Source organism: Oerskovia sp. Root22 (genome assembly GCF_001429135.1).
Lineage (GTDB): Bacteria > Actinomycetota > Actinomycetes > Actinomycetales > Cellulomonadaceae > Oerskovia > Oerskovia enterophila.
In genome coordinates, this window is record NZ_LMIL01000007.1 from 1 (window position 1) to 230,686 (window position 230,686).

Consider the following 230,686-nt stretch of genomic DNA (forward strand, 5'->3'; position numbering starts at 1 on the left):
GCCAAAGGCCCACCCCGTGTGGGGTGGGCCTTTGGTGAATGGTTGTCCGGCGGCGACCTACTCTCCCACCCCGTCTCCAGGGCAGTACCATCGGCGCAGAGAGGCTTAGCTTCCGGGTTCGGAATGGGACCGGGCGTTTCCCTCTCGCTATGACCGCCGTAACTCTATGGAGATGTTCGGGACCCCCGGTTRCGTGGGGGTGTGCCCGTATCTCGGGAACCGCACAGTGGACGCGTAGCAAAAAGTTTGAGTGTTATCAAGTTGTCGGCTTATTAGTACCGGTCAGCTTCGGCAGTCTTTAGTCCTGCCTTCCACATCCGGCCTATCTACCCAGTGGTCTAGCTGGGAGCCTCTCCCCCTTGCGGGGATGGAAACCTCATCTTGAAGCAGGCTTCCCGCTTAGATGCTTTCAGCGGTTATCCCTTCCGAACGTAGCTAACCAGCCGTGCTCCTGGCGGAACAACTGGCACACCAGAGGTTCGTCCGTCCCGGTCCTCTCGTACTAGGGACAGCCCTTCTCAAGTTTCCTGCGCGCGCAGCGGATAGGGACCGAACTGTCTCACGACGTTCTAAACCCAGCTCGCGTACCGCTTTAATGGGCGAACAGCCCAACCCTTGGGACCTACTCCAGCCCCAGGATGCGACGAGCCGACATCGAGGTGCCAAACCATGCCGTCGATATGGACTCTTGGGCAAGATCAGCCTGTTATCCCCGGGGTACCTTTTATCCGTTGAGCGACGGCGCTTCCACAAGCCACCGCCGGATCACTAGTTCCGACTTTCGTCCCTGCTCGACCTGTCAGTCTCACAGTCAAGCTCCCTTGTGCACTTGCACTCGACACCTGATTGCCAACCAGGCTGAGGGAACCTTTGAGCGCCTCCGTTACATTTTAGGAGGCAACCGCCCCAGTTAAACTACCCACCAGGCACTGTCCCTGATCCGGATTACGGACCGAGGTTAGATATCCAGAGCGACCAGAGTGGTATTTCAACGTTGACTCCACACACACTGGCGTGCATGCTTCACAGTCTCCCACCTATCCTACACAAGCCGCACCGAACACCAATACCAAGCTATAGTAAAGGTCCCGGGGTCTTTCCGTCCTGCTGCGCGTAACGAGCATCTTTACTCGTAGTGCAATTTCGCCGAGTTCGCGGTTGAGACAGCGGAGAAGTCGTTACGCCATTCGTGCAGGTCGGAACTTACCCGACAAGGAATTTCGCTACCTTAGGATGGTTATAGTTACCACCGCCGTTTACTGGGGCTTAAATTCTGAGCTTCGCTCCGAAGAGCTGACCCGTCCTCTTAACCTTCCAGCACCGGGCAGGCGTCAGTCCGTATACATCGTCTTGCGACTTCGCACGGACCTGTGTTTTTAGTAAACAGTCGCTTCTCCCTGGTCTCTGCGGCCGTCAACGCTCGGGAAGCAAGTTCCGTCACGCATCGGGCCCCCCTTCTCCCGAAGTTACGGGGGCATTTTGCCGAGTTCCTTAACCACGATTCTCTCGATCGCCTTAGTATTCTCTACCTGACCACCTGAGTCGGTTTAGGGTACGGGCGGCTAGAACCTCGCGCCGAGGCTTTTCTTGACAGCATAGGATCACCCAATTCGCGCATACGCGCTATCTATCAGTTCTCAGGCTATGTGAACAGCGGATTTGCCTACTGTTCGCCCTACAACCTTGGACACGGTCAACCATCGCCGTGCTGGGCTACCTTCCTGCGTCACCCCTGTTAATACGCTTACCTAGTACCGGTTCGGGTCGCGCGCCGCTCTCGCGATGTCTCCCGAAGGAGACGGTGCGAGTTAAGGGCGCTTAGCATCACCGGGTTCGGTATGGGCGGTTCTTCGCCGGTAGGAGAATATCAACTCCTTGTCCATCGACTACGCCTGTCGGCCTCGCCTTAGGTCCCGACTTACCCAGGGCGGATTAGCCTGGCCCTGGAACCCTTGGTCATTCGGCGGACGGGTTTCTCACCCGTCTTTCGCTACTCATGCCTGCATTCTCACTCGTGTAGGCTCCACCGCTGGGTTACCCCGCGACTTCACTGCCCACACGACGCTCCCCTACCCATCCACACGCCTGGACCACGAAGGCCTAGCGTTTGTGTGAATGCCACAGCTTCGGCGGTGTACTTGAGCCCCGCTACATTGTCGGCGCGGAATCACTTGACCAGTGAGCTATTACGCACTCTTTCAAGGGTGGCTGCTTCTAAGCCAACCTCCTGGTTGTCTGTGCAACTCCACATCCTTTCCCACTTAGCACACGCTTAGGGGCCTTAGCTGGTGGTCTGGGCTGTTTCCCTCTCGACTATGGAGCTTATCCCCCACAGTCTCACTCCCGCGCTCTCACTTACCGGCATTCGGAGTTTGGCTGACGTCAGTAACCTTGTAGGGCCCATCGGCCATCCAGTAGCTCTACCTCCGGCAAGAAACACGCGAGGCTGCACCTAAATGCATTTCGGGGAGAACCAGCTATCACGAAGTTTGATTGGCCTTTCACCCCTAACCACAGGTCATCCCCCAGGTTTTCAACCCTGGTGGGTTCGGTCCTCCACGTAGTCTTACCCACGCTTCAACCTGCCCATGGCTAGATCACTTCGCTTCGGGTCTAGACCCAGCGACTCATTCGCCCTATTCAGACTCGCTTTCGCTACGGCTTCCCCACACGGGTTAACCTTGCCACTGAGCACTAACTCGCAGGCTCATTCTTCAAAAGGCACGCTGTCACCCCTGCTAGGGAGGCTCCAACGGATTGTAGGCACACGGTTTCAGGTACTATTTCACTCCCCTCCCGGGGTACTTTTCACCTTTCCCTCACGGTACTGGTCCGCTATCGGTCACTAGGTAGTATTTAGGCTTAGCAAGTGGTCTTGCCGGATTCACACGGGATTTCTCGGGCCCCGTGCTACTTGGGATCCCCTTCGGGAGGCCACGTCATTTCGTCTACGGGGGTCGCACCCTCTGTGCCGGGCCTTTCAATGCCCTTCGACTATAACGCGACTTTCTGACTCCCTGACCGGGTACCAGCCCGGTCTGAAAGGTCCCACAACCCCGCCCATGCAACGCCTGGTAGCTATCACACATGAACGGTTTGGCCTGTTCCGCTTTCGCTCGCCACTACTCACGGAATATCTCTTCCTGTCGGTACTGAGATGTTTCACTTCCCGACGTTCCCTCCACACACCCTATATATTCAGGTGCGGGTCRCTGGACATGACTCCAGCGGGGTTTCCCCATTCGGAGATCCTCGGATCACGGTTCGTTTGCCAACTCCCCGAGGCTTATCGCAGGCTACAACGTCCTTCATCGGCTCCTAGTGCCAAGGCATCCACCCTGTGCCCTTAAAAACTTGACAACAAAAAATTGCAGAGAACAAAGATAAATCTTTGATCTTACAAAGATGCTCGCGTCCACTGTGCAGTTCTCAAGCTACGGACGATCCCACCCGCTCCCACGGCCTACCAACACAAGGTTGGCGGTTCACCCAGGAGACGCGATGGCCCGTTCAGAGCGACCCCACCCATGCGGGCGGTTCCCTSAGGACCCAACAGTGTGCTTGGCAAACCCCATCCCCCGTACCCGYGATGTTCCACCACCCACGCAAAGTGGACAGGTACTGACACGAACCGTCTTGGACGAAGCTCTTCGTTAATGTTCCACCCTTGAGCAACCATCCACCCACACGTTCGGTGAGCGCCATGGCCTCTGCACAACCAACCCGAGGGCCGGCTGTGAGTGATGCTCCTTAGAAAGGAGGTGATCCAGCCGCACCTTCCGGTACGGCTACCTTGTTACGACTTAGTCCCAATCGCCAGTCCCACCTTCGACAGCTCCCTCCACAAGGGTTGGGCCACCGGCTTCGGGTGTTACCGACTTTCGTGACTTGACGGGCGGTGTGTACAAGGCCCGGGAACGTATTCACCGCAGCGTTGCTGATCTGCGATTACTAGCGACTCCGACTTCATGGGGTCGAGTTGCAGACCCCAATCCGAACTGAGACCGGCTTTTTGGGATTCGCTCCACCTCGCGGTATCGCAGCCCTTTGTACCGGCCATTGTAGCATGCGTGAAGCCCAAGACATAAGGGGCATGATGATTTGACGTCATCCCCACCTTCCTCCGAGTTGACCCCGGCAGTCTCTTATGAGTCCCCACCATAACGTGCTGGCAACATAAGACGAGGGTTGCGCTCGTTGCGGGACTTAACCCAACATCTCACGACACGAGCTGACGACAACCATGCACCACCTGTACACCGACCTTGCGGGGCAACCATCTCTGGAAGTTTCCGGTGTATGTCAAGCCTTGGTAAGGTTCTTCGCGTTGCATCGAATTAATCCGCATGCTCCGCCGCTTGTGCGGGCCCCCGTCAATTCCTTTGAGTTTTAGCCTTGCGGCCGTACTCCCCAGGCGGGGCACTTAATGCGTTTGCTGCGGCACGGAACTCGTGGAATGAGCCCCACACCTAGTGCCCAACGTTTACGGCATGGACTACCAGGGTATCTAATCCTGTTCGCTCCCCATGCTTTCGCTCCTCAGCGTCAGTTGCGGCCCAGTGACCTGCCTTCGCCATCGGTGTTCCTCCTGATATCTGCGCATTCCACCGCTACACCAGGAATTCCAGTCACCCCTACCGCACTCTAGTCTGCCCGTACCCGATGCAAGCTCAAGGTTGAGCCTTGAGTTTTCACACCAGACGCGACAAACCGCCTACGAGCTCTTTACGCCCAATAATTCCGGACAACGCTTGCGCCCTACGTATTACCGCGGCTGCTGGCACGTAGTTAGCCGGCGCTTCTTCTGCAGGTACCGTCACTTGCGCTTCTTCCCTGCTGAAAGAGGTTTACAACCCGAAGGCCTTCATCCCTCACGCGGCGTCGCTGCATCAGGCTTGCGCCCATTGTGCAATATTCCCCACTGCTGCCTCCCGTAGGAGTCTGGGCCGTGTCTCAGTCCCAGTGTGGCCGGTCGCCCTCTCAGGCCGGCTACCCGTCGTCGCCTTGGTAGGCCATTACCCCACCAACAAGCTGATAGGCCGCGAGTCCATCCCAGACCGATAAATCTTTCCAGACACTCCCCATGCAGGGGCATCTCATATCCAGTATTAGACCTCGTTTCCAAGGCTTATCCCAGAGTCTGGGGCAGGTTACTCACGTGTTACTCACCCGTTCGCCACTGATCCGACCAGCAAGCTGGTCATCACCGTTCGACTTGCATGTGTTAAGCACGCCGCCAGCGTTCGTCCTGAGCCAGGATCAAACTCTCCGTAAATGTTTGCTATCAACCCCCGAAGAGGCTAACAACCATACGAAGCGGACCCGAAGGTCCATAATCATGGCTACAAACCGAAAACATGACGTTTTCAATTCATACCAAATAAGAAGTCTCAACACGAACACACAACACACACCGAAGGTGCACACCATGCGCCCATGCAGGACAATTGGCATTAACTATCAAGCACACTGTTGAGTTCTCAAGCAACCGACACGCACCGACTCCAACCCGTTTCCAGGCCTTCACTCGGGGCAACTTCTTCGAAAACATGACGTTTTCAATTCATACCAAATAAGAAGTCTCAACACGAACACACAACACACACCGAAGGTGCACACCATGCGCCCATGCAGGACAATTGGCATTAACTATCAAGCACACTGTTGAGTTCTCAAGCAACCGACACGCACCGACTCCAACCCGTTTCCAGGCCTTCACTCGGGGCAACTTCTCTACCTTACCAGACCGCTGAGCTGGTGTCTACCGCTGAAGCGGAGACGCTCTCTGCCGATCTGCCTCACGAGACGCCAGATCCAGGACCTGAACTTCTCGGAGGAGCCAACCTGCGGGACCAGCCACTTCGCGGCGGCTCCGAAGAGCTTCGCAGTGGTGTCTGTTTCTCCCTGTCGGGCTGACATCCAGAACATTACGTGGAGGTTGCCGGGAAGGTCAAACCGTGCCGTCGTGACGCCGGTCACCGCAGTCCCGCCGGCGAGCTGGACGCGCCCGCGGAAGCCCGCGGGACCCGGTCGACAGCTCACCGGGCCCCGCGCGTCCAGGGACTACTCGGCAGCCGCGACCGCCAGCGTCCGCTTGCCGCGACGCAGGACGGCGAACCGCCCGTGGAGCAGGTCGTCCGCGCCGAGGACCGCGTCCTCCTCGGTCACCTTGACGTTGTTGACGTACGCCCCACCCTCGGCGATCGCCCGACGTGCTGCTCCCTTCGAGGTCACCAGGCCCGACCCCACCAGAAGGTCGACGACCGTGTCGCCGGCAGCCGCCTTCGTGCGCGGCAGCTCGGCCACGGCCGCCGCGAGCGTGCCCGCGTCGAGCGCGCCCAGGTCACCCCGGCCGAACAGCGCCTGGCTCGCGGCGATGACGGCCTCGGTCGCGGCTGCGCCGTGGACGAGCGTGGTGACGTCGGCCGCGAGCGCCTTCTGCGCCTCGCGCGCCGCAGGGCGCTCGGCGACCGCACGCTCTAGCTCGGCGATCTCCTCCGCGCTGCGGAAGGTGAAGATCTTGAGCCAGCCCACCACGTCGGCGTCGTCCGCGTTGACCCAGTACTGGTAGAACGCGTACGGGCTCATCATGTCGGGGTCGAGCCACACGGCCCCGCCCTCGGTCTTGCCGAACTTGGTCCCGTCGGCCTTGGTGATGAGCGGGGTCGTCAGGACGTGCACCGACGCGCCCTCGGCCTTGCGGATCAGCTCGACGCCCGAGAGCAGGTTGCCCCACTGGTCGTTGCCGCCCGTCTGGAGCGTGACGCCCTCCCGCCGGAAGAGCTCGAGGTAGTCGTTGCCCTGCAGGATCTGGTAGCTGAACTCGGTGAAGCTGATGCCCTCGTCCGACTTCAGTCTGCGCGCCACGGTGTCCTTGGCGAGCATGGTGCCCAGACGGTAGTGCTTGCCGATCTCCCGCAGGAAGTCGATCGCCGTGAGCTGGCCGGTCCAGTCGAGGTTGTTCGCGATGCGGGCCGGGTTGTCGCCCTCGAAGTCGAGGAAGCGCGAGACCTGCGACTTGAGTCGCTCGGTCCACTCGGCGACCGTGTCCTTGGTGTTGAGGATCCGCTCCCCCGACTGACGCGGGTCACCGATCATCCCCGTGGCGCCGCCGACGAGCGCGATCGCCCGGTGCCCCGCGAGCTGCAGGTGGCGCAGCAGGATGAGCTGGACCAGGTGGCCGTGGTGCAGGCTCGGCGCGGTCGGGTCGAAGCCGCAGTAATACGTGACGGGTCCCTCGGCCAGCGCAGCACGCAGCGCGGCCTCGTCGGTGGACTGCGCCACCAGGCCTCGCCATTGCAACTCGTCGAGAACGTCGTTCACTGCATCTCCTTCGTCGTGCCCGCGCGCGGTGCGGCGCAGGGCGTGGGTGGGGCGCGCCGTCGTCCCGCGCGCCCGAGGTCCTAGTCTGCCGTGTCCTGCCCCCGAGCACCGACTTCCCCTGAGGCGTGGACGCCCGCGCGTCGCGGCCCCCGACGACGTCCGGGGCCGGAACCAGCCGACCCGCGCGCCTCAGCGCGTCCGGCGGTACGCGGGGCGGTAGGCCGAGACCGTCGGGTCCCCGGTGAGCCACAGCCGCCACGGGTAGACGCTCGCGTCTCCCCCGTCGCCGCTCACGCCCACGCGTGGTCCGGTCGCGATCGCGGGCCGCAGCGTGCGCGTGTGGCGGTGCACGACGACGTCGCCCGCCTCGTCCGTCACGTCCAGCCCGTAGTGGTCGAGGTCGAGACCGAGCGCCACCGCGAGCCGGGCGGGCCCGCGCGCGATCTGACGGTCAGAGTCGCACACCCCGACCGCGAGACGACGTGCCCGGGCCAGCTCGGCGCCGTCGGTCACCTCGCCCGCCCGCAGCAGGACCGCAGACGCCTGCCCGAGCGGCCCGCACACCACGTTGACGCAGTGGTGCAGCCCCAGGTGGCGGTAGACGTAGAGGTGACCGGGCTCGCCGTACATGGCACGGTTGCGCTCCGAGCGGCCACGGAACGCGTGCGAGCCCGGGTCCCGCTCGCCGTCGTAGGCCTCGACCTCGGTGAGACGGACCGTGACGACCCCCTCGGGCGTGCGGTGCGTGATCGACGACCCCAGCAGGTCGCGCGCGACCTCGAGGCTCGACCGCGCGAACCAGCCCCGGGCCGGCACGTCCAGGGCGGGCTCGCCGGGGTCGGGCACGAGACGGAGGTCTGCGGTGGCGGATCGGAGGGATTCGGGCACGGGAGGCCTCCCTGGCTCGGCGCGGGTCTCCCCCGCAATCTACGCCCCGCATGTTTCGTCGGTGCGTCCCACGAGACGCCCGAGCGCCACGGCAGCGGAGTCAGGCGTCCGCGACGCCGTCCGCCGGGACGGCCGGTCGCGGGGCCGGCTCGCCGAACCCGTCGAGCACGACGTCGGCCCGCTCGGCCGTCCCCTCGGCGGCGTACACCGCACGCTCGGTGACCATCCAGTCGATCCACGCGTCGTACGCGTCCTCGCCGTCGCGGGCGAGACCCCGCCCGAGCCGGACCTCGTCGTCGGCCTCGACCCAGACGAGCAGGGTCGTCAGGTCGGCGATCCCGCGGGCCCCCGCACCGCAGCCCTCGACGACGAGGAACGGGGCCACGGGGACGTCGTGCCACTCCGCGAAGTCGCCGAGCGTCCAGTCGTAGCGCTGGTAGCGCCCCGCCCTGCCCTCGGACAACGGGTCGAGCACCTGCTCGACGAGCCGCCCGACGCCCGCGGTCATCCCGGTCCAGCCCTCGTACAAGTCGTCCATGTGGACCACCTGCGCGGACAGCGCCTCGCCCAGCTGTGCCGCGAGCGTCGTCTTGCCCGAGCCCGCGGGCCCGTCGACGACGACCAGCCGGCACCCCGGCCCGGCGGGGACGCCCGGACCGGCCGGACGTCCCGCGCCGAGGCGGGCTGCGCCGTCGTGCACGCGGGAGACGAGGTCCGCGAGGACCTCCGCGCTCACGCTCACGGCGATCTCAGCCCTGGACCCAGAAGCGGTACTCCGCCGAGCGGACCTTCGCCTCCTCGAGCTGCTCCGCGACGCGCGCAGGGGCCGTGCCGCCCACCGCGTCGCGCGACGCGAGGGAACCCTCGACCGTCAGCACGTCGCGCACCCCCGGCGTGAGGTGCTCCGAGATCTCGGCGAGGTCCGCGTCCGTGAGGTCCCACAGCTCGATGCCGCGCTCCTCGCACACGCGCACGCACGCTCCCGCGACCTCGTGCGCCACGCGGAACGGCACGCCCTCGCGGACGAGCCACTCGGCGATGTCCGTGGCGAGCGAGAAGCCCTGCGGCGCGAGCGAGGCCATGCGCTCGGTGTCGAACGTCAGGGTGCGGACCATGCCCGCGTACGCGGGCAGCAGGACCTTGAGCGTGTCGACCTGGTCGAACACCGGCTCCTTGTCCTCCTGCAGGTCGCGGTTGTACGCGAGCGGCAGGCCCTTGAGCGTCGCCAGGAGGCCCGTCAGGTCGCCGATCAGGCGCCCCGCCTTGCCGCGCGCGAGCTCCGCGATGTCCGGGTTCTTCTTCTGCGGCATGATGCTCGAGCCCGTCGAGTAGGCGTCGTCCAGGCGGACGAAGCCGAACTCCTTGGTGTTCCAGATGATGATCTCCTCGGCGAAGCGCGAGAGGTCCACGCCCAGCATCGCCGAGACGAACGCGAACTCCGCGACCACGTCGCGCGAGGCCGTGCCGTCGATCGAGTTCTCGACCGGACCGTCGAAGCCCAGGTCCGCCGCGACGGCCGCCGGGTCCAGACCGAGCGACGAGCCCGCGAGCGCGCCCGAGCCGTACGGCGAACGCCCCGCACGCACGTCCCAGTCGATGAAGCGGTCGACGTCGCGCAGCAGCGGCCACGCGTGCGCGAGCAGGTGGTGCGCGAGCAGCACGGGCTGCGCGTGCTGCAGGTGCGTGCGCCCCGGCATGGGTGCGCCCGGGTGCGCCTCGGCCTGCTCGATCAGGGCGTCGACGACGTCGAGCACCAGGATGCCGATCGCGCGGGCCTCCTCGCGCAGGTACGAGCGCACGAGCGTCGCGATCTGGTCGTTGCGCGAGCGTCCCGCACGCAGCTTGCCGCCCAGCTCGGCCCCTGCGCGCTCGATGAGCCCGCGCTCGAGCGCCGTGTGCACGTCCTCGTCGGCCAGGACTGGCAGGAAGGCCCCCGACTCGACGTCTGCTGAGAGCACGTCGAGCGCCTCGAGCATCGCCGTGAGCTCGTCCTCGTCGAGCAGGCCGGCAGCGGCCAGGACCTTGGCGTGCGCCCGGGATCCGGCGATGTCGTGCTGCGCGAGCCGCCAGTCGAAGTGCGTCGACTGCGACAGCGCCGCCAGGGCCTCGGCGGGGCCACCGGCGAAGCGGCCACCCCACAGGCTGACCGGGGCGGCAGGTGCGGCGGCCGCCGGCTGCTCGTCCCCGGGCGCAGGGGTGTTGTCGTTCAGGTCGTCGCTCATGGTTCAGGCTCCCGGTACCGAGGTCGATGCCGCTCCCGGACGTCTCGTCGCGGGCGGCCGAGGCCCCGGCCGTCGGCCGAGGACCTCGAGGGTTCTCCCCGCCGGCGACCGGGCGAGCGGGTCGCCCTCGTCGTCGGCGGGGTCGTTCTTGTCTGTCTGTCGTGCGTGTGCGGCCGTGGGGACGCGGGGTGCGGCAGGCGGCCCCGCGCGCGTCACGGCCTCTGGTGTCCTGTCACAGTCTGTCAGCCCGCAGGCCGTCGTCCGTCAGGAGGCGGACGGCCCGACCGGGTTGCTCAGCGCCAGGAAGCGCGCGGCCATCTCCTCGCCGCCGTCGACGTCGCGCGAGATCACCAGGACCGTGTCGTCGCCCGCGATCGTGCCGAGCACCCCGACGAACACCGAGTGGTCGATCGCCGAGGCCAGGTACTGCGCCGCCCCCGGCGGGGTCCGCAGCACCACGAGGTTGCCCGAGGACTCGGCCGAGACCAGGAGCTCGCCGCACAGACGCGCGAGCCGGGCGGCGACGTACTCGGCGTCGTTCGCGACCTGGACCGAGCGGTCCCCGCCCTCGCCCGGCACCGCGTAGACGAGCGAGCCGGACGCGCTGCGGACCTTCTCCGCGCGCAGCTCGATCAGGTCGCGCGAGAGCGTCGCCTGCGTGACGCTCACGCCGTCCTCCGCGAGCGCCTTGGCGAGCTCTGCCTGCGAGTGGATCTCGTGCCGCGCGACGAGCTGGGCGATGCGCGCGTGGCGTGCCGCCTTGGTGGTCGGCACGCTGCCCGGCCCCAGGCCCCCGGTCGTCACGATCGCTCCAGCAACCAGGTCAGCAGCGCCTTCTGGGCGTGCAGACGGTTCTCGGCCTCGTCCCAGACGGCCGACTGCGGGCCGTCGATGACCTCGGCCGTGATCTCCTTGCCCCGGTACGCGGGCAGGCAGTGGAGCACGAGCGCGTCGTCCGCCGCCACGGCCATGACCGCGGCGTTGACCTGGTAGGGCACGAACGGCAGCTCGCGCTCGGCGGCGCTCGCCTCGTCACCCATCGAGACCCAGGTGTCGGTCGCGACGACATCGGCCCCTCGCGCGGCCTCGAGCGCGTCCGAGGTGACCAGGACCGAGCCGCCCGTCTCGCGGGCGATGCGCTCGGCGTCGGCGACGATCGCCGGGTCCGGCAGGTACTGCGCCGGTGCGCCGATGCGCACGTGCATGCCCGCGGTCGCCCCGCCCAGGAGGTAGGAGTGGGCCATGTTGTTGGCCCCGTCGCCCAGGTACGCGAGCGACGTGCCCGCCAGGGCGCCGACGCCGCCGCGCAGCTGGGCGACCGTCAGCAGGTCCGCGAGGATCTGGCACGGGTGGAACTCGTCGGTCAGCGCGTTGACGACCGGGACGCTCGCGACCCGGGCCATCTCCTCGATGCGCTCCTGGCCGAACGTCCGCCACACGATCGCGGACGTCTGGCGGTCCAGGACCCGGGCGGTGTCCGCGATGGGCTCGCCGCGACCGAGCTGGCTCGTCGCGCCGTCGATCGTCAGCGGGTACCCACCGAGCTCGGCGACCCCCGCCGAGAACGACACGCGCGTCCGCGTCGAGGGCTTGTCGAAGATGAGCGCCACGGCCTGGGGGCCGCGCAGGGGCGTGCGGATGAAGCGGTCCTCACGGAAGCCGAGGCCGAGCTCGAGGACCTCGCGCTGCTCGGCGGGGCTGAGGTCGTCGTCGCGCAGGAAGTGTCGGACGGGGGCGGTCGAGGCAGTCACTGTCAGCCCTTCGGAGGCGTGGCGGAGGCGGTGGGAGCGGGGGCGGGGCTGGGGGCGGGTACGGCGACACGTCGAGCGAGGTCGGCGGGCAGGCCCGCGAAGAACGCGACGACCTCGCTCGCCTGGTCGCGGGTCAGGATCAGGGGCGGGGCGAGGCGGATCGCGTCGGGCTGCACGGCGTTGACGATGAACCCGGCCTCGAGGGCCAGGCGCGCGACCTCGGCCGAGACGGGCGCCGCGAGCTGGACGGCGATCAGCAGGCCGTGGCCACGCGTGCCGGCGACCACGGGGTTGCCGCACGCAGCGATGCCCTCGCGCAGGTGCTCCCCGACCGTGCGCACGTTGGCCAGCAGCCCGTCGCGCTCGATCACGGCGAGCGTCGCGAGCGACGCCGCCGCGGCGACAGGGTTGCCGCCGAACGTCGTGCCGTGCTGGCCCCGTCCCAGGAGGGTCGCGGCCCGCTCGCCGAACGCCACGACGGCTCCCACGGGGAACCCGCCGCCGAGCCCCTTGGCGAGCGTGACGACGTCGGGCACGACGCCCCCGCCGATCTCCTGCTGCTGGAACGCGAACCACGTCCCCGTGCGCCCCACGCCCGTCTGGACCTCGTCGAGGACCAGCAGCGCGCCCGACGACGCGGTCAGCTCGCGCGCGGCCACCAGGTAGCCCGGCGGTAGCGGGCGCACGCCCGCCTCGCCCTGGACCGGCTCGACGAACAGCGCGGCGACCTCACCGCGCGCGGCGACGGCCTCGTCCGAGAACGCCTCCTCGAGCGCGACCAGGTCGCCGAACGGCACGAACTCGACGCCACCGGGCAGGGGCTCGAACGGCTCGCGGTACGCGGCCTTGGAGGTCAGCGCGAGCGCGCCCATGCTGCGGCCGTGGAAGCCGCCCTCGAGCGCGAGGATCCTGGTCCGCGTGCCCGGGCCGGCGGCCCGGTTGCGGCGCGCCATCTTGAAGGCGGCCTCGTTGGCCTCGGTGCCCGAGTTGGTGAAGAAGACGCGCGATCCCTCGGGTGCCTGCGCGAGGTTCAGCAGCCGCTCGGCGAGCGCGATCTGGGTGGGCGTGCCGAAGAAGTTCGACACGTGCCCGAGCGTGCCCAGCTGGGCGCTGACGGCGGCGGTGAGCGTGGGGTGCGCGTGGCCCAGGGCGTTGACCGCGATGCCCGCGAGCAGGTCGAGGTAGCGCTTGCCGTCGGCGTCCCACACGTACGCACCCTCGCCGCGGACCAGGACCTTCTGCGGGGCCCCGAACGTGTCCATGACCGCGTGCGTGTAGCGCTCGGTCCACTGCGCGACGCTGCCCGGTCCCGTCAGGGTCGTGTCCGCGGTGCCCTCGGGGCCGGGTCCACCCTGGACCTCCGTGGCCGCGGCGCCGGTCACGCTGCCCGCGGTGGTCGGCGAGATCTCGCCGGTCGTGCCGTTCATGCCTGCTCCTGCGAGGTGACGTGGTCGGTAGGGGCTGTCGTGGTGCTCGACGTGAGCGGGTCCGGGACGACCATGGTCCCGTTGCCGCGCGTCGTGAAGACCTCCAGGAGGACCGAGTGGGCCACACGACCGTCGATCACGGTCGCGCGCGGGACGCCGCCGGACACCGCACGCAGGCAGGCCTCCATCTTGGGGACCATGCCGGCCTCGAGCGAGGGCAGCAGCGCCGCGAGCTCGGACCGCGTGATCTGGCTGACGAGCGAGGTCTTGTCCGGCCACGAGGTGTACAGGCCCTCGACGTCGGTCAGGACGATGAGCTTCTTGGCGCCGAGCGCGACCGCGAGCGCCGCGGCCGCCGTGTCGGCGTTGACGTTGAGCACCTGGGTGGGGTCGTCGAGGTCCGGTGCGATGGTCGAGACGACCGGGATGCGTCCGGCGTCGAGCAGGTCCTGGACCGCGGACGGGTGGACCTCCACGACGTCGCCGACCAGGCCGACGTCGACGGGCTCGCCGTCGACCATCGCGTGCCGGCGCTGAGCCTGGAGCAGGCCGCCGTCCTCTCCGGAGAGCCCGACCGCGTAGGGCCCGTGGGCGTTGATGAGCCCGACGAGCTCGCGCGAGACCTGTCCCGTGAGGACCATGCGGACGACGTCCATGGCCTCGGGGGTCGTGACGCGCAGCCCGCCGCGGAACTCGCTCTCGATACCGAGCCGCGCGAGCATCGCGGAGATCTGGGGACCGCCGCCGTGGACGACCACGGGGTGCAGGCCGACCTGGCGCAGGAACACCATGTCGCGCGCGAACGCGGCCTTGAGCTCGTCGTCGATCATGGCGTTGCCGCCGTACTTGACGACCACGAGCGCCCCGCGGAACTCCTGGAGCCAGGGCATGGCCTCCAGCAGGACCTCGGCCTTCTGGCCGGGGGTCAGGTCGGTGCGGGTGTCGAACACGAAGTCCTCGGAGGTGGAGGCGCTCATGACGAGTACGCGCTGTTCTCGTGGACGTAGTCGTGCGTGAGGTCGTTGGTCCAGACCGTGACCTGCGCGTCGCCCGCGTGCAGGTCGATCTCGACGTGCACCTCGCGTGCCGAGGCCAGGTCGACGAGCTCGCGCGGCTCGCCCACTCCCCCGGCCCGGCAGACCTGGACCCCGTTGATCGACACGTCGAGCTCGAGCGCGTCGAAGGGTGCGACGTCCTCGGGGACGGTCCCCACGGCCGAGAGCACCCGGCCCCAGTTGGGGTCGTTGCCGAACACCGCGGCCTTGAAGAGGTTCGAGCGCGTGACGGCGCGCGCGACCGCGAGCGCCGCGGTCTCGTCGCTGGCGTTCTTCACGACGACCGCGATGTCGTGGCTCGCGCCCTCGGCGTCCGCGACCAGGGCGCGGGCGAGGTCCGCGCACGCCTCGGTCACGGCGGCCGTGAGCTCCTCGAGGGTCACCGGCACCTGGGACGCGCCGGAGGCCAGGAGGATCACCGTGTCGTTCGTCGACATGCAGCCGTCCGAGTCGACCCGGTCGAACGTGGTGGCCGTCGCGGCGCGCAGCGCGGCGTCGGCGGTGGCGGCGTCGACCACGGCGTCGGTCGTCAGCACGCAGAGCATGGTCGCGAGGCCGGGCGCGAGCATGCCCGCCCCCTTGGCCATGCCGCCGACGGACCAGCTCGAGGCGCCGTCGACGCTGTGGCCGTCGCGCACCTCGCGCGTGACGAGCACGGTCTTGGGGACCGTGTCGGTCGTCATGATCGCGAGGGCCGCGTCGGGGCCGCCCTCGGCGTCGGCAGCCCCCGCTGCCGCGTCGCAGCCCGCGAGGAGCTTGTCCATGGGCAGACGCTCGCCGATGAGTCCCGTCGAGCAGACCAGGACGTCGCCCGCGGAGACCTCGAGGAGGTCGGCCACGTACTCGGCCGTGTGGTGCGTGTCGGCGAAGCCCTCGGGTCCGGTGCACGCGTTCGCGCCGCCCGAGTTGAGGACCACGGCGCGCGCGATCCCGTCGGCGACGGCCTGTCGCGACCACGCGACGGGGGCAGCGAACACGCGGTTGGACGTGAAGACGGCCGCGGCAACGTCGAGCGGCCCCTCGTTGACGACGAGGGCCACGTCCTTGCTGCCGGTGGACTTGAGCCCGGCGACGACTCCTGCGGCCCGGAAGCCGAGCGGTCCGGTGACGGTCACGGTGCAACCCCTTCGGTGGTGAGCCCCAGGGTCTGCGGCAGACCCAGGGCGATGTTCATGGACTGGACGGCGCCGCCTGCGGTGCCCTTGACGAGGTTGTCGATCGCGGTGACGGTCACGACGCGGCCTGCGGCGCGGTCGATCGCGACCTGGACGAGGGCTGTGTTCGCGCCCAGCGTCATGGCCGTCGTGGGCCACTGGCCCTCGGGCAGCAGCTGGACGAACGGCTCGCCCGCGTACGCCTGCTCGTAGGCCTGGCGCAGGGCGTCGACGCTCAGGTCCTCGTGGCCCGGCGCGAGGCGCGCGGTCGCGGTCGCGAGGATGCCGCGGGACATGGGGACCAGGGTGGGCGTGAACGAGATGGTCACCTCTGCCGCGCCCGCCGAGCGCAGGTTCTGCGCGATCTCGGGGATGTGCCGGTGCGAGCCGCCCACGGCGTAGGGCTGGGCCGAGCCGAGCGCCTCGGACGCGAGCAGGTGCGTCTTGAGGGACCTGCCCGCGCCCGAGTACCCGTTGGCGAGGACCGCGACGACGTCGACCGGGTCCAGGAGCCCCGCGGCCACGCCGGGCTGCAGGCCCAGGGTCACGGCCGTGACGTTGCAGCCCGGGACGGCGATGCGGCGCGCGCCCGCGAGGACCTCGCGCTGCTTGGTGTACTCGACCCCGGCGCCCGTCTGCTCGGCGATCAGGAGCTCGGGCAGGCCGTAGGGCCAGGTGCCCGCGTGCTCGGACCCGTAGAACGCGGTCCAGTCCGCGGCCGAGGAGAGCCGGTGGTCGGCACCGAGGTCGAGGACCAGGACGTCGTCGGGCAGCTGCGCGGCGATCTCACCCGAGGCGCCGTGCGGCAGCGCGAGCACGACGACGTCGTGGCCCACCAGGTGCTCGACGCTCGTCGGCAGCAGCACGCGGTCCGCGAGCGATCGCAGGTGCGGCTGGTGCAGCCCGAGGACCGACCCCGCGTTGGAGTGCGCCGTGAGCGCTCCGACCTGGACCTCGGGGTGCCCGGACAGCAGCCGGAGCATCTCCCCTCCCGCGTACCCGGAAGCCCCGGCAACCGCCACTGTGATCGTCATATGCAGAACTATACATAGTTATGCAGTCGAATCAGGAACTATCTGCCCCAGACGCCCAGCTCGTTGCCGCTCGGGTCGAGGAAGTGGAAGCGCCGCCCACCGGGGAAGTCGTAGGGCCCCTCGAGGATCTCTCCGCCCGCGTCCTGGACCAGCAGGAGCGACTCGTCGAGGTCTGCGGAGAAGAGCAGGACGAGCGGGCCACCCCGTGTGACCTGGTCCGCGAGCGCCAGGCCGCCCGCCTCCGCCTCCCCCTCCTCGGCTGAGGTGCGGAAGCCCGCGTACCCCGGACCGTAGGGGACGAACTCCCACCCGAAGGCCTCGGCGTAGAACGACTGCGCCTCGGCCATGTCCGTGACGGACAGCTCGAGGTAGTCGATCGAGTGATGGATGCCGTGCGCATGGGTAGCCATGCGGGCAGCGTGCCACGCGGCACCGACACGAGGCCGGCAGGCGCCTCGCCGCCGGTCAGACCTGCTGGTCGGACTGCCCGTGGAAGCGCGCGGGGCGACGGCACTCGTCGACGACGGACGCGAGACGGCGCACTCGCACGACCGGTCCGACGGTGAACTGCAGCGGGACCACCTTCCGCCCACGTCGCAGCGCGAGCATCGAGAAGATCGCGCTCTCAGCCCCCCAGTTCCACAGGCTGCTGTACGGCACGACCACCAGCTCGTCCCCCGGGACCAGCCGCACCGTCCGCCACCACCCTCGCAGGGACACCTCGCCCGCGCCGACGAAGACTCCCGTCCGCAGCCCGAGGACCGTGAACACCGCGGCCCCGAGCGCCACGCAACCGGAGAAGAGGTCCGGCCCGGTCTCGATCAGGCCGCCCGCGCCGATGAGGAAGAAGGGCACGCCGACTACGAGCGCGAAGAGTCGGCTCATGGACGTGGCCCCCCGCAACGGGGCGAGACCCCGGTCGCGCCCGCGGCCGTCGTCGGCCCTCACTCCATCCACCAGGTCGTGTGCGCCAGGGCGACCAGCACCGGCACCCCGAGGAGCGCGACGACGGACCGCTGAGGACGTGCGAGGGCCGGTGTCATCACGGCGTCAGCGTACTGGTCGGCTCCGCAGGTCGTGGACGCCCCGGACGGGTCGGCCGGCCGTACCCCGTACCGCTAGGGTCTCGGCATGTCGCGGAGTCGCAGGGGTGGGTCAGGCATGCGGACGATGGAGTTCGAGGAGGAACCGGCCGAGGCGGACGAGACGCCGGTCGAGCCCGAGGAGTCCGGAGCGTCCGGAACGTTCGAGGACACCGGACCGGCCCAGGCCGGCGACCGCCGCCTGCGACGACGATGGATCGCCGCCGGTACCGCCCTCGCCGTGATCTCCGCCGGGCTCACGCTCGGCGGAGAGATCGAGGACCGGCGCGCCGCCGACCGCCTGGTCGCTGCTCCCGGTGGCCTTTCCCCGTGGGGCGCGGAACCGCCTCACGAGCTGTGGTCGCTGGACGCGCCCGGAGGTCGTCTCGTCTCCGGTGGCGCCGCAGGGCTCGTGCTCCTCGACCGCGGGACGGTCTCCCGGGTGGACCTGGTCACGGGCGACCTCGGGTGGTCGCGCGAGGTCGGCACCGACCTCGAGTGCGGGACGGACGTCGGCTGGCAGGCGGCCGTCGACCAGGACGACCCGATCGTGTGCCTGTCGGGCACCGACGACCGGGAGGTGACGGTGCTCGACGGCGACGGGAACGTCCTCGGCGAGCTGTCGCTCGACGACTTCCTCAGCACGGGAGCCGACGTCGCGCCCGGCCCCGCGGGGTCGGTCGTCCTGGCCGAACGGGTGGGTGAGCCGTCGGACGCTGCCCCTGAGACGACCGTCAGCGTCCAGACGACGGACAGCTCCGAGGACGTCGTCGTCCCCGCAGGCAGAGGCGTGCAGGTCTCGGTCGTCGACGCCTCCACGGGCGACGTCCGGTGGGAGCGCGAGGTCGACTTCGTCCTGCCCGGCGACGCGGTCGGCGACTGCATCGTCTTCTCCAACGACGAGGAGGGCGGCGAGTCCCACACCGTCGACGTCGAGAGCCTGACGGTCCGCTACACCGGAGGGGTCGTCCAGGTCTCCGGCTGCGGGGTGCGCTCGCTGTTCTCCGCCGACGGCGTCCAGCTCCAGGCTCCGGGCGACGCGAGCATCGGCGTGTTCCCGGTCACGTCGGGCGGGTTCGTCTCGATCGCCGGGTACGTCGAGACCACGAACGCGCTGAAAGACGACGGCACGGTCCGGTGGAAGAGCCCGGGGCGCTACCTCTACCCCGGCTCGACCGACGGCTCCGCGCTCGAGGTGTCGCTGCTCGCCTCCGACGGCCGGCTGGTCGCGGTCGACCCTCGCGACGGCCGTCAGCTCTGGACGGCGGACATCCCCGCCGAGCAGGTGCTGGTGCAGGCCGGCGAACAGGTCGTCGTCACGAGCTACCTGTACCGGAGGGCGCTCGACCCCATCACCGGGCAGACGCTCTGGGAGACGGAGGCCGGCTACGGCGACCGCTTCCCGGCCGGCTCCTTCACGGACGGCAGATGGCTCGTCGAGGTCGCGATGCGCGGCGACCAGTCCACGGACGGGACCCGCCTCACGGCTCACGACCTCAGGACGGGCCAGGAGGCCTGGGTCGTCGACGGCGTGTCGGACCTCGGGCGGTTCGCCGCGATCGACGGAGCACTCCTCCAGGTCGGCGAGGGGACCGTGTCGCGCTGGGGCTGAGCGGGCGGGCGGCGGGCGCCCGCCCTCGCGCCGCCGCCCGCCGTGCCGTGAGTGCCGGTCAGGAGCGGTTCGCCGCCGCGACCAGGGCCCGCACGCTCGCCCCCAGCACCGACGCGTCCCTCCCCACGGCCCACGCGACCGAGCCGTCCGCGGTGCGGTGCTCCAGGTAGGTCACGGCCCACGCGTCGCTGCCAGCGGTGACGGACTGCTGCGTGAGCCCCAGCACCTCGACCGGGAGTCCCAGTCCGGCCAGGATGCTCGCGAGCGCGTCGACGGGTCCTGCACCGACCGCCGACCGCTCGACCCGCTCACCCTCCACGGACAGCACGACGTCGAGGCGCTCGCCGCCGTCGTCGCTCTCGCCCGGCCGCGCAACCGACCAGGCGAGCGGCAGGATCTGGCGACCTCCGTCGTCGGGCAGGACGTACGCCTCCTCGAAGAGGCGCCACAGGCGCTCGGCCGTCACCTCTCCCCCGCTGTCGTCCGCGTGCTCCTGCACGCGGCCCGCGAAGTCGATCTGGAGCCGTCGCGGCAGCTCGAGCCCGTACGCGGACTCGAGCAGGTAGGCGATGCCGCCCTTGCCGGACTGGCTGTTGACGCGCACCACGGCGTCGTACGAGCGCCCGACGTCGGCAGGGTCGACGGGCAGGTACGGCACCCTCCAGGGGGCGTCCGCAGGATCGAGGCCCGCCGCACGCGCCTGCGCGTGATGGCGCGCGAACCCCTTGCGGATCGCGTCCTGGTGCGTCCCGGAGTAGGCCGTGTGGACCAGGTCGCCCGCGTACGGGTGGCGCTCGTGCACACCGATCCGGTTGCAGTCCACGACCGTGCGACGGATCTCGTCGATGTCGGAGAAGTCGATCTCGGGGTCCACGCCCTGCGCGTGCAGGTTGAGGCCCAACGTCACCAGGTCGACGTTGCCCGTGCGCTCGCCGTTGCCGAACAGGCAGCCCTCGACGCGCTGCGCGCCCGCCAGGACCGCGAGCTCGGCGCACGCCACGCCCGTGCCGCGGTCGTTGTGCGGGTGGACGGACAGGATCACGGCCTCGCGCCGGTCGAGGTTCCGGTGCATGTACTCGATCTGGTCGGCGTAGACGTTGGGCGTCGCGACCTCGACCGTCGCCGGGAGGTTGAGGATCACGGGCCGCTCGGGGGTCGCGTCCCACAGGGTAGTCATGCGCGCGCAGACCTCGAGCACGTAGTCGGGCTCGGTGAGGTTGAAGACCTCGGGCGAGAACTCGAAGCGGACGCGCGGATCGTCCCCCGCGTGCCGCAGGACCTCGGTGCCCGCTGCGGCGATCAGGTCTGAGAGCTCGGCCCGGCCCCTGCCCAGGACGACGTCGCGCCAGGTCGGGGCGGTCGCGGTGTACAGGTGCACCACGACGGGGTTGCGCAGACCACGGACCGACTCGAACGTCCGGGCGATCAGGTCCGCCCGGGCGGCCGTGAAGACCACGATCGTGACGTGCTCGGGCGCCAGGTCCGTCTCTGCGAGCAGGCGGACGAAGTCGAAGTCGGTCTGCGACGCCGACGGGTAGCCGACCTCGATCTCCGTGTAGCCCATCGCGACGAGCAGCTCGAAGAACCGCCGCTTGCGGGCGGGGTCCATGGGCTCGGTCAGGGCCTGGTTGCCGTCGCGCAGGTCGACGGGCACCCACAGCGGCGCCGCGGTGAGGCGACGGGTGGGCCACCGGCGGTCCGTGAGCGGGACGTCGACGCGCGAGAACACGTCCTGGTAGCGGTGCGAGGGCATGCGCGAGGCGCGCTGGCGGTTCCACGCGGGCCGGCCAGGTGCGGGTGGGCCGTCGGGGGTGCGCAACGTGGGGAACGGGCTGGTGGTCATGGTCATGTCTCCGGGTGCGGGCCGCGCGGTGCACGGCAGGCGGCGTCCGACCGGCGCACGGCAGACCCCCACGGCGGGGAGCCGGTCGGCTCAGGCCCCGCCGCGGCGACCAAGAAGGAGTGCGCTCCACGACATGGGAGGTACGCTAGCCGCGATCAAGTCCTCAGACAACCTGAGAGGTTGGCTCCCATGCCCACGCTCCGCCGGCTCCCCCTCGCCGACCAGGCGGCCGAGCTCATGCTCGACCGCGTCCGCACCGGCACCTGGCCGCTCGACCACCGGCTGCCCGGCGAGCAGGCGCTCGCGGCCGAGCTCGGCGTCGGACGGTCGACCGTGCGCGAGGCCATCCGTCAGCTCGCGGGCAGAGGGGTGCTCGAGAGCCGCCAGGGCTCGGGCGTCTACGTCGTCCGGGCCGAGCCGGGCGAGGACTGGCAGGAGGTCCTGCGGCGCGGCGAGATCGTCGACGTCCTCGAGGTCCGCGGAGCCCTGGAGACCGAGGCCGCCCGGCTCGCCGCGACCCGCCGCACCCCGGCCGACCTCCGCGCCATGGCCGCGGCGCTCGCGGGTCGCGGCAAGGTACCGGCGACCGCGAGCGCGCAGGAGTACGTCGACGCCGACCTGGTCTTCCACCGAGCGGTCGTCGACGCCGCGCACAACGCGGTCCTGACCGACCTGTTCTCCACGTTCGTCCCTCGCCTGCGTCGGGCGATGGTCGACATGATCGAGCTCGACGGCGCGGGCGAGCGCCACCGGCACGACCAGGACGCCCACGAGGCGATCCTCGACGCCGTCCGCGACCGCGACGCCGACCTTGCCGCCGCGACGAGCCGCCGACACCTCGACTCCGTCCACGAGAAGGTCACCCGTGAGCACTGACACCGCCTCCCCCAGCGTCCCGGCCGGGTCCCCGTCCTCCGTGCGCACCAGCACCGGAGGTCCCGTCCCGCCCGCCGACGCACCACCACCCCCCTCGGCGGGCGTCGTCGTGCTGGACCTGCGCGACGTCGCGTTCGTCCGCAACGGCCGCACGATCCTCGAGCACGTGGACCTCACGGTCCGCGCGGGCGAGCACTGGGCCCTGGTCGGCCCCAACGGTGCGGGCAAGAGCACGATCCTCAGCCTGTGCGGGGCGCGCAACCACCCCACGCGCGGCGAGGTCGACGTGCTGGGGAACACGCTCGGGCGCGTCGACGTCCAGGCCCTGCACAGCAGGATCGGGCACGTGAACCCGCGTCACCCGCTGCGCACGGCGCTCACGATCCAGGAGGTCGTCCTGACCGGGATCACCGGGACGACCGAGTGGCGCCAGCGCTGGGAGCCGACCCGAGCCGAGGTCGACAGGGCGCGCGCCCTCGTCGCGGACATGGGGCTCGGCGGCAAGGAGCACGAGCCCTGGACCACGCTGTCCCAGGGAGAGCGCGGGCGCACGATCATCGCCCGGGCGCTCGTCGCCGACCCCGCGCTGCTGCTGCTCGACGAGCCGAGCACCGGGCTCGACGTCGCGGCACGCGAACAGCTGCTCGCGACGATCGACGCGGTGCGGGTCACGCACCCCGAGGTCGCCTCGGTCCTCGTGACCCATCACCTCGAGGAGCTGCCCACGTCGACGAGCCACGCGCTGCTGCTCGCGCCGGGGCGGGTCTCCGCGGCCGGTCGCGCGGACGAGGTCCTGACGACCGAGGCCGTCTCGCGCTGCTTCGCCCACCCCGTCCACGTCGAGCGCCGCCACGGACGCTGGCGGGCCTCGGCGGGTCCGGGCACCGCCTGACCCGACGCCCCGCCTAGGCTGACCCCATGCGCGCGATCCAGGCACTCCAGGCAGGCGGCCCCGACGTCCTCGAGCTCGTCGAGCTCCCGACCCCAGCACCCGGACCCGGCGAGCTCCTCGTCGACGTCGCGGCGGCGGGCGTCAACTTCATCGACACCTACCGTCGGGCGGGGGTGTACCCGATGGAGTACCCGCACGTGGTCGGCACCGAGGGCGCGGGCGTCGTCGCAGCGGTCGGCCCCGGCGTCACGGACTTCGAGCCCGGCGACCACGTCGCGTGGACCAACGCGTTCGGCTCGTACGCCGAGCAGGTGGTCGTCCCGGCGGACATCGCGATTCCCGTACCGGAGTCGGTCGACCTGCGCGTCGCGGCGGCCGTCGGCCTGCAGGGGCTCACGGCCCACTACCTCGTGACCTCGACGTACCCGGTCCAGCCCGGGGACGACGTCCTGCTGCACGCGGGAGCCGGGGGCGTCGGCCTGCTCGCGACCCAGCTCGCGGTGCGCCGCGGCGCACGCGTCATCACGACCGTCTCGACCGAGGCCAAGGCCGAGCTGTCGCGCGCGGCCGGGGCGTCCGACGTCGTGAACTACGCCGAGCTCGACGACCTCACGACCGAGCTGCCCGCGATCGTGCGCGACCTCACGGGCGGTCGGGGCGTCGCGGTCGCCTACGACTCGGTCGGCAAGGACACGTTCGAGGCCTCCCTCGCGTCGCTGCGCCGCCGCGGGATGCTCGTGCTGTTCGGCGGGTCCTCGGGCCAGGTGCCTCCGTTCGACCTCCAGCGCCTCAACAAGGGTGGTTCGCTGTTCGCGACCCGCCCCAAGCTCGACGACTACACCGCGACGCGCGCCGAGCTCCTCGAGCGCGCCGACGAGGTCTTCGCGCTCGTGGCCTCGGGCGACCTCGACGTGCGGGTGGGCGCGACGTTCCCGCTCGCCCGCGCCGCCGACGCGCACCGCGCCCTGGAGGGCCGGGAGACGACCGGCAAGGTGCTGCTCGTCCCGGGGATCGACCCTGCCGCGGGCTCGGCCACCGAGGAAGGCTCTGTCACCGGGGCGGGCGCCGCCTCGTGAGCTGGGACTGGGTCCCGCCGCGACCCGGCGAGGACGAACCGACCCGGCGCACCGACCGCCGCCTGCGGCTGGCGCTGACCGTCCTCATGGTCGTCTTCACGGGCGTGCTGGCGGTGTACTACCTGACCGTCGGGCTCGACCAGATGCGCACGCAGTGCGTCACCGAGCGCCCCGCAGGCGTGTCGTCGAACCAGGTCAGCACGTCGTGGCGCTGGTGGCCGCCCGGCTACGACTGCGTGTACCCGGAGGCTGGGGCGACGAGCGCCTGAGGCACCGATCAGTTCTCCGAGAAGTGAGCAGTTGCCCCTGTTCGCGGCGGATCAGGGGCATCTGCTCACTTCTCGGCGCCCCCGACCGGCGCCTCGGGCCAGGTCGGCCGGGTCAGCCCCTGCTCGAAGAACAGGTACTCGTGCATCGAGGACAGCTCGAACGCGCGCAGCATACGTTCGCGCTCGGCGGGCGAGGCCCAGCGCGCGGCCTCGTCGGCGAACGAGCACGCGGTGCGTGTCGCCTCCTGGAAGGCCGGGTCGCCGTAGAGCGAGATCCAGCGCGCGTAAGGATGCCCGTCGAGGTCCCCCGCCCGGCGCACCAGGACGTCGCCGATGTACGAGTACAGCCAGTAGCACGGCAGCAGCGCCGCGACGGTCTCCGCGTACGACCCGTTCGACGCCGCGTGCAGGTGGTTGGTGTAGGCGGCGGTCACGGGAGAGGGGTCGACGCTCTCGACCGCCCCCCGGTCCATCCCGACGTGCTCGCCCAACCAGTCACGGTGCAGCGCCTGCTCGACCTCGAGCGACTCGACTGCCGCCCCCGCGAAGAACTGCCGGGCCTCGGGCGTCGGCGCGAGCTGGCTCGCCCGCGACAGCACGCGCGAGTACTCGGCGAGGTACGCGGCGTCCTGCGCGAGGTAGAACCCGAAGTCCTCGGCGGCGAGGCTCCCGTCCGCGAGCGCCCGCACGAACCCCATGCTCTCGACGGCCTCGCGCCACCCCTCGATCCGCTCCCAGGCCTCCTCGGAGAACACCTGCCTGCCCAGCGTGGGCAGGTGCGCCAGGTGGTCGACGGGTCCGCGGCCCGTGCCCACCGCCAACGCTCCCCCGGCCCGCAGCGCGCCGGTCAACCAGGTCTTCGCGTCGCGCGTCGCGCTCTCCCAGCCGTCCCGTCGGGGACGCAGGGCGGCGACCGCCGCCGACAGCGAGCACCCGGTCCCGTGGGTGTGCACGGTGTCGATGCGGGCCGCCGCGAAGGTCGTGACGTCGTCGGGCCCGCGCGCGCCCACCAGGGCGTCGGGCGACTCCTCCCCGGTGAGGTGACCACCCTTCAGGAGCACGACGGCGCCGCTCGCCGCGTGCAGGCGCCTCGCCTGGGCGAGGGCGTCGGGCCAGGTGGTCGCGGCCTGCTCGCCGACGAGGACGGCGAGCTCGGGGAGGTTGGGGGTCACGAGGTCGGCGAGCGCGACCAGCTCGCGCACAGCCTGCTCGGCCTCCTCGTCGAGGAGGCGGTGGCCGCTCGTGGCAACCATGACGGGGTCGAGCACGACGAACGGCGGCTGCACACGACGAAGCCACGCGGCGATCGCGCGTGCGTTCGGCTCGTCGGCGACCATGCCGATCTTGACCGCGTCGATCGTGACGTCGTCCGAGACCGCGTCGAGCTGCTCGGTGAGGAAGTCCGCACCCGGGACGTGGACCGTGCGGACGCCGTGCGTGTTCTGCGCGACCAGGGCGGTCGTGACCGCCATGCCGTACGCGCCGTGCGCCGCGAACGCCTTGAGGTCGGCCTGGATCCCGGCACCTCCCGTCGGGTCGGTGCCCGCGATGGACAGGACGCGGGGGCGGGAGGCCTCGGCCCCCGGCGACACGCCGTGCTCGGTCGCACCCCGGGTCCCCGGCGCAGGTGCGGGGGTGGGGGTGGGCAGGACAGGTGCGGTGGCAGCAAGCGACATTGCCGACATCCCTTCGCTAGTGCTAGCTAGATCAGGTTCGACGGGTGTGTTCTCAGCCCGGCTCGTGGGAGCGGGCACCCCGTGTCATGGCAGGGAACTCTAGCGGGCGAGGGGCGTCCTGCCGGCGGCGGTCCGCCTGGTGGCGGCACCTGAGGCGTCGCCCGCCTCTATGCTCACCGCATGGTTCGCTCCGCTCCCTCTCGCCGTCGTCGCTCGCGCCCCTCGGCCTCGCGATGACCGACGACCTGGTCGCCCGGCTCCTCGACCCGGACCCCGAGGTCCACGAGGACGCGGTCGACGACGCCGCCGAGCGAGCCATGGACGACGACCAGGGCGCCGTCGACGCCCTGCGCGACGTCGTGCTGCACGTCGAGCGATACCCGATCGGCACGTTCGAGCGGACTCTCAACCGCCTCTACGCCTTCGCGAACCCATCGCTCGAACCGGCGATGATGCGCGCCCTCGAGTCCGGGGTCTCGGCCACCTGGTACCTCACGGCCGCGTGCGCTCGGGCGGGATTCCGGGGAGCCGTCCCCTACGCCCTCGCCCTGCTCGGCTCCCCCGTCACCTCCGAGCGGAGTGTCGGCTGCGAGGTGCTCGGTGACCTGGACGCGCACGAGGCAGTGCCGCACCTCGTCGCCCGGCTCCGCGACCCCGAGCACGTCGTGCGGGAGGCCGCGGCCGGAGCGCTGGCCGGTCTCGGGGGCGCGGACGCCGTCGACGCGCTGCGCCGCGAGCTCGTCGAGCACCGGTTCCCGCTCCTGGGGTACGTCGCGAACGCCCTGGGCTCGATCGACCCCGTCCAGTCGGTCTGGCTCCTCGACCAGGCGTGCGCACCCGACGTCGACACCCGGTACTGGGCGGTCCGTGCCCTCGGGAGGACCGGGAGCGAGCGTGTCCACGAGCGGCTGCTCCACATCGCAGCAGACCCTGCGGAGGAGACCGTGGCCATCGCGAACGGCAGCACGGTCGCGAGCGCGGCACGCAAGTCCCTGAAGACCTGGCAGCGCGTGCGCCGTGTCCGCACCGGTACACCGAGCGCGAGCGCCGACCCCCTGTGATGCTGGGGACACTCAGACGCCCCGGGAGGCAGCATGCGCGTCACCACGGCCGACGTCCAGCGGATGACGTCCGCGCTGTTCATCAGCGAGGGGCCGTCCTCCCGGTCGCGTCAGGCCACGTTCTGGACCCTGCTGATCCTCGCCGCGATCATCGCGTCGGCGGGCGTCGCAGCCGACAGCACGGCCACCGTGATCGGCGCCATGATCGTCGCGCCCCTCATGACGCCCATCGTCGGGACCGCGCTCGCGATCGTCCTCAACGACCACCGGAACCTGACCTCGTCGGCGCTCCTGGTCATCGCGGGCGCCGCGGGGGTGGTCGCGACCGGGTACGTCGTCGGGCTGTTCGTCCCGATCGAGATCGTCGCGGCGACCAACAGCCAGGTCGCGGGCCGCGTGACGCCCCAGCTCATCGACCTGCTCGCGGCGCTCGCGACCGGGGCCGTCGGTGCGTTCGCCCTGGTGCGCGCCGACGTGTCGGACGCCCTGCCGGGCGTCGCCATCGCGATCTCTCTCGTCCCGCCGCTCGCGGTCGTCGGCCTCACGCTCGAGTCCGGGGCCCCGAACCAGGCCTTGGGGGCGCTGCTGCTGTTCGCGACCAACGTCGCGGCGATCATCGCGACCGGCACGATCGTCTTCCTGCTCTTCCAGGTCCGCACGGCCGCGGGCGAGACCGAGCGGTTCGTCGGCCCCCTGCGGGGTGCGAGCCTCGTCACGGTCGCCGCTGCCCTGCTCCTCGTCGCGGTTCCCCTCAGCACCATCAGCCAGCACGTCCTGCGGCAGAACGCGGACAAGATCGCCGCGGCCCCTGTGGCCCAGGCGTGGGCCGAGCAGGAGAGCTGGACGATCACCGGGATCTCGTTCAGCGGGTCGGTCCTGAGGATCGAAGCGATCGGCCCGGCCCCCGAGGCCGATGCCGCCACCCTGCGCGCAGCGCTCGACGAGGCGGGGCTCGCCGACGTCGACGTCGACGTCACGCTTGTGATCGGTGGGACGAGGCGACTGCCGGCGACGGGCTGACGGCCCGACTGCCACGCCCGGTTGAGCCCGCGCGGTTGAGCCCGCGCGATGCTCGGCGGATCCTGGAGGTGGGCCAGGACGGCCCCACGACGAGGAGGCCGGTCATGAGCTCGACGCACGGGAACGACGTCTCACCTGGGCCCCGCTCGGAGGTCGCTCCGGACCGCGGCCGTCGACGGCTTGTCCTCGCCGTGGCACTGGTCGGCGCGGCCCTCGTCCTCTCCGCGTGCGCGCCTGGGCCCAACCCCGACGTCGGGACGCCCACCGCGGACGGCAGCCCGGCGGGGTTCTGGCTGGGCCTGTGGCAGGGCATCATCGTGCCCGTGACCTTCGTGATCTCGCTGTTCACCGACACGGTGAACATCTACGAGGTCCACAACAACGGGAACTGGTACGACTTCGGGTTCGTGCTCGGCCTGGGGCTGTTCGTGGGTGGTCCGTTCGGGGCGTCCCGCGGACGCCGCCACTCCTGACCAACGCGCGACGAGCGACAGTCGCTCAGTCCTGCCGGATCGCCTCGCCGGCGATCTCGATCTCGACCTTCTTGCCCACCAGCAGCCCGCCGGTCTCCAGCACGACGTTCCACACGAGCCCGTAGGCCTCGCGGTCGAACGTGCCCGAGGCGCTGAACCCGAAGATGTCGCGGCCGTACGGGTCTCGCCGCGCCCCGCCGAACTGCATGGTCAGATCGATCGGCAGGGTCACGCCCCGGATCGTGAGCAGCCCGCTCACGACGAAGTGCCCCGCACCGGCCCCCTGGATCCTGGCCGCAGGGACCTCGGAGCGCTCGGGCGAACGGTTGCGCAGGCGCGCCCAGCTGAGCATGGCGTCGTCCTGCGGGCCCTGCCAGCGCACCGACGTGCTGCGGAACTCGACGGTCGGGAATCGCTCGACGTCCAGGAAGTCGGCGCTGCGCAGGTGCCCGTCGCGCTCGTCGTGGTGGGTCGTGAGGCTCGTCGCGTCCATGGTCGCGGAGACCGTGGACGCGAGGGGGTCGGCCCCGACGACGATCGTGGCGCTCGCACGCGTGAGCTCACCGCGCACCGGCGAGACCATCATGTGCTTGCCGAGGAACCCGACCCGCTTGTGGGCCTCGTCCAGCAGGAACGTCCCCGCATCCGGGATCGTCATGCCGTTCCAGAACCGGGTCGGGTGGTCGATCGTCATCCGGGCAGGGCCTCTCGCTCGTTCTCGCAGGTGCAGAACGGCGGTGTCCGCACCGACCGGGTCGGTGTGCCCCTCGAGCATTCCCCATGAGTAGTAGAAAGTTCAACTACTCGCAGGGTGAACCTGGCCACCTCCCGACCACGGAGGACGACGAGAAGGGCCGCTGCTCCCGGAGGAGCAACGGCCCTTCTGATCGCTCGCGGGAAGCGAGCGGCCCGGGTTCAGCGCGCCGGGAGCGTCCCCGGCATCGGGTCGTCGTCACCGAACCGCGTCACGCGCAACCGACGCGCGTCCGGTCCCGGCACGCTGTCCGTCGAGCCGGAGGCGGCGGCGGACGCGGCTCGCAGCGACTCGGGAGAGTCGTGCGTGACCCGGACGAACGCCCCCGACCACGCGTCGAGCTCTCCGCGCGCGACCGCGACGATCATCTCGACCGTCCGCTCGACCGGGGTCCACTCGGTGCGTCCCACGTGCATGTCCATGGACGCGGTCAGGTCGGTCTGCACGACCCCGGGCGAGACCTCGAACGTCCGCAGCCCCCGGGCATGACCCGACAGGTGCAGGTTCGACCCCATGCGCAGCAGCGCGGTCTTGCTCGCGTTGTAGGCGCTCGCACCGTCCATGTCGTGCGAGCCCGCACCGGAGTTGAGGTCGACCACCCGGCCCCCGCCGCGGGCGAGCATCCGGGGGACGACCGCGCGTGCGAGCAGGAAGGGCCCGCGCACGTTGGTCTCCATGACGGACCACCACTCGTCGGGGTCCGCCTCCCACAGCGGGACCTCGGCATCGATGCGCCCGGCGTTGTTGACCAGGAGGTCGATCCCGCCCAGCTCGGCCTCGGCGCGCGCGACCGCCGCGTCCACCGACGCGGGCGAACCGACGTCCGCGACCAGCCCCACGGAACGGCGACCCAGCGCGCGAACCTCCGCGACGACGTCGTCCACGCGGGACGCGTCCCGACCCAGGACCGCGACGTCCAGGCCCGCCTCGGCGAGCCCCCGCACGACCGCGCGGCCGATCCCGCGCGTACCGCCCGTGACGAGGGCGGTACGCGCGGGGGCGACGCTCACGACGTCAGCCACGCAGCTCGGCCCCGACCTTCTCGTGCGCCGCGGCGACGGCCGCGGCGCGCACCGCCGCGGAGTCCTCCGCGGTCAGGGTGCGGTCGGTGCCGCGCAGGCGCAGCGAGAACGCGAGGGACTTCTTGCCCTCGCCGACCTGGGGGCCGGTGTAGACGTCGAAGAGCGCGAGCTCCTCGAGCAGGTCGCCCGCCCCCTCCTCGATCGCGGCGCGCACGGCCGAGGCCGGCACGGAGGCGTCGACGACGAGCGCCAGGTCCTCCTTCGCGAGCGGGAACGACGAGACGGGAGCCGCCTGCACGGGCTGCTCCGGGGCGGCGGCGATCAGGGCGTCCAGGTCGACCTCGAACGCGACGGTCCGCGCGGGCAGGCCGAGCGTCTCGAGCACCTTGGGGTGCAGCTCGCCCGCGTGCCCGACGACGGTCCCGTCCGACAGCTCGAGCCTCGCCGTCCGGCCGGGGTGCCACGGCGCGTGGTCGTGGTCGGCGACGACCACCACGTCCACGCCCACACGGTCGGCCACGAGCTCGGCGGCCGCGAGCGCGTCGGTCCAGTCGGCGGCGCGACCTGCGCCCCACCAGCCCGAGGCGTCGCGCTGCCCCGTGAGGACTCCCGCGACGCGGCGCGGCTGCGGCGGGACCGCGGCCTGCAACGTGGTCAGGTCCTGCTCGCTCGGGCGGACGCCGCCCGGCAGCTGCGGCGCCGCGGGCGCACCGGCGACCGGGCGCGTCACGAGGCCGATCTCGAAGATCGCGAGGTCTGCGTTACCGCGTCCCACGTTGCGCTTGAGCGTGCCGAGCAGCGTCGTGAGCAGGTTCGTCCGCATCTCGGGGTGGTCGTCCGCGAGCGGGTTGACCAGCCGCAGCGCGCGACGACGCTCGTCGTCCACGGGAAGGCGCAGGTCGTCGTGCGCCTGCGGGTTCACGAACGGGTAGCTGAGCGTCTCGACGAACCCGGCCTCCGCGAGGGCGCGCGCGACCGAGCGGCGGAGCTGCTGCGCGGTCGTGAGCCCACGGCCAGCCGGGGCCGGCGGGAGGATCGACGGGATCTTGTCGTAGCCGACGAGGCGGGCGATCTCCTCGACCAGCTCGGCCGCACCGGTCAGGTCCGGGCGCCACGTGGGCGGGGTGACCTCGAGGGTCGTGCCGCCGTCGAGGTCGCGGACCGTGCAGCCGATCTCGACGAGGACGCCGCGGACCTGTTCCGAGGTGTACTCCACACCCACGAGCCGCTCGGCCTCGCCGATCGGGAAGACGACGGGCGTGACGGGGGCGACCGTGTTGAGGTCGCTCACGGCGGAGTCCGCGGTGCCTCCACCGAGCTCGACGAGGAGGTCGACGACGCGCTGGGCCGCGACGGGCGGCAGCGCCGGGTCGGCGCCGCGCTCGAAGCGCTTGGCCGCCTCGGAGGGCAGCTTGTGGCGACGGGCCGAGCGCGCGACGGTGATCGGGTCGAAGTGCGCGGCCTCGACCAGGACGTCGGTCGTGGTCTCGCCGACCTCGCTCGAGGCCCCACCCATGACGCCCGCGATCCCGAGCACCCGCGACGCACGAGCGCCCTCGGGCGAGTCGGTGATGAGCAGGTCCTCGACGTCGAGCCGACGGTCGACGCCGTCGAGCGTCGTGAGCCGCTCCCCCGCGTGCGCCCGGCGCACGACGATCGGGCCTGCGACCTTCGAGAGGTCGTAGGCGTGCAGCGGCTGGCCGAGGTCGAGCATGACGTAGTTCGTGATGTCGACCGCGAGCGAGATGGGACGCATGCCGGCCTGCGTCAGGCGGCGCTGCATCCAGGCCGGGGTCGGCGCCTGCGGGTCGATGCCCCGCACGATGCGCGTGACGAACCGGTCGCAGCCGGTCACGCCGTGGATCGGGGCGTCGTCCTCGACCTCGACAGGGAAGCCGTCGGGCGTCACGCCCGGCAGGTCGCCCGACGGGAGGCCGCGGTCCGTGAAGGCCGCGCCCGTGGAGTGCGAGAACTCACGTGCCACGCCGCGGTAGGAGAAGCAGTAACCGCGGTCCGGCGTCACGTTGATCTCGAGGACCTCGTCGCCGAGGCCCAGGAGCTCGAGCGCGTCCGTGCCGGGCGTCGTGTCGTAGCCCGTCTCCGGGGAGTACCCGTAGCGGTCGAGCACGATGATGCCGTCGTGGTCCTGCCCCAGCCCCAGCTCCTTGGCCGAGCAGATCATGCCGTCCGAGACGTGGCCGTAGGTCTTGCGGCTCGCGATGGGGAACGGTCCGGGCAGCACGGCACCGGGCAGCGCGACGACGACCCGGTCACCCGGGCCGAAGTTGTGCGCGCCGCAGATGATGCCGCGCGGCGTCCCGCCCTCGGCGACCGGGACGCCGTCGACGTTGTGCGCCCCGACGTCGACCTGGCACCAGTTGATGACCTTGCCGTTCTTCTGCTCCTCGGGCTGGACCGAGACGACCTGGCCCACGACGAGCGGACCCGTGACGGACGACCCGTGGATCGCCTCCTCCTCCAGGCCCACCTTCACGAGCGCGGCGGCCAGCGTCTCGGCCGTCAGGTCGGCCGGCAGCTCGACGTGCTCGCCGAGCCAGTCGATGACGATGTTCGGCATCAGATCCCCATTCCGAACTGGGTCGAGAAGCGGACGTCGCCCTCCACCATGTCGTGCATGTCAGCAATTCCGTGGCGCAGCATGAGCGTGCGCTCGATGCCCATGCCGAACGCGAAGCCCGAGTAGACCTCGGGGTCGATCCCTGCGGAGCGCAGGACGTTCGGGTTGACCATGCCGCAGCCGCCCCACTCGATCCAGCCGGCCCCGCCCTTCTTCTGGGGGAACCACAGGTCCATCTCGGCGCTGGGCTCGGTGAAGGGGAAGAACGAGGGGCGCAGGCGCGTGCGGGCCTCGGGACCGAACATCGCCTTCGCGAAGTGGTCCAGGGTGCCGAGCAGGTGCGCCATGGTCAGGCCCTTGTCGACCGCGAGGCCCTCGACCTGGTGGAACACGGGCGTGTGCGTCGCGTCGAGCTCGTCGGTGCGGAACACCTTGCCGGGGCACGCGATGTACACGGGCAGCTCGCGCTCGAGGAGCGTGCGGGCCTGGACCGGCGACGTGTGCGTGCGCAGCACCAGGTTCGACGGCTCGCCCGGCTCGCCGTCGGGTCCCGCCGGGGTCTGGAGGAAGAACGTGTCCTGCATCTGGCGGGCCGGGTGGTCCGGACCGAAGTTCAGGGCGTCGAAGTTGAACCACTCGGCCTCGATCTCCGGCCCTTCCGCGATCTCCCAGCCCATGGCCGTGAAGAAGTCGGCCGCGCGCTCCTGGAGCGTCTCGAGCGGGTGCCGTGCCCCCGCGGGAGAGCGGTCGACGGGGAGCGTCACGTCGACCGACTCCTCGACGAGGACCCGCTCGTCGCGCTCGGCCTCGAGGACCAGCGTGCGCGCGGCGAGCGCCTGGTTGAGGCGCCCACGGATCGGTCCGAGGAGCTTGCCCGCGGCCGCCTTGTCAGCGGGGGCGAGCTGGCCGATCTGGCGGTTGGCGAGGGCGAGGGCGCTGCGGTCGCCGGTGTGCTGCAGGCGCACCGACTTCAGCTCGTCGAGGTCGCGGGCGGCCTCGACGGCCGCGAGGGCCTCGGAGAGGACGACCTCGAGCGCGGGGCCGTCGAGGGGCGACGGCGCAGCGGGCTGTACCGGATCAGGGGTGGACATGCGTGCCTTCCTGGCGGGATCGGGACCGGACGCGCAGAGGTCACCTCGCGCGTCCAACTGAAGATTCTAGAGCGCCCGCCGGGGCACGACCGGTCGATCCGCGGCCGCCGTGCGGCGGCCGGTGGTCGACGTGCGCAGCGTCAGCCGCGCGGCCCTCGAGCGGGCCACGTAAATCGGCGATCATCGCGCTGCATGCCCCCATCGTCCCACACGCGGTCCGGGGGGCGAGGGTGGGCAGGGCAGAGCAGAGCAGAGCAGAGCAGAGCAGAGCAGAGCAGAGCAGAGCAGAGCAGAGCAGAGCACAGCACGCGCCGAGGGCACGGCAGGCGCGGTGAGAGACTGGCGACGTGAGAGGGCGTCGCGACGAGGACCACGACCGGTACGGCCCGGGCGCCGACGGTCCGGACGACCCCTGGCCCGCCTACCCCGCCGGGACGCCCGGCCCGTCCGACCCGCTCTCGGCGACCCGGGACGCGGACCTCACGGGACCCGCGGCTCCCCCGCCCGGGACGCGCCCCGCGGACGCCGCACCCCACCGCCCGCCGGACGCTCCGCCGTCGGGCGTCGCGGCGCTCGTGCGCGACCCCGACCCGGCCGCGCGGACGGCCTTTCGCCCGACGACGGACGGCGACGAGCCGCCCGCCGGGTTCTGGCGGACGGCCCGGTGGATGCTAGTGCTGGGCGGCGTAGTAGGCGCGGCCTACCTCGGGACGTGCTCGGCGCGCGGGCTGACGCTCGACGACGCGGCGGTGTTCCTGCCCGTGGGGATCGGGGGCATGGCCCTGGGGGTCTCGACGGTCGCGACGGTCGTCGCCTGGGTCGTCCGGTACGCCACGACCCGCCGACGCACGGACGCCGTCCCCGTGCCCGGCGCCCTGCGGGGCTGGACACGCGCGTACGGCCTGCTGCTCGGCTTCATGGTCGCGGCGTTCGTCTGGGGCGGCGCCCAGGGCTGACCGAGCTCGTCAGCGACCCGTCAACGACGCACGCCGAGCGGCGAGGTCCGCACGACCTCGTACGACGGGCCTCCGCTGCGCCCTGCCCCGGGGATCGACTCGACCAGGCACAGCGCGTCGGCCGTGAACCGTGGCCCCTCGTAGACCGCCAGGGCATGCGCGAGCTCCGCGAGCCCGGGGCCTGTGGGGCGCGGGTCGGTCTTGCGCCGCCCGCTCGTGCGCGGCCCGGAGGCGCGCGCCACGGTCAGGTGGGCGCGCTGGCGCGGCCGTCGGTCGAGCCGCAGCCCGACGTCGGAGGCCGCCTCCGCGGTCGCGGCGCTCAGGCGGCGCAGCGCCTCCGCGTCGCCACCTACCCCGGCGAACAGGATGCGGTCCTCGAAGGTGCCGGCCCCGCGCAGGTGCAGCGTGAGGGGCTCGGTCGTGTCCGCAACCTCGTCGAGGGCGCGCCCCAGGTCCTCGGCCGCCCCGTCGGCGACCTCGCCGAAGAATGCGACCGTCAGGTGCATGAGGTCGCGCGGCGTCCAGCGCAGCGACGGCCGACCGTCGTCGAGGGCCACCGCGCCGAGAGCCGACAGTGCCAGGCCCAGGTGGTCGAGCGCCTCGTCCGAGGGGTAGAGGGCGGCGAAGAGCCTCGCCGACCGTCCCCTCACGGGGCCTCGTCCGTGACGCGCGGACGGTGCGCCCGGCTCGAGGCGTAGAGGCACACCGTGGCCGCCGTCGCCAGGTTGAGCGACTCGGCCAGACCACGGAGGGGGACGCTCACGACCGCGTCGGACAGCTCACGGTCCTGAGGGCGCAGCCCCCAGGCCTCGTTGCCGAAGACCCACGCCGTGGGTCGGGCCAGGTCCGGGGTGCCGCTGGGCGCGCTGCCCGCCACGTCGAGGAGGTCGTCGAGATCATGGTCGCCCGCGCCGTCCGCCGCGAGGACCGAGAGCCCGGCGGCGCGCAGCGCGTCGACGGTCTCCTCGAGACCCGCACCGGTCACGACCGGGAGGTGGAAGAGGGATCCCGCTGTCGAGCGCACGACCTTGGGGTTGTGCACGTCGACGCTCTCGCCCGCGAGCACCACCAGGTCCGCCCCGGCCGCGTCGGCTGCGCGGATGACCGTGCCGGCGTTGCCCGGGTCACGGACGGTCGCGAGGACCGCGACGAGCCGGGGGCCGCGCGCGAGCACCTCGTCGAGCATGAGCTCCTCGACCCGGACGACGGCCAGGATGCCCTGAGCGTCCTGGCTCATGGCCTCGAACGCCTCAGGTGTCGTGAGGTGCACGTACAGGCGCTGGTCCAGGGCGTCGTCGACGATCTCCGCGTAGCGCTCGGCGGCGGAGGAGGTCACGTACACGTCGCGCACCAGGTGGGCACCGTGCCGGACGGCCTCGCGCACTCCCTGCGGCCCCTCGACGAGGAACTGCTGGTGGCGCGAACGCGCCGAACGCCCGGACAGTGCCCGCACCGCCTTGACCCGGTCGCTCCGAGGGTTCGAGACCTCGGGAACACGATGGGAGAACGGTACGGGGCGACCTGAGGACAGATCGTTCACTGTGCGGGCGTCCGGTGAGAAGAGTCGCTGCTCGATGATCAGGCAGCAGCCTTCGGAGCGTTCACGTCAGCAGGCAGCGCGTCCTTGGCGGCCTGGACGAGCGCGTTGAAGACGGTCACGTCGTTGACCGCGAGGTCCGCGAGCACGCGACGGTCGACCTCGATGCCAGCGGCCTTGAGGCCCTGGATGAGGCGGTTGTACGTCAGGCCCTGGGCGCGGGACGCAGCGTTGATGCGCTGGATCCACAGACGACGGAAGTCGCCCTTGCGCGCCTTGCGGTCACGGTAGGAGTAGACGAGGGAGTGGGTGACCTGCTCCTTCGCCTTCCGGTAGAGACGCGAACGCTGGCCGCGGTAACCCGCAGCGCGCTCGAGAGTTGTACGGCGCTTCTTCTGGGCGTTGACCGCCCGCTTCACGCGTGCCACGTGATGCTCCTTGCAGTTCGGGGCTCAGGTAGGGATTCAGCGATGATCAGCGCCGGGGCGCGACCACCAGGCAGATCACTTACCGAGCAGCTTCTTGATCTTCTTGACGTCTGCGGGGGCGACGACCTGGTCAGCAGACAGGCGACGCGTGCGCGTGCTCGACTTGTGCTCGAGCAGGTGGCGCTTGTTGGCCTGCTCGCGCATGACCTTGCCGCTGCCGGTGATGCGGAACCGCTTCTTGGCGCCGGAGTGCGTCTTGTTCTTCGGCATGGCTGCCGTTTCTCCTTTGTCTGGTCGAGATCCCGGGAGGGACCCGACGTGTTCGGGCCGGGGCCGGTGGGCCTGGCTCGGTGTCAGTTGGTCAGCTGGGCTTGCCACCCGGCTTGGGCTTCGCAGCCGTACCGGGCTTGGGCGCTGCCGGCCGGGGAGCCGGAGGCTTGGGCATCGCGGCCGGCTTGGGCACCGCGACGGGCTTGGGGGCCACCGCAGGCTTGGGCGCAGCGGCCGGCGCGGCCGGAGCAGCAGCCTTGGGGGCTGCGGGAGCCTTGGGGGCCGAGGTGCGAGGCGCAGCCTTGGGGGCAGACGTGCGGGGCGCTGCCGCCTTGGGGGCTGCTGCGGGAGCGGCCTCGGCGACGGGCGCCGGTGCCGGCTCGGGAGCTGCGGCGGCCTTGACCGCGGCAGCTGCCTCGGCCGACGCGACCATCTCTGCGGCCTCGGCGACCTGCACCTCGAAAGGCACGTCGTTGCCGTCCGCGGGCTCCTCGGAGACCTCGACGGGAGCGGCCTTGGCGGCCGACTTCGTCTGGCGGGGCTCGGCCTCCTGGGCGCGGCGACGCTGCTCGTTCTTGGCTTCGGCCTTCTTCTTGACCGGGCCGAGCACCATGATCATGTTGCGCCCGTCCTGCTTGGGCGAGCTCTCGACGAAGCCGAGCTCCGCGACGTCCTCCGCGAGGCGCTGCAGGAGACGGATGCCCATCTCCGGGCGCGACTGCTCACGGCCGCGGAACATGATCATGACCTTGACCTTGTCGCCCGCTGCGAGGAAGCGCTCGACGTGGCCCTTCTTGGTGCCGTAGTCGTGCGGGTCGATCTTCAGACGGAAACGGATCTCCTTGAGGACCGTGTTCGCCTGGTTGCGGCGAGCCTCACGGGCCTTCATGTCCGACTCGTACTTGAACTTGCCGAAGTCCATGAGCTTGCACACCGGCGGGCGTGCGTCGGGGGCGACCTCCACCAGGTCGAGGTCAGCGTCCTGGGCAAGGCTCAGGGCGACCTCAATGCGGACGACGCCGACCTGCTCCCCACCTGGGCCGACAAGTCGGACCTCGGGGACACGGATCCGATCGTTGATGCGAGGCTCGCTGATGTGATGCTCCTAGGAAGTCGTCGGTAGACCACCAGGAACGGGAAAGGCCCCCGTCCCAGAGCGCAGGGAGGAGGCCATCGATCGGGTCGTCGCGGGTGCGACGAACACACCGTCGCGTCACCGTGAAGAACGGCGACGCTCCGGACCGAGACCCGGCCTCTGTCGTGACGATCGTCAGCAGTTGAAGCTCAGGTGGGATGGAATCCACTTTGCGCACCCGTAGTCCACCTCTCGAAGCACCTGCTGGAGCCTCGACAAGAACCTACGGGTCGGTCAGCGACCAACAATAGCACGCACGGGCGGGGGTCCAGTGACGACCAGGAGCGACCAGCCCGCACGGGCCGTCCCGCCTCCCGCGTCCGGACGCCGCCTCCCCACGCACGCGCAAAGGCGCGGCGCGAAGGAGCCGCCCGAGCACCGCCCAGGATCCCACGCCGGACCTCGCGACCACCACGAGCGTTCATCGGCTCGACACGCGCTGGACACCCTCCATTGTTGGAACTCTTCCAGAAAGTGTGGTTAGAGTAGGACCGTGCCGACCGACAAGACGCTCCGCCCCGCGGACCACGAGACCGAGCTCCGCGACAGCGGGCTCCGTGTCACGGCTGCGCGCCTGGCGGTCCTCGACGTCGTGACCCGGCAGCAGCACGCCGACGCGGACGACGTCCTGCGGGCCACCCGCGAGGCCCTCGGGTCGGTGTCCGTCCAGGCGGTCTACGACGTGCTGAACGCGCTCACCGAGCACGGCCTGCTCCGCCGGATCGAGCCCGCCGGCCACCCCGCACGCTACGAGCGTCGGCTGGGCGACAACCACCACCACGTCGTGTGCCGCTCGTGCGGTGCGGTCGCCGACATCGACTGCGCCGTGGGTCACGCCCCGTGCCTGATCCCGAGCGGGAACAACGGCTTCACGATCGACACGGCCGAGGTCACGTACTGGGGCCTGTGCCCCGACTGCGCGGACTGACGCCCGGCACCGCACCACGGCCGCCCGCCGAGCCATCCCCAGCCCCTGACCGCTCCCCGGAGCACCTGTCCCTACCGCCCCCTACCCACGAGCAGGCACCGGGCCCACAGAGCCCTCACCTGAAGGAGAAGACGATGACGAACAACCCCTTCACCACCACGCAGACGGGCACGCCCGTCCCGAGCGATGCCCACTCCCTGACCTCCGGGGCGGACGGCGCGACCGCGCTGCACGACCGCTACCTGGTCGAGAAGCTCGCGCAGTTCAACCGCGAGCGCATCCCGGAGCGCATCGTCCACGCCAAGGGTGGCGGCGCGTTCGGCGAGTTCGTCGTGACGGAGGACGTCTCGGCCTACACGCGGGCGGCCGTGTTCCAGCCGGGCGCGCGCACCGAGACCCTCCAGCGGTTCTCGAGCGTCGCGGGCGAGCAGGGCTCCCCCGACACCTGGCGCGACGTGCGCGGGTTCTCGGTGAAGTTCTACACGACCGAGGGCAACTACGACATCGTCGGCAACAACACCCCCGTCTTCTTCATCCGCGACGGCATCAAGTTCCCCGACTTCATCCACTCGCAGAAGCGCCTGCCGGGCTCGGGCCTGCGTGACGCCGACATGCAGTGGGACTTCTGGACCCTGTCCCCCGAGTCGGCCCACCAGGTCACCTACCTCATGGGCGACCGCGGCCTGCCGCGCTCGTGGCGCGAGATGCCGGGCTTCGGCTCGCACACCTACCAGTGGATCAACGCCGCGGGCGAGCGCTTCTGGGTCAAGTACCACTTCACGTCGAACCAGGGCAACGTCGAGATGGAGGGCTCGGAGGCCGAGCTCATCGCAGGCGCCGACGCGGACTACTACCGCCGCGACCTGTACGAGGCGATCGAGGCCGGCAGCTTCCCCTCCTGGGACGTGCACGTCCAGGTCATGCCGTACGAGGACGCCAAGACCTACCGCTTCAACCCGTTCGACCTGACGAAGGTCTGGCCGCACGCCGACTACCCGCTCATCAAGGTCGGCACGCACACGCTCAACCGCAACCCGCAGAACTTCTTCGCGGAGATCGAGCAGGCGGCGTTCTCGCCGGCGAACACGGTCCCGGGCATCGACATCAGCCCCGACAAGATGCTGATGGCCCGCGTCTTCTCCTACCCGGACGCGCAGCGCTACCGCGTGGGCACCAACTACAACCAGATCCCGGTCAACGCGCCGCACGCCGCACCGGTCCACAACTACTCGCAGGACGGGGCCCAGCGTCACGGGTTCAACGCGCCCTCGACGCCGGTCTACGCCCCCAACAGCCTGGGCGGCCCCGTGGCCGACGAGGCTCGCGCCGGTGTCGGGTCGTGGGAGTCGGACGGCGAGCTGACGCGGGCCGCGGCGACGCTGCACGCCGAGGACGACGACTTCGGTCAGGCCGGCACGCTCTACCGCGAGGTGTTCGACGACGCGGCCAAGGCCCGCTTCCTCGAGACCATCACGGGGGCCGTCGGCGGCGTCCAGAGCCTGGCGATCCGTGAGCGTGCGATCCAGTACTGGACCAACGTCGACGCGAACCTCGGTGCTGCCCTGCGCAGCGCGCTCGAGGCCGCCCCGCTCGCGGCCGACGAGCCGGGCGTCACGTCGGAGCCCGCGCACTCCTGACCCTGCGCTCCCGACCGGCGCGACGCCGTCGGGCAGGACGCCTGTGCACCACCCCGGAGGCCGGGTCCGCTCAGCGGGCCCGGCCTCCGGGCGTTCGGCCCGCCGCCCGTCCGGGACGGCGCGCACTCCGGTCATCTCGCGCTTGGCACACTATTTGCCTCGATGAGACCGCACCAGGCCCGACGGCGCCGCTCGCCCCGACCGTCCGCCTCCCCCTGGGCCGGGCCCCAGCCGATGACGAGCCGCCCGGGGTCCCCGCACGGGCCGCGCTCTGGAAGGATGGAGCCATGACAACCGAGAACGACCCCACCACCCAGGACGCCACCCGGGACATCGCGGACGTCGCGGCCGTCGAGGTCATCACCTCGGCCGCGGTCCACCTCATGAGCGCCGCCGCCGTCAAGTGCGGCCTGGCCGAGGACGCCGCCGAGAAGGGCCACCTGGACCTCGACGAGGCGCGCAAGCTCATCAACGCGCTCGCCGCCCTCGTGACCGCGTCCGCCCCGGACATCGGCAACCAGCACGCGCGCTCGCTGCGCGACGGGCTCCGCACGCTCCAGCTCGCGTTCCGCGAGGCCTCGGTCTACCCCGACGCCCTGGGCGAGGGCCCGGGCGAGAAGTACACGGGCGCGGTCAGTTGAGCACCCCGTCGGGCGGGCAGCCGACGCCTCCCCCGCCGTCCAGCGCGCACGGGGGCTACGGCGTCGTGCCCCCGCCCGGCGGCCCGGCGGGTCCTCCCCCGCCCGCTCCTCCCGGCGTCCCGCCGGCGCCGGCGCACACCCCGACGTCAGCACGGCCCCTGGCCGCCGACGACGCATCTCCGCAGATGTCCGCCTACCAGGCCGCGGCGACGCTGCCCGGGGCGAGCCCCGCGGGTCCTCCCGGCAGCGGCTCGGCGGGCAGCGCCCGGCGCACCCGCCCGGGACGCGGCAAGACCGTCGCGATCGTCATCCTGAGCGTCGCGCTGCTCGCCTCCCTCGGGCTCGGCGCGTACCTCCTGGTCACGACCCTGAGCTGGCAGGACCGCAGCGCGCAGTGGGAGTCCGAGGCGCGCGGCCTGGGCGAGGACGTCGCCCAGCTCACGGCCGACCTCGACGGCGCCAACACCGAGCTCGAGTCGGCGCGCACCCAGCTCGCGACCACGCAGGAGCGCATCACCGAGCTCGCGAACGAGAAGGCGCAGCTCGGCGACGAGAACGTGGCCTCGCAGCAGTACCTCGACTACCAGGCCCGCATCTCCGAGGCCGCGGGCACGGTCGCCGCGGCCCTCGGGCAGTGCACCACGGCCCAGGACGAGCTCATCGGCTACCTCAACAACCGCGACGCCTACAACCCCGACGACCTCGCGCGCTTCGCGACCCAGGTCGACGGGCTGTGCAAGGCAGCGACCGACGCCAACACCGAGCTCCAGAAGGAGCTCAACAAGTGAGGCGGAGCGCCGACGGGCAGCACCGTCGACCGCGACCGGCCGCGCTGCTCGCTGCCGTCCCGCTGCTCGCGGCGCTGGTCGGGGGCTGCGGCGTCCTGCCCGAGCTCCCCGAGCCCATGCCCAGCTCGGTCGTGCCCAGCTTCGCCCAGCAGGCGGAGCCCGTGGGCTCGGAGAACCTCTCCCCGGACGGGTTCGACGCGGTCAAGCGCATGGCCGTGCGCATCCGCAACGTCGGGTGCTCGTCGCTCTCGACGGGCTCGGGCTTCGCGCTCGACGACCGCACTCTCATCACGAACAAGCACGTCGTGGAGGGCTCCAAGTCGCTCCAGGTGCTGACGTACGACGGTCGTGACATCAAGGTCGAGACGGCCAGCGCGGCCGGCCTCGCGGACCTCGCGATCGTGCGCACGAGCGACGACCTGCCCTCGGCCCCGACGCTCGCGGCGGCGGACCCGGTCCAGGGCGAGGCCGTGACCGTCGTGGGCTACCCCGAGGGCGGGCAGCTCACGGTCACGCAGGGCACCGTCGTGGGGACCACCACGGACCCGCTGCACTCGAACCTCGGCGAGGTCCTCGTGACCGACGCGCAGGTCGAGCCCGGCAGCTCGGGCTCCGCGGCGCTCAACGCGGACGGCGAGGTGATCGGCGTCGTGTACGCGAAGTCGAGCAACGCCTCGTTGCTCGTCCCGGTCTCGACGCTGCGGTCGATGCTCGACGACACCTCGGCCTTCGCGCCCCTGCCCGCCTGCTCGTAGGCTGCGAAGCATGAGCAACGACGCCAGCACGGCAGGACGGCCCGACCCCACGTTCGTCACGCGCGCAGCGAACGACGCCTTCTCGGTGCGCAAGGTCTTCGGCGAGGCCTACGAGCGCGACGGGACGCTCGTGGTGCCGGTGGCCAAGGTGTGGGGCGGTACCGGCACGGGCTACGGCTACGGAGTGGGTTCGCCGGGAGACGGCGCGCAGGCACCGGGCGACGGGAGCCCGGCCGCCACCCCCGACGCAGGCGGCGAGGGAGCCGGCGGCGGCGGGGGCTACGGCATGAGCGTGCGCCCGCTGGGCGTGTACGTCGTGGGCCCGGAGGGTGCGCGATGGCATCCCGCGCTCGACCTCAACAGGGTCATCCTGGGTGGGCAGGCCGTGGCCGTGGTGCTCGCCCTCGTGGGCGGCTGGGTCCTGGGACGTCGCCACCGCTGAGGCGGTCCCGCCGGGCGAGCCGGCGGACGCACCGGACCGCGCGGGCTCGTCCGCGCCGTCGGGCGTCCTCGCAGGATGCCCGACGGCGCAGCGCAGGTGGGTCAGTCGGCGCGGCCGATGCGCAGCTCGAGCGAGTCGACGCGCTCGGAGACCACGTCGCTGCCCGCGAGGGCCGCGTTGACCTGGGCGAGGACAGCATCGAGGCCCCGCCGGTCCAGGCCCGAGTCGATCGCGAGGACGACCGCGACCTCGGCGCTGCGTCCGGTCTCGGCACGGACGGCCGCGACGTGCTCGACTCCCGAGACCGCACCCGCGATCGCGTCGGCGACGTCCGCCACGACCTGACCGTCGGCCACGGCAGGGGCCCACTCCTTGCCCTGCGCGAGCGCCCACACCGCGGGACGAGGGATCAGGACCGTGACCGGGCCCGAGGGGTCGAGGACCAGCAGCGACCAGTCCTCGCTCACGGCCGACAGCGCGGCCCGCGGCGCGTCCACGGGGACAGGGCGGGCGTCCGGCCGCCAGGCGGCCATGCTCGCGACGCTCGAGAACACCGGGAGGGCACGCCGTCCGTCGGGGGCCTCGAGCGCGACGACCCCGGCCGCGGCCTCCTTGTCGACCTTCTGCCCGTGCTCGCCCTCGCCCGCCGTGACGAGCTCGGCGAGGATCGGGATCAGCAGGCGCGAGCGGCCGAGCTGCGCGACGACCTGGGTCAGGCCGGCCCCGCCCTCGACGAACGCCGCGAGGACAGCGGTCAGCGCCGGGTCGGCCGAGCCGTCGTCCCCGGAGAACCCGGAGGACGGCGGCAGCGCCTTGCCCTTCGACAGCGGTGCCGCGCCGTGGTCGGACGCTTGGTCGAACGCTTGGCCGGACGCGTGGGCGTGACCGGCGTGCGGGTCCGAGGTCACGGACGGCCTGCCACGTCGAGGGCCTGCGGCAGCGTGAAGGCGCCTGCGTAGAGCGCCTTGCCGACGATCGCGCCCTCGATGCCCTCGCCGACCAGCGCACGCAGCGCCTCGAGGTCGGCCAGGCTCGAGATGCCGCCCGAGGCGATCACGGGCGCGTCGGTGCGCGAGGCGACCTCGCGCAGCAGGTCGACGTTGGGGCCGCGCAGCGTGCCGTCCTTGGTCACGTCGGTCACGACGTAGCGCGAGCAGCCGGCCGCGTCGAGACGCTCGAGGACCTCCCAGAGGTCGCCGCCCTCCTGGGTCCAGCCGCGCGCCGCGAGGGTCGTGCCGCGCACGTCGAGCCCGACGGCGATCGCGTCGCCGTGCTCGGCGATGACCTTGGCCGTCCACTCGGGGTTCTCGAGAGCGGCGGTGCCCAGGTTGACGCGCGAGCAGCCCGTCGCCAGGGCGCGAGCGAGCGACTCGTCGTCGCGGATGCCCCCCGAGAGCTCGACCTTGACGTCGAGGCGCGCGACGACGTCGGCCAGCAGCTCGGCGTTCGAGCCACGGCCGAAGGCCGCGTCGAGGTCGACGAGGTGCACCCACTCGGCGCCCCCGGCCTGCCAGTCGAGAGCGGCCGACAGCGGGTCACCGTACGAGGTCTCCGAGCCGGCCTCCCCCTGGACGAGGCGCACCGCCTGCCCGGCGGCGACGTCGACGGCGGGCAGCAGGACGAGACGATCGGTCATGAGGGGGTCCTTCCGAGGGAATGCACGAGAACGATGGACGGGATGAATGGAGCGGGCAGGGTCGCAGGACACCGCCCGGGACGGGTCAGAGCGAGCGGACCCAGTTCTCCAGGAGCGCCGCACCGGCGTCCCCTGACTTCTCCGGGTGGAACTGGGTCGCGCTCAGCGGGCCGTTCTCGACGGCCGCGACGAACGGGCCGCCGTGCTCGGACCAGGTGACGAGCGGGGCGCGGAACGCGGGCCCCACGGGCTCGTCGACGCCGAGCGGGAAGCGACGGGCCGCGTACGAGTGCACGAAGTAGAAGCGCTCGTCCGCGATGCCGTCGAAGAGCACCGAGCCCTCGGGCACCTGGACCGTGTCCCAGCCCATGTGCGGGACGACGGGCGCGTCGAGGCGGTCGACGATGCCGGGCCACTCGCCGAGCCCCTCGGTGAGGGTCCCGTGCTCGTCACCCTCGTCGAACATGACCTGCATGCCGACGCAGATCCCGAGCACGGCGCGGCCACCGGCCAGGCGACGCTCGACGATCTGGTCGCCGCGCACAGCCTTGAGCCCGGCCATGACGGCGGCGAACGCGCCCACGCCCGGGACGACGAGCCCCTCGGCCTCCGAGGCGCGCGCACGGTCGGCCGTGAGCTCGACCTGTGCCCCGACCCGCTCGAGCGCGCGCACGGCCGAGCGGACGTTGCCGAAGCCGTAGTCGAGGACGACGACCGCGGGTCCGGCGCTCACTTCTTGCGCGCCTTGCGGGCGGTCGACGTGAGCAGGCGCATGGCCTTCCAGCGCGAGATCCCCGCGCTCGGGACGACGCCCGAGAGCTCCGCGACGGTCGTCTGGCCCGTGACGAGGTCCTCGAGCTCCTCGGGCGCACCGCCGAGGACGAGCCCCGGGGCGAGCACGTCGCCCTCGACGCCGTCCTGCCAGCGCGTCGCGCTGAGCTGCTCGCCGCGGCGCGTGAGCAGGATGAGCGGGACGCCCTTGACGAGGGTCGAGACCGCGGCCGCGGCCTGCTGCGGGGCGTCGCCCGTCAGGTCGTGCAGGACGGCCAGGGCACCGATCTCGGTGGGCACGGCGTCGATCTCGAGCTGCGCGAGCGAGCAGGCGGCGGCCAGCGGCTCAGCGCCCGCGATCTGGGTCACGAGGACCGCGAGCTCGGGGTCGGAGGTCGGGGAGAGCAGGCTCGAGATGTCGTCCGGGATCACCAGGTCCAGCTCGGGCTCTTCGGGGTTCTGCGGGGTGCTCATGTCGTCCGTCTCGGTCGTCCGCGGCGCGTGGTCGCCGTGGGGCTGGTCGACGGGTCCGTGGCTGAGCTCGTGGCCGCGCTCGGACCCGTCGGGCTGTGCAGGGGTCGTGGGCTCGGGGCTCACAACGCGCCCTTGGTCGACGGGATGCCGTCGACCCGGGCGTCGGGCGCCACGGCGAACCGCAGCGCTCGGGCGAGGGCCTTGAACTGCGCCTCCACGATGTGGTGGGGGTCGCGGCCCGAGAGCACGCGCACGTGGATGCAGATCGCGGCGTGGTGCGCGATCGACTCGAGCACGTGGCGCGTGAGCGACCCCGTGAAGTGCCCGCCGATCAGGTGGTACTCCTGGCCTGCGGGCTCGCCCTCGTGCACGAGGTACGGACGGCCCGAGACGTCGACGACCGCGAGCGCGAGCGCCTCGTCGAGCGGCACCATGGCGTCGCCGAAGCGGGAGATGCCCGCCTTGTCGCCGAGCGCGATCTTGAGCGCCTCGCCGATCGTGATCGCGACGTCCTCGACCGTGTGGTGCGCGTCGATGTGCGTGTCGCCCGTGGCCCGGACCGTGAGGTCGATGAGCGAGTGCTTGCCGAGGGCCGTCAGCATGTGGTCGTAGAACGGGACGGTCGTCGAGATGTCCGTCTTGCCGGTCCCGTCGAGGTCCAGCTCGACGAGGACGCTCGACTCCGACGTCGCGCGCTCGATGCGCGCGGTGCGCTTCACAGTCCTGCCACCTCCACCAGGGCGTCCTTGAACGCCGTCATCTCCTGCGGTGTGCCGATCGACACCCGCAGCCAACCTTCGGGACCAGTCTCCCGGATGAGGACGCCTCGATCCAACAGGCCCTGCCAGACCGCGTGGCGGTCCGGGAAGGTGCCGAACAGGACGAAGTTCGCGTCCGAGTCGGCGACCTGCAGCACGGCGCCGCCCAGGGCCGCGGGACGCTGGGCCCGCAGCCAGTTCACCGTCGCGTCCCGCTCGGCGCGCAGGGCGTCGACCTGGGCCAGCAGCGAGGACGAGTGCTTGAGGGCCGCGCGCGCGACCGCCTGGGTCGCGGCCGACAGGTGGTACGGCAGGCGCACGACGCGCAGCGCGTCGACCAGCGTGGTCGACGCGGCGAGGTAGCCCACGCGGGCGCCTGCCAGCGCGAACGCCTTGGACATGGTGCGCGAGACCGCGAGGTTCGGGTAGCGCTCGAGCAGCTCGAGCGCGGAGGGCACCCCGGCCCGGCGGAACTCTCCGTACGCCTCGTCGACCACGACGACGGCCGACGTGCCGGGCTCGGCGCCGTGCGGGGTGACCGCGAGCGCCGCCTCGCACACGGCCTCGACGACCTCGCGCGTCAGGGCCGTGCCCGTCGGGTTGTTGGGGCTGGCCAGGAGGATCACCGAGGGGGCGTGCGCGACGATCGCGGCGCGTGCGGCCTCGGGGTCGAGCGTGAAGTCCTCCGCGCGCCGCCCGGTGACCCAGGCGGTCGAGGTGTCGCGGGCGTACTCGGGGTACATCGAGTACGTCGGCGCGAACGAGAGCGCGGTGCGCCCGGGGCCGCCGAAGGCCTGGAGCAGGTGCAGCATGACCTCGTTGGAGCCGTTCGCGGCCCAGACCTGCTCGGGGGCCACGCGCACGCCCGACTCCCCCGCGAGGTAGTCGGCGAGGTCCTGGCGCAGCCCCAGGAAGTCGCGGTCGGGGTAGCGGTTGAGCGTCGCGGCGGCTGTCGCGACGTCGGCCGCGATGGTCGCCACGACCTCGGCCGAGGGCGCGTAGGGGTTCTCGTTGACGTTGAGCAGGACGGGCACGTCGAGCTGCGGGGCACCGTACGGCTCGATCCCCGCGTGCTCGGACCGGACCGGGAGGTGCACCTGCGCCGCGGCGTGCGTGCGGGGCTGCGAGGTGGAGGCACCTGCCTGGGGTGCGTCGTCCGGGGACTCGAGAAGAGGAGTGGTCACCAGGACAGTCTACGAAGCCGTCCGTGAGGGACGGGTGGACGTCCGGCAGGCGGTCGGTGCGCCCGCCTCTCGCAGAGGTCCGGTCCCCGCCGGACGAGCCCGCGACCCGTCAGGCGGTGACGACGTCGGTGCCGCTCACCGTGACGGCGAGACGCGGCAGGGGCGTGGGCGCCGGACCGGCGATCACGTCGCCCGTGCTCAGGTCGAAGCGGGAGCCGTGGCACGGGCAGTCGAGCTCGCCGTCGCCCGGCGCGACCGTGCAGCCCTGGTGCGTGCAGATCGCGCTGAAGGCCTCGAACGTCCCCTCCTCGGGCTGCGTCACGAGGTAGGGGGCACCGTCGACCTGGACCGACACCGCGCCACCCACCGGCACGTCGCCCGTGGCGGTGACCGCGGTGCCCGACGGCGGCGCACCGGCCGAGCTGCCGCCTCCCGTCCCGGTACCCGCGCCGCCCGTCCCGGCGGTGCTCGCTCCTCCCCCGCCGCCCGAGCACGCAGCGAGGACGAGGGCCCCCGCCCCGGCGCCCGCCGAGACGAGCACCGCGCGTCGGGTGAACCGGTCGCGGGGAGCGGGGCCCGGGTCGGTCGGCGCGCACGCTCCGTCCGTCGCGGCCTGCGCGGCGACCGCTCGCGAGGCGCCGCGCCGGTCCGGGGTCTGCTGCGAGGTCGAGGTCATGGTCACCCTCCGCCGTGCGTCCGGGGTCGAGAAGTCTTTCAATTGAAGCATCGGGCCCGGCGCCGCGCGCGAGCGCGCGACGTCCCGCCCGGGCTTCCCGCCCACCCGCACCCGAGCACTCGGAGCACCCCATGGCCGCGTCCGATCCCCCACCCCCCGCAGCGTCCACGCCGGGGGGAGCTCCGTCGTCGGGCACACCACCCGTGCCACCGCCGCTGCCGCGCGGCGCCTGGCTGCTGCGCGGCGTGACGGCCGCGGGGCTGCTGCTCTCGGCCGACGTGCACCTCTTCCTCTACGTCCAGGGGTACCAGGACATCGAGGTCGTCGGCCCGCTGTTCCTGCTCAACGCGGTCGCGGGGTTCGTGCTCGGTCTGCTCGTGCTGGTCTGGCGCCACTGGCTGCCGCTGCTCGGGGCGATCGGCTTCTCGGTCGCGACGCTCGGCGCGTTCTACCTCTCGACGACGGTCGGGTTCTTCACCGTGGAAGAGACGGTCGGCGGGGTCCAGCAGGTCACGGCTGCGGTGAGCGAGTGGGTCGCGCTGGTCGGCGCGCTGCTGGCTCTCGTCGTCGAGCGACGACGGGCCTCGGGCAGGTCCAGAAAGGCCGCCTGAACTGCACCGATATTGCTTGTGATGATCTTCACAAGGGAGCTTCGTCCGGTGTGCCGGACCTTGCGCGAGCGGCCCCGAACACGCTCGGATACGGTCGAAGGACCGGACACCACCGGACGCGAAGCGCGTCCCGTCGCGCCTCGTCGCGCCTCGTCGACGAACGGCTCGACCCCGCCCCGGTGTCCGCTCCTGGAGGAGAGACATGAGCACCATGAAGGCAGCCGTCGTCCACACGTTCGCCGAGCCGCTCACGATCGACGAGATCGAGATCCCCACCCCCGGACCCCTCGAAGCGCTCGTCAAGGTCGACTACACCGGCGTCTGTCACACCGACCTGCACGCAGCCCACGGCGACTGGCCCGTCAAGCCGTCCCCGCCGTTCGTGCCGGGCCACGAGGGCGTCGGCACCGTCGTCGCGGTCGGCGACCAGGTCACGCGCGTCAAGGTCGGGGACAAGGTCGGCAACGCCTGGCTGTGGAGCGCGTGCGGCGAGTGCGAGTACTGCGAGACCGGGTGGGAGACCCTCTGCCCGCACCAGAAGAACGGCGGCTACTCGGTCGACGGCTCGTTCGGCCAGTACATGCTCGTCGACTCACGCTATGCCCCGATCATCCCCGAGGGCGTCGAGGACGCGGCCGTGGGGCCGATCCTGTGCGCGGGCGTCACGGTCTACAAGGGCCTCAAGCAGACCGACACCCAGCCCGGCGAGTGGGTCCTGATCTCGGGCATCGGCGGACTCGGGCACATCGCCGTCCAGTACGCCGTGGCCATGGGGCGCCGCGTCGCCGCGGTCGACGTGGACGACGAGAAGCTCGCCCTGGCGCGCAAGCACGGCGCCGAGGTCACGGTCAACGCGGCCACGTCGGCCGACCCCGCGGCCGAGATCCAGGAGAAGACCGGGGGCGGCGTGCACGGAGCCCTCGTGACCGCGGTCAACGCCCACGCGTTCCCGCAGGCCGTCGGCGCGCTGCGCCGCGGCGGCACGGTCTCCCTGGTCGGGCTGCCGCCCGAGAAGTTCCCGCTCGACATCTTCACGACGGTCCTCTTCGGCCTCACGGTCCGCGGCTCGATCGTCGGGACGCGCAAGGACATGGCCGAGGCGCTCGACTTCTTCGCGCGCGGCAAGGTCAGCCCGACCTACACCGTGCGCCCGCTGAGCGACGTCAACGACATCTTCAGCGAGATGGAGAAGGGCAAGATCGACGGCCGCGTCGTCATGGACATGCACTCCTGACGAGGCTCGTGCGGGGCTGCCCGCCCACCCTGCCCGGCCCCGCGGCCCGGTGCCGTTCGACGGATCTCCGTGGAACGGCACCGAGTCGCGCTCGTGGCGCACCGCCGCACCTGGGCACCCGGCCTGTGCACCGAGCACGCGGTGTCCCACCCTGCGCCTACGATCGCTGGGTGACCTCGTTCCCCCGTGACCAGCACGACCCGTACGCCGACCTCCCTCCCGACTTCGCGTCGGAGCCGCCTGCCGACCTGTACGACGAGCCCCCGGTCCCCGACGACACGGGGGCCGCGCCACGACGCGCGTCCGTCGGCGCGAGCGCTGCTCGCCCGTCGCAGACCGCGGCGGAGCCCGCTGCCGCCCCGACGCCGGGTGCCACAGCCGACGCCGTCTCCGCGGCCGACGCCGCGCGGCTCGCCAAGGTGGCCATGCTGCGCGGTCTCCTCGAGGGCAAGGACCTGCGCGAGGAAGCGGAGACCGCGCTGCGCTCGCTCGTCGGTCGCGACGACGCGAAGCTGCGCGACGACCAGTGGCTCGCGATCGAGGCCCTGGTCGCGTTCCGCCGTCGGGCCCTCGTGGTCCAGCGCACCGGGTGGGGCAAGTCGGCCGTCTACTTCGTCGCGACCTCGCTGCTGCGCTCGCGCGGCGCGGGGCCCACGGTCATCGTCTCGCCGCTCCTGGCCCTGATGCGCGACCAGATCTCGGCCGCGGCCCGCGCCGGGATCCGCGCCGTGACGATCAACTCGTCGAACATGACCGAGTGGGACGACGTGCACGCCGCGATCGCCGCGGGCGAGGTCGACGTCCTGCTCTGCTCGCCCGAGCGGCTCAACAACCCCGGCTTCCGCGACGAGGTGCTCCCCCGGCTCGCTGCCGACGCGGGCCTCGTGGTCATCGACGAGGCGCACTGCATCTCGGACTGGGGCCACGACTTCCGTCCCGACTACCGCCGCATCCGCACCCTCCTCGCGGACCTGCCGCCGGGCATCCCGGTGCTCGCCACGACCGCGACCGCCAACGAGCGCGTGACCGCCGACGTCGCCGAGCAGCTCGGGGTCACGGGCGCGTCGGTCGGCAGCGCAGCGGCCAGCACGTCGTCCGCGGCCGGTGACGCCGCCGCCGGGGCGCCCGGCGGCCCGCGCGAGGACGTGCTCGTGCTGCGCGGCGGTCTCGACCGCGAGTCGCTGCACCTGGCCGTGCTCAACCTGCCGGACCAGCCCAGCCGTATCGCGTGGCTCGCCGAGACGCTCCAGGACGTCGACGGCTCGGGGATCGTCTACTGCCTCACGGTCTCGGCCGCCGAGCAGGTCGCGAGCCAGCTGCGAGCGACCGGGCTGGCCGTGGCCGCGTACACGGGCCAGACCGACACGACCGAGCGCGAACAGCTCGAGGCCGACCTCAAGGAGAACCGGGTCAAGGCGCTCATCGCGACCTCGGCGCTCGGCATGGGCTTCGACAAGCCGGACCTCGCGTTCGTCGTGCACCTGGGCGCCCCGTCGTCGCCCATCGCGTACTACCAGCAGGTCGGTCGCGCCGGGCGTGGCGTCGACAGCGCGGTCGTGGTGCTGCTTCCCGGCGAGGAGGACCGGCGCATCTGGGAGTACTTCGGCTCGCTCGCGTTCCCCGCCGAGCGTCAGGTCCGCGAGACCCTCGCAGCCCTCGAGGCGGGCGGCGGGACGCAGTCTGTCGCGGCCCTCGAGACCCAGGTCGACCTCAAGCGCTCGCGCCTCGAGACCATGCTCAAGGTCCTCGACGTCGACGGCGCGGTCCGTCGCGTCAAGGGCGGCTGGGTCTCGACCGGTCAGCCCTGGGTCTACGACGCCGACCGCTACGCGCGCGTCGAGCAGACCCGGCTCGCCGAGCAGCGCTCCATGATCGACTACGAGGCCACGAGCGGCTGCCGCATGGCGTTCCTGCGCGCGACCCTCGACGACCCCGAGCTCGAGCCGGGCTGGACGTGCGGCCGGTGCGACCGCTGCGGCGGCGTGGACCTGCCCGCGGCTCCCGACGCCGAGGCCGTCTCCGCGGCGCGCGCCGACATGGACCGCCCGGGCGTCGAGGTCGTGGCCCGTCGCCAGTGGCCCACGGGCCTCGACCGGATGGGACTCGACCTCAAGGGACGCCTGTCCCCCGAGGAGCTCGCGTCCCCGGGCCGAGCCGTCGCGCGCCTCGACGGGCTCGGCTGGTCGGGTCCGCTGCGTGAGCTCTTCGCCCCCGGCGTGCCCGACGGCGAGACCCCCGTCGCGCTGCGTCGCGCGGCAGCGCGCGTGCTCGACGAGTGGGACGCGCTGTACGCGCCCGCTCCCACGGACGGTGAGACCGCCGGGACCGGCGGGGCTGTCGACGACGCCGCGGCGGCTGACGGGAGCGACGCTCCCGCGCGCCGCCTCCTGCTCGACGGCGTCGTGTCCGTGCGGTCGGCCACGCGCCCGCACCTGGTCCAGCACCTGGCGGGCGGGCTCGCGCGCTACCTCGACCGTCCGCTCGTCGGCTCGGTCGGTCCTGTGCCGGGCCGCGAGCAGCCCGGCCGACACGACGTGAACTCGGCCATGCGCCTGGCCGGGGTCGTCGAGCGTCTGCGGCTCGAGCTCTCGGCCCCCGCGATGGCGGGGCTCGCAGGACGCCGGATCCTCCTGGTCGACGACTACACCGACTCGGGCTGGACCCTCACGGTCGCCGCCCGCCTCCTGCGCCAGGCAGGAGCCGCGGCGGTCTACCCGTTCGTGCTCGGGGTGCGCTGACGCCCTGCGCGCGACGAGAGCGGGGCGCGGTCCGGAGACATGTTCCCCGGTCCGCGCCCCGCTCTCGTCGTCGAGGTGCTGCGTCTACTGGAAGCGTGCCTTGATGGCCTCACCGTGCGCGGGCAGGTCCTCGTCGTTGGCCACGGCCACGATGCGGTCGGCCAGCTCCTGGAGCGCGTCGGCCGAATACTCCACGACCTGGACCGCGCGCAGGAAGCTGTGCACCCCGAGGCCGCTCGAGTAGTGCGCGCACCCGCCGGTCGGCAGGACGTGGTTCGAGCCCGCCATGTAGTCGCCCAGAGGCACCGGCGAGTAGGGACCGACGAAGATCGCGCCAGCGCTCTGCACGCGCTCGGCCACGGCCGCGGCGTCGGCCGTCTGGATCTCGAGGTGCTCGGCACCGTACGAGTCCACGACGTCGAGACCCTGCTCCAGGTCGTCGACCACGATGATCGCCGACTGCGGCCCGGACAGCGCCTGGGCCACGCGCGCCGCGTGCTTGGTCTCGGGGACGAGGTCCACGAGCCGGGCGTCCACGGCGGCCGCGAGCTCGACCGAGGGCGTCACGAGGACCGCCGCGGCGTCGGGGGTGTGCTCGCCCTGGCTGATGAGGTCGAGCGCGACGTGCGTCGGGTCCGCGCCGCCGTCCGCGAGGACCGCGATCTCGGTGGGGCCGGCCTCGGAGTCGATCCCGACGACACCGCGCACGAGCCGCTTGGCGGCCGCGACGTAGATGTTCCCCGGGCCCGTGATGACGTCGACCGGCTCGCACAGGTAGTCGCCGTCCTGCGGCTCGCTGCCCGCGGCACCGTAGGCGAACATGCCGATCGCCTGCGCCCCGCCGACCGCGTAGACCTCCTGGACCCCCAGCAGCGCGCACGCCGCGAGGATCGTGGGGTGCGGCAGGCCGTCGTTGTCGCGCTGGGGCGGGGAGGCGACCGCGAGCTCGCGCACGCCGGCCTCCTGCGCCGCGACGACGCTCATGATGACCGACGACGGGTAGACCGCGATCCCGCCGGGCACGTAGAGGCCCACGCGACGCACCGGGATCCAGCGCTGACGGACCTGCGCCCCCGGGGCCAGGTCGACCGCGAACGGCTGAGGGCGCTGGGCGGCGTGCACCGTGCGGACTCGGCGGATCGCCTCCTCGAGGCCGTCGCGCACGAGCGGGTCGAGCGTCTCGAGCGCCTGGGCCATGCGCTCTGCCGGGACCCGCAGGTGGACCGGACGCACGCCGTCGAACCGCTCGGAGAGGTCACGCAGCGCCGAGGCGCCGTGCAGGCGGACCTCGTGCAGGATCGGGGCGACCTTCTCCGCGGCGTCCTCGACGCCGATCTCCGGACGAGGCAGGATCTCCGTGAGCTCACGGGGAGACAGGGAACGACCACGCAGGTCGATGCGATTGATCACCGACCCATCGTAGGCCGGGCCGCGAGCCCACCTCCAGGCCATTCAGCAGATGGTCAGTTCTCCGACGGGTCCCGGACGCGAGAGAATGGGTGCATGACCACGACACCCACGGTGGAGATCACCGACGACGTCATCCGCCTCGGCCAGTTCCTCAAGCTCGCGAGCCTCGTCGAGTCCGGCGCCCACGCCCGCGACCTCATCTCCGAGGGAGAGGTCAAGGTCAACGGAGAGGTCGACACCCGCCGTGGCCGCCAGCTCCGCAAGGGAGACGTCGTGACGGTCGACGTCCCGACCGGCGAGATCGGCGCGATCGTCGGCTGACGGACCCGCGCGTCCCGTCCGGCGGACCGGGCCAGGGCGCGCGTGGGGCCCCGGCCGCGCCCTGGCCGGGGTGATCCCGGTCGGCGGACGAGCCGGCCCCTCGCCGGGCACCCGCTCAGGACGTGCCCCGCACCTCAGGCGTCTCAGAACGCCATGTAGCTCGAGCTCATGACCTTGTCGGCGACGATCCGCAGGACCACACGACGAGGGTTGACCCGCGGCTCCTTGTAGCGCTTGGTGTACCGGCGCACGGCCTCGGCGACCTCGTCCGGGTCGCGCGAGACCGAGACGGTGCCCTCGAGCGTGATCCATCGGCCACCCTCGACCTGGCAGACCGCCGCGCGCGGGTGCGCGCCGTCGGGCGTGAGCCGCTCGGCGTTGAGCGCCTTGACCGACGTGTCGTTCGTGGTGATGCGCACGACCCCCGCCTCGGGATCCCACGTGAAGCCCACGGGGACGACGTGCGGGCTGCCGTCCTCGCGGAGGGTGGTCAGGGTCGCCAGGTGGCGCTCGGTCACGAACACGCGCTGCTCAGGGGTCAGGTGGATCACGACGGCGAGTCTACGTCGGCTCGGCGGAGGGCCCCGCCGGGCGGGACGACTCGTCGGACCCACCGGACACTCAGCGTGGCCCGCGGTCGGACGACCGGCCGGGGCCCCTGCGGGGCGGCAGGCGTGACGGCCCGGCCCCGCGGCCGAGCCGTCCCCTGTCAGCGACCGGTCACACCGTGAGGCAGCTCGGGCCGAGCAGGGCCTTGAGGTCTCCGTACAGCGCGGGGCTCTTCTCGACCCGCAGGGTGTCCTCGAGGCGCATGACCTTGGTGCGTCCGGGGCTCGTGAGCTTGAGGTGGACCTCGGTCACGCCGGGGTGCGTCGAGAGGATCTCGCGCAGCCGCTCGACCACGGGCTGGGTGCAGCGGGACTCGGGCAGGCTCACGAGCACCGGGGTCTCGGCGACCGTCGAGATGTCCGGGAGCGAGACCTCCATGGCCTGGAGCTGCATGGTCTCGTCCCGGCGACGCACGCGGCCGCGGAGCACCACGACCTGGTCCTCGGCGAGGATCGTCGAGTACGCGAGATAGGTCTCTCCGAAGAACATGACCTCGACCCCGCCCTCGAGGTCCTCGATCGTGACCGCGGCCCACGGGTTGCCGTTCTTGCTCATCTTGCGCTGGAGCGAGGTGATCAGCCCGGCGATCACGACGGTCGACCCGTCGGGGCGCGCCTCGTCGGCCATGAGCGCTGCGATCGAGGTGTCGGCCGCGCGCGTCAGGACGTGCTCGAGCCCCGACAACGGGTGGTCCGAGACGTACAGGCCCAGCATCTCGCGCTCGAACGCGAGGCGCTGCTTCTTGTCCCAGTCCGGGATGTCTGGAACGTCGACGCTGAACGACATGGCGGGGTCGTCGGCGCCCAGGTCCGCGAAGAGGTCGAACTGCCCCTTGGCCTCCTCGCGCTTGACGCTGATGACCGAGTCCACGGCCTGCTCGTGCACCACGAGCAGCGCACGTCGTGCGTGGTCGAGCGAGTCGAACGCCCCCGCCTTGATGAGCGACTCGATGGTCCGCTTGTTGCAGACCACCGCGGGCACCTTGTCGAGGAAGTCGGTGAAGGAGCCGAACCTCCCCTTGTCCTCGCGCGTCGCGACGACCGCGTCGACGACGTTGGCGCCCACGTTGCGCACCGCCGTCAGGCCGAAGCGGATGTCCTTGCCGACGGCCGTGAAGTTGGCCGACGACGAGTTGACGTCCGGCGGGAGGACCGTGATCCCCATGCGACGGCACTCGTTGAGGTACAAGGCCGACTTGTCCTTGTCGTCGCGCACGCTCGTGAGCAGCGCGGCCATGTACTCGGTCGGGTAGTTGGCCTTGAGGTACGCGGTCCAGTAGGAGACGACGCCGTACGCCGCGGAGTGCGCCTTGTTGAACGCGTAGTCCGAGAACGGCAGCAGGATGTCCCACAGCGTCTTGACTGCGGCCATCGAGTAGCCGCGCTCCTTCATGCCGTTCGAGAAGCCCTCGAACTGCTTGTCCAGCTCGGACTTCTTCTTCTTGCCCATGGCGCGGCGCAGGATGTCGGCCTGGCCGAGCGAGTACCCGGCGACCTTCTGCGCGATGGCCATGACCTGCTCCTGGTACACGATCAGGCCGTACGTGGTCCCCAGGATGTCCTCGAGGGCTTCCTCGAGCTCGGGGTGGATGGGAGTGACCTCCTGCATCCCGTTCTTGCGCAGCGCGTAGTTGGTGTGGGAGTTCGCTCCCATGGGGCCGGGGCGGTAGAGCGCGCCCACGGCCGAGATGTCCTCGAAGTTGTCGGGACGCATGAGCTTGAGCAGCGTCCGCATGCCGCCGCCGTCGAGCTGGAACACGCCCAGGGTGTCGCCTCGCCCCAGGAGCTCGTACGTCTTGGGGTCGTCGAGCGTGAGCGCCTCGAGCTCGACCGGGTCCTTGCCGTTCATCACGATGTTCTCGAGCGCGTCGTCGAGGATCGTGAGGTTGCGCAGCCCCAGGAAGTCCATCTTGATCAGGCCGAGGCCCTCGCACGTGGGGTAGTCGAACTGCGTGATGACCGCGCCGTCCTGGAGGCGGCGCATGATCGGGATGATGTCGATGAGCGGCTCGCTCGACATGATGACGCCGGCCGCGTGCACGCCCCACTGGCGCTTCAGCCCCTCGATGCCCTTGGCGAGCTCGACGACGCGCTGCGCGTCGGGGTCCGCGGAGTGGATCTGGCGGAACTCGTCGGCCTCGTTGTAGCGCTTGTCGTCCGGGTTGAAGATCCCCGTGAGCGAGATGTCCTTGCCCATGATCGCGGGCGGCATCGCCTTGGTGAGCTTCTCCCCCATGGCGAAGGGGAACCCGAGGAGGCGCGAGGAGTCCTTGAGCGCCTGCTTGGCCTTGATGGTGCCGTACGTGACGATCTGCGCGACGCGGTCCTCGCCGTACTTCTCGGTGACGTAGCGGATGACCTCGCCGCGCCGGCGCTCGTCGAAGTCGACGTCGAAGTCGGGCATGGACACGCGGTCCGGGTTGAGGAAGCGCTCGAAGATCAGGCCGTGCTGCAGCGGGTCGAGGTCCGTGATGCGCATCGCGTAGGCCGCCATGGACCCCGCTCCCGAGCCACGGCCGGGCCCCACGCGGATGCCGTTGTCCTTGGCCCAGTTGATGAAGTCGGCGACGACGAGGAAGTACCCCGGGAAGCCCATCTGGACGATGACCTGGGTCTCGTACTCGGCCTGCTTGCGCACGGCGTCCGAGATGCCGTCCGGGTAGCGGTAGTGCAGGCCCTTCTCGACCTCCTTGATGAACCAGGAGGTCTCGTCCTCGCCCGGGGGGCAGGGGTAGTTGGGCATGTAGTTGGCCGAGGTGTCGAAGCTGACCTCGCACTGCTCGGCGATGAGCAGGGTGTTGTCACAGGCCTCGGGCAGCTCTTTCCAGATGTGCCGCATCTCGGCTGCGGACTTCACGTAGTAGCCGTCGCCGTCGAACTTGAAGCGGTCGGGGTCGGCGAGCGTGGAGCCGGAGTTGATGCACAGCAGCGCCTCCTGGGAGTGGCTGTCCTCCTTCTTCACGTAGTGCAGGTCGTTGGTCGCGACCAGCGGGGCCCCGATGGTCTCCGAGAGCCGCAGCAGGTCCTTGATGACCCGGCGTTCGATGTCGAGCCCGTGGTCCATGAGCTCGATGTAGAAGTTCTCCTTGCCGAACACGTCCTGGAGCTCGCCGGCAGCCTGCACGGCCGCGTCCCACTGGCCGAGCCGCAGCTTGGTCTGGATCTCGCCCGACGGGCAGCCCGAGGACGCGATCATGCCCTTGCCGTAACGCTCGAGCAGGTCACGGTCCATGCGGGGCCACTTGCCCATCTGGCCGTCGAGCGACGCGAGCGAGCTGGCCCGGAAGAGGTTGTGCAGCCCTTCGTTGTTGCGGGCCCACATCGTCAGGTGCGTGTACGCGCCGCGGGCCGAGACGTCGTCGGACTCCTGGCCCTTCTCGCCGAACCGGACGCGCGTCTGGTCGAACCGGCTGGTGCCGGGCGTGACGTACGCCTCGACGCCGATGATGGGCTTGATGCCCGCCTGGGTCGCCTTGGACCAGAAGTCGAACGCCCCGAAGATGTACCCGTGGTCCGTGGTCGCGATGGCCTTCTGCCCCAGTCGCGCGGTCTCCTCGAAGAGGTCTCCGAGTCGCGCGGCGCCGTCCAGCATCGAGTACTCGGTGTGGACGTGGAGGTGGACGAAGTCGTCGGACTTCTGGGTGCTTCCAGGGGTGGCGGCAGACGGCATGCGACGAGTCTAGATCGAGCCACCCACGCCTCTCGGCGTGTCGCGTGCCGGTGACCGCGTGTGCCTTCTCTCAGGACGGCCCGACGGCGCCACGGGCCTCGCGCGGTCGGCGCTCCAAGGAGCGGACCGGCCGGCGAGGGGCGGGCACGTCGAGTGGCTGGCGCCCGGTCCTGGCCAGGCGCCGGCCTCAGCCGTGCGAGCGGAGCGTCTTTGCGGCGTCCCGGTGGTCGATCCCCGCGTCGAGGTACACGGGCCCGTACACCTCGTAGCCGAGGCGCTCGTAGAACCCCGTGGCCTGCGTCTGGGCACTGAGCTCGATCCGCACGGCCCCGTCCGAGGCGTGCTCGGCGAGCGCGACCTCCTCGAGCGCACGCATCACGGCGGCTCCCGCGCCGGTCCCCCGGGCGCGGCGCGCGACGGCCACGCGCCCGATGTGCACCTCGCCAGGGTGGGCGGGGTCCGTGAGCAGGCGTCCCGTCCCGACGACGGCCCCCTCCCCGGGGGCCCGGCCCGCGCGGACGAGGACGTGCGTGGTCGTGGGGGCGAAGTCGGCGTCGTCGATCTCCTCGGCGAGCGGTACCTCCTGCTCGCCCACGAAGACCTCGAGGCGCAGCGCGTGCGCCTCCTCGAGCTGCGCGGGCGTCGTGACCCGCTCGGTCGTCAGCACGGCGAGCTCCCCTCGATGTCCTGGTGGCCCCGGGCGGACCGGGCCGTCGCGATGATCAGGAGTACGCCCCGCGGACGACCTCGAGCGCGTGCGCCAGGTCCTGCGGGTACTCGCTCGTGACCTGCGTCCACTGCCCCGTCGACGGGTGCTCGAACCCGAGCTGGACCGCGTGCAGCCACTGCCGCGAGAGCCCGACCTTCTTGGCCAGCACCGGGTCCGCCCCGTACGTCACGTCACCCACGCAGGGGTGGCGCAGCGCCGAGAAGTGCACGCGGATCTGGTGGGTCCGGCCGGTCTCGAGGTGCACCTCGACGAGCGAGGCCGCCGGGAGCATCTCGAGGACCTCGTAGTGGGTCACCGAGGGCTTGCCCTCGGCCACGACCGCGAACTTGTAGTCGGCAGAGGGGTGGCGCCCGATGGGCGCGTCGATGGTGCCCGTGGTGGGCTCGGGGTGTCCCTGGACCAGCGCGTGGTAGACCTTCTCGACCGTGCGCTCCTTGAAGGCACGCTTGAGGACCGAGTACGCGAGCTCGCTCTTGGCGACGACCATGAGCCCCGAGGTGCCGACGTCGAGCCGGTGCACGATCCCCTGCCGCTCGGCCGCCCCCGACGTGGAGATCCGGTAGCCCGCGGCGATCAGAGCGCCGACGACCGTCGGTCCCGTCCAGCCCGGCGACGGGTGGGCCGCGACGCCCACGGGCTTGTCGATGACCACGACGTCGTCGTCGTCGTACACGATCTTCATGCCCGGGACGGGCTCGGCGACGATCTGCACGGCCGACGTGTCGGGCTCGTCGGGGATCTCGACCTCGAGCCAGGCCCCGGCGACCAGGCGGTCGGACTTGCCGACCTCCCGTCCGTCGACACGGACGCCGCCGTCGGCCGCGATCTCGGCCGCGCGCGTGCGCGAGAGGCCCAGCAGGCGAGCCAGGGCAGCGTCGACGCGCTCACCCGCCAGCCCGTCGGGCACCGGGAGGGCACGGACCTGCGCCATCAGGACACCGTCCTCGTGCTGGGAGCGTCCGGGCCGTCGGCCGCGTCGCTCTTCTCGGACACGGACTCGGTCTGGTCCGCCGCAGCGGGCGCCGCCTCGCCCTCGCCCGAGTGGCGCTGCCCGTCGATGCCGATGCCCTGGATCGAGAGGATCGCGATCATCACCGCGGCCCCCACGACCGCGATGTCGGCGACGTTCCCGATGAACAGGTCGCCGTACCCGATGAAGTCGACCACGTGCCCCTGCGCGACGCCGGGCGCACGGAAGATCCGGTCGATGAGGTTGCCCAGCGCGCCACCCAGCAGCAGCCCGAGCGCGACCGCCCAGCCCCGCGAGCCGATCTTGCGCATGCTCCGCAGGATGAACACGACCACGACCGTGACGACGATCGTCAGGATCCAGGTGTACCCCGAGCCGATCCCGAGCGCCGCCCCTTCGTTGCGGATGAACGTGAGGTGGAGCCACCTCCCGAGGAGCTCGATGGTCGGCTCACCCTCGAGCTTCGCGACGGCCCAGATCTTGGTGGCCTGGTCGACCAGGATCACGAGGGCGGCGAGCACCGCGACCCACAGGACGAGACGCTTCGAGGAGACGGTCGCGCGTTCCGGGACCGCCGCGGAGGGGGCTGCTGAGGTGCCGTCGGCGCCGCCCTCGGACGGGTCGGCGGGCACGGGCTGCTGGGGAGAGGGAGTCGATGGCATCGGCGGCAAGTCTGCCATGTCCGACCGGCTCCCCACGATCCGGTGACGACGACGGCCGCCGTCCCCTCGGGACGACGGCCGTCGTGTGCTGCAGGTGGGACCGTCAGCGGCGCTCCTCGCGCTGCTTGGCCTCGACCGAGAGGTTCGCCCGGGGGTAGGCCTGCAGGCGCGCCTTGCCGATCGGGAGCCCGGTCGCCTCGCACGTCGCGTAGGTACCGGCTGCGAGCCGGTCCAGAGCGTGCTTGGTCTGCTCGAGCAGGTCGCGCGTGTTGTTCACGAGCGTGAGCTCCTGCTCGCGCTCGAGCGCGCTGGACCCGGAATCGGCCTGGTCGTCGCCGGCACCGTCCCCCGAGTTCCGCAGGAGCTCCGAGAGCTCCTGGTCCGCCTCGGCGAGCTCGCGCTCGAGACGGTCGCGCTCCTCGAGCAGGGTCGCTGCCTGCTCCTCCGCCTCCTTGAGCGTCCACGGCTCCTCGCCGTCACGCACGGGGAAGGACTTGACGTCGCGAGCTAGGTGCGGGAACTGCTGACGTACTGCCGCGCGCGTCGCGGTACTGAGCTTGGTCATGTCGCCCCTCCGGTTCGAGTTGCGGTGAGAGTAGACGCCGCCTGCCGGTACGCACAACGCACCACGCCGGAGGACCCGGGTGGTGCGTCGTGACGGACCGACCAGCGGCGTGACCTCGAGGTCCGCACGCCTGGTGTGATCGTCTGCCAGGTGGCAGTCGGACTAGATGCCCGCGCTCAGGTCGCTCGAGCGACCTGCGCCGGAGCCGCTGCGCGGCGGGAGTGCACTGCCTCGGTTGTCGAGATCCCCCATGAGGTTCTGGAGGTAGCTCTTGAGACGCGTGCGGTAGTCGCGCTCGAAGAGCCGCAGCTCGTCGATCTTGCGCTCGAGGAGCGAACGCTCCTGCTCGAGCTGGGAGAGCGTGCGGTGCGAGGTCTCCTCCGCCTCCTGCACGATCCGGGTGCCCTCTTCCTTGGCTTCCGCGATGAGGCGGTCGCCCTCCTGCTGGCCCGAGCGCACGTAGTCGTCGTGCAGCTTCTGAGCGAGCTGGAGCATGCCGGTCGCGGACTCGGGCTCGCCGTTCAGCTTGCCGGTGACCGCGGCCGAGATCGGCGCGACCGGAGCGGGCTCGGGCGCCACCGGGGCATCCACCACGACCGGCTTGGCCGGACCCGAGGCGTCCGCGCGGCTGAGCTCTGCGACGCGTCGCTCTGCTGCAGCCAGCTTGGTCTTGAGGTCGTCGTTCTCCTCCTGCACGGAGTTGAGCGTCCTCACCACCTCGTCCAGGAAGTCATCGACCTCTTCGACGTCGTATCCTTCGCGGAACTTCGTCGCGGAGAACTTCTTGTTCAGGATGTCCTCTGCTGTCAGCAGTGCCATCGTCTCACCTCAATGCGTTTGCGCCGTCAGTCCGAGCGATCTCGAGATCGCCACAGTCCAAAGTAGCGGAGATTGTCAGAGGAGGCGGCCTCGCCCGGTGCCCGTGCAACGGGTACCGGTGTCAAGATCGCCGTGTTGTCAGTTTTCTACGTGTTTGGAGGAGCCCTCAGAAACTGAGATACCTCAAGAACTGTGCCAAGAACGACACCGCGAGGAACAGCACGATGAATGCGAGGTCCAACCGCACCTGCCCGAGGGTCAGCGGCGGGATGACCTTGCGCAGAGCGCGCAGCGGCGGGTCCGTCAGCGTGTAGATGGCCTCGGCCAGGACGAGCATCACGCCGCGCGGACGCCAGTCCCGGGCGAAGACCTGCACCCAGTCGAAGACCACGCGGCCGATGAGCACGATGAGATAGAGACCGAGGACGAATGCCAGCAGATCGAAGACGAATGTCACGGGGTCAACTGTGCCAGATCCTGCGGTCAGCTCTGGTTGTAGAAGCCGGCCCGGGTCACAGGAGGCTCCGGGGTCTGCTCCTCGCCGGTGATCTCGACGTGCTCGGGCGAGAGCAGGAAGACCTTGTTGGTCACCCGCTCGATGGCACCGTGCAGACCGAAGATGAGCCCGGCGGAGAAGTCGACCAGGCGCTTGGCGTCGGCGTCGTCCATGTCGGAGAGGTTCATGATGACCGGCGTGCCACCGCGGAAGGCTTCCCCGATGACGCGGGCGTCGTTGTAGGAGCGCGGGTGCACGGTCGTGATCCGGCGCAGCTCTGCGGCTGACATGCTCGTCTGGGGTACCTCTCGTGGGGCGACCGTGCGGTGCAGTGGGGTCACCTGAGCCTGGTAGTCGTGCGGCACGTCGGCCCCCAAGTCGTCGTACTCGTCGATGAACTCTTCCTGCTCGTCCTCGCCTCGATCATCAGCGAGGCCCAGGTAAAGCATGGTCTTGCGAAGCGCTCCGGCCATCGCCCTCTCTCCGTCCTCATGTCGACTGCTGGTTCCGTGCTTTGCACGCTAGCCCAGCCCCGGAGACGGGCAGGATGCGACACGCCCGGGAAAGGTCAACAGGCTCGAGGGTGAGAAACCGCACGTCCACGCCGCGCGCAGGGTCATCCGAGGGCCACGACCCCGGCGAACCGGCCCGTCGTGGCGCCGTCGCGGGTCGCGAGTCGGTGCGAGTAGAACCGGTGGTCCTCGAGCGTGCAGATCCCGGTCGAGAAGACCTCCGTGACCCCGGCCGCGCGCAGGTCGGCGACGACCCCGGCAGGCAGGTCGAGCGCGGGCGTGCCCCAGCTGGTCGTGGACGCGGTGGCCGGACGACGGGACGCGACCTCGTCGCGCAGGTCTGCGGGCACCTCGTAGCAGCGCCCGCACGCGGAGGGTCCGACGACGGCGCGCAGCGTCTCGGGCCGCGCGCCCTGGGCGACGAGCGCCTCGAGCACGGTCCCGACGACCCCTCCGGCCAGCCCTTGACGGCCCGCGTGCGCGACCCCGACCACTCCGGCCCCGGCGTCCGCGAGGAGCACCGGGACGCAGTCGGCCACGAGCACCCCGAGCCCCAGACCGGGCGCGGCCGTGACGAGCGCGTCGTGCTCACCGCAGGTCTCGGCCCCCGCGCCCCGCTCGCTCCGCGCAGCCCGGTCCTCGCCCGAGAGGACGCGCACCCCGGTCCCGTGCACCTGGGTCCCGAAGACGAGCGGTGCCCCGAGCCACCGGCCGACCGCCTCGCGGTGGACCAGGACCCGCTCGGCGTCGTCCTGGACCCCCAGCCCGAGGTTGAGGCCGTCCCACGGCGCGGGCGAGGTCCCCCCGGCACGGGTCGTGAACGCAGCACGCACCCCCGGACCGAGGTCGACCTCGAGAACCGGGGGTGCGGGCAGTGCAGGATCGAGCACGGTGCTACTTGAGGAAGTCGGGGACGTCGAGCTCCTCGACCTTGCGACGGACGGGCTCCTCGTCGTAGAGACGAGGCACCTCGACCTGCGCCGACCGCTCGGCCGCGGGCTGCTCCGCGTTCTGGTTGTCCTCGGTGGGGACGACGCTGAACGTCGGGATCGCCGCCGGGTAGCCTGCCGAGACCTGGGCCGCTCCACCTCCGAAGGTGACCGGCACGTCGTCGGGCTCCGAAGCGATGGGGACGACCGGGCGGGGCAGCGTGTGGCTGCCCGTGGTGGTCGGCACCGCGACGGGGCGCTGCGCCTGGACGGGCTGCGCAGGCTGCGCCGCGGGCGCTCCGGCGAGTTGCCCAGGAGCACGCGAGTCCTTGCGGACCTGGGGCGTGCCGCCGTCGAACCCTGCGGCGATGACGGTCACGCGGACCTCGTCGCCGAGGGCGTCGTCGATCACGGCACCGAAGATGATGTTCGCCTCGGTGTGCGCAGCCTCGTGGACCAGTCGCGCGGCCTCGTTGATCTCGAAGAGACCGAGGTCCGAGCCGCCCTGGATCGACAGCAGGACGCCGTGGGCGCCGTCGATGCTGGCCTCGAGCAGCGGCGAGGAGATCGCGAGCTCCGCAGCCTGGACCGCGCGGTCCTCGCCCCGTGCCGAGCCGATCCCCATGAGGGCGCTGCCCGCTCCCTGCATGACCGACTTGACGTCGGCGAAGTCGAGGTTGATCAGACCCGGGGTCGTGATGAGGTCGGTGATGCCCTGGACGCCCGAGAGAAGGACCTGGTCCGCCGAGTGGAACGCGTCGAGCGCCGAGACGCTGCGGTCCGACATCGACAGGAGCCGGTCGTTCGGGATGACGATGAGGGTGTCGACCTCGTTGCGCAGGGCCTCGATCCCCTGGTCCGCCTGGACCGAGCGGCGCCGGCCCTCGAACGTGAAGGGCCGCGTGACGACACCCACGGTAAGAGCTCCCAGCGACCGCGCGATACGCGCGACGACCGGCGCGCCACCCGTGCCCGTCCCACCGCCCTCGCCCGCCGTGACGAAGACCATGTCGGCGCCGCGCAGGACGTCCTCGATCTCCTCCGCGTGGTCCTCGGCGGCCTTCTTGCCGACCTCGGGATCTGCGCCGGCGCCGAGCCCACGCGTGAGCTCGCGCCCGACGTCGAGCTTGACGTCCGCGTCGGACATCAGCAGCGCCTGCGCGTCGGTGTTGATGGCGATGAACTCGACGCCCTTGAGACCGACCTCGATCATCCGGTTGACGGCGTTCACGCCACCACCGCCGATGCCGACCACCTTGATCACTGCTAGGTAGTTCTGCGGAGTTGCCACGTCAATGCCTCTCGATCCTGTAGCCCTCAACCTTCACCCTCAACTAGAGGGTTATAGTTATGTCAGGTTGTGCTGTGTCGACGGTAGGTGCCCGTCCTGGTCCTATCAACGACCCGCCCGCGCGTGTCGGCGAAAACCTGCTGGGTGGGCCATGTCTCACCCCTGTCGTGCTGCCGCATCCTCGTCGACTCACGTCGGTCGAGCCCGTGGTCCGGCGACCGGGCCCCGGCGCCGGTCACCACGCTCATCGGGTGATCGGCATCGTGGGCGCGGACACGTCGTAGAGCGTCGCGCCCTGGTTCTCCGGCAGCGACCTCAAGGTCTGCAGCACCTTCACCTTGAGGGCTGCGTCCTCCCCGTTGCCCCACTCCACGACCGCCCCGTCACGCAGCGTCATCTCGACCGCGTCCTGCGTCTCCGCCGTGACCTCTGCGACCTCGGCCCGCAGCTCGGGCGGGAGCGCGTTGAGCACGATGCGCGCGGCGCGCAACGACCTGGCCCCCTTCTCGTCGAGGCTCACCCCGATCTCCGGGATCCCCTCGGGCACCGCCTCGACCGTCAGCACCTGGACGCCGTCGCGGTCGAGCAGCACGTAGTCCCCCTGGTGCGGCACCGCGGCCACGGGCTCCCTCGACTCGAGGGTCACGCTCAGCCCGTCGGGCCACTCGCGCAGGATCGTGGCGTCCCGCACACCGTTCAGGGACAGGATCTGCTCGCGCAGCCCGATCGTGTCGACACGGGGCAGGGGCACGCCCGAGACGCCCGACACGATCTGCTGCACCTGCGCGACGTCGATCACGGTCCCCTCCCCCGTGATCTCGACCTTCGCGGGGTCCGTGCCGAGGACCGGGGAGAACAGGGCCACCCAGACGACGGCCGCGACCGCGACCACCGAAGCGACCCAGATCAGGATCGTGCGCCGCACGCGGTGGCGACGCATGGCCGCCTTCTCCGCGAGCCGGTCAGCCATGCCCGTCGAGACGACCCGGTCGGTCGGTCGCGCCGTCGACCTCGCGGCCGACGGACCTCCCGACGGCCTCACCGGGACCTGCCCCGTCGCAGGACGGGCGCCGGAGGTCCGGGGCGCAGGGCGCGACGACCTGACCGGGACGAGCTCCTGCCCCCGGAGCTCGAGGGGCTGCGTGAGGGTCTCGTCCTGCCCGGCGCGGGACGGACGGGTTCCCCGTCGGGGGTCATGGCGGGCACCGCGGTCACGCGCCGCCTCGTCCGTGGCGGACTCCTCGACGGGAGCCTCGACCCGCTCCGCACCGGGGCGCGCCTGCGGGTCCCGCGCCCCCCGAGCCGCCGGTCGGGGAGCCGCAGGACGCGGCCGGGACGGCGGTCTCATCAGCCCTCGGCCTCCCGGGCCGCCCCGTCGCCGTCCCCGGCGGGCGCACCCGCCAGGAGAGCGTCGAGGATCACGGCCCCGAGCTCGGTCACGTCGCCCGCCCCGACCGTGAGGACCAGGTCGCCGGGCCGCGCGGCCGCCGCGACGGCACGCGCGGCCTCGACGCGGTCCTCGATGCCGCGCGCGGCGCCGGCGGGCATCCGGTCCACGATCGTCCACGAGCCCGTCTCCGGGTCGAGGTCCTCGCGCGCCGCATAGACACCCGTCACCACGACGTGGTCCGCGAGCGCGAGCGCGTCGGCGAACTCCTGCGCGAACAGCCGCGTCCGGGAGAACAGGTGCGGCTGGAACAGGACCAGGACACGTCCGCCGGCAGCCACCGGTCGAGCAGCAGTGAGGAGCGCGGCGACCTCGGTCGGGTGGTGGGCGTAGTCGTCCACGACCCGCACCCCGCGGGCCTCGCCCTGCGCCTCGAACCGTCGGCCGGTACCCAGGAACTCGCCGACCCCCGCGACAGCCTGCTCCGCGGGAACGCCCAGGAGGAGGGCCGTCGCGACGGCAGCCGCGGCGTTCAGGGCGTTGTGCGCGCCCGGGACCTGCAGGCGCAGCTCGAACGGCCCGGTGGTCGCGCCGGCCGGGCCCACGCCCGACGCACCCCCCGCGACGGTGAGCCGGGCGGCCACCCCCGCGGCGCCGTCGGGCCGGACGTCCGTGAGCAGCACGTCGCTGCCCGGCGTCGTCCCGTACGTGACGACCCTGCCACCCGCCGCCCGGTGCGCCTGCGCGAGCGCGAGCGCCCCCGGGTCGTCGGCGCACGCGACCAGGTGGCCGCCGGGCACGATGCGGGCCGCGAAGTCCACGAAGGCCTGCTCGAACGCCTCGCGGGACCCGTAGTGGTCCAGGTGGTCGGGCTCGACGTTCAGCACGACCGCGATGGTCGGCGCGTAGTTGAGGAACGAGCCGTCGGACTCGTCGGCCTCGGCGACCAGCACGTCGCTCGCGCCCAGCCGACCGCCCGGGATCGCACCGTCGCTCGTGATGACCGAGCCGCCGATCGCGAACGACGGGTCGAGCCCCGCGGACCGCAGGGTCGTCGCGATCATGGCCGACGTCGTGGTCTTGCCGTGCGCGCCCGCGACCGCGACCGAGCGCCCCTGCGCCATGAGCGCGGCGAGCGCCTCCGAACGGTGCAGCACGCGCAGTCCCGCGGCACGCGCCGCGACCAGCTCCGGGTTGTCGGGACGGACCGCGCTCGACAGGACGAGCGTGTCCGCGCCCTCGACGTTCGCGGCCGCGTGCCCGACGTGCACCGGGACCCCGTCCGCACGCAGGGCCTCCACCACCGCGCTGCCCTTGGCGTCCGACCCCTGCACGCGCACCCCGCGGGCCGTGAGCAGACGGGCCACGACCGACATGCCCGCGCCACCGATACCGATCAGGTGGACCGTCCCGAGCTCCGCGAGCACCGGAGGCACCGACGGGGCCGACGGCTCCGACGACCCGTCGCCCGTCATCGGGACACCCCCGCAGCCTTCTCGACGAGGTCGGCGACGCGTGCCGTCGCGTCCTGCATGCCCGCGCGCGACGCGAGCGCCGCCATGGTCCGCAGACGCTCGGCGTCGCTCACGAGGCCGGGGAGGTTCGTGGTCACCCAGGCCGAGGTGAACGCCTCGTCGTCGACCAGGATCCCGCCGCCCGCGCGCACGAGCGGCGCGGCGTTCAGGCGCTGCTCGCCGTTGCCGATCGGCAGCGGCACGTACACCGCGGGGATGCCCAGGGCGGCGAGCTCGCTGACCGTCCCCGCGCCCGAGCGGCACACGACCAGGTCGGCGACCGCGTACGCCAGGTGCATCGCCGACAGGTACTCGCGCACGTCGTAGCCGGGCAGGCCGCCCACGACCTCGCGCACCGCGTCGGCCTTGCCCTTGCCCGTCAGGTGCAGGACCTGCGCACCCGTCGCGAGGACGGCGCGCGCTGCGCCGGCGAACGCCTCGTTGACGCTCTGCGCGCCCAGCGAACCACCGGTGACGACCACGGTCGGGCGCGCCGGGTCGAGCCCGAGCGAGGCCGCGGCGTTGGTCCGGACCGTCGCCGCGTCGACCGAGCGGTCACGGATCAGGTCCGCGATCTCCCAGCGCAGCGGCAGGCCCGTGACGATGCCGCCCTTGAGCGGCGTGCCGTCGAACGTGACGGCCACGTACTCGGCCCACCGCGCGCCGGCACGGTTGGCCAGGCCCGGTCGGGCGTTCTGCTCGTGGATCACGATCGGCACGCCCCGGCGGTGCGCCGCGAGGTAGGCGGGCGTCGAGACGTATCCCCCGAAGCCCACGACGACCTCTGCCCGGGTCTCGTCGATCACGGCCCCGGCGGCCTCCACGGCCGACTTGAGCTTGCCCGGCAGCGCGACCCACTCACCGCTCGGGCGCCGGGGCAGCGGCACCTTGGGCACGAAGCGCAAGGGGTACCCGCGTGCCGGGACCAGGTCGGCCTCGAGGCCGCTCTCCGTCCCGAGCACCGTGACGACCGCCCCGGGGTTGCGCTCGCGCAGCTCGTCCGCGACCGCGAGCAGCGGGTTCACGTGACCCGCCGTCCCGCCGCCTGCGAGCACCACCGAACCGAGAGAAGAACTCACCACGTACCTCGTCACCTGTCCTTGCTGTTGCTGTCGTCCCCGGAGGACCCGGGAGCCGAGAAGTTCTGGGTCCACCGCGTGCCCACGGGCTCGCGGCGGGGCCTGATCATCGGGCCTGGGCGCGCCGACGCCCCGGCAGGGCGCGACGCCCTGCCTGCCCGACGACGGCGAGCGACTTGCGCACGACGCTCCCCCGGGCGGCGAACGCCTCCTTGGCGCCTGGCTCGTTGCGCGCGAACGAGATCACGACGCCGAGGGCCGCCATGGTCGTGATCAGCGCCGACCCGCCCGAGGAGACGAGCGGGAGCGGCACCCCGATGACCGGGATCACCCCGATGACCACGCCGATGTTGATGAACGCCTGACCCACGATCCAGCACGCGATGCCCGCGGTCGTGATCTTGACGAACGGGTCGGGGTGGCGGCGGATCACCCGGCTCATGGCCAGCCCGAGCACCGCGAACAGCGCGAGGACCAGGAGCGTTCCGAGCAGTCCGAGCTCCTCGCCGATGACCGAGAAGATGAAGTCGTTGTGGGCCTCGGGCAGGTAGCTCCACTTCTCGCGGCTCGCGCCGAGCCCGACCCCGCCGAACCCGCCCGTGCCCAGCGCCCACAGGCCGTGGACCGTCTGGTAGCAGACGCTCGAGCCCGCGTTCGCGTCCGAGGTGTCGCACACGTTCGTGTACGTCGCCAGGAACCTGTTCATGCGGTTCGCGTTCTGCTGCATCGCGACGAACCCGACCACGACCACGACCGCCGCCGTGGCACCCGCCAGGGCGAGGAGCCTCCAGTCGACTCCCGCGACGAAGAACGCCCCCGCGACGAGGATGAGGATCACGAGCATGGTGCCCAGGTCGTGCCCCGCGAGCACGAGCCCCATGACCAGGAGCGCCCCGGGGACCGCGGGCACGATCGCGTGCTTCCACGAGCCCAGCAGGTGCTGCTTGCGCCCGAGCACGACGCCGAGCCAGATCGCGAGGGCGAGCTTGGCGGGCTCGGAGGGCTGCACGAAGAACGACCCGAAGTTGATCCAGTTCAGGTTGCCGTTGACCTCGTGGCCGAGCGGGCTGAAGATCATGAGCTGGAGGCACAGGGAGAAGATGATCAGCGGCCACGCGCCGTGCCGATACACGCGCGTGGGGAGCCTGCTCGCGACGAGCAGCACGGGCAGACCGATGAGCGCGTACTGCGCCTGGGTCAGGAACGCGCCGTAGGGCGACTTTCCCGCCGCGATCTCCGTGATCGCCGAGCTCGAGAGCACCATGACGAGGCCGATGATCGCGAGCAGGGTGGTCGCACCGACGAGCAGGTAGTAGCTCGTCACGGCGCTGTCCCACTGGCCGAGCCACGCGCGCTCGCTCGACGCAGTCCTGGCCGGACGCGGCCGAGGACGCGGCGTGCGGGTCCGCCGGGTGGTCCCGCCCTTCGTGGGGAGGCCGGTCGCCGCGGTCGTGGTCGACCGCGCACCGGTCGCGGGACGCGACCCGGAGGGCGTCGAGCCGGTCGTCGTCCGAGCAGCCGGGGTCTTCGCGCGGGGCGTGCCCGCGGTGCTCGCCCGGGAGGAGCCCGCCGCCGAGCGCTGCGCAGGCCCGCGCCCGCTCGTCGTCTGGGCCACCGGACTACCCTCCCAGCGTGGTCTCGGCGCCCACCAACGACCGTGCGGCCTGCGCGAACGCCTCGCCGCGTGCGGCGTACGACGTGAACTGGTCCATCGACGCGCTGGCGGGGGCGAGCAGGACGGTGTCCCCGGGGACCGCCAGGTCCCGGGCTCGTTCGACGGCGCGCTGCATCACCGTCCCAGTGTCACCGGGATCGATGCGGACCACGGGGACGTCGGGTGCGTGTCGGGCCAGTGCACCCTCGATCGGCGCCGGGTCGGCACCGATCAGGACCACGGCACGCAGCCGGGACAGGCGCGCACGCACGAGCTCGTCGTAGGTCGCCCCCTTCGCGAGGCCGCCCGCGATCCAGACCACGGACCCCGGCTCGTAGGCGCCGAGCGAGGCCGAGGCCGCGTGCGGGTTGGTCGCCTTCGAGTCGTCGACGTACGTCACGCCGTCGACCGTCGCGACGCGCTGGATGCGGTGCGCCCCTGGACGGAACGCGCGCAGGCCCTCGCGGACCGCCTGCGCGCTCACGCCGTGGGCGCGCGCGAGGGCCGCCGCAGCGAGGGCGTCGGCGACCACGTGGGCGGGGACGACGCCCCCGGGCCCGGCGAGGTGGGCCAGGTCCGCGAACGTCGCGAGCTCCTGGGCGCTGCGGTGGCGCGCGGGGTCGTCGGGCGCGGCATGGAACGCGCGGTCCACGAGGACGTCCTCGATGACCCCGAGCTGGGCACGAGCGGGTGCGCCGACCGTGAACCCGATCGCACGCGCCCCCTCCAGGACGTCGGCCTCGCGCACGAGGTGCTCGGTGCGCGGGTCGGCGACGTTGTAGACGCACGCCACCTGGGCGCGCTCGTAGACCCGCCCCTTGTCCGCGGCGTACGCGTCGAGCGAGCCGTGCCAGTCGAGGTGGTCTGCGGCGATGTTGAGGACGGCCCCGGCCTGGACCGACATGGAGTGCGTGAAGTGCAGCTGGAAGCTCGAGAGCTCGACCGCCAGGACGTCGAGCCCGGGGTCGAGCGCTGCGACGACCACGGGCGTGCCGACGTTGCCCACGGCCGCGGTCCGCAGACCGGCCGCGGACAGGATCGAGGCCAGCATCTCGACCGTGGTCGTCTTGCCGTTCGTCCCGGTGACCGCGAGCCAGGGGGCGAACGAGCCGTCCGCGCGCGGCGCGCGCAGCGCCCAGGCCAGCTCGACCTCGCTCCACACGGGCACGCCGGCGGCGCGCGCGGCGACCAGCAGGGCCGACGACGGCGCCCACCCCGGGGAGGCCACGACCAGGTCGACCTGGCTCAGGTCCACACCTGACTCGTCCTGCGCGTCGGCGTCCGGGGCCGAACGGTCCACCGTGACGACCGAGGCCACCTTCGCCGTGTCGCGCAGCGCCTGGGCGGCCGCACGCCCGGAGACCCCGAGGCCCGCGACCAGGACCCGGGCCTGCGCCCACGGGACGGTCAGGTCGAGCGGTGCAGGAGAGGGGACGGAGTCCTCCGGCACTAGCTGACCACCCATTCGGCGTAGAAGATCCCGAGGCCCAGCCCCGCGAACAGCCCGGCGATCAGCCAGAACCTGATGACGATCGTGACCTCTCCCCACCCCGAGAGCTCGAAGTGGTGGTGCAGCGGGGCCATCTTGAAGACGCGTTTGCCCGTCATCTTGAAGTAGCCGATCTGGATCACGTCGGAGAGCACGATGAGGACGAACAGCCCGCCGATGATGACCGCGAGGATCTCGGTGCGAGACAGGATCGTCAGACCGGCCAGGGCGCCACCGAGGGCGAGGGACCCCGTGTCGCCCATGAAGATCCTCGCGGGGCTCGCGTTCCACCACAGGAACCCGACGCACGCGCCCATGATCGCGGCCGCGACGATCGCGAGGTCCTGCGGGTCGCGGACCTCGTAGCAGCGCGGACCGGCCGCCTCGATGACCTGGCAGCTCTGGTTGAGCTGCCAGATGCTCACGAGGATGTACGAGCCGAACACGATGATCGAGACACCCGTGGCCAGGCCGTCGAGCCCGTCCGTCAGGTTGACCGCGTTCGACCACGCCGTGATGAGGAAGTTGGCCCAGAGCACGAAGAGGATCAGGCCGATCGTCGCTCCCGCGAAGGCCAGGTCCAGGTTGGTGTCCCGCAGGAACGAGATGTGCGTCGAGGCCGGCGTGCGGAAGTTCTCGTTGGGGAACTGCAGCGCAAGGACCGCGAACGTGATGCCCACGATGCCCTGGCCGATGATCTTGGCGCGCGGCGAGAGCCCCAGGCTCCGCTGCTTGCGGATCTTGGTGAAGTCGTCGAAGAACCCGACGAGCCCCAGACCGGTCATGAGGAAGAGCACCAGGATCGCCGAGATGCTCGGGGTCCGTGGCGTCTCCGACACGATCGAGGACACGACGTAGGACATCGCCCAGCCGATCAGGGTCGCCCCGATGATGACGACCCCGCCCATGGTGGGCGTCCCGCGCTTGGTGAAGTGTGCCGTCGGGCCGTCCTGGCGGACGAACTGGCCGTAGTTGCGACGGATCAGGAACTTGATGAACAGCGGGGTGCCCAGGAGCGCCACGAGCAGCGAGACGCACGCGGAGACGAGGATCGCGATCATGCGCGCACCTCGCCCGCGAGCTCGTCGCCCAGGCGCCACAGGCCCGAGCCGTTCGAGGACTTCACCAGGACCACGTCGCCGGGCAGGAGCTCGTCGCGCAGCAGCGCGGAGGCCGCCTCGACGTCAGGTACGAACCGAGTCTCATCGCCCCAGGACCCCTCTTGGGTGGCGCCGTCGTGGATGCCGCCGGCACCGTCACCGACCACGACGAGCAGCTTGATGTTCAATCGGACCACGAGACGGCCGATCTCGTCGTGAGCGGCGCGCGAGTCGGGTCCGAGTTCCAGCATCTCGCCCAGGACCGCGACCGACCGCCGCTCGCGCCCGGCCATGACCGCGAGCGCCTTGAGGGCAGCGCGCATCGAGTCGGGGTTCGCGTTGTAGGAGTCGTCGATCACCGTGATGCCGTCGGGACGCTGCGTGACGGCCATGCGGTGCGGGCTGATCGCGTTCGCCCCGGCCAGGCCGGCCGCGACCGCCGCCGCGTCGAGCCCCACCTGGATCGCCGCGGCGGCCGCCGCGAGCGCGTTGGAGATGTGGTGCTCGCCCACGAGGCGGAGCTGGACCGGGTGGGTGACCGGCTCGGCGCCGCGCACGCGCAGGTCGAACGACGCGCAGCCCGAACGGTCCATGCCGATGTTCTCGGCACGCACGTCCGCGGTGGGGATCGTCCCGAACGTCACGACCGGGCCGGGCGCGGCCTCGGCCATCGCGACGACCCGCAGGTCGTCGGCGTTGAGGACCGCGGTACCGCCCGGGACGAGCCCTGCGACGATCTCGGCCTTGGCCGTGGCCACGGCCTCGATCCCCCCGAACTCGCCCAGGTGGGCGCTGCCCACCGCGAGGACGACCGAGACGTCCGGCGGCGCGATCTGCGTCAGGTAGGTCAGGTGACCGATGCCGCTGGCCCCCATCTCGAGGACGAGGAAGCGGGTCGAGGCGTCGGCCTCGAGCACGGTGAGCGGCAGGCCGATCTCGTTGTTGAACGAGCCGCGCGGCACCACGGTCTGCCCGTGAGGCGTCAGGAGCTGCCCCAGGAGGTCCTTCGTGGTGGTCTTGCCGACCGAGCCCGTGATGCCGACGACCTTGAGGTCCCCGGCCGCGCGCAGCCGGCGCAGGACCTCGCGCGCGAGCGCCCCGAGCGCGGTCTGCACGTCCTCCACCACGACCGCGGGCGCGTCGACGTCACGGGCCGCCAGGACGAGCGACGCGCCGTTGCCGACCGCGACGGGGACGTAGTCGTGCCCGTCGACGTGCTCACCGGGCAGCGCCACGAAGAGCGCGCCGGGTCCCGCGAGCCGGGAGTCGATGACGACCGAGCCGGTCACCCTCACGTCCGGGTCGGCGGCGAGCCGTCCTCCGGTCGCTGCGGCGACCTCCGCCGCAGTCAGCTCGATCATGCTCCGTGCTCCTTCGTCGTCTCGTCGCGCTCGGCCAGTGCGGCCCGCGCCTCCACCCTGTCGTCCAGGGCATGGTCCACCCCGGCGATCTCCTGCCAGACCTCGTGGCCCCTGCCGGCGATCAGCACCGTGTCCTGCGGACCGGCCTCCCGGATCGTGTCACGGATCGCGGCGGCCCGGGGCGCGACCTCGGTCACGGTCCGCGCGGGCGTCCCGGCCGTGCCCGCGGTGCCCGTCGCGCCGTGGGCCGCGTCCAGGGCGGCGAGCGCCCCGGCGAGCACCTCGGCCCGGATCGCGGCCGGGTCCTCGCCGTGCGGGTCGTCGTCGGTGACCACGACGACGTCGGCGCCCTCGACCGCGACCGCGCCCATGCGCGGGCGCTTGCCCTTGTCCCGGTCGCCCGTGGCACCGAACACCACGTGCAGGCGGCCCGTCGTGGTGGGACGCAGCGCGGCCAGGGCTAGCGAGAGCGCGTCGGTGTTGTGCGCGAAGTCGACCACGACGCGCGGGGCCGTGCCTACGACCTCCATGCGGCCCGGGACGGCCGCGCTGACGCCGCCCGCGACCTCGAGCGCGGCGCGCACGTCGCGGAGGTCGGCTCCTGCCTCGAGGACCATGGCGAGCGCGAGGGCCGCGTTGGCGACGTTGAAGCCCCCGGGCAGCGCCGTCGTCGTGCGGAGCTCCCGGCCGTCGCGGTGCCGCAGCGTGAACGCGCTGCCGGCCGCACCCTCGGCGACCACGTCGACGACCGTCCAGTCCGTGTCCACGCCACCGTCCGTGACCGAGAGCGTCGCGACGGGGATCGTCGCGGCCTCGGTCATGCGCCGGCCCCAGGCGTCGTCCACGACGACCACACCACGACGCGCGTGCTCGGGGGTGAACAGCGCCGCCTTGGCGTCGAAGTACTCCTGGAGGTCGCCGTGGAAGTCGAGGTGGTCCTGGCTCAGGTTCGTGAAGCCCGCCACGTCGAACACGAAGCCGTCGACCCGGTGCATCGCCAGGGCGTGCGAGGAGACCTCCATCGCGAGCGTGCTCACGCCGTCCTCGCGCATGGTGGCCAGGAGCGCCTGCAGGTCGGCGGCCTCGGGTGTGGTGAGCCGGCTCGGGAGCACGCGGTCGCCCGAGCGCATCTCGACCGTGCCGATCAGCCCGCCCTTCCAGCCCAGCGCACGCAGGACGTGGTCGATCAGGTACGTCGTCGTGGTCTTGCCGTTGGTGCCCGTCACGGCGAACGTCGTCAGGTGCTCGGCCGGAGCCCCGTAGACCCAGGCGGCGACCCGCCCCAGGAGGTTGCGGGGGTCGTCGGTCACGAGGACCGGGACCCGGTGCTCGCCCGCCTCGTCGAGGAGGAGGGCGCCGTGCGGGTCCGTCAGGACGGCCCGGGCACCGCGGTCGATCGCACCGCTCGCGAAGCTCGCGCCGTGCGTGCTCGCACCGGGCAGCGCCACGAAGAGGTCACCGTCGGCAGCCACGCGGTTGTCCGAGGCGACCGACCAGATCTCGACGCCCGCGAGCGCGCCGGGATCGGCGTCGGTGGCCGTCCGTCCGGTGCCGACCGTGAGCTCGAAGGTGGTCGCGAGATCCTGAGCGGAGTGGTGTGCGGACGTGGTGGGGCGAAGACGGTCGATCGGGGATGTCACGAGTAGAACTTACCGTGCATCACGGTCCCGACCGGTCGGCTGGTAGGCCCGGACCCGGTACTTCACGGGACCTTCACGCGTGGCCGCGGCAGGGTACGCCGAACTCCCGCTGCACCGCACGATGGCCGGGACCCGCCGTGGGTGCCGCCCGCGGGCCCGCACGGACCCGAGGCCTCGTGCGGGGCGCGCGCGCAGGCCCGACGGCGAGACGTGCCTGGGGGTCGAACGGTCACCAGGTCGTCGGGTACGGCTCCTCGACGACCGAGCTCGGGGGCACGTTCCGGTTCTGGAGCGTGAAGCTCATCAGGTCCTTGAACACCGGCGCCGCGACCATGCCGCCGAAGATGTTGGTCCGAGGGTTCTTGAGGAAGACCGCGACCGTGTACTGCGGGTCGTCCGCCGGGGCGACGCCGATGAACGACGCCATGATGTCGGTCAGGCCACCCCCCGCCCCGACCTCCTCGGCCGTGCCCGTCTTGCCCGCGACCCGGTAGCCGTCGATCGCGGCCTCGGTACCCGAGCCCTCCTCGACGACGGCCTCCATCATGTGCAGGACCTGGTCCGCGGTCGTCTCCGAGACGACCTGCGTGGTCTCCCGCTCGGGGGCCGGGACGAACACGCCGTCGGGGCCCGTCGTTCCCTTGAGCAGCGTGGGAGCGACCCGCACACCGCCGTTCGCGATCGTGGAGAACACGCTCGTGGCCTGCACCGCGTTGACGGCGAGCCCCTGGCCGAACAGGACCGCGTACTCCGTGCGGCCGTCCCAGTTCTTCGCCGAGTCGAGGATGCCGGCGGACTCGCCCGGGAGGCCGAGGCCCGTCTTGGACCCGAAGCCGAACTTGCGCAGGTAGTCCTCTCGCTGCTGCTTGGGGATGTCCTGCCCGACCATGACCGTCCCCGTGTTCGAGGACTGCGCGAGGATGCCGGCCAGCGTCATGCGCTCCATGGCGTGCGAGTGCGAGTCCTGGAATGTCTCCCCGTTGGCGGTCGTGTAGCGGTCGTTGACCTCGTACTGGCTCGCCTGGGTCGCGAGGCCCTCCTCGATCGCGGCGGCCATCGTGATGACCTTGCCCGTCGACCCGGGCGCGAACACGTCCTTGACCGCACGGCTGCCGTCCGCGACGCGCGCGTCGGACCGGTCGTTCGGGTCGATCGCCCCCGAGTCGGCGAGAGCGAGGACCTCCTGGGTCTTCACGTCCTGCACTACCGCGATCGCGTAGTCGGCACCGGTCTCTGCCACGGCCTTGTCGACCGCGTCCTGGGCCTTCCAGCCGATGTCCCGCACCAGGGTCAGCGCGACCGAGGACCCCGGGACGGCCTCGACGGTCTCCTGTGTGCTGCCGGGGATCCGGACCCCGCCCGCTCCGCCCGCGCGCTGGAAGCTCTCGCTGCCCGGCGTGCCGGTGAGGAGGTCGTCGTAGGCGGCCTCGATCCCCCCACGACCGATCACGTTCTCGGTCGTCTCGTCCTCGCCCACGTACCCGACGATGTTGCCCGCGGTGGTTCCCGCGGGATACGTCCGGGTCGTGGTGAGCCGTGTGCTGATGTAGGCCGAGACCCCCAGCTCGGCGATCTGCCGCTGGACCTCGGGCACCACGCCCTTCGCCAGGACCACGTTCCGGTTCACTCGTCCGTTGGTGCCGCTGAGCTCGGCCGCCAGCTCGGGGGCCGAACGGTCCAGGATCGGCGCGAGGAGCTTGGCCAGGCCGACGGCCCCCGTCTCCTCGACCGCCATGCCGTCGATCGTGTGCCGCTTCGACGGGACGAAGTTCGGGATCGTCTCCTGGTCCGCGGAGACCGTGTACCGGTCGATCGACGTGGCGAGGACCACGCCGTCGGAGTCCGTGATGTCCCCACGGTGCGCGAGCGTCACGTGGGACTGGGTACGCGTCGCCTCCGCGCTGGCCGCGAGCGTGGGACCGATGACGACCTGCACGTACACGAGACGCCCGGCGAAGAACAGCAGGACCAGGAGCGCGACGGCCATGACCCAGCGCTGCCGCTTCTCGGGGCGAGCGGGGCTGGGCACCGCCGCAGTCCCCGGTCGCCCCAGGCCCCGCCCGCCGCCGGTCCCGCCACCGGCGCGCGGCGTGAGGGCGGTCGTCCGGGTGGAAGGCTTGGCACTCCCGGATGTCGTCTTGGCGACCTTGCCGGGCGCGCGGGTCTTGCCCGTCGTGGGCGCCTTGCTGGTCGCGGGCGCCCTGCTGGTCGTACCCGCCGTGCCCGTCGGGCTGCTCGCGGGCGTCCTGCCACCCCGGCCGCCCGGGCTCGACGTCGCCCCCGAGGCGTGACCCGTCCGGGGAGCGGTCGTTCTGCGAGCTGGCGTCGTACCCGTCGAGGTCCGAGGCGCGCCTGCGCGCGGTGCGGCAGAGGAGCTGCGCCCCGCTCCAGGGCGGGCCGAGCCGGCGGGTTGGGCACCCGCCGTCCGGGACGACGCGGAGGGACGCGGCGAGCTCTCGCCGGTCCTGCGCCCCGTCCCACCGGTCACGGCGTGCTTCCCGCCTCCGGAGCACCGATGACCGCGCCGTCGGAGAGCCGCAGCATCGTGGGTGCGTCCGACTCGACCATCCCGAGCCCGACCGCGCGCTCGGGCAGCGACGTCTCGGCAGCCCGGAGCTGGGCGTCGAGGGCCTGCGTGTCCTGCTCGAGCACACCCGCCTCCGTCCGGAGCTTCGACATCTGGTACGAGCCGTTCGCCATCGTGGTGTTCAACAGCAAAGCACCCAGGAGCGCTGCAGCGAGGATCGACATGCACAGAACGAGGAAGGGAATGCGTGAACGCACCTGGAGCGGCGCACGGACCGCCTCGAGCCGGGGCCGCGAGGAGCGTCCCGCGGCACCGCCCGGGAGCGCCGTGAGCGACGCCCGACGGGCAGGAGCGGGGGCCGGCGTCGACAGAGGACGGGCCGCAGCCTGTCGTGAGCTCATGAGTGCTTCTCCCCTCGGTTGCGGTGACGCAGGTGGTCGGGTGTGGGACGCAGCCGCTCCGCGGCCCGCAGGCGCACCGACGCGGAGCGCGGGTTGTGCTCGAGCTCGTCGGCCGGGGCCTCCTCGGCACCGCGGACGAGCAGCTTCAGGTACGGCTTGTGGGTCTCTGGCTCGACGGGCAGGCCCGCCGGTGCGCTCGACGTCGCGCCCCGCGCCAGCTCGCGCTTGACGATGCGGTCCTCGAGCGACTGGTACGACTCGACGACGATGCGTCCACCGACGGCGAGGGCCTCGACGGCCGCCGGGACCGCGCGCTCGAGCACCTCGAGCTCACCGTTGACCTCGATCCGCAGCGCCTGGAACGTGCGCTTGGCCGGGTTGCCGCCCGTCTTGCGGGTCGCGGCCGGGATGTTGGCGCGCACGAGGTCCACGAGGGCCGCGCTCCGGGTCCACGGCTCGACCTCGCGCCGGCGGATCACCGCGCGGGCGATGCGCTGCGCGAACCGCTCCTCGCCGTACTCCCGCAGGATCCGGACCAGGTCGCGCTCGTCGTAGGTGTTGAGGACGTCCGCCGCCGTGAGCCCCGTGGTCGCGTCCATGCGCATGTCGAGCGGCGCGTCGTGGGCGTAGGAGAAGCCGCGCTCCGACTCGTCGATCTGCAGGGACGAGACCCCCAGGTCCATCAGCACTCCCTGGACCGCGGGCAGGCCGAGGTCTGCGATCACGTCGCCGATCTCGTCGTAGACGGCGTGCACGGCCTGGAACCGGTCACCGAACCGCGCGAGCCGCCCGGAGGCGAGCGCGATGGCCTGCGTGTCACGGTCGATACCGATCACCCGTGCCGTCGGGATCTGCTCCAGGACGGCCTCCGTGTGCCCGCCCATGCCGAGCGTGCAGTCGACCAGGACCGATCCCGGCGCCACGAGGGCGGGGGCGAGGAGGTCGACGCAACGTTGGAGGAGCACCGGGACGTGCCGGTCCTCTGCTCCCGCTCCTGACGTGCTGCGAGGTGTGGACATGACGCCTCCTTCCTGGTCGGTGCTCGTCGTGCTGCTCGTGGGGTGATGCATGGTCTTCGGTGTCTGCCTGTCGTGCGTCGTGCCGGTGAGACCGTTCCGCGCCGCCGGGCCAGGTCTCCCACCGCGTCCGTTCTGGCACCGGGGAAGTGCGCCAGACCGGGCGGGAGGAGGCCTCGTCCTGCGGGAGCGTCAGGTCCTCGTCGTCCAGCTCTTGATGTCGTCGTGCGGTACACAGCTCGTGCTGGTCGTGCTGTCCGTCAGAAGCGGAGGGCGGGAAGCACCTCCTCCGCCGTGGTGGCGTACCCGGCCTCCTGCTCGGCGAGGTAGGTCGACCACGCCGTGGCGTCCCAGATCTCCACGCGGGTGCCGGCGCCGATCACGGCGACGTCCCGGTCGAGTCCTGCGTACGCCCGCAGAGGGGCCGGGATGGAGATCCGTCCCTGCTTGTCCGGGATCTCGTCGCTCGCCCCCGAGAGGAAGACCCGGAGATAGTCCCGTGCCTGCTTGCTCGTGACGGGAGCCTGACGGATCTGGTCGTACATGCGTCGGAACTCGTCCATGGGCAGGAGGAAGAGGCAGTGCTCCTGCCCTCTGGTCATCACCAGCCCGGGCGCGAGCTGGCTGCGGAACTTCGCGGGGAGGATGAGGCGCCCCTTGTCGTCCAGCCGGGGTGTGTAGGTGCCGAGAAGCAGGCTCGGGGAACCGCTGAACAGCTCGCTCATCCGCCGTGCCCTCCCCTCCTGCTCCCACTTCCTCCACAGTACTCCACATGCCTCCACGAAGCCCGGGATATCGCCGCCACTTCACCCCTCTTCGCACAATCTCCGCAGGTCAGACGGTGGAGGACACAGTGGGGCGCCTGGCCCCGGCACCACCGGCACCCGCGTCGTTTCCTCACGTTCGCCCGGCTCGTCCGCACCGCTCGAGGCGTCCTCGAGCATTTCGCGATCCGGACGGGGAGGAGAGTGGGGACAATGGTCAACTAGGCTTGCGAGTCCGCACACCGAGCGTGGCCAACGGAGGTTTCTCGTGCTCACCGACTACACCTCTCCCCCGTCCCGTGACGGCCTCGATCCTCTCGGCGAGCTCGTCGAGGCGACCGGTCGGATCCGCTCCCGGATCGAGTCGGTGATCTCCGGACGACCGGAGCTCGTCCACCTCACGGTCGCGGTGCTCCTCGCGGAGGGCCACCTCCTGCTCGAGGACGTGCCCGGAGTCGGCAAGACGACGCTCGCCAAGGCGCTCGCACGCACCATCGACTGCCACGTCGGACGCATCCAGTTCACGCCCGACCTGCTCCCGAGCGACCTCACGGGCGTCAACATCTACCGGACGCAGACGCACGACTTCGAGTTCCGCCCCGGACCCGTCTTCTCCAACATCGTGATCGGCGACGAGATCAACCGTGCGTCGCCCAAGACGCAGTCGGCCCTCCTGGAGTGCATGGAGGAGGGGCAGACGACGGTCGACGGCACGACCCACCCCCTCCCCCGCCCTTTCCTCGTGGTCGCGACGCAGAACCCGGTCGAGATGGAGGGGACCTATCCCCTGCCCGAGGCGCAGCGCGACCGCTTCATGGCGCGCCTCACGGTCGGCTACCCGGACGTCGAGGCCGAGCTCGAGATGCTCGACCGCCAGGAGTCGGACACCCCGCTCGAGCACATCGACCCCGTCGTGGACGGACCGACGATCCTGCGCTTCGCGCAGGTCGCCCGCTCGGTCTACGCGTCGCCCGCCGTCAAGAGGTACGTGCTCGCCCTGGTCACCCAGACGCGCGAGCACCCCGGGCTCAAGCTCGGCGCCTCGCCCCGCACGTCGCTCCAGCTGCTCCGCGCAGCCAAGGCGGTCGCAGCCATGGCAGGCCGTGACCACGTCCTGCCGGACGACGTCCAGCTGCTCGCCCCGCCCGTGCTCGCGCACCGGCTGATCCTGTCCACCGAGTCCCGCCTGGCCGGCCACACCGCCGCCCACGTCGTGACCTCGATCGTCGAGCGGACACCCATCCCCGCCTACACGTCGACGGACAGCCGCTGACATGCCGGGCGCCCGCACGCCACCCCGGCGCCCGCGAGGCCTCGCCCGGGTCCGGCCCACCGTCCGGGGCAACGCCGTCCTCGGCGCAAGCGTCGTGCTGATCGCCGTCGGATCGGCCCTGGGGTTGCGCGACGTCGTGGGGCTCGGGGCCGCCGGGGCCCTCGCGGTCCTCTCGTCCTGGGTGTGGATGGCCGTGCGTCGCATCGACCGCGGCCGCGGTGCCCTCCAGGTCGGCCGCAAGGTCGAGCCCGACCCGGCGGTGCGCGGGAACCAGGTCACCACCCGGCTCGTCGTCGCCCCCGTCCAGCCGACCGCGACCGCGCTCGGGCGGCTCGCCCGCCTGCAGATCAGCGAGCAGGCCGCCGGGGAGCTCTGCGAGCAGGACGCGCTGCGCGCACAGGTCGTGACGCATCCGGACCGGATCGCGGTGCGCTACCGCCTGCGCCCCCAGCACCGCGGACGCTGGGCGCTCGGGCCCGTGCTGACGAGCCGTGTCGACGTGTTCGGCCTCGTGCGGGCGGCCCAGCCCCTGGGCGCTCCGAGCACCGTCACCGTGTGGCCCCGCACGACCGAGCTCTCGGTGCGCGGGGCGCGCGCCTTCGGAGAGTTCGCGCGATCGGCCCACGGCGCGCGGACGTCGTCGAGCGACGACAGCGTGCTGCGTGACTACGTCGCAGGTGACGACCCCCGCCGTGTGCACTGGGCGACCGCCGCCCGGCGTGGACAGCTCATGGTGCGCACCGACGAGAGCGCCGGGATGCCGCCCGTGACCGTGCTCCTCGACCGCTCGACCCTTCCCCCGCCGGGGACTGCGCGCTCCACGTCGGCGGCCGAGGACGGGGAGTGGGCCGTCGAGGCCGCCGCGTCCGTCGGGATCTCGTTGCTGGCCGCCGGCCACCCCGTCCGCCTCGTCGCCTCGACGGGCGCTCCCGCGGTCGAGGCGATCCCGTACTCGCCCGGGCGCCGCTCCGAGGGCACGGCCCAGCTCCTCGACCAGACGGTCGACCTCCAGGGGCACACGAGCCGGCGCGACGCCGAGGCCGCGCTCACCGCGACCGCCGACGCGCTGCGCAGCACCAGACGACCCGCGGAGCTGACGGTCGCGATCCTTGCGCCCCTCGGGCCGCTCGCCCGGCAGGCGGTCGCCGCGATGGCGGGCGACGGCAACCACTGGGCGTTCGTCGTCGGACCCGCTGCCTCGCCCGAGCTCGACGAGTCCCTGGGCGCGCTGCGCGCGACGGGCTGGCACGCCGTGCACGTCGACCCGCAGCGCACATCGATCGACCAGGCCTGGGACAGGCTCATGGAGGAGCACCGGTGACCACCCCGACCGTCAGCACCCGGCGCGCCGACCTGTCGCGGACCGCGGCCACCACCGTCCTGGTCCTCGTCGCGACCGTCGCGTCCTTCCACGCCCTGACCGTGCTGATCGGGCCCGGGCCGTGGACCCGCACCGGCACCTCCTTCCTGCTGGTCCTCGGACTGGTCACCTGGGTCACCCGCGCTCTCCTCGAGACGCGACCCTCCACGTCGGTGTCACGCACGCGCTCGCTCGTCCCCACTCTCGCGGGCCTGCTCGTCGGCGCCTGGGGGTTGCTGGCTCTCTTCGGAGGGGTCACGTCCCGAGGGATCGACCTGGCGATCAGCAGCGCGAGCCTCGACAGGGTGCTCGCTCGCTTCGCGGCCGGTCGACAGCTCATCGCCACCGAGACCTCACCGATCGAACCGTCGTTCCCCCTCGTCCTCATCGCGGTGGGCGGTGCCGCGCTCGTCTTCCTCCTGACCGACCTGATCGCGGGTGGTCTCCGGCTGCCCGCCGCCGCCGGCCTGCCCCTCCTGGCCCTGTGGATCCCTCCGCTGGTCATCGAGGGCTCGGTCCCGCCCGCCGTCTTCGTCGTCACGGTCACGGCGCTGCTCCTGCTCGTCGCCGTCGACAACCCGCACCGGGCCGTCCGCCGGACCACGACCTCGGCCACGACCGTCCGGTCCGCAGACCGGGCCACCCGTGCTCTGCGCGCGAGCACCACGCTCGCCGCAACCCTCGCGATCGCCCTCGTCGCCCTCGTCGCGGGATCCGCCGCCGGTGCGCTCCCTCAGATCGTCCGGTCGCCGTGGACCGCCTTCTTCACGAGCGCGGGCCCCACCGTCCGTCTGGCCAGCGACCTCGACATGGAGAGCAACCTCAAGGCCCGCTCGGAAGAGGTCGCCCTCACCTACGAGTTCCCCGAGGACCGGGCCAACGACACCAGCAGCACGGACGTCGGTCCCCTGCGGATGTTCACCCTGACCGGGTTCGACGGGCGCAACTGGCGACGCGGCGACGCCCGGCAGGGCCCCCAGGTCGAGGAGTCGAACATCCTGTGGCCCGACGGCGGGGGGATCAGCGGCGGCGGCGAGCCTCGCCAGGTCGACGTCACGCTCCGGACCCTGCGAGACGAACGGCTCGTCCTGCCGACCGAGCCTCGAACGATCACCGCCCCGGGCGAGTGGTTCTACGACGACGCCCGCGACGAGGTGACGGGCAACGAGGCGACCGAGCCGGGGATGGAGTACTCCTTCGTCGTCCACCCGCGCGACCTGACCGCCCAGGCGCTGCGCACCAGCGAAGGTGGTGACCTCGACGACCCGAACCTGCTCGAGGTCCCGGCCTCGTCCCACCAGGAGGACATCCGCTCCCTCGCCACCGAGATCACCGCGGACACGAGCAACCGTTACGACGCGGCCGTCGCGCTGCAGTCCTACTTCCGTGACGGGAGCCGGTTCACCTACTCGACAGAAGTCCCTGACGGTCAGACCGACGACACGGTGTGGAACTTCCTGCAGGACCGTCAGGGCTACTGCGTGCAGTTCGCGACCTCGATGACGATGATGGCCCGATCCATCGGGATCCCCGCGCGCATGGCCGTCGGCTTCCTGCCCGGCGAACGGACGAGCGACAACCTCTTCGAGGTCACGGGCAAGGACTCGCACGCATGGCCCGAGCTCTACTTCCCCGGTCAGGGCTGGGTCCGCTTCGAGCCCACCCCAGCCGTCCAGGCGGGCCCGGTCCCCTCCTGGGCCGACCCTCTCCTCGCCTCGAACAACGCGCCGGCGCCGGCTGACCCCGGCGATGTCCCGACGAACGCCGCGACCCCGAACGCGCCCATCACCACGGCGCCCACGACCGGACCGGCTCCCGACGTCAACGGTGGGACCGGTGCTGCCCAGGAGGGTGGGCAGCGGACCTGGATCATCGGTGGGAGCGCGCTGGTCGTGCTGCTGGTGCTGTCGGCGCTCGCGTGGCTGATCGCGCGCCGTCGTACTGCACCCGACCCCACGCCGGACGTCGAGAGCACCTGGGCGGAACTGACCGAACAGCTCGCAGACCTGGACATCCGCTGGCCTGCCTCGGCGACGCTGCGCAACGTACCAGCGCTCGTGGTCGCTCAGGTGGTCGCCCGCACGGGAAGGCAGCTCCCCGTCGCGACGACGGACGCCCTGGTGACGCTCACGTCAGCCGTCGAGGCCCAGCGATACGCCCGGACCTGGCAGCCTCCCGCTCCGGAGATACTCACCTCGCTGCTCGAGCAGGTGGTCTCCGGTGTCCGCGAGGGACTCAGCGACCGCCCTGCTCACGTCGACGGTCCCAGCGCTCTTCCAGTCGGGTGAGGAAGCCCTGACTGGGAGGTGAGGTCTTGGTCGTTCCGCGGGGCGGGGTGACCTTCCCGTCTCCGTCGACGACGCCCACCGGGCCGCTCGCGCGCTTGCGCGGTGCCGAGAAGGCGAAGGCCACGCCCGCGAACATCACGACGAACCCGGCGACACCGAGCCAGGGGTTGGCTGTCGCCGCACCCACGACCAGGAGAAGGAGTCCACCGACCACGCCGATCCCGGCCGCGACGTAGCGCAGACCGGACTTGCGGGGCGTGGACTGAAGCGTTGTCGCCAACCGCGGATCATCCGAGGTCAGCGCTCTTTCCATCTGTTCCAGTACGCGCTGCTCGTACTCAGACAGAGGCATGGGCACCCCCGGGTGTCGGCAGTTGAAGTGTGTCCCTCTCAGGATAGATCGACATCTGCCCTGGTGGTAGTCGAGCGTCGACGGGTGGACGCCGGACCGATGGAATTCACCCCGAAACGGTCACGGATCCGGTCGAGCGTCTCCTCGGCAGCACGCCGCGACCCCGCTTCCTCCTGGACCGCCTCGTCGAGCGTGGGCTGGAGCACCGACGTGCTCCGGGGCTCGAGGTTCTCCGCCCGCACCCCGACGAGCCGCACCGGGAGCCCCCGCCGGTCGACCGACTCCACGAGCTCGCGGGCCACCTGGTGAATCTCCTGCGCGACGTCCGTCGGGGCGCGCAGCGTCCTCGAGCGCGTGAGGGTCCGGAAGTCGGACGTGCGGACCTTGACGCTGACGGTCCGCGCCACGAAGCCCTGGTGCCGTAGCCGCGCGGCGCAGCGGTCGGCGAGCCCCAGCAACGCCGAGCCGATCACCGCGGAGTCGTACAGGTCGTGCTCGAAGGTCGTCTCCGCGCCGATGCTCCGTTCTGCACGCCCGGGCTCGACGGGACGCGGGTCCCTACCCCACGCGAGGTCGTGGAGGTGCGCGCCCGCAGCCTTGCCCACCGCCGCCTGCACGGCCGAGACCTCGGTGTCCGCGAGCTGCGCGACGGTCGTGATGCCCCAGTCGGCGAGCAGCTTCTCGGTCCGTTCCCCCACGCCCCACAGTGCGCCGACCGGAAGGGTCCGCAGGAACGGCACGGTCGCGGCGGCGGGGACGAGCATCATGCCGTCGGGCTTGGCGTGCGTCGAGGCGAGCTTCGCGACGAACTTGGTCGTGGCGATCCCCACCGAGCACGTGATGCCCACCTCTGCGTGCACGCGCTCCCGCAGATCCCTCGCGATCGCGGTGGGCGCCCCGAGCCGACGCCGGGCCCCGCTGACATCGAGGAATGCCTCGTCGATGCTGATCTGCTCGACGAGCGCCGTGACCTCGTGGACGATCTCCATCACCGCACGCGAGGCCTCCTGGTACGCCAGATGGTCGGGGGGGAGCACGACGGCCTGTGGGCACAGCCTGCGGGCGAGAGCCATGGGCATGGCCGAGTGGACGCCGAAGGCACGCGCCTCGTATGTCGCTGCGAGGACCACGCTGCGCTCCGACCCGCCGACGACGACGGGGCGCCCGACCAGCTCGGGACGGCGGCGAAGCTCGACCGAGGCGAAGAAGGCGTCCATGTCGACGTGCAGGACGGAGCACCCTGTCTCATCCGTCCCCCAGTCCCGGTGCGCCTGGGCAGAACGCGGGCCGCGGCTCACAGGACGCCCGCCCGGTCGAGAGCACGCCGGCTCGTCACGAGGCCACGACCCGGAGCGTGGGATGTCGGACGAACCCGGCGTCCGGGTCGATGATCATCGCGACCTCGTCGCGGAAGTCCTCGGCGCAGACCATGATCTCCTCGGCACGCCGAGGGTCGACCGCGTCGAACCTCCCGGCGTCCACCGCGGCCCGGATCCGGGCCCCGCCCGCGAAGTAGACCGACCATGGCGCGAGTCCGGGCTCGACGACAGCCAGGAGGTCCCAGACCGAGCGGGCTCGAGAGCGCGAGGACGGCTTGCCGCGCAGCGCGACGACCGCCGCGGCAGCGCGCAGCGCACCGAGGTGGGCGTGGACGAACCGCTCTGCGGGGTCCGCTGCGAGGTTCGCTGCGATGATCTCCGCATCAGCGCGCGCGAGGAGCCGAGCGACGTCAGGAGCGACCGCACCCGGCGAGACCCTGTGCTGCGTAGTCATCTCAACACCTCCGAAGTCAACTATCGAACACCTGTTCGACGAAAGTCAATCCGTCCGGGTGGGCGTCGCCTGTCGTCCGGCGCCGACCCGACTGCGCGATGCCCCTACGGTGGACCCATGCCTCGCAAGTCCTCCCGGCGGACGTCCCGTCGCTCCTCAGCATCCACCTCGGCACCCACAGAGCCGTCCACGGCCCCTCGGCGGACTCGAGGAGGCACCCGACCGCGCGGCGCCGAGAGCGTCCACGAGCTCCCTGCAGGCGAGATCCCGACCTCGACCGGGACCGCCGAGCTGGTGCCCGACCCGGACGGCAGCACGGGAGTGACGCTCATGGTCAACGGCGTACCCAGCTCCCACCTGGACCTCGCCGACCCCGGCCTCCTGACGTTCGAGTACATGCAGCAGATGGCCGCGGTCCTGGGTGCCCTGCCGGCCGGGCCGCTGCGCGTCGTGCACCTGGGCGCCGCAGGGTGCACGCTCGCGCGCTACGTCGAGCACGAACGACCGGACTCGCGCCAGATCGCGGTGGACCTCGACGCCGACCTCGTCGCCCGCGTTCGCGAGTGGTTCGCCCTTCCCCGCGCACCCCGGCTCCGCCTGCGCGCCGGAGACGCCCGGGCAGAGCTCGCGACGCTGCCGGACGCGAGCGTCGACGTCGTCGTGCGCGACGTCTTCGCGGGCGACACCACCCCGGCGCACGTCACGACCGTCGGCTTCGTCCGCGAGGCGCTGCGCGTCCTGCGCCCTGGCGGGGTCTACCTCGCCAACTGCGCGGACCGTCCGCCGCTCGCGCTGGTGCGCAGGGAGCTCGCGACGGCGGTCGCGGCGCTCGGCCGGTCCTCGGTGGGCGCCCGTGCGACGGATCAGGTCGGCCTGATCGCCGAACCCGGTCAGCTCAAGGGGCGCCGCTACGGGAACCTCGTCCTCGTCGTCGTGCGACCCGTCGACGACACGGCCTCCGCCGGCGAGGGCCGGGTGGCCCGCGACGACCCCGCCGACGCGCTCGACGAGGCCGCACCGTTCGGGCTCGACGACCCGGGCCTGGCGCGCGCGCTGCGCAGCCTGCCGGTCCCCGCCACGCTGCTCACCGGGGACGAGGTGCGACGCTTCACGGGCACGGCGGTGCCGCTCGAGGACGCCGTCCCGCCGCCCGCGCCCGACGGCGCCACCCACCCGGGTGCGCCCGCCGCGGTCCCGCGCGACGCCGTCGGGCCTGGGACCACATGACAGCGGAGGCCGCACCCCTGCAGGGCGCGGCCTCCGGCTCCGGTTCGCGAGAACCGGGAGAAGATCAGGGAGATCAGAGCGGGCGGACGTTCTCCGCCTGCGGGCCCTTGGGCCCTTGGGTGATCTCGAACTCGACTCGCTGAGCCTCCTCGAGCGACCGGTAGCCCTGGGCCTCGATCGCCGAGTAGTGGACGAAGACGTCGGCTCCGCCGTCGTCCTGGGCGATGAACCCATAGCCCTTCTCAGCGTTGAACCACTTCACAGAACCCTGCGCCATGCTGTTCCTCGTACCTTCTGTCCAACCGGGGACATCCGCGAACGGACCCTTCGCCCGTTCATCGAGCCGTCGCAGCCGGACCCGCGACCGCTCCGCGTGGTTCCGGTCGTGGCGACCGCCGGCTGGACAGGCACGACCCCGGGCGGACCGGGATCCTGCTGCGTCGACACCGGTTCACGCGAAGGCATGTCTCGAGCACGTCACTGCAACGAGACCTAGTTTTGCACGGTCAAGGTGAGGTTCGCCACGTCAAACGCCGGGAAATACCGTGATTCGTCCCCACAACCTCCGCAGAACCTCCGCGAGGGCCCGGTCACTCGCCACCCTGCTGGGCGAGGAATCGCTCGAACTCGGCCCCGAGCTCGTCCGCCGTCGGGATGGGAGCGGAGTCCGCGAGCAGGCTCGTGCGGCCCACCGACCGGGCGAACGCGTCGTACTGCTCCTCGAGCGCGCGCACCACGGCCGTGACCTCCTCGGACTCGGCCATCTGCCGCTCGACCTCCTGGACGGCCTCCTGGGAGGCGTCCGCGAGCGCCGCGACGCGCAGGTCGAGACCCGTCGACCGCTGGACGTTCTCGAGGGCGACGACCGCCGCCGGCGGGAACGGCGACTGCGCGAGGTAGTGCGGGACGTGCACCGTGAAGCCCAGGGCGTCGTGCCCCGACTCCCCGAGACGCAGCTCGAGCAGCGCGGCCAACGAGCCCGGGACCTTGACCGTGCCGAACCACGACGTGTGGTCCTCGATCAGCTCGCGCCGGGTCGCGTGCGCGGTCACCGAGAGCGGACGCGTGTGCGGGATGCCCATGGGGATTCCGTGGAAGCCCACGACGAGCGAGACGTCGAACCTGTCCACGAGCTCGCGCAGCGCGGCCACCACGCGCTCCCACTGCAGGTCCGGCTCGATACCGTGCAGGAGCAGGAAGCCCGTCCCCTCGGCGTCGCGCACGTGGTCGATCGCGAGGAACGGCTCGTCGTACGAGGCCCACCGGTCCGCGTCGAAGACCATCGTCACGCGCTTCGAGCGGTAGTCGAGGAGCTGGTCCACGTCGAACGTGACCAGGCGCGTGACCTCGAACTCCTCGAGCAGGTGATCGACCGCGAGGTCGCCGGCCGTGCCGGCGTCCACGAACCCGCGCACCGAGTGCAGCAGGACCGGGCCGACCGCGCGGAGCGAGGCCCCCTCCTGTGCATGCGTCGCCGCGGGCAGGACGCGCGCCACCGCGGCCTCGTCCACCTCGTAGATCCCTCGTGGGTCCAACACCAGCTGCTCCTCCGTCGTCGTGCGATCCGTACCGCCCGCCCCGGGCGAGGAGCCGTATGGACCGTCCCGGTCCACGCAGCCCGCTCGCCGGCGGTTCGATCAGGACAACACCACGCACCGTCGGAACCTTCCCGGGCCGGGACCTCGGTCCCGACGGCGGGCGAGCCGTGCCGGCACGGGGCACAGGCACACCGAGGCCGTACCGGCCGGGGCCGTGCCCCGGGTCGGTCAGCGCCCGGGGAGACGCACCACGGTGACGAAGAAGTCGTCGATCTGACGGACCACGTCGATGAAGCGGTCGAAGTCGACCGGCTTGGTCACGTAGGCGTTCGCGTGCAGCGAGTAGGAACGCACGACGTCCTCCTCGGCCTCGGACGTCGTGAGCACGACGACGGGGATCTGGCGGAGGGCCGGGTCCGACTTGAGCTCGCCCAGGACCTCACGACCGTCCATGCGCGGAAGGTTCAGGTCCAGGAGGATCAGGTCCGGGGTCGGCGCGTCCGCGTACTCCCCCTCCTTGCGCAGGAAGGCCATCGCGCTGACGCCGTCGCTGACGACCGAGAGCCGGTTCGTGAGCTTGTGGTCCTCGAACGCCTCGCGCGTCATCAGGACGTCGCCCGGGTCGTCCTCGACCAGCAGGACGTCGATCACCTTGTGCCCGTTGCTCATGCCGTGTGCCCCGCAGTCCGTCGTCCCCAGGTCGCCCCGGTCCTCCGGGGCCACGCCGCGAGCCTAGTCGACGAGCTGCCGCACACGTCGCAGCACGTGGCGGCACGTCGCAGGGCTCCGTCGGCTACGGCGCGTCGTGCGAAGGTCTGGGGGCCGCGGCGGAGGGGTCGTAGGCGTGCGCGATCGTGAACCGGACCGTCGTCCCGCCGCCCTCGGTGGGCTCGAGCCAGATGCGTCCGCCGTGGTACTCCACGATGCGCTTGCACAGCGCGAGGCCGATCCCCGTCCCCTCGTAGACGTCCTTGGGGTGCAGCCGCTGGAAGATGACGAAGACCCGTTCGGCGTACTGCGCGTCGATCCCGATCCCGTTGTCGACCACGCTGAGCTCCCACGCGCGCTCGCTCGCCCGGACCCCGACGTGGACGACGGGGGAACGTTCCGGGTCACGGAACTTGATCGCGTTGCCCACGAGGTTGACGAAGAGCTGTTCGAGCAGGGCCTTCTCGCCCCGGACCGTGGGGAGCGGGTCGTGCGTCACGACCGCGTCCGTCGTGGCGATCTTGTCCTCGAGGTCGGACAGGGCCACCGCGAGCGACTTCTCGAGGTCGACCTGGACCCGTTCGGTCCCGGTCCGTCCGACGCGCGAGAACCCGAGCAGGTCCTGGATCAGCCGCTGCATCCGCTTGGCCCCGTCGACCGCGAACTCGATGTACTGGTCCGCACGGTCGTCGAGCTGTCCGCCGTACCGCTTCTGCAGCAGCTGGGTGAACGACGCGACCTTGCGCAGCGGCTCCTGGAGGTCGTGCGAGGCGACGTAGGCGAACTGCTCCAGGTCGCGGTTCGAGCGTTCGAGCTCCTGGGCCTGGGCCGCGAGCAGCTCGTGGGAGTGCTCGACCTCCTCGTGCGACGCGCGGATCTCGGCGACCTGGCTCACGAGCTCCTGGCGCATGTGCTCGATGTCGATCGCGAGCGCCCCGATCTCGCCCGGTGCGCGGACCGCGACCGGCTGCCGCAGCCGACCGCCGCTGACGACCCGCACCTGGTGCGCGAGCGAGGTCACCGGCTCGGTGATCCATCGCTTGAGCACGCCCCACAGGACCGCGCCCACCAGCAGCGCGGCCAGGACGAGGACCAGGACCGACCCGAAGAGCACCTGCGTCCAGCTCTCGAGCTCCTCGACCTTCTCCGCCCGGACGGACCGCAGGACCGTGATGTAGTCCCCCGTCGCGACCCGGGCGTCGTCGAACAGACGAGCGCCCTCGAGCTTGTCGTCCGTCGTCACGGCCTCCGGGCCGCCGTCCTGCACCTTCTGGACGGACGGCACGGCGTACCCGAGAGCCCACTCGTGGATCGCCGTCGACGCCCTGTCGAGGGCGGCCGCCACCGGAGGTGAGACCGCGAGCACCTCCGACGTCGCCTCGTCGTGGAGGGACACCGACCCGTCCGAGCCGACCGATCGCTCGAACGGCTCGAGGTTGACCTCGACCCCCGTCGCGAGGAAGGCCCGCACGGACGACTCGGCGTCCACGAGCGAGATGTACGCCGTGTCCGCCTGGGTGATGGCCGTGAAGTAGGGGTTGGTCACCTCGTCCTGGATGCGCACGACGTTGAGGAGAGCGACGACCGAGGTCACAAGGACCGCGAGCAGGATCGCCGCGGCGACCACCAGGAGGACACCGAGGCGGCGCCGCAAGGACGCGCCCTGCGGCGCCGTCCCCGCGAGGATCTCGGGCTCCTCCTCGGTGTCCGTGCTCCTTGCCGTCGACTGCCCTGCCGTCACTGCGACCACTCGTCGGAGTCCGCGAGGGTCGCGGTCCGCTCGCCGCGGGCCGCCTGGTCGGGCCCGCCCCAGCCGACCACGAGGACCGCCGCGTCGTCGGCCAGAGGACCGCCGTGCAGGTCGCGGACACGGCGGAAGACCCGCTCGACGAGCCCCTCGCCCCCGTGCGTGATCTCCGTGTCGACCGCAGCGAGGAGCCCCGCGACCCCCAGCCGCTCCCTGCGTCCCGGAGCACCGGTGACGAACCCCGTCCCGGGGACCGCCGGATCCTCCGCCAGCGTCGCCTCGATGAGTCCGTCGGTGTAGAGCATGAGTGCCCAGGGCGCCTCGAGCTCCACGTGCTCGGCGCGCCAGCCCCCGCCCACGGGGATGCCGAGCGCCCGCCCGCGCGACGTCGTCGGGAGCTCCGAGCAGGAGTCCTGCAGGAGCAGCGGTGGCATGTGCCCCGCGAGATAGAGATCGACCCCGGACCGGTCGGCGGAGATGACGACCTGGCACAGCGTGACGAACACCTCGGGGCGGGCGCGCTCGGGCACCAGTACCCGCTCGACGAGCGGCAGGATCTGGTCGGGGGCGACGTCCGACAGGACGAGCGTGCGCCACGCCGTGCGCAGCGTCGCACCGAGGGCCGCCTCGTCGGGTCCGTGCCCCGCGACGTCTCCGATCAAGCACAGGACGCTCCCGTCGCTGCGCTCGACCGCGTCGTAGAAGTCCCCGCCGAGCAGCCCGTTGCCTCCGGGGATGTAGCCGACCATCACGGCGATCCGCTCGTCCGACACGAGCGCCTTGGGCAGGAGGGCACGCTCGAGGCGCGCGGTCTCCGCAGCCCGGACCTCGCTGCGGTACAGCGCACGCTGCTGCTCCTTGGAGCGGCGACGCTGCACCGCATACCGGACCGAGCGGCCGAGGAGGTCGCCGTCGACCTCTCCTTTGACCAGGTAGTCGTCGGCGCCGGCCGCCACGGCCTGGACCCCGAGGTCGATCCCGGTGTGCCCGGTCAGGACCACGAGGGCCGGCGGGCTGGGTCGCGACTGCAGCCGTTCGACCGCGGACAGACCCACGGCGTCGGGCAGACCGAGGTCCAGGAGGATGCAGTGCACGTCGTGCTGCCCGAGCTTCTCCAGGGCCTCGTCGAGTGCGGTCGCCCGGTGCAGCTCGACGTTGACGCTCGCGTCCTCGAGCAGCTCCTCAACGAGGATCGCGTCCCCGTCGTCGTCCTCGACGAGCAGGACGCGCAGCAGGTCCTCGGGCGAGAGGACGGCGGGGGCCCCGTCCTGAGCACGGGGCGGCACAGGGTCAGTCACCACGACGTGCACTCCCCACTCTCGCCATGGTTCCCGATCGTAGAGGACAGCGCTGCCTCGCGGTGGGATGCGGGCGCGCCTCCTGCGCCGCTCCGGGGCGGGCACGCCCGGACGAGCGGACCGGTGGCCCCGGACCTGCCCCCGTCCTCCCCCTGTCCGACCTGCCGCCTGTCCCCGGTCCGCGCCTCGGTCGGATGGCCCCCGGGACCGCCCGGATCGGCAATAATGGACGGCTGCATCGCGGGGGTGCGCGAGCGGGCCACGTGGGACCAGAGGACAGGACGGATCAGGGTGCGCGAGACGAGCGACCGGACGAGCGGGACACGGGCTCCGGACGGACAGGTCACGGCCACGCCGGACCACCAGCCCTCCGGACGACAGGAGGAGATCGGCAAGGAACAGCTCGTCGTCGACACGCTCTACGCTCGCCTCGACGAGCTGCGCGCCGCGACCCGGGCCCGACTGGCGGGCGTCCGCCGCGGCGGCCCCTCCGGCTCCCCCCAGAACCGTAGCGAGCGCGACGCGTTCGCAACCCTCTACGAGGACCGGCTCGCGCAGCTCGAGTCCGTCGAGGAGCGCCTGACCTTCGGGCGCCTCGACCTCGACGACGACACCACGCGCTACGTCGGCAGGATCGGCCTGTCCGACGAGGACCACGCCTCGATCCTCACCGACTGGCGGGCTCCCGCCGCCCAGGCGTTCTACCGGGCGACCGCGGCACACCCCGACGGGGTGCGGCGCCGTCGGCACCTCGTGACCAGGGGACGCAGCGTGACCGGGCTCGAGGACGAGGTCCTCGACCTGTCCTCGGACGCCGCCTCGCAGTCCTCGCTCTCGGGCGAGGGAGCCCTGCTCGCCGCCATGGCGGCCGGCCGGACGAGCCGCATGGGCGACATCGTCGCGACGATCCAGGCCGAGCAGGACGCGATCATCCGCTCGGAGCTCGCGGGCGCCCTGGTGGTCCAGGGCGGGCCGGGCACCGGCAAGACGGCCGTCGCGCTGCACCGCGCGGCCTACCTCCTGTACGCCCACCGCCGCCTGCTCGAGCGCTCGGGCGTCCTGCTGGTCGGCCCCAGCCTGTCCTTCCTGCACTACATCGACCAGGTCCTGCCCTCGCTCGGCGAGACCGGCGTCGTGAGCACCACGATCGCCGAGCTGCTCCCGGGACTCGTCGCCGACGGCGAGGAGTCCCCCGAGGTGGCCCGCATCAAGGGCCGCGCGTCCTGGGCCAGGATCGTCCAGCGGGCCGTCCGCGCGCGCCAGCGCGTGCCTGCCGCGGACCAGCACCTGCGCATCGACGGGCACGACCTGGTGGTCCGCCGCTCCGACGTGCGCGACGCGATCGCCAAGGCCCACCGCACCCACAAGCCGCACAACCTCGCCCGCGTCCCGTTCGTGCGCGAGATGCTGGGCCGGCTCGCCGACCAGTACCTCGCCGAGCTCGGCGGGCCGGTCGCTCCTGAGGAGCGGGCCGAGGTGATCGACGACCTGCGTCGGCAGCGCGAGATCCGGATCGCGCTCAACCTCGCCTGGATGCCGCTCACGCCCGAGCGCCTGATCGAGGACCTGTTCATCAAGCCGCACCGCCTCGCCGAGGCGGCACCCGACATGTCACGCGCGGACCGAGCGGCCCTCGCACGCCCCCAGGGCTCACCCTGGACGCCCGCGGACGTGCCGCTCCTCGACGAGGCCGCCGAGCTCCTGGGCGAGGACGACCAGGCTGCCCGCGCCCAGGCCAAGGCCGAGGCAGCGGACCGCGCGGCGAACCTCGAGTACGCGCGCCAGGTGCTCGAGTCCTCGGGAGCAGGGGGCGGGATCGTGGGGGCGGAGATCCTCGCGGACCGCTTCGGCGGCGGCGGCTCGCGCCTGACCACGGCCGAGCGCGCTGCCCAGGACCGCACGTGGACGTACGCGCACGTCGTGGTCGACGAGGCCCAGGAGCTCTCCGCGATGGCGTGGCGCGCCCTGGTGCGCCGCTGCCCCACACGGTCCATGACGATCGTCGGCGACGTCGCCCAGACGTCCTCGCTCGCGGGTGCGCGGTCGTGGTCGAGCATGCTCGACCCTTTGCTGCGAGACGCGTGGCGGCAGGCGACCCTGACCGTCAACTACCGCACGCCCACCCAGATCGCCGACACCGCGCAGCGGTTCGCGGCCGCGTCGGGCCTCCCGACGTCGTCGCTCACCTCGGCGCGCGACGTCCCGGGAGCCCTCGTGCTGGCCCCCGTCTCCGTTGCCGGGGCCGTGGGACCGGAGGTCGTCGCACGGGTCCGCGCGGCGCTGGCGGAGTTCGTCGGGCCCGACGGCGCAGGCCGGGTCGCCGTGGTCGTCCCGGCCGGGCGCGTGGGCGAGGTGCGCGAGCAGCTGGTCGAGGCGCACGGCTCGACGCCGCTGCTCGCCGGTCCGGCCGCGGCCCTCCCCGGCGCGCTCGCCGCGGCGCTGACGGTCCTGAGCCCCACGCAGAGCAAGGGCCTCGAGTTCGACGCCGTCGTCCTGGTCGAACCGGCCGAGATCCTCGCCGGTACCTCGGGCGCCTCGGACCTGTACGTGGCCATGACGCGACCCACCCAGCGACTCGTCGTCGTGCACGCCCAGCCCCTGCCCGGAGGGTTCGCCGACTGAGGGGGCGCGCGGCGCCGGCCGGGCGGGGTGCCCGGCCGGCGTCGCCGGACCTGTCGTGGGGTGCGCCCGGACGGCGTCCGGCCAGCCGTGCCGGGCGTCCGAAGGACAAGACTCGTTTGGTGCTCATGGCAACTCGGAGCACCATAGGGAGGTGCTACGCGCCCTCTTCCTCGAAAACCTGCACCCACTCGCCACCTCGATCTTCGAGTCCGCCGGCATCGACGTGACCGTGCGATCCGGGGCCATGGACGAGGCCGAGCTGATCGAGGCGCTCCAGGGCGTCAACATCCTCGGCATCCGGTCCAAGACCAACGTGACCGCCCGCGTCATCGAGTCCGCACCGGACCTCGTCGCGATCGGCGCGTTCTGCATCGGCACCAACCAGATCGACCTCAAGGCCGCCGCCTCGCACGGTGTCGCGACGTTCAACGCCCCGTTCTCGAACACCCGGTCGGTCGTGGAGATCGCCCTGGCCGAGATCATCGCGCTGACCCGACGCCTGACCGAGCGCGACCGCGCGCTCCACGACGGCATCTGGGACAAGTCGGCCGAGGGCGCGCACGAGGTCCGTGGCCGCACCCTGGGCATCATCGGCTACGGCAACATCGGGACCCAGCTCTCGGTCGTGGCCGAGGCGCTCGGCATGTCGGTCATCTTCTACGACACGGCCGAGAAGCTCGCGCTGGGCAACGCCCGTCGCATGGACACCCTCGACGAGCTCCTGGAGACCGCCGACGTCGTGACCCTGCACGTGGACGGGCGCGGCGGCAACGCCGGCCTGTTCGGCGAGAAGCAGCTCTCGCGCATGCGCCCGGGCTCGATCCTGCTCAACCTCTCGCGCGGCTTCGTCGTCGACACGGGGGCTCTGCGGGAGGCCATCCTGTCCGGGCACCTGTCCGGCGCGGCGATCGACGTCTTCCCCGAGGAGCCCAAGAAGCGCGGCGACCACTTCGAGTCGGACCTCCGTGGTCTGCCGAACGTGATCCTGACCCCGCACATCGGCGGGTCCACGGAGGAGGCGCAGGAGTCGATCGGCCAGTTCGTCGCCGGCAAGCTCCGTGACTACCTCGCCACGGGCTCGACCACGCTCAGCGTCAACATGCCCGGTCTGGCCCTCGAGCAGAGCACGGGCGTGAGCCGGATCGCGCACCTGCACCGCAACACCCCGGGCGTGCTGGCAGCCGTCAACGCCGTGCTCGCGGAGCACGGCACCAACATCGAGGGTCAGATGCTCGCGACCCGCGGTGAGCTCGGCTACGTGGTGACCGACGTCGGCTCGGAGCTCGAGCCGGCCGCGATCGAGGCGCTGCGCGCGATGGACGCGACCGTCAAGCTGCGGGTGCTGTCCTGACCCGCTAGCTCGAGCCGCTACGACGAAGGGACCGCACCCGTGGGTGCGGTCCCTTCGTCGTCACGGGCGGGCCGGGCAGTGCCCGGCAGCCGCTCAGCCGGACTTGCGGCGGAACGTGCGCTGCACAGGTCCGACGGTCTCCGAACCGTGCACGGTGCCCGTGTTCGAGCCCCCGTCCGCGGTGCGGTGGCTCGCGGCGTTCTTGCGGTCCAGCGCCTCGCGGAACTTCGCCTTCGCGTCCTCGCTGGGCGTGGTCGCTGGTGTCTCGTCCTTCGACGTCGTCATCGGCGGGCCTCCTTGCTCTCGGTGGAACGGGTACGCCTGGGGGCGCTCCCCTGCCCCCAGCCTGGCGTACGCCGATCGGTAACGCCAGCGAATACGACCGGGTACGGTCGAGACATGTCGCACAAAACACCGACGGGCACCGCCGACATGACGTACCGGCGCGCCGGGAGCTCCGGCCTGACCCTGCCTACCCTCTCCCTGGGTCTGTGGCAGAACTTCGGGGACTCCACGCCGTTCGCCGCTCAGCGCGAGCTCGTGCTGCACGCCTACGAGCGGGGTGTCGTCCACTTCGACCTCGCGAACAACTACGGCCCTCCTCCCGGGTCGGCCGAGGCCGGGTTCGGCCGCCTGCTCGCGACGGACCTGCGGGGACACCGTGACGAGCTCCTCCTCTCGACCAAGGCCGGCTACCGCATGGGCCCTGGCCCGTACGGCGAAGGCGGCTCGCGCAAGTACCTGCTGTCCTCGCTCGACGCCTCGCTGCGTCGACTGGGACTCGACCACGTGGACGTCTTCTACTCCCACCGGTTCGACCCCGCGACACCGCTGCGCGAGACGGTCGGCGCCCTCGCCACCGCCGTGGCCTCGGGACGCGCCCGGTACGCCGCGATCTCGTCCTACTCGGCCCGTCGCACCGCGCAGGCCCTCGAGATCGCCGCGGACCTGGGCCTGCCCCTGGTCCTGCACCAGCCGTCCTACTCGATCCTCAACCGCTGGATCGAGGAGCCAGGGCCCGACGGACGGACGCTGCTCGACGTCGCCGGCGACGCGGGAACCGGCCTCATCGTCTTCTCGCCCCTGGCCCAGGGCATGCTGACCGACCGCTACCTCGACGGCGTGCCGGAGGGGTCTCGCGCCGCGCGCGGAGTGTCGCTGCGCACCGAGCTCCTCTCGCCGGAGAACCTCGCCCGGGTCCGCACGCTGCGGGAGATCGCGTCGGGCCGCGGCGAGTCGCTGCCACGGATGGCGCTCGCCTGGACGCTCCGGGACCCGCGGGTGACCTCGGTCCTCGTGGGGGCGCGCACGACGGCCCAGCTCGACGAGAACCTGCGAGCGCTCGACGCCGTCCCGTTCTCCCCCGCGGAGCTCGCGGCGATCGACGCGGTGTCGCTCGAAACGGCCCCGGACGGCACGTCGCGCCCGCTCGACACCGGCATCAACATCTGGGCCGACCGGTCGAGCAGGCTCTGAGCACACTCCGTCCCGTCCCGGTCCGCGCCGACGGAGCACGGGACGCATCGTCCGCGCCGACCAAGCGCGGCACGCGTGGCGCGCGAGCACGGCGCCACGCCCGGCTCAGGCCAGGTGCGAGGCCTCCCCCGCGGGCGCGGGGTCCTGCTCGACGTCGATCCCCTCGGAGCCGTCGCGTCCGCGCACCGCATCCTCCCGAGCCTCGCGCTCGGCGCGCAGCGAGTTGATCGCGGTCTCGAAGTCCTCGAGCGAGTCGAAGGCCTGGTAGACGCTCGCGAAGCGCAGGTAGGCGACCTCGTCGAGCTCGCGCAGCGGGCCGAGGATGGCCAGGCCGATCTCGTAGGCGTCGAGCTCGGCGCTGCCGCCGGCCCGCAGCGACTCCTCGACGCGCTGGGCCAGCACCGCGAGGTCGTCCTCGTTGACCGGTCGCCCCTGGCAGGCCTTGCGCACGCCCGTCACGATCTTCTCCCGGCTGAACGGCTCGGTCACCCCCGAACGCTTGACCACGGACAGGCTCGCGGTCTCGATCGTGGTGAAGCGCCGGTTGCACGCGGGGCACTGGCGGCGACGGCGGATCGATGCCCCGTCGTCGGAGGTCCGTGAGTCGACGACCCGAGAGTCCGCGTGCCGGCAGAACGGACAGTGCATGGGAAAGGTCTCCTGTGCTGGTCGGCCTGGCTCCGGAGCGGCCGCTCCGGAGGTGCGCCCCGAACGTACGTCGCCCGCTCGGCGACATGCAAGGCGCCCCGCCCCGGGCATCGGTCACAAACGGAGAACGGAGGTGGCCGGCAACCGGCCACCTCCGTCGGGACGCCCCCGTCCCCATCTCACGTCCGCGACTCGCCTCGCAGACGTCGACGCAACTGCGGAGACGCGGCAGTGCGCGCCTCCTCCCCACCGACCGACCCCCCAGCCGGGTTGGTGAGGCAGTACTAACTTAGGGGAACCTAAGGGCAGTGCGCAACCCCTGTCTCACACGCAAACCTGCCGAGACGCGGCACCAGAGCCCCGGCGAGCGCTGGCCTGAACCGCCGGAGCAGCCCGTCACCCCTCGCCCACCGGGAGCAGCAGCTGCTGCCCGACCTCGAGACTGGCCGACGAGAGCCCGTTGAGGGCCATCAGCTCGTCGACGACGTCACGCACGTCCCGGTCGCCCCCGGCCAGCGCTGCGGCGTGCTGCCAGAGCGTCTCGCCGGCCTGGACCGCGTGCACCGTGACCTCGCGCGGCTCCCCCGGGCCCGAGGCGAAGGCCTTGCCGCCCCACAGCACGACGAGCGCCATGAGCCCGAGGACGAGCGCCGTCAGGACGACCCGACCGCGGAGCGTGAGACGGAGGGGACCCTCCGACGCCGGCATCGGCACGGACGCCTGACGCCTCGCCGTACGCCACTCGTCCATCGACACCACTGCGCTCATGTCCACTCCTTCGCCAGGGGTGCCCGAACCGCCTTCCCCGGTCGGTTCGAACACCTGTACGTCGAACATCTGTACGATTTCTATCACCGACTGCACGCGTTGTCGAGACATGCTCGAACATGTGTTTGATTCGTGTCGCGTGGTGACCTACCCTGGACCTGTACCGGTCGTCCGATATGTCGGGCCCCTTCGGGGCGCGCGCAGGCGGCCGGGAGCTCTACCAGGAGGAGGCGGCGCCGCTCTCGGCGCACCCTCCGCAGGACAAGGACCGGAACGGCCGAGCAGGGCGGAGACGACGATGGCGGGACGGGTGGCCGACACCACGGGCAGGCTCGCGAAGGTGCACGAGCTCCCCGACCCTGCGACGGGCGGGGACGGGCTCACTGCGCGTCAGCGCCTGGTCCTCGAGACGATCCGGTCGTCGGTCGAGCAGCGCGGCTACCCGCCGAGCATGCGCGAGATCGGCGAGGCCGTCGGCCTGACCAGCCCGTCGAGCGTCAAGCACCAGCTGACGACGCTCGAGCGCAAGGGCTACCTGCGCCGCGACCCGAATCGTCCTCGGGCCATCGAGGTCGTCCAGACCGACGACTCGCGCGGGATCAGGGCTCTGCCAGGCAGCGGCTTCCCGCGCGTGGAGGGCGTGGATCCCGCCGAGGAGTCCCCCGAGCGCCCCACCCCGTCGTACGTCCCCGTCGTGGGGCGCATCGCGGCCGGTGGCCCCATCCTCGCGGAGCAGGTCGTCGAGGACGTGTTCCCGCTGCCCCGCCAGCTCGTGGGCGACGGTGAGCTCTTCCTGCTGCGCGTGTCGGGAGACTCCATGATCGACGCAGCGATCTGCGACGGCGACTGGGTCGTCGTCCGTCGCCAGCCCGTCGCGGAGAACGGTGAGATCGTGGCCGCGATGATCGACGGCGAGGCGACCGTCAAGACCTTCAAGCGCATCGACGGGCACGTGTGGCTCATGCCGCACAACGAGGCGTACCGCCCGCTGTCCGGCGACGACGCGCAGGTCCTCGGCCGCGTCGTCTCGGTCCTGCGCAGCCTCTGACCTGCTCGCCTCTCGACGCCCCTGTTCCTGCACGACGAAGGGGACGGCCGCACCGGCCGTCCCCTTCGTCGTGCCCCGGGCACCGCCTGTCGGCGGTCCTCGGCCCCCTCGCGGGAGTCAGCTCTGGCGCGTCACAGCCCGAAGCTCTTCGCGACCGCGCGCACCGAGTCCGCGGACGAGCGCAGCCCGGCGAGCTCGATGTCGGACAGCGGGACCTCGATCCGCTCCCCGCACCCTCGCCGCTCCAGCAGCGACGGCACGGACAGGCACACGTCGCTGATCCCGTGGAAGTCGTCGAGGAGCGAGGAGACGGGCAGGACGCGGTGCTCGTCGTCGAGGATCGCCTCGATGATGCGGGTGGCGGCGAGCGCGACCGCATAGTTGGTCGCGCCCTTGCCCTCGATGATGCGGTAGGCCGACTGCACGACCTCGTGCGCGATGTCCTCACGCACCTCGGCGGTGAGCGGCCCACGGCCCGTGAGCCCCTGCCAGTCGAGCAGCGGCACGCCGCTGATGGTCGCCGAGCTCCAGAGCGGGATCTCGCTGTCGCCGTGCTCGCCCGCGATGTAGGCGTGGACGTTCTGCACCGCGACACCGCAGTGCTGCGCGACCAGGAAGCGCAGGCGGGAGGAGTCCAGGACAGTCCCGCTGCCGAAGAGCTGGTTGGACGGCAGCCCCGAGTACTTGAGCGCCGCGTACGTCACGACGTCGACCGGGTTGGTCACCATGATGTAGATCGCGTTGGGCGCGACCTCGACGAGCCCCGGCAGGATGTTGCGGACCAGGGAGATGGTCGCCCCCGCGAGGTCCAGGCGCGTCTGCCCGGGCTTCTGCTTGGCGCCCGCGGTGAAGACGACGACGTCGGCGTCGGCGCACACCGCGACGTCGTCGGAGCCCTCGACCTTGGCCATGGGCATGAACTGGATGCCGTGCTGGAGGTCGAGGACCTCGGCCTCCACCTTGGTCTTGTTGATGTCGAGGAGGCTCACGGTGTGAGCGGCCCCTCGCATGAGCGCCGCGTAGGCGAGGGTCGATCCGACGGAACCTGCGCCGACGATCGCGAGCTTGGTGGTACGGGCGGGCACTGTGCCTCCTGGACGTTGTGCGACGGACCTCGAGCCTCCGCCGGACGGAGACCGCGTCCACCGCGTGGACTGCCGGGTCTCAGCCTAGGGCGGAGAGGCGCTCGAGCGCAGAGAGGACGACACGTCGGTCGGTCGTGGTCCAGAAGTCCGGCATCGACTTGGTCAGGTAGGAACCGTAGCGAGCCGTCGCGAGGCGCGGGTCGAGGACGGCGACGACACCGCGGTCCGCGGTCGACCGGATGAGCCGCCCTGCACCCTGGGCGAGCAGCAGCGCCGCATGGTTGGCCGAGACCTGCATGAAGCCGTTGCCCCCCGCGGCCTCCACTGCGCGGGCGCGGGCCGACTTCACCGGGTCGTCGGGCCGGGGGAACGGGATCCGGTCGATGAGCACGAGCTGACAGCTGGGGCCCGGCACGTCCACGCCCTGCCACAACGAGAGCGTGCCGAACAGGCACGTCTGCGGGTCTGCGGCGAACTCCTTGACGAGCGTGGGCAGCTGGTCGTCGCCCTGGCACAGGACCGGGACGTCGAGCCGTTCGCGCATTGCCTCGGCGACCGCGAGCGCCGCGCGCCGCGACGAGAACAGGCCCAGCGTCCGCCCGCCCGCCGCGGTGATGAGGTCGGCGATCTCGTCGAGCTGCCCGTCGGTGGCCGCCTCGCGGCCGGGCTGGGGCAGGTGCTTGGCGATGTAGAGGATGCCCTGCTGGGGGTAGTCGAACGGGCTGCCGACGTCCAGGCCGCTCCAGGTGGCACCGTCGTCGTCGAGCCCGAGCGAGCGGGCAACGGGGTCGAACGTCCCCCCGAGCGCGAGCGTCGCCGACGTGAAGACGCCCGTGCGCTCGGTCAGGAGGTTGGTTCGGATGAGCCCGGCCACCGCGAGCGGCGCGGCGTGCAGCTTGCTCACGCCGTCCCCGCTCCAGCGGCCGTCCTCGCCGGCGCGCGAGCACCACAGGACGTCGTGCCCCGTGGGGTCCTGCGCCATGCGCTCGGCGATCTCGAAGACCTGGAGCATGGTGGCCTGGGCCATCTTCATCCCGGTGTCCGGCTGCGCCTGGGGCCCGCCCGAGGTGTCCGGCTTGAGCGCGCTGAGCACCGTGCGCGCCGCGTCGCGGACCGCCGCGACGGCCGAGCGCGCGTCGTCGGGCAGGCCGTCCGGGAAGCGCTCCGCGGGCAGCGCGGCGACCACGGTCCCGAACGCGCCGATCGCGAGGTCCAGGTCGGTCGTCTGCACTCCCCCGTGGCGACGTGCGAGCCGCGCGGCGTGCTCGATGATGGGCACCGAGAGGTCCGCGGTCGCAGCGGCCGTGACGCGGTCGCTCAGCTCGTGGGCCTCGTCGACGACGACCACCCCGTGCTCGGGCAGGACGCCGGGCGAGCCCGACGCGGCGATACCGAGCATCGCGTGGTTGGTCACCACGACGTCTGCCTCGCGCGCGCTCGTGCGGGCCTGGTCGGGGAAGCAGTCGTCGATGAGCGGGCACTTGGCCCCCAGGCACTCGAGGGCCGTGACCGAGACCTGCCGCCAGGCCTTGTCCGAGACACCGGGCACCAGGTCGTCGCGGTCCCCCGTCGTGGTCTCCTGGGCCCATTCGCGCAACCGCACGACCTGCTCGCCCAGCGCAGCGGCCCCCGAGGCCGCACCCGGGGCCGGGTGCTCCGCGACGCCCGCGCGCTCACCCCCCGTGGGCAGGTCGAACAGCGTGGGCTCGTCGGCCGGGTAGCCCCCCTCGATCTTGTGCTGGCACAGGTAGTTGTGCCAGCCCTTGAGGAGAGCGATGCGGGGCTCGCGCGGGAGCCTGTCCGCGACGGCCTGGGCGACGAGCGGGAGGTCGCGCGTGATGATCTGGCGCTGGAGCGCGAGGGTCGCGGTCGAGACGATGACCCGCTCGTCCTCGCACACCGCATGGCGCACCGCGGGCACGAGGTAGCCGAGCGACTTCCCGGTGCCGGTGCCCGCCTGGACCAGCAGGTGGTCCGGGCCGCCCGAGCCGTCGATCGCGGTCGCGACGCTCACGGCCATCTGGTGCTGGCCCGCGCGGCGTCCGCCGCCGAGGGCACCGACCGCGAGGTCGAGCAGCTCCTCGACGTCAGGGGTCGCAGAGCCCGTGGTCAGGGTGGTGGTGGTCTCCTCGGGCACCCCGGAAGTCTACGGTGACCCTCCGACACGACGGGCCCGCGGCCGGCGAGGGCCGGGCCGCACGAGGCTCCCGCGAGGCGCCCGGAAGAGCGCCAGACCGCGGCCCCCTGGCACGCGCTGGGGCCCGGCTCCTCTGAGCCCGGGCCCCTGCGCGCTCAGGCGCGGACGGCGACGGCGTGGAGCTCGAGCGCGAGCCCCTCGTCGACCCGGGCGAGCAGGCGCGTGCCCGTCTCGACGTGCTCCTCGAGGTCGATCTCGCCCGTGAGGTGCACGCGGTTGACCAGGTCGCCGCGGTGGTAGGGCACCACGAGGTCGACCGAGACGTCGGGCCGCGGCAGCTCGTCGGAGATGAGCTGGAGCAGGTCGTCGATCCCCTGCCCGGTGTGCGCCGAGACCACGATCGTGCGCCGTTCGCGGCCACGGATGCGCGCCACGACGTCGGGGTCGGCGATGTCGACCTTGTTGAGCACGACGACCTCGAGCACCTGGTCGATGCCCGGGATGTCCGCGAGGACGTGCCGGACCGCGGCGATCTGTCCCTCGGGGTCGGGGTGCGACGCGTCGACCACGTGCAGCAGCAGGTCGGCCTGGCCGACCTCCTCGAGCGTCGAGCGGAACGCCTCGACGAGCTGGTGCGGCAGCGCGCGGACGAACCCGACCGTGTCCGCGAGCGTGTAGACGCGCCCGTCCTCGGTCTGCGCGCGCCGCACCGTGGGGTCGAGCGTCGCGAACAGCGCGTTCTCGACGAGCACGCCGGCGCCGGTCAGCGCGTTGAGCAGGCTCGACTTGCCGGCGTTGGTGTACCCGGCGATCGCGACCGACGGGATGGCGTGGCGCTTGCGCGAGGACCGCTTGGTCTCGCGCGCGGGGGCCATCGCCGCGATCTCGCGCCGCAGCTTGGTCATGCGGTCGCGGATACGACGGCGGTCGAGCTCGATCTTGGTCTCACCGGGTCCGCGCGAGCCCATGCCGGCTCCCGCGCCACCGACCTGGCCACCGGCCTGGCGGGACATCGACTCGCCCCAGCCGCGCAGGCGCGGGAGCAGGTACTCGAGCTGGGCGAGCTCGACCTGCGCCTTGCCCTCCCGGGACTTGGCGTGCTGGGCGAAGATGTCGAGGATCAGCGCGGTCCGGTCGACGACCTTGACCTTGACGATGTCCTCGAGCGCACGCCGCTGCGAGGGGGCGAGCTCGCCGTCGATCACGACCGTGTCCGCTCCCGTGGCTGCGACGACCGCGGCCAGCTCGGCGGCCTTGCCCGAGCCCAGGTACGTCCCGGGGTCCGGCTTCTGGCGACGCTGGAGCACGCCGTCGAGCACCTGGGAGCCCGCCGTCTCGGCGAGCGCCGCGAGCTCGCGCAGCGAGACCTCGGCCTCGGCCGCCGCGGCGTCGCCGCTGCCCGTGTAGAGGCCCACAAGCACGACCTTCTCGAGGCGCAGCTGGCGGTACTCGACCTCGGTGACGTCCTCGAGCTCGGTCGAGAGGTTCGCGACCCGTCGCAGCGCGGTGCGCTCGGCGAGCTCGAGCTGCTCGCCGTCGTAGACGGAGTGCTGGGTGCCCCCCTCGGCGCGCGCGGTCCCCGCCCGAGCGAGCACCCGTGCCACGACGTCTCCGGCGATGTCGCGCTCGGGGCGCTCCACGGTCTCCGGTGAGGTCTCGGGGGTGGGGTTCGCAGGGGTCTGGGTCATGGGCCGCCTTTCAGCTGAGGGTCCGGGCCCCGGGTCCGTGTGACCTGGGCCGGTCGACGTCGTCCGGAAGACGTTCCGGTCGGCATGTCGTACAACAAGCGTGGCACGCCGGATCGTCCCGACGCGAACCTATTCGCCGCGAGCGCAGCCTCTCACGCCCTGCGCGGCGCGTGAACCGTCCACCCGGGACGGTCCCGGGCGGGTCTCCCGATAGGATCGACCCTCGTGACGACCACCCCTGACGCGACGCCCGAGCCCTCCCCGGACCACTACTTCACGGCGCAGCCCGCGTCCGCCGAGGAACGTCGGGAGCTCACGGTCCGGCTCGCGGGACGCGAGGTCACGGTCGAGGTCGCGTCGGGCATCTTCTCCCCGGGCCGCCTGGACCTGGGGACCCAGGTCCTCCTGCGGTCCGTCCCGGACCTCCCGCCCGCTGCGTCCGGGCCCGACGGCGCCGCGCACCTCCTCGACCTGGGCTGCGGCTGGGGCCCGGTCGCCCTGAGCATGGCGATCGAGTCGCCCGGCGCGACCGTGTGGGCGGTCGACGTCAACGAGCGGGCTCTCGACCTGGTGCGGCGCAACGCCGCCCGCCTGGGCCTGGAGAACGTGCGCGCGGTCCGCCCCGAGGACGTCCCCGAGGACGTCCGGTTCGCCGCGATCTGGTCCAACCCGCCCATCCGGGTCGGCAAGGAGGTGCTGCACGACATGCTGCTGCACTGGCTGCCGCGCCTCGAGCCCGGCACCGAGGCCTATCTCGTGGTGCAGCGCAACCTGGGCGCCGACTCCCTCATGGCGTGGCTGGACGAGCACCTCGACGACGACCTGTCGGTGAGCAAGCTCGCGAGCGCCAAGGGGTTCCGCGTCCTCGAGGTCACGCGCGCGGGCTGAGCTCGCAGTTCCGGCGCCGCCGTCCGCCCTGCCGACGGGTCCCGCGCCCGACGCGCGCCGAGCACGAGGGTGCGCTCCGCCGTCGGGCCCCTGGGTGCGGTCAGCGCCCGAACGCCGCCAGGTCGATCTCTCCCCCGAACACGATCTCCGCGGGACCGGCCAGCTCGACGCGACCGCCCTCGAGGGCCGTCACGCGCACCGTGCCGCCCGGCACGTCGACCAGCCACACGTCGGGAGACTGCGGGCCCCCCCATGCCCGGACCGCGAGCGCCGCGGCGCACGCGCCCGTGCCGCAGGACTCGGTCTCTCCCACGCCGCGCTCGTGCACGCGCATGCGCAGGCGCCCGACGACGGTCCCGTCGACCGAGACCTCCTCGCCGAGGGGCACGACGAGCTCGACGTTCGTACCGTGCGGGGGCAGCGGCGAGACCACGGGGACCTCGGACAGGTCGGCGGCCTCGAGCTCGGCCTCGTGCGGCAGCGCGAGCACCGTGTGCGGGTTGCCCAGGTCGACGCTCAGCGCGGGCCGGGCGACCTCCCAGCCCTTGACCGCGACCTCGGCGTCGAAGCCCTCGTCGAGGGCCGTGCGCCCGCCCGGCAGGAACCAGGGGCCCATGTCGACCGCGTACCACCCGCCGGCCTCCTTGCGCACGTACTTGACCCCGGCGCGCGTGCCCACGGCGAGCACCCGCGGAGCCGTGGAGGTCGCCGGGCCGTCGGAGGACCCCGCGTCGTCGGTCGCGGTGTGGGTGGGCGTGAGGTCCACGAGCCCCAGGCGCTCGGCGAAGGCCGCGAAGACGCGCACCCCGTTGCCGCACATCTCGGCGATCGAGCCGTCCGCGTTGCGGTAGTCCATGAACCAGATCGCCTCGGGGTCCTCGGCGAGGACCGCCGCGGACTCCGGCACGTAGGCCGTGGGGACCAGCCGGATCACCCCGTCACCGCCGATGCCCGCGCGGCGGTCCGTGAGCGCCCGGACCTGCTCGGCGTCGAGGTCTCGGCTCCCCTCGAGGTCCGCGAGCAGGACGAAGTCGTTGCGGGTCCCGTGGCCCTTGGCGAAGCGGGTCGTCGGACGGGGCGGCGGCAGGCTCATGAGCCCAGACTACGGCGCGTCGGACGCTCGTCCGTGCGCGTGTCCAGGGTGCCGTCGTCGCCCGCGCGGACGATCTCCAGGGCGTCGGCCAGGAGCGTGGGCGACTGCGCGTCGAGCCAGTGCACGCGCGGGTCACGACCGAACCAGCCCATCTGCTTGCGGGCCAGCCGGCGCGTGTTCGCGGTGATCTGCTCGCGGGCCCCGTCGGCCGTGATCTCCCCGCGCAGGTGGGCCAGGACCTCGGCGTAGCCGACCGCGCGCTCGGCGGTGCGGCCCAGGTGCGGCGCGAGCGCACGGACCTCGTCGAGCAGTCCCTGCTCCCACATGCGCTCGACCCGACCGGCCACGCGGGCGTCGAGCGTCTCGCGGTCGCAGTCGAGACCGATCTGGACCGCGGGGCGCACGTACTCCTGGCGCGGGAGGTTCGCGGTGAACGGTTCGCCCGTGATCTCGATGACCTCGAGTGCCCGCACGATGCGACGGGTGTTGGCGGGGCCGATCGACGTCGCGGCGCCGGGGTCGAGCCGCGCGAGCTCGGCGTGCAGCGCCCGTGCTCCCTCGCGCTCGGCGCGCGCCTCGAGGCGCGCGCGGACGTCCGGGTCGGTGCCCGGGAAGTTCATCTCGTCGAGCAGTGCCCGCACGTACAGGCCCGAGCCGCCGACGACGACCGCGCGAGCGCCCCGGGCGTCGATCGCGTCGAGGTCCGCGCGGGCCGAGGCCTGGTAGTCGGCGACCGAGGCGTCCTCGCGGGGGTCCAGCACGTCGAGCTGGTGGTGGACGATCCCGCGACGCTCGGCGCCCGGGACCTTCGCGGTCCCCACGTCCATGCCGCGGTAGAGCTGGTAGGCGTCGGCGTTGACGACCTCGGCAGGGGTGAGGGCCTGGGCGAGGTCGAGGGCGAGGTCCGACTTCCCGGTCGCGGTGGGGCCGACGACGGCGACGATGAGCATCCGAGAACCGTACCCGGCGGGCGAGCCCCGGTGCCCCGCCCCGGCTCGGGGCAGGGCTCCGCGCAGGCGGGCTGCCCCTTGTGTCGCCCCTGTCCCTGTGTGGGTGGACCTGCGTAGGCTCCTCGGGTGGCCACCGGCAGACCGGTACGTCACGCTCCGCCCCGCGCTGCCCTGCGCGCCCCACGAGACGACGAGGAATCGAGACATGAGCTTCTTCTCCAAGCCGGACGAGACCCTTCCGCCCGCGAACGCACCGCTCTCGCGGGACCGCATCGAGGCGATCCTCACGAGCAAGGGCTGGAACTACGGCATCGACGACGACGGCGACCTGGGCGGCAGCTGGGACGGCAACGTCTTCTACTTCTTCGTGATGGGGACCAAGGACGAGATCCTGCAGGTCCGCGGCCGGTGGAGCCGCACCCTCTCGGCCGCCGACCAGGCGCAGGTGGCGCTGCTCGCCAACGAGGTCAACCAGAGCAAGATCTGGCCCAAGGTCTACTCGCGCGTCGAGGGGGACCAGCTCGGCGTCTACGCCGAGGTCTCGACGGACCTCGAGTTCGGTGTCGCGGACGACCAGCTCGGGCAGCTCGTCGAGTGCGGTCTGTTCTCCGGCCTCCAGTTCTTCGAGCAGCTCGACGAGCGCTTCCCTGCCCCGGACGCCGGGCCCGCGGACGCGAACGTCTACGTCGAGGACCGCCCGCTTTGACGAGCACGTTCCAGGTCGACCTGCACGGGGTCGTCGACCTCCTGGCACGTCACCTGTACTCGAGCCCCCGCGTCTACCTCCGCGAGCTCCTGCAGAACGGCGTGGACGCCATCACCGCGCGGCGCGGGCTCGCGGGCGAGGACGCGCCCGCGACGATCCGGCTCCGGCCGCTGCCCGACGGCGGGCTCGAGGTCGCCGACTCCGGGGTGGGGCTGACGCTCGCCGAGGCCGGTGAGCTGCTGGCCACGATCGGTCGCAGCTCCAAGCGCGACGTCGAGCTCGGCACGGGCCGCGAGGAGTTCCTGGGCCAGTTCGGGATCGGACTCCTGTCCGCGTTCATGGTCGCCGACGAGATCGAGCTCACGTCGCGCTCGGCGCGCTCCCTGCCCGACGGCGAGGCTCCGGCCCCGGTGCGCTGGCGCGGGTTCGCGGACGGCAGCTACGAGCTGACCGAGGTCGCGGCGGACGACCCCACGGTCCCTGCCGAGCCCGGGAGCATCGTCCGCCTGCGCCCGCGCCGCGACATGGAGCACTGGCTCGCCCCGGCGACCGTCACGGCCCTCGCCCAGGACTTCGGGTCGCTGCTGCCCGTGGACCTCCAGGTCGAGGTGCGCCTCGACCTGGACGACGGCACGCCGGGCCTGCGGGGCCCGTCAGCCGTCGACGGGGACACGCGCACGGTCTGGCGGCGCCTGACCGGCCACGAGCTGCCCTGGCAGGAGCGGCACGCCACCCCTGCCGAGCGCGACGCGGCCCTCACGCGCTACGCCGAGCAGACGCTCGGGTTCACCCCCCTCGCCCGGATCGACCTCGACATCCCCGTCGCGGGCCTGAGCGGGGTCGCGTACGTCCTGCCCGCCGCGGTGTCACCGACGACCCCCTCGAGCCATCGCGTGTATCTCAAGCGCATGCTCCTGGGCACCAAGGTCGACGACCTGCTGCCGCCCTGGGCGTTCTTCGTGCGCTGCGTGCTCGACGCCTCGGCGCTGCGCCCCACCGCGTCGCGCGAGGGGCTCTACGAGGACGAGGTCCTGCTCGCGACGCGAGAGGCCCTCGGAGCCCAGGTCCGGGCGTGGGCGCTGGCCACGCTCGCCGAGGACTCCCCCGCGGGCCGCGCGTTCCTGCGGGTGCACCACCTCGCGGTCCGCGCCCTCGCGCTCCAGGACGACGACATGCTGGACCTCGCGGCCCGGGTGCTCCCGTTCGAGACGACCGAGGGCACGGGCACGCTCACGGACCTGCAGGCGGCGCTCCCCGAGGGCGCGCGCCTGCTGTGGACCCCCAGCGTCGAGGAGTTCCGGCGGGTCGCGCCGGTCGCCGCGGCCCAGGGGCTCGGGCTCGTCAACGGCGGGTACGTCTACGACGCAGACCTGCTCGAGCGCATCTCGACCCGCTTCCCCCGGTGGCGGCTGTCACCCGTGACCTCGAGCGACGTGTCCCAGGCGCTGCTGGAGGTCGACCCGCTGCGCGAGCTCGAGATCGCCGGCACGGTGCAGGCGATCGACGCCGCGCTCGCGCCCCAGGACTGCGAGGTGATCGTCCGGGCCTACGAGCCCTCGGTGCTGCCCGCGATGCTCCTGCACGACCGCGACGGCGACCACGAGCGCGAGGCCCGGGCGACGGTCGAGGCCGCCGACGACCTCTGGGGCCAGGTGCTCGCCGAGCTCTCGGGCCCTGCGCGCTCGCGCCAGCTCGTGCTCAACGACACCAACGACACGGTCCGTTCCCTCCTCGCGACCACGGACCCGCAGGTCCGTGAGGCGGGTGCCCAGTCGCTCTACGTCACGGCCCTGCTCCTGTCCGGACGACCCCTGCGGTCCTCCGAGGCGACCCTCATGAACGGTTCGCTCGCGGTCCTGCTCGACCGCGCGCTGCGCCCCGGCACCACCCCCCTGGAGGAGAACCGATGACCCGCTCGGTCCACGAGGCCAACGCAGCCCTGTCCCGCATCCGCGACCTGCCCTACGGGATCGCCCGGAGCACCGCGGCGGCCGGCGAGCTCGACGAGATCACGGCGAACGGCCCGGTCGAGGCTCGCGCCTACGCGCTGTTCGTCCTCGTCGAGTCCTACGTGTGGGGCAACGAGGTCACCAAGGCCTACCTGCCGTTCACCCAGCTCCTGCGGTGGTGGGACGAGCACCCCGAGCACTTCGACGAGCAGGATGCGCACTCGCTCTTCTGGTCGTTCAAGTGGATGGTCGGCAACCTCATGGACTTCCCGGCCGTCCCGGCCGCGCAGATCGACCGCACGCTCGACGACATGGAGCGCCGGTACGCGGTCGCGGGCAACGGCATGAACGCCGTGACCATGTCCCGCTTCCAGTGGGAGCGTTCGCGCGGGACGCAGGCCGTCGCGGCCGCGTACGAGGCGTGGGTCGCCACGCCGCGCGACGACTTCTCCCAGTGCGAGGCCTGCGAGCCCGGAGACCGTGCCGCCTATCTGTTCGACGTCGGTCGCACCGACGAGGGGGTCCGCCTCCTCGAGACCGTGCTGGCCGGGTCGCCCGAGTGCGCCACCGAGCCGGGCGACATGCTCTCCCACCTCCAGCTCGCCTACCTCGAGCAGGGACGAGCGGACAAGGCCGCGACCACCCACCGCCGAGGTCTGCGGCACCTCGACAACGGCGTGGCGATGACCGGCCCCCAGGGACGGCACATCGAGTTCCTGGCGCGGACGGGCAACGCCGAGCGGGCGATCGGTCGCCTCGTGGAGCAGCAGGACAACCTGCTGTCCGCCGACTCCCCGCGGGACCGGTGGTCGTTCCTGCTCAGCGTCGGGACCGCGACCGCGCTGCTGGTGCGCGAGCACGGGGACCGGAGCCTCGCGCTGCGCGAGGTCCCGGCATCGACGGTCGCGGGGCTCGACGCCTGGATCCGTTCGCAGGCGCTCGAGCTCGCGGCGGCCTTCGACGCGCGCAACGGCACGGACACCGCGACGCGGCGGACCGAGGCGGTGTGGGCGAGCACCCCGACCGTCCTGCCCGTGAGCCTGAGCGTGCTGACTGCTCCTTCGGGCGCGGCATCACCGGCCCCCGGGACGGGCCGTGCGGTGCCCGACGACGCCGCGCCCGTGGGCGTCGGGGAGCCCGGGCCGGGCGGCGCACCGACCGCGAGCACTGCCTCGGCCGCTACGGCGCGCACGGGCGGAGGCGCCACGGGCCCCGAGCTCGTCGCCCGCGCGAGCGAGGCAGCAGCGACGGACCCGGCGTCCGCGGCGCTGCTGTACCAGCAGGCAGCGGCGACGTTCGAGGCCCAGGGGCTGCTGGCCGACGCCGGCTTCGCCCTGGCGGAGGCCGCGCAGATCGCCGCTCTCGAGCAGGACCTCGACGGGGCGCTGACCGCGTTCCCGCGCGCCGTGGCCCTGCTGCGCGCGGGCGGGGTCGGGCCGGAGTTCAGGGGCCAGGTCGCGCGGGCCTTCGCCCGGTCGTCGGCCCGCGCGGGAGACCCGCTCGCGGGTCTGGTCGCGGTCGAGAAGGAGCTCGGGGACCTGGGCGGCCCCTTCGGCGCCGCGGCCGGAGGTGCGGGTGCGGCCGGCCACGAGCCCGGTGGCCTCGACGGAACGGGCGACGAGCCGTCGTCTCGCGCGGACGCCAGGTCCCGCGAGCGCCGTGAGCTCTCGGACACACGGGCCCGGCTGCTCGCCTCGACGGGCGAGCACGAGCAGGCGTCGGCAGCAGCCGAGGCCGTCGCCGAGGAGTACGCCCGGGCCGGTGACCTCCCGGGGGCCGCGCACGCGTTCTGGCTCGCCGGGACCACGCGCGCGGAGGCGGGCGACCCGGAGGGCGCCGTCGACGTGCTCGAGTCGGCGGTCGACGGGTTCCGGCTCGCGCGCGACCAGCGGTCGCGGGCGAGCGTGGGCAACGAGCTCGTCGCGATCCTGCACCGACTGGGCCGCGAGGACGCCGCCGCGCAGGTCGCGGCGACGCTGAGCGAGCGCTAGCAAGCGCTCCCGGCCGGTCGGCGACTCACCGACCGGCCGGGGCGCCGACGAACCTCACGACCTCGTACGTGCGGTGCTCGTACTCCCCCACCGACCGCTCGACGACCTCCTCGAACGCGTCGCCCAGGGCGCCGAGCACCTCGCGCTCGACCTCTCGGGCCACGCCGTGCGAGTCCGCCGCCGGGCCGCCCGCGCGAGCGGCGGCGTCGGGCGAGGTGCTCGTCACCACCACGAGGCCCGCACCGGGCTCCTGCGCAAGCGCACGCACCAGGCGGCCGGCCTCGCCCGCAGGTCGGCCGGCCTCGAGCTCGACGACCTCGACCGGTCCGTCCCACCCGGCGGCCGCGAGCGCCAGCAGCCCGACCGACCCGGCGAGCCCGGCGGCGGGCAGCCCCTGCGTACCCGGGGCGGGCGCCCACCCCCACCAGCGCGGCTCGACGCCGACCGCCTCGAGCGCCGGACGCAGGACGCCGTGACGGCCCGCCGTCCCGCGGGCCGCGACGACCACCACGACCACCCGGTCCACGTGCGCTGCGAGGTCCTGGAGCGCACCGAGCACGTGGGCACGCGTGTCCGCGAGCACCACGGCGCTCCCGGCGACACCGGGGACGAGGAGGGGGGTTCCAGGCAGGGCGACGGCACGGACGATCACGCGCGCCACGCTACCCCGCGGGCAGGACGATCCGCGCCGGGCGCAGGTAGGGTGGGCCCATGAGGTTCTTCGGCGGCAGACGGGGACACCATTCCGGGCGAGGGGACCGTCCCGAGCCGGGCGACCGGTCGGGACAGGGCGGCGCGGACGGACAGGGCGGCGACAGCGGCCCGGACGAGGGCGCCCCCGCAGGACCTGACGGCACGGCCGCACCGTCGCTCGACGACGCGGCGCTCCACGCCTCGGTCGAGAGCCTCCTGCTCCGTGAGCTCGGCGGGACCATGATCGCCGACATCGACCACGACCAGATCCCCACCCCCCTGCGACGCGGGCGCGTGCTCGAGTGGATCGCCGACTCCGGGTACAGCTACTTCATCGACGCCGAGGACGACGTCGGCGGGCTGTGGCACGGGCGGCTCTTCTACTTCCTGCTCTTCGGCACGCACCAGGAGATCCTGCAGGTGCGCGGCCAGTGGAACAGGGACATCACGATCGAGCGCCTCGAGGAGATCCTCGAGTTCTGCAACGAGTGGAACGCCGACCGCATCTGGCCCAAGGCCTACACGCGCGTGCGCGACAACGGCATGGTCCACGTCTTCACCGAGGTCACGGTGGACCTGGAGCACGGCGTCAACGACGACCAGCTCGACCAGCTGCTCCAGTGCGGCCTGTCGACCGGGTCCATGTTCTTCGACGCGCTCGACGAGTTCTACCCGGACCCTGCGAGGTCGGCACCATGAGCCCCACCCCCCGCACCAGCTGGCTCGCTCGCCTGTTCGGCAACCACCGGCCCAAGCCCGTGGACGACGTGCCGATCGACGTCGAGCTCCCCACCCCCCTGTCGACACGACGCATCGGCGACTACCTCTCGCGGCGCGGCTACCACTTCCGCATCGACGACGACGGCGACGTCACCGGGACCTGGGACGGCAACCGGTTCTGGTTCCTGCTGCTCGGCGAGCACCAGGAGATCCTCCAGGTCCGCGGTCGCTGGTCCACGACCCTGCCTGTCACCTCACGCCTCGCCGTGCTCCAGGCAGTCAACGACTGGAACCGCGAACGCATCTGGCCCAAGGTCTACGTCCGCGAGGAGAGCCAGGGGCTGGCGCTGTACGCCGAGGTCTCGGTCGACCTCGAACGAGGAGCGACCGACGACCAGCTCGGTCAGGTCGTCTCGTGCGGGCTCGGGACCGCGGTCCAGCTGTTCAACACGATCGGCGGTCAGCTCCCGCCGGTCTGAGACGGCGCCTGTGCGGGGCACGGGCGGCCCGAGGCATTGCCTCGGTGTGCGGGCCCGTCCGACGACGACCCCGCACGCCTGCTCAGGGACGACGCAGGCTCGGCAGTCCCAGGCTGACCGGGCCACCGGCGGCAGGCGCCCCGTGCGAGTGCCCGTGGTCGTCGTCGCCGCCCCCCAGCCGCGTCTTCTCGCGCGCGACCCAGGCGTCGCCCGAGCGCGTGCGGCGCACCGAGTACGTGCCGGTACCACCGATGCCCGTGGCCCCGGCGACGGCCGAGTCGGCGACCAGGTGGTACGGAGCCGACCGGGTGACCTCGACGGTCACCATGTCCCCGGGTCGGGGCAGGCGCGGGTCCAGGTCGTCGGCCAGGCGCGGGTCGTCGGCCAGGACGTCGCCGTCCGAACGACCGGCCATGAGGGTCACGACGTCGTCGGGCACGGCCAGGTGCACCAGACGGTTGTCCGCCGCACGGCCGGTCAGGCGGTGCGTCGCGCCGTCCTTGCGGCCCGACCCCTCGGTCACGAGCACCTCGACCGTGCGCCCGACCTGGCGTGCGGACTCCTCGGCGCTGACCCGGTCCTGGAGCGCCTGGAGCCGTTCGTAGCGCTCCTGGACGACCTCCTTGGGCAGCTGGTCCGGCAACGTCGCGGCCGGGGTCCCCGGTCGCTGGGAGTACTGGAACGTGAAGGCCGACGAGAACCGGGAGGCTTCGACGACGCGCAGCGTCTCGGCGAAGTCCTCCTCGGTCTCGCCCGGGAAGCCCACGATGAGGTCGGTCGTGATCGACGCGTCGGGCATGGCCTCGCGCACGCGGTCGAGGATCCCCAGGAACTTCTCCGACCGGTAGGAGCGGCGCATGGCCCGCAGGATACGGTCCGACCCGGCCTGGAGGGGCATGTGCAGCTGCGGCATGACGTTGGGGGTCTCGGCCATCGCCGCGATCACGTCGTCCGTGAAGGCCGCGGGGTGGGGGGACGTGAAGCGCACGCGCTCGAGGCCCTCGATCTCCCCGCACGCACGCAGCAGCTTGGCGAACGCCCCACGGTCGCCGAACTCGACGCCGTAGCTGTTGACGTTCTGGCCCAGCAGGGTCACCTCGATCGCGCCCTGGTCGACGAGCGCCTGGACCTCGGCCAGGACCTGCCCCGGGCGCCGGTCGCGCTCCTTGCCGCGCAGGTGCGGCACGATGCAGAACGTGCACGTGTTGTTGCACCCGACGCTGATCGACACCCAGCCGGCGTAGACCGACTCTCGCTTGGTGGGCAGCGTCGAGGGGAAGACCTGGAGGGACTCGGCGATCTCGACCTGCGCGGCCTCGTTGTGCCGGGCACGCTCGAGCAGGACGGGCAGGGCGTCGAGGTTGTGCGTGCCGAACACGACGTCGACCCAGGGGGCCTTCTCGACGATGCCGGACCGGTCCTTCTGCGCGAGGCAGCCCCCGACCGCGATCTGCATGCCGGGCCGCTTGGCCTTGATCGACGCGAGCTGCCCGAGGTTCCCGTACAGGCGCGTGGCCGCGTTCTCCCGGACCGCGCACGTGTTGATGACGACGACGTCCGCGCGGTGCGCGGCCTCGTCGGCGGCCTCCGCGCGGGTGTAGCCGGCCTGCTCGAGCATGCCGGCCATGTGCTCGGAGTCGTGCACGTTCATCTGGCAACCCAGGGTGCGGACCATGTAGGTCCGAGGCGCGGCCGCCACGGGCGCGTCGGAGGGACCCGCTACGGGGCTGTCATCGGGGCGCAGGGCGGTGGAGAACATCACCGTCAAGGGTACGGCGCCGCGAGCGCCCGGCCGAAACGCTGGTTCTCCGGCCGCCGGGCATCTGTTGCCCTTCTGTTGCCGAACTGTTGCCGGAAACAGTGGCGTGCGCAACAAATCCCCCCTAGGTTCATGAAATGGACGCGCAACCGAACACCCCGAGCGACGCTGCCGACGCGTCGCCCACCACACCCCTGTCCGCGCCCGCTGGGGCGTCCCGTGACGACGAGCTCGGCGCACCGCTCGTCGAGCTCCGCGGGGTGAACAAGCACTTCGGCGACCTCCACGTCCTCAAGGACGTGGACCTCACGGTGCGACGCGGAGAGGTGCTCGTCGTGATCGGCCCCTCGGGCTCGGGGAAGTCGACGCTGTGCCGGGCCATCAACCGGCTCGAGACGATCGACACGGGCACCATCGTGATCGACGGCGAGCCTCTCCCCGAGGAGGGCAAGGCGCTCGCCCGGCTCCGGTCGGACGTCGGGATGGTCTTCCAGTCGTTCAACCTCTTCGCCCACAAGACGATCCTCGACAACGTGACGCTCGGTCCGCTCAAGGTCCGTCGCATGAAGTCCGCGGACGCCAAGAAGGAGGCGCTGGCCCTGCTGGACCGCGTCGGGATCGGGAACCAGGCCGACAAGATGCCGGCCCAGCTCTCGGGCGGGCAGCAGCAGCGCGTGGCGATCGCCCGGGCGCTGGCCATGCACCCCAAGGTCATGCTCTTCGACGAGCCCACCTCGGCGCTGGACCCCGAGATGATCAACGAGGTCCTCGACGTCATGGTCGCGCTGGCCAAGGAGGGCATGACCATGATCGTCGTGACCCACGAGATGGGCTTCGCGCGCAAGGCGGCGCACCGTGTCGTCTTCATGGCGGACGGGCAGATCGTCGAGGAGGCACCGCCCGAGGAGTTCTTCACGAACCCCCAGAGCCATCGCGCCCAGGACTTCCTGTCCAAGATCCTGACCCACTGACCGCACCGCAGCGACAGCACCAGCACCAGCACCGACCCACCGCCCCCGACCAGCACCTCCCCACGCAGCACAGCACGCCCCACGGATCCCGGCCTCGACGAAGAGTCCGGCGACCACCTGCAAGAACCGACAGCTCGACCGGCCACGAACCAGCCGGACGGAGCGGGTGACCACCAGGTCCCCCGTGACGGCTCGGCACGACGAAGGGGAAGACACCATGCGAGCACGTACCCGAACCGGAGGGCTCCTCGCCCTCACCGCGGCCACCGCCCTGATCCTCGGCGCCTGCAGCGGCGGCACCGACGACTCGGGCGGCGAGACCGACGCCGCGACGTCCGACGGCGGCGGCGAGAAGATCACCATCGGCATCAAGTTCGACCAGCCGGGTCTCGGCTTCAAGGAGGGCGACACGTACACGGGGTTCGACACGGACGTCGCCCGCTACGTCGCCGAGAAGCTGGGCTACTCGGAGGACCAGATCGAGTGGAAGGAAGCTCCGTCGGCCCAGCGCGAGACGCTGCTGAGCACCGACCAGGTCGACATGATCTTCGCGACCTACTCGATCACCGACAAGCGCAAGGAGACCGTCGCGTTCGCCGGTCCGTACTTCGTCGCCGGGCAGGACCTGCTCGTCGCCGAGGACAACACCGACATCAAGGGCCCCGAGGACCTCGAGGGCAAGAACCTCTGCTCGGTCACCGGGTCCACCTCGGCGCAGCGCATCAAGGACGAGTACGCGGCCGGGGTCCAGCTCCTCGAGCAGCCCGGCTACGCCGAGTGCGTCACGGCACTGCTCTCGGGTCAGGTCGACGCGGTCACCACCGACGACATCATCCTGGCCGGCCTCGCGGCGCAGCCCGCGAACAAGGGCAAGGTCAAGGTCGTCGGGGCGCCGTTCTCGACCGAGCGCTACGGCGTCGGGATCCCGCAGAGCAGCGACAAGTGCGAGGACATCAACGCCGCGATCACCGAGATGATCGAGGACGGGTCGTGGGAGGAGGCCATCACGACCAACACCGAGGGCACCGGGTACACCCCGAACGCCTCGGAGAACCCGCCGACGCCGGACGCCTGCGCCTGACAGGTCCGCTGCTGCGCCGGGTGAGCGCGTGCCCCCTGGGGCCGCGTTCGCCCGGCGCAGCACCCGTCCGGTCCGGTCTCGTGCGGCGTCCGCGCCGCACCTCGTGAAGGGTGACCCGTCGTGGGTGACTACCTCTCTCAGTTCTTGCGGCTCTTCGAGTCGTACGACGTCCTGGGCGCGTTCTGGGTCAACATCCAGCTCACGTTCTGGGCGGCGATCCTGGCGCTCGTCATCGGCACCGTGCTCGCGCTCATGCGGATCTCCCCGATCCCGAGCCTGCAGTGGGCTGGTGCCACGTACGTCACGCTGTTCCGCAACACGCCGTTGACGATCATCATGGTGTTCCTGACGCTCGGGGTCTGGGGCCAGCTCAAGATCCAGCTCGCCGACGACTTCCCGTCCAACTTCTTCCGCTTCGCGGTGCTGGGCCTCGCGGTCTACCACGCGGCGTTCGTGTGCGAGGCGATCCGCTCCGGGGTCAACACCGTGCCGATCGGACAGGCCGAGGCAGCCCGCGCGATCGGCCTCTCGTTCCTGCCGGCGGCACGGATCGTGATCCTCCCCCAGGCCTTCCGTGGCTCGGTGGCCCCGCTCGGCAACGTGCTCATCGCCCTCATCAAGAATTCGACCGTCGCCGCCGCGGCCGGCGTCGCGACGGAGACCTCCAGCCTCATGAAGACCATGATCGAGTTCGACTCCGACGTCATCATCGCGATCTTCCTGACGTTCGCGATCGGCTACGTGATCCTCGTGATCCCGGTCGGCCTCGCGACGACCGCGCTCTCGCGCCGTCTGGCGGTGAAGCGATGACCGCCCAGCAGCAGACGGTCCTGTTCGACGCCCCCGGGCCTCGGGGCCGGCGCACCATCCTGTTCGGCAACGTCGTGGGGGCGATCGTGGTCGCGGGCATCGCGGCCTACGCCCTGGTGCTGCTGGGTCGCGAGGGCCAGCTCACCGCGGAGAAGTGGCAGCCGATCTTCACGGCCGACGCCTGGGAGAACTTCTACCTCCCGGGCCTGCTCGACACCCTGCGCGCGGCAGGCGTCGCGATCGTCGGGGCGATCGTGTTCGGTCTGCTCTTCGGCATCGGACGCCTGTCGGCGGTCAAGGCCGTGCGCTGGCTCTCGGGCCTGGTCGTCGAGTTCTTCCGGGCCGTCCCGGTCCTGCTCATGATGATCTTCTTCTGGCTCTTCCTGGCCCAGCTCAAGGTGCCCGACGCACCGTTCATGGCGGTCGTGATCGCCCTGATCCTCTACAACGGGTCCGTGGTCGCCGAGCTGGTCCGCTCGGGGGTCTACGGGCTGCCCAAGGGGCAGGGCGAGGCGGCTCTGGCGGTCGGGCTCACGCGGGGCCAGTCGCTCCGGTCGGTCGAGGTGCCGCAGGCGCTCATCGCGATGCTCCCGGCGCTGGTCTCCCAGCTCGTCGTGGTCCTCAAGGACACCGCGCTCGGCTACATCATCACGTACACCGAGCTCCTCCAGGAGTCGCGTCGCCTCGGATCCGCCTACGGCAACATCCTGCAGTCGCTGCTGATCGCGGCGATCCTGTTCATCACGATCAACTACGTGCTCTCGAAGGTCGCCGAGATCCTGGCGCGGCGCCTGCGGGGTCGGACCGCCGGCCCGGTCCGGGCGGCGACGCCCGGTCTCGCGGTCGGGGCGCGCGGGGCGGCTCCGGTCGGTACTGCGCCGGCCGCACCTCCTGCACCGAAGTGACCGGCACGTAGGTGTTCGGCTCGCTGCGGCCGTCCCGGGTCTCACGACCCGGGACGGCCGCTGCGTGTCCGTCGACCTCGACGTCCCGCGCGAGCGGAGTGCTCCGCGGCCCGACGGCGGGGCTCGTCGTCAGAGGTCGTCGAACCCGCCGTAGGGCTCGACGTCCGCCTCCTCGCCCTCACGGGCGAGCTCTTCGCGGACCAGGGTGAGCGCGAGCCCCGGGCTGTAGCCCTTGCGGGCGAGCATCCCGACGACGCGTCGGGTGCGGACCTCACGGTCGAGGCCGGTGGTCCTGGCAAGGCGCCGCTGGACGAGCTCACGAGCCGCGTCGTGCTCGTCGTCGTCGTCGACCTGGTCGAGGGCGCCCGTCGCGGTCTCGTCGTCGATGCCCTTGCGCCGCAGCTCCTGTGCGATGGCCCGACGGGACAGGCCTCGCTCGCCGTGGCGGGAGCGGACGATCATCCCGGCGTACTCGGCGTCGTCGACCAGCCCGACCTCCTCGAAACGGTCGAGGATCGGTTCGAGGACCTCGGACGGGTATCCCTTGCGGGTCATGGCGTCCATGAGCTGACGGCGGCTCTTGGGGGCTGCCGTGAGCGTCCGGAGGATCGCTTCGCGGGCGTGCTCGGTGAGCTCGGCCCCGGCCAGGGCACCCGACTCCACGCGGTCGGCGATCGTGGGACGCGGCTTGCGTTCCTTGCGTTCCCCCGAGTAGTCGCGGCGCCGGCTAGCGCTCGATCCTCGGCTCGCGGACCGCTCACCGAACCCGCTGCTGCCGAAGCTGCTGCTCTTGCCGCTGGACCTACCACCGCCGAGCCCGGACGAACCGAACCCGGACACCCCCCGCGTCGGCTTCCCTCGGCTCGGGGTGCTGCGGGTGGCGGGCACCCTGCGGTCCGGGGTGCCGCCCGCTGCCCCGGAGACGTCGCCCGCCGTGCCGGAGGCGCCGATGGGCGCGTCCCCCTCCTCACCGGGAAGGGGACGCGCCCACTCGGGCATCTGGTCCAGCGGGTCGTCGACGATCAGAGGACGGCCTTCTTGCCCTTACCGGCCGGGGCCGCCGCAGGGGTGACCGGAGCGACCGCGGGTACCTCGTCCGCGGGGGCGTCGACCTTGGCCCCGACGCCGAGCTTCTCCTTGATGCGCTTCTCGAGCTCGTTGGCGAGGTCCGGGTTGTCGCGCAGGAAGCTGCGTGCGTTCTCCTTGCCCTGGCCGAGCTGGTCCCCGCCGTAGGTGAACCAGGACCCGGACTTGCGCACGAAGCCGTGCTCGACGCCCATGTCGATCAGGCCGCCCTCGCGCGAGATGCCGACGCCGTACAGGATGTCGAACTCGGCCTGCTTGAAGGGCGGGGCCATCTTGTTCTTGACGACCTTGACGCGCGTGCGGTTGCCGACCGCGTCCGTGCCCTCCTTGAGGGTCTCGATGCGGCGGATGTCCAGGCGGATCGAGGCGTAGAACTTCAGGGCCTTGCCACCGGTCGTGGTCTCGGGGGTCCCGAAGAAGACGCCGATCTTCTCGCGGAGCTGGTTGATGAAGATCGCGGTGGTGCCGGACTGGCTCAGGGCACCCGTGAGCTTGCGCAGCGCCTGGGACATGAGGCGCGCCTGGAGGCCGACGTGGCTGTCACCCATCTCGCCCTCGATCTCGGCCTTGGGCACGAGCGCCGCGACCGAGTCGATGACGATGATGTCGATGGCGCCCGAGCGGATCAGCATGTCCGTGATCTCGAGGGCCTGCTCGCCCGTGTCCGGCTGCGAGACGAGCAGCGCGTCGGTGTCGACGCCCAGCTTCTTCGCGTACTCGGGGTCCAGCGCGTGCTCGGCGTCGATGAACGCCGCGATGCCGCCCGCGCGCTGGGCGCTGGCCACGGCGTGGAGCGCGACGGTCGTCTTGCCGCTGGACTCGGGGCCGTAGATCTCCACGACACGGCCGCGCGGGAGGCCGCCGATGCCGAGCGCGATGTCCAGGGCGATCGACCCGGTGGGGATGACCTCGACCGGCGCGCGACCCTCGTCGCCGAGGCGCATCACCGATCCCTTGCCGAAGTTGCGGTCGATCTGTGCGAGGGCGGCTTCGAGCGCCTTCTCGCGGTCTGCGGGTGCGGGCATGTCGGTCACCTTTGCGTGCGGGGCACGGAACCGTGCCGAAGTATGTTCGAGGCCGAAGACCTCAGGAAGCCTGTGTCGTGTCCCGACGGTACGTGCCGCCACTGACACTCGTCGTCCCCCGTGCCCTGCCTGTGGATGACGGGCTGTCGGCGAGTGCTGTGCACAACTCTACCCGAACACCTGTTCGAGAGGCCGTCCTGCGCGGCGTGTCGTCGAGCACGCCCCGCGCGCCCGCCACACGCCCGTCGCGGGCCGCGACGCACCGCTCCCACGACCGGCACGAGCCGTCACCGCCCCGTCGCGGGCCCCGCCCACGCCCTCAGCCCTCCCACGACTCCCCCGGCCGCAGCACGACCGCCCGGGTCTCGGGGGCCCAGCGGTGCACCGCGCCCGCGAACGCGTCCCCCGCGTGGTCCATCCAGCCGCGCGGCAGGTTCTGCCCGCCCGGCGCGTGCAGCGTCCCCCAGTGGACCGGGATCGCGAGCCGCACCCCGACCGCCGCGCACACGCGCGCCGCCTCGGCCGGTCCCAGGTGCCCGCCCGACAACCGCGGCCCCCAGCCCGCCACGGGCACCAGGGCGACGTCGACCGGCCCGCCCGCGAGCGCCGGCAGGTGCACCATGCCGGGGTAGGCCTCGGTGTCGCCGAGCGCCCAGAGGGTCCAGCCGCCCGACTGCACGAGGTGCCCCACCGCGGCGTTGGGTCGGTGCGGCATGGGCCGGTGCCCGTGCACCGCCGGGGTGAGGTGGACGCGGACGTGCGCTCCGACGTCGTGCCAGGAGCCGTGCTCCCCGGCCGCGCCCGGGACCCGGGGACGCCCCGGCACAGCACCCGCGAGCGGGTGCTCGTCGTGCTCGGGGCCGGTGCCGAGCCCCACCCCGGTGAGCCCCTTGGAACGCAGCCAGCGCGCGTTGGCGGGGGCGGTCAGGACCGGCACGTCCCCCAGCAGCCGCAGTGACCCCAGCTCGGCGTGGTCGTGGTGCAGGTGCGAGAGCAGGACCGCGTCGGTGCCCCGCCAGACCTCGGCGGGCCGCACGCCGCGTCGCCGCAGCAGCCCGGCGTGCCGCCTCAGCAGGGGGTCGGTGACGATCCGCACGCGGCCGTCGGGCGTCGCGACGTCGAGCACCGCGCTCGAGTGGCCGAGCCACGTGACCCTCAGCCCGGGGGCCACCCGCTCCTCGGTCATGTCCGGACCCCCAGCTCCTCGAGCCAGCGCACGAGCTCGCGGTGCACCGCCTCGGCACCCACCAGCATGCGCGTCCCGGCCACGTCCTCGCGCGCTCCGTCCGACACCCGCAGGCTCGCGGGGTGCAGCAGGATCGCCTCGTTCTGGGCACCGCCCAGCCCGCCGTGCGAGCCCACGAGCCCCTCGAACGCGTGGACCAGCCCCGCGTCGTCGACGCTCGAGACCAGGAGGAGGTCGCTCGCGTGCTCGAGCGAGGCCGCCCGCAGGAGGTCGGGCGCCGCGCGCGGCCCGTACGCCGCGAGCGGGTCCTCGCCATGGACCTGACCCGAGACCAGGTGTCGGCTGCCCGCCGGGCCGTACGCGACGACGTCGGGCACCTCGCCTTCCGGGGGCCTGTTCTCCTGCACGACCACGACCCCCACGGCCGGGTTCGCGACCAGGCCTGGCACGAGCGCGGGCCAGCGCGCCCGGATCTCGTCGCCCACGAGCCGCTCCGGGGAGCGCGGGAACCACACGAGGCCGAGGTTCCCCGACCCGACGACGGCGACCTCGGGCAGCTCGCCCGCGTCCGCCGGCGCGGCGTCCCGGTCCGGACCGACCAGCACGCGCCCGCCCCGCTCGCTCCGCTCGTCGTGCTCTCCCGCCCCGCCCCGCCCTCCCCGGTCGCGGCCGAGCGCGTTGAGCGCGGTGTTGACCGCGCCCCACGCCTCGGAGTCGGCCCCCGCGGCGGACCGCACCCCGGACGCCCGACGGCGCCGCTCGCCCGGTGCGGGCCGGACCGCCATGAGCCGGCGCACCTCGTCCAGGAACGTGCGGCCCACGACCTGCTCGAACGTCGCGCCGAGCGACTGCCCGTGGTCGGACAGCACCACGACCTCGTAGCGGCGGGGCGCGACCTCGGCGACCTGCTCGAGCAGCCCGACCACCCGGTCCAGCCCCTCGAGCGCCCGCATCGCCTCTGGCCGCAGCGGGCCCGCGTGGTGCGCGATCTCGTCGTAGTCGACGAGGTCCACGAACACCACGGGTGCTCCGCGCACGAGCTGCTCGGCGACGAGCGAGGTGTTGAGGTCGCGCAGCACCACGTTGGAGACCGCACGCAGCACGGGGTAGGCCCCCAGGCGCGAGACGCGGGGCTCCACGTCCCGCACCGCCTGCTGCCACCCCTGGTAGAGCTCCTTGAAGAACTCGCCCACGGTGCCCACGAGCGCCCGGACCAGCACGAACGGGCTCGAGAAGAAGTGGACGAACACCTGCCCGGGCCCCAGGCCCGCGCGGGCGCGGCTCATGACGAGCAGGTTCGTCCCGGCGTCTCCCGAGAACATCGTCGAGACCGCGACCCCACCGCCCGCGAGCAGGCCGCGGCCGTCGCTCATGAGGGCCTCGACCCGCGCCGCGTCGGCGGGGTGGTTGGTCACCACGAGCCGACCCTGCTCGCGGTCCCACCACCGGAACGCGGGCACGTGCTCGCTCGTGCCGTGCAGGAGCCCGGCCTGGCTCGCGGGCGTGGTCGACGGGACGCGCGCCCACCACGTCTCGAGGTCGTGCGTCCCGGCGCTGATCCACCGTGCGAGGTTCGGCGCCAGTCCGGCCTGGACGGCGTGGTCGAACGTCGAGCGCGCGACGCCGTCGAGCTGGACGACCAGGAGGCCCGCGGGACGGGAGCCGGGGACGGGGGCCGGCGGGCTGTCCGACAGGTCAGCAGCGCCCGGCGGCCCGGTCGGGCCGCCGGCCTTGCTCCCTCCCCCGCCCGACGACGCCCGCGCGGCCCGGCGGGCGGCCGTGCGCTGCGCCCGGCGGGCACGCCGCAGCAGGTTGTCGATCACGTAGTCGTTGTCGCTCGCGCCGATCGCCCAGCGGCCGATCGCCATGAAGAACGCCGCCAGGACGAGCACCGCCACGACGCTGCCCCAGTCGTCGGTCTCGAACCCCGGCAGGTACGTGAGCGCGAGCCACGCCACGAGCACCTGGCCCGCGAGCCCCGAGACCAGGGCCCCGACGACGCCCGCGCGCCCGGCGACGACACGCCACAGGGGCCGCAGGACCGCGTCACCGACCCCGACGACGAGCGCCGCGAGGAAGACCGACCACCACGACGTGATCCGCACGCCCGGGACGATCCAGATCGCGAGCCCCAGCCCGGCGGTTGTCGACGCGAGGGACCAGAGGGCTCCCGTCAGGTCGTGCAGCGAGAACGGGAGCCGATGCCTCATGCCGCCATGATGCCGCGCACGACGGGCGGGCGCGCGGGCGGCGCCCGGGTCGGGACCGGGCGTGGCCGTGGTCCCGGCGGCATGTCGCGACAAGGGGCGACGCGCCACGACGTCGACGCGGTACGTTGGGCGGCCAGGGCCCGCAGGCCAGAGCATGCCGCCGTGCCCCGCCCGACGACGCGACGCCCACCAGGAGCCCAGACATGACCCACGAGGCGCCGAAGCCGCTGTCACCCGTCGACCCCGATGCCGTCCGCGGTGACGGCGGGGCCACCGTGGGCTACTGGTCCTCGCTCGTCGTACCGGCGCTCTGGGGTGCGGCGACCCTCGCGGTCCTCCTGCTGGTCGACGTCCCGATACCGAGCTTCTGGGTGATCGCGCTCGGGACCTTCGGCGTCATCGCGACGATCCACCTCGTCGCGACCGTCCGGAATCGTCGGGCTCGCCGACACGCGCTCTGACCTGTCGTCCCGGACGAGCGCGCGCGGGCGGCGCCCGCGGTCCGCGGCCGCACACCCGCCCACCCGGCGACGAGCGCCTACCGCGCGGGCGGCGCCTGGCGGTTCGCGTCCTTGCCCCACCGCTGCGCGTCCGGCACCTCCAACGCGTCGCACAACGCGTGCCACACGTAGCGCGGCTCGACGCCGTCCTCGAGGGCCTGGACCGCGGTGCGGTCGTCCAGGGCGTTGAGCACCTGGTCCCGGGTCAGGGCGCGACCGTAGGCCGATCCGAAGACCTCGTCCACCAGCTGCCAGAACTCTCGATACCGCACGGGGACAGCCTGCCACGTCTCAGGGGGCACGTCCGACGCGGCTCCACCGGCAGGGAGCGGTTGTCGGTGGCAGCGCCCACAATGGCGAGGTGACGTCCCCCGACCCGCTCGCCGGCTTCAGCGCTCCGACCCGCGCATGGTTCGAGGGTGCGTTCGAGCGCCCCACGGCAGCGCAGGCGGGCGCCTGGGAGGCGATCGGCAGCGACCGGCACGCGCTGGTCGTGGCCCCGACCGGCTCGGGCAAGACCCTCGCGGCCTTCCTGTGGTCGCTCGACCGGCTGCTCACGCGTCCCGACGAGCAGCCACCGGGTGGCCTCGCGTCAGGGCCGGACGACGACCGTGCGCAGCGCTGCAAGGTCCTCTACGTCTCACCCCTCAAGGCGCTGGCCGCGGACGTCGAGCGCAACCTGCGCTCGCCGCTCGCGGGCATCCGGCAGGCCGCCGTGCGGCTCGGGACCACGGTCCCGGACGTCGTGGTCGGCACCCGCACGGGCGACACGCCCGCGAGCGAGCGGCGGCGCTTCGGCGTCGCTCCCCCGGACATCCTCATCACGACCCCCGAGTCGCTGTTCCTCGTCCTGACCTCGCAGGCGCGTGCGGGGCTGGCCGGCGTGCAGACCGTCATCATCGACGAGATCCACGCCGTGGCCGGGACCAAGCGTGGGGCGCACCTCGCGGTCTCGCTCGAGCGGCTCGACGCCCTGCTCCCGGTGCCCGCGCAGCGCGTGGGCCTCTCGGCCACTGTCCGACCGGTCGAGGCGGTCGCGACCTTCCTCGCGGGGCACCGCCGGCCGGACGACCAGGGACGCGAGGTCGTCGTCGTGCAGCCTCCCTCGGAGAAGAAGATCGAGGTCGACATCGTCGTCCCGGTCCCCGACCTCTCCGACCTGCGCAGCGCGCCAGGCCCCAGCAGGGCCACCGGGGCCGAGGACCTTGCGCCCCTGCCCGACGGCGAACCCGACCTCTCGGGCCCGGCCACGGCTCGCCCGCCGCGTCCGTCGGTGTGGCCGCACGTCGAGGAGCGCGTCGTGGACCTCGTGGCCGAGCACCGCTCGACGCTCGTCTTCACCAACTCCCGGCGCGGGGCCGAGCGGCTCACGGCCCGCATGAACGAGGTCTGGGCCGAGCGGCAGGGCGAGGACGTGCCGGACGTCGGGACGCTCCAGCCCGCGCAGGTCCTGGCCCAGTCGGGCGCGAGCGCGGGCACCGAGCCCGTGATCGCCCGGGCCCACCACGGCTCCATGAGCCGGGCCGAGCGCACCCGCACCGAGACCGAGCTCAAGGACGGGCGCCTGCCCGCGGTCGTCGCGACGTCCTCGCTCGAGCTGGGCATCGACATGGGCGCGGTGGACCTCGTGGTCCAGGTCGGGGCGCCGCCCTCGGTCGCGAGCGGGCTCCAGCGCATCGGGCGCGCGGGCCACCAGGTGGGTGCGGTGTCCCACGGTGTGGTGTTCCCGACCTTCCGGGGCGACCTGGTGCCCTCGGCGGTGATCGCGGACCGCATGCGCACCGGGCAGATCGAGCACCTGCACGTGCTCTCGAACCCGCTCGACGTCCTCGCGCAGCAGGTCGTGGCCATGGTCGCGCTCGACGACTGGACCGTCGCGGACCTCGCGGCCCTCGTGCGGCGCAGCGCGCCGTACGGCGCCCTGGGCGACGCGACGCTGCACGCCGTGCTGGACATGCTCGCGGGCCGCTACCCCAGCGAGGACTTCGGCGAGCTGCGCGCGCGGATCGTGTGGGACCGGACGTCGGGCCTGCTCAGCGGGCGCCCCGGCGCGCTGCGGCTCGCCGTCACGAGCGGCGGGACCATCCCGGACCGGGGTCTGTACGGCGTGTTCCTCGCGACGGACCCCTCCACGACCGCGGGCCCCGAGGACACCGCCGGGGTGCTCGGCGACGCGCCCGGCGGCGCCGCGACGGGTGCGCGGGCGCGGGGTGGTCGGCGGGTGGGCGAGCTCGACGAGGAGATGGTCTACGAGTCGCGCGTGGGCGACACGTTCACGCTCGGGTCGAGCACGTGGCGCATCGAGGACATCACCCCGGACCGCGTGCTGGTGACTCCCGCGCCGGGCGCGCCCGGGCGCCTGCCGTTCTGGAAGGGCGACTCGCCCGGTCGGCCCGCCGAGCTCGGCCGGGCCGTGGGTGCCTGGGTGCGCGAGCTCGAGTCGCTGGCCGCGACCGGCGGGCCGCTCTCCGAACGCCTGCGCGACGCCGGGCTCGACGCCTGGGCGACCGACAACCTCGTCGCCTACCTCGCGGACCAGCGGGAGGCCACGGGCCGCGTGCCGGACGACCGGACCGTCGTCGTCGAACGCTTCCGCGACGAGCTGGGCGACTGGCGCGTCGTCATCCACTCGCCCTACGGGGCCAAGGTCCACGCGCCGTGGGCGCTCGTCCTGGGCGCTCGGCTGCGCGACCGCTACGGCCTGGACGCCGCGGCCATGCACTCGGACGACGGGATCGTGCTGCGGCTGCCGGACCTGGGCGACGGCGGCTGGGGCGACGAGCCCGGCGGCACGGCCGGACCGGGGGGCGCGGGCTCGCCCGTCGTGACAGCCGAGGACCTGCTCCTCGCCCCCGAGGAGGTCCTCGACGAGGTCCGTGCCGAGCTCGGCGGCTCCATCATGTTCGCCGCGCGCTTCCGCGAGGCGGCGGCCCGCGCCCTGCTGCTCCCCCGGCGCCGCCCCGACAAGCGCCAGCCCCTGTGGCAGCAGCGGCAGCGCTCGGCCCAGCTGCTCTCGGTCGCGAGCGAGTACCCCGAGTTCCCGATCGTCCTGGAGGCCGCGCGCGAGTGCCTCCAGGACGACTTCGACGTCGCCGCGCTGACCGAGCTCATGCGGGACCTGGCCGCGGGCAGGGTCCGGCTGGTCGACGTCACGACCCCGACCCCGTCCCCCTTCGCCCAGTCGCTCCTGTTCGGGTACACGGCCCAGTTCCTGTACGACGGCGACGCTCCCCTCGCCGAGCGCCGCGCGGCCGCGCTCTCGCTCGACCCCACGCTCCTGGCCGAGCTGCTCGGCACCGAGGGCGGGGCCTCGCAGCTCGCGGACCTGCTGGACCCTGAGTCGGTCGAGCGGACCGAGGCCGAGCTCGGCGCCCTGGTGCCGAGCCGCCAGGCGCGGCACGCGGAGGACGTGTGGGACCTGCTGCGCAGGCTCGGCCCGCTCCCGGCCGCGGAGGTCGCGCGCCGCACGCGCGAGGAGGTGCGCGAGGAGGTGCCCGCCTGGCTCACGGGCCTCGAAGGGGCGCGCCGGGTGATCCAGGTGCGTCTGGCCGGCGTGCCCGACGCCGTCGCGCAGCAGTGGGCCGTGGTCGAGGATGCCGGGCGGCTGCGGGACGCGCTGGGGGTCGCCCTGCCCACCGGCATCCCCGAGGTCTTCACCGAGCCGGTCCCCGACCCGCTGGGCGACCTCGTGCGGCGCCACGCCCGCACGCACGGACCGTTCGGGGCACACGAGGTCGCGTCGCGCTTCGGGATCGGCGTCGCGGTCGCCACGGGGGTCCTGCGGCGGCTCGAGGCCGCCCGGGTGCTCGTGTGCGGCCGCCTGCGCCCCGAGTCCCTCGGCGGGACGGGTGAGGAGTGGTGCGACGCCGAGGTCCTGCGCACCCTGCGCCGTCGGTCGCTCGCCGCGCTGCGGGCCGAGGTCGAGCCCGTCGCCCCCGAGGCCCTGGGCGTGTTCCTCCCGCGCTGGCACGGGATCGGCACGCTGCGGGGCACCGACGGGCTGCTGCGGGTCGTCGAGCAGCTCTCGGGGGCTGCGGTCCCCGCCTCGGCGCTCGAGACGCTCGTGCTGCCCGCACGCGTGATCGACTACTCGCCCGCTCTGCTCGACGAGCTGACCACCACGGGCGAGGTCCTGTGGTGCGGGCACTCGTCGCTGCCCGGTGGCAAGGACGGGCTCGTGAGCCTGCACCTCGCCGACGCCGCACCGCTCACCCTTCCCGAGGTGACGCCCCTCGAGGAGGACGGCCCGCTCGACAGCGACCTGCACCGGGCGGTCGTCGACCTGCTCACCGGCTCGGGGGGATTCTTCCTGCCCCGTATCGCCGAGCTCGCGGGCGCGTCCCAGGCGGCGACGCTGGAGGTGCTGTGGGACCTCGTGTGGGCGGGCTGGGTCACCAACGACGGGCTCGGGGCCCTGCGCAGCCGCCTCGGCCCGGGAGGCGGCGCGCACCGCGCACCGCGCGCCCCCGTCCGCGCCCGCCCCCTGTCGCGCGGCCGGTTCGCCTCGCTCGGGGCCGGCTCACCGGGCGCAGCGCGCGGTGAGTCCGACCTGCGCGGTGGCTCGGGCCGGTGGTCGGCGCTCCCCGCGCGCGAGCCCGACCCCACGCGGCGCACGCACGCCCTGACCCGGGTCCTGCTCGACCGTCACGGTGTGCTGACCCGCGGCGCGGCGCCCTCCGAGGGCGTGACGAACTACTTCCGAGGCGTCTACCGCGTCCTGTCGGAGCTCGAGACCACGGGCACCGTCCGGCGCGGCTACTTCGTCGAGCACCTGGGCGGCTCGCAGTTCGCGCTGCCGGGGGCCGTCGACCAGCTCCGCACCGACGCCCAGGACCGCGAGCACGCCGCGGAGTCGGCGGGCCGTCGCGAGCTCTCGGCGCTGCTGCTCGCCGCGACCGACCCGGCCAACCCCTACGGTGCTGCCCTGCCGTGGCCCGAGCCCCGGGTCCCTCACGAGCCGGGGGGTGGGGCGCCCGTCGGCCTCGGGGCGCGGGGCGGGGCCGCGGTAGGCGGCCGGTCGGAGGCGCGCACGTCGGCGACCGCGACCGTGGGGGCCGCGACCGCCCTCGCCGTCGTACCGGGCACCGAGCCCACCCGCACCGTGGCGCGCGCGACCCACCGGCCGGGACGCAAGGTGGGCTCCGTCGTCGTGCTCGCGGGCGGCGACCTGGTCCTGTACGTCGAGCGCGGCGGTCGCTCCCTGATCTCGTTCGGCGACGACTCCGAGACCTCGGCGCGCCGCCTCGCGCTGGCGTGCGCCGAGCTCGCGCGCGCGTCGCGTGCCGGGCTGCTCGGCAAGATGGTCATCGGACGGATCGACGGGATCGACGCCCTCGCCGGAGCGGGCAGCACGGCGTCGCGCGCGTTCGGTGTGACTGCTGCCCTCATGGAGGCGGGCTTCCGTCCCACCCCGCGGGGCCTGCGCGCATGACCGGCCGAGGGGCTCCTGGTGCCTGAGGGCGACGTCGTCAAGGTCACGGCGCAACGCCTCGACGCGGCGCTGCGCGGACGGGCCGTGGAACGTGCCGAGCTGAGGTGGCCCAGCGCAGCGAGCATCGACCTCACGGGCCGGACCGTCGTCGAGGTCCGGCCGTACGCCAAGCACCTCCTGACCCGGTTCGACGACGGCACGACCCTGCACACGCACCTGCGGATGGAGGGACAGTGGCGCGTCGCCCGCACGGGCACGGTCGGAGCCGGCGCGCGCGGCACCGACGTCCGGGCGGTCCTCGCGAACGAGGTGTGGACCTGCGTCGCTGAACGGCTCGGCATGCTCGACGTGGTCCGCACCCGCGACGAGCACGTCTTGCTCGGGCACCTGGGCCCCGACGTCCTCGCGGACGACTTCCTCAGCTCCCCGGACTCCGGCGTCCTGCTCGCGCTCGCACGCCTGCGCGGCGCGGCAGCAGCAGGCGGCTTCCCGGCGCAGGCGACCGCGGGAGGCCCGACGGGCACCGGGTCCCGAGGGCTTCCCCTGGCCGACGCCCTGCTCGACCAGCGCGGGGTCGCCGGGCTCGGCACCATCTACACGGCCGAGAGCCTGTTCGCCCAGGGCCTGTGGCCGTGGACCCAGGTGTCCGACGTCTCCGACCGCGACCTGGAGGCGCTGCTGCGGACCGCGCGCGGCCAGATGCTCCGCAGCGTCGCGGAGGGGGTGGGCACGGTCCGGCGGCACGTCCACGGCAGAGCACGACGGGCGTGCCACCGATGTGGCACGCCCGTCGCTGTCGCCCGGGCGAACGAAGCGCCGTTCGAGCGACCGATCTTCTACTGTCCGAGCTGTCAGAAGCCCTGAGGCTCCGTCAGCCGACCGGCTGAAGGTCCTCGCGCATGCGCCGCGCGCTCTCTGCAGCCGCTCCCCGACCCATGAGCGTGACGGCGAAGTCTGCGGGGATCGTGTCCGGGATCATCAGACCCTCGGCCACGGCGACCCGGTCGCTGACCTCGCGCAGCACCAGCGACATGGGGATGTCGAGGGCCTCGCAGATGGAGCCCAGGAGCTCGGACGACGCTTCCTTCTGACCGCGCTCGACCTCGCTGAGGTACCCCAGGGAGACGCGTGCGGCCGAGGACACCTCTCGCAGGGTGCGGCCCTGTCGCTGGCGAGCGTCTCGCAGCACGTCCCCGATCTCTCGACGAAGAACAATCATCTGGCGGCCCCCTTCCGTGTCCCGTGCGACCGTCGGAGCCTGCCTGGCTCCGGTGGTGGTTCGCTGACCTGTCGTTCCCCGCGCCCCTCGCGTGGGGATCGTCCTACCGTACCCCGCACCCGGGGCAGTCTCATGTGCTGATCTGTTGAATGGCCTCTTGGCGATCACGTGCTGTTCAACGTCGCTCCCACCCAGGTTGTTCCCGCACCACGCCGAAGTCCACACGGTTGCCTGGTGTTCACGAACTCTCCACGTGTTCGCCCGCGCTCGGCCTTGCTCGTCCCACCGGACGGCAAGTTCACCCGGTGATCGTCACCCGTGCCAGGGTGAGGACGTGCCGGCCCGCGGCGTCGCGGACCGTCGCGCGGTCGCCGTCGAGCCGGAGCTCGCGGACCTCGGTGCGTTCGGGCGTCGCGACCGCCACGTAGACGAGTCCCGGGGCCTTGCCGTCCTGGGGATCAGGACCGGCCACCCCGGTCGTGGCGAGGCCGACGTCGGCCCCCAGCACCCGGGCGACCCCCTGGGCCATCTGGCGCGCGACGGCGGGGTCCACCGCACCCCGCTCGGCGAGCAGCGCGCCGTCGACCCCCAGCACGCTCTCCTTCAGGTCCGTCGCGTACGCGACGACCCCACCACGCAGCACCGCGGACGCCCCGGGGACGGCGACCAGGCGGGCGCTCACGAGACCGCCCGTCAGCGACTCCGCGACCGCCAGGGTCCAACCCCGTGCCGTCGCGGCCTCGAGCAGGTCCGCAGCCTCGCGGAGGTCGGACTCGCCCGGGGTGCCCACGACGAGCCGCTCAATCCTGCCCGGACGTGCGGGCCGCGCGCAGCGCGTCCCGGCGCAGGCGCCAGCCCTGGAACGCGTACTCGACACCCGTGACGACCGTGACGACCAGAGCCGCCACCATGGCGATCCAGCCGATCACGGAGATCCACGACGGCAGGTGGTCGAGCGGGAGCAGGAAGATCGAGATCGCCACGGACTGCAGGACCGTCTTGAGCTTGCCGCCGCGCGACGCCGGCATGACGGTGTACTTGAGCACCGCGAACCGCATGAGCGTGATGCCCAGCTCGCGGGCCAGGATGACGATCGTGACCCACCACGGGAGGTCCCCGAGGGCCGACAGCAGGACGAGCGCGGCCCCGATCAGGAGCTTGTCCGCGATGGGGTCGAGCAGCTTGCCGAGATCCGTGACCAGGTTGTACTTCCTGGCCAGGTAGCCGTCCACCCGGTCCGTCGCGGCCGCGAGGACGAACAACCCCGTCGCGACCAGGCGCCAGGTGACCGTGTGCCCGCCGTCGGCGAGCAGAGCCCACGCGAAGAACGGCACCACGGCGATCCGGGCGATAGTGACCGCGTTCGCGGAGTTCCAGGGAGACGGGACGGCTGTGACCACGGGACAAGCCTAGGCGCTCCGGGAGCGGTCGACCGACCACATCCAGAAACCGACCCTTCGGACAAGACCGAACACAACGGGCCGCCAATATCACGCATTCGTCAGATGCGCACGCCGAACGGCTAGGGTCGCAGCGTGACACGCCACGTCCGCGCAGTCCGACGCCGCCGTCGGCTCGGCCAGCTCCTTGCCGCCGGGCTCGTCGCCGGCCTCGTAGCGGCCTCGGGGGCCCTCCTCCTCGACTCCGGTGCGGTGCCCCCGGCCCAGGCGTCGGCGACCCCCGCGCCGGCTCCCGCCGAACCCAGCCCCACGCCCGAGCCGGACACCGTCTTCACGATCGTCGCCGCAGGCGACGTGCTGCCACACCTCCCCGTGCACGCGTCCGCCCGTACGGGGCCCGGCAGGTACGACTTCAGCGCCCTCCTGGCAGGGACCGACGCCTGGGTCTCGGGGGCAGACCTGGCCCTGCGCCACCTCGAGGTGCCGCTCACTGCCCCGGGCCAGCGCCCTGCGGGCTATCCGACGTTCGCCGCGGACTCCCACCTGGCGACCGATCTTCGCGAGCAGGGCTGGGACGGGTGCTCGACCGCGTCGAACCACTCCGTCGACCAGGGGCTGCCCGGGGTCGTCGCCACGCTCGATGCGCTCGACGCCGCAGGCCTGGGGCACGTCGGGACGGCCCGGTCGGCCGCCGAGGCGGTCGGCCCCGCGCTCTACGTCCTCGAGCGTGCAGGACGAGAGATCGTCGTCGCCCACCTGTCCGCGACCTACGGGACCAACGGCATGCCCGTCCCCTCGTCGGCCCCCTGGTCGGTGACGCTGCTCGCCGCCGACGACCTGGTCGCCCGTGCGACGGCTGCTCGGGCGGCGGGCGCGGACCTCGTGGTCGTGAGCATGCACGCAGGCGTCGAGTACGCGACGGCACCGACCACGGAGCAGGTCGAGCTCGCGACGGCCCTCGCTGCGTCGGGTCAGGTCGACCTGGTGCTCGGCCACCACGCCCACGTCCCGCAGCCGGTCGAGCTGCTCCCGGGCGGACCGGGAGGTCAGGGGATGTGGGTCGCGTACGGCCTGGGCAACTACGTGTCCAACCAGGACTCCGCGTGCTGCGCCCCGGGGACCGAGTCGGGGCTCCTGGTCACCGCGACCGTGACCCAGCCTGCTGATGGCGCCGCCCGCGTCACGGGGTTCGAGTGGACCGCGACGACCGTCGACCGGTTGGGCAAGCACGCGGTGCACGTCCTGCCGGAGATCCTTGCCCGGGGCACCGCGACCCTGGCGCCGGGCGAGCTCGGTGCTCGCTACGACCGGGTCAGGGCGGCCGCAGGCGCTGCCGCGGCCGAGCGGCTCACGCCCCCGGTCGCGACGGGAGCGGCCCCGCGCCTGGGAACCGAGGCCCTTGCAGGAGCAACCGCCGAGGCCGTCCCCCCGGACGATCTGCCCACCTACCGAGGCTGACACCAGGGGGCCGCAGGCTCAGCGCTCGCGCCAGTCCGCCTCGTCGCCCGCGTCGTCGTGGTACTCCTGCGCGACGGGCGGCATGTGCCCGTCGGCGCCGTCCGAGTAGTCGCGGCCGTTGCCCGCCGGCGCGCCACCGCCGCCGCCCTGGCCGTCGTAGACCCCCGGGTCCGGCTCGCCGCGCAGCATCGCGAGCGTCGCGGGCAGGTCCTCGGCCGTGAGCATGACCTCGCGCGCCTTGGACCCCTCGGAGGGGCCGACGATCTCTCGCGACTCGAGCAGGTCCATGAGCCGCCCTGCCTTGGCGAACCCGACGCGCAGCTTGCGCTGGAGCATCGACGTCGAGCCGAACTGGGTCGTGATGACGAGCTCGGCGGCCTGCAGGAGCAGGTCGAGGTCGTCGCCGATGTCCTCGTCGACCTGCTTCTTGGTCGCCGCCGCGGCCGCGACGTCGGTGCGGTAGGAGGGCTTGAGCTGCGCCTTGACGTGCTCGACGACCGCGTGGACCTCGCTCTCGCCGACCCACGCGCCCTGGACGCGGATGGGCTTGGCGGCCCCCATGGGCAGGAAGAGCGCGTCGCCCTGCCCGATGAGCTTCTCGGCGCCCGGCTGGTCCAGGACGACGCGGGAGTCCGCGAGCGAGGACGTCGCGAACGCGAGGCGTGAGGGCACGTTGGCCTTGATGAGACCCGTGACGACGTCGACCGACGGGCGCTGCGTCGCCAGGACCAGGTGGATGCCGGCGGCCCGGGCGAGCTGGGTGATGCGCTGGATCGAGGCCTCGACGTCGCGCGGGGCGACCATCATGAGGTCGGCGAGCTCGTCGACGACCACGAGCAGGTACGGGTAGGTCGCGATCTTGCGCTCCGAGCCCGGCAGCGGCTTGACCTTGCCCGCGCGCACCGCGGTGTTGAAGTCGTCGACGTGCTTGTAGCCGAACGTCGCGAGGTCGTCGTACCTGGCGTCCATCTCGCGCACGACCCACTCGAGGGCCTCGGCGGCCTTCTTGGGGCTCGTGATGATGGGCGTGATGAGGTGGGGGATGCCCTCGTAGATCGTGAGCTCGACGCGCTTGGGGTCCACGAGGACCATGCGCACCTCCTCGGGCGTGGCCCGCATGAGGATCGAGACGATCATGGAGTTGATGAAGCTCGACTTGCCCGCGCCCGTGGCGCCCGCGACGAGGATGTGCGGCATCTTCGCGAGGTTCGCGACGACGTAGCCGCCCTCGACGTCCTTGCCGACGCCCATGACCATGGGGTGCTCGGTGCGGCGCGCGACCGAGGAGCGCAGCACGTCACCCAGCACGACCGTCTCGCGGTCCGTGTTGGGGATCTCGATGCCGATCGCGGACTTGCCCGGGATGGGCGAGAGGATGCGGACGTCGGCCGAGGCCACCGCGTAGGCGATGTTCTTGGAGAGGTTCGTGATGCGCTCGACCTTGACCGCAGGCCCGACCTCGACCTCGTACCGGGTCACGGTCGGGCCACGCGTGAACCCGGTGACCTTGGCGTCGATCTCGAACTGGTCGAACACGCGCGTGAGGGACTCGACCACGCGGTCGTTGGCGGCCGAGCGCACCTTGTGGGGCGCGCCCTTGACCAGGTCGTCCTCGGAGGGCAGCACGTAGACCGTGTCGCCGTCGAGCATGGGCTGGACCCCGCGCGGGACCGGGTTGTTGGGAGGAGGCGGGGGCGGGGCGGTGGGCGACGCGGCGGTCCGCCCGACGGCGGGGATCACCTGGGTGGGCAGGTCGCCGAAGTCCTCGTGAGCGTCGGGGGGCGCGGCGGCCGCGGCCGCGGCCCGGCGGGAGCGGGCCGTCTTGCGCGCGGCCTCCTCCTCGGCCTCGAGCATCGCCGCACGCTCGAACGCCTCGTCGCCGACGTAGCCGCCGTCGAGCCGCTCGCGCTCGGCGGTGTCCGCGTCCCGCTCGGCCTTGGTCTTGCGGGTGCGCCCGGTGCGCTTCTTGCGCGGCGCGGTCTCGTCGGTCCCGTCGTGGCGCGAGACGCCGTCGGCCAGCTGGAGGCCGTCCGGGTCGGTGCCGTCCTCGCCCTCGTGGTGGTTGCCCGTCAGGCGGTCGTAGATGCCGCGCAGGCGGCTGGGGATCGCGTGCACCGGGGTCGCGGTGACCACGAGGATCCCGAAGAACCCGAAGAGCAGGAAGAGCGGCACCGCGAACCAGTGCGTGAGCCCGGTCTGCACCGGCGTCGCGAAGAGGTAGCCGATCACGCCGCCCGCGTCCTGGACGGCCGCGAAGCCGTCACGGGGGGCGGGCAGGTCCTCGGCGATGTGCACGAGCGAGCAGACCGAGACCACGATGAAGGTCAGGCCGATCGCGACGCGCGAGTTCGCCTGGGAGCGCTCGGGATGACGCATGATCCGGACCGCGAGCCACACGAGGAGGACCGGCAGGGCGACCGCGGCCACGCCGAAGACTCCTGCGGCGACCGCGTGCACCGCGGTGCCGAACGCGCCGGAGATCCCCCACCACTCACGGGCCGCGACGATCACGGCGAGCGCCAGGAGGAGGAACGCGACGCCGTCGCGCCGATGTGAGGGGTCCAGCTCTCTTGCTCCCTTACCGATACTGCGTGCGACCGCGCCGACCGCGTGCGCACATCCCAGCCACAGCCCGCGCACCGCGCGGACCGGCCAGGGGGCGGGTCGACGACCCGCCTGCGAACCCGTCGGAGCGCGTGACGCGCTCGTAGGGCCCCCCGATCTCCTGGCCGTCGAACCACGTGCCGTGGTCTTCGTGCGGGAGGTCGCGGGCCGTTTCGCCGAGGTGGACGTCCGGGTCGCCATAGTAGGCACCACGGTACCTGCGCACGGGTGTTCGAGCGCGCACCTGGGGCGTGCGTGTCATGTGACGTGCACGGTCCCTGGCAGGCTCACCCGCCCCGCGCTCGCCGTCCGCCGCGCACCGGGGGCAGGATCGGAGCATGACCTCCACTCCCCTGGCCCCCCGCGAGCTGCACGAGATCGCCGACGGCGTCCACGTCGCGACCGCCGAGATCTGGACGAGCATCACGACGGTCGTCGTGTCCCAGGACGGGCGCGCCCTCGTCGTGGACCCGGGCATCACGGTCGAGGAGGTCGAGTCGCTCGCGACCGCGCTCTCGCGCCGGGGCTGGCGGGTCACCGCGGGCTTCTCGACGCACCCGCACTGGGACCACGTGCTGTGGTCCCGCTCGCTGGGCGACGTCCCGCGGTGGGCCTGCCCGACGGCGGTCCGCGCCCAGGAGCGCAGCCTCGCCGAGGACCTGACGAAGGTCGAGCGAGAGGCGCCCGGGCACGACCTCGCGCTGTTCGGCCGGCTCACGCCCCTCCCCTCGACCGCAGCGGACTCCTCGACCGTGGGCGCCTCGTCCGGCACGGTCCGGCTGCCGTGGCCCGCCGCGCCAGGGGGCGCGACGGCGTCGGACGCGACGACGACTGCCCACGGCGGTCCGGGGGCGGGCGAGCCGGTCGTGCTCGTGGTCGAGCACCAGGCGCACGCACCCGGACACGGCGCCCTGGTCCTGCCGGGAGCGGGCGTGATCGTCGTGGGTGACATGCTCTCGGACCTCGAGGTCCCGCTCCTGGACCTCGAGTCGCCCGACCCCGTGGGCGACTACCGCGCGGGCCTCGATACGCTCGAGCACGCGATCTCCGAGCACGGCGTGCACACCCTCGTCCCGGGTCACGGGCACGTGTGCACGGGCAGCGACGCGATCTGGGAGCGGTTCGGGGCGGACCGGGCCTACCTCGACGACCTGGAGGCGGCCGCCGCCGACGACACGGACGACGCCGGCGCCTCGGACGACCTCCGCGTCACGGGCGAGTGGGTCGTGGGCGAGCACCGCAGGCAGCTCGCCCACCTGCGCCGGGCGCGGTCGGCGTAGCGCGCCCAGGACCCACCCGAGCACGGCCGGGCACCACGCGTGCGACTCCCGCGACGCCCGGTCAGCCGTCCGTCCGCGCCGGGGTCAGGCACTCGAGGTCGGCCGGCGCCCGCTCGACGAACGGCCCGCTGAGCTCCCTCACCCGCGGCAGCGCGTCGGTCAGCGAGGGCCCCAGGAGGGTGAGCGCGTCGAGACCAGTGCTGCACCAGACCGCGAGCTCGCCGTCCGTCCGCGTCGACGGGTCCCAGAGCAGCGCGTCGCCGTTCTCGCTGAACGCGAAGACGACGAGCCGCCGGGCGACCGGCCAGTCCCCGTCGGGCTGGACCATCCAGTCGAACCCCTCGGCCTGACCGTCCTGGTAGGTCGCACGGAAGCGGTCGGTGAGGTGCGCGGCGCGGTGCTGCCACCCGTCGGCGTACCCGTCGCGCGCCGGCGGGTACACGAGCCAGAGGCCGAACAGGCGGCAGAACCCGGCACGGCTCACGAGCCGACGGTAGGAGGGCGGGAACCCCTCGCCGTCCTCGAAGCGGTGCGCGTCGAGCAGGTCGACCGACACCGCGCCGAGGGCCGGCACCCCGGTCAGGGAGAGCTGGTCGGCCACGACGACGGCCCGTCAGTCGTCGAGGCCGAGCTCGACCGACCGGGTGAGGGCCGCATCCAGCGCCGCGTCGTCGGCGACGATCCGCGACAGGTGCCGGGCCGCGACCAGCAGCGCGTCCAGGTCGGTGCCGTAGACGCTCACCATGCCGCCCTCCGGGTCGAACCCGACCGCCTCGAGGGTCTCGGGCGACTCGTCCGTGAGCACGGCCTGGAGCGCCCCCGAGAAGTCGTACCCCGACCCCTCGACGCCGTGCCGCTCGAGTGCCTCCTTGTGCTGGAGGTACTCGGGACCGCCGGGCGAGTAGATGATGCTCGAGCTCGAGTCGTGGGTCACCAGGAGGACGGGAGCGAGGCCGGAGAAGTCTGCTGAGGTTGCCATGGCCGCGATGCTAGCGACCCGCACCCACACGAGCACGGACCCGAGGACCTACGCGACCAGCAGGCCCACCCCGAGCGTCACGACCCCTGCGGCAACGGCGATCGCCCCGGCAGGCAGCAGCACGACCCACCGGTTGGGCGCCCCACGCCCCGCACCGGTCGCGGACAGGAAGAACCCGCCGGGCAGGAGGATCGCCCCGACGAGGACGCCCACCCCCGCTACCCAGTTCCAGAAACCAGTGAGCGCGGTCGCCTGGCTCAGCACGAGGCACAGCAGGCCCAGGATCACGAGCACCCCCGCGTGCGCGTGCCCCGCCCGGAAGAACGAGGTCTGGAAGGGCGTGGCCGGAACCTTGCCCGTGACGACCTTGACGAGGAAGTACCCGCCGGACTCGATCCCGACGATCGTCAGGAGCACGATCCCGGCAGTGATGCGGACGGCGTCAGTGAGCTCGAGCACGAGGGCCTCCCCTGGTCGGCCGAGCGGGCTCGGCGGAATTTACGAACACTGTTATAGAACACCGTTCGCAAACCCACGTCAAGAGTTCTAGACTCCTGTCCGTGGCCAGACCCCGACTTCACGACGACTCCCTGCGCGCGTCCCTGCTCGACGTCGCCTCGCAGCAGATCTCCGAGCACGGCGAGTCGGCGGTCACGGTCCGTGGGGTCGCACAGGCCGCGGGGACCAGCGCGTCCGCGGTCTACGCCCTCTTCGGCAGCCGCGAGGAGCTGGTCGCCGCGGTGAGCGTCGAGGGCTTCCGGCGCTTCGCGGTGCACCTGGGTTCCGCACCGACGACCGGCTCGCCGACCGACGACCTCCTGACCCTGGGCCTCGCCTACCGGACCAGCGCGCTGGCCGACCCCCACTTCTACCGCGTGATGTTCGAGGGCCCCGCAACCGCCGGAGGCGCGATCCCGGCCGTCGCCGAGCCGACGTTCGACGTCCTGCGGCAGGCGGTGGCGCGGGTGCTCGAGGCCGCCTCACGAGAGGGCAGCAGTACCCCACCACCCCGGCAGGCCCTGCAGGCTGCCGTCGAGGAGGCCTCGTTGGTCCTGTGGGGCCTCGTCCACGGACTCGTGAGTCTCGAGCTCGGTGGTCTGCTGCCCGGGGGTCCCGAGACGTCGGCGAGGCGCTACGAGCGGGCGATTCTCGCCGTCGGGCCACCGCTGCTGCGGGACGCTCCCTCCCTCTCTGCCCCCTGACGACGAGGGGCCCGCCCTCCCGCAGAGCGGGAGGACGGGCCCCCCTCGGACGATCGGGCGACTACGCCTCGACGACGACCGGGACGATCATCGGACGGCGACGCAGGCGGTTGGAGACCCAGCGCCCGACCACACGGCGCATGACCTGCTGGAGCTGGTGCACGTCCGTGGCACCTCCCGCGATCGAGTCCTCGAGGGCCTGCACGACCTGGGGACGGACGTCCTCGAACACCGCGTCGTCCTCGGCGAAGCCGCGCGCCAGGATGTGCGGGCCCGCGATGACCTTGCCCGTCGCGGAGTCGACCACGGCGAACAAGGAGATGAAGCCCTCCTCGCCGAGGATCTGACGGTCCTTGAGCTCGGCGTCCGTGAGCTCCCCGACGCTCGACCCGTCGACGTACACGTAGCCGCACGGGACGGCGCCCACGACCGAGGCCTTGCCGTCGACGAGGTCGACGACCACGCCGTCCTCCGCGAGGATCACGCGGTCGGCGGGCACGCCCGTCTTGACCGCGAGCGCACCGTTGGCCACGAGGTGACGGACCTCGCCGTGCACCGGCATGACGTTCTTGGGCCGCAGGATGTTGTAGCAGTAGATGAGCTCGCCCGCGCTCGCGTGGCCCGAGACGTGCACCTTGGCGTTGCCGCCGTGCACGACGCGCGCGCCGAGGCGCGTCAGGCCGTTGATGATGCGGAAGACAGCGTTCTCGTTGCCCGGGATGAGCGACGAGGCGAGGATCACGGTGTCGCCGTGGCCGACCGAGACCTTGTGGTCGCCGTTCGCCATGCGCGACAGCGCGGCCATGGGCTCGCCCTGCGAGCCGGTGCACATGAGCACGACCTCGTCGTCCCGCAGCGAGTCGACCTTCTTGAGGTCGATCAGGACGCCGTCCGGCACCTTGAGGTAGCCGAGCTCGGCCGCGATGCCCATGTTGCGGACCATCGAGCGTCCGACGAGCGCGACGCGGCGACCGTGGTTGTGCGCAGCGTTGAGGACCTGCTGGACGCGGTGCACGTGCGAGGAGAACGACGCGACGATGATCCGCTTGTCGGACGCACCGAACACACTGTCCAGGACGGGGCCGATCTCGACCTCGGGGGTCACGAAGCCCGGGACCTCGGCGTTGGTCGAGTCGACCATGAACAGGTCGACGCCCTTCTCGCCCAGGCGCGCGAACGCGCGCAGGTCCGTGACGCGGCCGTCGAGCGGGAGCTGGTCCATCTTGAAGTCACCCGTGTGCAGGACCGTGCCCGCGCCCGTGGTGACCGCGACCGCGAGCGCGTCCGGGATCGAGTGGTTGACCGCGACGAACTCGCAGCTGAACGGACCGAACGCGACCGTCTCGTCCTCCTTGACCACGCGGGTCACGGGGGCGATGCGGTGCTCCTTGAGCTTGGCCGAGATGAACGCGAGCGTGAGCTGCGAACCCACCAGGGGGATGTCGCGGCGCAGGCGCAGCAGGTAGGGCACGGCACCGATGTGGTCCTCGTGCCCATGGGTCAGGATGATCGCCTCGATGTCGTCGAGGCGGTCCTTGATGTAGTCGAAGTCCGGCAGGATGAGGTCCACGCCGGGCTGGTTGTCCTCAGGGAAGAGGACGCCGCAGTCGATGACGAGCAGACGTCCGTCGTACTCGAGGACGGCCATGTTGCGCCCGATCTCGCCCAGTCCGCCGAGGGCGACGATGCGCAGAGCGCCGGTCTGCAGAGCGGGGGGTAGGGACAGTTCGGGGTGAGGGTGGCTCACGGGGCCTCCTGGCTTGTTGTTCAGCTTGTTCAGCGTGGCCGCGGGGTCACCGGGTCCAGCAGGCCGGAGGCCTCCAGACCGGCGCGGACGACGGCGACCTCGTCGTCCGTGGCTGCGACGTACGGCAGCCTGAGGTATCGGTTCTCGGTGACTCCGAGGAGCTGGAGCGCAGCCTTGGCCATGACGGCCTGGAAGCCCGCTCCGTTGATGGCGTCGATCGTGGGGGTGACGGAACGGAAGGCCGCGAGGGCCGCCGCGTTGTCACCGGCGTCGAACGCCGCGACGACCTGGGCGAAGCGCGAGCCGACCACGTGCGCCGCCACGGAGACGATGCCGGACGCGCCGTGCGCGAGGAACGGCAGCAGCATGGCGTCGTCCCCGCAGTACCAGGCGAGGCCGGTCGACTCGATGAGCTTGGCCGCGGTGTAGACGTCGCCCGTCGCGTCCTTGTTCGCGACGATGCGCTCGTGCGCCGCGAGGCGCTCGATCGTGGCCGGGGCGATGCGAACGCCCGAGCGGCCCGGGACGTCGTAGACCATGACGGGCAGCGGCGTCGCGTCGGCGACGGCCGTGATGTGGCGGTACAGCCCTTCCTGGGAGGGGCGGGAGTAGTAGGGGCTCACGACGAGGAGCCCGTGCGCACCGGCCTCCGCGGCCTGCTCGGCCATGCGGACGGCGTGCTGGGTGTCGTTCGAGCCGGCCCCGGCCACGACGTGCGCGCGGTCCCCGACCGCGTCGACGACCGCGCGGATGAGCTCGGCCTTCTCCGGTGCGTGCGTCGTGGGAGACTCCCCCGTGGTCCCGCTCAGGACCAGACCGTCGTTCCCGTTGTCCACGAGGTGCTTGGCGACCTTGACCGCTGCGTCGAGATCGATCTCTCCGGCGAGGGTCATCGGGGTGACCATCGCGGTCAGGACGGCGCCGAACGGTCGCGCCTGCGTGGGGGGAAGTGCCATGTGCACAAACTACCGCGCGCGAGGCCGAAACGGCGTGTCGGTCCACCGGTCGTGCTGGTCACGGACGGAAGGTGCCGGATCGGCGACCGGGTCCTCGGCGACATCGCTTCTCGCCACGAGGAGCTGTCTCATCCCCACCAGGTACGGCATCCCTTCTCGTTCAGCACGCATCGCGAGGTCCCGGAACAGGATGTTCTCGTCGGTCTCGCTCGGACGGGAGAGGAGTTCGACATCGCGCACCTGCCGTCCGTGGTGGAGGAGCACGTCATCGAACGACACGGGCCCACCCTCGGCATCGGACCGCCCTTCCGCCCAGACCAGGTCGACCTCGATCGCCGCCAGCATCGCACCGACGGCGGATTCACGATCTCCGGAGACGACCGAGCCGAGCGCCAGCACCGCCGCCGAGACCGACTCGACGACCAGCCCTTCCACCAGGCCGAAGTCATCGGCACGGTGGATCGACTCGAGGTCGCTCTGCGCCAGGTCGACCGCGTCCTCGACCGTGCGCAGGAGGCCTTCCCTCGAGGCGCCGGGCCTCGCGCGGAGCACACGCCAGGCCTGGACCATCGCGTCGTGAGCGAGCCCGTGCCCCGTGGCGCCGAACGGGCCTTCTGAGTACGCCTGATAGACCGGAAGGGTCCGGTGAGCGGCCGCCAGAGCGAGCGCGTTCGTCCTCCCCAGGGGAAGCCGTTCACCAGCGCCTCGGAGAACGTCGATCTGTTCCGTTGTCAGCACCGGGCTCCACTCCCTAGAACGCACGTCCCCGGCTGGCGCACGACCTGCCGAGGTGAGCAGGACGATAGGGTCGGGCGAGCTCTGAGGACAAGTCCTGGCGATGCCCCCACGCGATACGGCTCCGGGAACCCGTACGTCGGTCCGGCCACTGCACTCCGCTTGCGCGACACCTCCTGCGTCATCTCGATGCAATCCGCTGCCCGGCGCGTGATACTCGAACCATGTCTCCCGCCACTCCTGCCCTGTCCCCCGCCCTGGTCTCGCACCTGCCGACCGGGCTGCTGATCGGTGGCCAGTGGGGCCGGGCCGAGGGCGGCCGCACGTTCGAGGTCGCCGATCCTGCGACCGAGGAGGTGCTGTTCGACGTCTCGGACGCGAGCCCCGCCGACGGCCTGCGCGCCCTGGAGGCCGCGCACGCCGCCGCCCCGGCCTGGCGCGCCGTCGCACCGCGCGAGCGCTCCGAGCTGCTGCGTGCGGTCTTCGCGACGCTCGTCGCCCGCGCCGACGACGTCGCAGCGCTCATCACGGCCGAGTGCGGCAAGCCGCTCGCCGAGGCCCGGGCCGAGGTCGTGTACGGCGCCGAGTTCCTGCGCTGGTACGCCGAGCAGGCCGTGCGCACCGACGGCCTGGTCCGCACCGCTCCGAGCGGGGCCAACCGGCAGCTCGTCTCGCGGCGCCCCGTGGGTCCCGCGCTGCTCATCACGCCGTGGAACTTCCCGATCGCCATGGCCACGCGCAAGATCGGCCCGGCGCTCGCCGCGGGCTGCACAGTCGTCATCAAGCCCGCGCACCTCACGCCGCTCACGACGTCCCTGGTCGCCGAGATCATCCGTGGCCACCTGGAGGACCGCGGCCTGCCGACCGGCGTGGTCAACGTCGTGCCGACGTCGTCGGCCGCCGAGGTGACCACGCCCCTGCTCGCGGACCCCCGCCTGCGCAAGCTCTCGTTCACGGGGTCCACGGGCGTGGGCCGCACGCTCCTCAAGGGGGCCGCGGACCAGGTCCTGCGGACCTCGATGGAGCTGGGCGGCAACGCGCCGTTCCTCGTCTTCGCGGACGCCGACCTCGACGCCGCGGTCGAGGGTGCGCTGGTCGCCAAGCTCCGCAACACGGGCCAGAGCTGCGTGGCGGCCAACCGCTTCCTGGTGCACGACGCCGTCGCCCGCGACTTCGGTCAGCGCCTCGCCCTCGCGTTCGCCGACCTGCGCGTGGGGCCGGGCGCCGAGGAGGGTGTGCAGGTCGGGCCGCTCATCGAGCGCAAGGCGGTCGACAAGGTCGACGAGCTGGTGTCCGTCGCGTCCGACGAGGGCGCCCAGGTGCTCACGGGCGGGGACCGGCCGCGATCGCCCGGTCACTTCTACTCCCCCACGGTCCTGACCGGGGTCGACGCGGGATCGCGCGTGGTCACCGAGGAGATCTTCGGCCCGGTCGCCCCGATCGTCGCGTTCGCCGACGACGACGAGGGCATCGCCCTGGCCAACGACACCGAGTACGGCCTCGCGGCCTACGCGTACACGCGCGACCTGGCGCGCGCGATGCGGGTCGGCGAGGAGGTCGAGGCCGGGATGATCGGGATCAACCGCGGCCTGGTCTCGGACGCGAGCGCGCCGTTCGGCGGCATGAAGCAGTCCGGGCTCGGGCGCGAGGGCGGCGAGGCGGGGCTCGAGGAGTACCTCGAGACCGTGTACGTCGCGCTGTGACCCCTGAGGACCGCCTCGAGGTACGCGCCGCCGTCCGGCAGGCCGTGTCCGTCTCGATCGCCACCGGGCTCTACGGCATCTCGTTCGGGGCCCTCTCGGTCGTCGCAGGACTGGACCTCGCGCAGACCATGGTGCTCAGCCTGCTCCTGTTCTCGGGCGGCTCGCAGTTCGCGCTCATCGGGGTCGTGGCCTCGGGCGGCACCTCGGGCGCGGCGATCACCACGGCGGGGCTGCTCGGCCTGCGCAACACCCTCTACGGCGCCCAGCTCTCGCCGCTGCTCGCGCTGCACGGCTGGCGACGGGTGCTCGCGGCCCACCTCACGATCGACGAGTCGACCGCCGTGGCCACGGCCCAGAAGAGCCGCGCCGCGTTGCGCGCGGGGTTCTGGTGGACCGGGATCGGCATCTTCGTCGTCTGGAACCTGCTCACGCTGATCGGGGCGCTCGCGGGCGACGCCATGGGCGACCCCAAGGCCTGGGGGCTCGACGCCGCGGCCGGGGCGGCCTTCCTCGCGCTCCTGTGGCCCCGCCTCGCGAGCCGCGTCATGCAGCTCACCGCGGCACTGGCCGTGGTCGTCGCGGTCGCGCTGCTCCCGTTCGTCCCGCCGGGCATCCCCGTCCTGGCCGCGGGGGCCGTGGCGATCGTGATCGGCCAGGTCGCGCGTCAGCCCCGCCAGCCCGTCACCGTCACGGAGTACGTGCCCGACGGCGCAGCGAACGTCCCGCAGGACGGCGGCGGCGAGCAGACGCCCGGCTCGTCCGACCCGGATGACCCGGGTGACGTGGGTCGCCCGGGTGGCCCGTCCGACCGCACCGAGGAGCCCTGATGTCCGACGCCGCCCTGTGGGCCACCGTGGTCGCCGCCTCGCTCGTGTGCCTGGGCCTCAAGCTCGCCGGGCACCTCATCCCCGAGCACTGGCTCGCGTCCGACCGCGTCTCGCGCACCGCGGCCCTGGTCACGGCGTCCCTGCTCGCGGCGCTCGTCGCGGTCCAGACCGTCGGGGACGGGCAGGGCATCGCGATCGACGCCCGGCTGCCGGCGCTCGGCGTCGCGGCCGTCGCGCTCGCCCTGAGGGCCCCGTTCCTGCTCGTCGTGGTGCTCGCGGCCGCGACCGCCGCTGGGCTGCGGGCGCTCGGGTTCCCCTGACGGCGAGGCGCGTCGACGAGCCCGCCGGGCCGCTCGCCGCGGCCGGGCGCCCCGCTCCGGTAGGGTCTGGCGAATGGCTCTCTTCAGCGAGGCGGCAGACGTCTCGGTCCGTCCGGCGGTCCCCGGTGACGAGGTCGCGGTCACCGCGATCCAGATCGAGTCCTGGCGGTCCGCGCACGGCGACGTGCTGGGCGCGGCGGTGATCGACGCGCTCGACGTCCCCCGGATGCAGGAGCAGTGGGCAGGGGCGGTCTCAGCCCCGCCCGGTCCGGGCTTCGCGGTGCTCGTCGCCCTCGCCGCGGACCGGATCGTCGGCTTCGCGGCCGTCTCCCCCGGCCAGCTCGTCGCGCTCGAGGTACAGCCGTCCCACCAGCGGTCCGGGCACGGGTCGCGGCTCCTGTCCGCGGCCGTCGACAGGTTGCGTCAGGACGGCTCGGAAGAGGTCGTGGCCTGGATCCTCGACGGCGACTCCGCGCGCGAGCAGTTCCTCGGTGGAGCGGGCCTGGGACCCGACCACCGCACCCGCACGCTGGCCACGGGCCTGCGCGACGTCGTCGAGCACCGGTGGAGCGCGTCGATCTGAGGCGCGCCTCAGACTAGCGCGGGGCCTTGCGCTCGGCGCGGTACATGCCCGCGGCCTTGCGCAGCATGGCGCGGGCCCGCTTGCGGTCCCCCGACGCGTCGTACGCGAAGGCCACGTGGTACCAGGAGCGCCAGTCGTCGGGGTGCTCCTCGGCGCGGGCGCGGTGCTCCTCGAACGCGGCGTCCGCCGCGGCACGGTCGATGCGGCCGCCCGGCGAACGCGGCAGGTCGTCGACGGGCAGCTCGTCCGCGGCCGCCAGCTCGTCGGCCATCTTCTGGACCGTGACGGCGAGCCAGAACTCCCACGCGATGAGGCCGATCACGAGCAGCGGGATGAGCAGGACGCCGATCCCGATCGCGATCCCCACCGGCTCGCCTGTGCTCACGAGCCCCCGGGCACGGCCCAGGATCGCCCACACGTAGATCGCGAGCAGGGCCGTGACGACCACGGCACCGATCAGGCCCTTGCGGTTCCTCACGAGAGGTCCATGACGTTCTCGAGCCCGACGGTCAGGCCCGGGCGCGAGACGACCTCGCGGATGCCGAGCAGGACGCCCGGCATGAACGACACCCGGTCGAACGAGTCCTGGCGGATGATCAGCTGCTCGCCCTCGTTGCCGAAGAGGATCTCCTCGTGCGCGACCAGGCCGCGCAGGCGCACCGCGTGCACCCGGACCCCGTCGACGTCGGCACCGCGCGCCTCCCAGCCCGACTCGGTCGCGTCGGGGCTCGCCCCCAGGCCCGCTGCCGCGCGCGAGCGGGCGATCGCGTGGGCCGTGTGCGTGGCCGTACCGCTGGGCGCGTCGACCTTGTTCGGGTGGTGCAGCTCGATGACCTCGGCCGACTCGAAGTAGCGCGCGGCCTTGGCCGCGAACGTCATGGCCAGGACCGCGGACAGGCCGAAGTTCGGAGCGATGAGCACGCCCACGCTCGTGCCCTCGGCGGCCCGGCGTCCCAGGTGCGCGATGAGCCGACCCCGGCTCTCGTCGGTCCAGCCCGTGGTGCCCACGACCGCGTGGACCCCGAGGTCGATCAGCGCGTGCACGTTGTCCTCGGTGACCGAGGGGACCGTGAAGTCGACCGCGACCTGGGCCCCGGCCGCCGCGACCTGTGCCAGGTCGTCCCCGGCGTCGATGCGCGCGACCAGCTCCATGTCCGGTGCGGCCTCGACCGCCGCGCACACCGTGGCCCCCATGCGCCCGGCCGCGCCCAGGACGGCGACCTTGAGGAGCGTCGAGCCTGCGGGCTGCGGGGTGGACTGGGGAGCGCTCTGGCCTGGGGTCACGTCGTTCGAAGTCACCCGACAACCCTAGCCGCAACGCGAGGAGGGCCGGTGCGCGTGATGCGCACCGGCCCTCCTGACGTCACCTGTCGAGACTCAGTCTCCGAAGGGACCCACGCGCACGGTCGAGCGCGGGCGGGAGGCGAGCTCCTCCGCGAGCTTGCGCACGTCGTCGGACGTCACGGAACGGATCCGTTCGAGCGACTCGGCCACGCTCAGCAGCTCGCCGAACACGAGCTCCGACTTGCCCAGGCGGCTCATGCGCGAGCCCGAGTCCTCGAGCCCCAGCACCAGTCCGCCCGAGAGCTGACCGATGCTCCGGTCGAGCTCGGCCGCCGTGATACCCGACTCGGCGAGCTTCTCGAGCTCGCTCGTCATGAGCTCGGTGACCTGGTCGACCTTGGAGGGCGCGCAGCCTGCGTACAGGCCGAACGTCCCGATCCCGCCGTGACCCGACGCGAACGAGTACGTCGAGTACGCGAGCCCACGCTTCTCGCGGATCTCCTGGAAGAGCCGCGAGCTCATGCCGCCACCGAGCACGGCGCTGAGCACCGAGAGCGTGAAGCGGCGGTCGTCGGTCGCGGACAGGCCCGTGCCACCGATGATGACGTTGGCCTGCTCGACGGTCCGGCGGATCGTGAGCTCGACGGCCTCCGTCCCCACGCCCTGCACGTCCGCGTTGTCGCGGCGCGTACGCGGGGTGCCGGCAGGGTCGAGGTCCCAGCCACCGGTCGTGAGCGCGGTCGCGACCTGCTCGCACAGCGTGTCGTGGTCGACGCCACCGGCCGCGGCGACGACGAGCGTCTCCGGGCGGTAGTGCCACTGGTAGTGCTCCCAGACGGCGCTGCGCGGCACGGCGTTGATGGTGTCCGGCGTGCCGCCGATCGGGCGCCCTAGGGGGTGCCCGCCCAGGACGGCCTGCGCGAACTCCTCGTGCACGACGTCCGAGGGGTCGTCGTCGTTCATCGCGAGCTCTTCGAGGATCACGCCTCGCTCGGTCTCGAGCTCGTCCTCGTCGAGGCGTGCGGAGGTCACCATGTCGGTGATGACGTCCACGGCCATCGGCAGGTCGGAGTCGAGCACGCGAGCGTAGTAGCAGGTGTGCTCCTTGCCCGTCGCGGCGTTGGCCTCACCGCCGACGGCGTCGAACGCCTCGGCGATGTCCATCGCGGACCGGCGTGCAGTTCCCTTGAAGAGCAGGTGCTCGAGGAAGTGCGTGGAGCCGAAGTGACCGTCGGTCTCGTCGCGCGAGCCGACGCCGACCCATGCTCCGACGGTCGCCGAGCGCAGGCCCGGCATCGACTCGGTGAGGACCCGAACCCCGCCGGGCAGGACGGAGCGACGGATGGTCGCCCCGTCCTGCCCGGCGGTCAGCTCACCCTCGGGCGAGCCCGAGGGGACGAGCGGAAGGTTCCAGGGCACGTCAGGCGTCGTCCCCGGCAGGTGCCTCGGCGTCGGCGGGCGCGTCGGTCTCCTCGACGACCGCGTGCAGCGACAGCTTGCCGCGCGGGTCGATCTCGCCGATCTCGACCTGGACCTTCTGGCCGATGGACAGCACGTCCTCGACGTTCTCCACGCGCTTGCCACCGACGAGCTTGCGGATCTGGCTGATGTGCAGCAGACCGTCCTTGCCCGGGGACAGCGAGATGAAGGCGCCGAACGACGTGGTCTTGACGACCGTGCCGACGAAGCGCTCGCCGATCTCGGGGACGTGCGGGTTGGCGATCGCGTTGATCGCCGCGCGGGCGGCCTCTGCAGAGGGGCCGTCGGTGGCACCGATGTACACGGTGCCGTCGTCCTCGATGGAGATGTCCGCGCCCGTCTCCTCCTGGATCTGGTTGATCATCTTGCCCTTCGGGCCGATGACCTCGCCGATCTTGTCCACGGGGACCTTGACCGCGATGACGCGAGGAGCGTTGGGGCTCATCTCGTCGGGCACGTCGATGGCCTCGTTGAGGACCTCGAGGATGGTCAGGCGCGCGTCGCGGGCCTGGGTCAGCGCGCCGGCCAGGACCGAGGCGGGGATGCCGTCGAGCTTGGTGTCGAGCTGGATGGCCGTGATGAACTCACGCGTACCGGCGACCTTGAAGTCCATGTCGCCGAACGCGTCCTCGGCGCCGAGGATGTCGGTCAGCGCCGCGTAGCGGGTCTCACCGTCCACGGTGTCGGAGACGAGGCCCATCGCGATGCCCGCGACCGCTGCGCGCAGCGGCACACCAGCGTTGAGGAGCGAGAGGGTCGAGGCGCACACGGAGCCCATCGAGGTCGAGCCGTTGGACCCGAGGGCCTCGGAGACCTGACGGATCGCGTAGGGGAACTCCTCGCGGCTCGGGAGCACCGGGACGATCGCGCGCTCGGCGAGGGCGCCGTGCCCGATCTCGCGACGCTTCGGGCTGCCCACGCGGCCGGTCTCGCCGGTCGAGTAGGGCGGGAAGTTGTAGTTGTGCATGTAGCGCTTGCGCGTCTCCGGGGAGAGCGTGTCGAGCTGCTGCTCCATGCGGAGCATGTTCAGCGTGGTGACACCCAGGATCTGGGTCTCGCCGCGCTCGAAGATCGCCGAGCCGTGGACGCGGGGCAGGACCTCGACCTCGGCGGACAGGGTGCGGATGTCCGCGAGCCCACGACCGTCGATGCGGAAGCCGTCCGTGAGGATGCGCGCGCGGATGAGCTTCTTCTGCACCGAGCGGTACGCGGCGGAGATCTCCTTCTCGCGGCCCGCGAAGTCACCGGCGAGCTCGGCCTGGACCTCGGCCTTGATCTCGTCGAGACGGTTCTCGCGGTCCTGCTTGTCGGCGATGCTCAGGGCCTCGCCCAGGCGGGCCGACGCGGCGGCCTCGACCGCGGCGTAGGTGTCGTCCTGGTAGTCCGGGAACGTCGGGAAGTCCTGCACGGGCTTGGCGGCCTTGGCCGCGAGCTCCTGCTGCGCCTCGACGAGAACGCGGATGAAGGGCTTGGCGGCCTCGAGGCCCTCGGAGACGACCTCTTCGGTCGGGGCGCCGACGCCCTCGTTCTTGATGAGGTTCCAGGAACCCTCGGTGGCCTCGGCCTCGACCATGGTGATCGCGACGTCGTCACCCACGACACGGCCGGCGACGACCATGTCGAAGACGGCGCGCTCCTTGTCGGAGTACTTGGGGAACGCGACCCACTGGCCGTCGATCAGGGCGACGCGGACGGCGCCGATGGGGCCGGAGAACGGCAGGCCGGACAGCTGCGTCGAGATCGACGCGGCGTTGATGGCCAGGGTGTCGTACGCGTCGTCCGGGTGGATCGCGAGCACGGTGATGACGACCTGGACCTCGTTGCGCAGGCCCTTGACGAACAGGGGGCGCAGCGGGCGGTCGATCAGGCGGCAGGCCAGGATCGCCTCGGTCGAGGGGCGACCCTCACGACGGAAGAACGAACCGGGGATCTTGCCGGCGGCGTACTGCCGCTCCTCGACGTCCACCGTCAGGGGGAAGAAGTCGAACTGGTCCTTGGGGTGCTTGCCGGCAGTCGTGGTCGACAGCAGCATGGTCTCGCCGTCCAGGTAGGCGGCTGCGGAGCCACCGGCCTGACGCGCGAGGCGTCCGGTCTCGAACCGGACGGTACGGGTTCCGAAGCGACCGTTGTCGATCGTTGCTTCGGTGAATTCGATCTCGGGACCCTCCACGGGTGCCCTCCTCACTCTCGAAGTGCCGCCTTCGGTGCCTGTCGAGGGTGCATCCACTCGACGCTCGGCGGTCTTCGATCGAGGCTCACGGTCTTCCCGCTCGAGGCGGGTTCCGGGGGCCACTACCGAGGACCGAACGAAAGGCTGGCGGCGTGGGTTTCTTACGGGTACATCACACCGGACCAGCCCGGTCCCTGGTGGGACCGGGCTGCGTCAGGGAGTGTCAGCGACGCAGACCGAGGCGCTCGATGAGGCTGCGGTAGCGGTTGATGTCGACCTTCTGCAGGTAGCCGAGGAGACGGCGACGCTGGCCGACGAGGAGAAGCAGGCCACGACGGCTGTGGTGGTCGTGCTTGTGCTCCTTGAGGTGCTCGGTGAGGTCCTTGATGCGCTGCGTCAGCATCGCGACCTGGACCTCGGGCGAACCGGTGTCGCCCTCGCTCGTGGCGAACTCGGTCATGATGCGCTGCTTGGTGGCAGTGTCGAGGGGCACGGCTCTCCTTGTAGTGTTCGTTGCGCGGCGCCTCAGGGCTAGATCCCTGGGCTCTTCGGCAGGCTGACCAGCCTCCGCGGCCGTTCTGACGGCGCCCATAGTCTAGCAGGGTTGGCTCGGGGACGGTCCCGGCCTCAGTCGCGCAGCAGCCCTTGCCGCCGCGCCTCGGCCACGGCAGCCGTGCGCGAGTCGACGCCCAGCTTCTCGTACACGTGCACCAGGTGCGACTTGACGGTCGCCCTCGACAGGAAGAGCTCACGCGCCACCTCGTCGTTGGACAGGCCCTGGGACACGAGCCCGAGCACCTCGAGCTCGCGCAGCGACAGCGAGACGCCGGGGGCGCGCATGCGCCCGAGCAGGCGCCGCTGCACGCTGGGCCCGAGCGCGACCTGCCCGGCCGCGGCCGCGCGGATCGCGGCGGTCAGCTCGTCGGTCGGGGCGTCCTTGAGCAGGTAGCCCGTGGCGCCGGCCTCGATCGCGGCGAGGATCTCCTGGTCGGAGTCGTAGGTCGTGAGGATCAGCACGGGCGGACCGCCCAGGCGGACGACCTCGCGCGCGGCCTGCGCGCCGCCCATGCGCCCGTCGCCGAACCGCAGGTCGAGCAGCACGACGTCGGCCTCGAGCCCCGCCCCCACGCGGCGCACGAGCTCCTCGGCCGTGGCCAGCTCGTCGACGACCTCCATGTCGCCCTCGGCGTCGACGACGGCCCGCAGGCCCGCCCGGACCACGGGGTGGTCGTCGGTCAGCACGACGCGGATGGTCATCAGGCCTCCTGGGGGTCGAGCGGGAGGTGGACCGCGAGCGCGGTGCCCTCGCCGGGCGAGGTCTCGAGCGAGAAGGTCCCGCCGAGCTCGGCGACGCGCGAGCGCATCGCCGTCAGGCCGAAGCCCGAGCGGGTCGCGGGCGTGTCGCCCGCACCGGGCTCGCCGTCCCCCTGCCCGACGGCGGAACGCGCGTCCCGGGTCGGGTCCGGCACGGCGGCGGCCCGTCGGGCGGCCCCGACCCGGCGCGGGTCGAACCCGTGACCGTCGTCGACCACGTCGAGCGCCACTGCGTCGCCGAGGAAGCTCAGCGTGACCGCGGCTCGCGAGGCCCCCGCGTGCTGGACGACGTTCGCGAGCGCGGACTGCGCGATGCGCAGCAGCGCGGTCTCGACCGGCACGGGCAGCGGGCGGGCCTGCCCCGAGGCCTCGACCGTGACGGTCAGCCCTCCCCCGGCTGCGAGCGCCGTGCGGTCGGCAACCCGTTCGAGCGCACCCACGAGCGTCGCGGACTCGAGGTCGGCGGGCGCCAGGTCACGCACGAAGCGTCTCGCCTCGGCCAGGTTCTGCTGCGCGGCGAGCCGCGACTGGGTGACGTAGCCGCGCGCGGCGCGGGCCGCCGTCGGGCCGGGGGCTCCTGGGGCGAACGCCCCCGGCGCCACGACCTCCTCGAGCGACGAGTCCGCGGCGCGCAGCAGCAGCTCGATCGACGAGAAGCCCTGCGCGAGCGTGTCGTGGATCTCGCGCGCGAGGCGTTCGCGCTCGGTCGCGACCGCGGCCTCGCGCTCGGACGCCGCGAGGTCCGCGCGCGTGCGGACCAGGTCGTCGATGAGCTCCTGGCGTCCCTGCGACTCGCGCACGATCGTCTCGAAGCCGAGCACGACGGCGATCGCGACGAGCCCGCCGAACGTCGGGCCCAGGATCGAGCCCACGAGCTGCTGCCCGCCCAGGATCGCGCCGCCGATCGCGCACGCCGTCGTCGCGGCCACGGCCACGATCCCGCGACGCGGACCGAGCACGTGCATCTCGAGGAACATGAGGGGGAACGCGATCCACAGCGCGACCGGGGTCAGGAGCAGCAGGAGGGCCCACCCCACGATCAGGGCCGCGACCCACGCTCCCGTCGGCCACCAGGCGCCGCGCGGTGCGTCGACCGCGGTGTCGCGCACGTTGATCCGCGAGCGCCCGACGCCGTACACGGCCAGGAGCGCCAGGCCGCACGCGAGCGCACACCACGCCCCGGCGTCCAGTCCCCCGGTGCTCAGGGCCTCGGCCCAGCGGGACCCGACCGCGAGCCCCACGAGGGCCACGAGGAGCACGTCGAGCGCGATCTGGAGCCCGAGGGCTGCGGAGATCACGGCGCGAGGCTTCACATCGCCACCCTAGCGACGTGGCGGGTGCGACGTGCCGCGGGCGATCCATCGAAAGGTTGATCCTCGGACCCACCCTGCGGCCACCGGAGACCGTCCACGGGCCCGATCCGCGCGGGGCCCGACGGCGGGAGGCTGGACGCAGATCGAATCCACGCCGACCACCGGAGGCTCTTGATGTTCGTCGCGCTGCGCGACCTGCGCTTCGCCCGGGGACGCTTCGTCCTCATGTCCACCGTCATCGTCCTCATCACGTTCCTCGTGGGCTTCCTGGCCTCGCTGACCGCGGGCCTGGCCCGCGCGAGCACGTCGGGCATCACCGACCTCCCGGTCGACCAGCTCGCGTTCACCGTGACCGACGGTGCTGACCCCAGCTTCACCGAGTCCCAGGTCGACGCCACGCAGTGGGACGCCTGGGCCGCGGTCGACGGCGTCGACTCGGCCGAGCCCCTGGGCATCGCCACGACGCGCGCGTCGGTCACCGCGGGCGCGGACGGCGAGACCGGCACCACCGCGGCCGTCACCGCGTTCGGAACGCGCTCGGGCTCGGGCCTCGTGCCCGACGGCGTCGAGGCCGCCCCCGGCACCGTGCTGCTGTCGAGCGGCGCGGCCGACGACCTGGGGGCCCAGGAGGGCGACCAGCTCGCCCTGGGGTCGCTGACCCTGACCGTCGCGGGCGTGCTCGACACCCAGGCCGACTTCTCGCACACGCCCGTCGTCTGGATGGACCTGACCGACTGGCAGACCGTCGGCGCGCGCGGCGGCGGAGCGTCCGGTGACGAGGTCGCCACCGTCGTCGCGATCACCGGGGACCCGAGCGGCTCCGCGCTCGCCGCGGCAGAGACCGAGACCGGCACCGCGGCCCTCACGCCCATGGGCGCACGCGCCGCGGTCAGCTCGTTCTCGGCCGAGAACATGTCGCTCACCATGATGCAGGGCTTCCTGCTCGCGATCTCGGCCCTCGTCGTGGGCGCGTTCTTCACGGTCTGGACCATCAACCGGGCCGGCGACGTCGCGGTGCTCAAGGCGCTCGGCGCCTCGACCTCCTACCTGCTGCGCGACGCGATCGGCCAGGCGCTCGTCCTACTCGTGCTCGGCGTCGGCGTCGGGACCGCGCTCGCGGCCGGGGCCGGGGCGCTCGCCGCCCAGGTCATGCCCGTCGTCGTCTCCCCCGCCACGACGCTCCTGCCCGCGCTCATCCTCGTGGTCCTCGGGACGGTCGGTGCTGTTGCGGCGATCATCCGGATCACGCGCATCGACCCGCACGCGGCGCTCGCGGCCCGCTGAGGCGCCTGCCCGCCGGCCGCTCCTGCGGCGCTCGCGACGGCTCCCCCGCGTCTCGTTCCTGAAAGCTCGCTCCTGAAAGGCACACCATGGACCTCACCCTCGACCACGTCACGCTCGTCTACCCCGACGGCGAGTCGACCGTCACCGCGGTCGACGACGTCTCCCTGACCGTCCCCGCCGGGACCACGACCGCGGTGCTCGGCCCGTCGGGCTCGGGCAAGTCGAGCCTGCTCGCCGTGGCCGCGACGCTCACGACCCCGACCGCGGGCCAGGTGCGCATCGGCGACGACGTCGTCAACGCTCCCGCAGGCGGGGCCGCGGCCGGGTCGGCCGTGTCCTCGGACGCGGCGCGGCTGCGGCGCGACCGGATCGGGATCGTGTTCCAGCAGCCGCAGCTCATCGCCTCGCTCACGGCGCTCGAGAACCTCGAGCTCATGAGCCACCTGCGCGGCGAGCGGCCCTCGACGCACCGCGACCGGGCGCTCGAGCTGCTCGACGCCGTCGGGCTCCGCGACGTGGCCGCCAAGCGGCCCGGCCAGCTCTCGGGCGGTCAGCGTCAGCGCGTCGCTATCGCCCGCGCCCTCATGAACCACCCCGAGGTCCTGCTGGTCGACGAGCCCACGTCGGCGCTCGACCACGCGCGCGGCGTCCAGATCATCGAGCTCGTCACGCGACTGACCCGCGAGACCGGCGCAGCGACAATCGTCGTGACCCACGACGAGGCGACCCTCGACACGGTCGACGCACGGGTGCACCTGGCGGACGGGCGGCTCGTGGGGGCGGGTGAGGCTGCGGTGGCGCGGGCCTGAGGGACGCAGCGTCCCGCGCGCGCTCCTACCGCCCGGGAGAGGCGTGTCAGGAAGTGCTCTGCCGCGCGAGCAACGCCGTCCGACCGAGCTCGCGCCCCCACTCGCGGGCCCGCTCGACCTCGCCCGGGCACAGCGGCCCCTCCATGCCCTCGACGTAGAACGAGTGCGGCGAGTCGGCAGGCGACAGACCGTGTCGGCGGGCCACCCGGTCGGCCGCGCGGGCAGCACTGCCCGGTAGGTGCTTGACGGCCTTCACACGGGTGTCGAACGTCGCGCCGAACCGTCCGGAGGCATCGTCCGCGAGCGCGTCGAGCCACTCGCGGATTCCCCGTTCGACCGTCGGGTTCCCGGGCCGTCGACCGGCAGCCTCCTCGCGCGAGGCGAGCCGCGACATGCCGAACGCGTGCGTGGGACCACCGATGACGATCAGGTCGGCCCCGAGGACGTCGTCTCCCGGCGCCGCCGTCGAGATCTCGACCGTCCGCACGTCCACCTGCTCGGACAGCCCCTCGGCCACCGCCCGCGCGATCTCGGCGGTGTTCCCGAACATCGACTCGTAGATCACGACTGCTTCCATGGCTCCGACTCCTGTCGTCAGTTCCAGGCTGCCTGCGGAGCACCACCGCCGCCAGGACCTTTGGTCCGGACGGCGGGAGTCCTTGGACCCGGTTCGGGACGCGGTCAGCCGAGCAGCGGCTTGGCCCCCGTGGCCCGCACGTGCGAGGCCACGGCGAGCGCAATCCACACCGCGATCCCCTGGAACGCGATGAGTGCCGGCGTCGGCGTACCGACGAGCAGGCAGATGCCGAGCGGGATCGCGCCGAGGACGGCCGCGTCGGGTCCTTGGGCGAACATCGAGGCCGCCCCCGTCGGGAGCGCTCCGGCAGGGGTCGCCATGAGCGGGCCGGACCAGTTGGGCGGCTTGCGGTAGGCGCTGCGGATCGCGGCTGCGCCCATGCCGACCGCGACCACGGCCACGAGCGCGAACCAGAGCGGTTCACGCGTGGTCAGCACGAGCGGTACGGTCCCGACCACGAGGGCCACGAGCGCCGTGAGGGAGGGCGCGACGGTCCGTGCCAGCCGGGCGTCGCGCGCGGACAAAGGGATCATCGCGTCGAGCACGGGCACCATCTCCGCGGTGCGCGCGCCCTCCGCGCCGAGCTGCGCGGCGCGGAAGCCCGCGACGACCAGCAGCACGAACAGCCCGAACCCGCCCGTGAACGCGGGCACCTGCTGGGCGACGATCACCAGGGCCGTGAGGCCGACGAGCTGAGCGAGGGCCGACGGGCTGCGGCGCAGGAGCGTGAGGTCGGCCGCGACGAGCGCCGAGACCGGCCCCCGGACGAGCGCGAAGCGCGAGGGCCTGCGGACCCTGCCGCCGCGCGTCGACCCGGCCCGGCTCAGGGCGCGCCCCAGCTCGCGGGTGTCCAGCGAGAGGATCGCGCCGCCCGCCTGGTCGGCCACCGCGCTCTGCGCACGCAGCACCTGGGCGCCGAGCACCTCGAGCCGGCGCCACCACACGACCACGAGGGCGAGCGCGCCCAGCCCGAGCGCACCGATCACCCAGGCGGGGATCGTGAGCTCGCGCAGGTCGGACCAGCCGGCCGCGACGAGCACGACGCCCGCGACCGGGACCGCCGCGAGCACCACGTCGCTCACGCGAGCGACCCTGGCCGCGACGGGCGTCCGGGGCTGGATCAGCCCCGCGAGGCCCACGAGCAGCAGCCCTGCCGCGGCGCCCAGGGCCGCGCTGCGACCCGCTACGCCCGGGTCGGCGCCCGAGGCCAGCGCGACGACCGCGAACCCGCCCGCTCCCACGACGAGCGCCACCGCGACGCCACGCCAGTACGACGGGGTGAGCAGGCCACGCCGGTCGACGGGCATGGGCACCCACCACCGCACGCCCGCGCTGCCCGTCCCCAGGGGGCCGAGGCGAACGGCCATGCCCGTCATGAGCGCCAGGAGCGCGACCGAGCCGAGCGCCTGGATCGTGGCGGCCGTCAGGACCGCGTCACGGCCCCCTGCGGGCTCGACGAAGATCGTCTCGCGGAGCACGTTCGCCGCGCCGATCACGAAGCCGATCGAGATGGCGATCGACACCACGACGTAGGCGATGTTCCCGAGCAGCTCACCGGGACCCGCGTCGGCCCGCGAGGCCGTGACGCGAGCGGTCAGGCGCCGGATCTCCCGCCCCGAGAACTCCTCGTCCGGGTCCGCGACGAGCAGCGGCAACGGAGCCCGCTCGACCTCAGGCTCAGGCGTCACGGGCTCGGATGTCGCTGGGTCACCCGGAGCGGCGGCCGCGTCGGCCGCGGCCGACGCGGCGTGGGCTCCCTTCCTCGCGCCGTGCGGGCGCTTCTTGCCCCGGCCCTGGGCCGCGTTCATCGCCCGCTCCTCAACGGACCCGGGCGAGCGCGTCGAGCGCGGCCTGGTGCCCCAGGCGCAGGCACTCGTCGTCGCCGACCAGGAGTCCGCGCGCACCGGTCCGTTCGACCAGCTCGGGGTCGTGCGTCGCGAACACGACGGCGGCCCCGCGCCCGGCCTCCTCGACCAGGATCCGGGCCAGGTCGGCGCGCATGCCCGGGTCGAGCCGCTGCTCGGGCTCGTCGAGCACGAGGACCTCGCGGGGCCGGGCGAACCCGGCCGCGAGCAGGAGGCGCCGCCGCTGACCCGAGGAGAGCTCGGTCGGCATGGCCCCGGACTGCGCCGCGAGGCCGAACCGGTCGAGGAGCTGGTCCACGACCTCCCCCGCACCCGCCACGCCGTGACCGCGCGCGGTCAGCACCAGGTGCTCGCGCGCCGTGAGCCCCGGGAAGTAGGCGTCGTCGTCGAGGATCCCGACGACCTTGGCGCGGAAGTCGCGCTCGCGCTCGTCGACGTCCCGCCCGAACGCCAGCACCTTGCCGGACAGGGGTGCGAGCACCCCCAGGAGCGCACGCAAGAGCGTCGACTTGCCGCTGCCGTTGGGCCCGATGATCGCCCACAGCTCGCCCGGCCGGACGGCCAGGTCGACGGGCGCGCACACGGGCGCCTCGGTGTAACCGACGCGCAGGGCCCGGGTCTCGAGCACGGGTTGCTTGTTGACCGACACGGCTACTCCCCCGACCCGGTCGCGGACGCTTCGGGCCTGCTGGGCCCAACGGACGTACCCGCAGGCGTCCCCGCGCCCGAGGCGAGGATCACGCGGGCTCGCGCGACGTCGTCGTGCATGGTCCTCACGAGCGCGTCGATCCCGTCGAAGCGCAACGTGGGGCGCAGGTGCTCGACGAACTCCAGGACGACCTCCTCGTCGTACAGGTCGAGGTCGGTGCGGTCCAGGACGTAGGCCTCGACGCGGCGCTCGACGCCGTCGAACGTGGGGTTGGTCCCGATCGAGATGGCCGCAGGCAGCACGCCGTCGCAGTTCCCCGGGTCCGCCGCGAGCAGCTGGGGACGACGCAGCCAGCCCGCGTACACGCCGTCGGCCGGGACCATGCCGCTGATCGCACCGAGGTTGGCCGTGGGGAACCCGAGCTCGCGCCCGCGCGCGTCGCCGTGGATCACCACGCCGCGCAGGCGGTGGTGACGCCCGAGCAGCGCTGCGGCCTCGCGGACCTTGCCGTCCGTGAGCAGGCCGCGGATCTCGGTCGAGGACCAGCGCCCGCTGGGCACCGCGCCCCCGCCCGTCGAGGCGGCGTCGTCGGAGGCGGTGGCACGCCCGGCGTCGCCCCCGACGGTCCCGACGTCGTCGATCGCCCGGACCTCGAAGCCGTGCGTCCGGCCGAGCTCGATCATGGTCGCGAGGTTGCCCGCGTTGTCGCGCCCGAACCGCACGTCGTGACCCACGACGACCGTCCGCGCCCCCAGCCCGTCGACCAGGTAGGTCCGCACGAACTCCTCAGGGCTCTGGCGTGCGAAGTCGAGCGTGTACTCGACCAGCAGCACGGCGTCGAGGCCCGTGGCCTCGAGGAGCTCCATGCGGTCGGCGATCCCGGTCAGGAGCTCGGGCGCCTGCTCGGGCCGGTGGACCGTCGCGGGGTGCGGGTGGAACGTCACGGCCACGGCCTGGGAGCCCGACTCCCGGGCGAGGGACACGATGCGGCCGAGCACCTCGGCATGGCCGCGGTGGACGCCGTCGAAGTTGCCGATCGTCACGACCGACGGTCCGAATCCCGGCGGAACCTGGTCCAGGTCCGTCCACAGGTGCACGCGTACTCCTCGAGATGTGTGTGAGGCGGGCTCGCTCAGGAGGCCCGACGACGGCGCGCACCCACGGCGCGCCTGGTCAAGATTGCCACGTCTCGCCCGGGTGTTCCCCATCGAAACGGTGGACGGTCACCCCTCGGACCTGCCCGGGCTCACGCCGGGGCGAACACGATCACGGGCTTGGCCTTGTGCTTGCCCTCGCGCACCACGTTCTCGAGCAGCGCGACGAGCGACCCGTCGTCGCCGATCGCGGCCGTCGTGGTGTCCTGGGGCGACGGGTCGACCCACTTGCCGTAGGACAGCGCGTCGCGCTCCTCGGGCGTCAGGTCGCGCACCGGGAACGTGGCGCGAGCGGCGTCCGCGAGCGGGAGCGTCACGAGCACGCCGTCGCGCTCGACCTGCGCCTCGAGCTCGGAGAGCGTCGAGGCGCCGTCGATCGCGTAGCCGCCCACGCGCGTGCGGCGCAGGGCCGTGAGGTGACCCCCGACGCCCAGGTCCGCGCCCAGGTCGCGGGCGAGGGCACGGATGTACGTTCCCGACGAGCACACGACCGTGACGTCCACGTCGAGCGCGGGAAGGTCGCCCGGCTCCGCGGCCGCGACCGGCCGGACCTCGTGGACGTCGAAGCGCGAGATCGTCACGGGGCGTGCCTTGAGCTCGACCTGCTCGCCCGAGCGCACGAGCGCGTACGCGCGCTGACCGTCGACCTTGATCGCGGACACCGAGCTCGGCACCTGCTCGATGGGACCGGACAGGAGCGCGACTCCCGCGTCGATCGCCTCGCGCGTCACGGCCGAGGCGTCAGCGCGCGAGGTGACCTCGCCCTCGGCGTCGTCGGTCGTCGTCGCCGCGCCCAGGCGGATGGTCGCGGTGTACTCCTTGTCCGCGCCCACGACGTACGTCAGCAGCTTGGTCGCGCGCCCGATCCCCAGGACCAGGACCCCCGTGGCCATGGGGTCGAGCGTGCCCGCGTGCCCCACCTTGCGGGTCCCCGCGAGACGGCGCAGGCGGGCCACCACGTCGTGGCTCGTGAGCCCCTGGGGCTTGTCGACGATCACGAGGCCGTCGGGGGCGGTGGGTCGGCGCTCGCGCACCGGCTTCGGGTCGTGCGTCATCGGGAGGGGTCCTCGGTGCTCGGGTACGGGAGGGTGTGGAGGCGGGGGGCTCAGCGCCCGGAGGCGGGGCGGGGCTCGACGGGGCCGGGCTCGTCAGGCCCCTGCTCCCCGGCCCGCTGGGCGGCCGGGTCGACCGCGGGCAGCGCGTCGCCGAACGCGCACCGCACGAGCTCGCCCAGGCGCGGGTCCGTGCCGAAGTGCTCGGGGGCGCCGATCGCGAGCAGCGTGTTGAGCAGCATGCCCTGGGCGAGGAAGTCCCGCGCCTGGTCGAGCGTGCCTCCCGTGCGGTCGACGTAGACCTCGAAGACCTCGACGAAGAACTCGCGCGACCTGGCCCCGAAGTCTGGGTCTGCCCCCGCGAGAAAGCCGTGCATCATGACGAGCAGGAGGTTGCGGTCCGCGAGCAGCCGGACGTAGGTCGCGGCGAGCTCGTCGCCCGCTGCGGGCCCGGCGGGCACCGCGGAGAACGCGGCCACGATGCGGCGGCCGATCCGGTCGAAGACCTCGGCGAACAGCTCGTGCTTGGTGCCGAACATCCGCACGACGTAGGGCTGGGACACGCCCGCGGCCCGGGCGACCTGGTCCACGCTGGTGCCGGCGTAGCCCCCGGCGGCGAAGACCGCGGTCGCGGCGTCGATCATCTGCTCGCGTCGCTCGTCGCGCGACATGCGCCGCGCCGACGGCTCGGGCTCGGCGACCTGGGCCCGTGCGGAACTCGGTGCGCTCTCCATGTTGACAAGGTTATCAGTTGATTACTAGCGTCGTAATCCTAGTAATCATCCGATGCTTACCTCTTTTAGGAGTCCTCATGTCCACGACCGCCGTCCCCGACCGCCCGCCCACCCTCGTCAGCGACGCGCCCCTCCCCGCGGGCCTCACCACCGCGATCGACGACGCACGCTCCCCGGGCGCGCGCCGCCGTCGGCCTCTCGCGCTGGTCCTGGTCGCAGCCTCGCTGCCCATGTTCATGGCCACGCTCGACAACCTCGTGGTCACCGGCGCCCTGCCCGTGATCTCCCAGGCGCTGCGGCCGAGCGTCGAGCAGCTCCAGTGGTTCGTCAACGCCTACACGCTCGCGTTCGCGACCCTCATGCTCGTGGCGGCCTCGCTCGGCGACCGGTTCGGACGCCGCCGGGTGTTCGTCGTCGGGATCGCCGTCTTCACGCTCGCGTCGGTCGCGTGCGCGCTCGCCGATACCCCGTCCGCGCTCATCGCGGCCCGCGCCGTGCAGGGTGCGGGCGCTGCCGCGATCATGCCGCTGTCCCTCGCGCTCATCGCCGACGCCGTCCCCCGTGCCCGCCGCGCGCTCGCGATCGGGATCTGGGGCGGCGTCTCGGGTCTCGGCGTCGCGCTCGGGCCGCTCGTCGGCGGCGCGGTCGTCGAGGGCATGAGCTGGGAGGCGATCTTCTGGATCAACGTGCCCGTCGCGCTCGTCGCCGTCCCGCTCGTGCTCGTCGTGCTGCGCGAGTCGTTCGGCCGCCGCGGGCCGATCGACCTCGTGGGCCTCGCGCTCGCCGGGACCGGGGTCTTCGCGGGCGTCTGGGGCATCGTCCGCGGCAACGAGGACGGGTGGACGTCCGCGGTCGTCCTCTCGCTGCTCGCCGGGTCGATCCTGCTGCTCGTGGCGTTCGTCGCGTGGGAGCAGCACCTCGCCCGCCGGGGCGGCTCGCCCCTCGTCCCGATGCGCCTGTTCCGCTCGCGCAGCTTCGCCATCGCGAACGTGTCCGGCTTCGCGTTCTCGCTCGGCATGTTCGGCGCCGTGTTCCTGCTGATCCAGTACTTCCAGATCGCCGAGGGCCTCTCACCGCTCGAGGCAGGGGTCCGCACGCTCCCGTGGACCGCGGCCCCCATGCTCGTCGCACCCGTCGCCGGCATGCTCGCGCCGCGCCTCGGCATCCGGACGCTCCTCGTGACCGGGTTGACCCTCCAGACGCTCGCGCTCGCCTGGCTCGCGGTCGTCTCGTCCGGCGCGACGTACGCGCAGCTCGTCCCGGCCTTCGTGCTCGCGGGGATCGGCATGGGACTGACGTTCGCGCCGAGCGCGACGGCCGTCCTGGTCGACATGGACGAGTCCGACAACGCGACCGCGAGCTCGACCAACTCCACGCTCCGGGAGGTCGGGGTGGCGCTGGGGGTCGCGGTCCTCGTCGCGGTCTTCCAGGCCGCGGGCGGAGCGCTGACACCGGAGCTCTTCACGGAAGGCCTGCCGGCCGCGCTGTGGGTTGGCGCCGCGAGCGTGGGGGTGGGGGCGGTCGCCGCGACGTTCCTGCCGCGTCGCTCCGCCCGCCCGACGGCGTAGCGCACCCCGCCGGGACGGGTCCGGTGGGGTGCGCGGCAGGTGGCCCAGGACAGCGGAACGGCCGGCCCCAGCAGGGACCGGCCGTTCCGTGTGCTCGTGCTGTCGCACCCGCCCGATGGCTCGGTGGGGTACATGGGCGCGCCGTCAGGCGGGCGCGACCTCGTCGGAGTCCGCAGACCCGCCGGCCTCGACCTCGTCATCAGCGGCAGGCTTCTTGTACGGGTCGGCGTCGCCGGCGTACGTGGCCTTCTCGCGCAGCGCGGCCAGCTCGGCATCGCGACGTGCAGCCTCGTGGAGGGCGACGTCGAGGTGCGCGGCGGTGTCCGGCACGGAGTCGAGGTGGAACTCCAGGGAGGGCGTGAGCCGGATCCCCGTCTGCTTGCCGACCTCGGAGCGGATGATCCCCTTGGCGCTCTCGAGCGCCGCGGCGGTCCCTGCCCGCTCCTCGTCGTTGCCGTAGACCGTGTAGAACACCGAGGCGTTCTGCAGGTCACCGGTCACACGCACGTCGGTGATGGTCACGAACCCGAGACGCGGGTCCTTGATCCGGGTGTCGAGCATCTGCGCCACGATGACCTTGATCCGGTCAGCGAGCTTGCGAGCCCTGGGCTTGTCGACCATGGTTCAGTCCTTTCATCAGAGGGCCCCACAGGAAGTCAGCTCCTGGTGGGCCCTTCGGGCCACGTCCTGAACGAACAGCTCCGCCGACGCCGGACCGTGAGGTGTGGCGGGTCGTGGTGGGTCTGGCACGGGCCGCCAGGCCCGCGGTAGACCCGCCACACCTCACGGGTAGGCGTCAGCGGAGAGGTACGTCAGCTACGCGGCTTCTCCCGCATCTCGAACGTCGCGATCGTGTCGCCGACCTGCAGGTCGTTGAACGAACCGAGACCGATACCACACTCGAAGCCCTCGCGGACCTCGGTGGCGTCGTCCTTGAACCGCTTGAGCGACTCGACCGTGAGGTTGTCGCCGATGACGGCTCCCCCACGCAGGACGCGTGCCTTGGTGTTGCGTCGGATCTCGCCCGAGCGGACGATCGAACCGGCGATGTTCCCGAACTTGGAGGAACGGAAGACCTCGCGGATCTCGGCGGTGCCGAGCTGCACCTCTTCGTACTCGGGCTTGAGCATGCCCTTGAGTGCAGCCTCGACGTCGTCGATCGCCTGGTAGATGATCGAGTAGAAGCGGACGTCGACGCCCTCGCGCTCGGCCAGTGCCTCGACACGCTCGCCGTACTTGACGTTGAACCCGATGATGATCGCGTTGTCCACGGTCGCCAGGTTGACGTCGTTCTGGGTGATCGCACCGACGCCGCGGTGGATGATCCGCAGCTGGACCTCGTCGCCGACGTTGATCTGCAGCAGCGCGTCCTCGAGTGCCTCGACGGCACCGGAGACGTCGCCCTTGAGGACCAGGTTGAGGGTCTCGACCTTGCCCTGCTCGAGCGCCTGGGCGAAGTCCTCGAGGCTGACGCGCTTGCGGCGCTTGGCCAGGAGGGCTGCGCGCTCGGCTGCCTCGCGCTTCTCGGCGATCTGACGGGCCGTGCGCTCGTCCGGAGCCACGAGGAACGTGTCACCGGCGCTGGGCACGGACGCGAGCCCGAGCACCATCACGGGGCGGGCGGGGCCTGCCTCGGTGACGTTGTTGCCGTGCTCGTCGAACATCGCACGGACGCGTCCGTGAGCGGTGCCCGCGACGATCGCGTCCCCGACGTGGAGCGTGCCGGACTGGACAAGGACGGTCGCGACGGCGCCGCGGCCCTTGTCGAGGTTCGCCTCGATGGCGACGCCTCGTGCGTCCTTGTCCGGGTTGGCGCGCAGGTCCAGCGAGGCGTCCGCCGTGAGGAGGACGGCCTCGAGGAGCGCGTCGATGCCCTGGTTCTGCTTGGCGGACACGTCGACGAACATGGTGTCGCCGCCGTACTCCTCGGCCACCAGGTTGTACTCGGTGAGCTGCTGGCGGATCTTGGCGGGGTTGGCCCCCTCCTTGTCCACCTTGTTGACCGCGACGACGATCGGCACGCCGGCCGACTGCGCGTGGTTGAGCGCCTCGACCGTCTGCGGCATGACGCCGTCGTCGGCTGCGACCACGAGGATCGCGATGTCGGTCACCTGGGCACCACGAGCACGCATGGCGGTGAACGCCTCGTGACCCGGGGTGTCGATGAACGTGATGGGACGGTCGACGCCCTCGTGCTCGTGACGGACCTGGTAGGCACCGATGTGCTGCGTGATGCCGCCGGCCTCGCCGGAGATGACGTCGGTCTGGCGGATCGCGTCGAGCAGTCGGGTCTTACCGTGGTCGACGTGACCCATGACCGTGACGACGGGCGGACGGGCCTGGAGCTCGTCGTCGCCCTCGCCCTCGAGCTCGGCGTCCAGGTCGATGTCGAAGGCACCGAGGAGCTCGCGGTCCTCCTCCTCCGCGGAGACCATCTCGATGACGTACCCGAGCTCCGCGGCGAGCGAGCCGAACGTGTCCTCGTCGAGGGACTGCGTGGCGGTCGCCATCTCACCGAGGTGGAAGAGCACCGTCACGAGGCTCGCGGGGTTCGCGTCGATCTTGTCCGCGAAGTCGTTGAGCGAGGAACCGTGACGCAGGCGCACGACGGTCGAGCCGTTCCCACGGGGAACCTGCACGCCACCCAGCGAGGGGGCCTGCATCTGCTCGAACTCCTGGCGCTTCGCCCGCTTCGACTTGCGCCCACGGACGGGGCGCCCTCCTGCACGACCGAAAGCACCCTGGGTGCTGCCACGACCTGCGCCACCGCGGCCACCGCCACCGGGGCGACCGGCGAAACCGCCGCCACCACCAGGAGCGCCGCCGGGGCCTCCGCCTGCGCCACCGGGACGACCGGCGAAGCCGCCACGACCGCCACCGGCACCGCCGGCGCCGCCACCCGGACGACCGCCGGGAGCGGGACGGTCACCGGGGCGACCGATCGAGGTACGACCGGGCATCATGCCCGGGTTGGGACGGGGACCACCCGGACGCGGTGCAGGACGGGGACCACCGGGACGGGGTCCGCCGGTGCGCTCGGCGCTGCCTGCTGCTGCGGGGTTGGCGTTCGCTGCCGGGTCGGCGGCGCGCTCGGGGCGTGCACCCGGACGAGGCATGCCCTGGCTCGAGGCGAACGGGTTGTTGCCCGGGCGCGGGGAGCCGGCGCGCGGCATGCCCTGGCTCGAGGCGAACGGGTTGTTGCCGGGACGCGGGGAGCCGGGACGGCCGCCCCCACCGGTTCCGCCGGGGCGGGCTGCTGCGGGACGCGGGCCGGGCGCGGGGGCGTTGCCGCCACCTGCCGGCTTGGGCGAAGCCGACGGCTTGCGCTCGGCAGCGGGAGCCGGCGTGGCGGCGGGCTTGGCCGCAGCGGGGGCTGCGGGCGTGGGCTCGACGAACGCGGGGCTCGCTGCTTCCTTCTGGGGTGCCGGTGCCTTGGGCGCGGCGGGTGCCGGCGCAGGGGCAGCGGGAGCCGGTGCTGCAGGCGCAGCCTCGGCGGCCGGCACGGGCTTGGGCGCGGCCGGACGTGCCGGCGCGGGCTTCGCGGCGGCGGGCTTGGCGGGAGCGCTTGCGCTCTCCGTGCCACCGGCCGGGAAGGTGTCGCGCAGCTTGCGGACGACCGGCGGTTCGATGGTCGAGGATGCCGAGCGGACGAACTCACCGAGTTCCGTCAGCTTGGTCATGATGGTCTTGCTCTCCACCCCGAGCTCCTTTGCGAGCTCGTAGACGCGGACCTTTGCCACAACTCTCCTGTCTCGGCCCACCCGAAACAGGGAGGACCGTCTTTAGTACTGGGTGCTCATCGCTGGGTACTCATCGGGTGCCCATCGGCTTCTAACCCGCTTCCTTGTCGACGATTCGTGCGGTGTTCGTGCGGTACTGGCGCGGCTCGGCTCGGGCGGCGCTGGTGCGCCGCCGGCCGGGACCGCCGACTTGACGATGACTGGCGATGACTGACGACGGGTCAGTCTTCCCTGTCGAGATGGGCGTGAGCTCCGGCGAGGTCCACGGGTCCTGCGAGACGCAGCGCCCGGGGAAAGGCTCGTCGACGCTCGGCCAGCTCGAGGCAACGCCGAGCATCGTGGAGCCAGGCGCCGCGCCCCGGGAGCGACCTGCCGACATCGACGACGAGCCGAGGCTCTGGAGTGTCAGGCTGGTCCACCACGAGGCGGAGAAGAACAGACCGTAGGTCACGCTCCCGGCAGCCGACGCACGTCCGAACGGGCGCGTGAGCGCCTGAAGGGTCGTGCGACGGATTCCGGACCCGTGGCCCAGTCAGGGACAGTCTAGCGCGCCCGCTCACCGAGTGTTACCCGTTTCCGTCGCCGGAGCCCGGTCCGTCGACCTCGTCGAGGCCTCCACGGGCCCGGTCGTCGCCCGCACCGGGGTGCGCGCCCTCGTCCGAGCGGATGTCGATGCGCCACCCCGTGAGCTTCGCGGCAAGCCGGGCATTCTGCCCTTCCTTGCCGATCGCGAGGGACAGCTGGAAGTCGGGGACGACCACGCGTGCGGCGCGAGCCTCGGCGTCGACCACGGTGACAGACGTCACACGGGCCGGCGACAGCGCGCTCGCCACGAACTCCGCCGGGTCGTCGCTGAAGTCGACGATGTCGATCTTCTCGCCGTGCAGCTCGGCCATGACCGCGCGCACGCGCCCACCCATGGGGCCGATGCAGGCGCCCTTGGCGTTGAGGCCCGCGACGCGCGAACGGACCGCGACCTTGGAGCGGTGACCGGCCTCGCGGGCGATCGCCATGATCTCGACCGAGCCGTCGGCGACCTCGGGGACCTCGAGCTCGAAGAGCTTGCGGACGAGGTTCGGGTGCGTGCGGCTCAGCGTGATCTGCGGGCCCTTCATGCCGCGTGCGACGTCCAGGACGTACGCGCGCAGCCGCTCGCCGTGGACGTAGTCCTCGGTCGGGACCTGCTCGTGCGGCGGGAGGACCGCCTCGGTGCCGCCCACGTCCACGAGGACCATGCGCGGGTCGTTGGCCTGCTGGATGATGCCCGCGAGGACCTCACCCTCCTTGCCGCGGAAGTTGCCGAGGATCTGGTCATCCTCGGCGTCCCGCAGCCGCTGCACGATGACCTGGCGTGCCGTCGCGGTCGCGATGCGTCCGAAGTCCTTGGGCGTGTCGTCGAACTCGGGACCCAGCACGGGCGCCCGGTAGCGCCGGACGGGCTCGCCGTCCTCGTCCACCTCGTCGGCGACGTCGTCGGCGTCCTCCTCGGCCGGGATCTCCTCGCGCGCCCAGACCGTCACGTGGCCGGTACGGCGCTCGAGCTCGACCCGCGCGCGGGCGTGCGCGTCAGGGGTCCGGTGGTAGGCGGAGAGCAGCGCCTGCTCGATCGCTGCCACCAGGATGTCGAGGCTGATGTCCTTCTCGCGCTCCAGCAGGCGCAGCGCGCTCATGTCGATGTCCATCGATCAGACCTCCTCGTCGTTCGGGGCGATCGCCCCGGGGTTCTCGTCAACAGCCATCTCCGGGCCGAGGTCTGCCTCGAGCGCACGCTTGAGCTCGACCTGGATGGCGCCGCGCGTCACGTCGTCGAGCGCCACCGAGTCCACGGGAGCCCCGGTGAGCAGCAGGCGGCCGTCCTCGACCTCGCGCAGGCGCCCTTCGACGCTTGCGCCGTCCGTGAGCGTGAGCCTGACGATGCGGCCGCGGGCGCGCTTGAAGTGGCGCAGCTCGGTCAGGGGGCGCGAGGTGCCGGGCGTCGAGATCTCGAGCGTGTACGCACCGGGGAACGCGTCGGAGGCGTCGAGCGCGTTGTTGATCTCGCGCGAGACCTCTGCGACGGCGTCGAGGTCCAGGTTGCCCACCGCGTCCTCGGGCAGGTCCACCGTGATGCGGACGACCGAGCGGCTGCCTGCCAGGGAGACGGTCACGTCCTCCAGGTACAGGCCCGCTGCCTGCACCGCAGGTTCCACGACCTGACGGACCCTGTCCGCACCGGCCTGCTTCGCCTTGTTCATGTCTCGGTCTCCCGTCGGCTTCCAGAGCCCACCGGGCTGAAGGAATCGACCGGTGTGCTGTTGTACGGGATCAGCCTAACGACTCACCCGCCAGGAACGTGACATCATCACCCTCGATGACTGCCGAACCGACTCCGCGCCTCCACCCGTCGAGCCCCTCGGGCGACGCCCCGCCGTCCGCTTCGCCCGGATATTCACGGGTCCGGGCTCGGTGGCGTCGTCCGGCCGGTCGCGCGGTGGTGTCGATCGTCACGTCGCTCACGCTGCTCACCGTGGCCGGCTGCGGGCTGCGCCTGGAGACCCCGCCCCCGACCGAGCCTGTGCCCGACGCCCAGGAGACGCTGCGGCGCGACGCGGTCGACGGCGCGCTGCTCGTGGGCGAGCTCGCCGTCGCGGCGGGCGCGACGTCGTCGGGCCTGGACGCGACCTCGCTCGCGTCGCTCGCCGAGACGGGCACCTTCGCCGACCTCCACGTGATGCAGCTCGGCGGCGTCTACGACTCGGGCCTCCCCGAGCCCGACGGCGACACCGACGAGCCCACGTCCGGCGCGACCGACCAGCCGACGACCACCACGACCGCGACGCCCGCCGAGGTCCTCGACGCGCTGGCCGCCTCGAGCGCGAGCATGCGCGAGGGGATCGACCAGACCGACGACGGCCCGTTCGCCCGGCTGCTGACGTCGATCGTGTCCTCGCAGGACGCCTCTGCGCGTCAGCTCGGGGCCTCGACGGGCACCCCCCTGCCCGAGTCCCTCGCGCTCCCGACCGGTCTCCTCGTGCCCGAGACCACGCCGTCGGGGCTGACCGCGACGGACCTGTCGACCATCATCGAGGCCGAGGACGCCGCGGGGTACGCGTTCGAGGTCCGCGCGGCCCTCGCGGACGGCGACGTGCGCGCCGCAGCCCTCGACCGCGCGGTGCTGCACCGCGCCCGGGCAGAGGCCTGGGCCCAGGCGGCGGGCACCGCGGGAGGGGCGCAGGACCCGCGCCGGGTCGCCTACTCGGTCCCGGCCGACGTCCCGACGGCGGAGCTCGCCGTCCAGCTCGAGTCCTCGCTCGCTGAGTCGTACGCCGCGCTCACGGCCGAGGCCGGCACGGGGACCCGCCTGCCGCTCGCCGACCTGTCGACCGAGGCGAGCCTCGCGGCCGTCGCGTGGGGTGCTCCCCTCGCAGCGTTCCCGGGTCTGCCCGAGCAGTCGACCACTCCCCCGGCGGCCGGCTGAGGACGCTCCTCCACGACGGCGGACGGGCCGGGTCCAGGAGCATCGCTCCCGGACCCGGCCCGTCCGTCGTCGGCCCCTGCCGCCGGGGCGGCCGGGGAGAGATCAGGCCAGCAGCTCGGCGACCTTCTCGGTCACGAGGTCGGCGACGCCTGCGACCGGCACCTGCACGGGCTCGCCGCCCTGGCGCGGGCGCACCTCGACGACGCCGTCCGCGAGCCCGCGGCCCACGACCACGACGAGCGGGGCGCCCAGGAGCTCGGCGTCCTTGAACTTCACGCCGGGCGAGACCTTGGGCCGGTCGTCGTACAGGACCTCGACGCCGCGCGCCGAGAGCTCGGCCGTGAGCGACGCGGCGGCCTCGAAGACCGCCTGGTCCTTGCCCGTGGCGACCACCTGGACGTGCATGGGGGCCACGTGCGCGGGCCAGGCGAGGCCGGCCTCGTCGTGGTTGGCCTCGGCCAGGGCGGCGAGCGCGCGCGTCACGCCGATCCCGTACGAGCCCATGGTCACGACGACCTGCTTGCCGTTCTCGTCGAGGACCGTCAGGCCCAGTGCCTGCGCGTACTTGCGTCCCAGCGCGAAGATGTGGCCGATCTCGATGCCGCGCGCGAGCTCGAGCGGACCCGAGCCGTCGGGCGCGAGGTCGCCCGCACGGACCTCGGCGGCCTCGATCGTGCCGTCGGCCGTGAAGTCGCGACCGGCGACCAGGTCGAACACGTGCCTGCCGTGCTGGTTCGCGCCCGTGATCCAGCGGGTGCCCTCGACGACGCGCGGGTCCAGGAGGTAGCGCACGGCCGAGTGCGACGACGCGGGGGTCTTGCCCTCGGCCGGCACGGTCACCTGGGGGCCCTGCGGGCCGAGCACCTCGGGGCCGATGTAGCCCTTGACGAGCTCGGGGTGCGCGGCGAAGTCGGCCTCGCCCGCGGGCTCGACCTCGGCGGGCTCGACCGACGCCTCGAGGCGCTTGAGGTCCACCTCGCGGTCGCCGGGCAGGCCCACGACGAGCACCTCGCGGCGGCCGTCGGGGTGCGTGAGCGCGAGCACGACGTTCTTGAGCGTGTCGGCCGCGGTCCACTCGCGGTCGGGGCGCGGGAAGCGCGCGTTGGCGAGCGCGACGAGCGAGTCGATCGTCGGGGTGTCGGGGGTGTCCTCGACGTGCGCCGCGGGCGCGTCGTCGTAGGGCAGGGCCTCGGGCACGGGCGTGACGACGGCCTCGACGTTGGCCGCGTAGCCGCCGGGCGAGCGGACGAACGTGTCCTCACCGATCGCGGTCGGGTTGAGGAACTCCTCGCTGCGCGAGCCGCCCATGGCCCCGGACGTCGCGGCCACGATCACGTACTCGAGACCCAGGCGCGTGAAGATCCGCTGGTAGGCGGCGCGCTGGTTCTGGTACGAGGCCTCGAGCCCCTCCTCGGTCACGTCGAACGAGTACGCGTCCTTCATGATGAACTCGCGGCCACGGATGAGGCCCGCGCGCGGACGCGCCTCGTCGCGGTACTTCGTCTGGATCTGGAACAGCGTGAGCGGCAGCTCCTTGTAGGACGAGTACATGTCCTTGACGAGGAGCGTGAACATCTCCTCGTGCGTGGGGGCGAGCAGGTAGTCGCCGTCCTTGCGGTCCGTGAGACGGAACAGGTTCGCGCCGTACTCGTCCCACCGGCCCGTGGCCTCGTAGGGCTCGCGCGGCAGCAGCGCCGGGAAGTGGACCTCCTGGCCGCCCGCGTCCTCCATCTCCTCGCGGACGATCGCCTCGACCTTGGCGAGCACGCGCAGGCCCAGCGGGAGCCAGGTGTAGATGCCGGGGGCGGCACGACGGATGTAGCCGGCGCGCACGAGGAGCTTGTGGCTCGCGACCTCGGCGTCGACCGGGTCCTCGCGCAGCGTCCGCAGGAACAGGGAGGTCATCTTGAGGGGCTTGACGGGGGGACCGACCACCCGGCTGGAGGCTGAAGACATGGGCCCGATCCTACCGTCGCGCGACGCAGCACCCCGCAGAGACTCCGAGGCCGTTCCCGGTCGGTCCGCGAGGCGGTCAGCCGTCCGTGACCCGTCGGCGGTGCGCGTCCGCGCGGGAGCGGGCACCATGGAAGCGTGCCCGAGCTGCCCGAGGTCGAGGCGCTCGTCCGGTTCCTCGACGAGCGCGCGACCGGTCACGTCGTCGTCGCGGCCGACCTCGCCTCGATCGTGGCCCTCAAGACGTTCTCCCCTCCCCTGTCGGCCCTGGTGGGCGGAACAGTCACGGGTGCGTCGCGGCACGGCAAGTGGCTCGACCTGGCGGTGCGTCCCGAGGCAGGCACCGGAGCCGCTGGAGCCACGAGCTCGGGCGGGGCCAAGGCCGTCGACGCGGCCGGTGGCGCGGGTCCGGCGGGGACCGGCGGCGCAGTGCCCGACGACGAGCTCCACCTGGTCTTCCACCTCGCCCGGGCGGGCTGGTTGCGCTGGTCGGAGGACGCGCCGACCACGCCGGTGCGCCCCACCTCGAGCAGGGGCGGCGTGCGGGCGGTCCTCGCGCTGCGGATCCGGTTCGACGACGGCTCGGGGTTCGACCTGACCGAGGCGGGCACGCGCAAGCGGCTCGCGGTCCACGTGGTCCGCGATCCCGCCGAGGTCCCCGCGATCGCGACCCTGGGCGTCGAGCCCCTCGGTCCCGACTTCACGATCGCCGAGCTCTCACGCCTGCTCGCGGCACGCAACCAGCAGCTCAAGGGGTTGCTCCGCGACCAGCGGCTCGTCGCCGGGATCGGCAACGCGTACTCCGACGAGATCCTGCACGCCGCCAGGACGAGCCCGTTCCGCCTGACCCGCAGCCTCGAGGCCGACGACGTGGCCCACCTGCACGCCGCGATCCGCGACGTGCTCTCCGAGGCCGTCGCGACGTCGTCGGGCCGGCCGGCCGCCGAGCTCAAGGACGCCAAACGACGCGGGATGCGCGTCCACGGGCGCACGGGCGAGGCGTGCCCGGTGTGCGGGGACGTCGTCCGCGAGGTCTCGTTCGCGGACCGCAGCCTGCAGTACTGCGCGACGTGCCAGACCGGCGGGCAGGTGCTCGCCGACCGGCGCATGTCCAAGCTCCTGCGCTAGCGGCCGGCGGCCGGCGGCCGCCTCAGAAGAGGACGGTCGCGAACGTCCCGACCTGCTCGAACCCCACTCGGCGGTACGTCGCGAGCGCGCGCTCGTTGTACGCGTTGACGTAGAGCGAGACGATCGGTGCGATCTCGCGTCGCGTGATCTCCACGACGGCGGCCATGCCCGACTCCGAGAGGCGACGCCCGCGGAGCTGCGGATCGACCCACACGCCCTGGACCTGCGCGACCGCGGACGTGACCGCACCGAGCTCGGCCTTGAAGGCCACGGTGCGCTCGGGCAGCGCGACCGCGGCGAGCGGGTCCCTGTCCCCGTTCGGCAGCGACGGAGCGGGCACACCGCCCGCGAGCCGCACGAACGAGCGCCCCGACGTGATGAGCCCGCGCACGCGCTCGGCGTACGCGTTGCCGCCCGCCGCGACCGGCGAGTACCCGACCTCCTCGACGAACATGCGCACGCACGCGGGCAGCACGAGCGGGAGCTCGGCGGGCACCGACCGCCGGACCATCGGGTCCGGCTCGACCTCGGGCGCACGGTCGATCATCAGCGAGGGCTGGTCGTCGCGCACGTCGCGGGCTGCGGGCCAGTGCTGGGCCAGGCGGTCCCACAGCCCCAGCGCGGCCGCGCGCTCGCCCACGATCGACGACGCCCGGCGACCGAACCGGCGCGCCAGGGCCGCGAACGCGTCGAGCGCCTGCGCGTGCTCGGCACCGGCCAGGGGGACGACCGGCACCAGGTTCGCCCCTGCCCAGCAGATCGCGAGCAGCGGACCCTGCGCGGGGAAGCCCCACACCTGTCCGCCGCTCAGCGACAGTCGTGTCGCCTCGACGATCCGTGAGGCGGCCAGGACCGAGCCGACCGGGTCCAGGGCGCACACCGCGAGCGCGGCCGGGACGTCCGCGTCCGTCAGGACACGGGCGGCCTCCGGCCGGGACCACGGCCCCGGGGGGTGCCAGCGCGCCATCGCCGCAGGCTCAGCCGACGGTGACGACCGGCGGGCCGGCCTGTGCGTCGTTCTCCGGCGTCATGGTCTCGGCGATGCGCATCGCTTCCTCGATGAGCGTCTCGACGATCATGGACTCCGGCACGGTCTTGACGACCTCGCCCTTGACGAAGATCTGGCCCTTGCCGTTGCCCGACGCGACGCCGAGGTCTGCCTCGCGCGCCTCGCCCGGGCCGTTCACGACGCAGCCCATGACCGCGACGCGCAGCGGGACCTCCATGCCCTCGAGACCCGCGGTGACCTTCTCGGCGAGCGTGTAGACGTCCACCTGGGCGCGACCGCACGACGGGCACGAGACGATCTCCAGCTTGCGCGGACGCAGGTTGAGCGACTGCAGGATCTGGATGCCGACCTTGACCTCCTCGACCGGCGGGGCCGAGAGCGAGACACGGATCGTGTCACCGATGCCCTTGCTCAGCAGCGCACCGAAGGCCGTGGCCGACTTGATGGTGCCCTGGAACGCCGGGCCCGCCTCGGTCACACCGAGGTGCAGGGGCCAGTCACCGCGCTCGGAGAGCAGCTCGTAGGCCCGCACCATGACGACCGGGTCGTTGTGCTTGACCGAGATCTTGAAGTCGTGGAAGCCGTGCTCCTCGAAGAGCGACGCCTCCCAGACCGCCGACTCGACGAGCGCCTCCGGGGTGGCCTTGCCGTACTTGGCGAGCAGACGCGGGTCGAGCGACCCGGCGTTGACGCCGATGCGGATCGAGGTGCCCGCGTCGGAGGCCGCGCGAGCGATCTCCTTGACCTGGTCGTCGAACTTGCGGATGTTGCCCGGGTTCACGCGCACCGCGGCACAACCCGCGTCGATCGCCGCGAACACGTACTTGGGCTGGAAGTGGATGTCCGCGATCACGGGGATCTGGGACTTCTTCGCGATCGCCGGCAGCGCGAGCGCGTCGTCCTGGCTGGGCACCGCGACACGCACGATGTCGCAGCCGGACGCGGTCAGCTCGGCGATCTGCTGGAGGGTCGCGTTGATGTCCGTCGTCGGCGTCGTGGTCATCGACTGGACGCTCACGGGGGCGTCGCCGCCGACGTCGACCTTGCCGACCTTGATCTTGCGCGTCTTGCGGCGCGGCGCGAGGACCGGCGGGGGTGCTGCTGGCATGCCAAGGCTGATGGGTACGCTCACGGACCTAGTATCCCCCGCCCAGCACCCGGGCCGCGCCCACGGGCCCACCCCGCCCCGCTCCGCACGCGACTCTTCGCGAGATCTTCACCGTGCGGCCGGTCAGGTGAGCCGGACCGGGTTGACGATGTCCGCGTAGATCAGCAGCAGCCCCATGCCGAGCAGGACGACCCACATGGCCAGCCCCAGCGGCACGAGCCGTGCCACGTCGGCGTGCGCCGGGCGCGGCAGCCCACGGACCTTGGCGACCTGGCGCTTGGCGCCCTCGTACAGCGCACCCGCGATGTGACCGCCGTCGAGCGGCGGCAGCGGGATGAGGTTGAACGCGAAGAGCGCGATGTTGAGCGAGGCCAGCAGGCTCAGCATGGTCGCGACCTGCCCCACGAGGTCGCCCTCGCCCGCGTCCAGGAGGTCGGCCGCCACGATCGTGACCCCGACGGGACCGACGGGCGAGCTGGGGTCGCGCGCCTCGTCGCCGAACGCGGCCTGGCCGATGTCGACGAGCCGCGCGGGCAGCGAGACGATGATCGCGGCCGTGCCGCTCACCTGCTGCCAGATGGCCTCCGGCACCGCCGACAGCGGCTCGGAGACACGCTCCTGGGTCGGAGCGACACCGACGTACCCCATGGGCCGGAGAACCAGCTCTCCCGCGTCGTCGCGCACGTACTGGCCGTCGTCGCCCACGACCGGTCGCTCGACCTCGGCCGGGGTGATCTCGAGCGTCGTGCGCTCGCCGTCGCGCTCGACCACGACGGGCACGGTCTCCCCCGCCGCCCCCGTGATCTTGCCGACGAGCGAGTCCCACGACGTGACGGGCTCGCCGTCGAACGAGACGATCGTGTCGCCGGGCTCCAGGCCTGCCTCGGCCGCCGGGGTGCGCGGGTCGTCGGCCGTGCACTCGTAGTCGGCCGGTGCCGAGGCGGGCGTGACGCACTGGGGGACGAGCCCGACCGTCGTGGTCGCCTGCGGCAGACCGATGCCCACCAGCACGATCGTCATGAGCACGAACGCGATCACGAGGTTCATGAACGGTCCACCGAACATCACGATGACCTTCTTGGGCACCGAGAGGTTGTAGAACGCGCGCGGCTCCTGCCCGGGGAGGATCTCCTCGGCACTCATCTCGCGAGCGTCCTGGACCATGCGCCCGAAGAACCCGTCCGACTGCTTCTTGCCCGCCGGCGCCGGCGGGTACATCCCCACGAGCCGCACGTAGCCGCCCAGCGGGATCGCCTTGACCCCGTACTCGGTCTCGCCCTTGGTGCGCGACCACAGCGTGGGGCCGAACCCCACGAAGTAGTGGCTCACGCGCACGCCGAACTTCTTGGCCGGGACCATGTGCCCGACCTCGTGCAGCGCGATCGACACCAGGATGCCGACCAGCACGACGAGGATCGCGATCACCGCGGTCATGAGAGCTCCGTTCGGGGAGGTTGTGGGGTCCGGGACGACTCCAGGACGGGTGCGAGACGGTCGGAGGGTCGTGGCAGACCGCCCCGGACCGGACGGGGCGAACCTACCGCCGATCGCTGGACGATGCCTGAGACCGCCCGCGCCCCGTGAGGCGCCCGCCGCGTGCCCACCTCAGCGCTGCGCCAGGATCTCGTGGGCCCGCGCACGGGCCCACGTCTCCGCTGCCGTCACGTCGTCCAACGTGACCGCCGCCCGCGAGGTTCCCCGGTGCTCTCCGAGGACACGCTCGACCGTCGCGACGATGTCCAGGAACCCGATGCGGCCCTCCAGGAACGCCGCGACGCACTCCTCGTTGGCCGCGTTGTACACCGCAGGGTGCGTCGCGGAGGCCGACGCCGCCTCGCGCGCGAGACCGACCGCGGGGAAGAGCGCCTCGTCGAGCGGCTCGAACGTCCAGGCCGTCGCCGCCGTCCAGTCGCACCCGGCGGCGACCTCGCCCAGGCGGTCCGGCCAGCTCAGGCCGAGCGCGATGGGCAGCCGCATGTCCGGGGGCGAGGCCTGCGCGATCGTCGAACCGTCCACGAACTCGACCATCGAGTGCACGACCGACTGCGGGTGCACCACGACCGCGATCTCCTCGGTCGGCACGTCGAACAGCAGGTGCGCCTCGATGAGCTCGAGGCCCTTGTTCATGAGCGTCGCGGAGTTGATCGTCACGACCGGGCCCATGGCCCAGGTCGGGTGCGCGAGCGCCTGCTGCGGGGAGACGGCCTTGACGTCGTCCCGCGCCCAGCCGCGGAACGGCCCGCCCGACGCCGTCAGCACGAGCCGACGGACCTCCTCGCGCCGACCCGAGCGCAGCGCCTGCGCGATCGCCGAGTGCTCCGAGTCGACGGGGACGATCTGGTCCGGACGCTGCCTCGCGTCCTGGACCAGCACGCCGCCCACGACGAGCGACTCCTTGTTGGCCAGCGCGAGCGTCGAGCCCGCGCCGAGCGCGGCGAGCGTGGGACCGAGGCCCACCGACCCCGTGATGCCGTTGAGCACGACGTCAGACCCCGCCCCCGCGAGCTCGGTCGCGGCGTCCGGACCGACCAGCACCTCGACCGGCCGAGCCCCCGCACGGGGGGCCCGGGCCGCCAGGGCGGCCTCGACCTCGACGGCCCGTGCAGGGTCCGCCACACCCACGCGCTGCACGCCGAGCGCGACAGCCTGGTGCGCGAGCAGCTCGGCGTTCGCGCCGCCGGCCGAGATCGCGTCCACACGGAAGCGGTCGGGGTGGCGGGAGATCACGTCGATCGCCTGGGTGCCGATGGATCCGGTCGACCCGAGGAGGGTCACGCTGCGCAGACTCATGGGGACATCCTCCCAGGTGCGAGGACCGCCCGAGGCGCGCTGCGGCGTCGGGCAGGCCTCACGCACGACGTCACTCGACGCCGAGCAGCACCTCGATGGCCCGGGCGAAGAACGCGTCCACGGGCCCCTCGGCATAGCCGTCCTTGCCGCGGCGACGCGCGAACGTCGCGCTGCGGATCTCGGCGGCCGTGATGGGCTCCTGGCGGTCGAAGTACGCCACCAGGCGGTCGCACAGGTCGTCGACGTCGTCCATGTCGTAGCCCGACTCGCCGCGGCCTGCCGGTGCGAAGCGCTCGCCGTCCGGACGACCCAGCCGGCCGTACAGGCTGCGCGCCCGCTCGGCCAGGGCGTTCATCCAGGCCTGCTGCCCGTTGACCGCGACGTACTCGGCGCGCTGGCGGGCGATGAACGCGCCCTCCAGGCGGTCGAGGGCCGCGTCGACCTCGTGGGTGTCGTACCCGCCACGGACCAGGTCGAACATCGAGACCTGGATGTCCGTGCTCGTCAGGCGCTCAGGCTTCTTGCCCTCGTAGACCTGACGGGCGTGGTCGAAGAACTCGTCCACCTCTTCGGGGTCGTACCCGTTGCGCACCTTCGAGACGGTGCTGAACAACGCACTCACTCTTCCTCCTCGGCTGCCAGCTGTCCGCACGCACCATCGATGTCGCTGCCACGTGTGTCACGAATAGTGGTCGGAATCCCGTGCCCGCGCAAGCGTGCGACGAACTCGTCCTCCACGTCGCGCTCGCTGGCCGTCCAGATCGAGCCCGGCGTCGGGTTGAGCGGGATGGGGTTGACGTGCACCCAGCCCGAACCGCGCGCCGTGAGCTTCTCGCCCAGCAGGTCCGCCCGCCAGGCGTGGTCGTTCATGTCCTTGATGAGCGCGTACTCGATGCTGACGCGTCGACCCGTGACCTCGAAGTAGTTGCGTGCCGCGTCGAGCGTCTCGTCGACCGACCACCGGGTGTTGATCGGGACGAGCTCGCTGCGCAGGTCGTCGTCCGGCGCGTGGAGCGAGAGCGCGAGCGTGACCGGGATGCCCTCGGCCGACAGCTTGTTCATCGCCGGGACCAGACCCACGGTCGAGACGGTGATGTTGCGCGCCGACATGCCCAGGCCCTCGGGGGCCGGGGCGATGAGCTGGCGGATGGTGCCCATGACGGCCTTGTAGTTGGCCATCGGCTCGCCCATGCCCATGAAGACCAGGTTGTTGAGCCGGGCCGGGCCGCCGGGGATGTCGCCGTCGGCGAGCGACTTCGCGGCCGAGCGCACCTGCTCGACGATCTCCGCGGTCGACAGGTTGCGGGTCAGACCGAGCTGGCCCGTCGCGCAGAACGGGCACGCCATGCCGCAGCCGGCCTGGCTCGAGACGCACAGCGTCGACCGGTTCGGGTACCGCATGAGGACCGACTCGACCTTGGCCGCGTCGAAGAGCTTCCAGAGCGTCTTGACGGTCGTGCCGCCGTCCGCCTGCATCACACGCGCGGGCGTGAGCAGCTGCGGGAACAGGTTCTCGACCAGCAGGTCGCGCGAGGCCTTGGGCAGGTCCGTCATGTCCTCCGCGGCACTCGTGTAGTGCGCGTAGTAGTGCGTCGCGAGCTGCTTGGCACGGAAGGGCTTCTCCCCCAGCTCCACGACGGCCGCCGTCCGTTCCTCGGCAGAGAGGTCGGCGAAGTGACGCGGGGGCTTCCCGCGGCGGGGTGCCGACATGACGAGCGGCAGCGGCTTCGATTCGACGGACGGGCGAACAGACATGGTGGATCCAGAGGTTGGAACGGGTGGAACAGGTCAGAGCAGGCACGCACCGAGGCGGTCCGGAGCGAGCGTGCGAGCGTGCCGGTGCGTTCTCACGCAGGCCGGCACGCACGCGGACGGACGAGCCCTGCCGCCCCTCACGGGGACCGCCTCAGAGCGAGACGGACAGCAGCAGGAACACGAACGGGGCAGTCAGGAGCATGGAGTCCAGGCGGTCGAGGACACCTCCGTGCCCCGGCAGGAGGGACCCCATGTCCTTCAATTCTAGGTCGCGCTTGATCATCGACTCGGCCAGGTCCCCCACGGTCGCCGTGAGCGGCACCATGACGCCCAGCGCGACGCCGATCACGGGGCTCGCACCCAGACCGTAGACGGCCCCCACGACGCCGACCGCGGTCGCGAGCACGAACGAGCCCGCCAGACCCTCCCAGCTCTTCTTGGGGCTGATCGAGCGGGCCAGCGGGTGGCGCCCGAACAGCACACCGGCCACGTATCCGCCGACGTCGTTCGCGACCGCCAGCAGGATGAACAGCAGGACCTGGATCCGTCCGTTCTCCGGGTTCGCCAGCATCATCATGACGAAGCCCGCCATGAACGGCAGGTACGCGGTCGCGAACGTGCCGGCCGCGGCGTCCCGCACGGCAGCGGTGCCCGAGCCGTCGATCACCCGCCAGACCACGACGCCCGCCACCGTCAGCACGAACGAGACCATGAGGGCCTCGGGCCCGGCGTAGTACGACGAGATCATGATCCCCGCCGCACCCACCAGGAGAGGCAGGAGCGGCAGGTGGATGTCGCGGCGCAGGAAGGCCTGCTTCAGCTCCCAGAGCGCCGCCCCCACCGCGGCGATCGCCAGCAGGACGAACGGCTCCGGACGGAACCCCAGCGAGGCCCCCACGACGAGGAGGAGCCCGACGCCGACGGCGATCGCCTTCGGCAGGTCGCGTCCGGCCTTCGGCGTCCGCCGGGGCTCGGACGCGACAGCATCACGTGTCATCGGTGCGTTCGGAGTTCGCCATCAGACCTCGAGGAGCTCGCTCTCCTTGCCGGCGAGCAGCGCGTCGATCGTGTCGACGTGGCTCTTGGTGAGAGCTTCGAGCTCCTTCTCCGCACGCGTGCCCTCGTCCTCGCCCGCTTCGCCGTCCTTCACGATGCGGTCGAGCTGCTCCTTGGCACGACGACGGATGTTGCGCACCGAGACGCGTGCGTCCTCGGCCTTGCCCTTGGCGAGCTTCACGTAGTCGCGGCGACGCTCCTCCGTGAGCACGGGGAGCACGACCCGGATGATGTTCCCGTCGTTCGACGGGTTCACGCCCAGGTCCGAGTCACGGATCGCCTTCTCGATCGCGGACAGCGCGGTCTTGTCGAAGGGCGAGATGACGATCGTGCGGGCCTCGGGCGTGTTGAACGAGGCAAGCTGCTGGAGGGGCGTCGGGGCCCCGTAGTACTCGACCGTGATCTTGTTGAACATCGCGCCACTCGCACGTCCCGTGCGGATGTTGGCGAAGTCCTCCTTGGCGACCTCGATCGCCTTGTCCATCTTCTCTTCGGCCTCGAGGAGGGTCTCGTCGATCACCAGTGCTCCTTCGTCGTGCGTTGCAGGGCTTGCCGTCCTGTGCGCCGCGGGGCGCACCGGGACGCAGCGCGCCCCGGGTCGTGCGTCGGTCGTCCGGTCAGCTCGTGGTGACCAGTGTCCCGATATTGTCCCCCAGGAGGGCGCGGGTCACGTTGCCCGGGTCCCCCATGCCGAAGACGCGCATGGTCACGTCGTTGTCGCGGCACAGGCTCAGGGCCGTGGCGTCCATGACGGCGAGGTCGCCCACCAGGGCGTCGGTGTAGGTGAGGTGGTCGAGCTTGACCGCGTCCGGGTTGGTGCGCGGGTCCGCGCTGTAGACCCCGTCGACGCCGTTCTTGCCCATGAGGACTTCCTGGCAGTGGGTCTCGAGCGCGCGCTGGACCGAGACGGTGTCGGTCGAGAAGTAGGGCATGCCCGCGCCGGCACCGAAGATGACGACGCGCCCCTTCTCCATGTGACGGATGGCGCGCAGCGGGATGTACGGCTCGGCGACCTGGCCCATCGTGATGGCGGTCTGCACGCGCGTGTCGACGCCCGCCTGCTCGAGGAAGTCCTGGAGCGCGAGGCAGTTCATGACCGTGCCCAGCATGCCCATGTAGTCGGCGCGCGCACGGTCGAGGCCACGCTGCGAGAGCTCGGCCCCGCGGAAGAAGTTGCCGCCGCCCACGACGATCGCGACCTGCACGCCCTGACGCACGGCCTCCGCGATCTCGCCCGCGACGCGCTGGACGACGTCCGGCGCCAGGCCGATCTGTCCGCCACCGAAGGTCTCACCGGAGAGCTTCAGCAGAACTCGTCGTGCCGGGGTCGTGGTCTCGATGTTGTCGCCCATGTGCAGCGCCACCTGTTCTTCGTCGTTCCGAGCTCCCGAGGTCTGCCCCAGGACGTTCCGAGGACGGTCCTGCGAGGTGTCCCCGGGGTGTTGCGTGGTGCGCCGGGACCTGGCCGGGTCCCGGTGCGCGGTAGCCCGGTCCGCGCGGGTGCGCGGACCGGGCCACCGGTGGAGTGCGTCAGGCGCCGACGCGGTACCGCACGAACTCGGTGACCGTGCCACCGACCTCGGCGAGCACCTGGCCGACGGTCTTCTTGGGGTCCTTCGCGAGCGGCTGGTCGACGAGGACGACGTCCTTGAAGAAGCCGTTCAGGCGGCCCTCGATGATCTTCGGCAGCGCGGCCTCGGGCTTGCCCTCGTTGCGCGAGGTCTCCTCGGCGATGCGACGCTCGTTGGCGACGACGTCCTCGGGGACGTCCTCACGCGTCAGGTACGTCGGGGACAGCGCGGCGATGTGCTGCGCGATGTCCTTGGCGACGGCCTCGCCGGCAGCGTTCGTCGCGACGACGACGCCGATCGACGGCGGCAGGTCCTTGGCGGTGCGGTGCAGGTACGCGGTGACGCGCTCACCGGCGATGCGCGTGGCACGGCGAAGGACGACCTTCTCGCCGAGCGACGCAGCGGTGTTGTCGATCACGAGCTGGACGGACTCGCCGTCGGCGTCCGCGGCGAGGGCCGCGTCCGTGTCCGCAGCACCCGAGTCGGCGACGGCCTTGAGCACGCGCGCCGCGAGGTTGAGGAAGTTCTCGTTCTTCGCGACGAAGTCCGTCTCGGAGTTGAGCTCGATGAGCGTGGCGACCTGGCCACCCTCGGTCTCGGAGATGTCGACGGCCACGAGGCCCTCGGAGGTCGAACGGCCCTCGCGCTTGGCGACGCCCTTCAGGCCCTTGACGCGGATGATCTCGAGCGCCTTCTCGGAGTCGCCGTCGGCCTCGTCGAGAGCCTTCTTGACGTCGAGCATGCCGGCGCCGGTGCGCTCGCGCAGTGCCTTGATGTCGGCTGCGGTGTAGTTCGCCATGGTGCTGTCCTTACCTGTCTGGGGTCCCGGGGCTCCCCGGGGAGAACGTGGAGCGGGCGGTGCGGCGGGTGCGCGCCCCTCGTGAGAGGGGCGCGCACCACGTCGTCACTTGGACTCGTCGGCCTCTTCGGCGATGACCTCGGCCTCGGCGACGACCTCAGCCTCAGCGGCGGCCTCGACGGCAGCCTCAGCGACCTCGGCAGCAGCCTCGGCGACGACCTCGGCCTCGGCAGCAGCCTCGACGGCGACCTCGGCGACGACCTCAGCGGCGGCTGCGGTCTCGACAGCGGCCTCTGCCTCGGAACCGGCGAGGAGCTCGCGCTCCCACTCGGCGAGGGGCTCTGCCTCGGTGGCCGTGCCGGCCTCGGCGCCCGTGCGGCCCGAGTGGCGCTGGAGCAGGCCCTCGGCGGCGGCGTCGGCGATCACGCGGGTGAGCAGCGTGACGGCGCGGATCGCGTCGTCGTTGCCCGGGATCTTGTAGTCGACGACGTCGGGGTCGCAGTTGGTGTCCAGGATCGCGACGATCGGGATGCGCAGCTTGCGCGCCTCGTCGACGGCCAGGTGCTCCTTGTTGGTGTCCACGATCCACACGGCGGAGGGGACCTTCGCCATGTCGCGGATGCCGCCCAGGGTGCGGGTCAGCTTGTCCTTCTCGCGACGCAGGACGAGCAGCTCCTTCTTGGTGAGACCCGAGGCTGCGACGTCGTCGAAGTCGATCTCCTCGAGCTCCTTCATGCGCTGCAGACGCTTGTGCACCGTGGTGAAGTTGGTGAGCATGCCACCGAGCCAGCGGTGGTTCACGTAGGGCATGCCCACGCGAGCGGCCTGCTCGGCGACGGGCTCCTGCGCCTGCTTCTTGGTGCCGACGAAGAGGATCGTGCCACCGTGGGCGACGGTCTCCTTGACGAACTCGTACGCGCGGTCGATGTAGGACAGCGACTGCTGCAGGTCGACGATGTAGATGCCGTTGCGCTCCGTGAAGATGAATCGCTTCATCTTCGGGTTCCAGCGGCGGGTCTGGTGTCCGAAGTGGACTCCGCTGTCGAGGAGCTGGCGCATGGTCACGACGGCCATGGCACGTCCTTTCAGGCGTGACGCGGGATCCTCCCGCTGCTCACGCTCGTTCGTCCGACCGGGCGCGCGGCGTCCGGTCGGTGCTTTCGGTTGTCGGTGCGGGCCGGGATTGGCCGTGCACCCCTGGCGTCACACCGCCTGGCGACGCCGGACCCTGGCGAACGAGGGTCCGGACCGTTGTCGTGGCAGCCCCTGCCGCTGGCCCTGACGAGCCGGGAGGCGGGGAAGTGACGCGCGAAGTCGACGGCGCGCAGCGGGGGCCGTGGCGTCTCCGGCGGACTCCGCCGGAGGTGCTCGTGGGCCGTCCGAATGAACGTGCCGATCGCGGCGTTAAGTCTACCTGATGCGCGGCCCCGACCGGACCCGTCCACAGGTCCTCGCGGATCGGTCCGGTCCACAGGCTCGGATGCCGGCACACCGCACGCCACGGCGGTGCGCGATGCTCGGCCCGTGCCCGCCATCCTGTCACGCTCCGCCCGCCTCTCCGCCGTCGTCGCCGGGGCCCTCGCGCTCGCCCTCGTCGCGTCGCCTGCGCCCCTCGCACTGGGCGGGGGCGCAGGTCCGCCGGCGAGCGATCCCTGGGTCGCGCCGGTCGCCGGCGACCTCGTCGTGCTGCGCCCCTTCCTCCCACCCGACCAGGACTGGCTCGCCGGGCACCGCGGCGTGGACCTCGGCGCGTCGCCCGGGGCGGCGGTCGTCGCTCCTGACGCCGGGGTCGTGACGTTCGTCGGAACGGTCGTGGACCGCGGCGTCGTCGTGGTGCTGCACGACGACGGGCTGCGCACCTCGCTCGAACCCGTCGCGGGGAGCGTGGGTCCCGGGACGAGGGTCGCGCGCGGCGAGGTCGTCGGGACCCTCGAGAGCGGCCCCGACGGAGGTGGCGGGGCCGCCGCCGGGCACTGCGTGCCGGCGTCGTGCCTCCACTGGGGCGTCCGGCGGGGAGAGCACTACCTGGACCCGCTCGCCCTGCTGGCACCGCGTGAACCGATCGTGCTCCTGCCGCTGCGCTGAGCCTCGCCCGGCCGAGCACGACGTCGGCGTCGGTACCGGTGCAGCAGCGGCCCCGGCCCCGGCCCTGGGCCCGGGCGACGGACACCCCGCCGGCCGCGGCAGGGACCCGTCACGCCCTCGGGAACGCCTGCTCGAACGAGGCCCGCAGCCGGTCGGCGCTGACGTGCGTGTAACGCTGCGTCGTGGAGAGCGTCGCGTGCCCGAGCACCTCCTGGACGCTGCGCAGGTCGGAGCCGCCCTGCAGCAGGTGCGTCGCGGCGCTGTGGCGCAGGTCGTGCGGCGTCACGTCGTCGACGCCCGCGAGCGCCGCGAGCCGGTGCACCGTCTCGCGCGCCTGCCGCTGGCCCCATCGATGCCCGCGGTCCCCCAGCAGGAGCGCCGGTCCGGAGTCGGCCACCGCGAGCGCGGGGCGACCGGCGTCGAGCCAGCGACGGATCGCCCGCCCGGCGGGCACCCCGAACGGCACGACCCGCTCCTTGTCGCCCTTGCCGACCACGCGCAGGGTCCGCTCCCCCAGGTCCACGTCGTCGACGTCGATCCCGACGAGCTCGGCGACACGCACACCCGAGGCGTAGAGCACCTCGAGAGCGGCCCACTCGCGCAGCCGGGCAGGGTCGCCGTCGGCGGCAGACTCGCGGGCGGTCTCCATGAGGTGTGCGGCCGAGTCGACCGCGAGGACCGTGGGCAGGTGACGCGGGACGCGGGGGCTCGCGAGGCGCAGTGCGGGGTTCTGCGCAGTGCGCCCCGTGCTCGTGGTCCAGGCGAAGAAGGCGCGCGCCGCGGCGCCGCGGCGGGCCATCGTGGTGCGCGCCAGGTCCCGCGCCCCGAGGTCGGCGAGCCAGTCGCGCAGCACCGCGATGTCGACGTCGTCGAGCTCGCGCACGCCCGTCCCGACGGCGCGCCCCAGGAGCGAGCGCACGTCGCCCGTGTAGGCGCGCACGGTGTGTGCGGAGAGTCCGCGCTGCACGACCAGGTGCTCCTCGAACGCCGCGACCGCGGCGGTCAGCCCGGCCGGGAGGTCGGGCGCGGCCTCCGGCTGCCCGGGTTCGTCCTGCCCGGCCTTCTCGGCACCGTGCGGACGCTTCTCGGAAGTGCTCATGGCCCCAGTCTCGCGGAGCGCCACCGCCGAGCCGGGTCTGCCACGCCCGGCAGCCCTACCTGCCGAGCCGGCGCCACCGCCCGCCCGACTGCTCGGCGAGCCCCACGAGCTCGAGGTGGCCGAGGCCTCCGAGCGTCTCCTGGCTGCCGAGCCCGGCCGTCCGGGCCACCGACTCGACCGGAGCGTGGGCTCGCACCGGGAGCGCGTCCCAGAGCCGCCGGCCCACCTCGTCGAGCCCGTCCTGCGGCTCGTGGCGTCCCTCCGGGACCGTGACCGCGTCGGCCCCCGCGGTGCCTCCCAGCTCGGCAGCCTCGGCGGCGTCGGTGACGCAGACCGCCTTCGCGTCCCGGAGCAGCCGGTGGCACCCGCCCGAGGCCATCGAGGTGACCGGTCCGGGGACCGCGCCCACGGGGCGCAGGAGCGCAGCCGCGTGCGTCGCGGTGCTCAGTGCCCCCGAGCGCCAGGCCGCCTCGACCACGACGGTCGCTCCGGAGAACGCGGCGATGAGGCGGTTGCGGTGCAGGAAGCGCACCCGGCTCGGGACCGAGCCCGGCGGGACCTCGCTGACCACGCTCCCCTCCTCCAGGACGGCGCGCAGCAGGTCGGTGTTCCCCGCGGGGTAGAGACGGTCCGCCCCTCCCGCGAGGAACGCGACCGTCCGCCCTGCGGCGGCGAGAGCGCCGCGGTGCGCGGCGGCGTCGATCCCGTAGGCGCCTCCCGAGACCACCGTGAAGCGACGGTCGACCAGTCCCACCGCGAGGTCCGCGGCGACGTGCCGCCCGTAGTCCGTGCATGCGCGCGCCCCCACGAGCGCGAGCGAGCGGGTCGAGAGCGCGGCGAGGTCGTCGTCGCCCCGGACCCAGAGCGCGAGCGGGGCGGCGGCGCCCAGGTCGTCGAGCGCGGTCGGCCACCGCGGGTCCTCCGGGACCACGAGGCGGCCGCCGATCCTGCCGAAGGCTCCCAGCTCACGCGCAGGGTCCAGGCCGGGCAACCGTCCTCGCCAGCGCTCGACCGCGCGCACGAGCCGGTCCCCTGCGGGTCGCTCGTCGCAGCCCGCGAGCGCTCCCAGCGCCAGCCGGTGGGGGTCGTCGACGACCTCGTAGAGCCACGCGAGAGAGTCGGCGGCACCGAGGTGCGCGACGAGCGCGCCCGCGACCTGGTCGCCCGGCTCCGTGATCCGGCTCCACGCCGCACGCGCGAGCAGCGGGTCGGAGAGGTCGAACGAGGCACGACGCCGCTCACCCATGGTGGCCCCTGGTCCGCAGCGCGAGCCCCTGCCCCACGTCCGATCGGGTGGGCGCGGCCCGCCCCGCGAGGTCCGCGACGGTCCAGGCGAGGCGCAGCACCCGGTCGGCCCCGCGCAGCGAGAGCGTCCCGCGGTCGAGCGCCGTGTCGACGTCGGCCAGCAGGCCTCGCCCCGCGCCCAACCGTTCGCGCAGCCACGTGCCGGGCACCTCGGCGTTCGTCGACCAGGGGGTCCCCGCGAGCCGAGCCTTTGCCGCGGCCCGCGCGTCGGCGACACGCACGGCGACCGTCGCGCTCGTCTCCACGTCCCCCTCGCCCGCACGGTCCACCCGGGTCACGGGGCGGACCTCGACCTGGACGTCCACGCGGTCGAGCAGCGGCCCCGAGAGGCGCCCGAAGTACCGTCGGCGGACAATCGGCGTGCACTGGCACTCGATCCCCTTGCCGATCGAGAGACCGCACGGGCAGGGGTTCGCGGCGAGCACCAGCTGGAAGCGTGCCGGGTAGCGCGCCGAGCCCGCGGCCCGGTGGATCACGAGCTCGCCGTGCTCGAGCGGCTGCCGCAGCGTCTGGAGCACCCGCGAGCCGAACTCGGGGGCCTCGTCGAGGAAGAGCACCCCGCGGTGCGCCCGCGAGGCGGCACCGGGACGAGGCAGGCCCGACCCTCCTCCGACGATCGAGGCGGCTGTCGCCGTGTGGTGGGGGTCCTCGTAGGGCGGACGCCGCACGAGTCCCTGACCGGGGTCGAACACCCCCGCGACCGAGTGGACCGCGGTGACCTCGACGGCCTCTGCTTCGTCGAGGTCCGGCAGGATGCTCGTGATCCGCGACGCGAGCATGGTCTTGCCCGCCCCGGGGGGTCCGACGAGCAGCAGGTGGTGACCTCCCGCTGCGGCGACCTCGACGGCTCGTCGGGCCTGCTCCTGCCCCAGGACGTCCCGCAGGTCGCCCTCGGCCCGTCGTGGCCGTTCGACTCGTGGCGCACGGGAGGCGGCCGACGGCAGGACCATGCCGGGGACCTCGGCGCCGTAGAGGGCCGCGACCTCGGCGAGGCTCGCGACGCCGACGACGCGCGCCCCGGGCACGAGGCGCGCCTCCTGCGCGTCCTCCAGCGGCACGACGACGTCGCACAGCCCGGCCGCGACCGCGGCGGCCACCGCAGGGAGCACCCCGCGGACGGGCTGCAGCCGACCGTCGAGCCCGAGCTCGCCGATGTGCACGACCTTCTCGGGGTCGGACACCGAGATCCGGCGAGCGCCGGCCAGCATCGCGACGGCGATGGCCAGGTCGAAGCCCGAGCCGGACTTCGGCAGCGACGCGGGAGACAGGTTGACCGTGACCTTGCGCTGGGGCCACGAGATGCCGGACGAGGCGATCGCGGCCCGGACCCGGTCGCGCGACTCGGACAGCGCCGCGTCCGGCAGCCCCACGAGCGTGAACCCGGGGACCGAGGCCGCCAGGTGGGCCTGGACCTCCACGAGGTGGCCCGAGAGGCCCACGAGCGAGACCGCGAAGGTCGTGCCGAGGGTCATCAGCTGACCCCGACGAGGTGCTCGACCTGCGCGGCCCCTGCTTGCGGGAGCACGATGGCCACGACGTCGATCCGGACCGAGCCCGGTCGCACCGGGTGGGTGGCCATCCACTCACCGGTCAGCCGGCGCAGCCGCGCGAGCTTGTCCGGGGTCACGGCCTCGGCGGGATGCCCGTAGGCCGTGCCTCGTCGCGTCTTGACCTCGACGACGACGAGCACGTCGCCGTCCCTGGCCACCACGTCGAGCTCGCCCCGGGTGCCGCGCCAGTTGCGGTCGAGCACGACCCACCCGGCCTCGACCAGGTATCTCGCGGCGATCTTCTCCCCGTACCGACCGACAGCGTCCTTCGCTCCCATGTCCCACCTCCGGGCCACACCCTGACGCACTCAGGGGTGGCGCGGGGCGCGGGGGCGCAGGGCCTGTGGACAGCCCCGCGGGTCACGCACCTGTGCACGGCTCGAAGCCGCGGGCGGCCGCCGCGTGACCGTGCACGGCGGCTGACGGCAGCACCGCACGCGGCGATCACGGGTACAGGTACGGGCAGGCCAGCACGGGCTCAGCAGCACCCGCCGCCGCCCCGTGGCTCCTAGAGCTGGAGCTCGGCCTTGGCCAGCTCCTCGACGTTCACGTCCTTGAACGTCACGACGCGCACCGACTTCACGAAGCGGGCCGACCGGTAGACGTCCCAGACCCACGCGTCGGCCAGCCGTAGCTCGAAGTACACCTCGCCGGCGGCCGAGCGGACCTGCAGGTCCACCTGGTTCGCGAGGTAGAAACGTCGTTCGGTCTCGACCACGTAGGAGAACAGACCCACCACATCGCGATACTCGCGGTAGAGGGCCAGCTCCATCTCGGTCTCATAGTTCTCGAGGTCTTCGGCGCTCACTGGACCATCATGGACCATCGGCGGACCGAACCCGGGACGCGCACCCGCGCACGCACGCTGCGGCGCGCGCCGACGAGCCTCGCGCTCAGGCCCCGTCCTGCTCGGGGAGCCGCCAGCTGCGCCGGTGCTGCGGCGTCGGGCCGTGGGCCTTGAGCGCCTCGACGTGCACGGCCGCGCCGTAGCCCTTGTTGCCGTCCCAGCCGTAGGCCGGGTACTGCCGGGCGAGCCCCGTCATGAGACCGTCGCGCTCGCACTTGGCGAGCACGCTCGCCGCCGCGACCGAGGCGCACTGGAGGTCGGCCTTGACCAGGGTCCGCACAGCCGGGTCCGGCAGCGCCCCCAGGTCGTCCTCCGGGTCCAGGTCGAAGGCCTCGAAGAGGTCGACCGTCGGGCGGGTCAGCCAGTCGTGCTTGCCGTCGAGCAGGACGGCGTCGACAGGTCCGAGCGACCTGCGGACCTGGGCGAGCGCACGGCGCCCGGCGAGCCGGAGGGCGGCCACGATCCCGTGGGCGTCGATCTCCGCCGGGCCGGCGTGCCCGACGGCCCATGCGAGACCCCAGTCGCGCACCGCGGGCAGCATCGCCTCGCGCGCCGCGGGAGTGAGCATCTTGGAGTCGGTCAGCCCCTCCGGGAACGCGCCCGTGGTCAGGTCGACCACGACGACGCCCACGCTGACCGGTCCGGCGAGCGCCCCGCGCCCGACCTCGTCCATGCCGGCGACGAACCGTGCCCCCGAGTCGAGCATCGAGCGCTCGTGGCGCATGGTCGGCGGCACGGGACCGGTCGCCCGCTTCGCGGGGGCCTTGCGGGGCTTGTTCGCGGCCGCGGGGCGCGCACCGAGGTCGGTCGTCACGGCTCCGGCACCTCCGCGAACACGTCGCCCGGGTTGCGCATGAACGTGAAGTCGCTCAGGGGCCAGACCTTGACGAACGCGGTCCCCACGACGTTGTTGATCGGCACGAACCCTCCGCCCGGCTTGCCCGTGTTGTAGCGCGAGTCGGCGGAGTGCTGGCGGTTGTCGCCCATGACGAACAGCATGCCCTCCGGGACCACGGTGTCGAAAGGGTCCTGGCTCGGGACGGAGCCCGGCTTGATGTACGTCTCGTCGATGGGCTGCCCGTTGACGCTCACGCGCCCCTGGGCGTCGCAGCACACGACGGTGTCGCCCGGGAGGCCGATCACGCGCTTGATGAGGTGCTCGCCCGTGTCCTGCGGGAGCAGTCCCACGAACGTCATGGCCGACGTCACGGCGTTGCCCACCGGCCCGCGGTCGGGTGCGACGTACGGCGGGAGCCAGCTGCCCGGGTCCTTGAAGACGATGACGTCCCCGCGGTGGACGTCGAACGCGTCGGGCACGAGCCGGGAGACCATCACCCGGTCCCCCTCGACGAGCGTGTCCTCCATCGAGGCGCTCGGGATGAAGAAGGCCTGCACGAGGAACGACTTGATGAGCCACGAGAGCACCAGGGCGCTGACCAGGATGATCGCGGTCTCGCGCACGAGCGACGGCCTGCGGGGTGCGCGGCGCGCGCCGGGCTGCTGCTCTGCCATCTCGCTCCTTGCGTGAGCACCGGCCCCCGGATGGTCACCGGGGGCGGGTTCGGGTCGGGCTGCTGCCTGGGCGGCGCTCTCTGTCACGCGCTCACTGTGCCATTTCGACGCCCGAGAGGGGAAAACGGCGCGCGCCGGGACGCCGACGGGCGGCCACCTCGAGAGGTGACCGCCCGTGGGCGTGCAGTGCGGCTGACGGGGTGTCAGGACCGGATCACTTGGCGGGAAGCGCGTCGCGCTTCTCCTTGATCTTCGCCTTCTTGCCGCGCAGCTTGCGCAGGTAGTACAGCTTGGCGCGACGGACGTCACCGCGCGTGACGACCTCGATCGTCTCGAGCGTCGGGGAGTGCACCGGGAAGGTACGCTCCACGCCGACACCGAAACTGATCTTGCGGACCGTGAAGGTCTCGCGGACGCCGCCACCCTGGCGGCCGATGACGACGCCCTGGAACGCCTGGACGCGGGAGCGGTTGCCCTCGACGACCTTGACGTTGACCTTGACGGTGTCTCCGGCCCGGAACTCCGGGATGTCGCTACGCAGCGATGCTGCGTCGACGCTGTCCAGCGTGTGCATTGTTCTCTCCCCGCTCTGCCACAGGTCAGACGCGTTCTCGTGGCCCACCGCGAGGCGGGTCCGGTTCAGTACAAGGGTGGTGCTCGCATGAGATCGGTCGCGCACGCGGACGTGCGGTGAGCCTCCCCTGTGGCAGAGACCCGACCGGCGGACACCGAGGGTCTATTCTGCCACACCGCCGGGAACGGTCCCCGGGCCTGTTTCAGGAGCAGGGTTCTCGACCGTCACCGGGCGACGCAACGCGCCGTCGGCGATCGTCCACCCGAGCCCCGTCAGGAACGCGCGGTCGTGCTTGTCGAGCGTGCTCACCTCGAGCGTCTCGATCAGGTCCGGCCTGCGGGCTGCGGTCTTCTCGAGCGCGCGGTCCCTGCGCCAGCGGCGGATCTTCGCGTGGTGGCCGGAGAGCAGGACGTCGGGCACCTCGATGTCCTGCCAGACGGGCGGCTTGGTGTACACGGGGTACTCGAGCAGGCCGGCCGCACCGTGCGACTCCTCCACGAGCGACTCGGGGTTGCCGATCACTCCCGGCAGCAGGCGGGCGACGGCCTCGACCATGACGAGCGAGGCGACCTCACCGCCGTTGAGCACGTAGTCGCCGATCGAGAGCTCGCTCACGCGGTGCCCCGCGGCGCGGTAGTGCTCGGCCACGCGCGCGTCGATCCCCTCGTAGCGCCCGCACGCGAAGACGAGCTGGTCCTCGGTCGCCAGGGCTTCTGCGGTGCGCTGGGTGAACGTCGTGCCCGACGGCGTCGGGACCACCAGGTGCGCGGGTCCGGTCGAGGTCAGCTCGTCGATGGCCTGCCCCCACACGTCGGGGCGCATGACCATGCCCGCTCCCCCGCCGAAGGGCGTGTCGTCGACCGTGCGGTGGCGGTCGGTCGTCCAGTCGCGCAGGTCGTGGACACGCAGGTCGAGCAGTCCTGCGACGCGCGCCTTGCCGACGAGCGACAGGTCGAGCGCGGCCAGGTACTCGGGGAAGATCGAGACGATGTCGATGCGCACGTCAGTCGTTCGTCCCGTCCGCACCGGCCGAGTCGTCGGAGTCGTCGGCGTCGTCGCCCGAGCCCGGCGTGGGCTCGGCGACCTCGAGCCGGTCCGCGTCCCGGGCGAGGAGCCCACCCGGCGGGTCCAGCACCACGCGACCGCCGGGGACGTCGACCACGGGCACGATCGCGTGCACGAACGGCACGAGCGTGCGCGAGCCGTCCGTCTCCTTGATCACGAGCATGTCGTGGGCGGGCAGGTGCTCGAGCCCCTGGACCTCACCGACGACCGTCCCGTCCTCGAGCTCGGCGCGCAGGCCTGCGAGCTCGTGCGGGTACCAGGCGTCCTCCTCGTCGGACACGTCGGCCTCGACCACGAGCGTGACACCGCGCATGCGCTCGGCCGCGGAGCGGTCCGTCACACCCGCGAAGGTCACGAGCCACTTGCCCTGGTGCAGCCGTGCGCGCTCGATCGTCAGTGGGCCCGCCTCGGCGGGCTCGGTGTCGATCGAGGACCCGACGACGAGACGTGCCTCGGGGTTGTCGGTGCGCAGGTCCAGCGCGACCTCGCCGCGCAGTCCGTGGGCGCGGCCGATACGGGCCACCGTGAGCTGCATCGTGTGCTCCTTCTCGTCGTGTACGTGCTGGTCGTTCCGGGGCGCGGACCGCTCGACCGGACGGGACCACCGTGGCACCCGCACGGCGTCGCCGCACTCGTGCCCGGTGTCGGACAGACGACGAGGCCCGGTCCACCGTGAGGGGACCGGGCCTCGTCGTACCGTGCAGTCGGCGGACCGACCGTCACGTCGTGCTGTGAATCGGCTCTGCGCTCAGCAGGCGTCAGCGGCGATCGACGTCAACGACGTCGACCCGCACCGGACCGTCGACCGACAGGGCTCCGATCACCGTGCGCAGCGCGCGGGCAGTGCGCCCGCCTCGCCCGATGACGCGTCCGAGGTCCTCGGGGTGAACCCGGACCTCGAGCAGCTCGCCCCGGCGCAGCGGCTTCGCGTTGACCCGGACCGCGTCCGGGTTGTCCACGATCCCGCGCACCAGGTGCTCGAGCGCCTCGCCGAGCATCAGGCCTGCTCTTCGGCTGCCTCAGCCGCGTCAGCGGACTCGACCGGAGCAGCGGACTTCTTCTCGGCAGCCTTGGCCTTGGCCTTCTCGGCGTCCTGAGCGGCAGCCTCGATGGCAGCGGCCGGGTCGACCTTCTCGCCCTTGACGCGCAGGGTGCCCTCGGCACCCGGCAGGCCCTTGAACTTCTGCCAGTCACCCGTGATCTTGAGGAGCACGAGCACCTGCGGCGACGGCTGCGCGCCGACGCTCAGCCAGTACTGCGCACGCTCGGAGGAGATGTCGATGAGCGACGGCTCCTCGGTCGGGTGGTACTTGCCGATCTCCTCGATGACGCGACCGTCGCGCTTGGTGCGCGAGTCGGCGACGACGACACGGTAGTACGGCGCACGGATCTTGCCGAGACGCTTCAAACGAATTCTGGTGGCCACTGTGGTGGTCTCTCCTGGTTCTGGGTGAGGTGACCCGTGCGTCCTCCCGGTGGGGACCAGGCGAGCACGAGGTCGGGACACGGCGTAGCGCGGAGAGAGGGGCCGGGCACGCCGAGTACCCGGCTATTGTGCCAGACCAGGCACGGTGCGACCAACCCGTCCTTCCGGGACCCGGCGCGCCCAGGCGAGGGCCCCACCCCTCAGACCGGAGACACCACCCCCACCCACCACGCACGACGCGCCCAGGCGAGGGCCTCACCCCTCAGACCGGAGACAACCACCCCCACCCACCACGCACGACGCGCCCAGGCGAGGGCCCCACCCCTCAGACCGGAGACACCAGTTCCCCGCGCAGCACCACGGCCTTCGGGTGCCGCAGCACCTCGATGTTCTCGCGCGGGTCCTCCGGGTAGACCACGAGGTCCGCGCTCGACCCCTCGACGAGCCCGCCGTAGCCCAGGAACTCACGCCCCTGCCAGCTCGCGGCCGCGACGACGTCGGCCGTCGGGACGCCCGCGGCCACCATCTCCGCGCACTCGTCGGCGATCCGGCCGTGACCGAGGGTGCCGCCCGCGTCGGTGCCGACCAACAGCTGGATGCCGGCCTCGTGGAGCTGGCGCACCTGCTCGTACCGACGCTCGTGCATGTCACGCATGCGCGAGGCGAAGAGCGGGTACTTGCCCTCGGCCTGCCGGGCGATGTTCTCGAACTCGGCGACCTGCAGGAGCGTGGGCGTCACGGCGATGCCCCGCTCGGACAGCGTGTACATGTCGTCGGGGTGGATCCCGGTGCCGTGCTCGATGCAGTCGACGCCCGCGGCAAGCAGCGAGGGGACGACCTCGCTCGAGAACGCGTGGACCGTGACGCGCGCGGCCTCGGCGTGCGCGACCGCGACGGCCTCGGTCAGCACGTCCTGCGGCCACAGGGGGCGCAGGTCGCCGTCGGCGCCGAGGTCGCGGTCGATCCAGTCCCCGACGAGCTTGACCCAGCCGTCCCCGGCGCGCGCCTCCTGGCGCACGACCTCGGGGAGCTGCGAGACGTCGTCGAGCTCGAGACCGAAGTTGCGCAGGTAGCGCTTGGGGCGCGCGATGTGGCGCCCCGCCCGCACGATGCGCGGCAGGTCGCGGCGCGACCGGACCCACCGGGTGTCGAGCGGGGACCCCGCGTCACGCAGCAGGAGCACGCCGCTGTCGCGGTCCGCGACGGCCTGCGCCTGTGCGGTCGCGTTGTCGACCGGCCCGTCAGGACCAAGACCGACGTGGCAGTGCACGTCCACGAGCCCGGGCAGCACCCAGCCCTCGATCGCGACCATGTTCGTGCCCTGCGCGGACGGGCGGGTCAGCGTGACGTGGCCGTCCTTGACCCAGAGGTCGGAGACCTCGCGGTCGTCTCCCAGGAGGATGCGACCTCTGATGTGCAGCGAGGGGCCTTCCAGCGCGGACATCGGTCTCCAGGTTCTCGGACGGTCGGGGTGCGTCCGTCGCGCAGCCGGACGGGCCGGACCACGGTGTCGGACGAGGGGTCGGACGAAGGTCGGGTGTGAGCCACCGTGACCTGCAGGACATAACCTAGCGCGCTAGCGCCCCAGGAACTTCTCCAGGTCGGGTGGGAGCTGCAGGTCGGTCGCGTCGGTCGACTTCTGGGTGGCCTTCGCGCCACCCAGCCCACCGAACGCTGCACCGGGCGCCGCGGGCGGCGCGGCTGGGCCGCCCAGGGCGCGCGCCTGGCGCGCGGCCTCCTCCGCTGCCCGCTTGGCCGGGTTGCCGGACTTCGCCTTGCGCCCCTTGGCCGGGGGCGCGACGCGCCCGCGGGCCTTCTTGCCCCCCATACCCGGCAGGTTGCCCATGCCCGGCATGCCAGGCATGCCGCCGCCGCGGCTCATCTGGCGCATCATCTTCTGCGCGCCCGCGAACCGGTCGAGGAGCTGGTTGACGTCGCTCGTGGTGACACCCGAACCACGGGCGATGCGCGCACGGCGCGACCCGTTGATGATCTTGGGGTTCTCGCGCTCGCCCGGCGTCATCGAGCGGATGATCGCCTCGATGCGGTCGACCTCGCGCTCGTCGAAGTTGTCGAGCGCCTCGCGCATCTGCCCCATGCCCGGCAGCATGCCGAGCATCTTCTTCATGGAGCCCATGTTGCGCATCTGCTGCATCTGGACGAGGAAGTCCGCGAGCGTGAAGTCCTGGCCCGTGGCCACCTTCTCGGCCATCTTCGCGGCCTGCTCGGAGTCGAACGCCTTCTCGGCCTGCTCGATGAGGGTGAGCACGTCACCCATGTCGAGGATGCGCGAGGCCATGCGGTCGGGGTGGAAGGCCTCGAAGTCGGTGAGCTTCTCACCGGTCGAGGCGAAGAGGATCGGGCGGCCCGTCACACGGGCGACCGACAGCGCCGCACCACCGCGCGCGTCGCCGTCGAGCTTCGACAGGACGACGCCCGTGAAGTCGACGCCCTCCTCGAAGGCCTTGGCGGTCGCGACCGCGTCCTGACCGATCATGGCGTCGATGACGAACAGGATCTCGTCGGGGTCGACCGCGTCGCGGATGTCCGCGGCCTGGCGCATGAGCTCGGCGTCGACGCCGAGGCGGCCCGCGGTGTCGACGATGACCACGTCGTGCTGGCGCTGGCGCGCGGTCTCGACGCCGTCGCGCGCCACCTGGACCGGGTCGCCGACGCTCGTGCCCGACTCGCCCTCGGAGCCCTGGTTGCCGGGCAGCGGTGCGTAGACCGGCACGCCGGCGCGCTCACCCACGACCGACAGCTGGTTGACCGCGTTGGGGCGCTGGAGGTCCGCGGCGACGAGGAGCGGCGTGTGCCCCTGCTCGCGCAGGTGCAGCGCGAGCTTGCCCGCGAGGGTCGTCTTGCCGGCGCCCTGGAGGCCCGCGAGCATGATGACGGTCGGCGGGTTCTTCGCCAGGCGCAGGCCGCGGCTCTCCCCACCGAGGATCGCCACGAGCTCCTCGTTGACGATCTTGACGACCTGCTGGGCAGGGTTGAGCGCGCCGGAGACCTCGGCCGACAGGGCCCTGGACCGGATGGCACCGGTGAAGTCCTTGACGACGGGTACAGCGACGTCAGCGTCGAGGAGCGCGCGCCGGATCTCACGGATCGTGGCGTCGATGTCCGCCTCGGAGAGACGGCCCTTGCTCCGCAGGTTCTTGAAGGTCGACGTCAATCGATCTGACAGCGTGGCGAACACCGCGTCATCCTTACCGCTCGTGAATCAGGGAAGTGCCCAGCCTACCGGTCGGGGGCGCCGGCTCGGGCAGCACGGCCCGGGTCGCGACCGTGAGGTCGTCCACGAGGCGCGCGCGCCACGAGGTCCAGGCCGTGGGGCCGAGCGATGAGGAGTCGGCCTCGGTCAGCGCGCGCAGCACCTCGAGCAGGTCCCGTCGGTGCCCGACGGCGTCGGCGAGCTCGGCGACGGTCGCCGGGTCGTCCGGGTCCGCCGAGACGGCGAGCCGCGAAAGGGTGAGGTGGTGGCGCACGAGGCGCGCGACGTCGTCGGGCACCCCGTCCTCGAAGCCCATCCGGTGCAGGATGCCCGGGACGAGCCGCGCGCCCTCCTCCGAGTGGTCGGACGCGCCACGCCGCTTGCCGATGTCGTGGAACAGCGCCGAGAGCAGCAGGAGGTCGGGGCGTGCGACCTCCTTCCGGTCGCGCGCGGCCCGCGCGACCGTCTCGACGAGGTGGCGGTCGACCGTGTGCCGGTGGATCGCGGCGCGCTGAGGCCGGTTGCGCACCCCGGCCCACTCGGGGATCCAGGTCGTGACGACCCCCGCGAGGTCGAGCGCCTCCCAGACCGCGACCTGTGCGTGACCGCTGCCGAGCAGCGAGAGGAAGGCCGCCCGCGCCGCGGCGGGCCACGGTTCGGGGAGCGGTGGGCAGTGCGCGAGGCTGCTCACCGAGACGGGCGAGAGCGTCAGGCCCGTCCGTGCGGCCGTCGCGGCGGCGCGCAACGACGGCATCGGGTCCGTCTCGGGGTGCGCGTCGATGGCCAGGACGAGCTCGCCGTCGTGCTCGACGAGCCCGTCCCCGACCGACCGCAGCCGGGGCGCGGCCCGTCGGCCCCGCACGAGGACCGGGCGGCGCGTGGTGCTCGGCCGCTGGAGGGCCTGGCGGGCACGGCGGACCGTGGTGTCGAGCGCGTAGGAGATCTCGCGCCCGGAGGCCGCGAGGCTCGCGAGGAGCTCGTCGGGGTCGTCGTACCCCGTGAGCGCCGCGACCTCGTCGAGGTCCGCGAGCAGGAGCTTGTTGGTGTGCCGTCCCGTGACGACCTGGATCGCGTCGCGCACGTCGAGCAGGTGCGCGTGGGCCCGGTCGACCGTGCCGTGCGGCCGGTCCGTCAGCCAGGTCGCGGCCAGGGCCGAGAGCACCACGGCGTCACGGATCCCGCCACGCGACTCCTTGAGGTCGGGCTCGATCAGGTACGCGATCTCGCCCGACCGCTCGGCCCGCTCCTTCGTCGAGGACAGGAGCTCGGGCAGGCGGCGCCGCGAGGCGGAGCGCCAGTCCGTGAGCACGGCCGACGCGGCCCGGTGCACCACGAGCGCGTCGCCCGCGACAGGACGGACGTCGAGCCACCCGACCGCCGCCGGGACGTCCTTGGACGCGACCTGGCGGCACTGGGACAGCGACCGCACCGCATGGTCCAGGTCGACGCCCTCGTCCCACAGCGGGTACCAGAGGCGTTCGGCGATCGCCGCGACCTGCTCGGCCGAGTGGCTGCGGCCGTCGTGCACGAGCACCAGGTCGAGGTCGCTCGCGGGCCCCATGTCCGCGCGCCCCAGGCTCCCCACGGCTGCGAGGGCCACACCCTCGGTGCTCGTGCCGGCCGTGGCCTCCTGCCAGAGGGCCGTGAGCCGGTCCGTGACCAGGGCGCAGACCGCCGAGCGGCGAGCCACCCCCGAGCTGCCCGGGCCGCTCAGGTCCCGGGCCACCGCGAGCATCTCGGCCCGGAGGCCCCGCACCCGAGGTGGGTACGGGGCCTCCGCCGGTTCGCCGGACCCCTGGGGGGTCCCTTCGTGCGCTGCGCCGGTCATCTCGACCGCGCCCCCTGTTGCACCGCTGACGACACCATGCCGTTCTCCTGTCCGGTCCGGATCACCTAGAGGGCGCCGGCGCCGTGCTCGCCGGTGCGGACCCGGGCGACGTCGTCGACCGTGACCGTCCACACCTTGCCGTCGCCGATCCGCCCGGTCTGGGCGGCCTTGACGATCGCCTCGGTGACCGTCGAGGAGTCCTCGTCGTCCACCAGGACCTCGATGCGGACCTTGGGGACCAGGTCCACGGTGTACTCCGCACCGCGGTAGACCTCGGTGTGGCCCTTCTGCCGGCCGTAGCCGCTGGCCTCGCTGACCGTCATGCCCCGGACCCCTGCGGCCTCGAGCGCGGACTTCACGTCGTCGAGACGGTGCGGCTGGATGATTCCTGTGACGAGCTTCATGCCCTGACCTCCTGGATGACACGACCCTGTGCGATGGTCTCGTATGCGGTCTCACCGTGCTCCGCGAGGTCGATCCCGCCGACCTCGGCGTCCTCGCTGACCCGCCAGCCCATCGTCACCTTGATGACGAAGCCGATGACGAACGTGAGGACTCCGGAGAAGATCACGGCCGCGAGGGCGATGACGACCTGGATCACGAGCTGGTCGATCCCGCCGCCGTAGAGCAGGCCCGTGTCCGTGCCCAGCAGACCGATGAGGACGGTCCCGACCAGGCCGCCGACCAGGTGGACGCCGACGACGTCGAGCGAGTCGTCGTAGCCGAAGCGGTACTTGAGACCGACCGCGAGGGCGCAAAGAACACCGGCGACGGCGCCGAGCGCGATCGCGCCGATCGGGTTGACGGCCGCGGCGGCCGGGGTGATCGCGACGAGGCCCGCGACGATGCCGGACGCGGCACCCAGGCTCGTGGCGTGCCCGTCGCGCAGACGCTCGGTGAGCAGCCAGGCGGCCATCGCGGCGCAGGTCGCGACCGTGGTGTTGACCCAGGCCAGGCCCGCGACCTCGTTGGCGGCCCCGGCGGAACCGGCGTTGAAGCCGAACCAGCCGAACCACAGGAGCGCCGCGCCCAGCATCACGAACGGGAGGTTGTGGGGACGCATGGGCTCCTTGCCGAAGCCCTTGCGCTTGCCGATGATCAGCGCGAGCACCAGGCCCGCCACACCCGCGTTGATGTGGACGACCGTGCCACCGGCGAAGTCGATCGGGGCCACGTTGGCGATCCCGTCGGTCACGCCGTAGATCGCCGCCGCGATGCCGTTCTCGCCGGCACCGAGGATGCCGCCGCCCCACACCATGTGGGCGAGCGGGAAGTAGACGAGCGTCACCCAGACACCCGCGAAGACGAGCCACGCGCCGAACCGCGCACGGTCCGCGATGGCGCCGCTGATCAGGGCGACCGTGATGATCGCGAAGGTGGCCTGGAACCCTGCCGCCACGAGAGCCGGGACGCCGCTGCCTGCCAGGAGGCTGTTGGCGTCGTCGGTCAGGGGGGCCAGACCGAAGAACTCGGTCGGGTTGCCGAAGATGCCGGCCACGTCGGACCCGAAGGTCATCGAGTAGCCCCAGAGCACCCAGATGATGCCGACCACGGCGATCGCGCCGAAGCTCATCATCATCATGTTCAGGACGCTCTTGCCGCGGACCATACCGCCGTAGAAGAACGCCAGGGCCGGGGTCATCAGCAGCACCAGAGCGGCTGACGTCAGGAGCCAGGCCGTGTTTCCAGTGTCAAGTTCGAAGGGCATGCGCTGTCGCCTCTCACCTCGCCAGCCGGGCGGCCGGACAGGTCAAGAGTTGTCCAGCGGCGTTTCCCTGCGACTGTCGCGCGGTTACGCGGGTGTGACGCGGTGCACTCGTGTGTAAACGTTGCGTTACCCGGGCCCGTCAAGGCCCCGCCCAGGCCGGCCCGGCGGCGTCCTCGCCCCCGGGCCGGCCGCGGGTTCAGTCGCCCAGAAGACCGTCGACGAACTCCTGCGGGTCGAACGGGGCCAGGTCGTCGGGCCCCTCACCCAGGCCGACGAGCTTGACCGGCACGCCCAGCTCGCGCTGGACCGCGACCACGATCCCGCCCTTGGCCGTGCCGTCGAGCTTGGTCAGCACGATGCCCGTGACGCCCGCGATCTCCCCGAAGACGCGTGCCTGGTTGAGCCCGTTCTGGCCCGTGGTCGCGTCGAGCACCAGGAGCACCTCCGACAACGGCGCCTCCTTGGTGATGACGCGCCGGATCTTGCCCAGCTCGTCCATGAGGCCGGCTTTGTTCTGCAGCCGGCCCGCGGTGTCGACGAGCACGACGTCGACACCCTCCTCCCGGCCCTGACGGACCGCGTCGAACGCGACGGCGGCCGGATCCGCGCCGTCCCGGTCCGAGCGCACGGTGCGCACGCCCACGCGCGCGCCCCAGGTCTCGAGCTGGTCCGCCGCGGCGGCGCGGAAGGTGTCGGCGGCACCGAGCACGACCGTGCGGTCCTCGGCGACCAGGACGCGCGCGAGCTTGCCCACGGTCGTCGTCTTGCCCGTGCCGTTGACACCCACCACGAGCACGACGGCGGGCAGCCGGGACCCGTCCTCGGCCGTCTGCGGGGCCGTGGCGAGCGAACGGTCCATGGTCGGGTCGACGAGCGCCACGAGCTCCTCGCGGAGCAGAGCGCGCACGCTCGCGGCGTCGCGCACGCCCAGCACTCGCACCCGCGTGCGCAGCGAGTCGATGAGCTCGCCCGCGGGCCCGGCGCCGACGTCGGCCAGCAGCAGGGTCTCCTCGAGCTCGTCCCAGTCGTCCTCGGTCAGGTGGTCGCGGGAGAGCACGGCGAGCAGCTTGCTGCCGAGCGGCGAGCCCGAGCGTGCGAGGCGCCCGCGCAGACGTGCGAGACGGCCGCCGACCGCCTCGGGGACCTCGACCGCAGGAGGAGCCTCGAGGCCCGAGGGCGCCTCGGCCGTCGCCACACCGCCGCCCTCGGCGGCCTCGGCGGATTGCTCCCCGGGAGCGTCGCGCTCGAGCGTGGTCGTGCCCGACGGGGCGGGAGGGAGGGAGTCGCGCGACCCCGAGCGCCGACGGACGCCGAGGAAGCCGAGCCCGAGGACGACGAGGACGGCGAGGGTGATCCAGAGCCAGAGGAGATCGTTCACCGTCGAAGTGTCTCAAATCCGGGCGCGACGTGCGGGCAGGCGGGCCAGGCGTCCTCGCAGGCGCGAAGAGATCAGTCCTGCGGGAGGACCGGGGGGCTGGTCGGCGCCGTCGTCGACGAGACCGACGGGACGGTCCCCGTGGCGGGGCGGCGCACGCCCGCGCTGTGCAGCGTGTGGGTCGCGCGCTCGCGGGCCCGGTGCAGCACGTCGGTGATCTCGTCCGCGTCGATGTACGCCGGGTCGTCGACCTCGGTCGCCGCGAAGAACTCGTCCATGCCCGTGTCCACGGGCTCGACCGTCGACCTGCCGGCGTGCTCGTCGCGACGGGAACGACGCCAGGAGGTGAGTCCCGACACGAAGTCGCGCCAGAAACCCTTGAGCCCGACGGGCGGACCCGTCCGGTCGTTGCGGTCGTCGATGCGCGTGACGACGCTCGCGAACAGGAAGACGACGACGGCCGCCACGAGCGCGATCCCCAAGAACACGAACATCCAGAACATCGTTCGATTATCACGGGAGAACGGCCAGGCGACCTTCGCTGCGGCGGCGAGTCCGATGTTCGCCACAGCATCTTCACGGGACCGGGTCCGCGAGGTGACGAAGGACACGCCCTCGGCGCCGGCCTCCACGCCTCGATGGCCGCAGCCGTACCCGCGCGCCGGTCGCTCGCGCACGGCGCCGCGACCCGACCGCCTGCTCGTCGCTACGCGGGGACCTCGTCGCGCAGCCGCTGGCTGATGACGGTCGTGACCCCGTCTCCCCGCATGGTGACCCCGTACAGCGCGTCGGCGATCTCCATGGTGCGCTTCTGGTGCGTGATGACGATGAGCTGAGAGTCCTCCTGGAGCTCGCGGAAGATCTCGAGCAGACGGCCCAGGTTCACGTCGTCGAGCGCGGCCTCGACCTCGTCCATGACGTAGAACGGGCTGGGACGAGCCTTGAAGATCGCGACCAGGAGCGCGACCGCCGTGAGCGAGCGCTCACCGCCGGACAGCAGCGACAGCCGCTTGACCTTCTTGCCCGCGGGACGCGCCTCGACCTCGATTCCCGTGGTGAGCATGTCGTCCGGGTTCGTCAGGACGAGCCGCCCCTCGCCGCCCGGGAACATCCGACCGAACACGTGGACGAACTGCTCGGCCGTGTCGTGGTACGCCTCGGTGAAGACCTGCTCGACGCGCTCGTCGATCTCGCGGACGATCTCGAGGAGGTCGGCCCGCGACTTCTTGAGGTCGGCGAGCTGGGTCGTGAGGAACGTGTGCCGCTCCTCGAGCGCCGCGAACTCCTCGAGCGCGAGCGGGTTGACCCGGCCGAGCTGGCCCAGCGCCCGCTCGGCCGAGCGGAGCCTCTTCTCCTGCGCGGCGCGCACGTACGGCTCGGTCACGGGCTCACCGTCCTCGTCCTCGCGGACCGTGCCGTCCTCGGCGAGGACCGGCACCGGGCGGTCGGGCCCGAACTCGTCGAGCAGGACCTCGGGGTCCAGGCCGAGCTCGTCGACGCTGCGGCCGTGGAGCTGCTCGATCCGCAGCTGCTGCTGGGTACGAGCCACCTCGTCGCGGTGTGCCACGTCGGTCAGCTCACGGAGCTGGCTCGCGAGCGCGTCGACCTCGGCCCGCCGTGCCGAGACCGCCTGGTCGAGCTCTCCCCGCGCGGCCTCCGCCGTGTCGCGCTCCTCGCGGGCCCGTCCGAGCGACCGGTCGAGCGCGGCGAGCGCGACCTGGGCGCCGTCGCGGACCGCCTCGGCACGCTCGGCCTGACGTACGCGCGCCGCCTCCCGCGCCGCCGCACGCTCGCGGGCGGCACGCTCGGTCGCCGCCGCACGGGCGAGCGACTGCGCGCGCCCCGTCAGGGCCCGCGCACGTTCCTCGCTCGTGCGCAGCGCGAGCCGCGCCTCGGTCTCGGCCGCGCGTGCAGCGGTCGCGAGACCGTTCGCCCGGTCGCGCTCGGCCGTCGCGGCTGCGACCGACTCCTCGGTCTGCTCGGGTGCCGAGGCCGCCTCGTCGTGACGTGCGACGAGCCCCGCGAGCTCGGTCTGCTCGGCCACCAGCATGGCCTGCGCCTTCTCGAGGGACGCGCGCACCCGGGCGGACTCGGCCGCGGCCGCGCGCGCCGTCGCGCCCAGGTGTCCCAGCTGCTCGGCGACCGCGGCCAGGGCCGCGTCGGACTCGTTGAGCCGGTCCAGGGTCGCGTCGTAGCGCTGCTGCGCCTCCTCGGCCTCCTCGAGCGCGCCCACGAGGGCGAAGCGGGTCCGCTCGCCGCGCGCGACGGCGTCGTCCCGCGCCGTCTGCGCCTCGTCGAGCGCCGACTGCAGGTGCAGGACGCTGGGCGCGGTCGCCGAGCCTCCCCAGGCGCCGTGCGCGCCGAGCAGGTCGCCGCCCCTGGTCACGGCGGTGACCTGAGGCGACGACGCCACGAGGGCACGGGCCTGCGCCAGGTCGTCGACGACGACCACGCCGTCGAGCAGGAGCTCCACCGCCGAGGCGACCGACCTCGCGGGCGTGACGACGTCCGCGGCCCACGCGGCGCCGTCGGGCAGGACGACGGACCGTGCACTCACCGTGCCCTCGGCGGGCGCTCCCCCGCCCACCACGAGGCTCGCGCGCCCTGCGTCCTCCTGGCGCAGGTGGCGCAGCGCGTCGACGGCCGCCTCGAGGCTCTCGACCGCGACCGCGTCCGCGGCCGGCCCCAGGGCGGCAGCGATCGCGTCCTCGTACCCCGTGTCGATGCTCAGCAGCGCCGCGAGCGAGCCGAGAGCGCCCACCTGGTCCGCTGCGAGCAGCGCGCCCGCACCGTCCTTGCGGACCAGGCTCATCTCGAGCGCCTCGACGCGGGCGCTCCAGGTCGCGCGCTCGCGGTCCGCGGTCTGCTCCTCCTCGCGCAGCCGTGCGACCACGGCCCCGGTGCGCTCGACCGCGTCGGCCGCCTCCTCGTGCTCGGCGTCCAGGCCCTCCTCGCCCTCCTCGACGCCCACGACCTGCGTCTCGAGCGTGGCGAACTCGACGTTCGCCTGGTTCCCCCGCCGCTCGGTCTCCGCGAGCGACTCGCGCAGGCGCCCGATCTCCGCCTCGGTCGCCTCGACGCGCGACCGCCGAGCGGCGACCTGGCCGGCCAGGCGCGCGAGGCCCTCACGGCGGTCGGCAGCGCCCCGCAGCAGCGTCGCGAGCGCCCGCTCGGCGGCCTGCGCCTGCTCCTCGACCGCCGTCCGTTCCCCCACGGCCGCCTCGAGCGCAGCGCGCGCGACCGCGACCTCCGACTCGAGCTCGAGCTCGGCCGCCCGGGCGCGCGCGGCCTGCGCGTCCAGGTCGTTCGGGTCCTGTCCGCGCTGCACGGTCTCCGGGCGTCCCAGCAGGCGCAAGCGCTCGGCCGCGAGGGTCCGTGTCCCGCCCAGCCGCTCCGTGAGCGAGGACAGGCGGTACCAGACCTCGCTCGCGCGGGCCAGGGCGGGCGCGGCCTCGGCCGCCTGCGTCTCCAGAGCCCCCAGCGCGTCGCGCGCGGCCGCGAGCGACCGCTCGACCTCACCCTGGCGGGCCCGCAGCGCCGACTCGTCCGCGATCTCCTGCTCGAGCGTCGCGGTGAGCTGGGCCAGGTCGTCCGCGAGCAGCCGCGCCCGCGCGTCGCGCAGGTCGCGCTGGACCACCTGTGCCTTGCGCGCGATCTGCGCCTGGCGTCCGAGCGGGCCCAGCTGACGCCGGATCTCGGCCGTCAGGTCTCCGAGGCGCGTCAGGTTCGCCTGCATCGCGTCGAGCTTGCGCAGCGCCTTCTCCTTGCGCTTGCGGTGCTTGAGGACGCCGGCGGCCTCCTCGATGAAGCCGCGCCGTTCCTCGGGGGTCGCACGCAGCACCGCGTCGAGCTGCCCCTGACCCACGATCACGTGCATCTCGCGCCCGATGCCCGAGTCCGACAGCAGCTCCTGGATGTCCAGGAGCCGGCACGACGACCCGTTGATCGCGTACTCCGAGCCGCCGTTGCGGAACAGCGTCCGGGAGATGGTCACCTCGGAGTACTCGATCGGCAGCGCGCCGTCGGTGTTGTCGATCGTCAGGGACACCTCGGCACGCCCCAGCGGAGGGCGGCCCGTGGTCCCCGCGAAGATGACGTCCTCCATCTTGCCGCCGCGCAGCGACTTGGCGCCCTGCTCGCCCATGACCCAGGACAGGGCGTCGACGACGTTGGACTTGCCCGAGCCGTTCGGTCCCACGACGCACGTGACCCCGGGCTCGAAGCGCAGGGTCGTCGCCGACGCGAACGACTTGAACCCGCGAAGGGTCAGGGTCTTGAGGTGCACGGGTCAGAGCCTAGTGCGACGTGGCGGGTGAACCGGGGAGGTGACGGTCTGTTCCGGCCCGGCCCCGGACACAGGCAGGCGCCCCCGTCGAAGGACGGGGGCGCCTGTCTGCAGGGTGCCGTGCCGGCGGTGCCGGGCGTCAGCGGGTCGTGCGGGAGCCGCTCAGAGGCCCGGGAACCAGAGCGCGATCTCCCGCGCGGCGGACTCCGGGGAGTCCGAGCCGTGGACCAGGTTCTGCTGGACCTTCAGGCCCCAGTCGCGCCCCAGGTCACCACGGATGGTCCCGGGCGCGGCTGCGGTCGGGTCGGTCGTGCCGGCGAGCGAGCGGAATCCGGGGATGACGCCCTGGCCCTCGGCGACGATCGCGAGCGTCGGGCCCGAGAGCATGAAGTCGACCAGCGGCTGGTAGAACGGCTTGCCCTCGTGCTCGGCGTAGTGCGCCGCGAGGAGCTCGGGGGTGGCGTCCAGGAGCTGGACGGCGGCCAGGGTGTAGCCCTTGGCTTCGATACGGCGGAGGATCTCGCCCGACAGTCCACGGCGGACGCCGTCGGGCTTGACCAGGACGAGGGTGCGCTCGATGGTCTCGGAGAGCGCGTCGGCCAGTGCGGGGGCTGCAACATCAGTCATGCGCACGACCCTACCGGCCCTGCTCACATGTTCGGCGCGGTCTCCGGGTGCTCTGCGTCGTACTCGGCACGCTCACGGTCGATGCGCCCGCCGAGGCGCAGCGAGACGATCCACAGCACCACGAAGATGCCGCCCACGAGGAACATCAGCGGGACGGCGAAGCCGCACGCGATGACGGGGATCTGCACGGCCGAGCCCGCGACGTACCCGCCCGGCCCGCCGACCATGCGGCTGAGCAGGAGCAGGACGACGATCAGGGTGCCGCCCACGATCCAGATCGCCGGCCCCGAGGGCACCTGCATCTTGTCCGGCCACGCGTAGGGCACGTTGCGCAGCCCGTACGCGACGAGGGTCGCGAACAGGATCAGGAACGCCTCCAGCATCAGCGTCGTCGACGTGAACTGGATCTTCGCGGACTTCTTGGCCTTGATGCGGGGCGCGTCCGCCGCGCCCTCCGCCGTGGGGGCGGAGGACGCGACGGACCCGTCGACCGGTTCGTTGGTGGAGCTCACGGGGTTCAGTTTACCGGCGCGTCCTGGCGGGAGAATCCGCCCGCCGGGTCGTCGCCCGTGGGGATGGTGGCACCGTCAGGCCCGACGGCGTCGCGCACCGGCGCGTCCGTCCCGCCCTCGACCAGCGCGCCCTTCGGGTCGGCGATCGCCTCGCCGCGCGCGACCATGCCGGCCTCGCCCGAGAGCTTGACCTCCTTGAGGAACAACGCGAGCACGAACCCGACGACCACGAGCGGCACGAGGTACCAGAACGCCGGGGCGAGCGCGTCCGTGAACGCGTCGATCACGCCCGTCTTGACGGGCTCCGGGAGGGCCTGGACCGCGGCGGGGGTCAGGCTCGACGCCTCTCCCCCACCCGTGGCCGCGCCACCGGGGATGACCTCGGCGAGGTTGGCCGACAGCCGCGTCGTGAAGATCGTGCTGAAGAGCGCCGTGCCCACGGCGGCGCCGATCTCGCGGAAGAAGTTGTTCGCGCTCGTCGCGGTCCCGATCTCGTGGGGGTCCACGGAGTTCTGGACGGCCAGCACGATGGTCTGCATGACGAGCCCCATGCCGGCACCCATCACGAAGATCATGGCGCCGAACAGGACCATGGACATGTCGCCCGTGATCGTCGTGAGCCAGATGATGCCCGCGGTCGTGATCGCGAGGCCCACGACGGGGTAGATCTTGTAGCGGCCCGTCTTGGTGATCGCGAACCCGGACCCGATCGCCGTGATCATGACACCGACCATCATGGGCAGCATGAGGAAGCCGGACTCGGTCACGCCTGCGCCGGTCGACATCTGCAGGAACGTCGGCAGGAACGCCAGCGCGGAGAACATGCCCATGCCGAGCACGAGGCCGATGAGCGTCGCGATGGTGAACGTGCGGTTCTTGAAGAGGTGCAGCGGCAGGAGGGGCTCCTCCGCACGCCGCTCGACCACGATGAACAGGGCGATCGAGGCGAGGGTCGCGGCGACCATGCCCAGGAGCTTGGGGTCGGACCAGTCGTAGCCCCGGCTGGAGGTCAGCGACTCCCAGCTCGTGAGCAGGACGATCCCCGAGGTCCCGACGACCAGGAAGAAGATGCCGGCGACGTCGATCTTGCGCCCCGAGCGGTGGCTCGGGAGCTTGAGCGTGAACCATGCGACGAGGAACGCCGCGATGCCGATCGGGACGTTGATCCAGAAGGCCCAGCGCCAGCCCGGGCCCTCGGTGAACCAGCCGCCGAGGAGCGGACCGATCACGGCCGCGATGCCGAACAGGGCGCCCATGGGTCCCATGTACTTCCCGCGGTCCTTGGCCGGGACGATGTCCGCGATGATGGCCTGCGACAGGATCATGAGGCCACCGCCACCGAGGCCCTGGACGGCTCGCCACGCGACGAGCTCGGGGAACGTCTGGGCGAAGCCCGCACCCGCGGACGCGATGGTGAACAGGCCGATCGCGACGAGGAACGGCCAGCGGCGTCCCCACAGGTCGCCGAACTTGCCGTAGAGGGGCATGACGATCGCGATCGCCAGGATGTAGGCCGTGATGACCCACCCCTGGTGCTCGACGCCGTGCAGCTCGCCGACGATCGTGGGCATCGCGGTGCCGACGATCGACTGGTCGAGCGAGGACAGGAACATGCTGGCCATGAGCGCGCCGAAGATCAGCCAGACCGTGCGCTGCGTCAGCACGATGAGCGGCTTGCCGTTCTCGGCAGACGCGCCGGCCCCGGTCGGCGCGGCCGACGTGGTGGAGCGGGAGGTGGACATGAGGGATCCGTTCGGGTGGGGTCAGATCGGTGGTGACGCCCGCCGACGCGAGACGGCGGGCGTGGGCGTGGTGGTGGCGGTCAGCCGGGGCTGCCGGGTTCTCCCGGCGGGCGTCCCGGACACACGAGCGCCCGGAGCTGGTCGACGACCGAGCCCAGGTGGTCGACCGGCTCGCCCGTGCGGCCGAGCCGTTCCCACTCGAGCGTCGTGGTGCGCAGGAGCGCCATCACGACCATCGCGAGCAGCTCGGGCTCGGGCACGAACGGGTGCTGGGTCCGGCGCCGGTCGAACACGTCGATCAGCCCGGTCCGCAGGTTCTCGATCCACCACATGTGGCGGGCGAGGAGCCGGTGCTCGCGCTCAACGAGCTTGATCGCCCGGTGCACGCGCTCCAGGGACATGACCTGGTGCGCGAGCAGGTCGGCGACGAGCTCCTGGAGGTCGTCGAGGAGGTCGCCCGTGGGACCACCCGCCACGAAGTCCTGGACAGCACCGGCCGAGGGCGAGAACTCCTCGACCCCGAGCACGGCGTCGTCCTTGGACGCGAAGTAGTTGAAGAAGGTCCGCGTCGAGACGCCGACCGATGCGCAGATGTCGTCGACCGTGACCGCGTCCAGCCCGCGTTCGAGCACGAGGGTCTGGGCAGCGTCGATGAGCGCCTCGCGGCGTTCACGCTTCTTGCGCTCGCGCAGCCCCGTGGGGGCGACAGAGGGTTCGACAAGGTTCTGCACAGCAAGCAAATTTACACGTCGTGCAACTTTGCAGGCAATGCAGTCTTCACGTGACGCTCGTCACCGGCGCGGATCACACCTCGCCGAAGCCGCCCTCGACCGCGGCGACGGCCGCGTCCCGGGCCTCGTTGGCCTGCGGGCCCTCCGCGGCGATCACGAGCTCGCGACCACCGGTCGCGCCCAGCTTCATCATCTCCAGCACGCTCGCGGCGTTGACCCCGTTGATCGTGACCTTGGCGTCGTAGCCCGCGACCAGCCGTGCGAGGATCGCCGCCGGACGCGCGTGGAGCCCCAGCGGGTTGCGGAGCGTGACCGAGCGCGGCGCCCCGGGCGAGTCGTCCTCGAGCCCGGCGGCCGCGGCCAGCTGGTCCGCGGGGCCGGCGGGCGGCACGAACCCGTCGTCGGGCGCCCCGCTCTGCGCGAACGTGCCGCCTGCGGCCTCGGCCGAGGCGAGCACCTCGGCGAGGGTCCCGCCCCCGTGGGCCGTGACCGCAGCGGCGACCGCCCCCTCGACGAACGGCGCGTCCGCGAGGACGACCCGCCCGTCGAGCGAGTCGTCGAGCTCGATGACCGACTCGATCGTCATGACCGCCGAGCCCAGGTCCGCGAGGACCACCACTCCCTCGGTCCCGACGAGCCCCTCGGCGACCGCGGCGGACACCACGTCGTGGCTGGTTCCGAGGCTGCCGTCGTCCGTGCCGCCCGCGGGCAGGAGCAGCACACCCGGGGCCATCTGGGCGGCCAGCTCCGCGGCGCCCTGCGCCAACCGGGCCGAGTGGGACACGAGGACCAGGGCGATCCGCGCGCGGTCGCCGACGTGTGGGGTTGTCATCCGGACATCATTCCCCGGGAGCATCGACCGCCGCGACCGCAGCCCGGAGGATCACCACGGTCGAGGTCGCCCCCGGGTCCTGGTGCCCGACGCTGCGCTCGCCCAGGTAGCTCGCGCGGCCCTTGGTCGCGAGCATCGGGACGGTCGCGAGCGCCCCGGCCTCGGCCGCGGCGAGCGCGGCCTCGAGGACCCCGGCCGGGTCGCTGCCGGAGTTCGCGGCCTCGACGGCCGCGTCGACCGCGGGCTGCCACGCGTCGACCATGGTCTTCTCGCCCGGGACCGCCTTGCCGCGAGCCGTGATGCCCTCGAGCGCGCCCTCGAGCAGCGCGACGACGGCGGACGAGTCCAGCTCGGTGAGTCCCGTGACCTTCGCGGCGCGCAGGAACGCGGTGCCGTACAGGGGTCCGGACGCTCCCCCGACCGACGACATGAGGGTCGTGGCGACGAGCTTGAGGACGTCGCCGATCTGCGCGGGCTGCTCCTCGAGGCCGTCGAGCTTGGCGACGACCGCCTGGAACCCACGGTTCAGGTTCTCGCCGTGGTCCCCGTCACCGATCTGACGGTCCAGCTCGGTGAGCTCGTCCCGCGACGACACGATCATCGTCGCCGCGCCTCGCATCCAGCGCACAGCCCACGCAACGTCCAGCGTCATTCCTCGCCCTTTCGTTCCTGTCCCGGGCACGGCTCCCGAGGAGCAGGGTCCGGGGCGCCGCTCCCCGGCTCTCGGGGGTCGGCTGGAGTCACCACCGCAGAGCGGCGGTGTGCACGGGCGCGTCCCACAGCGCGGTCAGCTCGTCGTCCAGCCGGAGCACGGTGACCGAGGCCCCCTGCATCTCCAGCGAAGTGACGTAGTTGCCCACGAGCGAGCGTGTGACTGCCACGCCGCGCGCCTCGAGCAGCCTCCGTGCCTGACGATAGACGACGTAGAGCTCGGACTGGGGCGTACCGCCCATTCCGTTAACGAACAGCAACACTCGCTCCCCGCCTGCGAGCCGCAGGTCCTCCGCGACGGCGTCGACGAGCATGCCGGTGATCTCGTCCGCGGTCGCCATGGGGATGCGGTGCCGGCCCGGCTCGCCGTGGATCCCGATCCCGATCTCGATCTCGGTCTCGTCGAGGTCGAAGCTCGGCTTGCCGACGTGCGGCACGGTGCAGGCCGAGAGCGCGACGCCCATCGAGCGGACGTTCGCGACGACCCGCCCGGCGATCTCGGTGACCTTGCCCAGGTCGTCGCCGCGCTCGGCGGCGGCTCCCGCGATCTTCTCGACCGCGACGGTGCCCGCCACCCCGCGGCGACCCGCGGTGTAGAGCGAGTCCTCGACCGCGACGTCGTCGTTGACGAGGATGCTCGCGGCCTGCGTGCCCTCGGCCTCGACGAGCTCGAGCGCCGTCTCGAAGTTGAGCACGTCGCCCGTGTAGTTCTTGACGATCGCGAGCACGCCCGCGCCCGAGTCGGCGCCGAGGATCGCGGGCACGATCTGGTCCGGCGTGGGCGAGGTGAACACCGCCCCGGGGACCGCGGCGTCGAGCATCCCCGCGCCGACGAAGCCTGCGTGCAGCGGCTCGTGCCCCGCACCGCCTCCGCTGACGAGCCCGACCTTGCCCGGCACCGCGCCTCCGGCACGGGACACGTACAGGGGTGCCCGGTGCACCTCCACGAGGTCGGCGTGGGCCAGCTCGAACCCGTCGAGCGACTCCGTCACCGCATCCTGCGGGTCGTTGAGCAGCTTCTTCATGGCGCATCCCTCCGTCGGACTGCTGCGGCACGTCCGGCCGCGTGCACTGCTCGCGCGCCGGTGGCTCGTGCCCCGGCGCCCGTCCCCCCATCAAACACCCCCGCAGCGGCCGTGGCACCCAGGGAGACGTCCGGGGAGGTCCCGTCCGCCCGACGACGCAGGGTGCCCCTCGGAGCGAGGGACACCCTGCGTCGTGGTCGGGTCGAGCGGAGCCGCTGGGCCGCGACCTGCTGCGGCGCGCCGCGCGCCGAGAGGTCAGCCGCGCCCGAGCAGGATCCGGACGTCGGCCGCGGTGATGACCGAACCTGTGACGAGCACTCCCGTGCCCACACCGACGCCCACCGAGTCGTCGCGCTCGGCGAGGTCGACCGCGATCGCGAGCGCCTCGTCGAGACGCTCGGCCGTGTGCACCCGGTCCTCGCCGAAGACCTCGATCGCGACCTCGGCGAGGTCGGTCACGTCGGCCGAGCGCTCGGCCGAGTTGCGCGTGATGACGACCTCCGCCAGCACGGGCTCGAGCACCGAGAGGATCTGCTCGGAGTCCTTGTCGCCCATGATCGCGACGACCCCGATCAGGTGCTCGAACTCGAACGCCTCGTCGATCGCCGCGACGAGCGCCTCGGCGCCCGCCGGGTTGTGCGCGGCGTCGACGATCACGGTCGGGCTGGACCGCAGGACCTCGAGCCGTCCCGGAGAGGTCGCGTCGGCGAAGGCCGCCTCGACCACACCGCCGTCGAGCGCGCGACCGCCCGAGAGCAGCGCCTCGGTGGCCGACAGCGCCAGGAGGGCGTTGTGGGCCTGGTGCTCACCGATGAGCGGCAGGAAGATCTCGGTGTAGAGACCCGCGGGCGTGCGCAGGTCGACGACCTGCCCGCCGACGGCCGGGGTCCGCCCGGCCACCGCGATGTCCTGGCCCTCGCGCAGGACGCGCGCGTGCTTGACGGCTGCCGCCTCGATGACGATCGCCTCGGCCGCGTCGCTCTGCTCGGCGAGCACGACGACCGCGTCCTCCTTGACGATCCCCGCCTTCTCGGACGCGATCTCCTCGATCGTGTGACCGAGCCAGCGCGTGTGGTCGATCGAGATGGGCGTCACGATCGCGATGTCGCCGTCCACGACGTTGGTCGAGTCCCAGCCGCCGCCCATGCCGACCTCGACGATCGCGACGTCGACGGGGGCGTCGGCGAACGCCGCGAACGCCATGACCGTGAGCACCTCGAAGAAGCTCAGGCGAGGACCGCCCGCCTCCTGCGACTCGCGGTCCGCGACGCCGACGTACGGCGCGACGTCCTCCCAGATCTCGACGAAGCGCGCGGGGCTCACGGGCTCGCCGTCGATCGCGATGCGCTCGGTGACCGAGGTCAGGTGCGGGCTCGTGAAGCGACCCGTGCGCAGACCGTGCTCACGCACGAGCCGCTCGACCAGGCGCGAGGTCGACGTCTTGCCGTTCGTCCCCGTGATGTGGATCGTGCGGTAGGCCTTCTGCGGGTCGCCGAGCAGCTCGAGGACACGCTCGACGCGTTCGAGCGTCGGGTCGATGTCGTGCTCGGGGGCCCGGTCCATGATGTGCGCGTACACCGTGGCCAGGTCCTCGAGCGCGGCGGCCTCCTCGGCCGTGCGCTGGTGCGCGGCACCTCCGGGACGCCGGGCGTCCTTGTCCCCCGGGCGTTCGCCGGCGCCACGGCCGACGCGGACGCCGCTCATGCCTGCGCCCCGTCGGTCTGGTCGGACGACGCCTTGGCGACGAGCACGCTGCGCTCGTCGGTGGGCGACAGGTCGATCGTGACGCTCACGGCGAGAGTCTCGCCCGCGATGAGCTCGCGGTGGTCCTCGACCGCCCCCTGCCAGGGGCCGGGCACCGAGAGCGACAGGTCGATCCGGTCGGAGACGTCGAGTCCGGCGGCCTTGCGGGCGTCCTGGACCTCGCGCACGATGTCGCGCGCGTAGCCCTCGGCCAGGAGCGCGTCGTTCAGCTCGAGGTCGAGGACCACGAAGCCGCCAGTGGGCAGCACGGCCGCCGCGATCGACGGAGCCGCCGGGTCGACCTCGTCGTGGCCCTGCTCGGCGAGCACCACGGTCGTCAGCTCGTACTCCGAGCCGAGCAGCGGCACGTCGCCGTCGGGCGTCTCGACGACGACGAACCCGTCGTCGCCCACGCGCCACGACCCCGCCTTGGCGGCCTTGATGGCCGCCTGGACCCCGCGCCCCAGGCGCGGACCCGCGGCACGCGCGTTGACCGTGAGCTTCTGCGAGACGCCGAACTCGTCGGCCGCACCGGACTCGAGGTCGAGGAAGCGCACGGACTTGACGTTGAGCTCACGGGCGAGCAGGTCGCCGTAGGGCTCGAGCGCGGCCGGGTCCTCGGTCACGACGGTCAGGGTGCTCAGCGGCTGGCGCACGCGCAGCGAGTGCGCCTTGCGCAGCCCGAGCGAGAGGGAGGCCACCGAACGGACCAGGTCCATCGAGGAGACGAGCGCGTCGTCGGCGACCAGGACGCCCGCGAGCGAGTCGCCCGTGCCGTCGGTCGTCTCCTGCGCCGCCACGCTCGGCCAGTCCGTCAGGTGCACGCTGCGCCCACCCGTGAGCCCGCGCCAGACCTCCTCGGAGAGCATGGGCGCGAGCGGCGCCATGACGCGCGTGAGGACCTCGAGGGCCGTCCAGAGCGTGTCGAACGCGTCCTTGTCCTCGTCCCAGAAGCGGTCGCGCTGCGTGCGGACGTACCAGTTGGTCAGCAGGTCGAGGTGCTCGCGCACGGTCTCGCACGCGCCCGCGATGTCGTACGCGTCGAGCTGGGTCGTGGCGGTCGCGACCAGGTCGTGCGTGCGCGCCAGCAGGTAGCGGTCGAGGGCCGGGAGGTCCGCGACGCGCTCCGGTGCCACGCGCTGCGCGGTGTATCCCGAGCCGCCGTTCGCGTTGTTCGAGTAGAGCGTGAAGAAGTAGTACGTGCTCCACAGCGGCAGCATCACCTGGCGCACCGAGTCGCGGATGCCCTCCTCGGTGACGATGAGGTTCCCGCCGCGCAGGATGGGCGAGCTCATGAGGAACCAGCGCATCGCGTCGGAGCCGTCCCGGTCCAGGACCTCGGAGACGTCCGGGTAGTTGCGCAGCGACTTGCTCATCTTGCGCCCGTCCGAGCCGAGCACGATCCCGTGCGAGACGGCCGAACGGAACGCCGGGCGGTCGAACAGAGCCGTGGCCAGGACGTGCAGCGTGTAGAACCAGCCGCGGGTCTGACCGATGTACTCGACGATGAAGTCGCCCGGGTAGTGGTGCTCGAACCAGTCCGCGTTCTCGAACGGGTAGTGCACCTGCGCGAACGGCATGGAGCCCGAGTCGAACCAGACGTCCAGGACGTCAGGGATGCGGCGCATGACGGACTTCCCGGTCGGGTCGTCCGGGTTGGGGCGTGTCAGGTCGTCGATGAACGGCCGGTGCAGGTCCGTGACGGGCACGCCGAAGTCGGCCTCGAGCTCGGCGATCGAGCCGTAGACGTCGATGCGCGGGTAGTTCGCGTCGTCCGAGACCCACACGGGGATGGGCGTGCCCCAGTAGCGGTTGCGCGAGATGGACCAGTCGCGAGCACCCGCGAGCCACTTGCCGAACTGGCCGTCACGGATGTGCTCGGGCGTCCAGGTGATGTCCTGGTTGAGCTCGACCATGCGGTCGCGGAACTCGGTCACGCGCACGAACCAGCTCGAGACCGCCTTGTAGATCAAGGGGTTCCGGCAGCGCCAGCAGTGCGGGTAGGAGTGCTGGTAGGTCTCGTGGCGCAGCACGACCGCGCGCGAGGCGGCCGCGACGCGTGCGAGCGGGCCCGTGCCCTCCTTGAGGTCCTTGATGACCTTGGGGTTGGCGTCGAACACCTGCTCGCCCGCGTAGTCCGGGACCGCGTTGGTGAAGCGCCCACGGGCGTCGACCGGCACGACGGGCACGATCCCCGCGGCGTCGCACACGGCCATGTCGTCCTCACCGAAGGCCGGAGCCAGGTGGACGACACCGGTGCCGTCCTCGGTCGTCACGAAGTCGGCCACGAGCACCTGGTGCGCGGTGGGCCAGCCCTCGGCCGAGCGGTCCGTGAAGTAGTCGAAGGCCGGCGTGTAGCGCAGCCCGGCGAGGTCGGCGCCCTTGACGGTCGCCAGGACCTCGGCGTCCTCCCCGAGCTCCTTGACGTAGGCGCCCAGTCGGGCGGCGGCGAGCACGACCGTGTCCCCGGCCACTGCCGAGCCGGCACCGGCGCGCACCACGACGTAGTCCACGTCCGGCCCGACGGCGACCGCCAGGTTCGAGGGGAGCGTCCAGGGCGTCGTGGTCCAGACGAGGACGAGCGCTCCCGCGGCGGGCGAGGCGACGCCGTCGACGTCCTCGCCGGAGAGCCGGAACCCGACCGTGAGGGCCGGGTCCTGGCGCGACTGGTACACGTCGTCGTCCATGCGCAGCTCGTGGTTCGACAGCGGCGTCTCGTCGCGCCAGCAGTACGGCAGCACGCGGTAGCCCTCGTACGCGAGGCCCTTGTCGTACAGGCGCTTGAACGCCCAGATCACCGACTCCATGAAGGTGATGTCGAGCGTCTTGTAGTCGTTGTCGAAGTCGACCCAGCGCGCCTGGCGCGTCACGTACTCCTTCCACTCGTCCGTGTACTTGAGCACGGACTCGCGGCAGGCGTCGTTGAACGCGGCGATGCCCATGGCCTCGATCTGGGACTTGTCGGTGATGCCCAGCACGCGCTCGGCCTCGAGCTCGGCCGGCAGACCGTGCGTGTCCCATCCGAAGCGGCGCTCGACACGCTTGCCCCGCATGGTCATGTAGCGCGGCACGACGTCCTTGGCGTAGCCCGTCAGGAGGTGGCCGTAGTGCGGCAGACCGTTCGCGAAGGGAGGGCCGTCGTAGAAGACGAACTCGTTGTCGCCGTCCTGGCCCGCCTCACGGTGCTCGATCGACGCACGGAACGTGTCGTCCTTGGACCAGTACGACAGCACGCCGCGCTCGAGCGAGGGCAGGTGGGGGCTGGCGGGGATCTGGTGGCCCTGACCGTCAGGGGCGGTGTCGTCGGTGCGGTGCAGCGGGTAGGCCATGGCTCAGTGGCTCCATCGTGAGTGGCAGGCGGTGGTCCGGGACGTGCTCGTGCGAGGACGACCACCCCTCCCTGGTTCCCGAGGGAGAAGGTGAGCCGCGGTACCACCCCGCTTGCCGTCGTCGGGCACCTGAGGAGCCCGAGCGGCGACCGCTCGACACGGCTGTGACGGGCCTACCCGTCCGGTTCTACTGAGGCCCCGCGGACGGGGCCCGTTCTTCCGGAGGCTCACCGGTGATGGCCGGGTCGATGCCTGTGGACCCCATGGTAACGCGCCACCTGCCGGTCGCGCCCGAGCCGACCGGAAGGCGGCCGGGCGGTCGGGCAGTCGGGCGGCGGGCCGGCAGGCACGCAGGCGGGCCGGCAGGCACAGGAGGCCCCGGCACCGTGCGGTGCCGGGGCCTCCCCTCGTCGGACGGCTCAGGCTCCGGCGCCGTTGGCCATCGCGAGGAGCTGGTCGACCTGCTCGGGGCCGAGGCTGTCGCCCGCGATCATGCCGATGCGCCCGATCGGGAACGAGCCCATCATCTTCGCCATGTCGACGCCCTCGGGCATGATCGACGCCGCCCCCTCCATGGCCGAGGCCATCTGCGCCATGGCCTGCTGCACGATCGGCCCCGCGACCGGGTGCGCGAAGACCTCGGCCAGCGAGGACTCGCGCGTGAGCGGCAGGACGAGCGTGTCGCCGACCACCTCGACGGTCGTGGACGAGCGCAGGTCGCGGCTCGACGCCGCGACGTCGACCGTGTACACGCCGCCCTCGACCACCCAGCGGTCCGTGCGGACGTGCCAGTACGCGAGGTCGGCACGACGGACCGTGAGGACGACCTCACGGCTCTCGCCCGCCTCGAGCTCGACCAGCGCGAACGCCTTGAGCTCGCGCTCGGGACGCTGCACGTCCTCCGAGGCCAACCCCGTGTAGACCTGCACGACCTCGCGGCCCGCGCGGTCCCCCGTGTTGGTCACCGTGACACGCACCTCGACGTCGCCGTCGGCGCCCACGGACGCCGACGCGTCCCCGTACCCGAACGTCGTGTAGGACAGGCCGTGCCCGAACGGGAAGGTTACCTCGATCTTGCGCGCGTCGTACCAGCGGTAGCCGACGAACAGGCCCTCGCCGTAGCGGACGTGACCGTCCTCGCCGGGGAAGTTGAGGAATGCCGGGCTGTCCTCCAGGCGCACCGGGATCGTCTCGGTGAGCTTGGCCGACGGGTTGACGTCGCCGCAGAGCACGTCGGCGATCGCGCCGCCCCCGGCCTGGCCGAGCAGCCAGCCCTCGAGGATCGCCGAGACGTCGTCCGCGAACGGGAGCGCGACGACGCTGCCGTTGGACAGGACGACCACGGTGTCGGGGTTGACCTCGAGCACCGCGTCGAGGAGCTCGAGCTGCACGGCCGGCAGGTCGATGTGCTCGCGGTCGTAGCCCTCGGACTCTGCGGCCGCCGGCAGGCCGAGGAAGACCACGGCGACGTCGTTCTCCGCCGCGAGGGCGACGGCCTCGGCCCGCAGCGCTGCCGCGTCGCCCGAGCCGTCGAGCGTGAAGCCCTGCGCCTGGGAGACGAGGTCCTCACCGACCTTGATCGCGACCTCGCGGGCCACCGAGTCGATCCGGGTCGGGTTGATCATCGAGGACCCGGCCCCCTGGTACCGGGGCTGGTCGACGAAGGCCCCGATGAGTGCCACCGAGCGCTCCGCCCGGAGCGGGAGCAGTCCCCCGTCGTTCTTCAGCAGGACGATCGACCGCCCGGCCACCTCCCGCGCGAGCGCGTGGTGCGCGTCGATGTCCAGCGGGCCGGCGACGCGCGGCGTGCCCTGCCAGCGCGTCGCGAGGTGCGCGACCCGCGCGGCCGAGGCGTCCACGACGCTCTCGTCGAGCGAGCCATCGCGCACCGCGTCGACGATCTGCGCGTCGGTCGCTCCGCCCGAGGACGGCATCTCCAGGTCCAGGCCCGCCGCGAGCGCCGAGACCCTGTCGTTGACCGCGCCCCAGTCCGAGACCACGAGCCCCTCGAAGCCCCACTCGTCGCGCAGCACCCGGGTCAGGAGGAACGGGTCCTCGGACGCGAAGACGCCGTTGACGCGGTTGTAGGAGCACATCACGGTGTACGGCTGGGCGTCCTCGACCACGCGCTGGAAGCCGCGCAGGTAGATCTCGCGCAGCGGACGCGGGTCGACGTCGCTCGACGAGCGCATGCGGTCGTGCTCCTGGTTGTTGGCCGCGAAGTGCTTGAGCGACGTGCCGACCCCCGTCGACTGCGTGCCCCGCACGAGCGCGGCGGCCATCACGCCGGAGACGACCGGGTCCTCCGAGAAGTACTCGAAGTTTCGGCCGCACAGCGGCGAGCGCTTGATGTTGACGCCCGGGCCGAGGATGACCGCGACGTCCTCGATCGAGGACTCCACGCCCAGCGCCTCGCCGACGCGGTGCGCGAGCGCGGTGTCCCACGACGAACCGAGCCCGACCGCGGGCGGGAAGCACGTCGCCGGGACGCTGTCGCCGATCCCGAGGTGGTCGGCGCTGCCGCGCTGCTTGCGCAGACCGTGCGGGCCGTCGGTGAGCATGACGGACGGGATGCCCGCACGCTCGACCCCCTTGGTCCACCAGAAGCTCGCGCCGCTGGTCAGCGACGCCTTCTCCTCGAGCGTCAGGTCGGCGACGAACGCCGTCGCTGCCCCCTGGTTGGTGATGTCGATGTCGGTCATGTGCTCGTCCTTGTCTCTCGATCGCGGTTCAGGCTGGGGAGGGCTGGTGGCGGCGCCCGAGGTGGCAGAACCACACGGGGCGCCCGTGGTCGCGCTGGATCAGGGGCCAGAACGCCCACCACATCAGGAGCGCGCCGGCGATGCCCGCGACGAGTCCGAAGACCGTGTCGGAGAACCAGTGCGCGTTGATGAGCGTGCGCTGCCACACCATGCCGAGCAGGATCAGGCCGCCGACGGTCCACCAGAGCGTGCGCGCGGTGCGCCGCGTGGCCGGGATCAGGGCCGCGATGCCGACGACGAGCGCGCCGGCCATGACGGCGTGCCCCGAGGGGAACGACCCGTGGTCGACCCGGAACAGCGGCCCGAACAGCCCGAGCGTCTCGTCGACGGCGGGACGCGGGCGGTCCACGAGGTTCTTCATCCCCTGGGAGAAGAGCCCCGGGCCGACCAGCGTGACCGTGAGGAAGAAGAGCCCGGAGCGCCAGCGCCCGACGATCGCGAGCACCGCGGGGACCAGGACGACCCCCACGAGCGCGCCCGGGCCTTCTCCCAGGTGCTGGAAGAACATCGGGACGGCCGAGGTGTGGATGCTCCCGTCCGCGGACACGCCGACGAGCGCACGCCACCAGTCGTCGAGCGGCTGTGTGAAGGGCGCCGCCGGGTTCAGCCCGACGAGCAGACCCATGAGCGCGAACGCGGCGACCAGGCCCAGCGACCAGGCCAGCATCGCCCGCGGGCGACGCGTCCGTGGTGCGGGGACGACGGCGTCGGTCGCCTCCTGCGGCTGCGACGTGTCGGCGACCATCAGCGCACCGCCTTGATCGGCCAGACCGCGCAGGCGCCGAGAATGCTCAGGACGATCCCGACCGGGAACAGTGCGATGTACCCGCCGAAGCTCAGGATGATCATGCCGGCGAACGCGGGGGCGAGCGTCTGCGGCAGGGTCGCGGCGATGTTGACGACGCCGAGGTCCTTGGCGAACGACTTCGCCGACGGCAGCACCTCGCTCATGAGCGCCGTGTCGACGGCCTGGAACATGCCGAAGCCGAGGCCCGAGACGAACGTGAAGACGGCCCAGCCCGCGAAGCTCGGCACGAACATGGGGATGAGGAGCGCCAGGCCGACGAGCGCCGACGAGAGGAAGACGAACACCTTGCGGCGCTGGAACCGGTCGGACAGCGGTCCGGAGACGAGCGTCGCGACGAGCACGCCCGCGAGGCTGATGACGCTGAACAACGGCACGGCGGCGACCGCCCCGGCCTGACCGAGACCGATGTAGTCCTGCAGGATGAACAGCTGGTAGCCGGTCACGGCGAAGTACCCCGTGTACAGGAGCAGGCGTCCGGTGAAGGCCCAGAAGAAGTCGGGGTGCTTGCGCGGGCTGACCCAGAAGGTGCGCAGGAACTCGCCGATGTCGAACGGCTCCTTGGTCAGGTCCTTGCTGGAGTGGTCGGGGTTGAACACGACGAACAGGGTCAGCACGATCAGGGTGAAGCCCGCGAAGACCAGGTAGCCGAGCTGGATCGAGTCCGCGAACTGCGCACCCAGGATCGATCCGCCGAGGGCTCCGAGCATCAGCCCCAGCCCGGAGAGCGCGGCAAAGGTGCCGCGCAGGGTACGGGGGACGCGGTCCGGCATGATCGCGCTGAGGGGGCCTTGCGCGAAGTTGTAGGCGATCTGGACGATCATCCAGCCGATGACGATGCCGACGAGCGAGCTCGCGAAGCCCATGGCCAGCAGGCCGAGGCCACCGACGAGGGCACCGAGGACGAGCCACGGGGCGCGCCTGCCGAACCTGCTGCGCGTGCGGTCCGAGATCTGACCCGCGACGGGCTGCGCGAGCAGTGCGGCCAGGGCGCCGAACGTCCCGACCACGGCCAGGTTCGCGACCTTGTCCTCCTCACCCAGGAGCTGCACCTGGAGAGGCATCAGGAGTCCGCCCACGGCGCCCCAGATCATGAAGACCGAGAAGTTGGCCGGGACGATCCACCCGAGCAGGCGCCGAGGGGTGCCCCGGACGAGCGGGGGCGGGTCGTCCTGGCCGGACGCCTCCTCGATGAACTCCTCGGCGGCAGCGGACGTGTCGACAGCGAACGCCGGCGCAGGGGTGGGCGTCGGGGCCGAGACCGGAGCGGTGGATGGGGAATCGGACGGCAGTGTCATGGCGGATCCTTCGTCGGACAGGCGCTCATCCTTGAGCGTCGCCAAAACAGTATGGCACTCGGTATTGAAGTGCAAGGGTCTCCGGTCTAGGGTCGACGCATGGCACAGCGAGGTTCATACGCGAAGGGCATCGCCAAGCGGGAGGAGATCCTCTCGACGGCGCTCGAGGTCATCGCCCGCGAGGGATACCGGGGGGCATCGGTCAAGGAGCTCGCGGACGCGGCCGGCCTCAGCCAGGCGGGTCTGCTGCACTACTTCGACAGCAAGGACGAGCTGTTCACCGCGATCCTGCGCAAGCGCGACGAGCTCGATCTGGAGACCTACCGCACGGAGTCCAGGCTCGACCCCTTCCGGGTGTTCCTGCAGGTCATGCGGCACAACGCCGAGGTCCCCGGACTCGTCGAGCTGTACACGCGCCTCAACGCCGAGGCGAGCGACCACGCGCACCCGGCCCACGCCTTCTTCGCCGAGCGCCGGGCGGGCATGCAGGCGATGTTCACGGGACTCGTCGAGGAGGGCAAGCTCGCCGGGCAGTACCCCACCGACGTCGAC

The 230,686-nt window shown here is 72.3% G+C and carries 204 protein-coding genes, 3 rRNA genes and 1 riboswitch (1 of these 208 cut by a window edge); of the genes, 55 read left to right on the forward strand and 152 right to left on the reverse strand.

Annotation, left to right across the window (positions count from 1 at the left end; all coding sequences use genetic code 11):
- Positions 1-44: 44 nt before the first annotated feature.
- From rrf to ASE15_RS04910, 15 genes are all read right to left on the reverse strand, one after another.
- Positions 45-161: ribosomal RNA gene (gene rrf, locus ASE15_RS04835) — 5S ribosomal RNA — on the reverse strand.
- 91 nt (positions 162-252) lie between these two features.
- A 23S ribosomal RNA gene (locus ASE15_RS04840) occupies positions 253-3,360 on the reverse strand.
- Positions 3,361-3,754: 394 nt separating this feature from the next.
- Positions 3,755-5,275, reverse strand: a 16S ribosomal RNA gene (locus ASE15_RS04845).
- The 16S, 23S and 5S rRNA genes sit together here, the layout of an rRNA operon.
- Before the next feature lie 788 nt (positions 5,276-6,063).
- Positions 6,064-7,323 carry a tyrosine--tRNA ligase gene (tyrS, locus tag ASE15_RS04855; RefSeq protein ID WP_056761954.1) on the reverse strand — a complete coding sequence of 420 codons (1,260 nt, stop codon included), beginning with the start codon at positions 7,321-7,323 and terminating at the stop codon, positions 6,064-6,066.
- Positions 7,324-7,512: 189 nt separating this feature from the next.
- Entirely contained in the window at positions 7,513-8,211 is a 699-nt protein-coding gene (locus ASE15_RS04860; RefSeq protein WP_369800560.1) for a DNA-3-methyladenine glycosylase, read from the reverse strand.
- A gap of 100 nt (positions 8,212-8,311) precedes the next feature.
- Positions 8,312-8,947, reverse strand: coding sequence for a uridine kinase (locus tag ASE15_RS04865; protein WP_369800561.1), 636 nt, complete (start codon positions 8,945-8,947; stop codon positions 8,312-8,314).
- Between the two features lie 13 nt (positions 8,948-8,960).
- A complete protein-coding gene (gene argH, locus ASE15_RS04870) occupies positions 8,961-10,433 on the reverse strand; it encodes an argininosuccinate lyase (protein WP_082608737.1) in 1,473 nt (490 codons plus the stop codon).
- 264 nt (positions 10,434-10,697) lie between these two features.
- Positions 10,698-11,237: an arginine repressor gene (locus ASE15_RS04875; RefSeq protein WP_056648930.1), complete on the reverse strand. Its 540-nt coding sequence runs from the start codon at positions 11,235-11,237 to the stop codon at positions 10,698-10,700.
- Positions 11,234-12,184, reverse strand: coding sequence for an ornithine carbamoyltransferase (gene argF / locus ASE15_RS04880; protein WP_056648928.1), 951 nt, complete (start codon positions 12,182-12,184; stop codon positions 11,234-11,236). Before argF ends, ASE15_RS04875 begins: the two co-directional genes overlap by 4 nt.
- A gap of 2 nt (positions 12,185-12,186) precedes the next feature.
- Positions 12,187-13,611, reverse strand: a complete 1,425-nt coding sequence (locus tag ASE15_RS04885) for an acetylornithine transaminase (protein WP_082618219.1) — start codon at positions 13,609-13,611, stop codon at positions 12,187-12,189.
- Positions 13,608-14,588, reverse strand: a complete 981-nt coding sequence (gene argB, locus ASE15_RS04890) for an acetylglutamate kinase (RefSeq protein WP_056648926.1) — start codon at positions 14,586-14,588, stop codon at positions 13,608-13,610. Before argB ends, ASE15_RS04885 begins: the two co-directional genes overlap by 4 nt.
- Entirely contained in the window at positions 14,585-15,781 is a 1,197-nt protein-coding gene (gene argJ / locus ASE15_RS04895) for a bifunctional glutamate N-acetyltransferase/amino-acid acetyltransferase ArgJ (protein ID WP_056761957.1), read from the reverse strand. Before argJ ends, argB begins: the two co-directional genes overlap by 4 nt.
- Complete coding sequence (gene argC, locus ASE15_RS04900) at positions 15,778-16,854, reverse strand: N-acetyl-gamma-glutamyl-phosphate reductase (RefSeq protein WP_056761960.1); 1,077 nt, start codon at positions 16,852-16,854, stop codon at positions 15,778-15,780. Before argC ends, argJ begins: the two co-directional genes overlap by 4 nt.
- A gap of 38 nt (positions 16,855-16,892) precedes the next feature.
- Complete coding sequence (locus ASE15_RS04905; protein ID WP_056761962.1) at positions 16,893-17,264, reverse strand: VOC family protein; 372 nt, start codon at positions 17,262-17,264, stop codon at positions 16,893-16,895.
- Between the two features lie 55 nt (positions 17,265-17,319).
- Complete coding sequence (locus ASE15_RS04910) at positions 17,320-17,739, reverse strand: hypothetical protein (protein ID WP_157257482.1); 420 nt, start codon at positions 17,737-17,739, stop codon at positions 17,320-17,322.
- A 276-nt stretch (positions 17,740-18,015) separates the two neighbouring features.
- Between ASE15_RS04910 and ASE15_RS04915 the strand changes: the two genes are divergently transcribed.
- Positions 18,016-19,548 (forward strand): PQQ-binding-like beta-propeller repeat protein, encoded by a 1,533-nt coding sequence (locus tag ASE15_RS04915; RefSeq protein ID WP_056761965.1) that lies wholly within the window; start codon positions 18,016-18,018, stop codon positions 19,546-19,548.
- A gap of 58 nt (positions 19,549-19,606) precedes the next feature.
- Here the strand turns inward: ASE15_RS04915 and ASE15_RS04920 are convergent, their stop codons facing one another.
- A complete protein-coding gene (locus ASE15_RS04920; RefSeq protein ID WP_082618302.1) occupies positions 19,607-21,391 on the reverse strand; it encodes a 2-isopropylmalate synthase in 1,785 nt (594 codons plus the stop codon).
- Positions 21,392-21,580: 189 nt separating this feature from the next.
- Between ASE15_RS04920 and ASE15_RS04925 the strand changes: the two genes are divergently transcribed.
- The 4 genes from ASE15_RS04925 to ASE15_RS04940 all read left to right on the forward strand — a co-directional run bounded on the left by ASE15_RS04925 (position 21,581) and on the right by ASE15_RS04940 (position 24,504).
- Positions 21,581-22,267: a FadR/GntR family transcriptional regulator gene (locus ASE15_RS04925; protein WP_056648912.1), complete on the forward strand. Its 687-nt coding sequence runs from the start codon at positions 21,581-21,583 to the stop codon at positions 22,265-22,267.
- A 109-nt stretch (positions 22,268-22,376) separates the two neighbouring features.
- A complete protein-coding gene (locus tag ASE15_RS04930) occupies positions 22,377-23,159 on the forward strand; it encodes an ATP-binding cassette domain-containing protein (RefSeq protein WP_157257502.1) in 783 nt (260 codons plus the stop codon).
- Between the two features lie 26 nt (positions 23,160-23,185).
- Positions 23,186-24,235, forward strand: coding sequence for a quinone oxidoreductase (locus tag ASE15_RS04935; protein WP_082608734.1), 1,050 nt, complete (start codon positions 23,186-23,188; stop codon positions 24,233-24,235).
- Positions 24,232-24,504 (forward strand): hypothetical protein, encoded by a 273-nt coding sequence (locus ASE15_RS04940; protein WP_056648911.1) that lies wholly within the window; start codon positions 24,232-24,234, stop codon positions 24,502-24,504. The genes ASE15_RS04935 and ASE15_RS04940 overlap by 4 nt, the downstream gene beginning before the upstream one ends.
- Positions 24,505-24,569: 65 nt before the next feature.
- On the opposite strand, the gene thiD is transcribed toward ASE15_RS04940, so the two are convergent.
- Complete coding sequence (thiD, locus tag ASE15_RS04945; protein ID WP_082608733.1) at positions 24,570-26,180, reverse strand: bifunctional hydroxymethylpyrimidine kinase/phosphomethylpyrimidine kinase; 1,611 nt, start codon at positions 26,178-26,180, stop codon at positions 24,570-24,572.
- Positions 26,172-26,272, reverse strand: a riboswitch (TPP riboswitch). (Overlaps the previous gene by 9 nt.)
- Positions 26,273-26,413: 141 nt before the next feature.
- Here thiD and ASE15_RS04950 point away from each other — a divergent pair.
- From ASE15_RS04950 to ASE15_RS04960, 3 genes are all read left to right on the forward strand, one after another.
- Positions 26,414-27,241, forward strand: a complete 828-nt coding sequence (locus ASE15_RS04950; RefSeq protein WP_056761973.1) for a HEAT repeat domain-containing protein — start codon at positions 26,414-26,416, stop codon at positions 27,239-27,241.
- 33 nt (positions 27,242-27,274) lie between these two features.
- Positions 27,275-28,261 (forward strand): DUF389 domain-containing protein, encoded by a 987-nt coding sequence (locus tag ASE15_RS04955; protein WP_056761975.1) that lies wholly within the window; start codon positions 27,275-27,277, stop codon positions 28,259-28,261.
- 104 nt (positions 28,262-28,365) lie between these two features.
- Entirely contained in the window at positions 28,366-28,734 is a 369-nt protein-coding gene (locus ASE15_RS04960; RefSeq protein WP_082608732.1) for a hypothetical protein, read from the forward strand.
- 25 nt (positions 28,735-28,759) lie between these two features.
- Here the strand turns inward: ASE15_RS04960 and ASE15_RS04965 are convergent, their stop codons facing one another.
- From ASE15_RS04965 to pheS, 4 genes are all read right to left on the reverse strand, one after another.
- Positions 28,760-29,428 carry a YceI family protein gene (locus tag ASE15_RS04965; protein ID WP_056648903.1) on the reverse strand — a complete coding sequence of 223 codons (669 nt, stop codon included), beginning with the start codon at positions 29,426-29,428 and terminating at the stop codon, positions 28,760-28,762.
- Positions 29,429-29,649: 221 nt separating this feature from the next.
- Positions 29,650-30,498: an SDR family NAD(P)-dependent oxidoreductase gene (locus ASE15_RS04970; RefSeq protein ID WP_235534184.1), complete on the reverse strand. Its 849-nt coding sequence runs from the start codon at positions 30,496-30,498 to the stop codon at positions 29,650-29,652.
- Positions 30,499-30,502: 4 nt separating this feature from the next.
- Positions 30,503-33,088, reverse strand: coding sequence for a phenylalanine--tRNA ligase subunit beta (gene pheT, locus ASE15_RS04975; RefSeq protein WP_056648899.1), 2,586 nt, complete (start codon positions 33,086-33,088; stop codon positions 30,503-30,505).
- The gene (gene pheS, locus ASE15_RS04980; protein ID WP_056648897.1) at positions 33,088-34,179 is read right to left on the reverse strand and encodes a phenylalanine--tRNA ligase subunit alpha; all 1,092 of its coding nucleotides are present in this window, start codon (positions 34,177-34,179) and stop codon (positions 33,088-33,090) included. The genes pheT and pheS overlap by 1 nt, the downstream gene beginning before the upstream one ends.
- A gap of 347 nt (positions 34,180-34,526) precedes the next feature.
- Between pheS and ASE15_RS04985 the strand changes: the two genes are divergently transcribed.
- Positions 34,527-35,135: a hypothetical protein gene (locus tag ASE15_RS04985; protein WP_056648894.1), complete on the forward strand. Its 609-nt coding sequence runs from the start codon at positions 34,527-34,529 to the stop codon at positions 35,133-35,135.
- A gap of 20 nt (positions 35,136-35,155) precedes the next feature.
- Here the strand turns inward: ASE15_RS04985 and thpR are convergent, their stop codons facing one another.
- From thpR to infC, 5 genes are all read right to left on the reverse strand, one after another.
- Entirely contained in the window at positions 35,156-35,785 is a 630-nt protein-coding gene (gene thpR / locus ASE15_RS04990; protein ID WP_056648892.1) for an RNA 2',3'-cyclic phosphodiesterase, read from the reverse strand.
- A complete protein-coding gene (locus ASE15_RS04995; RefSeq protein WP_235534187.1) occupies positions 35,782-36,675 on the reverse strand; it encodes an RNA methyltransferase in 894 nt (297 codons plus the stop codon). Before ASE15_RS04995 ends, thpR begins: the two co-directional genes overlap by 4 nt.
- Before the next feature lie 38 nt (positions 36,676-36,713).
- A complete protein-coding gene (gene rplT / locus ASE15_RS05000; RefSeq protein ID WP_030150471.1) occupies positions 36,714-37,100 on the reverse strand; it encodes a 50S ribosomal protein L20 in 387 nt (128 codons plus the stop codon).
- Positions 37,101-37,175: 75 nt separating this feature from the next.
- Positions 37,176-37,370 carry a 50S ribosomal protein L35 gene (gene rpmI, locus ASE15_RS05005; protein WP_030150472.1) on the reverse strand — a complete coding sequence of 65 codons (195 nt, stop codon included), beginning with the start codon at positions 37,368-37,370 and terminating at the stop codon, positions 37,176-37,178.
- 91 nt (positions 37,371-37,461) lie between these two features.
- Complete coding sequence (infC, locus tag ASE15_RS05010) at positions 37,462-38,466, reverse strand: translation initiation factor IF-3 (protein WP_082608730.1); 1,005 nt, start codon at positions 38,464-38,466, stop codon at positions 37,462-37,464.
- A gap of 532 nt (positions 38,467-38,998) precedes the next feature.
- Between infC and ASE15_RS05015 the strand changes: the two genes are divergently transcribed.
- The 6 genes from ASE15_RS05015 (at position 38,999) to ASE15_RS05040 (ending at position 43,696) form a co-directional block, all read left to right on the forward strand.
- Entirely contained in the window at positions 38,999-39,433 is a 435-nt protein-coding gene (locus ASE15_RS05015; RefSeq protein WP_056648887.1) for a Fur family transcriptional regulator, read from the forward strand.
- Between the two features lie 134 nt (positions 39,434-39,567).
- The gene (locus ASE15_RS05020) at positions 39,568-41,070 is read left to right on the forward strand and encodes a catalase (protein ID WP_056648885.1); all 1,503 of its coding nucleotides are present in this window, start codon (positions 39,568-39,570) and stop codon (positions 41,068-41,070) included.
- A gap of 287 nt (positions 41,071-41,357) precedes the next feature.
- Positions 41,358-41,711, forward strand: coding sequence for a DUF1844 domain-containing protein (locus ASE15_RS05025; RefSeq protein ID WP_056648882.1), 354 nt, complete (start codon positions 41,358-41,360; stop codon positions 41,709-41,711).
- A 185-nt stretch (positions 41,712-41,896) separates the two neighbouring features.
- Entirely contained in the window at positions 41,897-42,499 is a 603-nt protein-coding gene (locus ASE15_RS05030; protein WP_235534188.1) for a hypothetical protein, read from the forward strand.
- Positions 42,496-43,254, forward strand: a complete 759-nt coding sequence (locus ASE15_RS05035; protein ID WP_231907552.1) for a serine protease — start codon at positions 42,496-42,498, stop codon at positions 43,252-43,254. The genes ASE15_RS05030 and ASE15_RS05035 overlap by 4 nt, the downstream gene beginning before the upstream one ends.
- A gap of 10 nt (positions 43,255-43,264) precedes the next feature.
- The gene (locus tag ASE15_RS05040) at positions 43,265-43,696 is read left to right on the forward strand and encodes a spore germination protein GerW family protein (RefSeq protein WP_056648880.1); all 432 of its coding nucleotides are present in this window, start codon (positions 43,265-43,267) and stop codon (positions 43,694-43,696) included.
- A 101-nt stretch (positions 43,697-43,797) separates the two neighbouring features.
- Here ASE15_RS05040 and ASE15_RS05045 read toward each other — a convergent pair whose 3' ends face one another.
- From ASE15_RS05045 to ASE15_RS05075, 7 genes are all read right to left on the reverse strand, one after another.
- Positions 43,798-44,604 carry an SseB family protein gene (locus ASE15_RS05045; RefSeq protein ID WP_369800562.1) on the reverse strand — a complete coding sequence of 269 codons (807 nt, stop codon included), beginning with the start codon at positions 44,602-44,604 and terminating at the stop codon, positions 43,798-43,800.
- Positions 44,601-45,332: a bifunctional 1-(5-phosphoribosyl)-5-((5-phosphoribosylamino)methylideneamino)imidazole-4-carboxamide isomerase/phosphoribosylanthranilate isomerase PriA gene (gene priA, locus ASE15_RS05050; RefSeq protein ID WP_056648878.1), complete on the reverse strand. Its 732-nt coding sequence runs from the start codon at positions 45,330-45,332 to the stop codon at positions 44,601-44,603. Before priA ends, ASE15_RS05045 begins: the two co-directional genes overlap by 4 nt.
- 85 nt (positions 45,333-45,417) lie before the next feature.
- On the reverse strand, positions 45,418-46,065 hold the full coding sequence (hisH, locus tag ASE15_RS05055; protein WP_056648877.1) for an imidazole glycerol phosphate synthase subunit HisH: 648 nt from the start codon (positions 46,063-46,065) through the stop codon (positions 45,418-45,420).
- Positions 46,062-46,700 (reverse strand): hypothetical protein, encoded by a 639-nt coding sequence (locus tag ASE15_RS05060; protein ID WP_235534189.1) that lies wholly within the window; start codon positions 46,698-46,700, stop codon positions 46,062-46,064. The genes hisH and ASE15_RS05060 overlap by 4 nt, the downstream gene beginning before the upstream one ends.
- Positions 46,697-47,296 (reverse strand): imidazoleglycerol-phosphate dehydratase HisB, encoded by a 600-nt coding sequence (gene hisB, locus ASE15_RS05065; RefSeq protein WP_056648875.1) that lies wholly within the window; start codon positions 47,294-47,296, stop codon positions 46,697-46,699. The genes ASE15_RS05060 and hisB overlap by 4 nt, the downstream gene beginning before the upstream one ends.
- Positions 47,293-48,432 carry a histidinol-phosphate transaminase gene (locus ASE15_RS05070; RefSeq protein ID WP_056649074.1) on the reverse strand — a complete coding sequence of 380 codons (1,140 nt, stop codon included), beginning with the start codon at positions 48,430-48,432 and terminating at the stop codon, positions 47,293-47,295. Before ASE15_RS05070 ends, hisB begins: the two co-directional genes overlap by 4 nt.
- Positions 48,433-48,628: 196 nt before the next feature.
- A complete protein-coding gene (locus ASE15_RS05075; protein ID WP_082608729.1) occupies positions 48,629-49,195 on the reverse strand; it encodes a Rieske (2Fe-2S) protein in 567 nt (188 codons plus the stop codon).
- A 203-nt stretch (positions 49,196-49,398) separates the two neighbouring features.
- Between ASE15_RS05075 and ASE15_RS05080 the strand changes: the two genes are divergently transcribed.
- The 3 genes from ASE15_RS05080 (at position 49,399) to ASE15_RS05090 (ending at position 53,778) form a co-directional block, all read left to right on the forward strand.
- Positions 49,399-49,806, forward strand: coding sequence for a hypothetical protein (locus ASE15_RS05080; RefSeq protein ID WP_157257480.1), 408 nt, complete (start codon positions 49,399-49,401; stop codon positions 49,804-49,806).
- 202 nt (positions 49,807-50,008) lie between these two features.
- Entirely contained in the window at positions 50,009-51,040 is a 1,032-nt protein-coding gene (gene adhP / locus ASE15_RS05085; RefSeq protein WP_056648874.1) for an alcohol dehydrogenase AdhP, read from the forward strand.
- A gap of 425 nt (positions 51,041-51,465) precedes the next feature.
- Entirely contained in the window at positions 51,466-53,778 is a 2,313-nt protein-coding gene (locus ASE15_RS05090; RefSeq protein ID WP_056762617.1) for a DEAD/DEAH box helicase, read from the forward strand.
- Between the two features lie 84 nt (positions 53,779-53,862).
- Here the strand turns inward: ASE15_RS05090 and hisD are convergent, their stop codons facing one another.
- Positions 53,863-55,188 (reverse strand): histidinol dehydrogenase, encoded by a 1,326-nt coding sequence (hisD, locus tag ASE15_RS05095; RefSeq protein WP_056761978.1) that lies wholly within the window; start codon positions 55,186-55,188, stop codon positions 53,863-53,865.
- 93 nt (positions 55,189-55,281) lie between these two features.
- Between hisD and ASE15_RS05100 the strand changes: the two genes are divergently transcribed.
- Positions 55,282-55,509, forward strand: a complete 228-nt coding sequence (locus tag ASE15_RS05100) for an RNA-binding S4 domain-containing protein (protein WP_056648870.1) — start codon at positions 55,282-55,284, stop codon at positions 55,507-55,509.
- 143 nt (positions 55,510-55,652) lie between these two features.
- Here ASE15_RS05100 and ASE15_RS05105 read toward each other — a convergent pair whose 3' ends face one another.
- The 20 genes from ASE15_RS05105 to ASE15_RS05205 form a co-directional block, all read right to left on the reverse strand.
- Positions 55,653-56,060, reverse strand: coding sequence for a pyridoxamine 5'-phosphate oxidase family protein (locus tag ASE15_RS05105; protein WP_056761982.1), 408 nt, complete (start codon positions 56,058-56,060; stop codon positions 55,653-55,655).
- Positions 56,061-56,229: 169 nt separating this feature from the next.
- Positions 56,230-59,787, reverse strand: coding sequence for a DNA polymerase III subunit alpha (gene dnaE, locus ASE15_RS05110; protein ID WP_056761984.1), 3,558 nt, complete (start codon positions 59,785-59,787; stop codon positions 56,230-56,232).
- 187 nt (positions 59,788-59,974) lie between these two features.
- Positions 59,975-60,454, reverse strand: a complete 480-nt coding sequence (locus ASE15_RS05115; protein ID WP_068625443.1) for a GNAT family N-acetyltransferase — start codon at positions 60,452-60,454, stop codon at positions 59,975-59,977.
- A gap of 55 nt (positions 60,455-60,509) precedes the next feature.
- Positions 60,510-61,448 carry an RluA family pseudouridine synthase gene (locus ASE15_RS05120; protein ID WP_056761986.1) on the reverse strand — a complete coding sequence of 313 codons (939 nt, stop codon included), beginning with the start codon at positions 61,446-61,448 and terminating at the stop codon, positions 60,510-60,512.
- Positions 61,448-62,149, reverse strand: a complete 702-nt coding sequence (locus ASE15_RS05125) for a signal peptidase II (RefSeq protein ID WP_235534190.1) — start codon at positions 62,147-62,149, stop codon at positions 61,448-61,450. The genes ASE15_RS05120 and ASE15_RS05125 overlap by 1 nt, the downstream gene beginning before the upstream one ends.
- A 103-nt stretch (positions 62,150-62,252) precedes the next feature.
- Positions 62,253-62,714 (reverse strand): TraR/DksA C4-type zinc finger protein, encoded by a 462-nt coding sequence (locus ASE15_RS05130; RefSeq protein ID WP_056648860.1) that lies wholly within the window; start codon positions 62,712-62,714, stop codon positions 62,253-62,255.
- 162 nt (positions 62,715-62,876) lie between these two features.
- A complete protein-coding gene (locus ASE15_RS05135; RefSeq protein WP_056648858.1) occupies positions 62,877-63,533 on the reverse strand; it encodes a DivIVA domain-containing protein in 657 nt (218 codons plus the stop codon).
- 166 nt (positions 63,534-63,699) lie between these two features.
- Complete coding sequence (locus tag ASE15_RS05140; RefSeq protein WP_056648856.1) at positions 63,700-63,990, reverse strand: YggT family protein; 291 nt, start codon at positions 63,988-63,990, stop codon at positions 63,700-63,702.
- 26 nt (positions 63,991-64,016) lie between these two features.
- Positions 64,017-64,502, reverse strand: coding sequence for a cell division protein SepF (locus tag ASE15_RS05145; protein WP_056648854.1), 486 nt, complete (start codon positions 64,500-64,502; stop codon positions 64,017-64,019).
- A gap of 143 nt (positions 64,503-64,645) precedes the next feature.
- Positions 64,646-65,431 carry a polyphenol oxidase family protein gene (locus ASE15_RS05150; RefSeq protein ID WP_235534191.1) on the reverse strand — a complete coding sequence of 262 codons (786 nt, stop codon included), beginning with the start codon at positions 65,429-65,431 and terminating at the stop codon, positions 64,646-64,648.
- Positions 65,432-65,435: 4 nt separating this feature from the next.
- The gene (gene ftsZ, locus ASE15_RS05155; protein WP_056648852.1) at positions 65,436-66,761 is read right to left on the reverse strand and encodes a cell division protein FtsZ; all 1,326 of its coding nucleotides are present in this window, start codon (positions 66,759-66,761) and stop codon (positions 65,436-65,438) included.
- A 244-nt stretch (positions 66,762-67,005) separates the two neighbouring features.
- Positions 67,006-67,701, reverse strand: coding sequence for a cell division protein FtsQ/DivIB (locus ASE15_RS21435; protein ID WP_235534193.1), 696 nt, complete (start codon positions 67,699-67,701; stop codon positions 67,006-67,008).
- 407 nt (positions 67,702-68,108) lie between these two features.
- Positions 68,109-69,623, reverse strand: coding sequence for a UDP-N-acetylmuramate--L-alanine ligase (gene murC / locus ASE15_RS21145; RefSeq protein ID WP_056761993.1), 1,515 nt, complete (start codon positions 69,621-69,623; stop codon positions 68,109-68,111).
- Positions 69,620-70,741 carry an undecaprenyldiphospho-muramoylpentapeptide beta-N-acetylglucosaminyltransferase gene (gene murG, locus ASE15_RS21150; protein WP_369800563.1) on the reverse strand — a complete coding sequence of 374 codons (1,122 nt, stop codon included), beginning with the start codon at positions 70,739-70,741 and terminating at the stop codon, positions 69,620-69,622. The genes murC and murG overlap by 4 nt, the downstream gene beginning before the upstream one ends.
- 106 nt (positions 70,742-70,847) lie before the next feature.
- Complete coding sequence (locus tag ASE15_RS05180; protein WP_082618222.1) at positions 70,848-72,356, reverse strand: putative peptidoglycan glycosyltransferase FtsW; 1,509 nt, start codon at positions 72,354-72,356, stop codon at positions 70,848-70,850.
- A gap of 4 nt (positions 72,357-72,360) precedes the next feature.
- Complete coding sequence (gene murD / locus ASE15_RS05185) at positions 72,361-73,860, reverse strand: UDP-N-acetylmuramoyl-L-alanine--D-glutamate ligase (protein WP_082618223.1); 1,500 nt, start codon at positions 73,858-73,860, stop codon at positions 72,361-72,363.
- Entirely contained in the window at positions 73,845-74,945 is a 1,101-nt protein-coding gene (gene mraY / locus ASE15_RS05190) for a phospho-N-acetylmuramoyl-pentapeptide-transferase (protein WP_056648845.1), read from the reverse strand. The genes murD and mraY overlap by 16 nt, the downstream gene beginning before the upstream one ends.
- Entirely contained in the window at positions 74,942-76,345 is a 1,404-nt protein-coding gene (murF, locus tag ASE15_RS05195) for a UDP-N-acetylmuramoyl-tripeptide--D-alanyl-D-alanine ligase (RefSeq protein ID WP_056761994.1), read from the reverse strand. Before murF ends, mraY begins: the two co-directional genes overlap by 4 nt.
- Positions 76,342-77,985: a UDP-N-acetylmuramoyl-L-alanyl-D-glutamate--2,6-diaminopimelate ligase gene (locus tag ASE15_RS05200; protein WP_056761997.1), complete on the reverse strand. Its 1,644-nt coding sequence runs from the start codon at positions 77,983-77,985 to the stop codon at positions 76,342-76,344. The genes murF and ASE15_RS05200 overlap by 4 nt, the downstream gene beginning before the upstream one ends.
- A gap of 229 nt (positions 77,986-78,214) precedes the next feature.
- Complete coding sequence (locus tag ASE15_RS05205; RefSeq protein ID WP_235534195.1) at positions 78,215-80,014, reverse strand: penicillin-binding protein 2; 1,800 nt, start codon at positions 80,012-80,014, stop codon at positions 78,215-78,217.
- 109 nt (positions 80,015-80,123) lie between these two features.
- On the opposite strand from ASE15_RS05205, the gene ASE15_RS21440 reads away from it, so the two are divergent.
- Entirely contained in the window at positions 80,124-80,276 is a 153-nt protein-coding gene (locus tag ASE15_RS21440; protein ID WP_235534198.1) for a hypothetical protein, read from the forward strand.
- A gap of 193 nt (positions 80,277-80,469) precedes the next feature.
- Here ASE15_RS21440 and ASE15_RS05215 read toward each other — a convergent pair whose 3' ends face one another.
- From ASE15_RS05215 to mraZ, 3 genes are all read right to left on the reverse strand, one after another.
- Positions 80,470-80,913 carry a hypothetical protein gene (locus ASE15_RS05215; protein WP_056648837.1) on the reverse strand — a complete coding sequence of 148 codons (444 nt, stop codon included), beginning with the start codon at positions 80,911-80,913 and terminating at the stop codon, positions 80,470-80,472.
- Positions 80,910-81,932 carry a 16S rRNA (cytosine(1402)-N(4))-methyltransferase RsmH gene (rsmH, locus tag ASE15_RS05220; RefSeq protein ID WP_056648834.1) on the reverse strand — a complete coding sequence of 341 codons (1,023 nt, stop codon included), beginning with the start codon at positions 81,930-81,932 and terminating at the stop codon, positions 80,910-80,912. The genes ASE15_RS05215 and rsmH overlap by 4 nt, the downstream gene beginning before the upstream one ends.
- Before the next feature lie 257 nt (positions 81,933-82,189).
- On the reverse strand, positions 82,190-82,624 hold the full coding sequence (mraZ, locus tag ASE15_RS05225) for a division/cell wall cluster transcriptional repressor MraZ (RefSeq protein WP_056649048.1): 435 nt from the start codon (positions 82,622-82,624) through the stop codon (positions 82,190-82,192).
- Between the two features lie 337 nt (positions 82,625-82,961).
- Here mraZ and ASE15_RS05230 point away from each other — a divergent pair, with 337 nt between their 5' ends.
- From ASE15_RS05230 to ASE15_RS05240, 3 genes are all read left to right on the forward strand, one after another.
- Complete coding sequence (locus tag ASE15_RS05230) at positions 82,962-83,966, forward strand: MoxR family ATPase (protein WP_056762004.1); 1,005 nt, start codon at positions 82,962-82,964, stop codon at positions 83,964-83,966.
- A 94-nt stretch (positions 83,967-84,060) separates the two neighbouring features.
- Positions 84,061-85,287 (forward strand): DUF58 domain-containing protein, encoded by a 1,227-nt coding sequence (locus tag ASE15_RS05235; protein WP_162259121.1) that lies wholly within the window; start codon positions 84,061-84,063, stop codon positions 85,285-85,287.
- The gene (locus ASE15_RS05240) at positions 85,284-87,614 is read left to right on the forward strand and encodes a DUF3488 and transglutaminase-like domain-containing protein (RefSeq protein WP_056762007.1); all 2,331 of its coding nucleotides are present in this window, start codon (positions 85,284-85,286) and stop codon (positions 87,612-87,614) included. Before ASE15_RS05235 ends, ASE15_RS05240 begins: the two co-directional genes overlap by 4 nt.
- On the opposite strand, the gene ASE15_RS05245 is transcribed toward ASE15_RS05240, so the two are convergent.
- Genes ASE15_RS05245 through ASE15_RS05255 form a run of 3 tightly spaced genes read right to left on the reverse strand, consistent with a single transcriptional unit; the run spans position 87,562 to position 89,739 of the window.
- Entirely contained in the window at positions 87,562-87,966 is a 405-nt protein-coding gene (locus ASE15_RS05245; protein ID WP_056762009.1) for a DUF3040 domain-containing protein, read from the reverse strand. The two genes, ASE15_RS05240 and ASE15_RS05245, sit on opposite strands and share 53 nt — an antisense overlap.
- 38 nt (positions 87,967-88,004) lie before the next feature.
- The gene (locus tag ASE15_RS05250; protein WP_056648826.1) at positions 88,005-89,264 is read right to left on the reverse strand and encodes a DNA polymerase IV; all 1,260 of its coding nucleotides are present in this window, start codon (positions 89,262-89,264) and stop codon (positions 88,005-88,007) included.
- Between the two features lie 34 nt (positions 89,265-89,298).
- A complete protein-coding gene (locus ASE15_RS05255; RefSeq protein WP_056648825.1) occupies positions 89,299-89,739 on the reverse strand; it encodes an SAV_6107 family HEPN domain-containing protein in 441 nt (146 codons plus the stop codon).
- 117 nt (positions 89,740-89,856) lie between these two features.
- Here ASE15_RS05255 and ASE15_RS05260 point away from each other — a divergent pair, with 117 nt between their 5' ends.
- On the forward strand, positions 89,857-90,966 hold the full coding sequence (locus ASE15_RS05260; RefSeq protein ID WP_082618225.1) for a spermidine synthase: 1,110 nt from the start codon (positions 89,857-89,859) through the stop codon (positions 90,964-90,966).
- Between the two features lie 73 nt (positions 90,967-91,039).
- On the opposite strand, the gene ASE15_RS05265 is transcribed toward ASE15_RS05260, so the two are convergent.
- From ASE15_RS05265 to ASE15_RS05285, 5 genes are all read right to left on the reverse strand, one after another.
- The gene (locus ASE15_RS05265) at positions 91,040-91,243 is read right to left on the reverse strand and encodes a cold-shock protein (protein ID WP_056648823.1); all 204 of its coding nucleotides are present in this window, start codon (positions 91,241-91,243) and stop codon (positions 91,040-91,042) included.
- Between the two features lie 313 nt (positions 91,244-91,556).
- Positions 91,557-92,504 carry a proteasome assembly chaperone family protein gene (locus ASE15_RS05270; RefSeq protein ID WP_056648821.1) on the reverse strand — a complete coding sequence of 316 codons (948 nt, stop codon included), beginning with the start codon at positions 92,502-92,504 and terminating at the stop codon, positions 91,557-91,559.
- A gap of 228 nt (positions 92,505-92,732) precedes the next feature.
- On the reverse strand, positions 92,733-93,173 hold the full coding sequence (locus tag ASE15_RS05275) for a response regulator (protein WP_056649045.1): 441 nt from the start codon (positions 93,171-93,173) through the stop codon (positions 92,733-92,735).
- A 124-nt stretch (positions 93,174-93,297) separates the two neighbouring features.
- The gene (locus ASE15_RS05280) at positions 93,298-94,953 is read right to left on the reverse strand and encodes an ATP-binding protein (protein ID WP_235534200.1); all 1,656 of its coding nucleotides are present in this window, start codon (positions 94,951-94,953) and stop codon (positions 93,298-93,300) included.
- Positions 94,950-96,260: a PP2C family protein-serine/threonine phosphatase gene (locus ASE15_RS05285; protein WP_082608749.1), complete on the reverse strand. Its 1,311-nt coding sequence runs from the start codon at positions 96,258-96,260 to the stop codon at positions 94,950-94,952. Before ASE15_RS05285 ends, ASE15_RS05280 begins: the two co-directional genes overlap by 4 nt.
- Positions 96,261-96,482: 222 nt before the next feature.
- Between ASE15_RS05285 and ASE15_RS05290 the strand changes: the two genes are divergently transcribed.
- Together ASE15_RS05290 and serA are read left to right on the forward strand one after the other, a co-directional pair.
- On the forward strand, positions 96,483-98,879 hold the full coding sequence (locus ASE15_RS05290) for an AAA family ATPase (protein WP_082608724.1): 2,397 nt from the start codon (positions 96,483-96,485) through the stop codon (positions 98,877-98,879).
- Between the two features lie 151 nt (positions 98,880-99,030).
- Entirely contained in the window at positions 99,031-100,230 is a 1,200-nt protein-coding gene (serA, locus tag ASE15_RS05295; protein ID WP_056648818.1) for a phosphoglycerate dehydrogenase, read from the forward strand.
- Between the two features lie 93 nt (positions 100,231-100,323).
- Here the strand turns inward: serA and ASE15_RS05300 are convergent, their stop codons facing one another.
- Entirely contained in the window at positions 100,324-100,515 is a 192-nt protein-coding gene (locus tag ASE15_RS05300) for a DUF5302 domain-containing protein (RefSeq protein ID WP_056648816.1), read from the reverse strand.
- A 114-nt stretch (positions 100,516-100,629) separates the two neighbouring features.
- Here ASE15_RS05300 and ASE15_RS05305 point away from each other — a divergent pair, with 114 nt between their 5' ends.
- Positions 100,630-101,706, forward strand: coding sequence for an aldo/keto reductase (locus tag ASE15_RS05305; protein ID WP_200955924.1), 1,077 nt, complete (start codon positions 100,630-100,632; stop codon positions 101,704-101,706).
- A 105-nt stretch (positions 101,707-101,811) separates the two neighbouring features.
- Here ASE15_RS05305 and nrdR read toward each other — a convergent pair whose 3' ends face one another.
- Positions 101,812-102,354, reverse strand: a complete 543-nt coding sequence (gene nrdR / locus ASE15_RS05310) for a transcriptional regulator NrdR (RefSeq protein WP_056648812.1) — start codon at positions 102,352-102,354, stop codon at positions 101,812-101,814.
- A 396-nt stretch (positions 102,355-102,750) separates the two neighbouring features.
- Entirely contained in the window at positions 102,751-103,122 is a 372-nt protein-coding gene (locus ASE15_RS05315) for a LysM peptidoglycan-binding domain-containing protein (RefSeq protein WP_056648810.1), read from the reverse strand.
- A 298-nt stretch (positions 103,123-103,420) separates the two neighbouring features.
- Here ASE15_RS05315 and lexA point away from each other — a divergent pair, with 298 nt between their 5' ends.
- Positions 103,421-104,170 (forward strand): transcriptional repressor LexA, encoded by a 750-nt coding sequence (lexA, locus tag ASE15_RS05320; protein WP_056648808.1) that lies wholly within the window; start codon positions 103,421-103,423, stop codon positions 104,168-104,170.
- 131 nt (positions 104,171-104,301) lie between these two features.
- Here the strand turns inward: lexA and ASE15_RS05325 are convergent, their stop codons facing one another.
- From ASE15_RS05325 to hflX, 3 genes are all read right to left on the reverse strand, one after another.
- Positions 104,302-105,255 carry an L-lactate dehydrogenase gene (locus ASE15_RS05325; RefSeq protein ID WP_056648806.1) on the reverse strand — a complete coding sequence of 318 codons (954 nt, stop codon included), beginning with the start codon at positions 105,253-105,255 and terminating at the stop codon, positions 104,302-104,304.
- A gap of 79 nt (positions 105,256-105,334) precedes the next feature.
- A complete protein-coding gene (locus ASE15_RS05330) occupies positions 105,335-107,392 on the reverse strand; it encodes an ATP-dependent DNA helicase (protein WP_056648804.1) in 2,058 nt (685 codons plus the stop codon).
- Positions 107,393-107,547: 155 nt separating this feature from the next.
- The gene (gene hflX / locus ASE15_RS05335) at positions 107,548-109,080 is read right to left on the reverse strand and encodes a GTPase HflX (protein WP_056648802.1); all 1,533 of its coding nucleotides are present in this window, start codon (positions 109,078-109,080) and stop codon (positions 107,548-107,550) included.
- 225 nt (positions 109,081-109,305) lie between these two features.
- Between hflX and ASE15_RS05340 the strand changes: the two genes are divergently transcribed.
- On the forward strand, positions 109,306-109,968 hold the full coding sequence (locus ASE15_RS05340) for a class I SAM-dependent methyltransferase (protein ID WP_056762011.1): 663 nt from the start codon (positions 109,306-109,308) through the stop codon (positions 109,966-109,968).
- Positions 109,969-110,068: 100 nt separating this feature from the next.
- Here ASE15_RS05340 and ASE15_RS05345 read toward each other — a convergent pair whose 3' ends face one another.
- Together ASE15_RS05345 and miaA are read right to left on the reverse strand one after the other, a co-directional pair.
- Positions 110,069-111,061, reverse strand: a complete 993-nt coding sequence (locus tag ASE15_RS05345) for a diaminopimelate epimerase (protein WP_056648798.1) — start codon at positions 111,059-111,061, stop codon at positions 110,069-110,071.
- Positions 111,058-112,011 carry a tRNA (adenosine(37)-N6)-dimethylallyltransferase MiaA gene (gene miaA, locus ASE15_RS05350; protein ID WP_056762014.1) on the reverse strand — a complete coding sequence of 318 codons (954 nt, stop codon included), beginning with the start codon at positions 112,009-112,011 and terminating at the stop codon, positions 111,058-111,060. Before miaA ends, ASE15_RS05345 begins: the two co-directional genes overlap by 4 nt.
- Before the next feature lie 205 nt (positions 112,012-112,216).
- Here miaA and ASE15_RS05355 point away from each other — a divergent pair, with 205 nt between their 5' ends.
- Genes ASE15_RS05355 through ASE15_RS05365 form a run of 3 tightly spaced genes read left to right on the forward strand, consistent with a single transcriptional unit; the run spans position 112,217 to position 116,657 of the window.
- A complete protein-coding gene (locus ASE15_RS05355; RefSeq protein ID WP_056648794.1) occupies positions 112,217-112,717 on the forward strand; it encodes a YbjN domain-containing protein in 501 nt (166 codons plus the stop codon).
- Positions 112,714-114,627: an HSP90 family protein gene (locus ASE15_RS05360; RefSeq protein ID WP_056648792.1), complete on the forward strand. Its 1,914-nt coding sequence runs from the start codon at positions 112,714-112,716 to the stop codon at positions 114,625-114,627. Before ASE15_RS05355 ends, ASE15_RS05360 begins: the two co-directional genes overlap by 4 nt.
- Positions 114,624-116,657: a hypothetical protein gene (locus ASE15_RS05365; RefSeq protein WP_056648789.1), complete on the forward strand. Its 2,034-nt coding sequence runs from the start codon at positions 114,624-114,626 to the stop codon at positions 116,655-116,657. The genes ASE15_RS05360 and ASE15_RS05365 overlap by 4 nt, the downstream gene beginning before the upstream one ends.
- A gap of 25 nt (positions 116,658-116,682) precedes the next feature.
- Here ASE15_RS05365 and ASE15_RS05370 read toward each other — a convergent pair whose 3' ends face one another.
- A complete protein-coding gene (locus tag ASE15_RS05370) occupies positions 116,683-117,309 on the reverse strand; it encodes a hypothetical protein (protein ID WP_157257478.1) in 627 nt (208 codons plus the stop codon).
- Positions 117,310-117,368: 59 nt separating this feature from the next.
- Here ASE15_RS05370 and ASE15_RS05375 point away from each other — a divergent pair, with 59 nt between their 5' ends.
- Positions 117,369-118,049 (forward strand): YbjN domain-containing protein, encoded by a 681-nt coding sequence (locus tag ASE15_RS05375; RefSeq protein WP_082608723.1) that lies wholly within the window; start codon positions 117,369-117,371, stop codon positions 118,047-118,049.
- Positions 118,046-118,549 (forward strand): YbjN domain-containing protein, encoded by a 504-nt coding sequence (locus ASE15_RS05380; protein ID WP_082608722.1) that lies wholly within the window; start codon positions 118,046-118,048, stop codon positions 118,547-118,549. Before ASE15_RS05375 ends, ASE15_RS05380 begins: the two co-directional genes overlap by 4 nt.
- An 82-nt stretch (positions 118,550-118,631) precedes the next feature.
- Here the strand turns inward: ASE15_RS05380 and miaB are convergent, their stop codons facing one another.
- A complete protein-coding gene (miaB, locus tag ASE15_RS05385; RefSeq protein ID WP_082618226.1) occupies positions 118,632-120,308 on the reverse strand; it encodes a tRNA (N6-isopentenyl adenosine(37)-C2)-methylthiotransferase MiaB in 1,677 nt (558 codons plus the stop codon).
- A 137-nt stretch (positions 120,309-120,445) separates the two neighbouring features.
- Between miaB and ASE15_RS05390 the strand changes: the two genes are divergently transcribed.
- The 4 genes from ASE15_RS05390 (at position 120,446) to ASE15_RS05405 (ending at position 124,075) form a co-directional block, all read left to right on the forward strand.
- Positions 120,446-121,279, forward strand: a complete 834-nt coding sequence (locus ASE15_RS05390) for an amino acid ABC transporter ATP-binding protein (protein ID WP_082618227.1) — start codon at positions 120,446-120,448, stop codon at positions 121,277-121,279.
- Positions 121,280-121,496: 217 nt separating this feature from the next.
- Complete coding sequence (locus tag ASE15_RS05395; protein ID WP_056648785.1) at positions 121,497-122,360, forward strand: glutamate ABC transporter substrate-binding protein; 864 nt, start codon at positions 121,497-121,499, stop codon at positions 122,358-122,360.
- Between the two features lie 120 nt (positions 122,361-122,480).
- Entirely contained in the window at positions 122,481-123,170 is a 690-nt protein-coding gene (locus tag ASE15_RS05400; protein ID WP_030150550.1) for an amino acid ABC transporter permease, read from the forward strand.
- Positions 123,167-124,075 (forward strand): amino acid ABC transporter permease, encoded by a 909-nt coding sequence (locus ASE15_RS05405; protein ID WP_056762016.1) that lies wholly within the window; start codon positions 123,167-123,169, stop codon positions 124,073-124,075. Before ASE15_RS05400 ends, ASE15_RS05405 begins: the two co-directional genes overlap by 4 nt.
- A 129-nt stretch (positions 124,076-124,204) precedes the next feature.
- On the opposite strand, the gene ASE15_RS21820 is transcribed toward ASE15_RS05405, so the two are convergent.
- The 4 genes from ASE15_RS21820 to ASE15_RS05425 all read right to left on the reverse strand — a co-directional run bounded on the left by ASE15_RS21820 (position 124,205) and on the right by ASE15_RS05425 (position 129,582).
- Positions 124,205-125,074, reverse strand: coding sequence for a regulatory protein RecX (locus tag ASE15_RS21820; RefSeq protein WP_082618228.1), 870 nt, complete (start codon positions 125,072-125,074; stop codon positions 124,205-124,207).
- Between the two features lie 23 nt (positions 125,075-125,097).
- Positions 125,098-126,186 (reverse strand): recombinase RecA, encoded by a 1,089-nt coding sequence (recA, locus tag ASE15_RS05415; RefSeq protein ID WP_056648782.1) that lies wholly within the window; start codon positions 126,184-126,186, stop codon positions 125,098-125,100.
- A gap of 319 nt (positions 126,187-126,505) precedes the next feature.
- Complete coding sequence (locus tag ASE15_RS05420) at positions 126,506-127,372, reverse strand: MBL fold metallo-hydrolase (RefSeq protein ID WP_056762017.1); 867 nt, start codon at positions 127,370-127,372, stop codon at positions 126,506-126,508.
- Positions 127,369-129,582, reverse strand: coding sequence for a phage holin family protein (locus ASE15_RS05425; RefSeq protein WP_056762020.1), 2,214 nt, complete (start codon positions 129,580-129,582; stop codon positions 127,369-127,371). The genes ASE15_RS05420 and ASE15_RS05425 overlap by 4 nt, the downstream gene beginning before the upstream one ends.
- Before the next feature lie 203 nt (positions 129,583-129,785).
- On the opposite strand from ASE15_RS05425, the gene ASE15_RS05430 reads away from it, so the two are divergent.
- On the forward strand, positions 129,786-130,043 hold the full coding sequence (locus tag ASE15_RS05430) for a hypothetical protein (RefSeq protein WP_056762022.1): 258 nt from the start codon (positions 129,786-129,788) through the stop codon (positions 130,041-130,043).
- A gap of 77 nt (positions 130,044-130,120) precedes the next feature.
- Here ASE15_RS05430 and ASE15_RS05435 read toward each other — a convergent pair whose 3' ends face one another.
- Positions 130,121-130,354, reverse strand: a complete 234-nt coding sequence (locus tag ASE15_RS05435; RefSeq protein WP_056649031.1) for a DUF3046 domain-containing protein — start codon at positions 130,352-130,354, stop codon at positions 130,121-130,123.
- Positions 130,355-130,443: 89 nt separating this feature from the next.
- On the opposite strand from ASE15_RS05435, the gene ASE15_RS05440 reads away from it, so the two are divergent.
- Together ASE15_RS05440 and ASE15_RS05445 are read left to right on the forward strand one after the other, a co-directional pair.
- Positions 130,444-135,513: a DEAD/DEAH box helicase gene (locus ASE15_RS05440; protein ID WP_056762024.1), complete on the forward strand. Its 5,070-nt coding sequence runs from the start codon at positions 130,444-130,446 to the stop codon at positions 135,511-135,513.
- An 18-nt stretch (positions 135,514-135,531) separates the two neighbouring features.
- On the forward strand, positions 135,532-136,377 hold the full coding sequence (locus ASE15_RS05445; RefSeq protein WP_056648774.1) for a DNA-formamidopyrimidine glycosylase family protein: 846 nt from the start codon (positions 135,532-135,534) through the stop codon (positions 136,375-136,377).
- Positions 136,378-136,384: 7 nt separating this feature from the next.
- Here ASE15_RS05445 and ASE15_RS05450 read toward each other — a convergent pair whose 3' ends face one another.
- From ASE15_RS05450 to pgsA, 3 genes are all read right to left on the reverse strand, one after another.
- On the reverse strand, positions 136,385-136,732 hold the full coding sequence (locus tag ASE15_RS05450) for a helix-turn-helix domain-containing protein (RefSeq protein WP_056648772.1): 348 nt from the start codon (positions 136,730-136,732) through the stop codon (positions 136,385-136,387).
- A gap of 298 nt (positions 136,733-137,030) precedes the next feature.
- Entirely contained in the window at positions 137,031-137,522 is a 492-nt protein-coding gene (locus ASE15_RS05455) for a CinA family protein (RefSeq protein ID WP_056762026.1), read from the reverse strand.
- A gap of 10 nt (positions 137,523-137,532) precedes the next feature.
- Complete coding sequence (gene pgsA / locus ASE15_RS05460; protein ID WP_056648766.1) at positions 137,533-138,132, reverse strand: CDP-diacylglycerol--glycerol-3-phosphate 3-phosphatidyltransferase; 600 nt, start codon at positions 138,130-138,132, stop codon at positions 137,533-137,535.
- A 135-nt stretch (positions 138,133-138,267) separates the two neighbouring features.
- On the opposite strand from pgsA, the gene ASE15_RS05465 reads away from it, so the two are divergent.
- Positions 138,268-139,590, forward strand: coding sequence for a CapA family protein (locus ASE15_RS05465; protein WP_056762029.1), 1,323 nt, complete (start codon positions 138,268-138,270; stop codon positions 139,588-139,590).
- 18 nt (positions 139,591-139,608) lie between these two features.
- On the opposite strand, the gene ASE15_RS05470 is transcribed toward ASE15_RS05465, so the two are convergent.
- The gene (locus ASE15_RS05470; protein WP_082618229.1) at positions 139,609-142,395 is read right to left on the reverse strand and encodes a DNA translocase FtsK; all 2,787 of its coding nucleotides are present in this window, start codon (positions 142,393-142,395) and stop codon (positions 139,609-139,611) included.
- Between the two features lie 137 nt (positions 142,396-142,532).
- Between ASE15_RS05470 and ASE15_RS05480 the strand changes: the two genes are divergently transcribed.
- The gene (locus ASE15_RS05480) at positions 142,533-143,474 is read left to right on the forward strand and encodes an MBL fold metallo-hydrolase (protein WP_056762035.1); all 942 of its coding nucleotides are present in this window, start codon (positions 142,533-142,535) and stop codon (positions 143,472-143,474) included.
- A gap of 61 nt (positions 143,475-143,535) precedes the next feature.
- On the opposite strand, the gene ASE15_RS05485 is transcribed toward ASE15_RS05480, so the two are convergent.
- Genes ASE15_RS05485 through ASE15_RS05495 form a run of 3 tightly spaced genes read right to left on the reverse strand, consistent with a single transcriptional unit; the run spans position 143,536 to position 144,912 of the window.
- Complete coding sequence (locus tag ASE15_RS05485; RefSeq protein WP_056762037.1) at positions 143,536-144,075, reverse strand: hypothetical protein; 540 nt, start codon at positions 144,073-144,075, stop codon at positions 143,536-143,538.
- A gap of 12 nt (positions 144,076-144,087) precedes the next feature.
- Positions 144,088-144,453: an Imm51 family immunity protein gene (locus tag ASE15_RS05490; RefSeq protein ID WP_056648757.1), complete on the reverse strand. Its 366-nt coding sequence runs from the start codon at positions 144,451-144,453 to the stop codon at positions 144,088-144,090.
- 48 nt (positions 144,454-144,501) lie between these two features.
- Positions 144,502-144,912, reverse strand: coding sequence for a hypothetical protein (locus tag ASE15_RS05495; RefSeq protein ID WP_056648756.1), 411 nt, complete (start codon positions 144,910-144,912; stop codon positions 144,502-144,504).
- Positions 144,913-145,013: 101 nt separating this feature from the next.
- Here ASE15_RS05495 and ASE15_RS05500 point away from each other — a divergent pair, with 101 nt between their 5' ends.
- Entirely contained in the window at positions 145,014-145,655 is a 642-nt protein-coding gene (locus ASE15_RS05500; protein ID WP_056762042.1) for a TetR/AcrR family transcriptional regulator, read from the forward strand.
- A 61-nt stretch (positions 145,656-145,716) separates the two neighbouring features.
- Here ASE15_RS05500 and ASE15_RS05505 read toward each other — a convergent pair whose 3' ends face one another.
- Genes ASE15_RS05505 through ASE15_RS05515 form a run of 3 tightly spaced genes read right to left on the reverse strand, consistent with a single transcriptional unit; the run spans position 145,717 to position 148,928 of the window.
- Positions 145,717-147,402 (reverse strand): ribonuclease J, encoded by a 1,686-nt coding sequence (locus ASE15_RS05505; protein ID WP_056762045.1) that lies wholly within the window; start codon positions 147,400-147,402, stop codon positions 145,717-145,719.
- Between the two features lie 29 nt (positions 147,403-147,431).
- A complete protein-coding gene (gene dapA / locus ASE15_RS05510; protein ID WP_056762628.1) occupies positions 147,432-148,358 on the reverse strand; it encodes a 4-hydroxy-tetrahydrodipicolinate synthase in 927 nt (308 codons plus the stop codon).
- Between the two features lie 9 nt (positions 148,359-148,367).
- On the reverse strand, positions 148,368-148,928 hold the full coding sequence (locus ASE15_RS05515) for a hypothetical protein (protein ID WP_056762048.1): 561 nt from the start codon (positions 148,926-148,928) through the stop codon (positions 148,368-148,370).
- Positions 148,929-149,317: 389 nt separating this feature from the next.
- Here ASE15_RS05515 and ASE15_RS05520 point away from each other — a divergent pair, with 389 nt between their 5' ends.
- The 4 genes from ASE15_RS05520 to ASE15_RS05535 all read left to right on the forward strand — a co-directional run bounded on the left by ASE15_RS05520 (position 149,318) and on the right by ASE15_RS05535 (position 152,526).
- On the forward strand, positions 149,318-150,796 hold the full coding sequence (locus ASE15_RS05520) for an NAD-dependent succinate-semialdehyde dehydrogenase (RefSeq protein ID WP_056762050.1): 1,479 nt from the start codon (positions 149,318-149,320) through the stop codon (positions 150,794-150,796).
- Positions 150,793-151,623, forward strand: coding sequence for an AzlC family ABC transporter permease (locus tag ASE15_RS05525; protein WP_082618230.1), 831 nt, complete (start codon positions 150,793-150,795; stop codon positions 151,621-151,623). Before ASE15_RS05520 ends, ASE15_RS05525 begins: the two co-directional genes overlap by 4 nt.
- The gene (locus tag ASE15_RS05530) at positions 151,623-151,943 is read left to right on the forward strand and encodes an AzlD domain-containing protein (RefSeq protein ID WP_056648748.1); all 321 of its coding nucleotides are present in this window, start codon (positions 151,623-151,625) and stop codon (positions 151,941-151,943) included. The genes ASE15_RS05525 and ASE15_RS05530 overlap by 1 nt, the downstream gene beginning before the upstream one ends.
- 73 nt (positions 151,944-152,016) lie before the next feature.
- Positions 152,017-152,526, forward strand: coding sequence for a GNAT family N-acetyltransferase (locus ASE15_RS05535; protein WP_056762053.1), 510 nt, complete (start codon positions 152,017-152,019; stop codon positions 152,524-152,526).
- A gap of 13 nt (positions 152,527-152,539) precedes the next feature.
- Here ASE15_RS05535 and ASE15_RS05540 read toward each other — a convergent pair whose 3' ends face one another.
- The 7 genes from ASE15_RS05540 to ASE15_RS05570 form a co-directional block, all read right to left on the reverse strand.
- Positions 152,540-153,004, reverse strand: coding sequence for a hypothetical protein (locus tag ASE15_RS05540; protein WP_056762055.1), 465 nt, complete (start codon positions 153,002-153,004; stop codon positions 152,540-152,542).
- A complete protein-coding gene (gene dapB / locus ASE15_RS05545) occupies positions 153,001-153,810 on the reverse strand; it encodes a 4-hydroxy-tetrahydrodipicolinate reductase (RefSeq protein WP_082618231.1) in 810 nt (269 codons plus the stop codon). The genes ASE15_RS05540 and dapB overlap by 4 nt, the downstream gene beginning before the upstream one ends.
- 93 nt (positions 153,811-153,903) lie before the next feature.
- The gene (locus ASE15_RS05550) at positions 153,904-155,229 is read right to left on the reverse strand and encodes a pitrilysin family protein (RefSeq protein WP_056762057.1); all 1,326 of its coding nucleotides are present in this window, start codon (positions 155,227-155,229) and stop codon (positions 153,904-153,906) included.
- A gap of 1 nt (position 155,230) precedes the next feature.
- Complete coding sequence (locus tag ASE15_RS05555; protein ID WP_056762058.1) at positions 155,231-157,459, reverse strand: polyribonucleotide nucleotidyltransferase; 2,229 nt, start codon at positions 157,457-157,459, stop codon at positions 155,231-155,233.
- 223 nt (positions 157,460-157,682) lie between these two features.
- A complete protein-coding gene (gene rpsO, locus ASE15_RS05560; RefSeq protein ID WP_056648736.1) occupies positions 157,683-157,952 on the reverse strand; it encodes a 30S ribosomal protein S15 in 270 nt (89 codons plus the stop codon).
- A gap of 134 nt (positions 157,953-158,086) precedes the next feature.
- Positions 158,087-158,716: a response regulator transcription factor gene (locus ASE15_RS05565; RefSeq protein ID WP_056762059.1), complete on the reverse strand. Its 630-nt coding sequence runs from the start codon at positions 158,714-158,716 to the stop codon at positions 158,087-158,089.
- A complete protein-coding gene (locus tag ASE15_RS05570; RefSeq protein WP_056762629.1) occupies positions 158,716-160,071 on the reverse strand; it encodes a sensor histidine kinase in 1,356 nt (451 codons plus the stop codon). The genes ASE15_RS05565 and ASE15_RS05570 overlap by 1 nt, the downstream gene beginning before the upstream one ends.
- A gap of 189 nt (positions 160,072-160,260) precedes the next feature.
- On the opposite strand from ASE15_RS05570, the gene ASE15_RS05575 reads away from it, so the two are divergent.
- Together ASE15_RS05575 and ASE15_RS05580 are read left to right on the forward strand one after the other, a co-directional pair.
- On the forward strand, positions 160,261-161,370 hold the full coding sequence (locus ASE15_RS05575) for an ABC transporter permease (RefSeq protein WP_056762060.1): 1,110 nt from the start codon (positions 160,261-160,263) through the stop codon (positions 161,368-161,370).
- 86 nt (positions 161,371-161,456) lie between these two features.
- Positions 161,457-162,179, forward strand: a complete 723-nt coding sequence (locus ASE15_RS05580; RefSeq protein WP_056762061.1) for an ABC transporter ATP-binding protein — start codon at positions 161,457-161,459, stop codon at positions 162,177-162,179.
- Between the two features lie 46 nt (positions 162,180-162,225).
- On the opposite strand, the gene ASE15_RS05585 is transcribed toward ASE15_RS05580, so the two are convergent.
- From ASE15_RS05585 to ASE15_RS05610, 6 genes are all read right to left on the reverse strand, one after another.
- Positions 162,226-162,756, reverse strand: a complete 531-nt coding sequence (locus ASE15_RS05585) for a flavodoxin domain-containing protein (protein ID WP_056762062.1) — start codon at positions 162,754-162,756, stop codon at positions 162,226-162,228.
- A 104-nt stretch (positions 162,757-162,860) separates the two neighbouring features.
- On the reverse strand, positions 162,861-164,564 hold the full coding sequence (locus ASE15_RS05590; protein ID WP_056762067.1) for a DUF6297 family protein: 1,704 nt from the start codon (positions 164,562-164,564) through the stop codon (positions 162,861-162,863).
- Between the two features lie 10 nt (positions 164,565-164,574).
- Entirely contained in the window at positions 164,575-165,270 is a 696-nt protein-coding gene (locus ASE15_RS05595) for an ABC transporter ATP-binding protein (RefSeq protein WP_056648721.1), read from the reverse strand.
- Positions 165,271-165,272: 2 nt separating this feature from the next.
- Positions 165,273-166,367 carry a bifunctional riboflavin kinase/FAD synthetase gene (locus ASE15_RS05600; RefSeq protein ID WP_056762069.1) on the reverse strand — a complete coding sequence of 365 codons (1,095 nt, stop codon included), beginning with the start codon at positions 166,365-166,367 and terminating at the stop codon, positions 165,273-165,275.
- Positions 166,368-166,516: 149 nt separating this feature from the next.
- On the reverse strand, positions 166,517-167,479 hold the full coding sequence (truB, locus tag ASE15_RS05605; protein ID WP_056762071.1) for a tRNA pseudouridine(55) synthase TruB: 963 nt from the start codon (positions 167,477-167,479) through the stop codon (positions 166,517-166,519).
- A 50-nt stretch (positions 167,480-167,529) separates the two neighbouring features.
- Positions 167,530-168,210 carry a TetR/AcrR family transcriptional regulator gene (locus tag ASE15_RS05610; RefSeq protein WP_200955923.1) on the reverse strand — a complete coding sequence of 227 codons (681 nt, stop codon included), beginning with the start codon at positions 168,208-168,210 and terminating at the stop codon, positions 167,530-167,532.
- A gap of 77 nt (positions 168,211-168,287) precedes the next feature.
- Here ASE15_RS05610 and ASE15_RS05615 point away from each other — a divergent pair, with 77 nt between their 5' ends.
- Complete coding sequence (locus tag ASE15_RS05615; RefSeq protein ID WP_082608711.1) at positions 168,288-169,778, forward strand: MFS transporter; 1,491 nt, start codon at positions 168,288-168,290, stop codon at positions 169,776-169,778.
- Positions 169,779-169,922: 144 nt separating this feature from the next.
- Here the strand turns inward: ASE15_RS05615 and rbfA are convergent, their stop codons facing one another.
- The 5 genes from rbfA to rimP all read right to left on the reverse strand — a co-directional run bounded on the left by rbfA (position 169,923) and on the right by rimP (position 175,752).
- Entirely contained in the window at positions 169,923-170,399 is a 477-nt protein-coding gene (gene rbfA, locus ASE15_RS05620) for a 30S ribosome-binding factor RbfA (protein ID WP_056762073.1), read from the reverse strand.
- Positions 170,400-170,590: 191 nt separating this feature from the next.
- The gene (gene infB / locus ASE15_RS05625) at positions 170,591-173,518 is read right to left on the reverse strand and encodes a translation initiation factor IF-2 (protein ID WP_056762075.1); all 2,928 of its coding nucleotides are present in this window, start codon (positions 173,516-173,518) and stop codon (positions 170,591-170,593) included.
- Positions 173,519-173,739: 221 nt separating this feature from the next.
- Positions 173,740-174,078, reverse strand: a complete 339-nt coding sequence (locus ASE15_RS20270) for a YlxR family protein (RefSeq protein ID WP_082608710.1) — start codon at positions 174,076-174,078, stop codon at positions 173,740-173,742.
- A gap of 6 nt (positions 174,079-174,084) precedes the next feature.
- Positions 174,085-175,200 carry a transcription termination factor NusA gene (nusA, locus tag ASE15_RS05635; RefSeq protein WP_056762077.1) on the reverse strand — a complete coding sequence of 372 codons (1,116 nt, stop codon included), beginning with the start codon at positions 175,198-175,200 and terminating at the stop codon, positions 174,085-174,087.
- 3 nt (positions 175,201-175,203) lie between these two features.
- Positions 175,204-175,752 (reverse strand): ribosome maturation factor RimP, encoded by a 549-nt coding sequence (rimP, locus tag ASE15_RS05640; RefSeq protein WP_056648707.1) that lies wholly within the window; start codon positions 175,750-175,752, stop codon positions 175,204-175,206.
- Between the two features lie 116 nt (positions 175,753-175,868).
- Between rimP and ASE15_RS05645 the strand changes: the two genes are divergently transcribed.
- The gene (locus tag ASE15_RS05645; RefSeq protein ID WP_082618234.1) at positions 175,869-176,975 is read left to right on the forward strand and encodes a DUF4439 domain-containing protein; all 1,107 of its coding nucleotides are present in this window, start codon (positions 175,869-175,871) and stop codon (positions 176,973-176,975) included.
- A 102-nt stretch (positions 176,976-177,077) separates the two neighbouring features.
- On the opposite strand, the gene ASE15_RS05650 is transcribed toward ASE15_RS05645, so the two are convergent.
- Positions 177,078-178,931: a proline--tRNA ligase gene (locus tag ASE15_RS05650; RefSeq protein WP_056762632.1), complete on the reverse strand. Its 1,854-nt coding sequence runs from the start codon at positions 178,929-178,931 to the stop codon at positions 177,078-177,080.
- A 135-nt stretch (positions 178,932-179,066) separates the two neighbouring features.
- On the opposite strand from ASE15_RS05650, the gene ASE15_RS05655 reads away from it, so the two are divergent.
- Positions 179,067-180,056: an Fpg/Nei family DNA glycosylase gene (locus ASE15_RS05655; protein WP_056762081.1), complete on the forward strand. Its 990-nt coding sequence runs from the start codon at positions 179,067-179,069 to the stop codon at positions 180,054-180,056.
- A 22-nt stretch (positions 180,057-180,078) separates the two neighbouring features.
- Here the strand turns inward: ASE15_RS05655 and ASE15_RS05660 are convergent, their stop codons facing one another.
- From ASE15_RS05660 to rpsB, 11 genes are all read right to left on the reverse strand, one after another.
- Entirely contained in the window at positions 180,079-181,023 is a 945-nt protein-coding gene (locus ASE15_RS05660) for a DUF4081 domain-containing GNAT family N-acetyltransferase (RefSeq protein WP_056648702.1), read from the reverse strand.
- Positions 181,024-181,033: 10 nt separating this feature from the next.
- Positions 181,034-182,173: a flavodoxin-dependent (E)-4-hydroxy-3-methylbut-2-enyl-diphosphate synthase gene (ispG, locus tag ASE15_RS05665; RefSeq protein WP_191805698.1), complete on the reverse strand. Its 1,140-nt coding sequence runs from the start codon at positions 182,171-182,173 to the stop codon at positions 181,034-181,036.
- A 123-nt stretch (positions 182,174-182,296) separates the two neighbouring features.
- Entirely contained in the window at positions 182,297-183,607 is a 1,311-nt protein-coding gene (locus ASE15_RS05670; RefSeq protein WP_056762084.1) for an RIP metalloprotease, read from the reverse strand.
- A gap of 171 nt (positions 183,608-183,778) precedes the next feature.
- Complete coding sequence (dxr, locus tag ASE15_RS05675) at positions 183,779-184,963, reverse strand: 1-deoxy-D-xylulose-5-phosphate reductoisomerase (protein WP_056648694.1); 1,185 nt, start codon at positions 184,961-184,963, stop codon at positions 183,779-183,781.
- Positions 184,964-185,033: 70 nt separating this feature from the next.
- A complete protein-coding gene (locus tag ASE15_RS05680) occupies positions 185,034-185,585 on the reverse strand; it encodes a DivIVA domain-containing protein (protein WP_056648692.1) in 552 nt (183 codons plus the stop codon).
- On the reverse strand, positions 185,582-186,718 hold the full coding sequence (rlmN, locus tag ASE15_RS05685) for a 23S rRNA (adenine(2503)-C(2))-methyltransferase RlmN (RefSeq protein WP_056648690.1): 1,137 nt from the start codon (positions 186,716-186,718) through the stop codon (positions 185,582-185,584). Before rlmN ends, ASE15_RS05680 begins: the two co-directional genes overlap by 4 nt.
- Positions 186,719-186,869: 151 nt before the next feature.
- Positions 186,870-187,715, reverse strand: coding sequence for a phosphatidate cytidylyltransferase (locus tag ASE15_RS05690; RefSeq protein WP_056648689.1), 846 nt, complete (start codon positions 187,713-187,715; stop codon positions 186,870-186,872).
- A 21-nt stretch (positions 187,716-187,736) separates the two neighbouring features.
- Positions 187,737-188,294: a ribosome recycling factor gene (gene frr, locus ASE15_RS05695; RefSeq protein ID WP_056648687.1), complete on the reverse strand. Its 558-nt coding sequence runs from the start codon at positions 188,292-188,294 to the stop codon at positions 187,737-187,739.
- Positions 188,295-188,391: 97 nt separating this feature from the next.
- Positions 188,392-189,126 (reverse strand): UMP kinase, encoded by a 735-nt coding sequence (gene pyrH / locus ASE15_RS05700; protein ID WP_056649018.1) that lies wholly within the window; start codon positions 189,124-189,126, stop codon positions 188,392-188,394.
- 178 nt (positions 189,127-189,304) lie between these two features.
- Positions 189,305-190,144: a translation elongation factor Ts gene (gene tsf / locus ASE15_RS05705; protein WP_056648686.1), complete on the reverse strand. Its 840-nt coding sequence runs from the start codon at positions 190,142-190,144 to the stop codon at positions 189,305-189,307.
- 105 nt (positions 190,145-190,249) lie between these two features.
- Positions 190,250-191,218 carry a 30S ribosomal protein S2 gene (rpsB, locus tag ASE15_RS05710; RefSeq protein WP_056648684.1) on the reverse strand — a complete coding sequence of 323 codons (969 nt, stop codon included), beginning with the start codon at positions 191,216-191,218 and terminating at the stop codon, positions 190,250-190,252.
- A gap of 450 nt (positions 191,219-191,668) precedes the next feature.
- On the opposite strand from rpsB, the gene ASE15_RS05715 reads away from it, so the two are divergent.
- Positions 191,669-192,229, forward strand: a complete 561-nt coding sequence (locus tag ASE15_RS05715) for a peptidoglycan DD-metalloendopeptidase family protein (protein ID WP_235534203.1) — start codon at positions 191,669-191,671, stop codon at positions 192,227-192,229.
- 109 nt (positions 192,230-192,338) lie between these two features.
- On the opposite strand, the gene ASE15_RS05720 is transcribed toward ASE15_RS05715, so the two are convergent.
- The 32 genes from ASE15_RS05720 to ASE15_RS05875 form a co-directional block, all read right to left on the reverse strand.
- On the reverse strand, positions 192,339-193,328 hold the full coding sequence (locus tag ASE15_RS05720) for a tyrosine recombinase XerC (RefSeq protein ID WP_082608707.1): 990 nt from the start codon (positions 193,326-193,328) through the stop codon (positions 192,339-192,341).
- 55 nt (positions 193,329-193,383) lie between these two features.
- A complete protein-coding gene (dprA, locus tag ASE15_RS05725; RefSeq protein ID WP_056762086.1) occupies positions 193,384-194,574 on the reverse strand; it encodes a DNA-processing protein DprA in 1,191 nt (396 codons plus the stop codon).
- Positions 194,567-196,105, reverse strand: a complete 1,539-nt coding sequence (locus ASE15_RS05730; RefSeq protein ID WP_056648679.1) for a YifB family Mg chelatase-like AAA ATPase — start codon at positions 196,103-196,105, stop codon at positions 194,567-194,569. Before ASE15_RS05730 ends, dprA begins: the two co-directional genes overlap by 8 nt.
- Positions 196,105-196,461, reverse strand: a complete 357-nt coding sequence (locus tag ASE15_RS05735; RefSeq protein ID WP_056762087.1) for a YraN family protein — start codon at positions 196,459-196,461, stop codon at positions 196,105-196,107. The genes ASE15_RS05730 and ASE15_RS05735 overlap by 1 nt, the downstream gene beginning before the upstream one ends.
- A gap of 230 nt (positions 196,462-196,691) precedes the next feature.
- Positions 196,692-196,991: a DUF2469 domain-containing protein gene (locus ASE15_RS05740; protein WP_024840525.1), complete on the reverse strand. Its 300-nt coding sequence runs from the start codon at positions 196,989-196,991 to the stop codon at positions 196,692-196,694.
- Positions 196,992-197,076: 85 nt separating this feature from the next.
- On the reverse strand, positions 197,077-197,844 hold the full coding sequence (locus ASE15_RS05745) for a ribonuclease HII (protein WP_056648674.1): 768 nt from the start codon (positions 197,842-197,844) through the stop codon (positions 197,077-197,079).
- Positions 197,841-198,542, reverse strand: a complete 702-nt coding sequence (lepB, locus tag ASE15_RS05750; RefSeq protein WP_056648673.1) for a signal peptidase I — start codon at positions 198,540-198,542, stop codon at positions 197,841-197,843. The genes ASE15_RS05745 and lepB overlap by 4 nt, the downstream gene beginning before the upstream one ends.
- 214 nt (positions 198,543-198,756) lie before the next feature.
- Positions 198,757-199,116 carry a 50S ribosomal protein L19 gene (rplS, locus tag ASE15_RS05755; RefSeq protein WP_056648670.1) on the reverse strand — a complete coding sequence of 120 codons (360 nt, stop codon included), beginning with the start codon at positions 199,114-199,116 and terminating at the stop codon, positions 198,757-198,759.
- A gap of 162 nt (positions 199,117-199,278) precedes the next feature.
- Positions 199,279-200,118, reverse strand: coding sequence for a tRNA (guanosine(37)-N1)-methyltransferase TrmD (gene trmD / locus ASE15_RS05760; protein WP_082618236.1), 840 nt, complete (start codon positions 200,116-200,118; stop codon positions 199,279-199,281).
- Position 200,119: 1 nt separating this feature from the next.
- Positions 200,120-200,716 carry a ribosome maturation factor RimM gene (gene rimM, locus ASE15_RS05765; RefSeq protein ID WP_056649012.1) on the reverse strand — a complete coding sequence of 199 codons (597 nt, stop codon included), beginning with the start codon at positions 200,714-200,716 and terminating at the stop codon, positions 200,120-200,122.
- Positions 200,717-200,939: 223 nt separating this feature from the next.
- On the reverse strand, positions 200,940-201,179 hold the full coding sequence (locus ASE15_RS05770) for an RNA-binding protein (protein ID WP_030150613.1): 240 nt from the start codon (positions 201,177-201,179) through the stop codon (positions 200,940-200,942).
- Positions 201,179-201,607, reverse strand: a complete 429-nt coding sequence (gene rpsP, locus ASE15_RS05775; RefSeq protein WP_056648668.1) for a 30S ribosomal protein S16 — start codon at positions 201,605-201,607, stop codon at positions 201,179-201,181. Before rpsP ends, ASE15_RS05770 begins: the two co-directional genes overlap by 1 nt.
- 325 nt (positions 201,608-201,932) lie before the next feature.
- Positions 201,933-203,051 (reverse strand): amidohydrolase family protein, encoded by a 1,119-nt coding sequence (locus ASE15_RS05780; protein WP_056648666.1) that lies wholly within the window; start codon positions 203,049-203,051, stop codon positions 201,933-201,935.
- Between the two features lie 132 nt (positions 203,052-203,183).
- Complete coding sequence (gene ffh, locus ASE15_RS05785; protein ID WP_056762089.1) at positions 203,184-204,806, reverse strand: signal recognition particle protein; 1,623 nt, start codon at positions 204,804-204,806, stop codon at positions 203,184-203,186.
- A 10-nt stretch (positions 204,807-204,816) separates the two neighbouring features.
- On the reverse strand, positions 204,817-206,649 hold the full coding sequence (locus ASE15_RS05790; protein WP_056762123.1) for a [protein-PII] uridylyltransferase: 1,833 nt from the start codon (positions 206,647-206,649) through the stop codon (positions 204,817-204,819).
- 65 nt (positions 206,650-206,714) lie between these two features.
- The gene (locus ASE15_RS05795) at positions 206,715-207,053 is read right to left on the reverse strand and encodes a P-II family nitrogen regulator (RefSeq protein ID WP_056648660.1); all 339 of its coding nucleotides are present in this window, start codon (positions 207,051-207,053) and stop codon (positions 206,715-206,717) included.
- Positions 207,050-208,357: an ammonium transporter gene (locus ASE15_RS05800; protein ID WP_056648657.1), complete on the reverse strand. Its 1,308-nt coding sequence runs from the start codon at positions 208,355-208,357 to the stop codon at positions 207,050-207,052. Before ASE15_RS05800 ends, ASE15_RS05795 begins: the two co-directional genes overlap by 4 nt.
- A gap of 196 nt (positions 208,358-208,553) precedes the next feature.
- Positions 208,554-209,735, reverse strand: coding sequence for a signal recognition particle-docking protein FtsY (gene ftsY, locus ASE15_RS05805; protein WP_056762125.1), 1,182 nt, complete (start codon positions 209,733-209,735; stop codon positions 208,554-208,556).
- A 71-nt stretch (positions 209,736-209,806) separates the two neighbouring features.
- On the reverse strand, positions 209,807-210,301 hold the full coding sequence (locus tag ASE15_RS05810; protein ID WP_157257468.1) for a hypothetical protein: 495 nt from the start codon (positions 210,299-210,301) through the stop codon (positions 209,807-209,809).
- 137 nt (positions 210,302-210,438) lie between these two features.
- Positions 210,439-214,017 carry a chromosome segregation protein SMC gene (gene smc / locus ASE15_RS05815; protein WP_200960514.1) on the reverse strand — a complete coding sequence of 1,193 codons (3,579 nt, stop codon included), beginning with the start codon at positions 214,015-214,017 and terminating at the stop codon, positions 210,439-210,441.
- A 162-nt stretch (positions 214,018-214,179) separates the two neighbouring features.
- On the reverse strand, positions 214,180-214,644 hold the full coding sequence (gene ndk / locus ASE15_RS05820) for a nucleoside-diphosphate kinase (RefSeq protein ID WP_056648652.1): 465 nt from the start codon (positions 214,642-214,644) through the stop codon (positions 214,180-214,182).
- 23 nt (positions 214,645-214,667) lie between these two features.
- The gene (locus tag ASE15_RS05825) at positions 214,668-215,156 is read right to left on the reverse strand and encodes a DUF4233 domain-containing protein (protein ID WP_255354249.1); all 489 of its coding nucleotides are present in this window, start codon (positions 215,154-215,156) and stop codon (positions 214,668-214,670) included.
- A 5-nt stretch (positions 215,157-215,161) separates the two neighbouring features.
- Positions 215,162-216,898, reverse strand: coding sequence for an MDR family MFS transporter (locus tag ASE15_RS05830; RefSeq protein ID WP_082618237.1), 1,737 nt, complete (start codon positions 216,896-216,898; stop codon positions 215,162-215,164).
- Positions 216,899-216,978: 80 nt separating this feature from the next.
- Entirely contained in the window at positions 216,979-217,629 is a 651-nt protein-coding gene (locus tag ASE15_RS05835; RefSeq protein WP_056762126.1) for a TetR/AcrR family transcriptional regulator, read from the reverse strand.
- A 73-nt stretch (positions 217,630-217,702) separates the two neighbouring features.
- Entirely contained in the window at positions 217,703-218,461 is a 759-nt protein-coding gene (gene dhaM, locus ASE15_RS05840; protein WP_056762129.1) for a dihydroxyacetone kinase phosphoryl donor subunit DhaM, read from the reverse strand.
- Positions 218,462-218,468: 7 nt separating this feature from the next.
- On the reverse strand, positions 218,469-219,113 hold the full coding sequence (gene dhaL, locus ASE15_RS05845; RefSeq protein ID WP_056648646.1) for a dihydroxyacetone kinase subunit DhaL: 645 nt from the start codon (positions 219,111-219,113) through the stop codon (positions 218,469-218,471).
- An 88-nt stretch (positions 219,114-219,201) separates the two neighbouring features.
- Complete coding sequence (gene dhaK / locus ASE15_RS05850) at positions 219,202-220,197, reverse strand: dihydroxyacetone kinase subunit DhaK (protein WP_056762131.1); 996 nt, start codon at positions 220,195-220,197, stop codon at positions 219,202-219,204.
- Between the two features lie 255 nt (positions 220,198-220,452).
- Complete coding sequence (locus tag ASE15_RS05855; RefSeq protein WP_056762134.1) at positions 220,453-221,901, reverse strand: folylpolyglutamate synthase/dihydrofolate synthase family protein; 1,449 nt, start codon at positions 221,899-221,901, stop codon at positions 220,453-220,455.
- The gene (gene ileS, locus ASE15_RS05860) at positions 221,898-225,269 is read right to left on the reverse strand and encodes an isoleucine--tRNA ligase (protein WP_056762137.1); all 3,372 of its coding nucleotides are present in this window, start codon (positions 225,267-225,269) and stop codon (positions 221,898-221,900) included. Before ileS ends, ASE15_RS05855 begins: the two co-directional genes overlap by 4 nt.
- 419 nt (positions 225,270-225,688) lie before the next feature.
- The gene (locus ASE15_RS05865) at positions 225,689-227,971 is read right to left on the reverse strand and encodes a glycoside hydrolase family 3 C-terminal domain-containing protein (RefSeq protein ID WP_056762139.1); all 2,283 of its coding nucleotides are present in this window, start codon (positions 227,969-227,971) and stop codon (positions 225,689-225,691) included.
- Positions 227,972-227,999: 28 nt separating this feature from the next.
- A complete protein-coding gene (locus ASE15_RS05870) occupies positions 228,000-228,776 on the reverse strand; it encodes a phosphatase PAP2 family protein (RefSeq protein ID WP_056762141.1) in 777 nt (258 codons plus the stop codon).
- Positions 228,776-230,134, reverse strand: a complete 1,359-nt coding sequence (locus ASE15_RS05875; RefSeq protein ID WP_082618238.1) for an MFS transporter — start codon at positions 230,132-230,134, stop codon at positions 228,776-228,778. Before ASE15_RS05875 ends, ASE15_RS05870 begins: the two co-directional genes overlap by 1 nt.
- Positions 230,135-230,233: 99 nt before the next feature.
- Here ASE15_RS05875 and ASE15_RS05880 point away from each other — a divergent pair, with 99 nt between their 5' ends.
- Positions 230,234-230,686, forward strand: the 5' portion of a protein-coding gene (locus ASE15_RS05880; RefSeq protein ID WP_068625631.1) for a TetR/AcrR family transcriptional regulator. Its footprint extends 150 nt past the window's final position; the window shows 453 of its 603 coding nt (coding positions 1-453); its start codon is at positions 230,234-230,236; its stop codon lies beyond the right edge, outside the window.

Coding starts and splice junctions, on each gene's coding strand:
- argH (WP_082608737.1), bottom strand. CDS start 10,433: ATGAGCGACGACCTGAACGACAACACCCCTGCGCCCGGGGACGAGCAG.
- ASE15_RS04885 (WP_082618219.1), bottom strand. CDS start 13,611: ATGAACGGCACGACCGGCGAGATCTCGCCGACCACCGCGGGCAGCGTG.
- argB (WP_056648926.1), bottom strand. CDS start 14,588: ATGAGCGCCTCCACCTCCGAGGACTTCGTGTTCGACACCCGCACCGAC.
- argC (WP_056761960.1), bottom strand. CDS start 16,854: ATGACGATCACAGTGGCGGTTGCCGGGGCTTCCGGGTACGCGGGAGGG.
- ASE15_RS04905 (WP_056761962.1), bottom strand. CDS start 17,264: ATGGCTACCCATGCGCACGGCATCCATCACTCGATCGACTACCTCGAG.
- ASE15_RS04910 (WP_157257482.1), bottom strand. CDS start 17,739: ATGAGCCGACTCTTCGCGCTCGTAGTCGGCGTGCCCTTCTTCCTCATC.
- ASE15_RS04915 (WP_056761965.1), top strand. CDS start 18,016: ATGCGGACGATGGAGTTCGAGGAGGAACCGGCCGAGGCGGACGAGACG.
- ASE15_RS04920 (WP_082618302.1), bottom strand. CDS start 21,391: ATGACCACCAGCCCGTTCCCCACGTTGCGCACCCCCGACGGCCCACCC.
- ASE15_RS04925 (WP_056648912.1), top strand. CDS start 21,581: ATGCCCACGCTCCGCCGGCTCCCCCTCGCCGACCAGGCGGCCGAGCTC.
- ASE15_RS04935 (WP_082608734.1), top strand. CDS start 23,186: ATGCGCGCGATCCAGGCACTCCAGGCAGGCGGCCCCGACGTCCTCGAG.
- thiD (WP_082608733.1), bottom strand. CDS start 26,180: ATGTCGCTTGCTGCCACCGCACCTGTCCTGCCCACCCCCACCCCCGCA.
- ASE15_RS04950 (WP_056761973.1), top strand. CDS start 26,414: ATGACCGACGACCTGGTCGCCCGGCTCCTCGACCCGGACCCCGAGGTC.
- ASE15_RS04955 (WP_056761975.1), top strand. CDS start 27,275: ATGCGCGTCACCACGGCCGACGTCCAGCGGATGACGTCCGCGCTGTTC.
- ASE15_RS04960 (WP_082608732.1), top strand. CDS start 28,366: ATGAGCTCGACGCACGGGAACGACGTCTCACCTGGGCCCCGCTCGGAG.
- ASE15_RS04965 (WP_056648903.1), bottom strand. CDS start 29,428: ATGACGATCGACCACCCGACCCGGTTCTGGAACGGCATGACGATCCCG.
- pheT (WP_056648899.1), bottom strand. CDS start 33,088: ATGCCGAACATCGTCATCGACTGGCTCGGCGAGCACGTCGAGCTGCCG.
- pheS (WP_056648897.1), bottom strand. CDS start 34,179: ATGTCCACCCCTGATCCGGTACAGCCCGCTGCGCCGTCGCCCCTCGAC.
- rpmI (WP_030150472.1), bottom strand. CDS start 37,370: ATGCCGAAGAACAAGACGCACTCCGGCGCCAAGAAGCGGTTCCGCATC.
- ASE15_RS05020 (WP_056648885.1), top strand. CDS start 39,568: ATGACGAACAACCCCTTCACCACCACGCAGACGGGCACGCCCGTCCCG.
- ASE15_RS05025 (WP_056648882.1), top strand. CDS start 41,358: ATGACAACCGAGAACGACCCCACCACCCAGGACGCCACCCGGGACATC.
- ASE15_RS05030 (WP_235534188.1), top strand. CDS start 41,897: ATGTCCGCCTACCAGGCCGCGGCGACGCTGCCCGGGGCGAGCCCCGCG.
- ASE15_RS05040 (WP_056648880.1), top strand. CDS start 43,265: ATGAGCAACGACGCCAGCACGGCAGGACGGCCCGACCCCACGTTCGTC.
- priA (WP_056648878.1), bottom strand. CDS start 45,332: ATGACCGATCGTCTCGTCCTGCTGCCCGCCGTCGACGTCGCCGCCGGG.
- ASE15_RS05075 (WP_082608729.1), bottom strand. CDS start 49,195: ATGACCTCGACCTCGCAGCAGACCCCGGACCGGCGCGGCGCCTCGCGA.
- adhP (WP_056648874.1), top strand. CDS start 50,009: ATGAGCACCATGAAGGCAGCCGTCGTCCACACGTTCGCCGAGCCGCTC.
- ASE15_RS05090 (WP_056762617.1), top strand. CDS start 51,466: ATGCTGCGCGGTCTCCTCGAGGGCAAGGACCTGCGCGAGGAAGCGGAG.
- ASE15_RS05100 (WP_056648870.1), top strand. CDS start 55,282: ATGACCACGACACCCACGGTGGAGATCACCGACGACGTCATCCGCCTC.
- dnaE (WP_056761984.1), bottom strand. CDS start 59,787: ATGCCGTCTGCCGCCACCCCTGGAAGCACCCAGAAGTCCGACGACTTC.
- ASE15_RS05120 (WP_056761986.1), bottom strand. CDS start 61,448: ATGGCGCAGGTCCGTGCCCTCCCGGTGCCCGACGGGCTGGCGGGTGAG.
- ASE15_RS05125 (WP_235534190.1), bottom strand. CDS start 62,149: ATGCCATCGACTCCCTCTCCCCAGCAGCCCGTGCCCGCCGACCCGTCC.
- ASE15_RS05130 (WP_056648860.1), bottom strand. CDS start 62,714: ATGACCAAGCTCAGTACCGCGACGCGCGCGGCAGTACGTCAGCAGTTC.
- ASE15_RS05135 (WP_056648858.1), bottom strand. CDS start 63,533: ATGGCACTGCTGACAGCAGAGGACATCCTGAACAAGAAGTTCTCCGCG.
- ASE15_RS05145 (WP_056648854.1), bottom strand. CDS start 64,502: ATGGCCGGAGCGCTTCGCAAGACCATGCTTTACCTGGGCCTCGCTGAT.
- ASE15_RS21435 (WP_235534193.1), bottom strand. CDS start 67,701: ATGCGTCGCCACCGCGTGCGGCGCACGATCCTGATCTGGGTCGCTTCG.
- murC (WP_056761993.1), bottom strand. CDS start 69,623: ATGACGGGCGACGGGTCGTCGGAGCCGTCGGCCCCGTCGGTGCCTCCG.
- murD (WP_082618223.1), bottom strand. CDS start 73,860: ATGGGTGGTCAGCTAGTGCCGGAGGACTCCGTCCCCTCTCCTGCACCG.
- mraY (WP_056648845.1), bottom strand. CDS start 74,945: ATGATCGCGATCCTCGTCTCCGCGTGCGTCTCGCTGCTCGTGGCGCTC.
- murF (WP_056761994.1), bottom strand. CDS start 76,345: ATGATCGAGCTGACTGCGGCGGAGGTCGCCGCAGCGACCGGAGGACGG.
- ASE15_RS05215 (WP_056648837.1), bottom strand. CDS start 80,913: ATGAGCTCACGACAGGCTGCGGCCCGTCCTCTGTCGACGCCGGCCCCC.
- rsmH (WP_056648834.1), bottom strand. CDS start 81,932: ATGTCCACACCTCGCAGCACGTCAGGAGCGGGAGCAGAGGACCGGCAC.
- ASE15_RS05245 (WP_056762009.1), bottom strand. CDS start 87,966: ATGCCTCTGTCTGAGTACGAGCAGCGCGTACTGGAACAGATGGAAAGA.
- ASE15_RS05255 (WP_056648825.1), bottom strand. CDS start 89,739: ATGACTACGCAGCACAGGGTCTCGCCGGGTGCGGTCGCTCCTGACGTC.
- ASE15_RS05260 (WP_082618225.1), top strand. CDS start 89,857: ATGCCTCGCAAGTCCTCCCGGCGGACGTCCCGTCGCTCCTCAGCATCC.
- ASE15_RS05265 (WP_056648823.1), bottom strand. CDS start 91,243: ATGGCGCAGGGTTCTGTGAAGTGGTTCAACGCTGAGAAGGGCTATGGG.
- ASE15_RS05275 (WP_056649045.1), bottom strand. CDS start 93,173: ATGAGCAACGGGCACAAGGTGATCGACGTCCTGCTGGTCGAGGACGAC.
- ASE15_RS05290 (WP_082608724.1), top strand. CDS start 96,483: ATGGACGGCTGCATCGCGGGGGTGCGCGAGCGGGCCACGTGGGACCAG.
- ASE15_RS05300 (WP_056648816.1), bottom strand. CDS start 100,515: ATGACGACGTCGAAGGACGAGACACCAGCGACCACGCCCAGCGAGGAC.
- ASE15_RS05305 (WP_200955924.1), top strand. CDS start 100,630: ATGTCGCACAAAACACCGACGGGCACCGCCGACATGACGTACCGGCGC.
- nrdR (WP_056648812.1), bottom strand. CDS start 102,354: ATGCACTGTCCGTTCTGCCGGCACGCGGACTCTCGGGTCGTCGACTCA.
- ASE15_RS05315 (WP_056648810.1), bottom strand. CDS start 103,122: ATGAGCGCAGTGGTGTCGATGGACGAGTGGCGTACGGCGAGGCGTCAG.
- lexA (WP_056648808.1), top strand. CDS start 103,421: ATGGCGGGACGGGTGGCCGACACCACGGGCAGGCTCGCGAAGGTGCAC.
- hflX (WP_056648802.1), bottom strand. CDS start 109,080: ATGACCCAGACCCCTGCGAACCCCACCCCCGAGACCTCACCGGAGACC.
- ASE15_RS05345 (WP_056648798.1), bottom strand. CDS start 111,061: ATGAGCCTGCCGCCGCCCCGTCCGACGACCCGCTTCGCCAAGGGCCAC.
- miaA (WP_056762014.1), bottom strand. CDS start 112,011: ATGCTCATCGTCGCCGTCGTCGGCCCCACCGCGACCGGGAAGTCGGAC.
- ASE15_RS05355 (WP_056648794.1), top strand. CDS start 112,217: ATGAGCTTCTTCTCCAAGCCGGACGAGACCCTTCCGCCCGCGAACGCA.
- ASE15_RS05365 (WP_056648789.1), top strand. CDS start 114,624: ATGACCCGCTCGGTCCACGAGGCCAACGCAGCCCTGTCCCGCATCCGC.
- ASE15_RS05375 (WP_082608723.1), top strand. CDS start 117,369: ATGAGGTTCTTCGGCGGCAGACGGGGACACCATTCCGGGCGAGGGGAC.
- ASE15_RS05380 (WP_082608722.1), top strand. CDS start 118,046: ATGAGCCCCACCCCCCGCACCAGCTGGCTCGCTCGCCTGTTCGGCAAC.
- miaB (WP_082618226.1), bottom strand. CDS start 120,308: ATGTTCTCCACCGCCCTGCGCCCCGATGACAGCCCCGTAGCGGGTCCC.
- ASE15_RS05390 (WP_082618227.1), top strand. CDS start 120,446: ATGGACGCGCAACCGAACACCCCGAGCGACGCTGCCGACGCGTCGCCC.
- ASE15_RS05395 (WP_056648785.1), top strand. CDS start 121,497: ATGCGAGCACGTACCCGAACCGGAGGGCTCCTCGCCCTCACCGCGGCC.
- ASE15_RS05405 (WP_056762016.1), top strand. CDS start 123,167: ATGACCGCCCAGCAGCAGACGGTCCTGTTCGACGCCCCCGGGCCTCGG.
- ASE15_RS21820 (WP_082618228.1), bottom strand. CDS start 125,074: ATGCCCGAGTGGGCGCGTCCCCTTCCCGGTGAGGAGGGGGACGCGCCC.
- recA (WP_056648782.1), bottom strand. CDS start 126,186: ATGCCCGCACCCGCAGACCGCGAGAAGGCGCTCGAAGCCGCCCTCGCA.
- ASE15_RS05420 (WP_056762017.1), bottom strand. CDS start 127,372: ATGACCGAGGAGCGGGTGGCCCCCGGGCTGAGGGTCACGTGGCTCGGC.
- ASE15_RS05425 (WP_056762020.1), bottom strand. CDS start 129,582: ATGAGGCATCGGCTCCCGTTCTCGCTGCACGACCTGACGGGAGCCCTC.
- ASE15_RS05430 (WP_056762022.1), top strand. CDS start 129,786: ATGACCCACGAGGCGCCGAAGCCGCTGTCACCCGTCGACCCCGATGCC.
- ASE15_RS05450 (WP_056648772.1), bottom strand. CDS start 136,732: ATGATTGTTCTTCGTCGAGAGATCGGGGACGTGCTGCGAGACGCTCGC.
- ASE15_RS05470 (WP_082618229.1), bottom strand. CDS start 142,395: ATGGCGACCCGGACGTCCACCTCGGCGAAACGGCCCGCGACCTCCCGC.
- ASE15_RS05480 (WP_056762035.1), top strand. CDS start 142,533: ATGACCTCCACTCCCCTGGCCCCCCGCGAGCTGCACGAGATCGCCGAC.
- ASE15_RS05490 (WP_056648757.1), bottom strand. CDS start 144,453: ATGGCAACCTCAGCAGACTTCTCCGGCCTCGCTCCCGTCCTCCTGGTG.
- dapA (WP_056762628.1), bottom strand. CDS start 148,358: ATGGCACTTCCCCCCACGCAGGCGCGACCGTTCGGCGCCGTCCTGACC.
- ASE15_RS05515 (WP_056762048.1), bottom strand. CDS start 148,928: ATGGTCCAGGCCTGGCGTGTGCTCCGCGCGAGGCCCGGCGCCTCGAGG.
- ASE15_RS05520 (WP_056762050.1), top strand. CDS start 149,318: ATGTCTCCCGCCACTCCTGCCCTGTCCCCCGCCCTGGTCTCGCACCTG.
- ASE15_RS05530 (WP_056648748.1), top strand. CDS start 151,623: ATGTCCGACGCCGCCCTGTGGGCCACCGTGGTCGCCGCCTCGCTCGTG.
- ASE15_RS05535 (WP_056762053.1), top strand. CDS start 152,017: ATGGCTCTCTTCAGCGAGGCGGCAGACGTCTCGGTCCGTCCGGCGGTC.
- ASE15_RS05565 (WP_056762059.1), bottom strand. CDS start 158,716: ATGACCATCCGCGTCGTGCTGACCGACGACCACCCCGTGGTCCGGGCG.
- ASE15_RS05575 (WP_056762060.1), top strand. CDS start 160,261: ATGTTCGTCGCGCTGCGCGACCTGCGCTTCGCCCGGGGACGCTTCGTC.
- ASE15_RS05580 (WP_056762061.1), top strand. CDS start 161,457: ATGGACCTCACCCTCGACCACGTCACGCTCGTCTACCCCGACGGCGAG.
- ASE15_RS05585 (WP_056762062.1), bottom strand. CDS start 162,756: ATGGAAGCAGTCGTGATCTACGAGTCGATGTTCGGGAACACCGCCGAG.
- ASE15_RS05590 (WP_056762067.1), bottom strand. CDS start 164,564: ATGAACGCGGCCCAGGGCCGGGGCAAGAAGCGCCCGCACGGCGCGAGG.
- truB (WP_056762071.1), bottom strand. CDS start 167,479: ATGACGCACGACCCGAAGCCGGTGCGCGAGCGCCGACCCACCGCCCCC.
- ASE15_RS05610 (WP_200955923.1), bottom strand. CDS start 168,210: ATGGAGAGCGCACCGAGTTCCGCACGGGCCCAGGTCGCCGAGCCCGAG.
- ASE15_RS05615 (WP_082608711.1), top strand. CDS start 168,288: ATGTCCACGACCGCCGTCCCCGACCGCCCGCCCACCCTCGTCAGCGAC.
- rbfA (WP_056762073.1), bottom strand. CDS start 170,399: ATGGTCGACAAGCCCAGGGCTCGCAAGCTCGCTGACCGGATCAAGGTC.
- nusA (WP_056762077.1), bottom strand. CDS start 175,200: ATGGACATCGACATGAGCGCGCTGCGCCTGCTGGAGCGCGAGAAGGAC.
- rimP (WP_056648707.1), bottom strand. CDS start 175,752: ATGAACAAGGCGAAGCAGGCCGGTGCGGACAGGGTCCGTCAGGTCGTG.
- ASE15_RS05645 (WP_082618234.1), top strand. CDS start 175,869: ATGACTGCCGAACCGACTCCGCGCCTCCACCCGTCGAGCCCCTCGGGC.
- ASE15_RS05650 (WP_056762632.1), bottom strand. CDS start 178,931: ATGTCTTCAGCCTCCAGCCGGGTGGTCGGTCCCCCCGTCAAGCCCCTC.
- ASE15_RS05660 (WP_056648702.1), bottom strand. CDS start 181,023: ATGGCGCGCTGGCACCCCCCGGGGCCGTGGTCCCGGCCGGAGGCCGCC.
- ispG (WP_191805698.1), bottom strand. CDS start 182,173: ATGCCAGCAGCACCCCCGCCGGTCCTCGCGCCGCGCCGCAAGACGCGC.
- ASE15_RS05670 (WP_056762084.1), bottom strand. CDS start 183,607: ATGACCGCGGTGATCGCGATCCTCGTCGTGCTGGTCGGCATCCTGGTG.
- dxr (WP_056648694.1), bottom strand. CDS start 184,963: ATGAGTCTGCGCAGCGTGACCCTCCTCGGGTCGACCGGATCCATCGGC.
- rlmN (WP_056648690.1), bottom strand. CDS start 186,718: ATGTCTGTTCGCCCGTCCGTCGAATCGAAGCCGCTGCCGCTCGTCATG.
- ASE15_RS05690 (WP_056648689.1), bottom strand. CDS start 187,715: ATGACACGTGATGCTGTCGCGTCCGAGCCCCGGCGGACGCCGAAGGCC.
- pyrH (WP_056649018.1), bottom strand. CDS start 189,126: ATGGGCGACAACATCGAGACCACGACCCCGGCACGACGAGTTCTGCTG.
- tsf (WP_056648686.1), bottom strand. CDS start 190,144: ATGGCGAACTACACCGCAGCCGACATCAAGGCACTGCGCGAGCGCACC.
- rpsB (WP_056648684.1), bottom strand. CDS start 191,218: ATGGCCGTCGTGACCATGCGCCAGCTCCTCGACAGCGGAGTCCACTTC.
- ASE15_RS05720 (WP_082608707.1), bottom strand. CDS start 193,328: ATGAGCACTTCCGAGAAGCGTCCGCACGGTGCCGAGAAGGCCGGGCAG.
- dprA (WP_056762086.1), bottom strand. CDS start 194,574: ATGGGTGAGCGGCGTCGTGCCTCGTTCGACCTCTCCGACCCGCTGCTC.
- ASE15_RS05730 (WP_056648679.1), bottom strand. CDS start 196,105: ATGACCCTCGGCACGACCTTCGCGGTCTCGCTCGTGGGCCTCTCGGGC.
- ASE15_RS05735 (WP_056762087.1), bottom strand. CDS start 196,461: ATGGGAGCGAAGGACGCTGTCGGTCGGTACGGGGAGAAGATCGCCGCG.
- lepB (WP_056648673.1), bottom strand. CDS start 198,542: ATGGCAGAGCAGCAGCCCGGCGCGCGCCGCGCACCCCGCAGGCCGTCG.
- rplS (WP_056648670.1), bottom strand. CDS start 199,116: ATGCACACGCTGGACAGCGTCGACGCAGCATCGCTGCGTAGCGACATC.
- rimM (WP_056649012.1), bottom strand. CDS start 200,716: ATGCAGCTCACGGTGGCCCGTATCGGCCGCGCCCACGGACTGCGCGGC.
- ASE15_RS05770 (WP_030150613.1), bottom strand. CDS start 201,179: ATGCTCGGCGAGGCGCTCGAGCACCTGGTGCGCGGGATCGTGGACAAC.
- ASE15_RS05780 (WP_056648666.1), bottom strand. CDS start 203,051: ATGTCCGCGCTGGAAGGCCCCTCGCTGCACATCAGAGGTCGCATCCTC.
- ASE15_RS05790 (WP_056762123.1), bottom strand. CDS start 206,649: ATGACCGGCGCAGCGCACGAAGGGACCCCCCAGGGGTCCGGCGAACCG.
- ASE15_RS05795 (WP_056648660.1), bottom strand. CDS start 207,053: ATGAAGCTCGTCACAGGAATCATCCAGCCGCACCGTCTCGACGACGTG.
- ASE15_RS05800 (WP_056648657.1), bottom strand. CDS start 208,357: ATGCCCTTCGAACTTGACACTGGAAACACGGCCTGGCTCCTGACGTCA.
- ndk (WP_056648652.1), bottom strand. CDS start 214,644: ATGACTGATGTTGCAGCCCCCGCACTGGCCGACGCGCTCTCCGAGACC.
- ASE15_RS05830 (WP_082618237.1), bottom strand. CDS start 216,898: ATGTCCACCTCCCGCTCCACCACGTCGGCCGCGCCGACCGGGGCCGGC.
- dhaM (WP_056762129.1), bottom strand. CDS start 218,461: ATGACAACCCCACACGTCGGCGACCGCGCGCGGATCGCCCTGGTCCTC.
- dhaL (WP_056648646.1), bottom strand. CDS start 219,113: ATGACGCTGGACGTTGCGTGGGCTGTGCGCTGGATGCGAGGCGCGGCG.
- dhaK (WP_056762131.1), bottom strand. CDS start 220,197: ATGAAGAAGCTGCTCAACGACCCGCAGGATGCGGTGACGGAGTCGCTC.
- ASE15_RS05855 (WP_056762134.1), bottom strand. CDS start 221,901: ATGAGCGGCGTCCGCGTCGGCCGTGGCGCCGGCGAACGCCCGGGGGAC.
- ileS (WP_056762137.1), bottom strand. CDS start 225,269: ATGGCCTACCCGCTGCACCGCACCGACGACACCGCCCCTGACGGTCAG.
- ASE15_RS05865 (WP_056762139.1), bottom strand. CDS start 227,971: ATGACCGACATCGACATCACCAACCAGGGGGCAGCGACGGCGTTCGTC.
- ASE15_RS05870 (WP_056762141.1), bottom strand. CDS start 228,776: ATGGTCGCCGACACGTCGCAGCCGCAGGAGGCGACCGACGCCGTCGTC.
- ASE15_RS05875 (WP_082618238.1), bottom strand. CDS start 230,134: ATGACACTGCCGTCCGATTCCCCATCCACCGCTCCGGTCTCGGCCCCG.